Source organism: Chryseobacterium sp. ERMR1:04 (genome assembly GCF_001297705.1).
GTDB lineage: Bacteria > Bacteroidota > Bacteroidia > Flavobacteriales > Weeksellaceae > Chryseobacterium.
Map to the genome: position 1 here is coordinate 173,014 of NZ_LIRF01000005.1, position 230,686 is coordinate 403,699.

187 protein-coding genes, 1 tRNA gene and 5 pseudogenes (2 of these 193 running past the window's edge) are annotated in these 230,686 nt (G+C 34.8%); 119 read left to right on the forward strand and 74 right to left on the reverse strand.

The window, feature by feature from the left end:
- From AMQ68_RS11285 to AMQ68_RS11300, 4 genes are all read left to right on the forward strand, one after another.
- Nucleotides 1-358: the 3' portion of an HlyD family secretion protein gene (locus AMQ68_RS11285; RefSeq protein ID WP_054510741.1), read on the forward strand. It extends 770 nt beyond the left edge of the window; 358 of the gene's 1,128 nt are visible here — the last part of the coding sequence; its start codon lies off the left edge, out of view; it ends in the stop codon at nt 356-358.
- 90 nt (nt 359-448) lie between these two features.
- Nucleotides 449-2,041 carry a hypothetical protein gene (locus AMQ68_RS11290; protein ID WP_054510742.1) on the forward strand — a complete coding sequence of 531 codons (1,593 nt, stop codon included), beginning with the start codon at nt 449-451 and terminating at the stop codon, nt 2,039-2,041.
- A gap of 435 nt (nt 2,042-2,476) precedes the next feature.
- Complete coding sequence (locus tag AMQ68_RS11295) at nt 2,477-4,690, forward strand: TonB-dependent receptor (RefSeq protein WP_054510743.1); 2,214 nt, start codon at nt 2,477-2,479, stop codon at nt 4,688-4,690.
- Between the two features lie 104 nt (nt 4,691-4,794).
- Complete coding sequence (locus AMQ68_RS11300; protein WP_054510744.1) at nt 4,795-5,607, forward strand: siderophore-interacting protein; 813 nt, start codon at nt 4,795-4,797, stop codon at nt 5,605-5,607.
- Nucleotides 5,608-6,216: 609 nt separating this feature from the next.
- Here the strand turns inward: AMQ68_RS11300 and AMQ68_RS11305 are convergent.
- On the reverse strand, nt 6,217-7,671 hold the full coding sequence (locus AMQ68_RS11305) for a sigma 54-interacting transcriptional regulator (protein ID WP_054510745.1): 1,455 nt from the start codon (nt 7,669-7,671) through the stop codon (nt 6,217-6,219).
- A gap of 171 nt (nt 7,672-7,842) precedes the next feature.
- On the reverse strand, nt 7,843-8,985 hold the full coding sequence (locus AMQ68_RS11310; protein WP_054510746.1) for a VWA domain-containing protein: 1,143 nt from the start codon (nt 8,983-8,985) through the stop codon (nt 7,843-7,845).
- Nucleotides 8,986-9,167: 182 nt separating this feature from the next.
- Here AMQ68_RS11310 and AMQ68_RS11320 point away from each other — a divergent pair, with 182 nt between their 5' ends.
- The 3 genes from AMQ68_RS11320 (at nt 9,168) to AMQ68_RS11330 (ending at nt 11,050) form a co-directional block, all read left to right on the forward strand.
- Nucleotides 9,168-9,605, forward strand: coding sequence for a hypothetical protein (locus AMQ68_RS11320; protein WP_054510748.1), 438 nt, complete (start codon nt 9,168-9,170; stop codon nt 9,603-9,605).
- Nucleotides 9,606-9,697: 92 nt separating this feature from the next.
- Nucleotides 9,698-10,243: a hypothetical protein gene (locus tag AMQ68_RS11325; RefSeq protein WP_054511106.1), complete on the forward strand. Its 546-nt coding sequence runs from the start codon at nt 9,698-9,700 to the stop codon at nt 10,241-10,243.
- Nucleotides 10,244-10,345: 102 nt separating this feature from the next.
- On the forward strand, nt 10,346-11,050 hold the full coding sequence (locus AMQ68_RS11330; protein ID WP_054510749.1) for a bifunctional 2-polyprenyl-6-hydroxyphenol methylase/3-demethylubiquinol 3-O-methyltransferase UbiG: 705 nt from the start codon (nt 10,346-10,348) through the stop codon (nt 11,048-11,050).
- A gap of 595 nt (nt 11,051-11,645) precedes the next feature.
- Here AMQ68_RS11330 and AMQ68_RS24910 read toward each other — a convergent pair.
- The 13 genes from AMQ68_RS24910 to AMQ68_RS11400 all read right to left on the reverse strand — a co-directional run bounded on the left by AMQ68_RS24910 (nt 11,646) and on the right by AMQ68_RS11400 (nt 23,277).
- Nucleotides 11,646-12,065: a hypothetical protein gene (locus tag AMQ68_RS24910; RefSeq protein WP_054510751.1), complete on the reverse strand. Its 420-nt coding sequence runs from the start codon at nt 12,063-12,065 to the stop codon at nt 11,646-11,648.
- Between the two features lie 62 nt (nt 12,066-12,127).
- Entirely contained in the window at nt 12,128-14,164 is a 2,037-nt protein-coding gene (metG, locus tag AMQ68_RS11345) for a methionine--tRNA ligase (RefSeq protein WP_054510752.1), read from the reverse strand.
- 649 nt (nt 14,165-14,813) lie between these two features.
- A complete protein-coding gene (locus AMQ68_RS11350; protein ID WP_144423941.1) occupies nt 14,814-15,437 on the reverse strand; it encodes a hypothetical protein in 624 nt (207 codons plus the stop codon).
- A 273-nt stretch (nt 15,438-15,710) separates the two neighbouring features.
- Nucleotides 15,711-16,562, reverse strand: coding sequence for a carboxypeptidase-like regulatory domain-containing protein (locus AMQ68_RS11355; protein ID WP_123905676.1), 852 nt, complete (start codon nt 16,560-16,562; stop codon nt 15,711-15,713).
- An 812-nt stretch (nt 16,563-17,374) separates the two neighbouring features.
- Entirely contained in the window at nt 17,375-17,575 is a 201-nt protein-coding gene (locus AMQ68_RS11360) for a hypothetical protein (RefSeq protein ID WP_054510755.1), read from the reverse strand.
- Complete coding sequence (locus AMQ68_RS11365; RefSeq protein ID WP_054510756.1) at nt 17,572-17,967, reverse strand: hypothetical protein; 396 nt, start codon at nt 17,965-17,967, stop codon at nt 17,572-17,574. The genes AMQ68_RS11360 and AMQ68_RS11365 overlap by 4 nt, the downstream gene beginning before the upstream one ends.
- Before the next feature lie 79 nt (nt 17,968-18,046).
- Nucleotides 18,047-18,394, reverse strand: coding sequence for a hypothetical protein (locus tag AMQ68_RS11370; RefSeq protein WP_054510757.1), 348 nt, complete (start codon nt 18,392-18,394; stop codon nt 18,047-18,049).
- Nucleotides 18,391-18,852, reverse strand: coding sequence for a hypothetical protein (locus AMQ68_RS11375; RefSeq protein WP_054510758.1), 462 nt, complete (start codon nt 18,850-18,852; stop codon nt 18,391-18,393). The genes AMQ68_RS11370 and AMQ68_RS11375 overlap by 4 nt, the downstream gene beginning before the upstream one ends.
- A 180-nt stretch (nt 18,853-19,032) precedes the next feature.
- Entirely contained in the window at nt 19,033-19,356 is a 324-nt protein-coding gene (locus tag AMQ68_RS11380) for a hypothetical protein (RefSeq protein ID WP_054510759.1), read from the reverse strand.
- The gene (locus AMQ68_RS11385) at nt 19,353-19,682 is read right to left on the reverse strand and encodes a hypothetical protein (protein ID WP_054510760.1); all 330 of its coding nucleotides are present in this window, start codon (nt 19,680-19,682) and stop codon (nt 19,353-19,355) included. Before AMQ68_RS11385 ends, AMQ68_RS11380 begins: the two co-directional genes overlap by 4 nt.
- A complete protein-coding gene (locus AMQ68_RS11390) occupies nt 19,649-20,905 on the reverse strand; it encodes a hypothetical protein (protein ID WP_054510761.1) in 1,257 nt (418 codons plus the stop codon). Before AMQ68_RS11390 ends, AMQ68_RS11385 begins: the two co-directional genes overlap by 34 nt.
- A gap of 2 nt (nt 20,906-20,907) precedes the next feature.
- Nucleotides 20,908-22,845: a type VI secretion system Vgr family protein gene (locus tag AMQ68_RS11395; RefSeq protein ID WP_123905698.1), complete on the reverse strand. Its 1,938-nt coding sequence runs from the start codon at nt 22,843-22,845 to the stop codon at nt 20,908-20,910.
- 36 nt (nt 22,846-22,881) lie between these two features.
- A complete protein-coding gene (locus AMQ68_RS11400) occupies nt 22,882-23,277 on the reverse strand; it encodes a hypothetical protein (protein WP_054510763.1) in 396 nt (131 codons plus the stop codon).
- Between the two features lie 358 nt (nt 23,278-23,635).
- On the opposite strand from AMQ68_RS11400, the gene AMQ68_RS11405 reads away from it, so the two are divergent.
- The 11 genes and pseudogenes from AMQ68_RS11405 to AMQ68_RS11455 all read left to right on the forward strand — a co-directional run bounded on the left by AMQ68_RS11405 (nt 23,636) and on the right by AMQ68_RS11455 (nt 36,264).
- A complete protein-coding gene (locus AMQ68_RS11405; RefSeq protein ID WP_054510764.1) occupies nt 23,636-25,795 on the forward strand; it encodes a glycoside hydrolase family 97 protein in 2,160 nt (719 codons plus the stop codon).
- A gap of 88 nt (nt 25,796-25,883) precedes the next feature.
- A complete protein-coding gene (locus AMQ68_RS11410) occupies nt 25,884-26,111 on the forward strand; it encodes a hypothetical protein (RefSeq protein WP_054510765.1) in 228 nt (75 codons plus the stop codon).
- 72 nt (nt 26,112-26,183) lie between these two features.
- Nucleotides 26,184-27,425, forward strand: a complete 1,242-nt coding sequence (locus AMQ68_RS11415; protein WP_082384034.1) for a radical SAM protein — start codon at nt 26,184-26,186, stop codon at nt 27,423-27,425.
- Nucleotides 27,422-28,252, forward strand: a complete 831-nt coding sequence (locus tag AMQ68_RS11420; RefSeq protein WP_054510767.1) for a hypothetical protein — start codon at nt 27,422-27,424, stop codon at nt 28,250-28,252. The genes AMQ68_RS11415 and AMQ68_RS11420 overlap by 4 nt, the downstream gene beginning before the upstream one ends.
- 3 nt (nt 28,253-28,255) lie before the next feature.
- Nucleotides 28,256-29,128, forward strand: a complete 873-nt coding sequence (locus AMQ68_RS11425; RefSeq protein WP_054510768.1) for a hypothetical protein — start codon at nt 28,256-28,258, stop codon at nt 29,126-29,128.
- A 65-nt stretch (nt 29,129-29,193) separates the two neighbouring features.
- A complete protein-coding gene (locus AMQ68_RS11430) occupies nt 29,194-30,306 on the forward strand; it encodes a hypothetical protein (RefSeq protein WP_198408883.1) in 1,113 nt (370 codons plus the stop codon).
- A 155-nt stretch (nt 30,307-30,461) separates the two neighbouring features.
- Nucleotides 30,462-31,392, forward strand: a pseudogene (locus AMQ68_RS11435) (bile acid:sodium symporter).
- A gap of 25 nt (nt 31,393-31,417) precedes the next feature.
- A complete protein-coding gene (locus tag AMQ68_RS11440; RefSeq protein ID WP_054510770.1) occupies nt 31,418-32,467 on the forward strand; it encodes a succinylglutamate desuccinylase/aspartoacylase family protein in 1,050 nt (349 codons plus the stop codon).
- A gap of 127 nt (nt 32,468-32,594) precedes the next feature.
- Nucleotides 32,595-33,116: a nuclear transport factor 2 family protein gene (locus AMQ68_RS11445; RefSeq protein WP_054510771.1), complete on the forward strand. Its 522-nt coding sequence runs from the start codon at nt 32,595-32,597 to the stop codon at nt 33,114-33,116.
- Nucleotides 33,117-33,568: 452 nt separating this feature from the next.
- The gene (locus AMQ68_RS11450; RefSeq protein WP_054510772.1) at nt 33,569-35,101 is read left to right on the forward strand and encodes a GMC oxidoreductase; all 1,533 of its coding nucleotides are present in this window, start codon (nt 33,569-33,571) and stop codon (nt 35,099-35,101) included.
- Entirely contained in the window at nt 35,098-36,264 is a 1,167-nt protein-coding gene (locus tag AMQ68_RS11455) for a sugar MFS transporter (RefSeq protein WP_054510773.1), read from the forward strand. The genes AMQ68_RS11450 and AMQ68_RS11455 overlap by 4 nt, the downstream gene beginning before the upstream one ends.
- Before the next feature lie 214 nt (nt 36,265-36,478).
- Here the strand turns inward: AMQ68_RS11455 and AMQ68_RS11460 are convergent, their stop codons facing one another.
- Nucleotides 36,479-37,075, reverse strand: coding sequence for an FMN-dependent NADH-azoreductase (locus tag AMQ68_RS11460; protein WP_054510774.1), 597 nt, complete (start codon nt 37,073-37,075; stop codon nt 36,479-36,481).
- 92 nt (nt 37,076-37,167) lie between these two features.
- Between AMQ68_RS11460 and AMQ68_RS11465 the strand changes: the two genes are divergently transcribed.
- The 10 genes from AMQ68_RS11465 to guaA all read left to right on the forward strand — a co-directional run bounded on the left by AMQ68_RS11465 (nt 37,168) and on the right by guaA (nt 47,714).
- On the forward strand, nt 37,168-37,539 hold the full coding sequence (locus tag AMQ68_RS11465; RefSeq protein ID WP_054510775.1) for a helix-turn-helix domain-containing protein: 372 nt from the start codon (nt 37,168-37,170) through the stop codon (nt 37,537-37,539).
- A gap of 423 nt (nt 37,540-37,962) precedes the next feature.
- A complete protein-coding gene (locus AMQ68_RS11470) occupies nt 37,963-38,691 on the forward strand; it encodes a pirin family protein (protein WP_054510776.1) in 729 nt (242 codons plus the stop codon).
- Nucleotides 38,692-38,904: 213 nt separating this feature from the next.
- Nucleotides 38,905-39,456: an NADPH-dependent FMN reductase gene (locus AMQ68_RS11475; RefSeq protein WP_054510777.1), complete on the forward strand. Its 552-nt coding sequence runs from the start codon at nt 38,905-38,907 to the stop codon at nt 39,454-39,456.
- Between the two features lie 171 nt (nt 39,457-39,627).
- Complete coding sequence (locus AMQ68_RS11480) at nt 39,628-40,179, forward strand: YcxB family protein (protein ID WP_054510778.1); 552 nt, start codon at nt 39,628-39,630, stop codon at nt 40,177-40,179.
- 84 nt (nt 40,180-40,263) lie between these two features.
- A complete protein-coding gene (purM, locus tag AMQ68_RS11485; RefSeq protein ID WP_054510779.1) occupies nt 40,264-41,256 on the forward strand; it encodes a phosphoribosylformylglycinamidine cyclo-ligase in 993 nt (330 codons plus the stop codon).
- 153 nt (nt 41,257-41,409) lie between these two features.
- A complete protein-coding gene (gene purN / locus AMQ68_RS11490; protein WP_054511107.1) occupies nt 41,410-41,973 on the forward strand; it encodes a phosphoribosylglycinamide formyltransferase in 564 nt (187 codons plus the stop codon).
- A gap of 23 nt (nt 41,974-41,996) precedes the next feature.
- Nucleotides 41,997-42,827, forward strand: coding sequence for a hypothetical protein (locus tag AMQ68_RS11495; RefSeq protein WP_123905677.1), 831 nt, complete (start codon nt 41,997-41,999; stop codon nt 42,825-42,827).
- 200 nt (nt 42,828-43,027) lie between these two features.
- Nucleotides 43,028-44,545 carry a bifunctional phosphoribosylaminoimidazolecarboxamide formyltransferase/IMP cyclohydrolase gene (purH, locus tag AMQ68_RS11500; protein WP_054510781.1) on the forward strand — a complete coding sequence of 506 codons (1,518 nt, stop codon included), beginning with the start codon at nt 43,028-43,030 and terminating at the stop codon, nt 44,543-44,545.
- A gap of 92 nt (nt 44,546-44,637) precedes the next feature.
- Complete coding sequence (gene purD, locus AMQ68_RS11505) at nt 44,638-45,876, forward strand: phosphoribosylamine--glycine ligase (RefSeq protein ID WP_054510782.1); 1,239 nt, start codon at nt 44,638-44,640, stop codon at nt 45,874-45,876.
- Between the two features lie 308 nt (nt 45,877-46,184).
- On the forward strand, nt 46,185-47,714 hold the full coding sequence (gene guaA / locus AMQ68_RS11510) for a glutamine-hydrolyzing GMP synthase (protein WP_054510783.1): 1,530 nt from the start codon (nt 46,185-46,187) through the stop codon (nt 47,712-47,714).
- A 367-nt stretch (nt 47,715-48,081) separates the two neighbouring features.
- Here the strand turns inward: guaA and AMQ68_RS11515 are convergent, their stop codons facing one another.
- Entirely contained in the window at nt 48,082-48,735 is a 654-nt protein-coding gene (locus AMQ68_RS11515; protein ID WP_054510784.1) for a hypothetical protein, read from the reverse strand.
- Nucleotides 48,736-48,782: 47 nt separating this feature from the next.
- Between AMQ68_RS11515 and AMQ68_RS11520 the strand changes: the two genes are divergently transcribed.
- A complete protein-coding gene (locus AMQ68_RS11520; RefSeq protein WP_054510785.1) occupies nt 48,783-50,285 on the forward strand; it encodes a carbon-nitrogen hydrolase family protein in 1,503 nt (500 codons plus the stop codon).
- Nucleotides 50,286-50,432: 147 nt separating this feature from the next.
- On the opposite strand, the gene AMQ68_RS11525 is transcribed toward AMQ68_RS11520, so the two are convergent.
- Both AMQ68_RS11525 and AMQ68_RS25615 read right to left on the reverse strand, forming a co-directional pair.
- Entirely contained in the window at nt 50,433-52,889 is a 2,457-nt protein-coding gene (locus AMQ68_RS11525) for a fibronectin type III domain-containing protein (RefSeq protein WP_241775127.1), read from the reverse strand.
- 389 nt (nt 52,890-53,278) lie between these two features.
- The gene (locus AMQ68_RS25615) at nt 53,279-55,072 is read right to left on the reverse strand and encodes a hypothetical protein (protein ID WP_241775110.1); all 1,794 of its coding nucleotides are present in this window, start codon (nt 55,070-55,072) and stop codon (nt 53,279-53,281) included.
- A 425-nt stretch (nt 55,073-55,497) separates the two neighbouring features.
- Here AMQ68_RS25615 and AMQ68_RS11530 point away from each other — a divergent pair, with 425 nt between their 5' ends.
- Both AMQ68_RS11530 and AMQ68_RS11535 read left to right on the forward strand, forming a co-directional pair.
- Nucleotides 55,498-57,147, forward strand: coding sequence for an AarF/ABC1/UbiB kinase family protein (locus tag AMQ68_RS11530; RefSeq protein WP_054510787.1), 1,650 nt, complete (start codon nt 55,498-55,500; stop codon nt 57,145-57,147).
- A 412-nt stretch (nt 57,148-57,559) separates the two neighbouring features.
- Nucleotides 57,560-58,912 carry a DEAD/DEAH box helicase gene (locus AMQ68_RS11535; protein ID WP_054510788.1) on the forward strand — a complete coding sequence of 451 codons (1,353 nt, stop codon included), beginning with the start codon at nt 57,560-57,562 and terminating at the stop codon, nt 58,910-58,912.
- Between the two features lie 50 nt (nt 58,913-58,962).
- Here AMQ68_RS11535 and AMQ68_RS11540 read toward each other — a convergent pair whose 3' ends face one another.
- The 6 genes from AMQ68_RS11540 to AMQ68_RS11565 all read right to left on the reverse strand — a co-directional run bounded on the left by AMQ68_RS11540 (nt 58,963) and on the right by AMQ68_RS11565 (nt 63,744).
- A complete protein-coding gene (locus tag AMQ68_RS11540) occupies nt 58,963-59,433 on the reverse strand; it encodes a hypothetical protein (protein ID WP_054510789.1) in 471 nt (156 codons plus the stop codon).
- Nucleotides 59,434-59,436: 3 nt separating this feature from the next.
- Complete coding sequence (locus AMQ68_RS11545; protein WP_054510790.1) at nt 59,437-60,093, reverse strand: GDSL-type esterase/lipase family protein; 657 nt, start codon at nt 60,091-60,093, stop codon at nt 59,437-59,439.
- Nucleotides 60,094-60,164: 71 nt separating this feature from the next.
- The gene (locus AMQ68_RS11550; RefSeq protein WP_054510791.1) at nt 60,165-60,629 is read right to left on the reverse strand and encodes a lipocalin family protein; all 465 of its coding nucleotides are present in this window, start codon (nt 60,627-60,629) and stop codon (nt 60,165-60,167) included.
- A gap of 228 nt (nt 60,630-60,857) precedes the next feature.
- Nucleotides 60,858-62,021, reverse strand: coding sequence for an iron-containing alcohol dehydrogenase (locus tag AMQ68_RS11555; RefSeq protein WP_054510792.1), 1,164 nt, complete (start codon nt 62,019-62,021; stop codon nt 60,858-60,860).
- Between the two features lie 673 nt (nt 62,022-62,694).
- The gene (locus tag AMQ68_RS11560; RefSeq protein WP_054510793.1) at nt 62,695-63,276 is read right to left on the reverse strand and encodes a hypothetical protein; all 582 of its coding nucleotides are present in this window, start codon (nt 63,274-63,276) and stop codon (nt 62,695-62,697) included.
- Between the two features lie 63 nt (nt 63,277-63,339).
- Nucleotides 63,340-63,744, reverse strand: a complete 405-nt coding sequence (locus tag AMQ68_RS11565) for a hypothetical protein (protein ID WP_054510794.1) — start codon at nt 63,742-63,744, stop codon at nt 63,340-63,342.
- Between the two features lie 325 nt (nt 63,745-64,069).
- Between AMQ68_RS11565 and AMQ68_RS11570 the strand changes: the two genes are divergently transcribed.
- From AMQ68_RS11570 to AMQ68_RS11580, 3 genes are all read left to right on the forward strand, one after another.
- On the forward strand, nt 64,070-66,604 hold the full coding sequence (locus tag AMQ68_RS11570; RefSeq protein WP_054510795.1) for a phosphoenolpyruvate carboxylase: 2,535 nt from the start codon (nt 64,070-64,072) through the stop codon (nt 66,602-66,604).
- 10 nt (nt 66,605-66,614) lie between these two features.
- Nucleotides 66,615-67,370 (forward strand): hypothetical protein, encoded by a 756-nt coding sequence (locus AMQ68_RS11575; protein WP_054510796.1) that lies wholly within the window; start codon nt 66,615-66,617, stop codon nt 67,368-67,370.
- A 201-nt stretch (nt 67,371-67,571) separates the two neighbouring features.
- A complete protein-coding gene (locus tag AMQ68_RS11580; RefSeq protein ID WP_054510797.1) occupies nt 67,572-68,486 on the forward strand; it encodes an alpha/beta hydrolase in 915 nt (304 codons plus the stop codon).
- A 39-nt stretch (nt 68,487-68,525) separates the two neighbouring features.
- On the opposite strand, the gene AMQ68_RS11585 is transcribed toward AMQ68_RS11580, so the two are convergent.
- Entirely contained in the window at nt 68,526-70,139 is a 1,614-nt protein-coding gene (locus AMQ68_RS11585; protein WP_054510798.1) for a S8/S53 family peptidase, read from the reverse strand.
- Nucleotides 70,140-70,225: 86 nt separating this feature from the next.
- Between AMQ68_RS11585 and AMQ68_RS11590 the strand changes: the two genes are divergently transcribed.
- The 4 genes from AMQ68_RS11590 to AMQ68_RS11605 all read left to right on the forward strand — a co-directional run bounded on the left by AMQ68_RS11590 (nt 70,226) and on the right by AMQ68_RS11605 (nt 73,403).
- A complete protein-coding gene (locus tag AMQ68_RS11590; protein ID WP_054510799.1) occupies nt 70,226-71,350 on the forward strand; it encodes a DegT/DnrJ/EryC1/StrS aminotransferase family protein in 1,125 nt (374 codons plus the stop codon).
- A 1-nt stretch (nt 71,351) separates the two neighbouring features.
- Nucleotides 71,352-71,804, forward strand: coding sequence for a hypothetical protein (locus AMQ68_RS11595; protein WP_054510800.1), 453 nt, complete (start codon nt 71,352-71,354; stop codon nt 71,802-71,804).
- A 17-nt stretch (nt 71,805-71,821) separates the two neighbouring features.
- Nucleotides 71,822-72,844: a UDP-glucose 4-epimerase GalE gene (gene galE / locus AMQ68_RS11600; RefSeq protein WP_054510801.1), complete on the forward strand. Its 1,023-nt coding sequence runs from the start codon at nt 71,822-71,824 to the stop codon at nt 72,842-72,844.
- Nucleotides 72,845-72,965: 121 nt separating this feature from the next.
- Nucleotides 72,966-73,403, forward strand: a complete 438-nt coding sequence (locus tag AMQ68_RS11605) for an adenylyltransferase/cytidyltransferase family protein (protein ID WP_054510802.1) — start codon at nt 72,966-72,968, stop codon at nt 73,401-73,403.
- Nucleotides 73,404-73,454: 51 nt separating this feature from the next.
- On the opposite strand, the gene AMQ68_RS11610 is transcribed toward AMQ68_RS11605, so the two are convergent.
- The 5 genes from AMQ68_RS11610 to pnuC all read right to left on the reverse strand — a co-directional run bounded on the left by AMQ68_RS11610 (nt 73,455) and on the right by pnuC (nt 79,447).
- A complete protein-coding gene (locus tag AMQ68_RS11610; protein ID WP_054510803.1) occupies nt 73,455-76,007 on the reverse strand; it encodes a TonB-dependent receptor in 2,553 nt (850 codons plus the stop codon).
- Nucleotides 76,008-76,174: 167 nt separating this feature from the next.
- Entirely contained in the window at nt 76,175-77,200 is a 1,026-nt protein-coding gene (gene mltG, locus AMQ68_RS11615) for an endolytic transglycosylase MltG (RefSeq protein WP_054510804.1), read from the reverse strand.
- A 31-nt stretch (nt 77,201-77,231) separates the two neighbouring features.
- Nucleotides 77,232-77,999, reverse strand: a complete 768-nt coding sequence (gene dapF, locus AMQ68_RS11620; protein ID WP_054510805.1) for a diaminopimelate epimerase — start codon at nt 77,997-77,999, stop codon at nt 77,232-77,234.
- A gap of 93 nt (nt 78,000-78,092) precedes the next feature.
- Nucleotides 78,093-78,773: a hypothetical protein gene (locus AMQ68_RS11625; protein WP_054510806.1), complete on the reverse strand. Its 681-nt coding sequence runs from the start codon at nt 78,771-78,773 to the stop codon at nt 78,093-78,095.
- A complete protein-coding gene (gene pnuC / locus AMQ68_RS11630) occupies nt 78,770-79,447 on the reverse strand; it encodes a nicotinamide riboside transporter PnuC (RefSeq protein ID WP_054510807.1) in 678 nt (225 codons plus the stop codon). Before pnuC ends, AMQ68_RS11625 begins: the two co-directional genes overlap by 4 nt.
- 167 nt (nt 79,448-79,614) lie before the next feature.
- Between pnuC and AMQ68_RS11635 the strand changes: the two genes are divergently transcribed.
- The 3 genes from AMQ68_RS11635 to hemN all read left to right on the forward strand — a co-directional run bounded on the left by AMQ68_RS11635 (nt 79,615) and on the right by hemN (nt 83,961).
- Nucleotides 79,615-81,132 carry an amino acid permease gene (locus tag AMQ68_RS11635; protein WP_054510808.1) on the forward strand — a complete coding sequence of 506 codons (1,518 nt, stop codon included), beginning with the start codon at nt 79,615-79,617 and terminating at the stop codon, nt 81,130-81,132.
- 61 nt (nt 81,133-81,193) lie between these two features.
- The gene (locus AMQ68_RS11640) at nt 81,194-82,204 is read left to right on the forward strand and encodes a hypothetical protein (RefSeq protein WP_054510809.1); all 1,011 of its coding nucleotides are present in this window, start codon (nt 81,194-81,196) and stop codon (nt 82,202-82,204) included.
- A gap of 398 nt (nt 82,205-82,602) precedes the next feature.
- Entirely contained in the window at nt 82,603-83,961 is a 1,359-nt protein-coding gene (gene hemN, locus AMQ68_RS11645; RefSeq protein WP_054511108.1) for an oxygen-independent coproporphyrinogen III oxidase, read from the forward strand.
- A gap of 109 nt (nt 83,962-84,070) precedes the next feature.
- Here hemN and AMQ68_RS11650 read toward each other — a convergent pair whose 3' ends face one another.
- Complete coding sequence (locus tag AMQ68_RS11650) at nt 84,071-85,447, reverse strand: PQQ-dependent sugar dehydrogenase (RefSeq protein ID WP_054510810.1); 1,377 nt, start codon at nt 85,445-85,447, stop codon at nt 84,071-84,073.
- 218 nt (nt 85,448-85,665) lie between these two features.
- On the opposite strand from AMQ68_RS11650, the gene AMQ68_RS11655 reads away from it, so the two are divergent.
- The 6 genes and pseudogenes from AMQ68_RS11655 to AMQ68_RS11680 all read left to right on the forward strand — a co-directional run bounded on the left by AMQ68_RS11655 (nt 85,666) and on the right by AMQ68_RS11680 (nt 92,653).
- Complete coding sequence (locus AMQ68_RS11655) at nt 85,666-88,575, forward strand: protein translocase subunit SecDF (protein ID WP_054510811.1); 2,910 nt, start codon at nt 85,666-85,668, stop codon at nt 88,573-88,575.
- Between the two features lie 465 nt (nt 88,576-89,040).
- A pseudogene (locus AMQ68_RS11660) lies at nt 89,041-90,291 on the forward strand (TCR/Tet family MFS transporter); the annotation flags it as partial.
- A 153-nt stretch (nt 90,292-90,444) separates the two neighbouring features.
- Complete coding sequence (locus AMQ68_RS11665; RefSeq protein WP_054510813.1) at nt 90,445-90,780, forward strand: twin-arginine translocase TatA/TatE family subunit; 336 nt, start codon at nt 90,445-90,447, stop codon at nt 90,778-90,780.
- Nucleotides 90,781-90,783: 3 nt separating this feature from the next.
- Nucleotides 90,784-91,350, forward strand: a complete 567-nt coding sequence (locus AMQ68_RS11670) for a phosphatase PAP2 family protein (RefSeq protein ID WP_054510814.1) — start codon at nt 90,784-90,786, stop codon at nt 91,348-91,350.
- A complete protein-coding gene (locus AMQ68_RS11675) occupies nt 91,347-92,159 on the forward strand; it encodes a lipopolysaccharide assembly protein LapB (protein ID WP_054510815.1) in 813 nt (270 codons plus the stop codon). The genes AMQ68_RS11670 and AMQ68_RS11675 overlap by 4 nt, the downstream gene beginning before the upstream one ends.
- Before the next feature lie 35 nt (nt 92,160-92,194).
- On the forward strand, nt 92,195-92,653 hold the full coding sequence (locus AMQ68_RS11680; protein WP_054510816.1) for a tRNA (cytidine(34)-2'-O)-methyltransferase: 459 nt from the start codon (nt 92,195-92,197) through the stop codon (nt 92,651-92,653).
- Between the two features lie 284 nt (nt 92,654-92,937).
- On the opposite strand, the gene AMQ68_RS11685 is transcribed toward AMQ68_RS11680, so the two are convergent.
- Entirely contained in the window at nt 92,938-93,411 is a 474-nt protein-coding gene (locus tag AMQ68_RS11685) for a 23S rRNA (pseudouridine(1915)-N(3))-methyltransferase RlmH (RefSeq protein ID WP_054510817.1), read from the reverse strand.
- A 31-nt stretch (nt 93,412-93,442) separates the two neighbouring features.
- On the opposite strand from AMQ68_RS11685, the gene AMQ68_RS11690 reads away from it, so the two are divergent.
- Nucleotides 93,443-94,402 carry a YihY/virulence factor BrkB family protein gene (locus AMQ68_RS11690; RefSeq protein WP_054510818.1) on the forward strand — a complete coding sequence of 320 codons (960 nt, stop codon included), beginning with the start codon at nt 93,443-93,445 and terminating at the stop codon, nt 94,400-94,402.
- Between the two features lie 26 nt (nt 94,403-94,428).
- Complete coding sequence (locus AMQ68_RS11695) at nt 94,429-94,803, forward strand: hypothetical protein (protein WP_071254782.1); 375 nt, start codon at nt 94,429-94,431, stop codon at nt 94,801-94,803.
- Here the strand turns inward: AMQ68_RS11695 and nhaA are convergent.
- From nhaA to AMQ68_RS11755, 12 genes are all read right to left on the reverse strand, one after another.
- On the reverse strand, nt 94,800-95,975 hold the full coding sequence (gene nhaA / locus AMQ68_RS11700; protein ID WP_054510820.1) for a Na+/H+ antiporter NhaA: 1,176 nt from the start codon (nt 95,973-95,975) through the stop codon (nt 94,800-94,802). The genes AMQ68_RS11695 and nhaA overlap by 4 nt on opposite strands.
- 1 nt (nt 95,976) lies before the next feature.
- The gene (locus tag AMQ68_RS11705) at nt 95,977-98,187 is read right to left on the reverse strand and encodes a bifunctional (p)ppGpp synthetase/guanosine-3',5'-bis(diphosphate) 3'-pyrophosphohydrolase (protein ID WP_054510821.1); all 2,211 of its coding nucleotides are present in this window, start codon (nt 98,185-98,187) and stop codon (nt 95,977-95,979) included.
- A 109-nt stretch (nt 98,188-98,296) separates the two neighbouring features.
- Entirely contained in the window at nt 98,297-98,662 is a 366-nt protein-coding gene (locus tag AMQ68_RS11710) for a hypothetical protein (RefSeq protein ID WP_054510822.1), read from the reverse strand.
- Nucleotides 98,663-98,951: 289 nt separating this feature from the next.
- Nucleotides 98,952-100,859 carry an acetate--CoA ligase gene (gene acs, locus AMQ68_RS11715; RefSeq protein ID WP_054510823.1) on the reverse strand — a complete coding sequence of 636 codons (1,908 nt, stop codon included), beginning with the start codon at nt 100,857-100,859 and terminating at the stop codon, nt 98,952-98,954.
- A gap of 62 nt (nt 100,860-100,921) precedes the next feature.
- Nucleotides 100,922-102,808: an AMP-binding protein gene (locus AMQ68_RS11720; RefSeq protein WP_054510824.1), complete on the reverse strand. Its 1,887-nt coding sequence runs from the start codon at nt 102,806-102,808 to the stop codon at nt 100,922-100,924.
- A 117-nt stretch (nt 102,809-102,925) separates the two neighbouring features.
- On the reverse strand, nt 102,926-103,288 hold the full coding sequence (locus AMQ68_RS11725) for a response regulator transcription factor (RefSeq protein WP_054510825.1): 363 nt from the start codon (nt 103,286-103,288) through the stop codon (nt 102,926-102,928).
- A gap of 8 nt (nt 103,289-103,296) precedes the next feature.
- On the reverse strand, nt 103,297-105,996 hold the full coding sequence (locus tag AMQ68_RS11730) for an ATP-binding protein (RefSeq protein WP_054510826.1): 2,700 nt from the start codon (nt 105,994-105,996) through the stop codon (nt 103,297-103,299).
- Nucleotides 105,989-106,183, reverse strand: coding sequence for a hypothetical protein (locus tag AMQ68_RS11735; RefSeq protein WP_054510827.1), 195 nt, complete (start codon nt 106,181-106,183; stop codon nt 105,989-105,991). The genes AMQ68_RS11730 and AMQ68_RS11735 overlap by 8 nt, the downstream gene beginning before the upstream one ends.
- Before the next feature lie 73 nt (nt 106,184-106,256).
- A complete protein-coding gene (locus AMQ68_RS11740; RefSeq protein WP_054510828.1) occupies nt 106,257-106,484 on the reverse strand; it encodes a DUF6814 family protein in 228 nt (75 codons plus the stop codon).
- Nucleotides 106,485-106,527: 43 nt separating this feature from the next.
- Entirely contained in the window at nt 106,528-108,108 is a 1,581-nt protein-coding gene (locus tag AMQ68_RS11745; protein WP_054510829.1) for an MFS transporter, read from the reverse strand.
- A gap of 247 nt (nt 108,109-108,355) precedes the next feature.
- Nucleotides 108,356-109,735: a hypothetical protein gene (locus AMQ68_RS11750; RefSeq protein ID WP_054510830.1), complete on the reverse strand. Its 1,380-nt coding sequence runs from the start codon at nt 109,733-109,735 to the stop codon at nt 108,356-108,358.
- A 181-nt stretch (nt 109,736-109,916) separates the two neighbouring features.
- Nucleotides 109,917-110,333: a helix-turn-helix domain-containing protein gene (locus AMQ68_RS11755; protein WP_054511109.1), complete on the reverse strand. Its 417-nt coding sequence runs from the start codon at nt 110,331-110,333 to the stop codon at nt 109,917-109,919.
- A gap of 158 nt (nt 110,334-110,491) precedes the next feature.
- Between AMQ68_RS11755 and AMQ68_RS11760 the strand changes: the two genes are divergently transcribed.
- From AMQ68_RS11760 to argH, 8 genes are all read left to right on the forward strand, one after another.
- Nucleotides 110,492-111,070, forward strand: a complete 579-nt coding sequence (locus AMQ68_RS11760; RefSeq protein WP_198408884.1) for a GNAT family N-acetyltransferase — start codon at nt 110,492-110,494, stop codon at nt 111,068-111,070.
- Nucleotides 111,063-112,250 (forward strand): argininosuccinate synthase, encoded by a 1,188-nt coding sequence (argG, locus tag AMQ68_RS11765; RefSeq protein WP_054511110.1) that lies wholly within the window; start codon nt 111,063-111,065, stop codon nt 112,248-112,250. Before AMQ68_RS11760 ends, argG begins: the two co-directional genes overlap by 8 nt.
- Nucleotides 112,251-112,490: 240 nt before the next feature.
- Entirely contained in the window at nt 112,491-113,456 is a 966-nt protein-coding gene (gene argC, locus AMQ68_RS11770) for an N-acetyl-gamma-glutamyl-phosphate reductase (RefSeq protein WP_082384038.1), read from the forward strand.
- Between the two features lie 188 nt (nt 113,457-113,644).
- Nucleotides 113,645-114,784, forward strand: a complete 1,140-nt coding sequence (locus AMQ68_RS11775) for an aspartate aminotransferase family protein (RefSeq protein ID WP_054510832.1) — start codon at nt 113,645-113,647, stop codon at nt 114,782-114,784.
- Between the two features lie 135 nt (nt 114,785-114,919).
- Nucleotides 114,920-115,876: an N-acetylornithine carbamoyltransferase gene (locus AMQ68_RS11780; protein ID WP_054510833.1), complete on the forward strand. Its 957-nt coding sequence runs from the start codon at nt 114,920-114,922 to the stop codon at nt 115,874-115,876.
- 54 nt (nt 115,877-115,930) lie between these two features.
- Entirely contained in the window at nt 115,931-116,725 is a 795-nt protein-coding gene (gene argB, locus AMQ68_RS11785; RefSeq protein ID WP_054510834.1) for an acetylglutamate kinase, read from the forward strand.
- The gene (locus AMQ68_RS11790; RefSeq protein ID WP_054510835.1) at nt 116,700-117,782 is read left to right on the forward strand and encodes a M20 family metallo-hydrolase; all 1,083 of its coding nucleotides are present in this window, start codon (nt 116,700-116,702) and stop codon (nt 117,780-117,782) included. The genes argB and AMQ68_RS11790 overlap by 26 nt, the downstream gene beginning before the upstream one ends.
- A gap of 360 nt (nt 117,783-118,142) precedes the next feature.
- Nucleotides 118,143-119,447 (forward strand): argininosuccinate lyase, encoded by a 1,305-nt coding sequence (argH, locus tag AMQ68_RS11795; RefSeq protein ID WP_054510836.1) that lies wholly within the window; start codon nt 118,143-118,145, stop codon nt 119,445-119,447.
- A 135-nt stretch (nt 119,448-119,582) separates the two neighbouring features.
- On the opposite strand, the gene AMQ68_RS11800 is transcribed toward argH, so the two are convergent.
- Nucleotides 119,583-120,044, reverse strand: coding sequence for an Lrp/AsnC family transcriptional regulator (locus AMQ68_RS11800; RefSeq protein WP_054510837.1), 462 nt, complete (start codon nt 120,042-120,044; stop codon nt 119,583-119,585).
- Between the two features lie 242 nt (nt 120,045-120,286).
- Here AMQ68_RS11800 and AMQ68_RS11805 point away from each other — a divergent pair, with 242 nt between their 5' ends.
- The 4 genes and pseudogenes from AMQ68_RS11805 to carB all read left to right on the forward strand — a co-directional run bounded on the left by AMQ68_RS11805 (nt 120,287) and on the right by carB (nt 126,208).
- Nucleotides 120,287-121,177, forward strand: coding sequence for an aspartate carbamoyltransferase catalytic subunit (locus tag AMQ68_RS11805; protein WP_054510838.1), 891 nt, complete (start codon nt 120,287-120,289; stop codon nt 121,175-121,177).
- A 106-nt stretch (nt 121,178-121,283) separates the two neighbouring features.
- Nucleotides 121,284-122,369 carry a carbamoyl phosphate synthase small subunit gene (locus AMQ68_RS11810; protein WP_054510839.1) on the forward strand — a complete coding sequence of 362 codons (1,086 nt, stop codon included), beginning with the start codon at nt 121,284-121,286 and terminating at the stop codon, nt 122,367-122,369.
- Nucleotides 122,370-122,396: 27 nt separating this feature from the next.
- On the forward strand, nt 122,397-122,843 hold the full coding sequence (tnpA, locus tag AMQ68_RS11815) for an IS200/IS605 family transposase (protein ID WP_054510840.1): 447 nt from the start codon (nt 122,397-122,399) through the stop codon (nt 122,841-122,843).
- Between the two features lie 186 nt (nt 122,844-123,029).
- Nucleotides 123,030-126,208: pseudogene (carB, locus tag AMQ68_RS11820) on the forward strand (carbamoyl-phosphate synthase large subunit).
- A gap of 368 nt (nt 126,209-126,576) precedes the next feature.
- Here the strand turns inward: carB and AMQ68_RS11825 are convergent.
- Nucleotides 126,577-126,807: a hypothetical protein gene (locus tag AMQ68_RS11825; RefSeq protein ID WP_054510841.1), complete on the reverse strand. Its 231-nt coding sequence runs from the start codon at nt 126,805-126,807 to the stop codon at nt 126,577-126,579.
- A gap of 135 nt (nt 126,808-126,942) precedes the next feature.
- Here AMQ68_RS11825 and AMQ68_RS11830 point away from each other — a divergent pair, with 135 nt between their 5' ends.
- The 3 genes from AMQ68_RS11830 to AMQ68_RS11840 all read left to right on the forward strand — a co-directional run bounded on the left by AMQ68_RS11830 (nt 126,943) and on the right by AMQ68_RS11840 (nt 129,891).
- Nucleotides 126,943-127,524 (forward strand): hypothetical protein, encoded by a 582-nt coding sequence (locus tag AMQ68_RS11830; RefSeq protein WP_054510842.1) that lies wholly within the window; start codon nt 126,943-126,945, stop codon nt 127,522-127,524.
- Nucleotides 127,525-127,676: 152 nt separating this feature from the next.
- On the forward strand, nt 127,677-128,273 hold the full coding sequence (locus AMQ68_RS11835) for a GNAT family N-acetyltransferase (protein WP_054510843.1): 597 nt from the start codon (nt 127,677-127,679) through the stop codon (nt 128,271-128,273).
- A 172-nt stretch (nt 128,274-128,445) separates the two neighbouring features.
- Entirely contained in the window at nt 128,446-129,891 is a 1,446-nt protein-coding gene (locus AMQ68_RS11840; RefSeq protein ID WP_082384041.1) for a serine hydrolase, read from the forward strand.
- Between the two features lie 102 nt (nt 129,892-129,993).
- Here the strand turns inward: AMQ68_RS11840 and AMQ68_RS25095 are convergent, their stop codons facing one another.
- Entirely contained in the window at nt 129,994-130,278 is a 285-nt protein-coding gene (locus AMQ68_RS25095; protein ID WP_123905680.1) for a hypothetical protein, read from the reverse strand.
- 98 nt (nt 130,279-130,376) lie between these two features.
- Between AMQ68_RS25095 and AMQ68_RS25325 the strand changes: the two genes are divergently transcribed.
- Nucleotides 130,377-130,640, forward strand: coding sequence for a hypothetical protein (locus AMQ68_RS25325; protein WP_160317987.1), 264 nt, complete (start codon nt 130,377-130,379; stop codon nt 130,638-130,640).
- Between the two features lie 434 nt (nt 130,641-131,074).
- Here AMQ68_RS25325 and AMQ68_RS11850 read toward each other — a convergent pair whose 3' ends face one another.
- A complete protein-coding gene (locus AMQ68_RS11850) occupies nt 131,075-131,932 on the reverse strand; it encodes a hypothetical protein (protein ID WP_054510846.1) in 858 nt (285 codons plus the stop codon).
- Between the two features lie 181 nt (nt 131,933-132,113).
- On the opposite strand from AMQ68_RS11850, the gene AMQ68_RS11855 reads away from it, so the two are divergent.
- From AMQ68_RS11855 to AMQ68_RS11885, 7 genes are all read left to right on the forward strand, one after another.
- The gene (locus AMQ68_RS11855) at nt 132,114-132,992 is read left to right on the forward strand and encodes a DMT family transporter (protein WP_054510847.1); all 879 of its coding nucleotides are present in this window, start codon (nt 132,114-132,116) and stop codon (nt 132,990-132,992) included.
- A 110-nt stretch (nt 132,993-133,102) separates the two neighbouring features.
- Complete coding sequence (locus tag AMQ68_RS11860) at nt 133,103-133,876, forward strand: isocitrate lyase/phosphoenolpyruvate mutase family protein (protein WP_054510848.1); 774 nt, start codon at nt 133,103-133,105, stop codon at nt 133,874-133,876.
- Between the two features lie 3 nt (nt 133,877-133,879).
- A complete protein-coding gene (locus tag AMQ68_RS11865) occupies nt 133,880-134,923 on the forward strand; it encodes a bifunctional transcriptional activator/DNA repair enzyme AdaA (protein ID WP_054510849.1) in 1,044 nt (347 codons plus the stop codon).
- Nucleotides 134,924-134,952: 29 nt separating this feature from the next.
- A complete protein-coding gene (locus AMQ68_RS11870; RefSeq protein ID WP_054511111.1) occupies nt 134,953-135,558 on the forward strand; it encodes a DUF2911 domain-containing protein in 606 nt (201 codons plus the stop codon).
- A 50-nt stretch (nt 135,559-135,608) separates the two neighbouring features.
- Nucleotides 135,609-136,136 (forward strand): GNAT family N-acetyltransferase, encoded by a 528-nt coding sequence (locus AMQ68_RS11875; protein WP_054510850.1) that lies wholly within the window; start codon nt 135,609-135,611, stop codon nt 136,134-136,136.
- Nucleotides 136,133-136,492 carry a cupin domain-containing protein gene (locus AMQ68_RS11880; protein WP_054510851.1) on the forward strand — a complete coding sequence of 120 codons (360 nt, stop codon included), beginning with the start codon at nt 136,133-136,135 and terminating at the stop codon, nt 136,490-136,492. Before AMQ68_RS11875 ends, AMQ68_RS11880 begins: the two co-directional genes overlap by 4 nt.
- A 270-nt stretch (nt 136,493-136,762) precedes the next feature.
- On the forward strand, nt 136,763-137,140 hold the full coding sequence (locus AMQ68_RS11885) for a PEGA domain-containing protein (RefSeq protein WP_054510852.1): 378 nt from the start codon (nt 136,763-136,765) through the stop codon (nt 137,138-137,140).
- Nucleotides 137,141-137,279: 139 nt separating this feature from the next.
- On the opposite strand, the gene AMQ68_RS11890 is transcribed toward AMQ68_RS11885, so the two are convergent.
- Complete coding sequence (locus tag AMQ68_RS11890; protein ID WP_054510853.1) at nt 137,280-138,023, reverse strand: dienelactone hydrolase family protein; 744 nt, start codon at nt 138,021-138,023, stop codon at nt 137,280-137,282.
- Nucleotides 138,024-138,196: 173 nt separating this feature from the next.
- Complete coding sequence (locus tag AMQ68_RS11895; protein ID WP_054510854.1) at nt 138,197-138,625, reverse strand: type I restriction enzyme HsdR N-terminal domain-containing protein; 429 nt, start codon at nt 138,623-138,625, stop codon at nt 138,197-138,199.
- 9 nt (nt 138,626-138,634) lie between these two features.
- Between AMQ68_RS11895 and holA the strand changes: the two genes are divergently transcribed.
- From holA to AMQ68_RS11940, 9 genes are all read left to right on the forward strand, one after another.
- The gene (holA, locus tag AMQ68_RS11900; protein ID WP_054510855.1) at nt 138,635-139,672 is read left to right on the forward strand and encodes a DNA polymerase III subunit delta; all 1,038 of its coding nucleotides are present in this window, start codon (nt 138,635-138,637) and stop codon (nt 139,670-139,672) included.
- A 186-nt stretch (nt 139,673-139,858) separates the two neighbouring features.
- Complete coding sequence (trxB, locus tag AMQ68_RS11905; protein ID WP_054510856.1) at nt 139,859-140,800, forward strand: thioredoxin-disulfide reductase; 942 nt, start codon at nt 139,859-139,861, stop codon at nt 140,798-140,800.
- A gap of 31 nt (nt 140,801-140,831) precedes the next feature.
- Entirely contained in the window at nt 140,832-141,221 is a 390-nt protein-coding gene (crcB, locus tag AMQ68_RS11910) for a fluoride efflux transporter CrcB (RefSeq protein ID WP_369678636.1), read from the forward strand.
- 143 nt (nt 141,222-141,364) lie between these two features.
- Nucleotides 141,365-141,449: transfer RNA gene (locus tag AMQ68_RS11915), tRNA-Ser, on the forward strand.
- Nucleotides 141,450-141,599: 150 nt separating this feature from the next.
- Nucleotides 141,600-142,532, forward strand: coding sequence for an AraC family transcriptional regulator (locus AMQ68_RS11920; protein ID WP_054510858.1), 933 nt, complete (start codon nt 141,600-141,602; stop codon nt 142,530-142,532).
- Nucleotides 142,533-142,628: 96 nt separating this feature from the next.
- Entirely contained in the window at nt 142,629-143,369 is a 741-nt protein-coding gene (locus AMQ68_RS11925; protein ID WP_054510859.1) for an SDR family oxidoreductase, read from the forward strand.
- 30 nt (nt 143,370-143,399) lie between these two features.
- Nucleotides 143,400-143,885 carry a DUF1097 domain-containing protein gene (locus AMQ68_RS11930; RefSeq protein WP_054510860.1) on the forward strand — a complete coding sequence of 162 codons (486 nt, stop codon included), beginning with the start codon at nt 143,400-143,402 and terminating at the stop codon, nt 143,883-143,885.
- A 43-nt stretch (nt 143,886-143,928) separates the two neighbouring features.
- Nucleotides 143,929-144,681, forward strand: a complete 753-nt coding sequence (locus AMQ68_RS11935; RefSeq protein ID WP_054510861.1) for an SDR family oxidoreductase — start codon at nt 143,929-143,931, stop codon at nt 144,679-144,681.
- Between the two features lie 10 nt (nt 144,682-144,691).
- Nucleotides 144,692-145,111: a hypothetical protein gene (locus AMQ68_RS11940; protein WP_054511112.1), complete on the forward strand. Its 420-nt coding sequence runs from the start codon at nt 144,692-144,694 to the stop codon at nt 145,109-145,111.
- A gap of 171 nt (nt 145,112-145,282) precedes the next feature.
- On the opposite strand, the gene AMQ68_RS11945 is transcribed toward AMQ68_RS11940, so the two are convergent.
- The 3 genes from AMQ68_RS11945 to AMQ68_RS11955 form a co-directional block, all read right to left on the reverse strand.
- Nucleotides 145,283-146,287 carry an alpha/beta hydrolase gene (locus AMQ68_RS11945; protein ID WP_071254784.1) on the reverse strand — a complete coding sequence of 335 codons (1,005 nt, stop codon included), beginning with the start codon at nt 146,285-146,287 and terminating at the stop codon, nt 145,283-145,285.
- A 73-nt stretch (nt 146,288-146,360) separates the two neighbouring features.
- A complete protein-coding gene (locus AMQ68_RS11950; protein WP_054510863.1) occupies nt 146,361-146,708 on the reverse strand; it encodes a hypothetical protein in 348 nt (115 codons plus the stop codon).
- A 638-nt stretch (nt 146,709-147,346) separates the two neighbouring features.
- Nucleotides 147,347-148,939 carry an AraC family transcriptional regulator gene (locus tag AMQ68_RS11955; RefSeq protein ID WP_054510864.1) on the reverse strand — a complete coding sequence of 531 codons (1,593 nt, stop codon included), beginning with the start codon at nt 148,937-148,939 and terminating at the stop codon, nt 147,347-147,349.
- Nucleotides 148,940-149,673: 734 nt separating this feature from the next.
- Here AMQ68_RS11955 and AMQ68_RS11960 point away from each other — a divergent pair.
- The 3 genes from AMQ68_RS11960 to AMQ68_RS11970 all read left to right on the forward strand — a co-directional run bounded on the left by AMQ68_RS11960 (nt 149,674) and on the right by AMQ68_RS11970 (nt 154,474).
- Nucleotides 149,674-151,245 carry a hypothetical protein gene (locus AMQ68_RS11960; protein ID WP_054510865.1) on the forward strand — a complete coding sequence of 524 codons (1,572 nt, stop codon included), beginning with the start codon at nt 149,674-149,676 and terminating at the stop codon, nt 151,243-151,245.
- Nucleotides 151,246-151,831: 586 nt separating this feature from the next.
- Nucleotides 151,832-152,446 carry an AraC family transcriptional regulator gene (locus tag AMQ68_RS11965; RefSeq protein WP_241775111.1) on the forward strand — a complete coding sequence of 205 codons (615 nt, stop codon included), beginning with the start codon at nt 151,832-151,834 and terminating at the stop codon, nt 152,444-152,446.
- Between the two features lie 87 nt (nt 152,447-152,533).
- A complete protein-coding gene (locus tag AMQ68_RS11970) occupies nt 152,534-154,474 on the forward strand; it encodes an oleate hydratase (RefSeq protein ID WP_054510867.1) in 1,941 nt (646 codons plus the stop codon).
- A gap of 157 nt (nt 154,475-154,631) precedes the next feature.
- On the opposite strand, the gene AMQ68_RS11975 is transcribed toward AMQ68_RS11970, so the two are convergent.
- Nucleotides 154,632-155,054, reverse strand: coding sequence for a hypothetical protein (locus AMQ68_RS11975; protein WP_123905681.1), 423 nt, complete (start codon nt 155,052-155,054; stop codon nt 154,632-154,634).
- Nucleotides 155,055-155,580: 526 nt separating this feature from the next.
- Between AMQ68_RS11975 and AMQ68_RS25330 the strand changes: the two genes are divergently transcribed.
- Nucleotides 155,581-155,865, forward strand: a complete 285-nt coding sequence (locus AMQ68_RS25330) for a hypothetical protein (protein WP_054510869.1) — start codon at nt 155,581-155,583, stop codon at nt 155,863-155,865.
- 226 nt (nt 155,866-156,091) lie between these two features.
- Here the strand turns inward: AMQ68_RS25330 and AMQ68_RS11985 are convergent, their stop codons facing one another.
- The 11 genes from AMQ68_RS11985 to AMQ68_RS12035 form a co-directional block, all read right to left on the reverse strand.
- Nucleotides 156,092-156,571 carry a hypothetical protein gene (locus AMQ68_RS11985; RefSeq protein WP_241775112.1) on the reverse strand — a complete coding sequence of 160 codons (480 nt, stop codon included), beginning with the start codon at nt 156,569-156,571 and terminating at the stop codon, nt 156,092-156,094.
- A gap of 80 nt (nt 156,572-156,651) precedes the next feature.
- Entirely contained in the window at nt 156,652-157,905 is a 1,254-nt protein-coding gene (locus AMQ68_RS11990) for a condensation domain-containing protein (RefSeq protein ID WP_082384046.1), read from the reverse strand.
- Nucleotides 157,902-159,170 (reverse strand): condensation domain-containing protein, encoded by a 1,269-nt coding sequence (locus AMQ68_RS11995; protein WP_054510872.1) that lies wholly within the window; start codon nt 159,168-159,170, stop codon nt 157,902-157,904. The genes AMQ68_RS11990 and AMQ68_RS11995 overlap by 4 nt, the downstream gene beginning before the upstream one ends.
- Before the next feature lie 332 nt (nt 159,171-159,502).
- Nucleotides 159,503-161,899: a glycosyltransferase gene (locus AMQ68_RS12000; RefSeq protein WP_054510873.1), complete on the reverse strand. Its 2,397-nt coding sequence runs from the start codon at nt 161,897-161,899 to the stop codon at nt 159,503-159,505.
- A complete protein-coding gene (locus tag AMQ68_RS12005; RefSeq protein ID WP_054510874.1) occupies nt 161,892-162,686 on the reverse strand; it encodes an alpha/beta fold hydrolase in 795 nt (264 codons plus the stop codon). Before AMQ68_RS12005 ends, AMQ68_RS12000 begins: the two co-directional genes overlap by 8 nt.
- On the reverse strand, nt 162,677-162,976 hold the full coding sequence (locus AMQ68_RS12010) for an acyl carrier protein (protein ID WP_054510875.1): 300 nt from the start codon (nt 162,974-162,976) through the stop codon (nt 162,677-162,679). The genes AMQ68_RS12005 and AMQ68_RS12010 overlap by 10 nt, the downstream gene beginning before the upstream one ends.
- On the reverse strand, nt 162,964-167,202 hold the full coding sequence (locus AMQ68_RS12015) for a type I polyketide synthase (RefSeq protein ID WP_054510876.1): 4,239 nt from the start codon (nt 167,200-167,202) through the stop codon (nt 162,964-162,966). The genes AMQ68_RS12010 and AMQ68_RS12015 overlap by 13 nt, the downstream gene beginning before the upstream one ends.
- A gap of 19 nt (nt 167,203-167,221) precedes the next feature.
- Nucleotides 167,222-174,247 carry a type I polyketide synthase gene (locus AMQ68_RS12020; protein WP_241775113.1) on the reverse strand — a complete coding sequence of 2,342 codons (7,026 nt, stop codon included), beginning with the start codon at nt 174,245-174,247 and terminating at the stop codon, nt 167,222-167,224.
- Nucleotides 174,248-175,381: 1,134 nt separating this feature from the next.
- Entirely contained in the window at nt 175,382-175,906 is a 525-nt protein-coding gene (locus tag AMQ68_RS12025; RefSeq protein WP_241775114.1) for a hypothetical protein, read from the reverse strand.
- Between the two features lie 30 nt (nt 175,907-175,936).
- Entirely contained in the window at nt 175,937-178,816 is a 2,880-nt protein-coding gene (locus tag AMQ68_RS12030) for a gliding motility-associated C-terminal domain-containing protein (protein ID WP_054510877.1), read from the reverse strand.
- A 75-nt stretch (nt 178,817-178,891) separates the two neighbouring features.
- Nucleotides 178,892-183,397 carry a fibronectin type III domain-containing protein gene (locus AMQ68_RS12035; RefSeq protein WP_054510878.1) on the reverse strand — a complete coding sequence of 1,502 codons (4,506 nt, stop codon included), beginning with the start codon at nt 183,395-183,397 and terminating at the stop codon, nt 178,892-178,894.
- 729 nt (nt 183,398-184,126) lie between these two features.
- Here AMQ68_RS12035 and AMQ68_RS12040 point away from each other — a divergent pair.
- The 5 genes and pseudogenes from AMQ68_RS12040 to AMQ68_RS12060 all read left to right on the forward strand — a co-directional run bounded on the left by AMQ68_RS12040 (nt 184,127) and on the right by AMQ68_RS12060 (nt 191,099).
- Nucleotides 184,127-184,885, forward strand: a complete 759-nt coding sequence (locus AMQ68_RS12040) for a response regulator transcription factor (RefSeq protein WP_054510879.1) — start codon at nt 184,127-184,129, stop codon at nt 184,883-184,885.
- A 199-nt stretch (nt 184,886-185,084) separates the two neighbouring features.
- Nucleotides 185,085-185,417, forward strand: coding sequence for a hypothetical protein (locus AMQ68_RS12045; protein ID WP_054510880.1), 333 nt, complete (start codon nt 185,085-185,087; stop codon nt 185,415-185,417).
- An 82-nt stretch (nt 185,418-185,499) separates the two neighbouring features.
- Nucleotides 185,500-188,631 (forward strand): annotated as a pseudogene (locus AMQ68_RS12050) (efflux RND transporter permease subunit); the annotation flags it as partial.
- A 100-nt stretch (nt 188,632-188,731) separates the two neighbouring features.
- Entirely contained in the window at nt 188,732-189,940 is a 1,209-nt protein-coding gene (locus tag AMQ68_RS12055) for a TolC family protein (protein WP_054510881.1), read from the forward strand.
- 7 nt (nt 189,941-189,947) lie between these two features.
- Complete coding sequence (locus tag AMQ68_RS12060; protein ID WP_054510882.1) at nt 189,948-191,099, forward strand: efflux RND transporter periplasmic adaptor subunit; 1,152 nt, start codon at nt 189,948-189,950, stop codon at nt 191,097-191,099.
- Between the two features lie 199 nt (nt 191,100-191,298).
- Here the strand turns inward: AMQ68_RS12060 and AMQ68_RS12065 are convergent, their stop codons facing one another.
- Nucleotides 191,299-191,571, reverse strand: coding sequence for a hypothetical protein (locus AMQ68_RS12065; protein WP_054510883.1), 273 nt, complete (start codon nt 191,569-191,571; stop codon nt 191,299-191,301).
- 292 nt (nt 191,572-191,863) lie between these two features.
- Here AMQ68_RS12065 and AMQ68_RS12070 point away from each other — a divergent pair, with 292 nt between their 5' ends.
- From AMQ68_RS12070 to AMQ68_RS12095, 6 genes are all read left to right on the forward strand, one after another.
- Nucleotides 191,864-192,427 (forward strand): Crp/Fnr family transcriptional regulator, encoded by a 564-nt coding sequence (locus AMQ68_RS12070; protein ID WP_054510884.1) that lies wholly within the window; start codon nt 191,864-191,866, stop codon nt 192,425-192,427.
- 36 nt (nt 192,428-192,463) lie between these two features.
- Nucleotides 192,464-193,357: an AraC family transcriptional regulator gene (locus AMQ68_RS12075; RefSeq protein WP_054510885.1), complete on the forward strand. Its 894-nt coding sequence runs from the start codon at nt 192,464-192,466 to the stop codon at nt 193,355-193,357.
- Nucleotides 193,358-193,439: 82 nt separating this feature from the next.
- The gene (locus tag AMQ68_RS12080; protein ID WP_054510886.1) at nt 193,440-194,282 is read left to right on the forward strand and encodes an SDR family oxidoreductase; all 843 of its coding nucleotides are present in this window, start codon (nt 193,440-193,442) and stop codon (nt 194,280-194,282) included.
- Nucleotides 194,283-194,438: 156 nt separating this feature from the next.
- Nucleotides 194,439-194,828, forward strand: coding sequence for a RidA family protein (locus AMQ68_RS12085; RefSeq protein WP_054510887.1), 390 nt, complete (start codon nt 194,439-194,441; stop codon nt 194,826-194,828).
- A gap of 741 nt (nt 194,829-195,569) precedes the next feature.
- Nucleotides 195,570-196,277, forward strand: a complete 708-nt coding sequence (locus AMQ68_RS12090; RefSeq protein WP_054510888.1) for a hypothetical protein — start codon at nt 195,570-195,572, stop codon at nt 196,275-196,277.
- A 25-nt stretch (nt 196,278-196,302) separates the two neighbouring features.
- The gene (locus AMQ68_RS12095; RefSeq protein ID WP_123905683.1) at nt 196,303-199,497 is read left to right on the forward strand and encodes a hypothetical protein; all 3,195 of its coding nucleotides are present in this window, start codon (nt 196,303-196,305) and stop codon (nt 199,495-199,497) included.
- 401 nt (nt 199,498-199,898) lie between these two features.
- On the opposite strand, the gene AMQ68_RS12100 is transcribed toward AMQ68_RS12095, so the two are convergent.
- Together AMQ68_RS12100 and AMQ68_RS12105 are read right to left on the reverse strand one after the other, a co-directional pair.
- Nucleotides 199,899-200,648: a DeoR/GlpR family DNA-binding transcription regulator gene (locus AMQ68_RS12100; protein ID WP_054510890.1), complete on the reverse strand. Its 750-nt coding sequence runs from the start codon at nt 200,646-200,648 to the stop codon at nt 199,899-199,901.
- A 6-nt stretch (nt 200,649-200,654) separates the two neighbouring features.
- Nucleotides 200,655-201,827 carry an MFS transporter gene (locus AMQ68_RS12105; protein ID WP_054510891.1) on the reverse strand — a complete coding sequence of 391 codons (1,173 nt, stop codon included), beginning with the start codon at nt 201,825-201,827 and terminating at the stop codon, nt 200,655-200,657.
- Nucleotides 201,828-201,904: 77 nt separating this feature from the next.
- Here AMQ68_RS12105 and AMQ68_RS12110 point away from each other — a divergent pair, with 77 nt between their 5' ends.
- From AMQ68_RS12110 to AMQ68_RS12215, 23 genes and pseudogenes are all read left to right on the forward strand, one after another.
- Nucleotides 201,905-202,300: a VOC family protein gene (locus AMQ68_RS12110; RefSeq protein ID WP_054510892.1), complete on the forward strand. Its 396-nt coding sequence runs from the start codon at nt 201,905-201,907 to the stop codon at nt 202,298-202,300.
- A gap of 224 nt (nt 202,301-202,524) precedes the next feature.
- Nucleotides 202,525-203,508, forward strand: coding sequence for an L-histidine N(alpha)-methyltransferase (locus AMQ68_RS12115; protein ID WP_054510893.1), 984 nt, complete (start codon nt 202,525-202,527; stop codon nt 203,506-203,508).
- 25 nt (nt 203,509-203,533) lie between these two features.
- Nucleotides 203,534-204,706 (forward strand): ergothioneine biosynthesis protein EgtB, encoded by a 1,173-nt coding sequence (egtB, locus tag AMQ68_RS12120; RefSeq protein WP_054510894.1) that lies wholly within the window; start codon nt 203,534-203,536, stop codon nt 204,704-204,706.
- Between the two features lie 9 nt (nt 204,707-204,715).
- Nucleotides 204,716-205,636, forward strand: a pseudogene (locus AMQ68_RS25825) (ABC transporter ATP-binding protein).
- Nucleotides 205,633-207,198, forward strand: a complete 1,566-nt coding sequence (locus tag AMQ68_RS12130) for an ABC transporter permease/substrate-binding protein (RefSeq protein WP_054510895.1) — start codon at nt 205,633-205,635, stop codon at nt 207,196-207,198. Before AMQ68_RS25825 ends, AMQ68_RS12130 begins: the two are co-directional and overlap by 4 nt.
- Nucleotides 207,199-207,527: 329 nt before the next feature.
- A complete protein-coding gene (locus tag AMQ68_RS12135; RefSeq protein WP_054510896.1) occupies nt 207,528-208,682 on the forward strand; it encodes an efflux RND transporter periplasmic adaptor subunit in 1,155 nt (384 codons plus the stop codon).
- 3 nt (nt 208,683-208,685) lie between these two features.
- Nucleotides 208,686-211,841 (forward strand): efflux RND transporter permease subunit, encoded by a 3,156-nt coding sequence (locus tag AMQ68_RS12140; protein ID WP_054510897.1) that lies wholly within the window; start codon nt 208,686-208,688, stop codon nt 211,839-211,841.
- A gap of 7 nt (nt 211,842-211,848) precedes the next feature.
- A complete protein-coding gene (locus tag AMQ68_RS12145) occupies nt 211,849-213,246 on the forward strand; it encodes an efflux transporter outer membrane subunit (protein WP_241775115.1) in 1,398 nt (465 codons plus the stop codon).
- 798 nt (nt 213,247-214,044) lie between these two features.
- The gene (locus tag AMQ68_RS12150; protein WP_054510898.1) at nt 214,045-214,659 is read left to right on the forward strand and encodes a hypothetical protein; all 615 of its coding nucleotides are present in this window, start codon (nt 214,045-214,047) and stop codon (nt 214,657-214,659) included.
- A gap of 10 nt (nt 214,660-214,669) precedes the next feature.
- Complete coding sequence (locus AMQ68_RS12155; protein ID WP_054510899.1) at nt 214,670-216,064, forward strand: hypothetical protein; 1,395 nt, start codon at nt 214,670-214,672, stop codon at nt 216,062-216,064.
- A 299-nt stretch (nt 216,065-216,363) separates the two neighbouring features.
- Nucleotides 216,364-217,038, forward strand: coding sequence for a MarR family winged helix-turn-helix transcriptional regulator (locus tag AMQ68_RS12160; RefSeq protein WP_054510900.1), 675 nt, complete (start codon nt 216,364-216,366; stop codon nt 217,036-217,038).
- Nucleotides 217,039-217,040: 2 nt separating this feature from the next.
- Complete coding sequence (locus tag AMQ68_RS25935; RefSeq protein WP_369678637.1) at nt 217,041-217,235, forward strand: FAD-dependent oxidoreductase; 195 nt, start codon at nt 217,041-217,043, stop codon at nt 217,233-217,235.
- Nucleotides 217,199-218,512, forward strand: coding sequence for a phytoene desaturase family protein (locus AMQ68_RS12165; protein ID WP_369678638.1), 1,314 nt, complete (start codon nt 217,199-217,201; stop codon nt 218,510-218,512). The genes AMQ68_RS25935 and AMQ68_RS12165 overlap by 37 nt, the downstream gene beginning before the upstream one ends.
- A gap of 2 nt (nt 218,513-218,514) precedes the next feature.
- On the forward strand, nt 218,515-219,351 hold the full coding sequence (locus AMQ68_RS12170; RefSeq protein WP_054510901.1) for a phytoene/squalene synthase family protein: 837 nt from the start codon (nt 218,515-218,517) through the stop codon (nt 219,349-219,351).
- 10 nt (nt 219,352-219,361) lie between these two features.
- Nucleotides 219,362-219,826, forward strand: coding sequence for an SRPBCC family protein (locus AMQ68_RS12175; protein WP_054510902.1), 465 nt, complete (start codon nt 219,362-219,364; stop codon nt 219,824-219,826).
- Nucleotides 219,827-219,883: 57 nt separating this feature from the next.
- Entirely contained in the window at nt 219,884-220,339 is a 456-nt protein-coding gene (locus AMQ68_RS12180) for a sterol desaturase family protein (RefSeq protein ID WP_054510903.1), read from the forward strand.
- Between the two features lie 157 nt (nt 220,340-220,496).
- A complete protein-coding gene (locus AMQ68_RS12185) occupies nt 220,497-221,189 on the forward strand; it encodes a lycopene cyclase domain-containing protein (protein WP_054510904.1) in 693 nt (230 codons plus the stop codon).
- The gene (locus tag AMQ68_RS12190; RefSeq protein ID WP_054510905.1) at nt 221,176-222,471 is read left to right on the forward strand and encodes a deoxyribodipyrimidine photo-lyase; all 1,296 of its coding nucleotides are present in this window, start codon (nt 221,176-221,178) and stop codon (nt 222,469-222,471) included. The genes AMQ68_RS12185 and AMQ68_RS12190 overlap by 14 nt, the downstream gene beginning before the upstream one ends.
- 254 nt (nt 222,472-222,725) lie before the next feature.
- The gene (locus tag AMQ68_RS12195; protein ID WP_054510906.1) at nt 222,726-223,328 is read left to right on the forward strand and encodes a porin family protein; all 603 of its coding nucleotides are present in this window, start codon (nt 222,726-222,728) and stop codon (nt 223,326-223,328) included.
- Between the two features lie 220 nt (nt 223,329-223,548).
- Nucleotides 223,549-224,580: a sensor histidine kinase gene (locus AMQ68_RS12200; RefSeq protein WP_082384054.1), complete on the forward strand. Its 1,032-nt coding sequence runs from the start codon at nt 223,549-223,551 to the stop codon at nt 224,578-224,580.
- Entirely contained in the window at nt 224,577-225,341 is a 765-nt protein-coding gene (locus tag AMQ68_RS12205) for a LytTR family DNA-binding domain-containing protein (RefSeq protein ID WP_054510908.1), read from the forward strand. The genes AMQ68_RS12200 and AMQ68_RS12205 overlap by 4 nt, the downstream gene beginning before the upstream one ends.
- A gap of 481 nt (nt 225,342-225,822) precedes the next feature.
- Nucleotides 225,823-227,406 carry a Na+/H+ antiporter gene (locus tag AMQ68_RS12210; RefSeq protein WP_054510909.1) on the forward strand — a complete coding sequence of 528 codons (1,584 nt, stop codon included), beginning with the start codon at nt 225,823-225,825 and terminating at the stop codon, nt 227,404-227,406.
- Between the two features lie 90 nt (nt 227,407-227,496).
- Entirely contained in the window at nt 227,497-227,778 is a 282-nt protein-coding gene (locus tag AMQ68_RS12215) for a hypothetical protein (protein WP_123905684.1), read from the forward strand.
- Nucleotides 227,779-227,879: 101 nt separating this feature from the next.
- Here AMQ68_RS12215 and AMQ68_RS12220 read toward each other — a convergent pair whose 3' ends face one another.
- The 5 genes in view from AMQ68_RS12220 to AMQ68_RS12240 are tightly spaced (at most 38 nt apart) and all read right to left on the reverse strand, a layout consistent with a single transcriptional unit that may run on beyond the window.
- On the reverse strand, nt 227,880-228,242 hold the full coding sequence (locus AMQ68_RS12220; protein ID WP_054510911.1) for a response regulator: 363 nt from the start codon (nt 228,240-228,242) through the stop codon (nt 227,880-227,882).
- Nucleotides 228,243-228,280: 38 nt separating this feature from the next.
- Complete coding sequence (locus tag AMQ68_RS12225; protein WP_054510912.1) at nt 228,281-228,853, reverse strand: chemotaxis protein CheB; 573 nt, start codon at nt 228,851-228,853, stop codon at nt 228,281-228,283.
- Nucleotides 228,854-228,864: 11 nt separating this feature from the next.
- On the reverse strand, nt 228,865-229,695 hold the full coding sequence (locus AMQ68_RS12230) for a protein-glutamate O-methyltransferase CheR (RefSeq protein WP_054510913.1): 831 nt from the start codon (nt 229,693-229,695) through the stop codon (nt 228,865-228,867).
- The gene (locus AMQ68_RS12235) at nt 229,696-230,061 is read right to left on the reverse strand and encodes a response regulator (RefSeq protein WP_054510914.1); all 366 of its coding nucleotides are present in this window, start codon (nt 230,059-230,061) and stop codon (nt 229,696-229,698) included.
- Between the two features lie 14 nt (nt 230,062-230,075).
- Nucleotides 230,076-230,686 carry the 3' portion of a response regulator gene (locus tag AMQ68_RS12240; protein WP_054510915.1) on the reverse strand. The gene runs 2,998 nt beyond the window's last position, so only the last 611 of its 3,609 coding nucleotides appear in the window; its start codon lies off the right edge, out of view; it ends in the stop codon at nt 230,076-230,078.

The window sequence follows — 230,686 nt, forward strand, 5'->3', positions numbered from 1 at the left end:
AATTTCCGAAGGGCAGTTAATTCAACCCGGTCAGCAAGTTGCAACGATTGTTTTGAACGGTCAAAAATGGGTAACCGCCAACTTCTTAGAAAGTCAGATGCCTAATATCAAAATCGGAGAGAAAATGATGATGACGGCAGATGCTTTAGGTGGGCAAAAATTTGAAGGAATTGTTACGGCAGTTTCAGCAGCAACAGGATCAAGATATTCAAGTGTGCCGACGGATAATTCTACCGGGAATTTTATTAAAGTGCAGCAAAGAATTCCTGTAAGAATTGAGTTTACAACTTCTAATAAAAAAGAAGATATTGCTCAGCTGAGTGCGGGAATGAATATGAATATCAGTATTAATAAATAGTCAGTTGTGAATCGTTAATAGGTCAATTTGGATGAAAAAATTCACAATTGATGTATTGACAAGTCACAGTCAAAATAATTAATTATCAACATGTATAACAAAGGACTATATCACGATTGGGTACCAAAACCCATACAGCTTTTGCTGATTGTATTGCTGCTTGCCGTAGTAATGCCATTGGGTGGAGTATTCACGGGAAACATCAGTTATCTGGTGAGCGGTACCGGTGTGATGACCGAATACTTCATGTGGGCCAATTATGCCACAACGATTGGAATGGGAGCGTGTATGCCGATTGTTATGAGATTCAAAATGAGGTTTAAAGTTCGGGATAAAATGATTGTTTTATTGGTTCTTTTGGGTTTGTTGAGCTATCTGAATGCTACGACTATTGATCCAATGATCTTTATTTTTACCTCATTAATTATCGGGTTTCTAAAAATGATGGTTACGATAGAACTGTTCTTACCATTAATGGCGATGATCGGGAACAGAGGGATGTTTTACGGAGCATTTTATACCTTCGTTTTAGTAATGAACCAAGTGGCAGCGTATTATGCGGTGGAAGTTTCTATTCAATATAATTGGCAGCAATTCTATATTTTAATATCGGTTTTCTGTTTTATTTTGGCGCTTTTACACTGGATTTTTATGCACGACAAATATTTTGCTTTAAAAATTCCGTTGCATTATATTGATTGGTTGAGTATTTTACTTTTTGTTTCAACGTTCATGTTTTCAGCGTATGTTTTCTCTTTTGGAAAGCAACAGGATTGGTTGAATTCAAGTAAAATTATCAACGCCAGTATCGCTGCTTTTGTAAGTTTTGCGTCGTTGGTATTGAGACAGTTAACCTTAAAAAGACCTTACTTAGCGTTCACCATATTTTCAAAAAACAATGTTCAGCACGGATTATTTATGTTGTTGTGTCTGGGAATGTTTTTAGGAACAACTTCTATTCAGAATACATTTGCTGTCGGAGTGTTGGGGTATGACCAATTAACGAATGCTAGATTAAATTTATTAATGATTCCAGGATTAGTTTTAGCGGGAGTAACAGCCATATTTTGGTTTAAAAAAGAAGTACCGTTGAAGATGTTCATTTTTTCAGGCTTTTCAGCAATGATGGGCTATGTGATTATCATGTACTTTTCAATGGTCTTAGAATTCTCTTATGATGGTTGGTATTTACCGATGTTTCTGAAAGGATATGGAATGGGTTCACTGTTCATCTCAGTCTGGTTTTATACGCTGGATAAATTGGCACTGGATGATATGTTAGCCGCTATTGGATTGGTATTGGTTTGGAGAACATTTTTTGCTGTTGGATTTTTCTCAGCAATATATTCTTGGTTTCAATATCATTTTCAGATTGTTGCGGTTGGAGACTTAGCAGTGTATATGGATGGAATGACGATAAGTCCACAAAACGTAGCTGCTAATATGAAAGCTATTCAACTCAATGCAATTATTGCTGCCAATAAAAAGCTATTTGGATATATTATTCTTGCTGGTTTTGGAGTGTTGGCTTACGTTATCACCCATCATTTTGGAAGAGAACAATTTACGTATGTCCGATTTGTAAGAATGTTGAGTGGAAAATCAGTGATTGCTAGAAGAAGATTAAGAGAACGAAAAAGATTACTGGAAGATATAAAAGACGCAGCTGGGCCTGTGATGTAAAGATACCTTGTTTTTCACTTGTAGAACTCCATTTTATTGTAAAGTGGGGTTCTACTTTTTTTAGGAAAAGGCAATAATTAAATGCTTTTTTTTGAGCTTTTATTTTGTAGAGTTGGTTTTTCGCAAAGGCGCAATTTATTCTTTTTATACTGTTGTAAGGCGCAAGGATTTTATCTGCGATAAAATTTAATAATGCAAAATTATTATAGAATTGATATAACATAATGCTTGCTGAGAATCTATGATTTTATTGTGCCCTAAAGCAGAGTAGAGTTAAAAAACCTTTGCGCTTTAGCGATATTTCAAAAAGAAATCCATAAAGAAGGAAGAATCATACGCCCATGTAGAATATGAAAAATTTCATGCTATCTTATTTTTATTGATTCTAAATAATAGTTAAATTTGAACATATTTATAAAACTTTTAATTAGAAGAATGAAAAAGCAGTATGTAGTAATAGCTTTATTGATTTCGGGAACCGTATTTTCCCAGGCAACACAAGATTCACTAACGTCTAAAAGTATTGAAGATGTAGTGATTGTAGCGTCAAGAAAACCTACAAAAATCTCTGAAATTCCCGGAACAGTTTGGGTGGTACAGAAAGAAAAAATTCAACAGCAGGCAAAAAGTGGAGTGCCAATTAAAGAGATGTTAGCGATTTTAATTCCAAGTATGGATATTGGTCCACAAGGAAGAACAAATTACGGACAAAACATGAGAGGACGTTCTGCGTTGGTGATGATTGATGGAGTTTCTTTAAACAGTATTCGTTCAATCAGTCGTCAGTTGGATGCAATTGATCCTTTTAATATCGAAAGAATTGAGGTGCTTTCAGGAGCAAGTGCAATTTATGGAGGAAATGCAACAGGTGGAATCATTAATATTATTACTAAAACGCCATCCAGAAACGGAATCAGTGGAGAAACTGAATTAGGCGCTCGTACAGGATTTATGGGAAGTGATGACCATGATTTCCGTGCGGCACAGTCCATTTCAGGAAAAGGTGAGAAGTTTTTCGGAAGATTAGGAATTGCCTATCAACAAAATGGAGGAGTGTATGGAGCCGATGAAAAGCAACTTTTAACCGATATCACCCAAACCGATCTTCAATACAATCAGACCATTGATATCTTGGCAACCGGAGGATATAAATTTAATAACAAACATAAAATTACCGCTTCTCTTCAATATTATAATTCTAAGTTTAATGGAGACAGAAGTCTTTATTTAGGCGAAAATTTAAGCGCTTTTACTACTAAAAACGCGAGTTTATTGGGGATGAGAGACGGTTTTTCTTCTGATAAAAATGTAGGAACCGAACGTTATATGGGAACGGTAACCTATAATGGAAGTGATATTTTAGGAGGTCAGGATCTGTATGTTCAATTTGCTACCCGTGGTGAAAAATTAGGATTCTATCCTTTCCCTGGAAGTGTGAAAATTCCTGCAACTACTTCTTATATGTCGTCTTCTCAGCAAGATACTTATTATTCAGGACTAAAAGCATTGCTCTCTAAATCTTGGAAAGGTCTCAACGTAACGTATGGAGTAGATGTTGATCTGGAGAAATTCGAAGGCGCACAATCTGTTTATGATATTGCCAAAACAATGTCTAGCGGAGGGTTGGTGAATGAAACAAAATACAGCTTAGGAAGATATCCTACCAATCATTCTCAAAGTTATGCAGGATATGTTCAGACGAAATACAACATTCTTCCAAAATTACAATTGAACGGAGGAGTACGTTACCAAAACATCAATGTAAAAGTAGATGATTTTGTAGGATCTCAACAGCAGACGCAAGTGGCAATGGGGTATGGAAAATCGGCTTCTGCGATTCCCGGAGGTAGCAGTTCATATAATGTAACATTGGCAAATGCCGGATTGTTGTATAAATTCAATGAGCAGCATCAGGCTTGGGGAACTTTCTCTCAAGGGGTAAGCTTAGCGGATCCTTCAAAATATTATGGAATCGGGAATTATAATTTGAATACCGTAACCGGAAATTGGGATGTTGTTTCAAGTATCAACGTACAGCAGCAATCTTTGCAGGCGATAAAAACCAATCAGTTTGAACTAGGATACCGTATCAATAAAGGTGGATTAAGAGGTCAGATTGCAGGATTTTTAAGTAATTCTGATAAGTCGATTGCGGTTGATAAAACTACTTTCCAAATTCTTGTGAATGATCTGAAACTAAGAAATATGGGAATTGAAGCCGAAATTTCTTATACCCTAAACAATGGCGTTTACTTTGGAGCCAGCGGATTGTTGATCAAATCTGAGGTTGACAACAAAGGAGAATGGATAAAGCAGGAGATTTACAATGCTTCGCCTTCAAAATTGGTAACGTACATTGGGTATAATTTTAAAAGCTGGTCATTCAGATTCCAGTCGCTTCAAAACTTCAAGTTAAGGGATAATATCAATAATGAAATTGACGGATATAATACCTCAGATCTAATGGTGGGCTACCGATTCAATTGGGGTAAATTTAATTTAGGGATTCAAAACGTGTTTAATACAGATTATCAAACCATCTGGAGCAAGCGTTCTCAGGTACTATATTCTTCTTATGGACTTCCGGAATTGTTTAATTACAAAGGAAGAGGAAGAACATTTAACCTTTCTTACACCTTTGATTTTTAATTATTTGAATTAAGATTGTCTTAATTTAAATCCAATATATCACAAATCCGGCTTTTCTATGAAAATAAAGAAGTCGGTTTATTAATTTAAAAAAACTTTCAGTTATGGCTACAAATTCAATAGGGCAGATTGTTGCTGAGGTAACAAGAAAAGAATATATCACAGAACACTATATCAGAGTGTATTTATATTCTCCGGATGTTCAACAGTTTAAAAATACAACCATTGGAGATAACAATAAAATTGCAGTTCCTCCAAAAGGATTGAATGAAATCCATTTCCCGACGTTAGGTGTGAACCATCAATGGATTCATCCGTCAAAAGAAGTAGCACCAAGCGTAAGAACGTATACGCATCGTGGAATTGATATCGAGAAAAATGAAATTTTCATCGACTTTGTAGATCATGGCGATGGCGGACCAGCCTCAAGATGGGTGAGAGAAGCAGAAGTGGGTTCTAAATTAGGCGTGATGATGCGCGCTGAAGGAAAAGAACTTTATCCTCAGGCAGATTGGTACTTTTTAATTGGTGACGGAACAGCAATTCCTGTATTGAGTGCAATTTTGGAAACGCTTCCCGAAACCGCAAAAGGAGTGTGTATCATCGAAGTTCATGGAAAGGGAGATGAACAAGTGCTGGAAACAAAAGCGGATATTACATTTATCTGGATTCATAATTCTGAACCTCATGTGAAAAGTGAGTTGGCTCAAGTGGTAAAAACCATAAAAATTCCTGAAACATCAAAATTCGGATATGTGGCGGCAGAATTTTCAAGTGTAAAAGAAATCCGTTCTTATTTGAGAAAAGAAAAAAGCTGGACACAACAGGAATTATACGCCTATTCTTACTGGAAAGCCGGAGTTGCAGAAAATGAATCTCAGGCGGATAGGCAGAAGGAAAAAGAGATTGTTGAGTAGGATAAAGATAGAAAACCTGAGCTTTTATGTTCAGGTTTTTCATTTGACGGTATTGTGTTATGTTATTCTGAAGGGGAGCGTAGCGTAATGGAAAATTGGTTTGCATTCACAAATATTCATTACTTATTTTGGGAGCTTTATCCTGCTATCCACTCATACTCCTCGCGCCGGCACCCAGCCAACGCTCGAATCCTCCAGCGTTCCTTTTTCTTGCTGTGGGGTAACCGTTTTTATCAGGGCTAGGGCTTTTGTTGTTTTTCTCAACATTCATTATCACCATAAAGTTTGTCATCCTGAAAGGATCTCAACACATAAATTCAAAAAAAGATTAGAGATTCTTCACTTCACTGCGTTCCATTCAGAATGACAGTTTCGCGAAATATTCCAAGGCAAAAGAAGAAAAGTTACTTATTCGTAACCCTTATCAACTCTTACTTGTGCTTGTAAACCTAACAGGTTTCAAAAACCTGTTAGGTTTGTCTTATTACTTAGAAAAATAATGTTTCAATTTGTCAGTAGGTAAAATATTTTTTATTGTAATACAACGTAAAATCCCTTGAAAATAATTCAAGGGATTAATTTTAATAATCAATTTCAAAAAACTGAATTTTAATTTCTTAAAAACTGTCCAATTCCTGTAGAATCAAACGTGAAAGTATTTTGATTTTCAGCTTTATCTAATTTTTTACTGATGGTTAAAGCCCATAAAACTAATTCTTTGCAGAAGTTTTGATCTTCGATACTTAATTCTGAAGTATTTTCCTCAACAACTTCTACCAAAGGCTTGATGCTGTTGAGTTTGCTGTAGAATTCTTCATCAGTATCGGTGTAATTAAGTTCAAGGTGGTTTTTGTTAAACCATTTAATTAAGTCGGTGTACGGGTTTTTTATCCCGTCTTTTTCCAGTTTAGAGATACGGGGGAAGATATTTTCAAATTGTATCATGACCGCTTTGTCAATCAATATTTTTGCTACATAATCTGCACCTTCCTGTTCACCTTCATATACCAATTCAATTTTTCCTGTAATAGATGGAATAATCGATAAAAAGTCAAGCAGACGAACAGTCGTTTTTTCAGCATCTGATTCAATTAAACGCAATTTGGCTGCAGCGACTAAATTTTCCATCGCACTGATGGTAAGTCTTGCACTTACGCCACTTTTCGCATCTACATATTCGCTGTCACGCGCTACAAAAGCAACCTGCTCTAAAAGATCTTTTGCTAAATTAGGGATCTGGATTTGTGATTTATCTTGAGTTGAAATGGCAGCTTCCTGTTCTGTAATTTGTCGGGCCAAAGCAATTGTTTTGGGGTAATGAGTGAAAATTTGTGAGCCAATTCTGTCTTTCAATGGCGTGACAATGCTTCCACGATTGGTATAATCTTCCGGATTTGCGGTAAATACAAACTGAATATCAAGAGGCATTCTCAATTGAAATCCACGAATCTGAATATCACCTTCCTGTAAAATATTAAACAAAGAAACCTGAATTCTAGCCTGTAAATCGGGTAATTCATTCAATACAAATATAGAACGGTTGGCACGGGGAATCATTCCGTAATGTAAAACACGTTCATCTGAATAAGGAAGTTTTAACGTTGCTGCTTTAATAGGATCGATGTCACCAATTAAATCCGCAACATTTACATCAGGAGTCGCCAGTTTTTCAAAGAAACGGTTGGAGCGGTGTACCCATGAAATAGGAGTTGCATCACCATGTTCGGCGATAAGATCTCTGGCATATTTTGAAATGGGTTTAAACGGACTATCATTGATTTCAGAACCTTTTACGATCGGCATATATTCATCAAGAAGGCTTACCATGCTTCTTGCAATTCTTGTTTTTGCCTGTCCACGTAAACCTAATAAATTAATGTGATGCCCTGCAAGAATCGCTTTTTTCAATTGGGGAACTACCGAATCTTCATAGCCCCAAAGTCCTTCAAATACGGGTTCTTTGGCTTTAATCTTTGCAATTAAGTTGGCCTGAATTTCTTCATTAATCGTTTTATCTTGGTATCCTGATTTTTTTAATTCTTTGAATGTAATATCGTTTTTCATTTTCTTTTTTATTATTTCTAATGGGATGGAGAAAGGTTTAATGGTTGATATTTAACGTTTGATGTCTGTCTTTTTGTGTCCACGGGTTGTACCCGAGGCTATTGTTGTTGAACCACTTCGTGGTTCGTTGTGTTAACTTCAAGCCTTAAGTTTCCCAAATCCAGCCTTTATTTAAATTCTCTTTATTCTGTTTTTTTCGTAATCTTCAAAAATCATTTCTCCCAAACCGGAGAGACCCGTTAAGAATGCTTTCCCTTGATTTTGAGCAGTAAATGCATTCACAAACTGACGAAGATAAGGATCTTGCGCAATCATGAATGTGGTGATCGGAATTTTAAGTTTTCTAGCTTCTGCTGCTTTGTTTAAACATTGGTTGACAATCCTTTCATCTAAGCCTACGCTATTCATATAAAATTCTCCGGTGGGAAGCTTAATACAACTTGGTTTTCCATCGGTGATCATAAAGATCTGCTTATTGGTATTTCTTTTTCTGCGAAGAATATCCATTGCCAATTCCAACCCGGCAACAGTGTTGGTATGATAGGGACCGACTTGTAAGTAGGGTAAATCTTTGATTTTGATGGGCCATGCTTCGTTTCCAAAAACAATAATATCAATGGAATCTTTGGGGTATTTTCGTTTGATGAGTTCCACCAATGCCATCGCTACTTTTTTGGCAGGCGTGATACGATCTTCACCATATAAAATCATGGAGTGACTGATGTCGATCATTAAAACAGTACTCATTTGGGCTTTATGCTTGGTTTCCTCTACAATGAGATCGTCTTCTGTAAGTCGTAAATCTGAAATCCCGTTATTGATCTGAGCGTTTTTTAAGCTTTCGGTCATATTCACCGTTGAAAGATCATCTCCATATTGGAAATTACGGTTTTCATCATCCCGTTCATCACCAACGCCTGTTTTTGTGGTGCGATGATTTCCGACACCGCTTTTTTTGAGCTTTCCAAAAATTTGATCTAAGGCATATTCACGTAAAGCAGCTTCCAGTTTGGCGGTTAGGATGTTTTTACCTTTTCCTGAACCTGAGTTGCCGTCTTTAGAATCTTCTTCCTCCTTAATGTATCCACGTTTTTTTAAGTCGGCTTCAAAATCTTCGAGAGAATATTCATCATTGAAAATAGTATATTCTTTATCCAACATATCAAGCCACTCAAAGGCTTCTTCAATATCCCCGGAAGTATGCGTCAGTAAATCTTTGAAAACATCAAATACCCGATCAAAATGCGATATGTCTTCCGGAATGTGTTTACTGAAAGTATATCCTTTTTGAAAATTAAAATCTTTATTTGTCATAAGATGTTGATGCTGTTTAAAAGATACAAGTTATGGAAATATTTTTGCAAGAGTAGGGTGGGGGAAATAGAAAATACTAATGATGGTGATAAGAATGAGAGTATAACATTCATAAAATTTTCCATGAACTACACTCGAAGAATAAGACTATATTTGATGGCTATACAAGGAAAAATTAAAGTATGAAAATTGGTTTAACCTCTGATACTCCGAGTGCCAAGTGGTGTAGGGTAAGTGAAATAGGAGATGAGCTGTATACTTATGAGCAGGATGTCCTTTTAAAATATACGGATAAGCTTAGTTTTGAATTATGGGTGTGTTTTCGTTGTCTTCCTAAAGCCTATGAATGGAAACCAAAAAGAAGATTTTATAAGGATGAGAATGCACTGGGAATGGATTTATTAATTGAAGAAGAAACAATCCGTCCTTTTACAGGTGGCAGATATCATCCGTTATCCAAAGATGAACAACGGCTCATTATGGGCGAAATTTTTTATAATTTTTTGATAGAAACGCTCAAAAGATATAAAAACAAAGTTCCTGGCATTGTAGAATATGGAGAAGAATTGATTAAAGATACTCATATTTGGGCTATTAAAAATAAATGGCTTGAGATGTAAACGATTCAATTGTTTGATGAGTGAGAGATGTAAAATATAACAGTAATGAAAATTTTAATTAATTATATTTGTAAACAATAAACATATCAATGATGAAAAAAATAGTATTTCTGGTTTCCGCCGCTCTGATATTAAATTCTTGCGTAGTGTCTACTGCCGCAAAAGTGGTAAAAGGAGCTGTAAATGTAAGCTACAAAGCTGTAAAAGGAACTGTTAACGGAATCAGCTGGGCTGTTCGTAAAGCCAACGGAAAAATTGATGAAGACCGTCTGGACGGTACCTGGAAAGTAGTAGGAGTGTACCGTGGTTCTTTTGAAGACTTCACTAAAGATCAAAATCCTGAAAGTTCATTTACATCAGAATGTACAGATAGTTTTGATCAGATTATTTTCAAGGCTAAAAAATCTAAATTTCAACCCGTTCATTGCAGTTCTGAGAAAGAAGACTGGGTGAAATATTCTTTAGAATTCGGAAAAAATCCGATCACGAAAGAAAAGGAAAATTATATAGAATACAATTCCAATAATTATATTTCCGTGATTGATGTAAATAATAAAACAATGGTTCTGGAAGGAAATCTGATGCCTAAATTGGCGTTTTCTGGCGCTAAATTATATCTTTTAGAAAAGGTTAAATAAGTTTTATTTTACCTGCAAAAGGTAAAAAAGCCCTCAAAGTAAAAATATTGTCTTTTATTTTTCCCGCGTAAAACCCTTATCTTTGCCTCATTAAAATAAGGCATGAAAGATTTAATGGGTAGAGCAATCTGGGATTATTTTCATAATGAAAATCCTGAAGATCTGCAGACTGAAACTTCAATTTCTGAACTGGATGAACTTCCTGTAGAATATCTTTTCAGAGATTTTGAAGAGATGAATGAAATTGAACAAAAAGCGTTGGAATTATCTCAAGGAAAAATTTTGGATATTGGAGCAGGAGCAGGTTCGCACGCATTGTATCTTCAAAATGAAAGGAATCTTGAGGTGCTGGCTTTAGATGTTTCTCCTAAATCGGTTGAGGTTTGTACGCTAAGAGGAATCAAAAATGCAGTGTGTGAAAACATGCTTGATTTTTCGGGTCAGACTTTTGACACCATCTTATTATTGATGAATGGAACGGGAATTTTTGAAAGTCTATTGACCATTGATAAGTACCTTCAAAAGTTACACTCATTAGTGAATGAAAACGGACAAATCCTTATCGACAGCACTGATATCTTATATATGTTTGATCGCGATGATGATGGTGGAGTTTTAATTCCGGCGGGAGGATATTACGGAGAGTTAGATTATATCGTTCATTATAAAGGCGAATCAGAAGAGCCTATAAAATGGTTGTATCTTGATTTTAATACTTTGCAAAATGCTGCTGGAAATAATGGTTTTCATATTGAAAAAGTGATGCAGGATGAAGATGCTTATTTAGCAAAACTGACTAAGAAATAAATGGTTTTGTTCATTGCGAGAAGAGAAGTGGTTTATACTGAGTCTGCTAATGTGAAGTAATATTATTAAAATACACAGAGCTAAACAAAGTGTTTGTCATCCTGGAAGGATCTAAGCAAATTTATTAGAAATGAGTTTTGAAAGATTCGTGTTTAGATTCCTACGGAATGACAAACTAGCGGGATAATAAATTCAGAAAAAGCAGAATAAAACAAACGAGATTGCTTCGTCGTTTCACTCCTCGCAATGACAGATAAAAACAAAAAAGACGCATAAATTTATGCGTCTTTCTTATTTTTAAGTATTGAAGGTTATTTAGTTTCAACATTAGAAATGTATTGTAGAATATATATTATAATTTAGTAAATCTCAATAAAAAATAACTTGAAAATAATCCCTGATAATTGATGAAAATTAATGTGAGCATAGCAATTGCAAGAATTACAGGGAAAATGAATGATTGAGCTCTGTATTCAAGTCTTTTAGGCATCATGAGAACCCAGATTATAATTAAAATTAATGGGCCTAAAATTACAGGAAGAATTTCGGGACTATATCTCGAAGAGTTTGAAAACCCATTTTCCATTAAAAATTTCTAAGTAAAATATTGAAAAGGAATATAGATAATTCCGAACAAAAAGGTAAAGACTGCTGAAGCGTATTTTTTTAGTTTTATAAAATTTAGGCTTAACAAAAAAGCACCATAAAAAGTTCCCAAAAACATACTTGAACTTAAAAGTAATGCTCTTGAATACAATCTCACAGCAGATGAATCTGTTGTAATATGATCTTTCCAATCTTCAATTTCTTCGTTCTTTTTTTCTTCTTCAGCCTCTTTTTTATTTCGGATGATATTCTGAATATTTATTTTTTCTTCGTCAGTAAAAGTTCGTCCTCTTTCCTCAAGAACCTCAAAAGCCATTTGAACAGCTTCGGGAGTAAAACGGTTTCCTTCTTTTACATATTTTTCTAATTCGCTAGTGGAGAGTTTCCGTAAAACATTTCTGTTGACCATAATAGTTGTAATAAAAAAATGGGCATGAAAATGCCCATTTTATGTATAGTTTACATTAGAATTTATCCAATCTCAATACCGTTTTCTACTTGAGTATCATCAGGTGTTACAAAAGATAACTTACCGTCTGGTTTTGTTGTTAATAATAACATTCCCTGAGATTCAATTCCTCTGATTTTTCTTGGAGCAAGGTTTAATAAGATCATTACCTGCTTTCCAGTCACTTCTTCCGGAGTGAAACTTTCTGCAATTCCTGAAACTACTGTTCTTACGTCAACACCGGTATCAACAGTCAATTTTAATAATTTATCAGCTTTCTCAACTTTTTCAGCTTCAATAATAGTAGCTGTTCTTAAATCGATTTTCGTGAAATCATCAAAAGTTATTTCCTCTTTCATAGGATTTGCGTTAAGGTTTGTTTTTTTATTGTTTTGTTTTGTGTCTTCTAATTTTTGAATTTGAGCTTCAATAACATCGTCTTCAATTTTTGAGAAAAGAAGAGATGATTCGTTGATTTTATGTCCTGTTTCAATTAAAACATTTTTAGTTTCAACATCATTCCAGTTTGATTTTTCAACGTTGAACATATTCAATAATTTCTCAGAACTGAATGGCATAAATGGTTCACATAATTGAGCCAAAGCAACGGCAATCTGAGCTCCCACAAATAAAGATTGTGCCGCTTTTTCAGGATTGTCTTTAATGGTTTTCCAAGGCTCTTCTGCTTGAAGGTACTGATTTCCGAAACGTGCTAAATTCATTAAAGCAGTTAAAGAATTTCTGAATTCGTAATTTTCTAGGAATCCTGAAATTTCTTTTGCCGATTTATTGATTTCCTGTAATTCAGGAGCATTTACATCACCTTGAGGAATGACACCATCATAATATTTATGAATAAGAACGGCAACTCTGTTGATAAAGTTTCCAAAAATTCCTACTAATTCCGAATTGTTTTTAGTCTGGAAATCTTTCCAAGTAAAATTATTATCCTTTGTTTCAGGAGCAGAAGAAAGCAAAGCATATCTTAATACATCTTGCTGTCCAGGGAAATCCTGAACATATTCGTGTGCCCAAACTGCCCAGTTTCTTGAGGTTGAAATTTTATCGTTTTCAAGATTCAGGAATTCAAAAGCCGGAACATTGGTTGGCATAATGTAATCTCCGTGAGCCTTCATCATCGCAGGGAAAATAATACAGTGGAATACAATATTGTCTTTTCCGATAAAGTGAACTAAATCACTGTTTTCGTTTTGCCAGTAATCTTTCCAGTCTTTTCCGTTTTTCGCAGCCCATTCTTTCGTGAAAGAAATATATCCAATAGGAGCATCAAACCAAACGTATAATACTTTTCCGTCTGCATTTGGAAGTGGAACAGGAACTCCCCAGTTTAGATCTCTGGTCATCGCACGAGGTTTTAACCCATCGTTTAACCAAGATTTAACTTGTCCGTAAACGTTAGGTTTCCAATCGTCTTTATGACCTTCAATAATCCATTCATTAAGGAAATCTTCATATTCGTTTAAAGGAAGATACCAGTTTTTTGTTTCTTTAAGAATCGGAACATTTCCGCTTAGCATTGATTTTGGATTAATCAATTCTGATGGAGAAAGGGTAGAACCACATTTTTCGCACTGATCTCCGTACGCATTTTCGTTTCCACAATTAGGGCAAGTTCCAACGATATATCGGTCAGCTAAAAATTCATTAGCCTGTTCGTCAAAATACTGCTCAGAAACTTCTTCTGTAAATTTCCCTTTTTCGTAAAGAACTTTAAAGAAATCCTGACTCGTGTCATGATGATTTTTAGAAGTTGTTCTGGAGTATTCATCAAAAGAAATCCCAAGATCTGAGAACGATTTTTTGATGATCTCGTGGTATTTGTCTACAATATCTTGTGGAGTAACTCCTTCTTTTTTTGCTCTGATGGTGATAGGAATTCCGTGTTCATCTGAACCACAGATAAACGCTACATCTTTTCCTGATCTTCTCTGAAATCTTGCGTAAACATCCGCAGGAATATAAACACCTGCCAAATGTCCTATATGAACCGGTCCGTTTGCATAAGGCAAAGCTGCCGTAATCATCTTTCTGTTTGACATTTATAGTAAAATTTTATCTGCAAAGATAAGAATTATCTCCCGAAAACTGCTGTTAGTCTACGTTTAAAGTTAAAGTTTTACGATGAGATGATGCGTATTATTTTAGCGTTCATTAAGTTGGTGTGTAGTAAAACAGATTCCGTTGAGCTGTCTATCAATTTATAAAATCATTTTAACGGTTTCAATACTAAAGATCCCAAATGATTATTTTAAAATAAATAGCTTAAGAGTCTCTAAATAAAATAATAATTAAAAAGGAAATAATGAAGTAACAAATGAAAGGGTATATGATGTATTTTCTATTTTGTTTTTTAAAAAATGTTATTACTGCATCTACCAATAAACCTATGAATATAAGAGGGATTCCAACAAATAAGGTTGGTAACATCTTTGGATTACCTAAGCAAGATCTATGATTCTCAATAAAAATTTGACCATAAGCGCAAAACCCAAATAAAATAATCGAAATAATGAAAATTCTTTTGTTAATGTATTTATTCATGTGTTTGAGTTTTGATTATTAAGATGATATTGACTAATTGAGAATTATCAATATTTTATTTTTTCAAATAGAAAAGATGTCCATTAAAACATTTTCCTGACTATAAATATGATCTCGTTTATTCACTTTATAGAATTTATTAATTTTCTATTTTTCGGAAATTATTTCACCTGTATCACTGTCCATATAATAATAAATTGGTGAGGCTGCGGGAGGTTCTCCTATTCCATAAGGACCATTGTAAGGCTTGCCTTCTAGTATCTTAATAATAAATTGTTTTTTTCCTTTTGTAATATCAAACCATAATTCAAAATTATCAAATCCCGAACTTGTTTGTTTAGCTTCTCCTGTTTTCAGATTAAGAATATTCTTTTCTTCTAAGAAACGTAGAGCATCTATTGGCTTTACTTTTCCGAATTTCATATCCTCATCTATTTTTTTTAGATTTCCGCTTTCATCATAATATTCGGAGATGCCTACCTTAGTACGCCCACCGATGTAATGCTCTTTTATGGTAATATACCCGTCTACATTAAATTCCTTATAAATAGTTTCAAAAGAAGGCTTAGGAAGACGTTCATCTTGAGAACCACTTCCATCTCCTTCCATTGGAGGATTGTTATGTCCACTTTGTATGGCTTTCGCTTTTGCTATTAGATATTCAGGATTTGGAGCTGCCATACCAATGATTGTGTTTTTATTCGGAAGAACATAGTGTTTGGCCCCATATTTTGTTTTTTTATAAACTTCAAAATCAAATTTTTCTCTCATTTTATTATTTTGATTTATGGTAGTTGAGCCTTTAATATTTTTTATCGTCTTTTTTTCTTCTCCATTGCATGAAAAGATTAGTGTAAAGGAGAGAATGAATAAGATAATCTTCATTTTGCTAATTTTAGATCTTTTATCTAGAACTTGATATATTTTAGACTTAGGTACTTATTCGAAGAGAATGCTTCACGGTCAAAAGACGAAAATTATGAAAAGCGATGGTTTCGCATAAAACTTAAAATAGGATATCTTCTGTTGAACTACGTTAGGAAATTATTTATTCTTATGTAATGTAATTGTGTCAGGAACCTTAAAAATAAAAAATAGTCCATCAAAAGAATCATACTGTGGTCTGTACCCTGAACTTCCTATATTTGTAGAGGCACTATCTAATTTATAACCTGTTTTATCAAAAAATAATTTTCTTGTTTCAGTTTTAATATGTAAAGAATCAATTGTTTTATCACTGATTCTAAAATATCCATTCTTATCGGTAAATGTATCTAAAGTTGCTTTCTCTTTATCTATACTTCCGTTATCTTGATTTACAACGTACATTGTAACCTTTACATTTTCAATTGGTTTGTGTTGTTCATCCAATACAATACCGTTAAAATAATCTGTGAATTCTCCTTTATCTATTTGTTTAGGATCTTTAAAACGGCAAGAGCAGAGAAGTCCTATAATACATAAAATACCTATTATTTTTAATTTGCTTAACCATATCAATCCTAAAGAATCTTCTTTAGATAAAATAACTCTTTTAAAATAATCAACAGGATTGCTTCCTTCAGCATATTTCATTAAATCAATTTTAGCATTACCATATTTAGTTTCTGGTAATGGATCTTGTTGTATCCAAGTGGGACCAGAAGTACCCTTATGGGTATAACTGTGATTTCTGTCTCCAAATTCTAATAAGAGTTGATGACCAATTTCATGAGCCGAAGTTTCCTTGAAAATCAAATCTGCTATGTCACTTTTTCGATAATGCCAACCTTTAGTTATATCATTTTTTGAATCTGGATAGTATGTATAGCCAACTTTATAATATAATTCTCTATGCAATTCCCAGTTATGGGAACGATTAACGTTTATAAAATAAATTAGATTTGATGCTATCATTCCTTTTTCATCTTGAATATATTCTACTCATATATAAACTATCATAATTTTTTCCCACAAATCTATATTTTATTTTTTCATCATTCTGTGACCATACAGTAACAACAGTATCTGTTTTGTAGTTTTTGAGAATAAAAATAAGATCTCCTAGGGATTCAGTATCATTATTGATTTTAAAAAAGCCATTTTTATCACTTTATGTTGATTTATAATTAGTTTTAAAGTTTTCTTTTATATACACTTGATTGAGAGGTTTATTTGAAGTTTTATCATATATATATCCGCTATAAAAATCTGATGATTTAGAACAGCTCAGAGATAATAAAATAATTGATGTAAAGACTATTTTTCTCATTTTACTTAATCAAATTAATCCGAGAACATCCTTTTCAGATACTGCAATCCTCTTCCTTTCACTATAATTATCCTTCATGAAAATAAATATTATTTTTACAACTTATTAAAAGAAGAGGACATAACAAAAGTGAATTTTTAAAATTCATTTTATTGTCGAATTATTTTTTTTAGTTTCATATCTATGAAAACTGTATCTTTTATCCCTTCTACGAAGCAATAACTTGCACCTCTTTCGGGATGAGTACGAACTATATATATTGAATCTATGAATTCATCTGGTGTTAAATTCCATTCCATAAATAAACTTTACAGATTATTTATTTTAAAAATAGAATCTCTATCTTTCTTTTTTAACATGTATATAATATCTCCTTTAAATAATTCTTTTTGCCTTTCTCCATTTTGAATTTGGATAGAAGAGATAGTATCTGTGTGATATAAATCTTTTTGAAAAACTAAAGTAGAAGAAATGTTATTGTTTTTTGTATTTTAAAATGTCCTTTTTTATCTGTAATAGTTTTAAAATCAGTGGATAAATCTAAAATTTGCACTCCTAATATTGGCTTTTTAGTAATACCATCATATATATATCCTTCATAATGTTTTGATTTACAGCCCGTAAATAATATTATAATAAATAACAGTAATAATTTCATAATATTTCAATTTTTGTTAACCATAATAAGCTTAATACATCTTTTTCAGCTGCTATACGTCTTAGGAAATAATTGGGTTGTTTATGTTCATCTCCTAAAACATTACTATTGTAATAGGGCATTAAATCGATTTCGCCATTCATTGGTAATTCCAGAGCATCATTTTTTGTATGTTGATCAAATGAATATACTTCAGAACTACCTTTGTGTCCATAAGAATATTCGGTTCCACTATAAGATTTTAATATTTCATGTCCTAATTCATGAGCAGATGTATCTTTGAAAGTTAAATCTGCTATGTCACTTTTTCGATAATGCCAACCTTTAGTTATATCATTTTTTGAATCTGGATAGTATGTATAGCCAACTTTATAATATAATTCTCTATGCAATTCCAGATTATGGGAACGATTGAAATTTGTATTTTCAGAGTTTGTAAAATAAATTAGATTTGGTGCTATTATTCCTTTTTTATCTTGAATATATTCTACTCATATATAAAGTATCATTATTTCCCCCCACAAATCTATATTTTATGTTTTCTCCATGCTGTGACCATACAGTAACGACAGTATCTGTTTTGTAGCTTTTGAGAATAAAAATAAGATCTCCTAGGGATTCAGTATCATTGTTGATTTTAAAAAAGCCATTTTTGTCACTTGATGTTGATTTATAATTAGTTTTAAAGTTTTCTTTTATATACACTTGATTGAGAGGTTTATTTGAAGTTTTATCATATATATATCCACTATAAAAATCTGATGATTTAGAACAGCTTAGAAATAATAAAATAATTGATATAAAGACTATTTTTCTCATTTTACACTAACTTTAGTTAACCAAATTAATCCTAGAACATCCTTTTCTGATACTACAATCCTCTTCCTGTCACTATAATCTAACCAATCTGTATAATAAGGCATTAGATCAATTTCACCCGTTTTTGGATAAGGAATTGCATTTGAATTTTCATATTGAAAAACGGGATTTACAGTTTCCTTGTGACCGTAAGAATAAATTGGTCCACCGTATTTTTTTATTATTTCATGGCCTATTTCATGGGCAGAAGTCTCTTTAAACTCAATATCTTCATTAGATTCATCTCTATATCTCCAATTATTTTTTTTATAAAACTCATACCATTCTAATGAATAAATATAACCGATATTGTAACATATAGCTTGTATTGAAAAGATGTTTCCCCCAATCGTTAAAGGATCTTTTATAGATCCGGGGTTACCAGATCGTATCCAATTCCCATTTGTATTATATACCAATTCTATTGTTCCTATTGTATTCTTATTGCTTTGTATAGAATTTAAATAAAATTCATAAGATTCTCTAATGATCTTTAAATCTTTTGCAACAGCATGATTTTTATTTCTTCCCCAATGATAATTTAATCCTTCTATTGGAAGTTTTTCTAAGTCCTTATAAGTTCGTGTTCTATATTTTATTTATTGATCTTTACACTTTAAATAAATAGTGTCTCCTTTGAAGTATTCTCTCATAAGTTCTCCATTTTGTATTGATATTGTCTTAATTTTTCTTTTAATACAAGCTTCTTTTATAAAAATTAATTCTTTTACTTTTTTGTCATTTTTTTTAATTTCAAAATAGCCATTTTTATTAGTAAATACTTTTATTTTGTTTATAGAATCATATACTGTAACATTTTCTAAAGGGATTTCATTATCAAATTCATAAACATACCCTTTGTAATTTGATTCACTACATGAATAAATTGAAAGGCTGATAAATAAATAAATGAAATTTTTCATCGTACGTCAATTTTTGTTAACCATAATAAACTTAAAACGTCTTTTTCTGAAGCTACTCTTCTTCTAAAATAATTAGGTTGGTAATGTTCATTACCATACTTGTTATCTCTAAAATAAGGCATAAGGTCTATTTCAGTATTTACGTCTAATGGAAATTTTTGGGCATTATCTTTTATATGTTGATCAAATGAATATACTTCAGAACTACCTTTGTGTCCATATGAATATTCAGTGCCTCCATAAAATTTTAGTATTTCGTGTCCAATTTCGTGAGCAGATGTATCTTTAAAATCTAAATCCTCTTTTTTTCGTCTGAAAATTCCCATCCATTAGAATATTCTATATATCCTACATTATAACAAATTGCTTTTCTAGAGAAAGTATTACCAATCCAAGAAATCGGATTTATTGTGAGTGATCCTGGATTACCTGAACGCATCCAGTTTCCGTTTGTATTATATGTTAACATTACATAATCCATAGTTTTTTCGACCATATTTAGAGCATTCATAAAAAACTCATAAGAATCACTGATAATTTTTACACCTTTTGCAACCGCATGATTTTTATTTCTTCCCCAATGATAGGCCAATCCTTCTAAAGCCAGTTCTTCCAAATCTGTAAAGCTTCTCGTTCTTTTCGTAATAGGAGGCTTTGCGGATATTAAATCTTTTTTAGGGATCTTATCCCAATCACAAATCATCAGTTTTTCATTTTTAAATGGGTTATCCTCTCCGGCTATTGTGTATTGAGATTCTTTATAGGTTGTACATTTTAGACCTTCTTCTCCACCATCTTTCAAATTTACACGTAAAGTTGTATCTATTCTTTTATTTTTTTTATCAATCTTTACATCTACCCAATTTACTTCGCTATAATTTGTCGTAAACTCTACTTCTTTGGTTTTTTCTTTACCGTTTTTTTTAGCAACAATCACGGCTTTTAGTTTTTTATTATCAAACTTAGTACTGTCATAGATTTCATTATTATCAAAACCATCCCAAAAGATTACATACGAGCCTATTTTTGTATAGTCACCCGACATAATATTATAAGGATCAAAAACGCTTTTCCAATCCCATGCTTTTTTAGGTTGTAAAGGATCATTTTTGGGCTTCTTTTTCATCAGATCTTGTGCTAATAAAGGTATTTTTCGTGATGGAACGACTACTTCAGGTAAATTTTTCACAGCATATAATGTACTGCCATCTTCATTTAGAATTTTAAAATCTAAAGAGTCTATATTGCCTAACATGAGAGAATAGTCGAAAACAAAATGAGCATTTTCATAATTACCTTTAAAATCTAGGATACCAAAAGGAACCATAGTAGAGTAGGCCTTGTCTCTTTTTAATGAAAGCCTGATTTCAAAGTCATTATTTACCTCACTTCCTTTTCTCTCAAAGTTATTATACATTACTCCATTTTCATTTCCTGTTTCTCGAACTTCAACAGCGGCATTGGAAGTAATATGTCCCTCAGTAGACATATTATGGTCTCCATGAGTAATTTTTACATATTTTCCTTTTACAATTCTTATTCTGGACATGGCTAATGATTTTTACTTTTTTCTCCACTATTATTTTTTACTTCCAACTGTGCATTTTTGTTAATGCTTTTATTAGAGCTTAGTTCCATATCTTCATGAGATATTTCATTTCTGTCCTGCTTGGTCTCACTATGTACCTCACCTTCTATCATTTCTGTAAGCTTTCCGGTGATAAACATGCTGGCATCTCCAATAACAGAAGTTGTTTTCATGGCACCTACGCTTTCTGCATGGTTCATTCCGATATTGTCAGATTTGTTCATGCCTACCGTGGTATTCATGTTTTCAGAAGCATTGATATTAATATTTTTTGCGGTAATAGTAATAGTTTCCGGAGCCGTAATATTCATACTTTTTCCGACGGTATCCAGATAGATCTCGTTTCCACTCTTGTCGGAGATAATAATACTTTCGTCTTCCGTAAAGACCACTTTATGTCCGCTTCTTGTCTGAATCGACTTTACTTTATTATTGATTCCACCGCCTAAACCTGTGCCACCATGAAACATTCCTCCCATCACAAAAGGTCTGTCGGGATGCCCGTGTTGGAAATTAACCATCACCTGATCGCCTACTTCGGGAATCGCAACATAGCCACGGTTTTGATTAATCTGATCTGTTCCTCCTGCATCGGGACTCATCACTCGAATGAAATCGGTGGTGTCATTCAACTGCCAATCGAATCGTACGCTCACTCTTCCTTGTCCGCTAGGGTCGGTATTGGAGATAACAGTTGCAATTTGAGGTTGAGCAGCCGGAATTACAAAATCTGGGGTAGGCATGAAGCCTGTCCCTTCGGCAATCCCTTCAAAAGTTCCGGTATAATATCCTCTGGCATCTACTTCATGGGTTGCTTCTGTGATCATTAAAGTAGTAAAATGCTTGGTTTTATTAGAGTCTTGCTCACGCATGGAAATGTCTGCCACACATCCCGGATAGAGAAATGGTTTTGTGGTGGAACCTGAAGTGGTAAATACATCCACCCCTTTACTTCCCGCCGCACTTTTCTGAGAATATTCTACATCAAGGTGGGTGGCTGCTTTTAGAGGAGCGAGTTTTAAAGCAGGAGTTTTATAAATGCTGTCGTTATTCTCATAAGCTGTTCTGGCCAGATCTCCCAAATGTTTTACAGGAGTTTCCCCTGAAGTCAGTTTTTCATTCTTGCTGCTATTATACCCGTAAAATTGAGGTTTGGTGTGGGCTACATTCAGTTCAACTTTAACATCACTTACATTGCTGCCATAGATTAATTTAATGGGAGGGCTGGATTGGGGAAGTTTTCCAAAATGTAAAACATAGCCATCGTAAAAGAACTGTTCTCCATAAGCCTCAGCCATTCTTGCCAAATAATTATAATGGGTTTCGTCGTACTGGCTGCTGTAGAGAATCTGTGAGCTATCATTGGTGTCAATACTAAAATCATAGTTGTAGCCTTCGAGTCCTTGTTTGATGACTTCATTGGCGATAATTCCCATATTGACAGGTAGGTTTCCTCCAAAGCTTTGGGTGTGAGGAGCTCCATCTAATAAAATGGTTGGACTGTATCCTTTAAGAACAATGTCTCCCAAACTCATTTTATCCTGACTGAACCCCACTGAAGTAATAACGCCTACAAAAGATCGGTCCGGACTTTTATCTACTCCTTTATATTTGAAAGTTGCCGTGAAGCGTTTGCCTAATAATTTATTGGCATCCTGTAGATTGTGAGTTTGTCGGTTTTCAAGGCTGTCATGCGCTAGAATGATTTCAAATTCATGATGTTTGACGGCACTTTGGGTTAATTTAAAATGTTTGAAATGTTTAACAGGTTTTCCGTTCGCATATACTTCAAGTTCCACCATTCGGTTGATTCCTGAGATACTGTTTTCAGCAATGCTATCCGCATTATTAGGAGCTTTAGGTCTGTTAGATTCGAAAAAGTCGGATTCTGGGTTGGTCATTTTTTTCATATAGTTGTGTTTTGTATTTTTAATATTTTAGGTATTGGGAAAACATGAATTAGAGTTCTTGAAAAATAGGTGTTGAGGGAGATCTATTTGTTCAGGTTTCTCATGGGGAAAGTAGGTTTTCTCACAATTGTTATCGATGATTACAGGCTGATTTTGGTAGGAATAGAGTTTTTCAGGATGTTCCCTGATCAACCAGTTTCTGAGACATTTGGCCATATGCTCAGTCCAGAACTTTTCAAAATCTGTACTGAAACTTTCATCTGAATCTCCACTGATAAGAGCAATGTGTTGAGGTTCAAATCTGTTGTGCTTTATCATCTGTCGCGGAATGTCGGCTACAACAATCCATTGGCAATCTTGTATGGTGTCTATTACGGATCCGGCAATGTAATCCCCGGAAATTTGGTGAATTTGATAGATCATTTGTGTTTTTGTATGTGTTTCTAATTCAAATATAGAAAATATTTTTCAAATAAACAATATGAAATATCTAAAAATGAGAGGTTTATGGAGTTTTAGAAGTAAAATATTAATAGAGAAATTTCGTGCAAAGCCTCTTGTATATTAATTTCTTTGGTTGGAGGAGTTCTTTAAAATACAGAATATATTTCTTCAAAAATAATATATAGTAAAATGATTTTAAAAGTGAATTTTATATAAGCTATTGTGTTTAAAATATAAAAAAATAGTGGAATTAAGAGCCGGTAATGTTGAATTTATAGGACAAAGAGTTGCTTTACCGAACCACTTTCCTTATTTTTAAAGCTTATAATTAGTCATTATGAAGAAAATTACAATGGGAGCAGTTCTGCTTTCTATGATGTTTGGAGGTTTGCATGCACAATCTTTACAGTCGCCTGATGGTAAATTTGAAATGAATTTTCAACTAAAAGGAGGTATTCCTTATTACAACCTGAAATATAATGGAGTTGTTGTAGTGGAAGATTCTAAATTAGGGTTGAGGTTATTTAAAGACAATTCTATACAATTTGCCTCAGAAATTGCAAAGTCTGAAGATGCAAAATTTGATCTGAATAATGGTTTCACAAAGACAGATGAAAAAAGAGATTCTAAAGACGAAACCTGGCAACCTGTGCTTGGAGAAAAGAAAAATTATATCAATCATTATAATGAATTGGCGTTAACGCTTCATCAAACTTCCACAGAAAGAAATATGGTATTGAAATTCAGGTTGTTTAATGACGGATTAGGATTTAGATATGAATTTCCACAGCAGAAAAATCTGAACTATTTCGTGATCAGAGAAGAAGATACAGAATTTGATTTTCCTACAGATATGAAAGCATGGTGGATGGTGGCAGATTATGATTCTCAGGAATACCAATATCAGGAAACAAAGATTTCTGAAATTCCGAACAGATGGGGGAAAGCTTTTGAAACAAATGCTTCCCAGACGTTAATTAAAAATGCAGTTCAGTCTCCTTTAATGCTGAAAAAAGAAGGGAAAGATCCTTTATATGTAAATGTTGCGGAAGCGGCTGTATTAGACTATCCGGCTTCTCATTTGGAAGTTGATGATCAGAATTTTAAATTTAAAACGCATCTTACCCCAGATAGGCAAGGCGCAAAAGGATATATTCAGACGCCGTCTGTTACGCCTTGGAGAACAATCATTGTTTCGCCAAAAGCGGAAGAAGTGATGGATTCAAAAATGATCTTTAATCTAAATGAGCCTACAAAATATACCGATACCTCTTACATCCATCCTACAAAATATATGGGTGTTTGGTGGGAAATGATTATCGGGAAATCTCAGTGGGCATATTCTACCGCAGAAAATGTTCATTTAGATACAACAGATTTTTCGAAGTTAACACCCAACGGAAAACATGCAGCAAACAACACGAAAGTTAAGGAATACATCGACTTTGCGGCAGAAAATGGCTTTCAGGGATTATTGATCGAAGGTTGGAATATCGGTTGGGAAGATTGGTTCGGACATTCGAAAGAATATGTTTTTGATTTTATTACCCCTTACCCAGATTTTGATATTAAAATGTTGAATGAATATGCGCATTCTAAAGGGATAAAATTGATCATGCACCACGAAACTTCAGGTTCTGCAACGAACTATGAAAGATGGTCTGACAAAGCATTTCAGCTGATGAATAAATATGGCTATGATGCCGTAAAAACAGGATATGTTGGTGATATTATTCCAAGGGGAGAGCATCATTATTCTCAATGGACGATCAATCATTTCTATAGAATTGCGGAGAAAGCCAATGAGTATAAGATCATGGTCAATTCTCACGAATCAGTGCGTCCTACGGGAGAAAGCCGAACGTATCCGAACTATGTTTCTGCAGAAGCAGCGCGTGGAACAGAATATGAAGCATTCGCAGGGAATAATCCGGATCATCAGACGATTCTTCCTTTTACAAGATGGATGGGAGGTTCTATGGATTACACTCCGGGAATTTTCCAAACTAAACTAGATTATTATTTCCCCGGAGATAAACGTTTCGTAAAGACAACGTTGGCGAAACAATTGGCGTTGTATGTTACGATGTATATGCCGCTTCAAATGGCTGCCGACTTACCCGAAAACTACAAAAAACATATGGATGCCTTCCAGTTTATCAAAGAGGTAGCAGCAGATTGGGATGATACGAAAATTTTATCTGCAGAACCTGGAGATTATGTGATCACGGCAAGAAAGGCTAAAGGAACAGAAGACTGGTTTGTAGGAGGGATTACCGATGAAAATAAGCGGGATTATACCGTAGATTTTTCTTTCCTGAATAAAGGACAAAAGTATGAAGCTACGATCTATGAAGATGGAAAAGATGCAGATTACATCAACAATCCTCAAAGTTATAACATCTATAAAAAGCAGATTACAAGTAAATCAAAAATCAATTTTAAAATGGTGAGAAGTGGCGGTTTTTCGATAACAATTAAGAAAATTGTTAAGTAATTTTTTAATTAAAAATGTTTTTTGTTGTGAATTTATTTTTCTATATTTGGTGAGATAAGTAGATTAATAACCCATTTAACTCATCTTTATGAAAAAGAAATTTAAAATCACAAGTAATCTTGAACAAAAAGAGATTCTAAAAAAATCAATTCAGAATTCTGAAAAAGAAAATGTAGATCTTTATAAGGCGATTTTCGGAGGTATCGGAATTACTAATCCTGGAACAGGGATAGGAATATCAGATTGTGGTGTTGTAGCAGTTACGGGAGCTTCCGCAGCTTATGACAGAGCACATGATACGTTCTTGAGAGCCTAAAAATTACTGATTTTTTAAAACTTTAGTTCTTCGTTAGTTAAATAACGAAGAACTTTATTTATTGATAGAGATATGGTTACTTCTTTTGTTCTGAAGGTTGCAAGCAGATGCAACCTCAATTGTTCGTATTGCTACATGTATAATTTAGGAGATAAAACTTATCTGAAGCAACCTAAATTTATGTCTATACATACGATAAAAACTTTCGCCGAAAAATTATCTGGTTATAGTAAAGAAAATGGTTTGAGATCTTTTCAGATTGTTTTCCATGGAGGCGAACCTTTATTATTTCCAAAAGAGTTTTATAAGGAAAGTATAAGGATATTTACAGAAACACTCAACGATTCTTATTTTGATTTTGTGATTCAGACTAACGGTGTTGGTCTGGATGAAGACTGGTATGCCCTTTTCAATGAATTAAATATTCGTGTTGGGATTAGTATGGACGGTCCTAAGGAATATCACGATAAATACCGTGTCTTCCATAATGGAAAAGGATCTTATGATGAGGTTCGAAATGCCATACAAATTGGCCTGGATAAGGGAATGCATGGGGTATTATCTGTTGTTAATCTGAATATAACTCCACTAGAATTGTATGAGGAATTTAAAAACCTTAATATTCCAAGTTTTAATCTTCTCCTTCCCGACGGACATTTCGACAAGCTTCCGGATGATCTTATCAAAGAAAAAGTAAATACTCATAATTACACACCGTATGCAGACTGGCTGATAGAATTGTTTATCATATGGAAAAGTGATCCCGATAGGCCTAATATGAGGTTTTTTAAAACATTGATTCAGCTTATTGCAGGTGAAGAAGTAGGTGATCAGATGGTCGGACTGAAAAAAAACGGAGTAGCTGTAGTGGAAACTAATGGAAACCTGGAAGTGGCAGACTCCATAAGAGCCTGCTATGAGGGAATTACCAGAAACGACATCAACATTCATACCCATGAAATAGATGCTATATTGGAAGATCCGCTTTTTGATATTTATATCAATTCTCACCAGATGGTCAATGAGAAATGTCTTAACTGTCCAATTTATGAAGTATGCGGAGGAGGATTTCTGTTAAACAGATATTCTAATGAAAATGGGTTTGATAATCCTACTATTTACTGTCATGATATGATAAAACTGGTAAGTTATATCCAAAATGACCTTATTAATAGCTTGCCCGAAGAGGTTTGTAGAGAAATGGAGCTCACCAGAGTTTCCTATTACGAGATTGTGGAAGAGCTGGAAAATGCGGGTGCAGTTTCTGTTCAGAAAAATATTAAAGATAAATTATTAGCCTATAGTTTAGCATGAGTTTAAGAAAAGGTATCAGATTATATGATCATCATATTAAAAATATAAAAGATCAGATTAGCATTAATACGGGAGTTGCCCCTGTTAAGAATGTAAATCCTGAAGTTGAATATTACAGTAACGCCTATTTACCTAATATGGATTGGCGTATGCTTACAGATTCGGAATATAAGAAAATTTCTACATCAGATGCTGATCGTAAAATGTTTAATACGTTGGGAGTAGGTACAATTCCGGATCAGTTACAAGATTTATTTAAAAAATTAGACCTGAATGAATGTGAATCTCTTTTTGAAGTTCCCAAGAAGTTTCAGGAAAACGAAACCCTTATAAAAGAGATTAATGAAGCTACCAATGTTTTTCTGGATGAAAAATCTTTAGAAAGCAATTATAAGTTTCACAGGATTGCACGATCTCTTCCGAATATGCAGAGTACAACCTTTCATCATATAGGTCAGAATACTTTTAAATATACGGGTTTACATATTGATGAAAGCAGCTTGTTTACTCCTCATACTGCATATAAATCAGGAAACAGGATTTCTATCAATATAAGCACAGAGTCCCGTTATTTATATTTTATTAATTTGACGCTGAGACAGATTTATGGTGAGGTACAGAAAAAATATACAGAACAAATAACTTCTGAAAATATTGTTGAGCAATTTTTCAGTCTCTATCCCGAATATCCTGTTTTAAGACTGGAAATTAAACCTTACCAATACTATATTGCGCCTACGGATAATTTTATTCATGACGGTACAACCTTAGGAAATAAAGAATTTGATGTTACCATGGTGTATGTAGGAGTATTCGATAAATATTAAGAAATGAAAAAACTAAAACCTGGAATTAAAATATACTCAGATGACAGTGGAATCATACAAATTAACTCCGGTACACTACATCATTCAAAACAGGCTCCCAATGAAATTATTTTCAGAAATGAAAAGTTTATACAACGCTACGAGTCCGAAGCTCATTTGCCTAAAAGAAATTGGCGTCAACTAGATTCTGAAGAATATAAAATCATTGCAGGAGATCATCAGAATAAAAAAGACTATAATTCTGTTTTTACAGGTGAGCTTCCGGACTCTTTAAAAGAACTTTTTAATAGACTGGATTTGCATACCGCAGATTCTGAGGATAAAGTATTTGATAAATTCAAAGAGAATAAGGAATTGGTAAACGAGATAAATCTTAAATTAAATGAGTTTCTGGAAAGTATTTCATTGGCACCATTTAAGCTGATGAGTCTTGCCACTAATTATGCAAATAGTGAAATTGTATCATTAGATAAGAGAAAATTACCGTCAGGTTATACCATCAAAGATTTACAGTTTATAGGAGTTCATAAAGACAGTTCGAAGGACATGACGCTGCATACTTGTCATAAATTCGGGAATAGAATAGCTTTGAATCTTGGAAAAGAATCACGGTATTTATTAGTAATGAATTTATCGATGCTCCAGGCTTATAATATGATTAAAAAGGAAATAGATGTAAAAGAAAATGAGATAAACAACAAAAATATTACATCTTATTTCATGAAGCTGTTTCCGGATTATCCCATGTTGAAAATAGAACACAAACCTTATCATTATTATATTGCTCCAACAGACAATTGTTTCCACGATGGTTCTACTTTTGGAAGTACTTCTCTGGATATTGTCATGACTTATCTCGGCAAGTTCCTAATTTAATTATACCTGTTACTATGAAATATATCTTAGCTTTTTTATTGTCAATTTTTTCTTTCATTCAATATATGGCTCAAAAAAAACTTCCTGTTGTAAAAGCTAATTCAACCAAAGCAATTTTCCTTGAAGAAGATAGCGGACTGAAAACGGATTGGAATATTGATCCTTCCATAAAACCCGACATATACCAGATTTCCAAAATAACTAAGGGCTCTAAAACGGTAAAAATAAAAACAGATATCGATTCCCTCAGAATAACGTTGAAGCAAGGAGAAAAAAAAGATTTTGTGATTCTTCTGAAAGGTAAAGATTCTTGCCTTACAAGAATTGAAAGCCCTGTACCGAAAGATTTCAGTACATTGAAACCTGCTTTTCATGACAGTATTCGTCTGGGGATTAATGAGCAGAATACGATGTTTGTGAAGGCAGCATTAAACAAAACAGACTCTCTTATACTTAATTTTGATACAGGAACAAGCAATCTTTCTCTCACAGCAGAAGCTTTAAAAGATAAAATTAAACAATCTTTGAAATCCGGAGTAAATGTTCTATCAATCGGAAACAAAAAATACGAAGGTTTCAAAATTTATAAAGTTGAGTTGTCAGGACATGGGACAGACGGCAGATTCGGCTGGGACCTGTTTGACGGAATGGTGGTAGAGCTTAATTATGACCACGGAACCATGGTGGTGCATTCTCAACTTCCGGAATATGTAAAAAAAGATAAAGCGTATGAGCCATTACCTATACAATACTATGACAAACTGTTTTTTGTGGAAACAACGATAAAACAAGGTTCTAAAACAAGTAAAGACTGGTTTCTCTTTGATACGGGATACCAACGTACGGTAATGCTTGACGGCCCCTTACTTCGGGAGCAGAATTTTCCTACCGATCAAATGAAGATCATTAAAAAAGTGATCATGAAAGGAGGTCAGGGAAATGAAATTCCTGTCATTACGGCCAATCTTGAATCGCTAAGTCTGGGTAAATATAATCTTAAGAATGTTCCTGCCCAATTGCTTTCCGAAAGCAGACCTGTAAATGATAAAAAAATGAATATTCTGGGCAACGAAATTTTAAAGAGATTTAATGTTTTTCTGGATTTTAAGAATAATGTAGTTTATATAAAACCAAACAAATTATTTAATGACGGATATATTGAAAATGAGCCGCAATAAGCTGTAAAATAAATATTTCTTACCTTTATAATCCTTAAAGCTTTCTTGTCTTTGAGGATTTTTCTATTATTACAAATAATTTTTATTCTTATTTAATGATAACGTTGACTAAAATTTTTAACAAGTAGAATATTTTTCTTCTCCTGTTAATCGTAATGGTCTTAATGGCAAAACTGGTCCCTTTTCATGAATCGTATAATACGTATTTCAACCTGTCAGGTTTTATAGACTGGGGGATTGCAGGTATTTTTTTAATGTACGGACTTAAACTAAATCTAAAGGAAGTTATAAAAGATATCTCCAACTGGAAACTGCATCTTCTAATTCAGTATGGAACTTTTATATTGTTTCCATTGCTCGTATTGATATCTTATCCTTTAGTGAAAAGTTCTGCGTACGAGAATATCTGGCTGGCTGTATTTTTCCTCGCATGCCTGCCATCTACGGTTTCATCATCCGTAGTAATGGTTTCTATTGCAAAAGGAAATGTGACTTCAGCTATTTTTAATGCTTCAATTTCGGGATTAATAGGGGTTGTTATGACGCCACTTTTGATGAGTTTCTTTTTAGAGCCCACTATCAGGCTCAGAAAATCATGGAGAAGTTTTACAAAAGTTGTTTATGAATGTATTACTACCTATTATTTTGGGAATTCTCTTGAATCCGGTTTTCAAACAATGGATGTCAAAATATTCTAATGTGATTGCTGAATTTGATAGGATCATTATTTTATTAGTTGTTTACGAAAGCTTTTCAACAGCATTTATAGAAAATGTTTTTGTTTCGGTGCCTTATTTTGTTTTTTTAATTTTGGCGCTTAGTATTGTTTTCCTATTTTTCGAGGTATATAATATTCTGTAGTTTTTGGCTTAAAATATGAAGTTTAATGATAAAGACATCATCACAGTAACCTTTTGTGGCTCAAAAAAATCACTTGTTCATGGCTGTCTTTTTCTATTGGTGTTAGGGATTCCCGAAGACAAAAAAGTGTTGTTTTTACTTCCGGTTATGGTGTATTACAGCTTTCAATTGTTTTATGTAAGCTGGTTGGCCAATAAGCTGGCACGAAGCGTTTCGGATGTTTAAAATATATTTAATTATCTTTATTTCTATGAAAAAAATAAAGAAAGTGGTTCTGCTATCGTTGATGCTAATGAGTGTGTTGTTTAATGCGCAAAACATCAATCAAATAACAGGACAGAGTGGAGCATTTAGAAAAGATACGGTATTTACCATTAAAAGTGATTTAAAGGAAACCTATTTACCTGTAACTATTATCAAAGGCAAAGCAAAAGGTCCGGTTTTTAGTATAGTGGCAGGAATTCATGGGTATGAATATCCACCGATCATCGCCGTTCAGGAATTACTAAAGGAAATTAAACCTGAACATGTAAAAGGAACTTTAATTATCATTCCGATAGCAAATGTAGAAGCTTTTCAAAAAAGAACACCTTTCGTTAATCCTTTAGACCATAAAAACTTAAATAATACTTTTCCAGGCTCACCTGACGGAACTACTACAGAGCAGATAGCGAATATTATTACAAAAGAAATTATTTCAAATTCCACGATATTTTTAGATATTCATGGAGGAGATGCCAACGAAGATTTGTTGCCTTTCGTTTGTTATTACGACCGAAAAGACGCCCCTGAAAATACCCGATTGGCTCATAATTTATCTGCTCAGTCACAAATTAATTATATTGTTTCTTATCCATATAATCTTACGCAGACGGAACCTGCAAAATATGCTTTTAAACAAGCGGTTCAGCAAGGCATAACGGCATTGAGTATTGAAGCCGGAAAACTAGGGACTGTTCAAAAAGAAAATGTAGAAATGATTAAAAATGCTGTTTACAACATGCTTGAATATTCAGGGAACTATGTTAAAAGCAAGGCGAAAATTAAAAATAATAATAAATCAATACTTCTTAATCAACAGGATTACATAAAAGTTCCTGAAAACGGAATTTTCTACAGTGATTTTAAAAGTGGTGACTTAGTAAAGAAAAACCAAGTTTTAGGATTTGTTACTGATGAATTTGGAAACAAAAAGCTGGATATTATTTCCAATTCAGATGGAATCATTTTATATAAAGTAGGTACTCCGCCTGTGAATAAAGGAGAAACGTTATTTTGTATTGGTTACACTCAACAATAATTATTGATCAGAGAAAAATGAAATCTTAGAATAACTAAAATTTTCGTTCTCCAGAATTATGTTTTTGTTTACTTTAGACTTCTTAAAAATGAAATTTTAGAACTATAGATTTCGTAATGATTTAAATATGAAAAAAACAACAATACTTTACGCAATTATCCTTTTCCTAATAGGATTTACAGGGATTTCAGCACAATCTAAAGAAGCAAAATTTAGAAAAAATAAAGCGCAGATCAATACCATGCTTGATGGTTTTAATGTAGCTGCGGCAAAGGCTGATTTCAATACGTATTTTAATTATTTTGCTGATGAATCTACATTCATCGGAACAGATGCTACCGAAGTTTGGGATAAAAAAGAATTTATGGTTTGGGCAAAACCTCATTTCGACAAAAAGAAAACGTGGAATTTCACTTCATTAAAAAGGAATATCTCTTTCAGTAAAGATGGAAAACTGGCTTGGTTTGATGAGGTATTAGATACTCAAATGAAGATATGCCGCGGTTCCGGAGTGGTAGAAAAAATAAATGGGGACTGGAAAGTAAAACAATACGTTCTTTCCATGACGATTCCCAATGAGGTTTCGGATAAAGTGGTCGCTGAAAAAACAGCTATTGAAGATGTTCTCATCCAACAATTAAAAAAATAAAAAGTTACTATTCAAGCCATGATTTTTATAGAGAGGATAAATTTATTTGACCTAGGAAGCTGTAGCGTTAATAAAATGAGTTCTGAGAACGTTAAGAAAATTCTAGTGTTTGAAGCGCTAGACAAATTCTGAATCGAAGAATTAATATTGAATTCGCGCAAGTTTTAGAATTTTTAGTGAACAGAAATTATTTTTAGCGAAAGATTCCAGTCTTGAACTTTTGGTCCTTTTGCTTCAAGGTAAAAGGACAGAGCTAAAAATATATTCAACTTTTGCACCTGGCTCATGAGATGTCAAAAAAATCACTAGATACATTTAGATAATTTATCATAATTATACCCAACCATCCATCATCGGATGGTTTTTTATTTATACAATCAATTGAAAATTAATTTTTTATTAAGCTACTCCTAGCTTTTAATCTTTATTTTAGATAGATCAAATTAAAAAATATGTACGATATCATCATTATAGGAAGTGGGGCAGGAGGTGCAACAATGGCTTATCGATTAGCCGATAGCGGAAAAAATATTCTCGTTATCGAAAGAGGCGATTATGTGCCTGTGGAAAAAGAAAATTGGGATTCGGTAGAAGTTTTTGAAAAAAACAGATATACCACAACGGAACTGTGGCTTGATAAGAATAATAAATCTTTTCGTCCGGGAATGCATTATAATGTAGGCGGAAACACCAAGTTTTACGGGGCTGCTCTGTTTCGTTTAAGAGAAGAAGATTTTAAAGAAATACAGCATTATGGCGGAACGTCACCTGCGTGGCCTATTCAATATGAAGATTTAAAAGGCTATTATCTGGAAGCCGAAAAACTATTTCATGTTCATGGTAAAAGAGGATCAGATCCTACAGAGCCTTTTGATGCAGAGCCTTATCCAAATCCGGCTTTGCCGCATGAACCAAGAATTCAGGAAGTGGTTGATGAATTGTTTAATTATGGATGGCACCCATTTAATTTACCGATTGGGGTTAATTTTAAACCTCACGAAACAGCCAATGCGCCTTATACCTTAGACCGTTTTGATGGCTTTCCCGATGCTGCCGAAAGAAAAGGAGATGCCCATCTTTGTTCATTAGCAAAAGCATTGAAATCTCCAAATGTTGAATTGATGGTTAATACAAAAGTGTTGAGATTGAATACAGATGATTCAGGAACCAAGATCACTGAAATTGTGGTAGAACAAAACGGCGAAACAAAAACATTGACTTCTGATATCGTTATTCTTTCAGCAGGAGCCATCAATTCTGCGGCGCTTCTTTTGGAAAGTAAAAGTGAGCAGTTTCCTAACGGTCTTGCCAATTCATCAGATCAGGTAGGAAGAAATTATATGTTTCATCAAAATACTGCATTGGTGGCATTGTACACAGAATCCAATCATACAAAATTTGGAAAAACATTTGGAATTAATGATTTCTATCACGCAAATAATGGTTATGAATTTCCTTTAGGACATATTCAGATGTTGGGAAAATCAGATGCGCATCAGATTAAGGCGGATAGTCCTGTTGCAGCGCCAGGTTTTACATTTGAATTAATGGCGGAGCATGCGGTTGATTTTTGGTTAACCTCAGAAGATTTACCCAATCCTGAAAATAGAGTGACGGTAGAAAACGGACAAATAAAAATCACTTATAACTCAAATAATGAAAAAGGGCATGAATTGTTAAAATCGGAACTGATTAAAGCATTAAAAGCTTCAGGAAAATTTGAATCGTTTTTGTTTAAAGGAATTTATTTCAGCAAAGGAATGGATATCGCTTCACCTGCCCATCAAAACGGAACGACAAAAATGGGATTGGATCCTAAAGCATCAGTTGTTGATACCAACTGTAAAGCACATGATCTTGAAAATCTATACATTGTTGACGGTGGATTTTTCGTTTCAAGTGGTGCCGTGAATCCTGCACTGACCATTATTGCCATGGCGTTGAGAGTCGGAGACCATTTGAAAAATCAGGTTCTGACATCATGAATTCAAGAATAATCCAAATCATCATCATCTTTTTATTAGCTTTTTTTACAGGAGTTAATTTTGTGGTATTTCCCGCTTTGGGAATGGCTTTTACAGATTCTTCTGTGTTCGGACTTTCATCATCACAGTTTGGGAATTTATTTATTCCACAGGTGATTTGTATTATCGTTTCGTGTTTGGGAGCGCCGTTTTTGGTGAATAAAGTAGGTCCTAAAATCGTTTTGGTGGCTGGATTATTATTAATGATAGCATCAACGGGGATTTTGTGGACGCTTCAGTTTTTCATGAAGGATACTTCTTTGCTATTTCCTGTATTGATAGTTTTAGTAGCGTTCACAGGTTCAGGCTTCGGACTTTCGATTACCACTTTAAATCCTTTAGCGGCAAGCTTATTTGAAAACAATAAATCTTCCGCCATTTTGATATTACAGTTTTTGGTAGGCTTGGGAACTTCAACTTCTCCATTAATGATGAATCTAATAGGGAATGTAAACAATTGGATGTATGTTCCGGCAAGCATTTTTGTTTTAGTTACCATTATTTTTATCCTGTTTTTATTTTTAAAACTGGAAAAAGGAAGATTTTTCGAACTTCCCGATCACTTTAAAATTCCTTCCAAATTGTGGATCTTTTTTATAGCCATTGTTTTGTATGGATTTATTGAAGGAACTTTCGGAAGTTTTGGAGCAATAATTCTTAAAAATCAAGGATTGGATAATAATAAAGCCAGTTTAGGACTCTCTTTATTCTGGGGCGGAATTGCTTTAAACCGATTACTCTTCGGGATTTTCTCAAAAAATAACGATTTGTCTTATCTATTTCTTTTCTCTCCTTTGGTTGTAGCGGGATTGCTGCTTTTATTATTGGTTTATCCAAATATTAACATCATCATATTCATGTTATTTCTGATCGGGTTTTTCATGGGAAGTATATTTCCGGGATCTATTGGTTGGGGAACGGTAGAATTTCCAACGCTGTCCGTCTTGGTATCTGGGTTTTTGATGGCAGCCAACCAAATCGGAACAGGAATTATTACCAATGTTCTGGGCAATTTCTCTAATCAAACCAATATTATTTTCCAATTTCTCATCGGTTGTATGGTTCTCATTTGCATTTTACTTTTCTATTTAAAGAGAAATTCTAAAATTAAAGAAGCATTTTAAAAATGTAACCACAAAAGAAACAAAAGAGAAACACTTTAGTTATTTTAAGTTAATTATTAAACTTCTAATAAGCGCACCTACGTTTTTAAAATCTTTGCATATTGAGCGGAGTCGAAATATTATTCTTTTGAGTGGCTTTTGTTTTCTAATAATTAAACAATTGTTAAAAAACTGCGTATAGCTTTTGTTTCTTTTGTGGTTAAAATAGATTCAATTAAACTAATTCTTCAATTTTCGCAACCGTTTTCGCTAAATTTTCATCTTTCAGTTGTGGAACCATCATTCCCTGAGATTGAAAAACTTCCACATCCGTAATCCCAATGAAAGCGAATAATGTCTTTAGATAGTGTTCCATATTTTCGATCAATCCGTTTTCATAAACGCCACCCACTGCAAAATTTAAATATAATTTTTTGCCATGAATAAGACCTTTTGGAGTTCCGTCGGCATAAGAAAATGTTTTCCCGGGAATGGCAATACTATCGATCCATGATTTTAAGGTTGATGGAAAAGTGAAGTTGTAAAAAGGAACTCCAATCACGATAATATCTGCTTCTTGAATATCTTTCAAGGCTTGGTCAGAATGTTTTGAGGCTTCTTTTTGTTGCTCATTTTTTTCATCATCAGGAATAACAAAAGATGCGGAATGCTGAATTTCCAAGTGAGGAATTGGGTTTAGAGCTAAATCACGGACTACAACTTTGCTGTCAGGATTTTTTTCTAACAATTGATTAATGACAACCTGAGAAAGTTGACTGCTTACAGAGTTTTCTCCGCTGATGCTTGTTTTGATATTTAAAATGTTTGCCATTTTGTTTAAAATTTTTAGTTTTTGATACTGACAAAATTATTGTAAATTTACTTTCCAAAGTATAGCAGTTACCTAAAGGAAAGTGAAAAAAAATGGAAAAACAACATAATCATAAAGATTGTATGCAGGCGTTAAAGCCGGTTCGTGATACATTAGACGTCATCAATGGAAAGTGGAAACTACAGATCATTATTTCTTTAAATGCGGGGAACAGACGTTTTACAGAAATTGAAAGAAGCATTCCTAAATTGACTTCAAAAGTGTTAGCCAAAGAATTGAAAGAATTAGAGCAAAACAGCTTGGTGAAAAGAGTAGTCAAAGATACTTACCCCGTTAGTATAGAGTATTTTCCTACAGAACACACCAAAACTTTAGGACCCGTTGTAGAATCTTTAAAAGACTGGGGTGAAAATCACCGCAAACATATTTTTGGAAGTCCAACGGAAGCAGAGAAAAGCGAATAGAAAATATTACTCCTTATCAATTACTCATTTTTCAGAGCTATTTCCCACCATCATTAATTTCTGTTCATTGCGAGGAGCGTAGCGACGAAGCAATCTCATTAAAACAGTAAAAATATAACACCCACTTTGTCATTCCGCAGGGATCTCAACAATCATTATCATAAAATCAAATTTACAAAATAAGTTTAGATTCTACACTCCACTTCGTTCCGCTCTGAATGACAAACATACCGGACAACCATTGCTGAGTGAAATTGAAGATTCGACGTAGTTAAACGCCCTTGCGAACGAAAAACATTCTCAATATTAATAAAAACTCTTTGTGTTTAAAACAAGCATCAAAAAGTCTCTTCATCTTTCTTATCCTACGTCAACATTTTCCTAACCTGCAAGCCGTAAATTTGTCCTATAAATAATCACAATATGAAAACAGTATATCATAAAGCAGATTCAAGAGGCCATGCAGATCATGGGTGGTTGAACAGTTATCATACATTCAGTTTTGCGAATTATCAAAACAACGAAAGAAGCAATTTCGGAGTCTTGAGAGTATTGAATGACGACACTGTTTCTCAGGGAATGGGCTTCGGAACGCATCCTCATAAAAACATGGAAATTATTTCAATTCCGTTAGAAGGAGATTTGGAGCATAAAGATTCCATGGGAACAACTGCGGTTATTAAAAAAGGAGAAATTCAGGTGATGAGCGCGGGAACGGGCGTAATGCACAGTGAATACAATAAAAATAAAGATGAAGCGGTGAAATTTTTACAGATCTGGGTTTTTCCGAGGGAAGTAGATGTGGAGCCTAGATACGATCAGAAAAGCATTAAAGAAGGGGCAAAGATTAACGGTTTCCAGCAGATTTTATCACCAAATAAAAACGACGATGGGGTTTGGATTCATCAGGATGCTTGGTTCAACTTGGCCAACTTTACCAAAGGAAATGGTAAAAATTATATGCTCAACAAAAAAGGAAATGGCGTTTATGCGTTTGTATTAAAAGGAAGCGCAAAAGTAGGCGACAGAATTTTAAACGAAAGAGATGGACTAGGAATCTGGGATACTCAAAGTTTCAACATCGAAGCAATAGATGATTCAGAAATCCTTTTAATGGAGGTTCCAATGGATCTACCTTCGTATTTAAAATAAATAATAAAAATATTTTACACCATAAAAAATTCCCTTCCTCATGAAAGAGGATGAAAATTAAGAAAGAATTTTTGGCGACGTGATGTAAAATATTAGGACTTTATTCAGTAAAGCGCTTCCATAAGTTTAAAAGCGTACACGAGTATTAAAAAAAACTTTGCGACCTTTGCGCTTCAAAAAAAATAACAATTACTTTAAAAAAGATAATATACAATGAAAATTTTAGCAATAGCAGGAACGAATTCCGAGACTTCAATGAACAAGCAATTAGTAGCCTATGCATCTACATTATTTGAAAATGCAGACGTAGAAGTGGTAGATCTAAATCCTTTCGAAATGCCAATCTATAAGCATGAAAGAGAATTAGCAGGCGGAGTTCCTCAGGAAGCAAAAGATTTTGCTACAAAAATTGATGGGGCAGATTTACTATTGGTTTCTTTACCTGAACATAACGGAACGTATTCAACAGCTTTTAAAAATGTGTTCGACTGGGTTTCAAGAATCAAAAACAGAACGGTTTGGAATGAAACACCCATGTTATTGATGGCTACAGCACCGGGAGCCAGAGGAGGAGCAGGAGTTTTAGAGGCTGCAACGAAACGTTTCCCTTTCCATGGAGGAAATATTATCGAAAGTTTCTCGCTTCCGTTCTTTAATGATAACTTTGATAAAGCTGCTCAGAAAATTTCTAATGAAGAAAAAGACAGTGAGTTAAAAGAAAAAGTAAGAAAGATTTCGGCTATTGAAATAATCCTTGAAAAATAGAATTGTAAGATTAATTTAAAATTACTATTTTTGCAAAAAGAAAAAAGATGAAAATTCAGTTCACTTTCAAAGAATGTTTCTCCATAAAAGGAAAAACTGTGGGCACTGAAATTTTGAGATAAAATAACGGCCGATAATCTACCAAGATTGTCGGCTTTTTTATTTTTTAATATGAATGAAAAATTTACATATAGTTTGAATGAAGATGATTATCTAAATTATCAACTATTTGCTGCTTCAAAATCTAAAAATATCAGAAAGAAAAGACTTAGAAATAGATTTTTGCCAGCTATTTTTTTTGTTGTGTTAGGATTGGTGCCAAGATTTGATTTTACAGAGATTTTCACACAGATTTATATTTTAATTGGAATTTTGTGGATTTTTCTTTATCCTATTTGGGATAAGAAATTGTATTATAATCACTATAAAAAGTATATTAAAGAAAATTATAAAAATAATTTTGATAAAACATTAGAACTAGCGATTACAGAAAATGAAATTTATGCTAAGGATAATAGTACAGAATCTAAAACTAATTTACAAGAATTAGAAGAAATCAACGAGGTCCCGCAAGCAATATATTTTAAATTTAAATCATCTCATTCTCTAATTTTACCCAAGAATAAAATAAATGTAAGTATAGATTCAAAGCAGTTTTTTAAAGAACTATCAAAAAAGTATTCTATTAATTATAATGAATTCTCTGATTGGGAATGGAAATAAATTCAAATAAAAAGTAATATAAAAAGGTAAAAGATATCAGATTTATAAATAATCTGTAATCGAGTATCTAAAAATCCAAATAAAATGAGCAACACTTACAAATCTGCAGGAGTAGACAAAGAAGAAGGATACAAAACCGTTGACAAGATCAAAAAAGCGGTTGGTGAAACCCACAATTCCAATGTATTGAATCATTTGGGAAGTTTTGGTGCTTTCTACGAGATAGGAGGATACAAAAATCCTGTTTTGGTTTCAGGAACTGATGGAGTAGGAACGAAGCTGAAAGTAGCTTTAGATTCTAAGAAATACGATTCTATCGGGGTAGATTGTTTTGCAATGTGTGCGAATGACATTCTTTGTCACGGGGCAAAACCATTGTTCTTTTTAGATTATTTGGCTTGCGGAAAATTAGATTCTGAAATCGCTGCTGAGATCGTTTTAGGAATGGTAGCCGCTTGTAAAGACAACAACTGTGCATTGATTGGTGGTGAAACTGCTGAAATGCCGGGAATGTACAAGCCGGGAGATTATGATGTTGCAGGATTCTGTGTAGGAATTGTTGAAAAAGATCAGATTATCGACGGTTCTAAAATCAAACCGGGTGACAAAATCATCGCTCTTCCAAGTTCAGGATTCCACTCAAACGGATTCTCTTTAGTAAGAAAAGTATTCCCAAATTTTGAAGAAGAATTTGAAGGAAAACCATTATACGAAACCCTTTTAGTTCCAACTAGATTATATTACAAAGACATCCACAAAGTAATTGAGGAAGTACAGGTTGCCGGTATTGCTCACATCACAGGTGGTGGATTGTACGAAAACATTCCGAGAATTATCGGTGATGGATTATGTGCTACTATTGATGCTTCTAAAATCCAGATTCCAAGTATTATGTTGGAATTAGAAAAAAGAGGGGGTGTAGCGCGTGAAGAGATGTTCGGAACATTCAACATGGGTGTTGGAATGATCGTAGTGGTTGATCCGGAACATGCAGAAAAAGTATTACACCTTCTGGACGATGCTTACGAAATCGGAGAAATCACAGAAGGAAGCGAAAAAATAGATTTAAAATTTTAGGAGCTTAATCCCGCTTTACGCTATATCTTTTTTATTACGGCCTCCGCTTCGCTCCGGCCGCAACAAAAAAGGATGCCGCTGCAATCGGGGCTAGTAAATAATATACAAAGCCTTGTCAAGGTTCGAAACCTTGACAAGGCTCACAAAATAAACATGAAAAACATAGTTATACTTGTTTCAGGTTCAGGATCCAATCTTCAGAGAATTATTGATGCCATTGACAATGGAGAAATCCAGAATGCAAAAGTATCTTTGGTTGTTGCCGACAGAGAATGTTACGGATTGGAAAGAGCCCAAAATCACAATATAGAAAACGTTCTGATTCCGAGAGGAAAAAACTTCAGCAGCGAATTGAATAAAATCATCCCTGAAAATACAGATTTAATCGTATTGGCAGGATTTTTATCCATTTTAAAACCTGAGTTTTGTGAAAACTGGAGCGGAAAAATAATCAATATCCATCCTGCTTTGCTTCCGAAATTCGGAGGAAAAGGAATGTGGGGGCATCATGTTCACCATGCGGTTATTGAAGCGAAAGAAAAAGAAAGTGGAGCAACCGTACATTTTGTAACTCCGGGAATTGATGAAGGAGAAGCCATTCTTCAAAAATCATTCGGAGTAACAGAAGACGATACTCCCGAAACGGTGGCTGAAAAAGTTCATTTAGTTGAATATGAAATTTTCCCAATAGCGATTAATAAGGTATTAGGAAACTAAAAACTAGTCAACCATAAATTAACATGAGAAAAAGGATATTTTTATCATTAATATTATCATTTACATTAATTTCTTGTACTTCAAACGATGAAGATATTCAAAACGTAGTGGAGAATAAGGATATAATGCCAACAAAAATATTTAAACCTATTATGGGTCCTGATGAGAATGATCCTTTTAAGAGTAATAGTGATTTATATTATTTTTATGATGAATTGTTAACTTATAACAATGGTGGTAATCTTATAAAAGTTGAAAGATCGTATAAACCTGATTTATTTCCTGTTTATTTGGATTTAAATCGTAATGGAAATACTGTTACAGTCGAGTATAAATCTAACGATTCTGATGGCTTTAAGCTTAAAAATACTGTGATATACACTCTAAATAATATTGGAAAAGCTGTAGAAAAATATATTCCTGTTGTAGGTCCGAATTCTTTTGCTGTTAGAAAGTATTATTATGAATATAGTGCAGATGGGAGATTATATAAAATTAAGTTAAAGTATCCTAACTATACTTCTAATAGTCATCTTGATGAGTTAGAAAGAATTGATGTATTTATTTATTCTGGGAATAATTTGAAAAAAATTATAAGTCAGTCGGTAAAAGAGTATGACACTAACTCTAATAGTAGAACAGAAATTGATTTTTTGGACTATGATAATGCGCGAAATCCATTTAAAAGATTAGGATTATTAGAATCTTATTTTTATCGTAGTCTCTCGGAAAATAATTATCGCCAAATTAACTATACGTCATTTGATGCTAACAATAATGTAATAGGTTTTAGTGAACAAAAATGGGACTTTTTTTATGATCAAAACAACAATTTAATATTGAGTTATGATTAAATAATATAGCAAAGAATTAGTATTAGAGCTGTCATGCTGAGCGTAGTCGAAGCATCTCTTTAATCCAATTAAAAAATACATTTAGATTTAAAATATTTCGAAAAAAAGCAAAAAATCTAAGTAAAATAAAGTAAAATCGGAGGTGAAAGACCCGGTTTACAGTTTGAAATAGCTGTAAAAAGTAAAAAATTGAAAGTAAAATGAGTAAAAAGAGAGTTTTAATCAGTGTTTCTGACAAAGGCGGATTGATAGAATTTGCACAGTTTTTGGAAGCCCAGAATTACGAATTGATTTCTACAGGAGGGACATTCAAACATTTGAAAGATGCTGGTTTAAATCCAATTCAGATTGATGAGGTTACTAATTTCCCTGAAATGTTGGATGGTAGAGTAAAAACTTTACACCCGAAAGTTCACGGAGGTTTGTTGGCTGTTCGTTCAAATGAAGAACACATGAAGACGGTTCAGGAACATGGAATTGATTTGATCGACATGGTGATCGTAAACCTTTATCCTTTCTTTGAAAATGTTAACAAAGACATTTCATTACACGAAAAGGTAGAGTTTATTGATATCGGAGGTCCGTCAATGCTTCGTTCAGCAGCTAAGAATTTTGATTCTGTAACAGTAATTACTGATGTTGAAGATTATGCAGCAGTAAAAATTGAGATGGAACAAAATGGTGACACGTACATCGAAACGCGTAAAAGATTAGCGGGTAAAGTATTCAATCTTACTTCAGCTTATGATGCAGCTATTTCAAGAATGCTTTTAGAAGAGGATTATCCTACGTATCTAAGTGCGTCTTACAAGAAAGTTGCAGACCTGAGATATGGTGAAAACCCACATCAGACGGCTGCTTACTACGTTTCTACTTTCGAGAATGGAGCAATGAAAGATTTCGAACAATTGGGAGGTAAAGAATTATCTTTCAATAACCTTCGTGATATGGATCTTTGTTGGAAAGTGGTTACTGAGTTCAAAGACGAAATGGCTTGTTGTGCAGTGAAGCATTCTACCCCTTGTGGAGTGGCAATCGGAACTTCAGCATTGGAAACATACCAAAAAACATTTGAGTGTGATCCTATTTCTATCTTTGGCGGAATTGTTGCTACCAACTACAAAGTTGACGCAGCAACAGCAGAAGAATTAAACAAAACTTTCTTAGAAATCGTAATGGCTCCTGATTTTGATGAGGAGGCACTAGAAGTGTTAAGAAAGAAGAAAAATTTAAGAATTATAAAAATCGTTAACCCTGTTTCTGATAAACAAACTTGGGTGAAGGTTGATGGCGGAATATTGGTTCAGGATAACGACAGTATCTTCTCTGATGATATTAAAGTGGTTACTGAAACTCAGCCAACAGAAGAGCAGAAGAAAGCTTTGCTTTTCTCTCAGAGAGTTGTGAAATACGTTAAATCAAACGCAATTGTTGTTTCTAACGGAATTCAGGCTTTCGGAATCGGTGGCGGACAGGTAAACAGAATCTGGGCTACTCAACAGGCTATTGAAAGAGCGAAAGAAAAATTCACAGGAGATCTAGTATTGGCTTCTGATGCGTTTTTTCCTTTCCGTGATGTGGTAGATTTCTGCCATCAGGAAGGTATAACGGCTATTATTCAGCCAGGAGGAAGTGTAAAAGACCAAGACAGCATCGAGGCAGCAAATGAGCATGGCATTCCGATGATGTTTACGGGTGTTAGACATTTTTTCCATTAATTAAAATAGAATTAAATTATAATTTTCAATTGTTTTTATAACATTCAAAATTATATATTTGTAATATTATAGACTAGTTAATTAAATAAAGTATGAGAATATTAATCATAGGTGAAGGTGGAAGAGAGTCTGCTTTAGCAGCTAAACTTCAGAATGACTCTAGAGTTACTAAAATGTTTTTTGCAAACGGAAATGCTACTACCGATGTAATAGGGGAAAATGTTCATTTATCAGAGATTAATGAACTTAGAGATTTTGCTATTAAAGAAAGAGTAGATCTTACGATCGTAGGTCCTGAAGCTCCGCTTGTAGCTGGGTTAAAGGATGAGTTTAAGAAGCATGATCTTAAGGTTTTTGGTCCGAATCAAAAAGTAGCAAGTCTTGAAGGAAGTAAGGCTTTCTCTAAAAAATTCATGCAGACCTATGATATCAAGACAGCAAAAGCTGTGGTATTTGATTCATATAACGACGCTAAAGAATATGTACAAACTCAGGAATATCCTTTAGTAATCAAAGCAAGTGGTTTAGCAGGTGGAAAAGGTGTTGTTATTTGCGACACGTTGGAAGAAGCGGAAGCTACGATCCACGATTTCATGATCAGAAGGATTTATGGAGACGCTGGGATCCGTTTGGTTATTGAAGAATTCTTACAAGGTTTTGAGGCTTCAATCATTGCATTCTCAAACGGTGAAAAACTATTCCCTTGTATTGCTGCAAAAGATTATAAGAAAGCTGGAAACGGTGATACAGGTCCCAACACAGGAGGGATGGGTTCAGTGGCACCAAGCCCAGAATTTACAGCAGAACATGCTGCAGATTTTGAACAAAATATTTTAGAACCTACTGTAAAAGGGCTGAAGGCTGAAGGTTTCAGTTTCAAAGGAATCATCTTCTTCGGATTGATGGTAACGAAGAACGGAACCTATCTTCTTGAGTACAACATGAGATTCGGAGATCCTGAAACTCAGGTATTGATGGCTTTAATGGAAAATAATCTGTTAGACGTTATCAACGACTGTATGGAAGGAAAAGATATCGAACTTAAATTTAAAGACGAAAAAGCAATTTGTCTGGTAATGTGTTCAGGAGGTTATCCTAGAAACATCGAGACAGGTTTCGAAATCGTAGGTGAAGATAAAGTAAAATATAGCCAGTTACTATATGCAGGTGCTATCACGAAAGGAGACAAAGTTGTTTCGAATGGTGGTAGAGTGCTAAACATTGTGGCTACAGGAGCTACTTACGATGATGCCCGCAAGAAAGTATACGAAGATGCAGGACATGTACACTTCGATTACAGTTTCTACAGAGAAGACATCGGGAAGTTTTAATAAAAATCAAAAAAAAGATTTGGAACATTTCCAAGTCTTTTTTTGTAAAACGTTTTATTAATAGGATCGGGCTTTAGCCCGATTATAAAAAGTGAAATCGAAATTGGCTTTAGCCAAAACTTAAAAAATTGAGTAAAAAATTGATTTAAAATTAAACACAATATTTGTTATTCCGTAGGGATCTCTACGACAATGATGAAATTTAGAAAGTTTAGATTCCTACGGAATGACAAACACTCTTAAAAACGTTTTTTTAATAATCAAACAATAACTCATCAATTATCAATAATCATTTATCAATTATAAAAATGAATAACGGTATTATCATATTAGATTTCGGATCTCAGTACAACCAGCTTATCGGAAGAAGAATCCGTGAGATGGGTGTATATTCTGAAATTTTACCTTTCAATACGCCATTAGAAACTATTTTAGAAAAACAGCCAAGAGGAATTATCCTTTCAGGGGGTCCAAGTTCTGTGAATGCAGAAAATGCTCATTTAGTTGAAAAAGAACTATACGAGCAAGGAATTCCTGTATTGGGAATTTGCTACGGAATGCAGTTAACAGCACACCTTTTGGGCGGAAAAGTAAATAAAGGTGAAAAAGGAGAGTACGGAAAAGCTCATTTAGATATCATTAAAGAAAGCTCTTTATTAAAAGGGGTAACTCAAAACTCTGTAGTTTGGATGAGCCACTTTGATGAAGTTGGAGAATTGCCTGTAGGTTTTGAATTAAATGCAAAATCTGGGGTTATTGCTTCTATTTCTAATGAAGACAAAAAAATCTACTGTGTGCAGTTCCACCCTGAGGTTTCTCACACGGAAGAAGGAGGTAAAATGTTGGAGAATTTCGTGTTCAGTATCTGTGATGCAGAGAAAAACTGGAAACTGACCAACTATATCGAAAAAACAGTTGCAGAAATCAAAGAAAGAGTAGGAGACAACAAAGTAATCCTTGGTCTTTCAGGAGGAGTAGATTCTTCTGTAGCAGCGGTTTTAATTCACAAAGCAATCGGTGATCAGTTGCAGTGTATCTTTGTTGATACAGGTTTATTGAGAAAGAATGAAGACGTAAAAGTAATGGAAAATTACGGCGAGCATTTTAATATGAATATTAAATTGGTTGATGCTTCAGAAAGATTTCTTACAAAACTAGCCGGAGTAGACGATCCAGAACAAAAAAGAAAAATCATCGGAAACGAATTTATTCATGTTTTTGATGAAGAATCTCATAAAATTGAAGGCGCTAAATTCTTGGCACAAGGAACAATTTATCCTGACGTTATCGAAAGTCAGTCGGTAAACGGACCTTCAGCGGTAATTAAGTCTCACCACAACGTGGGCGGACTTCCGGAAGAAATGGAATTTGAGTTACTAGAGCCTTTAAGAGAGCTTTTCAAGGACGAAGTAAGAAAGGTTGGGGAAGAATTAGGTATTCCTCATCATTTGGTACACAGACACCCTTTCCCTGGTCCAGGTTTAGGAATCAGAATTTTGGGAGCGGTAGATGCTGAGAAAGTGAAAATCCTTCAGGAAGCTGATGATATTTTCATTGAAGAATTATATAAAAATGATCTTTACGAGAAAGTTTCTCAGGCATTTGTAGTTTTACTTCCTGTAAAATCTGTTGGAGTAATGGGTGATGAAAGAACATACGAATATACTGCGGTTGTTCGTTCTGCCAACACCATCGACTTTATGACAGCAACGTGGAGCAGACTTCCTTACGAGTTTTTAGATACTGTTTCAAGCAGAATCATCAACGAAGTAAGAGGAATCAACAGAGTAGCTTACGATATTTCAAGCAAACCACCTGCAACGATTGAGTGGGAATAATCTTGATTTAATTTAAAATATAAATCCTGTTCTTATGAGCAGGATTTTTTGTTGTTACCAATCTTGTCTTAGTATTATTCCAATCGATAAAAAATAAATTAGGATTAAGAAAAGCAAACTGTTAATTAGATATAATATTACCTTTTTATGATGCTGATGAATGATATAAAAGTTGATAATCAACACAAGTAATAATACGGGTGTGAATTCTAAAAAGAAATCTGACTGAAAATAAATAGATAAGATTACATAGATCAATGAAATAATTAGAACTATAACGGATAGTTTTTTCATTATTAAATTTTTGCCCTTTATATTAATTGAAAACTTTTTTTGTTGATTTTAAATGATCATATAAATTTTAATTTCACAAAAGCAGCGGTTCAAAAGCATGATAATACCCATTCTCTTTCCAAGGAAATTTTGTAGATATTTCGTCATTATCCAGAAAGTCTCTTAGTGAATATTCATCATCCTGAAAGAAAATTTCATCAACACGATTACTTTCATTATAGGTAAATTTAATCGTAGGAATTATTTCATTTTCAAATTCATAATCAAATACAGAAGGATCACCATAAAAGTTTTTAAATTTATCGGTCTTGTTTCCTGTAAGGAGATCTATTGAACATCCGGCTAATTTTCTGTAATTAACATCAAATACAGCAATAGCTTTACCCTGCAAACTGCCATTACGATACAAGATAGAATCCCATTGAGTTTCTCCTTTATCGTTAGTTTCTTTATTGTAATAAAAAATCCAAGGCTTGCCAAATGTTCCAATATCTATGTGATTGGTAATTACTTCGGGTAAATTATCTTCCGATGACAGATAAACTTCTCCACCTAATTGCTCAACGTCCTTTGTTCTGTAATTTTTTGAAAACCGCTCTATTTTTTTAAGCTCGTCGGTTGTACCGTCATAGGTCAGACTGTTAAATTCTGAAAACCGATGAAGTTGTTCCTGCATGATTTCATTGTTATTTTCATCGGTGTATTTTATATAAGTATCTGCGCCCATTATATTTTTTAGGTAATTTTCCTTAAATTTAGGTAAAATTACATCAAATGCAAATAGAAACACGACCCCTGACTGTTCAGGATTACGATGAATTGGTAGTGACAATGAAGCGGGCCTACCCGCAGATGTCTGAATCCATCTGGTCAAAAAAGAGTATAGAAAAACTGACTAAAATATTTCCGCAAGGTCAAATTTGTATTACGGTTGATGGTAAATTGGCTGCCGTTGCCCTTTCTATAATCGTTAATTATAATGAATTCGGGGATGATCATACCTACGTTGATATCACAGGAAATTATACTTTTAATACCCATCTGTCAACGGGAGATGTTTTGTATGGAATAGAAGTCTTTGTAGATCCTGAATATCGTGAATTACGTTTGGGAAGAAGGTTGTATGATGCCCGAAAAGAACTTTGTGAACTTCTGAATCTGAAATCTATTATTCTTGGTGGTAGAATCCCCAATTACCATAAATACAGCCATGAACTTTCAGCAAGAGATTACATCAGAAAAGTAAGAGATAAAGAGATCTATGACCCTGTATTGTCTTTTCAATTATCCAATAATTTTCTACCCATCAGGATCTTGAAAAAATATCTTCCGGAGGATGAATCTTCCAGAGAAAATGCGGTATTGCTGCAATGGAATAACGTTTATTACAGCAAGAAGCCCAATACCATGCAGGATAGTATTATTCGCCTTGGATTGGTGCAGTGGCAGATGAGGCATTTCAAAGATATCAATGCTTTTTATGAGCAGGTTGAGTTTTTTGTGAATGTAATGGGAGATTACAAATCTGATTTCGTTCTATTTCCTGAACTATTTAATACCCCTTTATTGGCGCCATTCAATAAACTTTCAGAAAGAGATAGTATGATAGAGTTGGCGAAATTATCAGAGGATATCAAAAATAAAATATCGGAATTAGCTATCAGTTATAATGTAAATATTATCTCTGGAAGTATGCCGGTTTTTGAAAATAATGATCTGTATAATGTGAGTTATCTTCTTCACAGAGATGGAAGGATTGACGAGTACCGAAAGATTCATATTACCCCAAATGAAAGAAAGTATTACGGAATGAAAGGAGGTAATGAAATAAAAGTTTTCGATACCGACTGTGGGAAAATTGGACTTGTGATTTGCTACGATGTAGAGTTTCCTGAGCTTCCAAGAATCCTTGCAGATCAGGGGATGAAGATCTTATTTGTGCCTTACCTTACCGATACGCAGAATGCTTACATCAGAGTACGCCATTGTGCGGCGGCAAGAGCCATAGAAAATGAATGTTATGTAGCGATTGCAGGTTGTGTAGGAAACCTTCCCGGAGTAAATAATATGGATATCCAGTTTGGTCAGGCTGCTGTATTTACACCTTCGGACTTTGCTTTCCCGTCCAATGCTGTTAAAGGGGAGGCAACTCCTAATACGGAAATGACCTTAATTGTTGATGTGGATTTAAACTTATTGAAAGATCTTCACTACAACGGATCTGTTCAGGTTATGAAAGACAGAAGAAATGATCTTTATGAAACCTATCTTAAATAATAGAATTTTTTAATTTAAAATATAACAATCCTGCTTTTTGTAAGCGGGATTTTTTTTGCTTAAAATTCAGATATTTCTCCTGATTATTACGACAAAAAATAAGCTCCCATTTCTGAGAGCTTATTGTATTATAAAGATAATGTACTATTATTCTTTGATGAATTTCTTCTGAGCAGTGCCCTTAATATCTTCGATGTCTATTACATAAACTCCGTTAATCAATTGGCTTACATTGATCTTGTTGTTTAAGATAATTCCAGCTGATACCACTTGTCCTGCCGCATTATAGATCTTATAATTAGATCTAGAGCTTGTATTTTTTACATTTAATACAGAGCTTACCGGGTTAGGATAAATCATAATATCCGTCTGGTTCGTTGCATTAGGAACAGCTTGTTTTGAAATTCTTACAGTATAATCTTCAACTTCACCGTTGGCAAAACCTGTACAGTTTACAGGGATACCATCTCTTTGCATTGCTACTCTCATGACAACATATTTGTAATCAGTTAAACTAACAAATGCATCCATTGGTACACTAAATGTTCCTTTAATAGGAGTTGTTGTACTTGGAGCTGAAGCAAGGATTCTTTCATTAATATCGAAAGTACCGTTTCTGTCAAAGTCAATCCATACTGCAATACCTTCATTATTATTAGCTCCTAACCAAGATTTTTCAATAGCAATCTCATTGCCTGTAGAACCTTGAATTAATTCGATGAACTTAGCAGGCGTACCTGTATAATCTGTGTATTTAGATGCTAATGAAGGATTATCCATTGTAGGTTTACCGTTTGGTTTCACCGTTACTTTTGAAATAAATTCGTTCGCTGCACTTACTGAAGACATTGGACAATGAGTTACAGTAGGTGTTGTAAACAAATAAGGAACAGTGAAAGTACCTGGAGTACCAGTACATACATTCGCAACCATCATTTCATATTTTGTTAATTCTAACAATCCTGTTAATGTAATTGTATTCGTAGATACAGCTACAGTTGTCCAGCTCGGAATACCTACTTTTCTATATTTCAAGATATAAGTTGCTCCTGGGAATGCCTCCCAAACCACAACTGCTGAAGTAGGATTAAGCTGTGTAATCGTTAATCCCGGAGGAGCTAGATTACATGTTCTTTCAGTCGTAAATACTTTAGAACTAGACCAAGGGTTAAGAACACTAGTTCCGTCACATTTGTTCGCTACCTGTACTTCATATGAAGTATATACATCTAAGTTAGAAAGAGTATATGTATTTGCAGGAGCTAATGGTAAAGGGATTTCAGCATTAGGCCATCCTGTAGTACCCACTTTTCTCCATCTTAATGTATATGATGAGCTTGCTGCCAGCGGAGCCCAGGTAATCAAAGCAGATGTTGTTGTGATATTAGATATCGTAACATTTGGAGGAGTAGGGTCACATTTTGTTGTAAATTGATTATGTGAGAAAACTCCAGGTGTACCGTTACAAACCGCTGCTACTTCTACTTCATATAATGTTGCAGCTAATAAGTTGGTTAAGTTATAGGTATTCGTTGCAGTCGTTACTGCAGCTACACTTGCAATCAGCCAACCAGAGATAGAACCTACTGGTCTGTATCTAATCTGGTAACTAGCACCACCAATATCTTGAGGCCAAGTAATTGTTGTCGTATTATATGTTATTGAAGTTGGTATTACTGTTACTACAGGAGTAGCATTGCTACAGATACGTATTACGATGTTATCAATAGCAACAGGAGGCTGAGTACCACCACTACCATCATTTTTCCATTCGTATACAAGACGCATTGTAGATCCTGCAAAAGTACTGATATTCAAGTTCGCATTAGAGAATGACTGCCAAGTAGCTTGTTGGTTATAGTTAGCACCTAACTGAATTCTTCCAGTTCCAGCAGTAATCTGAACACCTGCAACAGGCATGAAGTCAGCAGGAACCAACCAGACTCTGAAATAGTCATACGTACTTTCCCCAACTGCTTTCCAGTCGAATGAGAAGGCCGCATTTATTGTCCCTAGAGGAACAGTAATATCTCTGTAGGCATGAACAGTACTGGTAGCACCAGAAATAGTATAAGCATTCGCTACACCATTATTATTTGAAATATAGATAGATTTTCCAGGGTTTCCTGTAGCAGTACCTTGAGCCCACTTGTTTGTTTGCCCAGTACTTGTAAATCCGAAGTCATTCGCTCCTGTGAAATCCTGAAGATATGGAATCGTAGCAGGAATCTGTGTTGTTGTAAAACTAGGACCTGCAACCCAAATACTACGATCTGTAGCACCACAAACTGAACGTACCCACCAGTAATATGCTGTGTTTGGTACTAATGGCGTTAAGTTAAAAGTGTTTGTAGCAGATGCTCCTGTAGCTGCCGTTGAAGCGATAGGTGCAGTATTGACAGTACTTAAATAATATTGATATCCGTTTCCTGGTGCCGGAGTTGGAGGAGTCCAACCAATTGTAGCATTAGTAGCACCTACTGTAGATGTGGTTAATGCAGTTGGTGCTAAACAGGTAGGAATATATAAGTTAATATTATCAATAGCAGCAGGAGGTTGAGTACCACCACTACCATCATTTTTCCATTCGAATACTAAACGCATTGTAGATCCGGCAAAACCGGTTAACGCTACGTTTGTATCAAAGAAATTTTGCCAAGCAGTTTGACTGTTTAAATCACCACCAATCTGAATTCTTCCAGCTCCTGCAGTAATCTGAGTTCCTGCAACTGGTGTATAAGAGGTAGGGACAACCCAAACTCTTAAGTAGTCATAACTAGCTTCTCCTACTGATTTCCAGTCAAATGCTAAATAAGCAATTGTACTTCCACCAGGAACTATAACATCTCTATAAGCATGAACAGTACTTACAGCTCCAGAAATAGTATAAGCATTTGCAACACCATTGTTATTAGAGATATATACTGAATTACCTGTATTACCAGTAGCAGAACCGTACGCCCATTTGTTAGTTTGTCCAGTACTTGTAAATCCTAGATCATTAGCGGTGTTGAAGTTCTGTACATAAGGAAGCGTTGTCGGTATTTGCCCAGTTGTAAAGCTAGGACCCGTAACCCAAATACTATTATCAGTAGGACTACATACAGAACGTACCACAAAATAAGGTATACAGAACGTACCCACCAATAATAAGTGGTATTAGGAGTTAATCCAGTTAAGTTAGCCGTTGTTACACCTGCAGCTGTGGTACCTGTTGGTGTTGTAGCAGCAGTAGGCGGAACACTAGATGTACTTAAATAATAAGCATATCCATTACCTGGAGCAGGAGTTGGAGCCGTCCAGTTTATCGTAGAAGTTGAAGATCCTACAGTTCCTACTCCCATTGCAGTAGGTACAAAACACGTAGGAATAAACAAGTTGATGTTATCAACCGCAATAGGAGGCTGAGTACCACCACTACCGTCATTGATCCATTCGAATACAAGACGCATGTTAAGTCCGGCAAAAGTAGTTAAGTTAACGTTGGTGTTAAGATAGTTTTGCCAAGTTGTTTGTTGGTTAAAACTACCACCCACTTGAATCCTTCCAGCTCCGGCAGTAATTCCAGTTCCGGCAACCGGCATATAAGAAATAGGAACTAACCAAACTTTTAAGAGATCATACGTACTTTCTCCATCACCTTTCCAATCGAATGTTAAGGTACTAAGAGTAGTTCCTGTAGGAATCGTAATATCTCTGTAAGCATGAACTGCTACAGAACTTGATGTATTATAAGAATTCGTAACTCCATTATCATTAGAAATGTAGATAGAGTTTCCTGCGTTTCCTACAACAGAACCATACGCCCATTTATTCACCTGGTTACCAGTTGTATATCCTAAATCATTACTTGTGTTAAAGTTCTGAGTGTACGGAAGCGTTGTTGGTATTTGTGCTGTTAGGAAGCTCGCCCCCGTAGTCCAAAGACTATTATCAGTAGGACCACATACAGAACGTACCCACCAATAGTAAGTTGTGTTAGGAGTTAATGCAGCTACGTTGGCTGTAGTTACACCTGCAGCAGTTGTTCCTGTTGGTACTGTAGCAGCAGTAGGGGGAACATTAGATGTACTTACATAATAAGCATATCCATTAGCAGGAGCAGGAGTTGGAGCCGTCCAGCTTATTGTAGCTGTTGCTGCAGTGATAGCAGTGGGAGCCAATGGTGTTGGCATGAAACACGTTGGAATTAACAAATTAATGTTATCAATAGCAGCAGGAGGTTGATTACCACCACTACCATCATTTTTCCATTCAAATACAAGACGCATTGTTGATCCCGCAAAAGTACTTAAGTTTAAGTTCGTGTTAAGATAATTTTGCCAAGTCGTTTGTTGATTAAAATTACCACCTACCTGAATTCTTCCAGCTCCGGCAGTAATTGTAGTTCCCGCAACTGGTGTATACGTTGTAGGGACTAACCAAACTCTTAAAAGGTCATACGTACTTTCTCCATCACCTTTCCAATCAAATGCAAAGATTGAAGTAGTAGTTCCCGTAGGAATTATTATATCTCTGTAGGCTTGAACTATACTCGTTGCACTAGCAGTGGTATAAGCATTAGTAACCCCATTATCATTTGAGATATAGAGTGAATTCGCTGCATTACCTACTGCAGAACCGTAAACCCATTTATTGGTTTGGGTTCCATTAGTCAACGTGAGATCATTGGACGTTGAAAAATTTTGAGTGTAGGGGAGCGTTGCGGCCTGTCCGTAGAGTTTCGATAGGAAACCTACATTAATCAGACACAGAAGAAGTACTAAAAAAGTAGAAATTTTCTTCATAAGTTATTGTTATAAATATTAATTGTGCAAATCTAAATCGTTTTTTAATATATATAGTATATAATTCAATGTTTTTTATAAAAAATATACAAAATTGGCATGCAAATTTAAAAGATAGGATATGCTATATATGTATTTGCTGGAAAATAAACGTTATATATGTAATTTTAGTATTTATTTTTAATATAAAATGTGATAATTCTACTTTTTTTACTTCTATAATATGCTTTTAAAAAGTCCCTGTAGTGGGAGTTTATATTCAAAAATGGTTTTAATTCCAAATTATTATTTATTGTATTTATTGAGGCTGTTTTTATTCTCCATTTTGTGGAGATATTTATTTTTCTTTAAAATATTATTTAGAGCAAATAGTAAGTATTAGGAATAATTTTTGAACTTACTTTGTAACTCATTATTTTTATAAAATGTTTGATAAGCAACAACGAAAATTTAAAAGATCCGCACGACTGATTTCCGTATTAACTAAATATGGTTTTAAAGATATGCTGGCAAGAATGAACGGTAATAATAAACCGGAAGAAGATGCTGCAAATTCTGATGAAATCATATCAAAAGGAACAGTATATGAAAGAATAAGACTTGTTTTGGAAGAACTTGGGCCTACTTTTGTAAAGCTTGGTCAGACATTCAGCAATAGAGAAGATTTGTTGCCGCCAGAATTGATTCAAGAGCTTCAAAAGCTCCAGGATAAGGTGGATACGGTAGAAATGAATGTGGAAGAAATTCTTGAAAATGAATTTAATATTTCTGTTAAAGATCATTTCCTTGAAGTTCAGAAAAAACCTTTGGCTACGGCTTCAATCGCACAGGTGTATAAAGCGACTTTGCTAAATGGTGATGAGGTAATCTTAAAAATTAAAAAAGCAGACGTACAAACCGTTATTGAAGATGATATTCTTTTAATTAAAGATCTGGAAAAATTAATTTCATCTTATTCTGAGATAGGAGAGAAGCTTAATATGAAACAGGCAATCTCTACTTTTGAAAGATCATTATTAGAGGAAGTTTCTTTAATTAATGAAAAAAATAATATTCTACAGTTTTCCCGAAACTTTAAAAATAATAAAGAGACCTATGTTCCGAAAATCTATGAAGATTTTTGTAATAACAATGTTCTTTGTATGGAGTTTATTGATGGAATAAAAGTAACGGATAAAGCCGGACTTTTAGCCAATAATATTGATCCTGTAAAAATTTCGGAAGTTGGTTTGCGGTTATTTGTATCTCAGATTTTAGATTACGGATTTTTCCATGCTGATCCCCATGCCGGGAATATTTTAGTAAAAAAGGATGGCAAAGTTGTTTTTATTGATTTCGGTGCGGTCGGAAAAATTCAAGCGAATGACAAAGAAATTCTTGAAAATTTAATTGTAAGCTTCGTTGCCAAAAATGCGCATAAAATCGTAAGATCTCTCAAAAAAATGGCAATTAGCTATGAAATTCCAGATGAAAGAAGATTTGAAAATGATGTAGACGATATCCTTAATTTTGTACACAGTACTTCTTTGAAAGAGATTGATCCACAAGCGATTATTAATAAAATGAAAGATGTCCTAAAAGATAACCGCCTTTATATGCCGGATTATTTTTATCTTTTATTCAAAGGAATTGGTTTAATAGAAGGGGTTGGGCGTACGATAAATCCAGATCTGGATATTGTTAAAAGTCTTAATCCGTACACAAAAAAAATACTTACCAAGAAGATCAATCCAAAGAATATTCTTAAAAACGGAATGGATAAGATGATGAATTTTACCGATAATATCGATGAAATTCCCAAAGAGCTTCGTTCTGTTCTTCAAAAATTAGATGAAAATAAATTCACGGTTTCAAGTGAAATTAAAAATATTGAAAAGACCAATCAGATCATCAAATCAAGTATTGTTAATTTGATTTTAGCCATGATTTTAGGAGCCAATATTATTGCAACAGCGATTGTTTTTGTTTCAGAATCCGGACCAAGAATTGGAGAAATGTCACTGATTGCATTATTGGGTTTCATTTTTTCTGTACTATTAATGGTAATCATTTTATTGAGAATTACACGAAAATAGTTTTCACGGGTTACCTATTTAAACACATAAATCTTAACCACAAAAAATAGTAAAAGATAAGAGTTACCTTTTACTATTTTTTGTATGGTGAACACAAAGATAAAAATCAAAAATTTTTTAAAAACTTATATGCTCTTAATTGCGGTCTAATGATTAACTTAAAATAAACTAATGTATTAATCTTTTGCCTCTTTTGCGGCTCAATAAAAATTACAGTGAAAAATCCATTAAAACAATGAAAATACGAATGCTATACCCTTACATTTTGTAGTTGTTGATTTCGACTTGAAGAAGGAAGTGAGTGAAGATGATTAAATGGATGAATTTTTAAGGGTATACTTTCAACTTCCGACCTTCATTTTACTATTTTTATCCTTAATATATAAATAAATTAATTGCCTATCTTTGCAAAATGGATAAAATAACTTTTGCAGATTTTGATTTACCGGTTAGAATTCTAGATGTTTTAGCAGACTTAGAATTGTTTGAACCAACGCCTATTCAGGAAAAGAGTATAGGACCTATACTTTCCGGAAGAGATGTAATGGGAATTGCACAAACGGGTACCGGAAAAACATTAGCTTATCTGCTGCCTGTTCTTAAAACTTGGAAATATAACAAAGCTGGAAATCCAACGGTTGTTGTTTTAGTTCCTACAAGAGAATTAGTAGTTCAGGTAACTGAAATTGTTGAAAAATTAACGGAGAATCTTACTGCAAGAGTAATTGGAATATACGGTGGAAAAAATATCAATACGCAGAAGCTTTTATTTAATAACGGCTGTGATATTTTAGTAGGAACACCGGGAAGAATTATGGATTTAGCAATTGATAATGCTATTTCACTGAAAGAGGTTCAGAAATTGATAATCGATGAATTTGATGAGATGCTTAATTTAGGTTTCAGACCACAGTTAACGCATATTTTCGAAATGATGAGAGACAAGAGACAAAATATATTGTTCTCTGCAACGATGACAGATGCTGTGGATGAAATGTTGGATCAGTATTTCTCAGGTCCGATAGAAATTTCATTAGCGAAATCTGGAACACCTCTTGCAAAAATTAAACAAACTGCTTATAAAGTTGAAAACTTCAATACGAAGATCAACTTGCTTGAACATTTATTGAAAACAGATGAAGACATGTCTAAGGTCTTAATCTTCGCAAATAATAAAAAGCACTCAGATTTATTGTTTACTAAAATGAACGAGCTTTTCCCAGACGAGTTTGATGTGATTCACTCTAATAAATCTCAAAACTATAGATTAAAAGCTATGAAAAGTTTTGAAAATGAGGAAATCAGAGGTTTGATCACCACAGACGTTATGGCGAGAGGATTGGATATCTCAAATATTACGCACGTCATTAACTTTGAAATTTCTGAGGTTCCAGAACAGTATATTCACAGAATCGGTAGAACGGGTAGAGCAGACAAAGATGGTAAAGCTGTTTCTTTTGTTTCTAAAAAAGAAGAGCGTCCTGTATTAGACATCGAATTATTGATGGATAAAGAATTGAAATTTGTTGATTTCCCTGAAGGTGTTAAAATTAATCCTAAAAAGATTGCTTCAGAAGAAGATCTTATTGTCATGAAAAATCCTGCGCAGGCAAAACTGTATGAAGGAGGAGGAGCTTTCCATGAGAAAAAAGATAAGAACAAAAAAGAAAACTGGGGCGGACCATCAAAAAGAAAAGAACCTAAAAAATTTGGAGCCAACAGAGCGCAACAAAAAGCAATCTCGAAGTCTAAAAGAAAGAAATAAAAGAAAAAGCTCCCAATTTGGGAGCTTTTGTTATTTAGTAAGAGAAAATTTTAATTCTCATCATCTTCATCTAAGAAATTGAGTTCATCATCTCGTTGAATATAATCTGGGGAAATCCCTGGAGGATTAAATAAACCCCAATCATCAACGATATAATGCTTTGGATTAAATCCGGCTACCCAATCTATAAATAAAAGCCGAAAGTCTTCTACTAAAGTTCTGATGATTTTGTAATATTTAGCATCAGAAAACCCAAACATTTCGAGGGAATTACCACTTACCATAATATCTCTGGCAGCTTTTCTGATAATTGCAGCATTTTCCATTTTTAGATCATACAATTTTACAGCCTCTGCACCACAAATTTTTGCTTGAATAACCATAATATCTTCAAGCAGGTTTGATTTAAGACTTTGTAAATAATCATTTTCTTCGGGAAATAGGTCTGTAATAATTCTTAATGTTTTATCTATTTCCTTTGCTTTTTTATAAATAGCTAGATGATTTGTATGTTCGTTCATGGGTTATTTCATATAAGGATTCATCACCTTCGCCCAGATCTGATATCCTTCCGGAGTTATATGCAGCATATCTTCCACAAAAAGATCTTTTCTTACTTTTCCGGAAGCATCTTCCATTGCTTTGGTGATATCAATGAATTCTGCATTCTTTTCTTTCTTCATGAAAGCCGCGATTTGTTGATTCGTTTCTTTCATTTGAGGCCAAAGATTTTCTCTACTTGGCGAGTATTTTATTGAAATATAATCAACCTCAATATTAGGAAACTTCTCACGGATTTTTTTGTAGAACGTTTTGTATCGGTTGACAACCTCTTTTACTTTTAATTGAGGATTGTCTGCAAAATCATTGTCACCGCAATAGATGATAATCTGCTTGGGTTGATAAGGAGCAAGAAGATCTTGAGCATAGTAATTAAGATCTGTTAATTTAGAGCCTCCAAAACCTCTGTTAATAATTGTTTTACTCGGGAAATACTCGGCAACATCGGTCCATTTTGTGAAAGACGAGCTTCCTACTAAAAGGATAGCATCTTTGGGAGGTGCATTTTCCTGATCTAGTTTTTTGAAATTTTGAATGTCTTGCCAGAACATCGGCTTTTTTTCTTGCGAAAAGAAAAAGGCAAAGGCCAGCAATAGAAATGCTGATAACATCTTCTTCATTTTTAAATAATTTTTAGTTAATTAAATTTCTTTTTCATAAAAAACTCCCGACAGAATCGAGAGTTTGTATTTTATCTTTTATAAGTAATGTATGATAAATCCTTTACACCATCCCCGTTATAATCTATGGTACTCGGAACTTCCAGTAGTTTCAATTCTGAGCTGGAAAGAACGATTACTCTGTAGCTTATTTTAGTATTGTCATCGTAGGTTACTACCATGTCTTTGGTGTCTGCATCATAAGTAAATTTACCATCATGTTTAGACGTGATTTGACAATCAGCTCCCACACCTCCATATTCAGTGTAAGATGTGAAAAAATCTGTTCTAAAAAGAGTAGTATTTTTTACTTCACACCCTGAAGGAGTATCACTATAAAGTACCGTTTTATTGTCTTTTCCAGAAATGATTTCTGATTTACTGTTTTTCCATTCTCCTCTTAGAGTGTCTAGGTCATATCCCAGAACATCATCATCATCTTTACAAGAAGAAAGTGCTAAAGCAGAAAAGGCAAATAAAAGTAGTTGTTTTTTCATTTTCACAAATTTAAGAATATGCTAAAATATAAATAAATTTGAAATATTTGTAATGAAATTAAGCTTTTTTAAACGAATGTTTGTAAAAAATATAATTTGAGGGAAGGATTTAGGGCTTAGGTTTTAGAAATTATTTTTTTTAAATGAAATTAATCGTAAAATTTTCATTTAAAATGATTCCCAATATTAAAACCTAACCCCTAATTCCTATTATCTAATCCCTTGATTTTAATAACTCATTTCTACAATCTTGTAGGCATCCTGAGGAGTCAGTTTTTTATGCTCGCCCAGGCCAACCCATTTTCTTTCTGTAAAAGCTTTTTCCACTCTTTCGGCAGTTCCTTTATAGTCTTCTGTATATTCTGAAAGTTTGGTTTTAATATCCAGGCTATGGAAAAACTCTTCCATTTTTTTAATTCCTAATTCAGCTTTTTCTTCAAGAGTTCCTTCTGTGATTCCCCAAACTCTTTCCGCATATTGCGCTAATTTTCCTTTTTTAGAGTCAAAATTATAACGGTAATGAGATGGTGCAATCACGGCTAATGTTCTTGCGTGGTCAATTCCGTAATAGGCTGTTAATTCGTGTCCCATAGCATGAACTGCCCAGTCTGTAATTACTCCTTTCTGAATTAAACCGTTCAATGCCATTGTGCAGCACCACATAAAGTTTCCTGCTGCATCATAATCGAAATGGTCTGCTAAAACTTTAGGAGCAGTTTCCTGTAAACTGATCAGGATGCTTTCTGCAATTCTTTCCTGTAGATCAGCAGAAGACGGAGCTGTCATGTATTGTTCTAAAACGTGAGTGTAAGCATCTGTTAATCCGTTAACGATTTGTCTTTTTGGAATAGATCTTACCACTTCCGGATCTAAAACAGAGAATTCAGGGAAAAGTCCGGGACCACCTGATGATAATTTTTCATTCGTTTCTCTTCTTGAGATCACGTATCCTGAATTCATTTCAGAACCTGTTGCAGGCAATGTTAAGATAGAACCGAAAGGCATTCCTTCTCCTTCAAAAGTTCTAACAGGTTTTGTTAAAATTTCCCAAGGCTCTCCTTCATAATTGGCAGCAGCCGAAAGGAATTTTGTTCCATCAATCACAGAACCTCCACCAACAGCTAAAAGATAAGTAATGTTTTTTTCTTTAATTACTTTTAAAGCTTCTACTAAAACTTCATATTCAGGATTGGCAGGAACTCCACCGAATTCATGTACATCATGAGCTTTTAAAGCTTCTTTTACTTGGTCGTAAACACCATTGCTTTTGATGCTTCCGCCACCGTAGATCATTAATATTTTAGCATCTTGAGGAATTTCTCTTGAGATTTTAGCGATCTCACCTTTCCCGAAAAGTATTTTTGTTGGATTCTTAAATTCGAAATTAAGCATTGTTCTTAAATTTTTTTGTAGATCAAATTTACGCAATGCAAAGTGAAAACAGAGTTAAGAAAGGTTTAAAATTCGTATGATTGTGTTTAATTAAAACTATTGAAATTTGATGTATTTATTAATATCATGTAATCAATAACATGCGCACTGTCATTCAGAACGGAGCAAAGCGAAGTGAAGAATCTCAACTTAATATTCTTAATTACTTCATCCAAGCTTAGAATCTGTTTAAATTTCTAAATTTTATTTTTTGTATACGCTTCAAATCTTTATCTAAATCATATTCATTAATGATTTTTTGATTAAAAAAGATAATATACTGATGACGTGTTTCTCTAACGCAAAGCTTTAGCTTCATTATGCCTATTTTCAGGGAGCAAAGGATAGAATCAACAAAGTTGATTCGTTGAAGCGTATGGATATGCCTACAGCTTCATCAGCGACGAAGTCGCATCACTTTGCCCACTTAAAATAAAGCAAAATTATTCATCAACTTTGCGTTAATGTTTTTAATCAAAAAATAATTTCAAACATGACCTATTGAGTTTTGTTGGTTAAAGTATTTGGTAGTTAGGTGTATAGAGATTTCTGAGTGGAATTTAGAGAGGCTCTAATGGTTAAAATTAAAACATATTAGATTCTTCCTTCGTCAGAATGACAAACGCAGTCTAAATTAGTAAACGCCATTACTTTTCGCTTCCAATTTCCCTGTTTTTCTATTAACCTTCACTAAAAACGATTCTTTTTGAGTAGCATTTTTCTGTTTTGAAATATACATCGAAATATATTGGTCATCCGTTTTATAAGAGCCACCTAATGGATTTGTGGAGTCAAATGTAAAACCATACGTTTTGGCAATGAGAAGGGCTTCCGGTAAGTTGTCGACAGATCCTATGAAATCTCTTAATTGTTGTTCATTATTAAAATATTCAGTCCTGTTGTTTTTACAGGCTAAAATATAGGAGAAACAATCACTCGTTGTACATTGCTGAAAGAAACCTTTTTCCGGAACAGGATCGTTGAGTGTCATAAAGTCGGGCATCTGACTTTCGTAGATGATCGATTTATCAGGATCAAGATCTTCGATATTGCGAAGAACGGACCAGTATTGATATTTTTTATCGGGCTTGATAAAAGGGTAGAGAAGATCTGTATTGTCTAATATTTCGGGGATTTTTTTGTAATCCGCAGAAACTGTTTTTTGCGAGAATAATAAACCTGGTAGTAAAAAAGAAATGATTAAAATAATTTTCATAATTATTATTTTATGGAATGAGATATTACGCCTGATAAGGCCCTTTTTTAATACGAGCTATTTTTATTCCAACACAATTTTATAGTATCCTTTTTCATCTTTTACATCAATACCAATTCCTTTAAATGTTAATTTATTAATCTGGTAACCATCACAACCTCCTTTGAATTCAGAGGATTGAATTGAAAAATTGAAATTTTTAACATTAGAATAGAAAATATAATTTTTTGTACCATTATAAGCACCCACATTTTCTAAAATGACCTTGTCGTCTGATGTTTTGGTAAGTTGTATACCCGCTTGATTTTCTTCACTCACTGAAAAATTACTAAGCGTTCCGTTCGTGATCAGATTTTCATCATTGGCATTAACGAATTCAAAAGCGATCGTTTGAGGAGCGTTATAGCAATCGTCCCCACAGGCTGTAAAAACAAAAGCTACAAAAAGGAATAGAATTATCTTTTTCATGAGATGCTGATTAATTTTGAAGAAAGGTAAAATTAATCATTAATGTGTTGTATTCAAAATTATTATAAATTTAAGTTATTTGTGCAATCGATGTATAAATATTATACTTACAGGTAAGTTATATGTCATTTTTGTATGAAAGATCTTTTTTGTAGTGATCATCACAAGAAATGAAAACAAATGATAAGAAAAAAAGTATTGTTATTTTATATATTTAATTAAAATTATAATTACAAATTTAATTGATGATTTAAAAAAAATATTTAATCGAAATTAAAACAATAAGATAATTATAAATTAAACCAAAATCCATTACATTTGTTATATGATACACGACCAACGCGCAGAAAAATTCAGGCAGATCGTGGAAAATAAATTCCAGATCTACAACTCGTTATTTATGAGTTTGCCTTATGATAAGATGACAAATATCGGGATGTTGCTTCCGTTTTTGTATGAAGAAAGTAAGAACGGCTACGAAGCAGGAAAGACTCCTGAAGAGATTGTCGAAGATTTCTTTAAAAGCCATACAGATCTACAATCGGAGGAGCAAAAAACCGAGCTTCTTTTTAAAATTATTCAATATATTGAAAGGCAGGTTGTTTTGTTTGACAGTATCGAAGATGCAGCTTTCCCAAGTTTGCATTCAGAAAGTGACAGCGGAACGGTAACCAATCTTTTTGAGCGTTCTCTTCAAGATCATAAACTGGAGAAAGTGCGTGAAAAGTTAAAAGATTTTACGGTAAAAGTTGTTTTTACAGCCCACCCAACGCAGTTTTATCCGAGTTCGGTTCAGAGAATTATTCAGGATTTAAGAACGGCAATTACAACAGATTCGGTAACCAATATTGATACCTTGCTTCAACAGTTAGGAAAAACACCTTTCGTTAATAAAGAAAAACCTACTCCAATTGACGAAGCATTAAGTATTATTTCGTATTTGAGATATGTGTATTACGACACGATTGGTGAACTGTTTACAAAAATCAGAAAGACTTTTGGGAATGATCATTTTCACCTTCATGAAGATATTATTCAGCTAGGTTTCTGGCCTGGTGGAGACAGAGATGGAAATCCTTTTGTGACCGCTGATGTTACGAAAAGAGTATCAGAGGAACTTCGTTCAGCTATTTTAAAATCGTATTACAGCCACTTAAAATTTATCAGAAGGAGATTAAGTTTTAGAGGTGTTTCAGAAGTTTTACAGCAATTGAATGATGAGTTATATGGTGCTATTTTCAATAATGAAAAGATTACTACAGAAGATATTTTGAAAAAAACCAATGAAGCAGAAAAGATCTTGGTAGAACATCATAATTCTCTGTTTTTGGAGCTTTTACTGAACTTTAGAGATCGTGTTAAAATCTTCGGAACTCACTTTGCAACCTTGGATGTTCGACAAGACAGTAGAATTCACCAACAGGTAATTAATGAAGTGTACGCTAAAGTTTACGGCGCAGAGGAAGCGAGTAATGAGGAGAAGTTTAAACGATTAATTGAAATTTCAGAGAAAGTAAATACTGATGATTTTGAAGGAATTGTAAAAGATACTTTATTGACGGTTTCTCAAATCACCGGAATTCAACAATCAAACGGATTGAGAGGAATGAATCGCTATATTATTTCTAATTCTGATGCCGTAAAAGATGTGATGAATGTGTATGCATTTTTCAAAGTTTGCGGTTACAAAGATGAAGAGATTGATATGGATATTGTTCCCCTTTTCGAAACCATGGAAGGTCTTGCGAATGCTGAAAATGTAATGAATGAGCTGTACCAAAATCCTATTTATAAAAAGCATTTGGTGAAAAGAGGAAATCAGCAAACGATCATGCTTGGTTTCTCAGACGGTACAAAAGACGGTGGATATTTAAAAGCCAATTGGGAGATTTATAAAGCAAAAGAAATCCTAACTAAACTGTCTGAAGAAAGCGGAATTAAAGTGGTATTCTTTGATGGTAGAGGCGGACCTCCCGCAAGAGGTGGTGGGAAAACCCATGATTTCTACGCTTCACAAGGAAATACAATTGCGAATAATAAGATCGAATTAACCATTCAGGGGCAAACGATCACAAGTATTTTTGGAAATAAAGAACAGGCAAAATACAACTTCGAACAGTTGTTAACAGCTGGCGTTGAAAATGATGTTTTCAAGAATTCTAAAAAAGATTTAACAGGGAAAGAGAGAAAACTGATCATTGAATTGGCAGATATTAGTTATAAAAAATATTCAGATCTAAAGGCACATCCTATGTTCGTTCCGTATTTGCAGGAAATGAGTACACTGGAATATTACGGTAAAACAAATATCGGAAGCCGCCCATCAAAACGTGGAGGCGACAGCGAATTGAGATTTGAGGATCTAAGAGCGATACCGTTTGTGGGATCATGGTCTCAATTGAAACAAAATGTGCCGGGATTCTTCGGATTCGGATTTGCGATGGAAGAAATGAAAAAGCAAGGAAGATTTGAAGAGGTAAGAGATTTATACAAAGGTTCAGACTTCTTTAAAACTTTAGTTTTAAACTCGATGATGAGTATGAATAAGTCTTATTTCCCCTTAACATATTACATTAAAAGCAATCCAAAATTCGGAGCTTTCTGGAATGTTCTTTTTGAAGAATATAACCTTTCAAAAGATATTATGCTGGAATTGACAGGATTTAAACTACTTCAGGAAGAAGATCCTTTATCAAGAAAATCGGTAAAAATTCGTGAAAAAATTGTTCTTCCATTATTAAGCATTCAGCAATATGCTTTAATGAAAATTCAAAAAGGAGAAGGCAATAAAGAAGCGTATGAAAAATTGGTAACGCGTTCGTTGTTTGGAAATATTAATGCGAGTAGGAATTCGGCATAATTAAGGTCTGATGAAAAAGAGTTTTCTTATAGCAATGTTCACATTTTTAGCATTGTCGAGTTGTAAAAAAGAAGAAAAAGCTAAACCCATTTCTGAGAAAAATGAGGTAATTGCTACAACTAATCCAACTGAAAATGAAGAGGTAGTAAAGGTTGATCGCATAACAAAGAAAAATCCGAAAGATTTTATCCCAAAAGGCTTTGTGTTTTTTGAGGAAGTTTACGGAGATCTGAATAAAGATGGACTGAAAGACTGTATTTTAATTATCAAAGGAACTGATAAAGATAAATTTGTTGTAGATGAAAGCCGTGGAAAATTAGATCGTAATCGTAGAGGAATTATTGTTCTTTTTAAAACTAAAAATAATGAGTATGAATTAATTACTGAAAATAACACCTGCTTCTCTTCTGAAAATGAAGAAGGCGGAGCGTATTATGCTCCCGAATTGATGGTGTATGAGGAAAAGGGTAATTTATTTGTTCATTATGCTCATGGCAGGTATGGATATTGGAAATATACGTTTAGATTAAAAGATTCCGATTTTCAGCTTATTGGTTATGATTCAAGTGATAATACCGGACCACGAATTAATAATGAAACCAGTATTAACTATTTAACGAGGAAAAGGCAGGATAAAACAAATACAAATAACGATGCAGAAAGCGGAGATGAAATATTTGAAGAAAAGTGGAGCACAATTAAAGTGCAAAAGCCTATCATGCTTTCTGAAATTAAAGATTCTGATGAACTAGACAGTTCTGTTTAAAATACAAGCCTCTCCATTCGAGAGGCTTTGTTTATTGTTAACCTCTGTAACCTAAATGTTTAGTGGGTAATGTCGGACCTAACCGAGAAGAGACCTTTTAATTAAATGATATTTCGTCACAAAATAAAAAATAAGATTCTTCGTTTCCTATTTCAACTATTCCATTTTCGGATAGATTTTTATCAATTAAACTAATAAAAAATGAAGCTTAAATTTTTAATCGCCCTTTTTATTCCTCTTTCTACCCAAGTATTTTCTCAGAAACCTGAAAAAATAACTTTTAAAGACACTGAAAACTTTTATTATAAAATTCTACCCGAAGGAAAACCTGCCGGAATGATCATTGTTTTACCGGGAGGAGGTGAAACACCGGAACGAGTGATGAATCAGATCTATTTGGATGAGCTGGCTTTTGATAAAAATTTAATCGTCCTATTTCCGGGATTTGAAGATGGTAATTTTACAATGACAATTGAACAGAAGTTCTTAGACAGAATTGCAAAGGATATTGTTGAAAAATATCATATTTCGAAAGATAAAATTGCTATTGGAGGACTTTCTTACGGAGGAATGCTGGGAATAAAATATGCTGAAATGGCAGTAAGAGATAAAAATACATATTTTACACCAAGGGTTGTTTTTGCATTAGATCCACCACTTGATTATGAAAAAAAGTATCATCAGCTTCAGAGGGATATAGAAAGGAATTTTTCTGAGGTAGCGGTCAATGAAGCTAAATATTTAAATAAAGAAATGGTTGATGCCATCGGATATCCGGATAAAAATAAAGCGAACTACATTAAAGAATCTATGTTTTTATACAGCGAAAAAGATGGAGGAAATGCAAAATATTTGATGAATATTCCTTTACTCATGTATACTGAGCCCGGAATTATGTGGCAAATGAATAACCGAGGAAGAGATTTGTACGACACCAACTGCATCAGCATTACTGCGATGATGAATTTGCTGAAATTGAAAGGGCATAAAAATGCAGATTTAGTAATTGTAAATGATAGAGGAATACGACCTGAAGGATTTAGACACCCGCACTCTTGGAGCATCATGGATTCTGAAGAATGCCTGAATTGGATATTAAAACATTTTAATCAATAAAAAAGAGCTGCTTAATGAGTTAGGCAGCTCTTTTTGAATTTATTCTTTTATGAATTTTTCGTAATACATTTTATCTTTCGTCTGAATTTTTAGATAATAGGTTCCTTTTGGGAAATCTTCAACTTTGATAGATTTTTGATTGTTGCTTTTAGTAATCAATCTTCCTAAATTATCATAGACTTCCAACGAGAGAACATTACTTTCTGAAGCAATATTCAAGATGCTTTTTACAGGGTTTGGGAAAATAGCAACTTGTTTTTGTTTTACAATTTCGGAGGTATTTAATGTTCCGCTATAGAAACTTCCAAAATTTAAAATTCCATATCCCATTTGATCGGTGTGGCTGGGAGATAGGGATGCGGTTTGTCTTAATTTATTCCTCATTTGATCTCTGTTCATCGTAGGAAATGCCTGAAGTAAACAGGCAACTCCTCCTGCGGCAATCGGTGTGGCAATTGAGGTTCCTGAAATCACTGCTGTAGAATTGTTATTAACAGTGAACGCGGCACTTCCTCTGGTACTTCCGTCAGGTTTAACAGCTCCAACAGAATTGGGACCATACGATGAAAACCCTGAAGAATCTCCTGCAGAATCAACTGATCCAATGGAGAAAACTTTAGCATTGTCAGCGGGTGTTGTTATATAATGCCATGCCTGCTGTCCAGAGTTTCCTGCAGCGGCAAGAATGAAGATTCCTTTGTTAACAGCTATTTCAGAACCTCTTGCGATAAAAGAAGTTGTTCCGTTCATATTCGCATAGGTATAATTGTATCTTGAATCATCAAATGTGTTGTACCCAAGCGAAGTTGTAATAAGATCAACACCTTTTCTGTCGGCTTCCTCGGCAGCTTCGATCCAATAAATTTCCTCTTCAGGAATTTCAACGGTTGCATTTTCACTTCGATACAAATAAAAATCGGCATCGGGCGCAGAGCCTACAAAAGTATTTTCGATAAATCCTCCAATAGCTCCCAAAACGACTGTCCCATGAGCATTTAAGGAAGGATTGTAAATGTCGGTACTTTTTGCAGCAAAATCATAACCGCCTTTGATTTGATTATTGGTCCATAATCGTGCATATGCCGAACCAGTATTTACGGTCGGAAAACCACTGTCAATCACGGCAATCGTAACTCCAGTTCCTGTATAGCCCGCAAGGTGAAGTTGCCTTAGGTTGATCTGGTCAATTTGGTCAGACCCTGAACCATAATCAAAGGTTGTTAATGTTTTATTGGTAGAGTTCGTTGAATTTACATCCGCCCATTTATTAACATTTGGTGTTTTAGGAATGCCAGATGAGTTTCTTGCAAAACTTTCTACGGAGCCAACGTAAGGCTGAGCCTGAAGAGTCGTAATTTGTGCAGGAGTAGCATTTACGGCAACTCCATTCAGCCATTTAGAATAATCCGTTACGGTAAATCCCAGATTTTGAATATTTTGAATGTATAATTGTTCAATAGGAGCATCCTGATCATTCAGTGAAATTCCTAATGCTGTACGTCTGTTGAGGGACTTTTGTGTTAGTTCTGATAACGGATTGGCGTAAAATGCGGCCTTATTCGGTTTGTCATTAAAATAAACAAAAACGAGCTGTGTTTGTGCAAAAACGGTGGAGTAACCCGTTAAAATACAAAAGAGTAAAAGTTTTTTCATGTATTTATTTTGTATAAAGATAAAACAAAATCAATAAAATTTTTGACAGGATTTTAAATTCCTTATTTTTACACAAATATTTATTTATGAAAAGAATTCAGATGGTTGACTTACAAAGTCAGTATTACAAAATAAAGAATGATGTAGATAATGCAGTTTTAAATGTAATGGATTCGGCGGCTTTTATCAACGGCCCTGAGGTAAAGTCTTTCCAGAATGAATTGGAGTCTTATTTAGACGTAAATCATGTGATCCCTTGTGCTAACGGAACCGATGCTTTACAGATTGCTTTGATGGCTTTAGACCTGAAAGAAGGGGATGAGGTGATCACGGCTGATTTTACTTTTGCAGCTACTGTAGAGGTTATTCATTTGCTTAAACTTAAATCTGTTTTGGTAGATGTAGATTACGATACCTTCACGATTTCAACAGAACAAATCAGAAAAGCAATCACTCCAAAAACAAAAGCAATCATTCCTGTACATATTTTCGGACAATGTGCGAATATGGAAGAGATTTTAAAAATTGCTGAAGAGCATAATTTATATGTGATTGAAGATAATGCACAGGCAATTGGTGCAGAATTTACTTTCTCAGACGGAACAGTAAAGCAAGCAGGAACAATGTCTACGGTAGGAACAACTTCGTTCTTCCCTTCAAAAAACCTTGGATGCTACGGAGATGGTGGTGCAATTTGTACTAACAATGATGATTTAGCGCACCGTTTAAGAGGCATCGTTAATCACGGAATGTACGAAAGATATTACCATGATGAGGTTGGAGTGAACTCTCGTTTAGACAGTATTCAGGCTGCCATTTTAAGAAAAAAACTTCCTAATTTGGATTCTTACAACGAGTCCAGAAGAAAAGCAGCTGATTATTATGACGAAGCTTTTGCAGGAAATGAAAATATTTTGACTCCAAAAAGAGCAGAAAACTCTACCCACGTATTCCACCAATACACGTTGAGAATTTTAAATGGAAAACGTAATGATCTTCAAAAATTCTTAACTGAAAAAGAAATTCCTGCCATGATTTATTATCCTGTGGCGTTGAGAAAACAAAAAGCATATTTCCAGGAAAGCAATGATGCAGATTTTGTGAATACAGATAAGTTGTTGGATCAGGTTATTTCGCTTCCGATGCATACAGAATTAGATGAAGAACAGTTGAAGTATATTACGGATGCTGTGTTGGAATTTATGGGATAACATGAAAAAAAGACTATTTAAATATAAAAGCATTAAAATATTAGTTCTAATACTAGGATTTGTGATGTTTTTAGTATTTGGTTTTGGAACTTATGATACTTATAATCTTTTTCAAAGTAAATCAGAAGGGATTACAGCTGGAGAATATTTTGCTCTAGGTGTCATTACTTTTATCTTTACATTGAATTGTATAAGTTTAATAATGATTTTTATAAAATCATCAAAAAGTATTGTAATTCTTAATATATTGTATAGTCTTGTTATATTATTGTTTTTAGCTTCGATACTTACAAGAGAATTTGATGGTTTAGAAGATAATATTCCATTATCAGATTACTTAATAATTGCTGGACTTATTTGTATTGTTATTTCTTTTATTTTTTTAGTAAATAAATTAAAATATAAAGAAGTTCAATATGAAAATATGGAATTTATAGGGCAAAAAGAAGAATAAAAATTTATTACAAAAAAATGGCAATACTCGTAACGGGAGGTCTTGGATATATTGGTTCACATACAGTTGTAGAACTTTTAAATAACAATTTTGAAGTTGTTATTGTAGATGATTTATCCAATTCTGAAAAATTTATTTTAAAAAATATTGAGGAAATTACAGGTAAAAAGCCTGCTTTTTATCCTTTTGACTTAAAGAGAAAGGAGCTTTTAACCCAAGTTTTTGATGCGTATTCTATTGAGGGTTGTATCAATTTTGCGGCCTATAAAGCAGTTGGAGAAAGCCAGGAAAAGCCTATTGATTATTATGAAAATAATCTGTTTTCTTTAATCAATATCCTTCAGGAATTTAAAACAAGAGGGCTGTCTAATTTTATTTTCAGTTCGTCTTGTACAGTTTATGGTCAGGCAGATGAAATGCCAATTGACGAGAATACACCTCTTAAAATGCCTGAAAGTGTTTATGGGAAGACAAAGCAAATGGGTGAAGAAATTTTAATCGATTTCGCAAAAGCATATCACAGAAAAATCTCTTTGTTGAGGTATTTCAATCCAATCGGAGCGCATCCATCTTCAAAATTAGGAGAATTGCCAATTGGTGTTCCTAATAACTTGGTTCCTTATGTGATGCAAACTGCGGCTGGAATTCGTGAAAAACTAAGTGTTTGGGGTGATGATTATCCAACGGTAGACGGAACAGCAGTTCGTGATTACATTTATGTTGTAGATTTGGCTAAAGCACATGTTGCCGCTTTAAAAAGATTAATAAATGATGAGTCTGAAGATTCTAAGATTGATATTTATAACTTGGGAACAGGAAAAGGATCATCCGTTTTAGAAGTTGTAAAAGCTTTTGAAACAGCAAATAATGTAGAAGTACCTTACAAAATTTGTGATAGGAGAGAAGGTGATATTACAGTTGCTTACGCCAATGCCAATAAAGCAGAAAAAGAACTGAATTGGAAAGCTGAAACAAGTTTGGAAGAAGCCTTAAGAACGACTTGGGACTGGCAAAAATATTTAAATTCAAGAAATAACTAGACTTTTATTTATCATTAAATTAAAAAATAACCTAAAATTAAAATAATACTTTTTCTGAATTTATGAGTTCTTATCCCTTCTTAAAAGAACTTTTAACTCAGCGAAATGTTAAATACACATTATGAAAACAGAAAGAATAGGCATTACATTTTCTTCATTTGATTTACTGCATGCCGGTCACATTAAAATGTTAGAAGAAGCAAAAACAGTTTGCGACTATTTAATCGTTGGTCTTCAGATCGACCCATCACATGATCGTCCGACTAAAAATAAACCAACACAAACCATTGTTGAGCGTTATATTCAGTTGAAAGCAGTAAATGCTGTGGACGAAATTATTCCTTACTATACAGAACAGGATTTAGAAGATATTCTAAAATCTTTTGTAATTGATGTAAGAATCATTGGTGATGATTATATAGACAAAGACTTTACAGGTAAGAAGTACTGCGAAGAAAAAGGCATCGAAATTTTTTATAATAAAAGAGATCATAGGTTTTCCTCCAGTGATTTAAGAAAAAGAATTTTTGAAGCTGAAATCGCAAAAACTCAAAAATAAAAAAATCCCGAAATAATTTTATTTCGGGATTTTTTGTAATTATATCTTGTATTACATTGGACCTTGTTCATCTCCACCTGTAGCATTGGCGTTGACGTCTTTTTTCCTTTTTGGTTGTTCTACTTTTTCTCCTTGTTTGAATCTGTATGTCAGAGAAACGGAAAATTGTCTTGGCTGCCATTGCATGTAAGAATCTCTCACACTATTTGCTGTATAAGTTGTAGATCTCATAGCTCTGGTATTGAAAATATCCTGAACGTTAAAAGCTAAAGTACCATCTCCTTTCCAGATAGTTTTTGAAGCACCAAAGCTTATGGCATACATATCTTTTCTGTCCTGATAAGCTGTTTTTTGTGCGCCTCTATAAAACCCTTGTACTTGAAAGCTGAATGTCTTGTCAACTTTAACTGTTGAAGAAAGTCTTGCTCTTGTTGAGAAACCTTTACCATTAAAGTCAGCAACAGCTTGAATAGGGTTTCCATCCTTATCAAAAGTATCATATAAAGTACTTCCTTTTGTATTATATCCAAATACATCTACATTTCCTAAGAATTTTAGCCAACTTGTTGCGTCCCAATTGAAATTTAAATCTAAACCGAAACGATCATCAGTACCCAAGTTAATAGGTTTTGTGTGAGATTCTATACGCTTTGGAATAATAATATCTCCCTTGTCGTCTGTCGCTAAGATATTATATACCAACATTTTTGTGTCATCAGTCTGGTGTCTGTAGTATAAAGTAGGATTTAGTGTAAATTTCTTTTTAGAGATACTATATCCAAATTCAAAAGAGTCAACATAAGAAGGATTTAGATCTATATTTCCGTCAAAGATATTTTGATTATCATTATAGTTCGGGTTAGGAATCATAAAGAATGATCTTGGGCGGTCTATTCTTCTGGTATAGTTTAATAGAAGTTGGTTGTCTTTTGCAAATTCATAACTTAAGTAAACACTAGGAAATAAATTATTGTAATTTTTCGTGGTTACAACTGAATTTTTCTTGGGATCAAGACTTAGATAATTGATGTCTACATTCGACAATTCATCTCTTACGCCTACCTGATAACCTAATTTGCCTATTTTACTTTTGAATTGCAAATAAAAAGCATTGAACGTTTCTTTATATGTTGCATCATAAGTATATGGCTTAAGGAAATCTAATGGCTTTGTTGAGGTGCTTTCGCGGACATCATTACTGTAATCATTTGTATTGATATCAATTCTGTATCCTGCTTCTAATTTTGAACTTTCACCAATAGGCAACTCATAATCAACCTTACCAATAACAGATTTGTTGATTGTACTTTGATTGATGAAATCTTTCAAATCATTAATGCTATCATCAATATTGGTATCATTGTATGATCGGCTTCTTTGTAAGCTTAATGATAATGATAAATTTTGCCCTTTGTCATCAAATTTATGATCTAATCCAAAATCACCCTGAAAAGCCAGATTGTTATTTGTACCGAATGTACTTCTGTTTGATGTATAAAAAGGATTTTTAAGAGGAGTATAACTATAATCAATATTACCGAAATTTTCACTGTCAAATGTTCTTACGGTGCCGGATGCATTTACCGATGTTTTTTCATTTATGTCGTATACTATTCCGGCAGAAGCATTATAATTATTGTTTTTACTTTTAGTTTCAGAGTTGGTATTTCTTTGTACTAAATCATCATCTAATATAGCATTGTTGAAATAATCATCATTTCTATTGGTGTTTTTCGATTCTCTATAGCCACCGCCACCATTAAGAAACCATGTGAAGTTTCCTTTTCTCCAATTAAGGTTGGTGTTAAGGTTTGTTTGAGGAAGATATCCTAAAGTTCCTACAACACTTCCATTAAAACCTGTTTTTTTGCTTTTCTTTAAAATAATATTTAAAATACCAGCAGTTCCACTTGCTTCAAATTTTGAAGAGGGATTGGTAATAACCTCAATTTTTTCAATTTGATCAGCCGGAATACTTTGTAAAGCATTAGCTCCGTCATCAATTCCTAAAAGAGCAGACGGTTTACCATTGATCAAAAATTTCACATTGCTGCTCCCTCTCATAGATACAGTTCCATCAGTATCCACTGAAACGGAAGGAACGTTAGTAAGTACATCTTGAAGATTTCCTCCTTTACTCACAATATCCTGAGATGGATCATACGTTCTCTTATCCAATTCTACTTTATAAGGTTTTGTAGAAGGAGCCGTAAGTACAATACCCTCAATATCTTTAGTCTTGACATTTGTCGAACTCTTTTCAGCTTCTATAGATAAAGCCCCTATATTTCCTGCTGAAGTAATTTGTTTGTTGATGACAACTTTCTTGTAGTCGATTGCTTCAATGATAATATCGTAATTCCCGGGAGTAAGGTCTAGCTTATACTGTCCCTTTTCGTCAGTAAGGGTAGCATCACTGAATAATTTATTTGTTTTATTACTGAAAGTCACTGAAGCATAAGGAACAGGCTGGTTACTTTTATTAACCACCGTCCCTGAAATACCTGCTTTTTCCTGTCCAAAGGCGAACGCTGCCGCCGATAGCACAAAAGTAAGCCCTAAAGTTCTTTTTGTGAAAATGTTGATAATTTCCGTCTGATTCATAAGGTATTGTTTGTGTAAAATCGTGAAAAATCTTTCTTAATATTATGAAATTGTTAATTGTATACATTTCAATATATTAAGGTTAATTTATTATTTATAAAGTATATGTCGTTTTTTAAACCTAAATGTTAATTGTTAGATTGTTAAAATAAAGTTAAATTTATTTCTTATTTTATATTTTTTGAATTCAGCCAGTCTTGGTACGCTTTTGCATTAATGGCATGCTCTTCCGCACTTGCTGTGAATTTATGATATCCAAATCTGGCAGGGTCTGCACACATAAAGATAAAGTTGTTGTTTTCTGCATTCAGAACAGCATCAACAGAATTTTTATCTACCACACAAATTGGTCCCGGTGGAATTCCTTTATTGGCATAGGTATTATAAGGAGATGGAGTAGATAGGTATTTATAGAAAACCCTTTTGATGGGATTTTTAAAATTAGACTGTATATTCATGGCGTAAATTACCGTTGGGTCAGATTGTAGTTTCATTCCTTTTCTGTAACGGTTTAAATACAATCCTGCGATTGTTTTCATTTCATCCTTTTTACCTCCGGATTCTTTATAAACTATAGAAGCTAATGCATAAATTTGATCTCTTGTTAAACCCGACTGCTGCTCTTTAGCTTTTCTTTCGCTATTCCAGAAGTCGTTGTACTGACTTTCGAATTTGGTAAAGAACTCTTTTGGTGTTACTGTCCAGAAAAAGTTATACGTATCAATAAAGAAATATTTCTTTAAATCTTCTGCGCTGTTATAGCCTTTTTCTGTTGCGATCTTATTAAAATCATTCACGAACTGTAAAGAATCAAGCTCTGTTTTCTTGGTGACTTTACCAACCATTTGATACACATCTCCAAAATCACCAATTCTAAAAGTATTTTCAGCTTGATTTCCGGCCTTAATCATATTGACTAAGTTGGTATTCCCTGTTCCCATTTGGATGTGGTAACGACCTGCTTTTAAAGATTTGTCAAGATCTTTATCTTTAGACACAGCTTCAAAAGATTCTTTGTTTTTAATATACGGCGCAATAGAATCTAATACTTGTTTAAAACTTGCATTATGGGGAATCAAAAGATATCCTTCTTTTTCTACGTTGTTTGCGTAATATGTATTATAAAATCTAAAACCAAAAAATCCTGCCACCACGATAATGAGCAGAATGATAATGAGAATAGCTTTTTTCATTATTAAAATTGATTAAAAGTTTTTTGTTTTTTTAAATAAGATCTACTTTTCCTCTGAAAACCTGTTTTGCAGGACCTTCTAGCCATATATTCTGAAAAGAATCTCCATTTTTTTCAGCATAAACTTTAAGGTTTCCTCCTAAAGTTTTAACTTTTACAGAGATTAGATTGTGTTTTTGTAGAAAAGTTAAAGCAGAAGCTGTAACTCCTGTTCCGCAACTGAAAGTTTCGTCCTCAACACCTCGTTCATAGGTTCTTACAAAGATTTCATTATCCGTAATTTTTTCAATAAAATTTACGTTGATCCCTTTTTCTTTATAATTTTCAGAATTTCTGATGCCATTTCCTTCTGCGAAAACATTGTAATTCACCAAATCTTCAACATATTTTACATAATGAGGCGAACCCGTATTCATCACAGTATCTTCTCCGTCATTAGAAATGGTTTCTACATCAATCATCTTTAGTTTGATGATTCCGTTATGGATTTCTGCTTCATGTTCTCCATCAATAGCAATGAATTTACATTTGTCCTCAAAAATATCAAGAAAAAAAGCAAAGGCCACCAAACATCTCCCGCCGTTTCCACACATGGTACTTTCTCCACCATCAGAATTATAGTACATCATTTTAAAATCAAAACCGTCTTCATTTTCTAATAAAATAAGACCATCAGCGCCAATTCCAAAACGTCTGTCGCATAATTTCTCAATAGTTTTTTTGTCTTTAGGAAACTGTAGATCACGATTGTCGATCATTACAAAATCATTCCCTGTCCCTTGATATTTATAAAATTCCATACTTTCTTTGTCTAAAAATAAACACGCAAAATTAATATATTTAAAATGAAAAACGAACAGTGTTAGCTGTTCGTTTCCTTATTTATAATTGTTTTATCTAAATCCGCCACCGCTTGATTGTCTGGTTGGAGTACTGCTTGGCTGAGGACTGCTGCTTTGTGAGCCAGAGCTGTTTCTGAATCCGCCACTGTTGCTGTCATTTCTGAACCCACCATTGTTGTTATTTTGTGGTGCTGGGGCAGTTTGTTGCTGATTTCTAAAGCCTCCGCTATTGTTATTGTTCGTTGCGGGTGGGGTTGTGTTTCTGAAACCTCCACTATTGTTTTGGTTACTACCGGAATTTGAATTTCTGAAACCTCCACTGTTGTTTTGGCTGTTTCCAGAGTTTGAATTTCTGAATCCTCCGTTGTTGTTATTTCCGTTGTTTCTAAATCCGTCTCCTCTATTTGAATTCGAATTTGAGTTTGGGAAACCGTTATTAGGTCTTTGTGTAGTCGTTGTATTTCTTCTTTCTACGTACACTTTTCTTCTGTTACTTCCGTAATAATAAGGTACACCACCATCATAATAGTAATTGATATCATTTCTGTAATAATATCCGTCATTACCATAATATCCGCCACCGCCATAATAGCCTTGTGGAGCATAATAATTACCATTGTTGTAATATGGGTCTCCGTAGCCATTATTTGCATATCCGTCTGAATAAGCAAGACAAGATGTTAAACTTGTTATAACGAAAATACTGAACGTTATTTTTAATAAATTTTTCATGACTTTATGATACTTTTTTCTTTAAAACTTTTTTTCCAACTGACGTATCCTAAGATCGCCATTATAGTAAATACCAAATATTGAACCGAAGTGATACCTAGACCCTTAAAAATCATCATTGGCATGCAAATAAAATCTCCGACGATCCAAAATATCCAGTTTTCAATGCGTTGTTTGGCCATAAACCACATCCCCACCAAGAATATTGAAGTAGTGACTACATCCAGCCAATTGGCCCAATCCAGATGATACAAACCTAAGTGGGTTCCTTTCATTGAGAATTGATTATCGATATAAGGTTTATAATAATATATAATGGTAACGAATACTAAACTTATAATAAAAAGAACACTTGCAAAGATCCATTCTTTTTTTGTGGCCCAAGTTACATCAACATGAATATGATCTTTAGAATTTTTCGACCATAAGATCCACCCGTAAATACTCATAGCGGTATAGTATACATTGATCATACAATCTCCGAATAAACCGAAGTTGAAAAGAATGTACACATAAATTAAAGTAGAAATAATTCCGGTAGGATAAACCCAAATGTTTTTTTTAATGGAAAAATAAACACTCAGAATTCCAAAAATAGTTCCGCTAACTTCTAATAGAATTTGTAAATCTGTATAGCTCTCATACGGTTTTACGAAAAGATCGTATAAATTCATGCGGCCAAAAATAAGCAAAAAATAAGAATTTATGAAAAATGATTTGGATTATATGTAAATCAGTTTTTTATGTTTCTAAATTTAATTTTAATGACGAAAGTTTATCAATAAACGTTGAGGTTCCTTATTTTTTTTATATTTTCGTAAATCTTTATAAATAGTAAAATATGTCTAAAATTTGGGTTAAAAAGCCACTAAGTGCCTATGAGGCAGATATGCGAAAAAGTGAGCTGAAAAAAGTTCTTGGTAAATGGAGCTTGACGGCAATAGGAGTTGGGGCTATCATTGGCGGTGGAATATTTGTTCTTACCGGAACCGGAGCTTATTATCATGCAGGCCCGGCACTTGCTATTTCTTTTATAGTAGCAGGTATTGCTTGTATTTTTGCAGCCTTGTGTTATGCAGAGTTTGCTTCTATTATTCCTGTTGAAGGTTCTGCATATGCTTATGCGTACGGAACGGTAGGTGAAATATTTGCATGGGCAATGGGCTGGTGTCTTATTTTAGAGTATGCCATGGCGAGTATGGCTGTTTCGGTCAGTTGGTCCGGATATTTTACCAAATTTTTGAAAATCTTTGGAATTCATTTGCCTTCTTATCTTACATCAGATCCTGCAAGTTATACAGGAGAGGGCTTTTCTATGAACTTACCTGCATTTATCCTTGTTTTGCTGATTACCGCATTGTTGGTGAAAGGAACTAAGGAAGCAGCAAGTGCAAATAACCTTATTGTTGTTATGAAGACTTGTGCGGTTGTTTTTGTAATTATAGCAGGAGCTTACATCATTTTTTCTAGTTCTGATCTTTATACGGCTGCGGATGGTGTTAAAAACTGGAAACCTTTTATCCCAGATCAAACATTAATTAAAAATTCTGAAGGAGAAATGGTCTCCGCGTATGGAGTTAAGGGAATTATTTCGGGAGCAGCGGCAATCTTTTTTGCTTATATCGGTTTCGATGCTGTTTCTACTCAAGCTGGAGAAGCTATTAATCCTAAAAAAGATGTACCATTTGCTATTATTACTTCGTTATTAGTATGTACAGCTTTATATATTTGTGTATCTCTTGTATTAACAGGAATGATTCATTATTCTGATTTTAATCCTGAAGGAAAGTTTCCAGATGCTATTAAAGCTCCGGTAGCGTATGCTTTTGAGATTGCAGGAAAACATTGGGCGAGTAACATTGTAACAATTGCTGCTACTGTAGGATTGATTTCTGTAGTAATGGTAATGATGATGGGGCAGTCTAGAATTTTTATCGGAATGGCAAAAGACGGATTGATTCCTAAATTCTTTGGTGATCTTCATCCAAAAACAAAAACACCTTATAAAGGAATTATTTTATTGGGATTTGTAGTAGCTTTCATTGCTGCGTTGACGCCTATTTCTACATTAGCAGATATGACGAGTTTTGGAACTCTGTTTGCGTTTACCCTAGTTTGTATTGCAGTTTGGGTAATGAGAAAAAGAGAACCTAACTTAGCAAGACCTTTCAAGGTTCCTGCTTATAAAATAATTGTTGCATTGGGAGTACTTATCAATGTATATTTAATAATGAACCTAAGCACGCATGCGTTGGAGCTTTCAGGTATTTGGTTATTATTAGGAGGCTTGGTGTATGTATTGTACGGAAGATCTAATGGTAAACTAAACAATCCTGAAAAATATCAGGACAATGACTAATATGATAAAATAATGATTAATATATAACCCGCTTTTGCGGGTTATTTTTATTTTTGCCTCTATGAAAAAGCTTTTACCATTTTTATTTTCCTTGTTAGGAATATGCTCATTTTCTCAACAAGTAGAAAGTCTGACAACCATTTTAAATGATAAAATAAGCATTCGTGCATTAGAACTTTACGATGGGAAGGTCTGGTATAGCGGAACCGATTCAAAGTTTGGTTTTGTTGATTTAAAGGATCCTAAAGATCAAAAACAGATTAAATTATCTGAAAAGAAACTTCAGTTTAGAACATTGGCTCAGAATAAAGAGTCTTTTTTTGCCATTAATATTGAAAGTCCGGCTTACTTTTTTAAGATCGATAAGAAAGATTTGACCTACAAGATTGTACATACAGACACTGCAAAAACTGCATTTTATGATGCTTTTCACTTTGTAAATAAAAAACGGGCTTTTACATTCAGTGATACGGATGATAATAGATTGAAGTTGATGATGTATAAAGATGGGCAATGGAGTTTTTTTGAGAATAAACTGAAATTAAATCAAGGGGAAGCCGCATTTGCAGCCAGTAATACTAATATTGCTTCAACTCAAAATTACTTATGGATTGCAACAGGTGGAAAAGCTTCGCGAATTTTAAGATTACATTTTAAAAATGAAAAATTGGAGATATTTAATACACCATTTATCCAAGGAGAATCTTCTCAGGGAATGTATTCAATAGATTTTGCGAATGATAAATTCGGAGTTGCGGTTGGTGGAGATTATACCAAACAAGAAGCTAACGTTAACAATATTGCCACAACAAATGATGGTGGAGAAACATGGCAAATTCAGGCTTCCGGAAAAAATGCAGGTTACACCACTTGTGTGAAGATTAAACCAAACTCTAAAGGGAAAGAACTCATTTCAGTTGGTGATCAACACATCAGTTATTCTTCAGACTTCGGAAAAAATTGGAAGAAAATTTCTGATGAAAAAGGATTTTTTGTTTGCGAATGGGTGGATGGAAATACAGTCGTTCTCGCTGGAAAAGATAAAATCTCTTTGTTAAAATTAAAATTTTAGTTAGATAAAGTATTGATGAATCAAATCACAGTGACATTATTAATCAATGACCTTCCTATTATCATAGAGAAAATTTAAGATCTACGAAGGAATTAATGAGATAAATGTCGACTGACAGGGGAGTTGCTCTCATATACTTGAGGGAAATTTCCAGGAATCATAAAAATGTTGCAATGAGCCACTATAAGAAAAGGTAGAATCAATAAAATGGATTATTGTATTGATTTACAGTTAGTTGCTGTGATTTTAAATGAAGGTTTCCAGAAATGGTATTTAGACTCATTATAAATTTCTAAAAGAAACCCTAATATAATTCATGATTTAAAATTCATAAGTTATATTTAATTTTGCAATATGAAATTCCTTTTGGAGTTCCATTTTTAAAATTTACATTTTCAATGAATTCTTTAATAGATAAATATAATATTCCGGGACCTCGTTATACATCTTATCCTACTGTTCCTTATTGGGACGAGAGTACTTTTTCACCTGAAAAATGGAAGGAGAGCGTTATAAGGTCATTTAAGGAAAGTAATGCAGAGGAAGGAATTTCTATTTACATCCATTTGCCTTTCTGTGAAGCATTGTGTACATTTTGTGCGTGTCATAAGCGTATTACAAAACAACATAGCGTTGAAACACCGTATTTGGAAAGTGTTTTAAAAGAATGGAAATTGTATCTGGAGCTTTTTAATGAAAAACCGAAATTAAAAGAACTTCATTTAGGTGGAGGAACTCCTACTTTTTTCTCGCCTAAAAATCTAAAAACCTTATTGGAGGGTATTTTTGAAAGTGTTGAGATTGCAGAGCATCCTGAATTTTCTTTCGAAGGTCACCCCAATAACACAACGAAAGATCATCTTCAGACGTTGTATGATTTAGGGTTTAGAAGAGTGAGTTTTGGAGTTCAGGATTATGATCCTAAAGTTCAGAAAGCAATCAATAGAATTCAGCCTTTTGAAAATGTAAGAGATGTAACGGAATGGGCTAAAGAAATTGGATACAGAGGAATCAGTCATGATTTGGTTTTCGGACTTCCACACCAGAGTTGGGAAGCAATGGAACATACGATCCGTAAAACAATGGAACTGAAACCAGACAGGTTGGCATTCTATTCTTACGCACACGTTCCATGGGTGAAAGGAGTTGGACAAAGAGGTTTTGATGAAAATGATTTGCCAAGCGGAGAAGAAAAACGCCGTTTATATGAAGATGGGAAGAAATTATTGGAAGATTTAGGATATATCGAGGTGGGAATGGATCATTTTTCTCTTGAACATGATGATTTGTACCAATCATTAATTCAGAAAAAACTTCACAGAAACTTCATGGGATATACTTCAAGCAATACTCAATTGATGGTTGGGCTTGGGATGTCTTCTATTTCCGATTCTTGGTATGCTTTTGCTCAGAATGTAAAAACAGTGGAAGAGTATCAGAAGATGGTTGAAGAAGGTGAAATTCCTGTAGTGAAGGGCCATATCTTAAATGAAGAAGATTTGATCGTAAGAAGACATATTTTGAATTTAATGTGTCAGCTTGAAACCACTTTTGATGTTCAGAATTCTTTCCCTGAACTGGAAAATGCCTTCGAAATGCTGAAAGAAATGGAAAAAGACGAGTTGGTTGAAATTCATGATAATCAAATTAAGATTACCGAAAAAGGAAGAGCCTTTACGAGAAATGTAGCGATGGTTTTTGACCTTAGAATGATGAGGAACAAACCTGAGACAAGAATTTTCTCAATGACGATATAAAAGAAAAGCGATTCAAATTTTGAATCGCTTTTTTATTGAAATGTGGTTATTGGATTTTACCCAACTTTTTGGTCATTTGTTTTTTTATTCTTTGTCTTATGCCTTAAGTTTATTTAATAATCAATTTCTGACTGTAAGATTTCAATTCTCCTGATTTCAAATTAATATAATAAACTCCTGCTGGAATTCCTGTAATATCAATGCTGTTGTCGCTGTTGATATTGGCATTTTCCAACACTTTTCTTCCTTCAGAACTTATAATTTCTGCAGAAATATTTTTATCTTTCAATCCATCAATGAAAACCTTTTTAGATGCAGGATTCGGATAAATTTTGATTTGCTTAAGGCTATTATTTTCTTGCGTAGATAAGGTTGCATTTGTTTTAATTTTATAAATCTTCCCATTATTAACAGCGGCTACATACAGTTCTTTTTGGCTGTCTTCTCCAAAAGTTGAGAAATTATTACCTGCAAATGCTGTTGTCCACGTTATAGCGTTTCCGGAATCTAACATTCCGATTTGTGGAGTGCAATAATCTGTGAAGAAATATTTCCCCTGTAAAGCAGGATAAAGGCTGCCTCGGTAGACATAGCCTCCGGTTATTGAGCATCTTCCTCCAGAATGATCATATACCGCTACAGGAAAAGTCATTGTAGAAGCATTGGCACATCCTGCGCTATTATAAGCATTGTTTCCCTCATAGCAACGCCACCCGTAATTGATTCCGGCTTGGGTAAGTGGCACTTTGTTGATTTCTTCAATCTGACCTTGTCCAACATCTGCGATCATGGCGTTTCCTGTGGTGAGGTCAAAAGACCATTTCCAACCATTTCTAAGTCCGTATGCCCAGATTTCATCTGCACCATCAACAGTTGAACCTATAAATGGATTTCCTGCGGGGATATTATAAGCTCCTGTTGAGTTGACATCAATTCTCAACATTTTTCCTAACAAAGAATTTTTGTTTTGAGCATTGTTGCCGGGGTCTCCGCCACTTCCACCGTCTCCGGTAATGATCCATAAGTTTCCATCAGGTGCAAAATGAATACTTCCGCCATTGTGATTATCGAATGGTTTAGGAATATTCAATACAATCTTTTCAGAATTAGGATCTGCAACATTCGGATCTGAGGTACTCACCGAATATCTTGCTACAATAATATTTCCATTGGTAGTGTTATTATAATACACAAAAAAATATCCGTTGGCAGAGTATTGCGGGTGAAACGCCAATCCTAAAAGTCCCCTTTCTCCGCCATAAAGAATTTTAGAACCAATATTTAAAAAATTTGTAGCATTAATAGTCCCATTAGGTTGAATAATTTTAATAATTCCATTCTGTTGTACAACAAAAAGCCGACTGTCGTTAGCGTTTGTAATTTCGACCGGAGCGGTAAGTCCGGTGGCAAATTCTTCCAAAATAATGCTTTGAGAATTAAGGATTAAGGAAGAAAAAATGCCTACCATAAAAAGTAGTTTTTTCATAATATTTTGATATTTAATGTGTTGAATTAAGTGAGTGAAAATTTCGTACCAATAAAAATTTTAAATATCATTAAAATACAATAAAAAAATTGATAAATCTTAAATAGAAGTCAGCCAGCCGAAATATCTGAAAATAAACGATTTCTGTTCTTAAAAATTCATAAAATATCAAGAAAATCATTATATTTGCCGACTTAATTTAACGTAGTTATAACAAAATGCAAGGAAAAGGACTTATTACAATTGTTGCTATTGTACTAGGGTTAATTTGCTTAAATGAGCTATTACCAACTTGGTACGCCAGCAAAATTGAAAGGCAGGCGACTGCTGTTGCAGGAGACAATCCCGAAAAGTATCAGAAAGAGATTACAAGGCTTTCTAAAGATACTTTGAACTTAGGATTCACAAAACTTTATTATTCTAAAGCCAAAGACAAGGAAATGAAACTTGGTCTTGACTTGAAAGGAGGTATCAACGTCCTTTTGGAGATCAACCAAAGAGACTTGGTGAATGATTTAACAAATTATTCTACAAACCCTGTTCTTATCGAGGCTTTAAACAAGACTGATGAAGCGCAAAAGAATTCTACAAAATCTTACATCGACAATTTCTTTGATCAGTTCGATGCTTTAAACAAAGCAAAAGGAACAAATCTTAAACTTGCAGATCCAGAACTTTTTGGAAATACAAATTTATCAGAGATCAAGTATAATACTTCTGATGAGCAGGTAAAAAGCATCATTAAGAGAAGAATTGATCTTTCTGTAGGAACAGCTTTTGAGGTGATCAGAACCAGAATCGATAAAATGGGTGCGGTGCAGCCAAACGTTCAGAGAGTACCAGGTACAGCAAGAATTTCTGTTGAAATGCCAGGTATGAAAGATATCGATAAGGTGAAAAAAATGCTTCAGACTTCTGCGAAACTTCAGTTTTGGGAAGTACAACAAGTTCCTGAAATTGCGCCTTACTTCCAAACATTGACTACAATGGTGGCTGTAAAAGGTGATTCTATGGGGGTTGCGAAGAATGTAAACTTCATGAATCTTTTACACCTAGACAAACTAAGAACGAATGGTGTTGCAAGCGTAAAACTTTCAGATACTGCTGTTGTAAACAAAATTTTAAACAGCAAAGTAGGTCAGTCATTACGTCCATCAAACATTAAATATACTCAGTTTATGTGGGGTTACAAACCTGAATCTACAGATACTGAAAGTTTAGTATTGTACGCAATCAGAGGTAACATTAGCCAAAAAGCTCCTGTAGACGGTGCTGTTGAAACTGCTAACATTAGCTATGATGAGCTAAGTAGAGTAATAGTAGACATGCAGATGGATTCTAAAGGTGCTAAAGAATGGAAAACATTAACTGAGAAAAACGTAGGTAAACCAGTTGCTGTAACATTGGATGGTAGAGTTTATACTGCGCCAAACGTTGTAGGTGCCATTCCGAACGGTAGAACTCAAATCTCGGGTAACTTCTCTCAGGAAGAAGCTAAAGAATTGGTTGACGTTCTAGGAGCAGGTAAATTACCTGCAGGTGCAAAAGTAGTTCAGGCTACTGTTGTAGGACCTTCATTAGGACAAGAGTCTATTGATGCTGGGGTTATTTCATTTGCTATTGCATTCTTAATTATTATCGTTTATATCATTTTCTATTACGGTGGTGCGGGAGTATATGCTGTAATTGCAATGATCATTAACTTATTCTATATTTTCGGAATCATGGATTCTGGAGACTTTACATTAACACTTCCTGGGATCGCGGGTATTGTTCTTACGATGGCCATGGCCGTCGATACGAACGTAATTATCTACGAAAGAACGAAGGAAGAACTATTTGCAGGGAAAAGCATTCTAGAAGCTTATAAAGATGGTTTCAAACATGCATTAAGTGCAATTGTTGATGGTCACTTAACAACGTTATTAACGGCGGGTGTACTATTCTTATTCGGAACAGGTCCTATCAAAGGATTTGCTTTAACGTTAGGAATTGGTATCTTAATGACATTCTTTACTTCAGTATTACTTTCAAGAGTAATGATCTTCTCTAGATTGAATAAAGGAAAACACCTTTCTGTTTGGACGGCTCCAACGAAAAACCTATTCAGAAATACTTGGATCGATTTCATCGGGAAAAGAAAATATGCATATATCGTTTCTGCTGTATTAACAGTTATTTGTATTGCTTCAATCGCAATTCACGGATTTAAATACGGAATCGACTTTACAGGAGGTAGAAACTATGTTGTAAGATTTGATAAAGCAGTAAATGCTGAAGATATTGAGCATAACTTAATTAAAGTTTTCAAAACTGAAGATGGGAAAAACTCTTCTGTTGAAGCTAAAACTTTTGGAAACGACAAGCAATTAAAGATCTCTACAGATTACCTTATCGAAGATGAATCTTTAAAAGCTGACCAGACGGTAGAACAAAAATTATACGAAGGTTTAAAATCAAGCTTACCGGCTAATGTAACATTACATGATTTCAAATCTGCAGATAAAGAACATGCAGGAATTATCTCTTCTGAAAAAGTAGGACCAACAGTAGCAGACGATATTCAGACTCATGGTATTCTTGCAGTAGTAGCTGCATTGGGAGGTATTTTCTTATACATCTTATTAAGATTTAGAAAATGGCAATTCTCATTGGGTGCTGTTGCAGCATTGTTCCATGATGCGGTTATTATCTTAGGAGCGTATTCATTGCTTCACAAGTATATGCCGTTTAACATGGAGATCAATCAGGATTTCGTTGCGGCGATTCTTACAGTATTGGGGTATTCAATTAACGATACCGTTATTATCTTCGATAGAATTAGAGAGTATTTAAGAGAGAAGAAAGCTTTAACATTAGCTGGATTATTTGATGACTCTATTTCTAGTACATTAGGTAGAACATTCAACACTTCATTTACAACGATCCTTGTAATTTTAGCGATCTTCATCTTTGGTGGAGATAACTTAAGAGGATTTATGTTTGCGATGTTGATCGGTATTGGATTCGGTACCTATTCATCCATATTCATTGCATCAGCAATTGCGTATGACTTCCTGAAATCAGGAAAAGAAGATGAAGTACACGGAAAAACTACTTCTACAAAAGAAGTACTTGCTTCAAAATAAGTATTACTACAATAAATAAGAAAAAGCCTTTCAATTTGAAAGGCTTTTTTTGTGGCTTAAAAGTGAATTTGTTGTTGGTATTGGGTGTTAAGATTTTATCATTATTAGAAACTTTATCAGCAATTATTTATCGAGTTTTCAGCCTTTTATTTGAAGCTATTTCCAGCTTTCCACTGTATCTTTTTTGTTACGTGCTCCGCTTTGCTTCGCCCGCAACAAAAAAGGATGTCGTTTCAATCTGGGCTAGGGTATTTGCCCGAATTTCATTTCTTGTCGAAAAATCAACATCTCACTTTTTATATACCTTTTACCTTCAGAACAAACGAACGATTGCTAACAAGTCAGTGCATCTGTAACATCTTAAAAGTATGATTAAAAGGATCAATATTTTTAGTTCACAATTTATTAATCATGACCAATGAATGATTACTCATAATTTAGAATCATTATTTTTCTCAATTTGATTATTTTTGCAACGTTATGGAAAACTCGAAGAAAAAAGCAGCGATTGGTTTTATATTTATTACTCTTTTAATAGATGTAATAGGATTGGGAATCATCATACCTGTAATTCCAAAGCTGATCGAAGAACTCATTCACGGAAGCGTAAATGAAGCTGCGAAATATGGCGGATGGCTAGGTTTTGCCTATGCTTTTACGCAATTTATTTTTTCTCCGGTTATAGGGAATTTGAGTGATAAGTATGGCAGAAGACCCATTATTCTGATTTCGCTTTTCGGATTTGCAGTGGATTATATATTTCTTGCTTTGGCACCAACCATCTGGCTTCTTTTTGTAGGGCGGGTTATTGCCGGAATCACGGGAGCAAGTTTTACTACGGCAAGTGCTTATATTGCAGATATTTCTACCGATAAAGACCGTTCAAAGAATTTTGGGTTGATTGGGGCAGCTTTTGGTTTGGGATTTATCATAGGACCTCTTTTGGGAGGGATTTTAGGACACTTTGGAGCGAGAGTTCCTTTTTATGCGGCTGCGGTTTTATGTCTGGTTAATTTCTTGTACGGATATTTTATTCTTCCGGAAAGTTTAGATAAAGATAAAAGAAGAGAATTCAGTTGGAAACGTGCAAATCCTATTGGATCATTTAAATTTTTATTAAAGCACCCGGAACTATCAGGTTTGATCGTAACGCTGTTTTTGGTATACATTGCGGGTCATGCAGTACAGACAAACTGGAGCTATTTTACGATGGCGGAATTTAAATGGACAGAACTTACAGTCGGGATTTCGTTAGGAGTTGTCGGGTTTTTGGTAGCAATTGTTCAGGGTCTCCTGATACGATGGACGGCTCCGAAACTTGGTGATTACAAAAGTATTTATATTGGTCTGGCTTTGTACGCAATAGGAATGCTGTTGTTTTCATTCGCTACAGAAGGCTGGATGATGTTTGTTATTCTTATTCCTTATTGCTTAGGTGGTATTTGTGGCCCTTCTCTGCAATCTGTAATTTCTAAAGGAGTTCCGGCGAATGAACAGGGGGAGCTTCAAGGAGCTTTAACGAGTCTGATGAGTATAACTTCTACGATTGGTCCACCGTTAATGACGAATTTGTTTTATCATTTCAGTGAAAAAACGTCATCATTCAGATTTCCTGGTGCACCGTTCTTTTTAGCGTTTATTTTGATGGCAATAAGTGTTTTTCTTACCTATTTTAATTTTAAGAAAAAGGAAATTAAGAAAGATCTTGTTGAATGATAGGTTTTATATTTCCAGGTAAAAACGCTATTACAAAAGGAATTCATATAGATTAAACTATTAAAAAAGATATGATTTCAACCGTAAACTTAATATTTTATTAAAACTTAATATTTCACATTCAGATTCATATATCTTTCGTAATTTTGTATCATGGAATTAAGCTTTGGAGAAATGGCATTGATCGCAGTGGCGATTGTTGTATTATTCGGACCGGATAAACTTCCTTCGATAGCGCGTGACCTAGGGGCAGGCGTAAGAAAAATGCGTGGAGCAGTGGAAGATATTAAAACGGAAATAATGAAGGAAACAGATAATCCTGTTTCTGAAATAAAGCGTGAGATAGAGAAGGTGAAAGATGCCGCAAAAGAGTTCAACCCGATGAATGATATGCACAAAGATTTCTTACCAAATCCAACTGCATCTAATGAACCCCCTAAGCCAAAGCCTGCCGATGACGAAACTCACGAAGGGCCGGTAAGCAGATAATCCATGGAAGAAATTATTCAGGAAGATAAGAAGGTCTTTTTGTTTCTCAATAATTTGGGAGATTCTTCTTTTGATCAGTTTTGGATGTTGATCTCCAGTACTTGGATTTGGGTTCCCCTTTACATTATATTTCTTTATTTTTTATATAAAAATTACAAACTAAGATCTTTAGTTTTTATTCTCATATTTATAGCCATTGGAGCCACGGTTTCAGATCAGTTAGCAAGTGTGTTCAAGTATGGAGTGGCGAGGCTGAGACCCTGTCATGATCCAACACTGGAACATCACATGAGAATTGTGAAATGTGGCGGACAGTTCGGATTTTATTCCGCACATGCTTCTAATACTTTTTTCTTAGCTACTTATTTAAGCATTTTATTAAAAAAGAAACTCAGTTGGTTTCCTTATGCTATATTTGTATGGGCTGTAGTAGTGGCATATAGTCGAATTTATTTAGGAGTGCATTTCCCGATAGATATTTTGGTGGGGGCGTTTGTTGGACTTTTATTGGGAGTGATATTTGGTGCACTTGCCAAAAAAGTGATCAATAAACAAAATATAACCTCATGAAAAAACATTTATTACTTGTAGCATTAGCTTTTACCTCACTCCAATTTTACGCTCAGGACAAAAAAACTGCAGAAGAATGCTTTAAGAAAGCGGATTACAAATGTGCTGAAGAGCAATATTCGAAGTTAGCAGAGAAAGAGCAGATCCAAAAATTTCAGGCAGAATATTACGATAACCTGGGAACCGCTCAAAGGAGACTAGGGAAGACAGCTTTAGCTTTTAAATCATATGAATCGGCTTTAAAGGCTAATCCACTATCAGTTTCTGTATATGCTAATCTGGCTTCTCTACATAGTCAGAAAGGCAATAAAGCAAAAGCATTGGAATATATTGCAAGAGGACTTCAGGTAGATGCCGAAAATCCTGACTTGTATTTAACCCGTTCCAAAATTTACGACAGTCAGGGTAAAAAAGACTTGGCTCTAAAAGATTTAAATCAAATTCTAAGCTTTGCGCCCGATAACATTTATGCAAAAACGGGATTGGCAACGCTGAAGAAAAATAACGGCGATTTAGAAGGTGCTTTAAAAGATTACAATCAACTGATTTCAGAGAAGCCTGAATCTTTGTTGTACAACGGAAGAGCTGATGTTTATTTGAAAATGAAAAAATATAAAGAAGCTCTTGTTGATATTAACAAAGCGATCTCTATTGATCCAAAATTTTCCCAATCCTACGTTACAAAAGCTTTGATACTTTTTGATACCGCTAAAACAAAAGAAGCGTGTACTACTTTGGATAAAGCGGTAAGTGTAGGGTATGAAAAAGCCGTATTAGCAGATTATTATGCTAAATGTACAGCAAAATAAATAAGGTTTTCTCTGTAAAACCATAAAGAATAGATATGTTAAACATTGTTCTCGTAGAACCCGAAATACCGAATAACACAGGTAACATCGGACGTTTATGTGTAGGTACAGAAAGTAGATTACACTTAATTCATCCCTTTGGATTTATAATTAATGATAAAAACCTGAAACGTTCCGGTTTAGATTATTGGGTACATCTTGATGTTACAGAATATGCAAATGTTGATGAATGGATACAACAGATTCCTGATACATCCCGTGTCTTTTTAATGAGTTCACATGCCGAAAAATCGTATTTGGAAACTGATTTTCAAGATGGGGACTGGCTGGTTTTTGGGAAAGAAAGTGTTGGATTAAGTAAAGATGTTTTATCTCGTTTTGAGAATCATTTAACGATCCCAATGTCCAATTTAATCCGAAGTTTTAATATTGCCAACTCTGTAGCTTTTGTGATTGGTGAAGCAAAAAGACAGATTGGTTTAAAGTTAAAATAGTGATTCTTAAAGTTTAACCGCAAAAGAATCAAAAGTTCTTATTGAATTATTAAAGCTCACTTATTGAGCAAGCAAAAGTTGATAAAAGAATACTATTTAGACTCTTCTCAATACAAACATAGATTTATTGTAAGACTTCATTGAGCGACCTAGGAATATGTCGAATCTTCGATTAAAGACAAAAGGACGAATAAAATAGATTATTCAAAATAAAATAATTCCTAATCTTTGCAGCGGATACCTTCCTATTTTACGTAAGGTAAAATCAACTTAATGTCCAAAGTTTAATCATTATGATAAGGCTTCCCTTGTAAGATCTGATCTGCACGATACAATTGTTCAACGATAAATAACCGGATCATCTGGTGGGTGAATGTCATTTTAGATAATGACATTTTTTCGTTTGTTCTACTGTATATGTCATCTGAAAAACCATAGGCTCCTCCAATTAAAATATGAATTTTTTTCACTGAAGAATTCATCCAAGTGTCTATTTTTTGAGAAAATTCTCTGCTTGTAAATTGTTTTCCTTTTTCGTCTAAAATAACAACCAGATCATTTTTATCGATATGATTAGAAAATAACTTGGCTTCTTCTTTTTTTAATAAATCTGGAGAAAGGTTTTTGGCATTTTTCACATCCGGAATTTCTATGATGTCAAAATTCCAGTGTTTTGGAAGACGAATAAGGTAATAATTGATTAAAGAAGTTATTTCTTTGTCATCCGTTTTGCCAATGCAGAGTAAATTGATACGCATTTCTTATCTTTGTTAGGCGCAAATATACTTTATGAATTTTAAAATTCCCAGATTCCTCCTAAAAATTCAAAAATTCTTTGATGATATACATATTCCTGTGTTGGGAATTTCGCTTTGGGAGATGTTTCAAATCTATATTACAGGGATTTTTAAAGGGAAAATAGGACGAAAAGCAGCGGCAATTTCATGGAGTTTTACCATCAGTTTATTTCCGTTTTTACTATTCTTATTGTCTGTTTTACCTTACATGCCGCATTATGATAAGCTTCAGTTTTATATTTTTGAGGTATTAATCCATAATGTTTTTCCATCCAACATGGAAAATGATGTGAGAGGGTATATTGAAAATAATATTATTCCCAATATGAAGGGGATTAGTAATTTAACGATTGTGTTGGCATTGGTTTTTGCCACCAACGGAACCTTTTCTTTGATCAATGGATTCAACGAAAATTCTGAGGAAAAATTATCCGATGTAAAAGAATTTATCCTTTCGTTTTTTATCACCATCGGCTTTATTACCATTGTTTTTCTGGCTCTTTTCGGGGTGTATTATGTGGAAGTTGTAATGAAACTGTATACTCCGGCTTATGATATTTCTTGGTTGGTAAAAAACCTTTCCAGTATTATTGGGTTTGTTTCTTTTCCGCTATTCTATTTTATTCTTTTGGCTTTGTTCTATTGGTTGGGAACAGTGAAAATTGCGAGGTTTAGACAAGCCGTTCCAGGCGCTATTCTAACCACTGTTTTGTTTGTGGTTACCACTTATTTTTTCGCACTCTATGTAAAAAATATAGCGAGATACAACGTGTTATACGGATCTATCGGAAGTATGATCTTATTAATGGTTTGGGTGAATGTAAATGTATATCTTCTCTTATTCGGAAATGAATTGAATATGGCAATCAGAAAAATAAGGATGGAAAAATTATTGTCTGATGAGCTTAAAAAAGAAGAATTACGTTGTTATTCTAATGGCAATGAATCGTGATACCAAATAATAAAATACAATAACTTATGAAACTACGAATTAAATATCTACTCCTTATATTCCCATTGTTAATGGTCTTTTCATGCGAGCATCTTGATGAAATAGAACGGAATAAACAACAGGAGAACAGTACTTCTCCTTATATGGGGAAATGGAGTGGAAGTTACTCGGGAGATCAAAGTGGAACCTTAATTTTAAATGTAGGTAAAAGTGGATACATAGAAGGAATAAAAAATTCCCAAGGTCAGCAGGAGACTTTTTATTCAGCGCTTATTGGTTCTTCTATCAATAGTGCGGCTACATCCGCTTCAGGATTTATTTTATATGGGAACTTACAAAATAAATCCGGGACATGGAAAATGGGTAGCCTAAATGGAACTTGGTCTGTCACCAAAAACTAATTCTCTATAACCTCCTTCTTTTTAGATCCTATATTTAATATCATGTATCCTAAAAAGGCGGCTAAGAAAGAAGCGATTAAGATTGCAAATTTAGCTTGATCCTGAATTTCAATTTCTCCTTTGAAGGAAAGAAGTGCGATGAAAATAGACATCGTAAAACCAATTCCTGCTAGAAATCCAACGCCAATCATTTGCGTCCAAGAACTGTTTTGGGGAAGAGTACTTAGCTTTAATTTTATCGCAATAAAAGAAAATAAATTAATTCCTATTAATTTACCTATAATCAAACCACCAATGATACCTAACCCTAAAGTACTTGTAAGACCTTCAACCATTCCTTTATTAAAAGCAATATTGGTATTGGTTAAGGCAAATATGGGCATAATTAAGAAGCTTACCGGAAAATGGAGGGTATGTTCTAATTTTTCTAAAGGTGAAATTTCTACATGGGAAGCATTTGTTGGAATTGAAAACGCCAATAAGACCCCTGCAATGGTAGCATGAATTCCTGAATGGTGTAGGAAATACCATAAAAATAAACCAGGAATGATATAAAAAACAATCTTTGTAACCTTTAAATAGTTCAATAAAAATAACAAAGCCGTTACTCCAAAAGACAGCAGTAAATACGTCCAGTGGATTTGTTCGGTATAAAAAATAGCAATCACTAAAATGGCTCCTAAGTCATCAACAATAGCTAAGGCAGCAAGAAAAATCTTGATAGAATTCGGGATCTTACTTCCCAACATTGAAATAATGGCTAAAGAAAAGGCAATATCTGTCGCCATAGGGATTCCCCAGCCGTTGGCATAAGGAGTTCCGGCATTGAAAACGCTGTAAATAATAGCGGGAATAGCCATTCCTCCAATAGCGGCGAAAATAGGAAGCGATGCATTTTTAAAAGAGGAGAGTTCACCTTCTACCATCTCTCTTTTTATTTCAAGGCCTACCAAAAGGAAAAATATTGCCATTAACCCGTCATTAATCCAAATACTGACAGGATATTTTAAATGAAAAAGGTTGACGCCTATTTCGTGATCTAAAAAATGTTGAAAGCTTTCGCCTGCAGATGAATTAGCAATCAATAAAGAGACTAATACACAAAAAATAAGCAATATCCCCGATGATTGATTGTTGTTGAAAAATTTTTTGAAATATACCGATAAATTCATGCTATGATTGTAAACGTCTCACTTTTGAAACTCCGTTAATATCTTTTAGTTTTTTAAATGTTTCTTCAAGTTGACTCTTGTTTTTAACCTCAAGATTGATGTTTCCTGTAAAAATTCCGTTATTGGATTCAATAGACATACTTTTCATATCCATTTCCATAGAACTACTGATAACGGTCGTAATATCGTTAATCATTCCCATTCTGTCAAGACCTTCAATCTCGATCTTCACTCTGTTTTGGAAGCTTTCCGCATTCACCCATTTCGCAGGAATTACTCGGTAGTCGTATTGAGCTCTAAGGTTGATTGCATTAGGACAATTATCACTATGAACTTTAATACCTTCTGAAATAGTAATGAATCCAAAAATTTTATCTCCCGGAATTACCGTACAGCATTTTGCATAGCTATAATTCAGTTTTTCTTCATCTTTTCCAAAGACGATCATATCAAGATTCAGCTCTTTTGGCTCTATGTAAGCTGTATTTTTTGTCGGAGATTTTCTGAATCTGGAAAGTAAATTATTAAATACATTTTTACTTTCTATGTATTTTCTTAAGCTGCTAACATCTAGTTCGTTACTTTGGAACTTAAGGAATAATTCCTGAGATGTTTTTAGGTTAAAGAATTTTTGAAGTTTGTTAACCTCCTCATCATTAAAATTGATTTTTGCATGACGAAGTTTTCTTTGTAAAATCTCTTTTCCTTCTTCTACCAATTGGTTTTTCTGAGAATTCAGATAGCCTTTGATCTTTGATTTAGCTTTGGAGGTAACAACAAATTCTAACCAGTCAAATTTTGGTTTTTGATTTTGAGAAGAAAGAATATCAACCTGATCTCCGTTTTGAAGAACATAAGAAATAGGAACTAATTTTCCATTGATTTTTGCGCCCAAACATTTCATTCCCAAATCTGAGTGAACAGAAAATGCGAAATCTAAAGCGGTGGCATTCGTAGGTAAAATTTTAATTTCTCCTTTTGGAGTGAACACGAATACCTCTTTTGAATATAGATTAAGTTTAATATTATCTAAAAGCTCAGAGGTTGAAAGATCCTGCTGCTGTTCCAAAACATCACGGATTTCCGTTACCCATCTTTCAAAATTCTTATCATCAGAACTTTGTTTGTAGCCTTCTTTGTATTTGTAATGGGCAGCGACCCCTTTTTCTGCAATTTCATCCATTCTTTCGGAACGGATCTGTACTTCGATCCATTTTTTATCAGGACCCAGAACAGTTAAATGCAAACTTTCATATCCTGTAGAACGAGGTTGGGTGATCCAGTCACGCATTCTTGATGGATTACTGTGATAAACGTCTGTTACAATAGAATAAATTTTCCAGGCTAAAAATTTTTCATTTTTAGCATCGGATTTATAAATGATTCTAATGGCGTAATTATCAAATACTTCTTCGAAAGAAACGCCCTGTTTCAGCATTTTTCTGTAGATAGAAGAAACTGCTTTTGCACGGCCTTTTATAGTGAAATGTAATCCTTCTTCCTTTAATTTTTCGGAAGCTTCTTTTTTGAATTCTTCAATATATCTTTCACGATTTTCTTTCGCGAGTTCTAATTTTTCTGTGATTTCGTTAAAAACCTCGGGATTATTATACTTTAAAGAAAGATCTTCAAGCTCAGATTTAATGTTATACAAACCTAAACGGTGTGCCATTGGAGCGTAAATATAAACGGTCTCAGAGGCAATTTTTTTCTGCTTATCAGGTGCCATGCTTTCCAACGTTCGCATATTGTGAAGTCGGTCTGCAATTTTGATCAAAATAACCCTGAAATCTTCAGACAATGTCAGCAACAGTTTTCTGTAGTTTTCAGACTGTACGGAGATATTTTGGTGATTCATGATGGATATTTTGGTTAATCCATTCACGATATTGGCTATCTTTTCTCCAAAAATCTTTTTAAGATCTTCATAAGTATAATCCGAATCTTCAATAACATCATGTAACAACGCACAGGCAATAGAAGTTGCTCCCAAACCAATCTCTGTTGCTACAATTTTGGCCACAGCAATAGGATGGTAAATGTATGGTTCGCCAGATTTTCTTCTTTGATCTTTGTGAGCATCTAATGCAATATCGAATGCCTTTCGGATAAGTTTATTGTTTTCCTCATCCAAAGTTCTGTAGGTGTTCGAAATCAGATCCTTATATCTTGCAAGGATCTCTTTGTTTTCCTGTTCTAAGTCGTAACTCATTTGTGTAAAAGCCTATATTTAAACGAAAATACGAAAATTTTTCCACTTTCAAACTACAAAAAATCCGCAGATAATTCTACGGATTCTCGGTTATTAGAATTTGTAATTACTAAAATTTTACTTCAGAGTCCATACCATTGGTTGACCCTTTTATTTTGACATCCGGGCTGTTGTGAATTTCAGCTTTGCTTCGGGCATCAATTAGTTTTTTAATATTTTGATAGTCAGCTTGTTCAATGCTCATGTTTTCGAACGAATAGGTTTTCAAAACAGAGTTTTGGCTGAATACATTTTGTGCATTAGTTGCTTGTTCACTATCTTTTATAGCAACGCTGGCTAGATATTGAGGGGTACTGTGAGAATCATCTACGTAAACAATATACTCTGAATTTCCAAAACCTGAGTTTTCTAAATCTGTTTCAAGTTTTTTGTAATCATTGTGAGATTCAAACAATCCTGCTAATATTTTTGACATAATAATGTGTTTTAAATTTATACTTAAAGGTAGTAATTAAATTTTAAATATGTTGTAATAATTTCAATGAAATTACGTTGTTTTTATTTTATCTATAGTGAAAAGTTAAAATGCTTAATAATATCTATTAAATGTGTGTTTAATTTTGTATCCGTTTATTTTCGATAAAAGCCATTTAATTGCGTGTTAAAAAGGAAAACGGACTAAAGCCCGTTTCCAATATATATCTGAGTGACCATTCTAAGTTTTAATTAATATTAACTTAAAAAGCTCAAAAATTAATTTTAATTTATATTCTTTCATTCTTAATTTCTTCCACGATCTCCGGATTTAATAAGGTTGAAATATCTCCAAAGCTATTAAAATCACCTTCAGCAATTTTTCTCAAAATTCTACGCATGATCTTTCCTGAACGAGTTTTAGGAAGTCCTGAAACAAACTGTACTTTATCCAGCTTAGCAATCGGACCAATCTGATCTGAAATTAACTGATTAATCTCTTTTTTAAGGTTTTCTCTCTGGCGGCTTTCTCCTGTTTCCTTTAAAACAACATAGCCATACAAGGCATTCCCTTTGATGTCATGAGGATAGCCAACAATGGCAGATTCCGCTACCGCAGGATGTTGATTGATGCTGTCTTCAATAGGAGCAGTTCCCAAATTATGCCCTGAAACAATAATAACATCGTCTACACGGCCTGTAATTCTGTAATATCCAACTTCATCTCTTAAAGCGCCATCACCAGTGAAATATTTCCCTGGAAAAGCAGTAAAATAAGTTTCTTTATATCTTTGGTGATCGCCCCAAATCGTTCTTGCAATTCCCGGCCAAGGAAAACGGATGCATAGATTTCCTGTTACTTGGTTTCCTGTGATTTCATTGCGTTTATCATCCATTAAAACAGGCTGTATTCCCGGTAAAGGTAACGTAGCGTAAGTAGGTTTTGTTGGGGTAATAAAAGGAAGCGGTGAAATCATAATTCCGCCTGTTTCTGTTTGCCACCAAGTATCTACGATGGGACATTTTTTTCTTCCAACATGATCATTAAACCAATGCCAAGCTTCATCATTAATAGGTTCACCAACGGAGCCTATTACTTTTAATGAGCTCAGATCATGCTTATCAACCCATTCTGCACTTTCTTTCGCTAAGGAACGAATCGCGGTTGGAGCGGTGTAGAATTGCGTAATTTTATGTTTTTCAATAACTTCCCAAAAACGATCCGGCTCAGGGTAAGTTGGTACTCCCTCAAAAATTACGGTGGTAGCTCCGTTACAAAGCGGTCCGTAAAGAATATAGGAGTGTCCGGTGATCCAGCCAATGTCTGCGGTACACCAATAAATATCATTTTCCTGATAATTAAAAATGTTTTTAAAAGTATAGGCGGTGTAAACCATGTATCCGGCGCAGGTATGAAGCATCCCTTTTGGTTTTCCGGTAGACCCTGAAGTATACAAAATGAAAAGTGGGTCTTCTGCATCCATGATGACCGTTACGAAATCGGCAGAAGCTTTGTCATACAGGTCAGCCATCCAATGATCTCTGCCATCTTTCATTTTGATCTCGTTGTGAGTTCTTTTTACAACCAAAACATTTTCGATGGTTGGAGTTTTTTCCAATGCTTCATCCACAATACTTTTTAGATCTAACACTTTGCTACCTCTATAACTTCCATCTGATGTGATGATCATTTTGGCTTCACAATCATTAATTCTTGATGCCACGGCAGATGCCGAGAAACCTGCGAAAATTACAGAATGTACCGCGCCTAATTTTGCACAGGCCAACATCGTAACTGCCAGTTCAGGAATCATGGGAAGATAAATGCATACTCTGTCTCCTTTTTCGATGCCCATATCTCTAAGGATATTGGCTGTTTTGTTGACACGAGTGTATAATTCGTTGTAAGAAATGTGTTGTGCTGCTTCTTTTGGATCATTCGGTTCCCAGATGATAGCGGTTTTGTCGCCTCTTTCATTTAAGTGCCTGTCGATACAGTTTTTAGTGATATTTAATTTAGCATTTTTAAACCAAGTGATTCTTGCTTCATTCATATCGTACTTAACAACCTTGCTCCATCTTTGGTACCACACGAAGTTCTGATCTGCTATTTTGTCCCAGAATTTTTTAGGATTTTTAATAGATTTTTTATACTCTTCAAAATAATGTGGTAGATCTTCTATTAAGTAATTTCTCATATCCCTTTCGTTTTTTGAAATTTGAATTTATTTATAATTTAAATTTATGTTTAATTTACGGTTTATAGCCTGTAATTATTAATTTTTTGCTGAATTTCTTCAATGATTTTTTCATCATCAATCGTTGATGGAATCTGAAATTCCTTTCCATCTAGTAAGGTTCTGATCAGCTTTCTTAGAGTTTTTCCTGACCGTGTTTTCGGCAAACGTTTGACAAGCATAGCATTCTTTAAAAATGCTACAGCGCCAATTTTCTCACGAACCATCTGAATGATATTTTTTTCTAATTCTTTCTCAGAAATCGTTGCTCCATTTTTTAAAACAACGGTAGCAAAAGGAATCTGTCCTTTTAATTCATCATCAATTCCGACCACAGCACATTCTGCGACATCGGGATGGGATGAAACAATTTCTTCCATCTCTGACGTTGAAAGTCGGTGTCCTGCCACATTAATGACGTCATCCACTCTTCCTGTGATAAAAATATAACCGTCTTCGTCTTTTATAGCTCCATCGCCTGAAAAATAATAGCCTTTATATTGTGATAAATAGCTGCTTTGAAACCGCTCATTGTCATTCCATATTCCCAATAATGAACCTGGAGGAAGCGGAAGTTTTATAATTAAATAGCCTTCCTGATGAGCATCCAATTCGTATCCGTTTTCATCGAAAATCTTAATATCATATCCTGGAATTGGTTTTCCGGCTGCTGCTCTTTTTATTTTATAATGATCGTCAAAGGTTAATAGACCTAACATCGGCCAGCCGGATTCTGTCTGCCACCAATGATCTATCGCAGGAACTCCGATATGTTTTTCAAACCAATCTAACGTGGCAACATCACATCTTTCGCCTGCTAAAAACTGTTTTTTGAAATGGCTTATATCATATTTTTTAACCAATTCTCCGTTCGGATCTTCTTTTTTTATGGCTCGAATCGCTGTTGGAGCTGTAAACATCGCAGAAACTTTATACTCTGAAATAATTCTCCAAAACGTTCCTGCATCGGGAGTCATTATGGGTTTTCCTTCAAAAATAATCGTTGTATTTCTGTTAATTAAAGGTCCGTACACCGAAAAGCTATGGCCCACTGCCCAACCAAAATCGGATGCTGCCCAAAAGGTGTCTCCCTGCTCAATTCCATAGATGTATTTCATTGAAAATTTCAAAGCAGTGGCGTAACCTCCCGTGTCGCGGGTAATTCCTTTTGGTTTTCCTGTTGTTCCCGATGTATACAGCAAATAGAGTGGGTGAGTAGACTCAACAGAGATACAGTCGGCAGGTTCTGATCGTTGAACCAATTCTTCATAATCAATTAATCCATCAAACATTTCATGTTGATTATCCACTAACTTTCTGTTGTAAACGATAATGTTTTCAACTTTGTCCTGAGCGAGTTCAATCGCTTTTTCAACCAAAGGTAAATAAGGAATTCTCTTGGCTATTTCTACTCCTGCGGTTGCTGTGATTAATGCTTTTGGTTTGCAGTCATCAATTCTCACCACCAATTCGTTGGGAGCAAAACCTCCAAAAACAACATTATGAATGACCCCAATTCTTGCACACGCCAACATCGTAAAAAGCGTCTGCGGGATCATTGGCATGTAAATAACAGCAGTGTCACCCTTTGTTAAACCTAAAGAAACCAAACCTCCCGCTAATTTTGAAATTTCTTCCTTTGCCTGATTAAAAGTATAGGTTTTCTTCTGGTTAGTAACCGGAGAATCATAAACAATGGCAATTTGCTCTCCGAAACCGTCTTCAATATGTTTATCGATACATAAATAGCACATGTTCAGCTTCCCATCGGAATACCATTGGGTGTAATCATTTTGGTCTTTAGAAAGAATCTGGGTTGGGAATTCAAACCAGCTGATTTCCTGAGCTTGCTCTTTCCAGAAATTCTCTTTGTCTTCTATGCTTTGTTTAAATAATATATCTGTGTTCATATTAATTTTTTGTATTTGGTTTTAAACACTAATCACACTAATTTTTTCACAAAAAACACAAATTAGGGTTGTGTTATTTGCGTAATTTATTCGTGATATTTGTGTTTAAATAAAATTCTATTCAAACATTTCCTCAATCTGCTGCATCAGTTTCTTAATAGAATAAGGTTTTGTGACATACGCATGAGCTCCCATTTCTAAGCCTTTTTCAATATCTCTCGGATTATTTTTTGCACTCAGAAAAATGACTTTTGTATCTTTTAATTTTTCGTCTTGTTTAATGATGTCTAGCGTACTGTATCCGTCCAAATTTGGCATCATAATGTCGAGTAGAATGACGTCGGGAATCATGGTTTTTAAAAATTCCAATACTTCGGTTCCGTCTCTTGCGATGTAGACGTCGTAGCCGTTTTTCTTGAAACTATATTCCAGTGACATTAATATTTTGTGTTCATCATCTGCAATGATTATCTTTTTCATATCGTGTTTTAATTATGTTCAACTTCATTTTTAATCTCTTTTATTTTTTCAGGAAGGGTGATGGTGAAAGTCACGCCCAGTCCGCTGTTTTCTGCTTTTATGGTTCCGCCTTGGGCTTGCACAATCTTCTTTGAAATCGCCAGTCCAAGTCCGCTTCCTATTGGTTTTAGGATATTTTGATTTTTAGATTGATAAAATTTATCAAAGATCATTTCCAGATCTTCTTCAGGAATTGTTTTTCCTGTGTTGAAAATTTTAATCATTAGTTCATTTTCCTTTTCAGATAATTTAGTTTGTATCGTTCCTTGGTTATCTGTAAATTTTAAAGCATTTCCTAAAATATTCTGAAATAACTGAATCATCCTTGCTTCATCATATTCAAATATAAATTGATTTAAAAGATTCACCTCACTTAAATGAATATTTTTCTGCTGAATTAAATGAAGAAGCGGATTTACAGATTTTTTATAGGTTTCAAGAATGTTATTTTGTTGAATATGGAGTGCAATTTCACCATGTTCCAATTTATCCAGATACAAAATATCGTTAATGATTTCACTTAATCTGTCTGATTCTGTGATGATGTTGTTTAAAAATTCTTTTTTGATGTCTAAAGGAATGTCGTCGTCATCGGCTAAAATTTCTCCGGCTGAACGAATCGCTGTAATCGGAGTTCTCAATTCATGGGCCACAGAATCAAGGAAGTCATCTTTTTGACGGTCTTTGATGATTAAGCTTTCATTCGCATTTTTCAGATCATCGGAAAGTTGTTTTAGTTCTTCTGATTTTTCTGTGAGTTTTTTATTTAAAGTAATATTTTCTTTAGATTCCTCTAAAATGTTTAAAACTTCCTTTAAAGATATTTTATCTTCTTGGGTTACGCCTTCAATTAAAATCTTTGCCGAAGCAGTACCAATTCTCCCTGCCAAAAGGTTTTCCGAAAATTTAATGAATCTTGAATCTGCAGTTTCAGTTTGGGAATCAATACTGTATTTTAAATTGAAAATTCTTAAGGCCTGTTCCGTTTTATTTTTACCTAAAAAACGTTCTAAAATATTTTTAATATCCGAAACATAGGCTGTTCCGCGCCAGATAAAAGCATTTTCGTGATTCTGAATGTATTTGTCAATATCAACGTACAATTCGGCGAAATTTCTTTCACGATAATTTCCTTTTACACTCACAGAAATAATGGTGAACAAAGCGGTATTCACAAGCATTGACCAAAAGAAAATCTGTGGAATTTTACTCAAAAAAGAAATGCTGAAAAAATCAAAAGCATTATACATTTCTCTTAAAACACCTTTTAATTCCTGATTATAAGAGAAGTAATATTGTGGAATTATTAATCCGAAATAACAAATTGCTAATCCTGCCAGCAATCCGATCACTGCGCCTTTGTACGTTCCTCTTCTCCAAAATAATGCTCCAAAAAATGCTGGCGCTAATTGTCCGATCACGACAAATGAAATTAAGCCAACAGAATCCAGCGAAGTTTTTAAAATAAAATACTTATAAAAACCAAACGCCATGATAATCAATGCGAAAATGCTGAATTTTCGAATGTTGGTAATATTTCTGGTATTCTGAACTTCATTTTCTGATTTAAATTTTCCCAGTAAACCGTAAGGAATAATCAAATTATTAGAAAGCATAATAGATAAAGTAATTGCAGAAATAATAATCATTGAAATACAAGAGCTTAATCCTCCAAGGAATACTAAAACGGTAATTAACGTATTATCAAAATGCTGCGGAATTAAAATAGAGTAGAACTCCGGATTAACGTTTTGTCCCTCAAAAATCAACCTTCCCCCCCAAGCGATCGGGAAGATAAAAATGGTGAAAATTAATAAGTACAACGGAAAAAACCAAATCGCAGTTTTGATGTGTTTTTCCTGTCTGTTTTCAACAATTGCGGTGTGAAATTGTCTCGGCAAAATACAGATTGCTGTTCCTGAAATCAAACAAAGGACCATCCAGTTCATGGCGCCTTCAATTCCGTTGAAGGTATTTTTTGCTTTAAAATCTTCAAACTTACTTGCTTTTTCATAAATGTCTGAGAATCCATCAAAAGCATAATAAATCACGAAAAGTCCTAAAATAATGATGAAAAAAAGTTTCAGAAAACTCTCCAAGGCAATTGCGGAAATTATTCCCAATCGTTTTTCTGAAGCATCCACATATTTTGTTCCGTAATACGATGAAAATAAAGCGATTAATATCACAACGAAAGTAGCATTGTCTGTCAGGATATTTTTAGACATAGGCGTTTCTGTTACCAAATGAAAAGTTTCAGAAATGGCTTTGATCTGTAAACCAATATAGGGAACAATTGCCAAAAGGCAGACGATGGTTATTATGGCGCTGAAACTCCTGCTATTCCCATATCTTAACGAAATGAAATCTGCTAAACTACTGATTTTATTAACTCTTGAAATTCTTACAATTCGGGTATTGATATAAATCCATGCAGGAATTACCATAATGGGCCCAATGTAAATGGGAAGGTAATTGAGTCCGCTTGTAGCCGCAACACCGATGCTTCCGTAGTAGGTCCAGGCCGTACAATATACTGCCAAAGACAATGCGTAGATGTAAGGATTGTTGATCCAGACTTTGCTTTTTTTCTTCTCTGCCAAATGAGCAACTAAGAATAAAAGCGCCAGGTAGATCAAAACAACGATAAATAATGCGAAACTACTCATCATATTTTTTTACGATTACAAAAGAGATAATAATGGAAATCATCCAGACCACGAACACGTAAATCAAGATCATCGGATAGCCAAAAACCTCCTTTTCGCTATTAAATAATAACGAAATAGGAATACTGAAGGCAATCAGGAGTCCGATGCTCAAGAGGATTAATTTTTGTTCGTGTCGTTTTTTCATAAATGATTATTAAAAAGATAATTGATGAATAGATGCTGTGATCATTCATCAATTATCATTCGTAATGTATAGGTTAGTTTTTTTCGTCAGAATATTCTCCGGTCAAAGAATAGTAGCCGAAAATTGCTAATCCGCCAGAGATAATTGGCATCAAAACAAATAGAATAATAATTCCGAATACCAGATCTTCCTGTTTTCCCGAGGTGATCTTTGGAATTCCCATAACTGTAATTCCGAAATATCCCACTACGAGAGCTGCCAGGATCCATATAATGCCAAATATTTTTTTTAGTGTGTCCATTTTAATAGTATTAAAATTAATAAAAAATTGAGTGATTCAATGCTTAATCGTGAATATTATTGTTCTTATTTCTAAGATATATCATTCCGATAATTAGACAGACTGCGGCAACTCCAATCGGATACCAAAGTCCCTGAAGGTACCATGTTGGATGTCCTGCATCTTTTCCGACAGTTACTAAATAGGTCGCAACGGCAGGAAGAAGTCCTCCAAACACCCCGTTTCCAATGTGATAAGGTAATGACATTGAGGTGTAACGGATTCTTATAGGGAACATTTCTACCAGGAAAGCGGCAATTGGACCATAAACCATCGTTACAAATATTACTTGAATGAATACCAAAAATACCAAATACCATTTTGTGTTGTCGGCCAATTTCACGGTTTGAGAAACTTTTGGTTCTTCGGCTTTTCCGTCTTTTATAACGGCTCCGCTTGGTGACCAATGTACGACACTGTCTTTTTTAATTAAAGTTCCGTCTGTGTACAATATTTCTTTATGGAAAGTTACAAGGCTGTCCGAGGCGATGTCTTTATGGATTTTAGCGCTTCTTTTTTCGGTAATTCCATTGGCTGCGATAGTTTTGGTTTCAAGGTTTACGCTTTTAAACATCGCATCATAAATTGGTCTGTAGGCTAAAATTGCGACTAGCATTCCAGTCATCATGATGGCTTTTCGTCCGATTTTATCAGATAACCAACCGAAAAATACAAAGAAAGGAGTTCCCATCAATAGGGCAGTTGCCATTAAAGAATCGACCTGTGAAGATTCTACGTTCATTACTTTTTGGAGGAAGCTCATGGCATAAAATTGTCCCGTGTACCAGATTACTCCTTGTCCCATTGCAGCTCCGAATAATGCCAATAAGACAAATTTGAAGTTGTATTTATTCCCGAAACTTTCTTTTAAAGGATTTTTTGAGGTTTTTCCTTCACTTTTAGCTTTGGCGAAAAGCGGAGATTCTTTCATATTTTTTCTGATGACGTAAGAAACTCCCACCATTAAAATAGAGATCCAGAAAGGAACTCTCCATCCCCAACCATCAAACTCTTCGGCAGAAAGGGTATTTTTAGTGATTAAAATAACAATTAATGAAATGAAAAGTCCTGCTGTTGCAGTCGTTTGAATCCAGGAAGTCCAATATCCTCTTCTGTGAGGTTGGGCATATTCTGCAACATAGGTTGCTGCACCTCCGTATTCTCCTCCTAAAGCTAAACCTTGTAATAATCTTAAAATTAAGACTAAAACAGGCGCAAGATATCCAATGGTTTCAAAACTCGGGATACATCCGATGAGGAAGGTTGAAAATCCCATAATTAATAAAGTGACCAAAAAGGTATATTTTCTTCCGATAATATCTCCTAACCTTCCAAAAAATAAAGCTCCAAAAGGTCTTACAACAAATCCGGCAGCAAAAGTGGCTAATGTAGATAAAAATGCTGCGGTAGGGTTGTCTGACGGGAAAAATTTCGTGGCTAAAACAACGGCCAAACTTCCAAAAATGTAGAAGTCATACCATTCTATCAATGTACCGAGTGATGAAGCAGTGATCACGCTCCAAATGGTGCGGTTTTTCTGCTTTTCGGTCATGTTTTCATAAGTATCGTGATGATTTTCGCTCATATTGCTTGAATTTTGATGTTAGTTAAAATTGATATTGAGTTTTTATAATTTATTTTTAATTGAACCGCAAAAGAGTCAAAAGATTAACACATTAATTATTTTTAAGTTTATGATTAAATCGCCATAAGAAGAACACGTGAGTTAAAAAAATCTTCTTGTATTGAGCGGAGTCGAAATATTATTCTTTTGTAATAAACTTTGTTTTCTAAATAGACGAATATCTTTTGTGGTTAAAATTTTCGAGTTTTTATAAATAAATTTGAAATTGTAGGATAAATTCTCCTTTGGATGATGGACTTTCTGTCGGGCTTGTATAAATAGGTCTCGTGGAATATTGTGTGGTAATTTTTGCATGATGACCATCAATAAACCAATTGGCTCCTACATCAAATTGTGAAGATGATTTTTCTAAAGCATCGAAACTTTTATGTGTATACGCTGCAAAAGGCTGAATTCTGATTTTTGGTTTTTCTGCCTGACTCGGTAAAAGCAAACCTGCCTGCGCGTAGATAATATTACCTGTTCCGATGGTGGGTTGTAGATTTCCTGGTCCTGCGATGGCTTTATCACCAATAAAATTGGGGTCGGAGGCAGCGATATTCATAATGCCTAAATTTCTGATGTAATTGGGACCGAATTGATAGTTGTAATAGCCTGCATAGGCAGAAACAGCCATTTTATTTTTAGCATTTCCCAAAGGAATGTCTGCGAAAGCATCTACTGCAACAAGTGTAATGTCGTGTTTTTCTATGGTTGAATTAACAGAAGTTCTTGTTCCATCCGCTTGATGATAGAAACCGGCGCCAATATTGAAAACCTTTTTTGTTCCAAGATAAGAGCCTACTTTAAAAGGAAGGGTGTTGGATTCTTCATCTAGAAACTGATATTCAACATATCCTGCTTTTGAAAAACTGGGATTTCCATTGTTGTCAACTGCTACGGCTTTTGTAGGATCCGTAACATTTACGGGAACTAAATCTGTGGCGAAAGGTTTGTTTAAACTAAAACGATATTCTAATTTTCCATATTTTCCTTTGGCGAACATTCCTAATTGTCTGGCAAACTGATCCGAATTATCAATTAAAGGCCATGAAAAAATAGGGGAGTCAACGGTCAGGAAATTCAATGTGGAAGCCATGGTCATACGGGATAATCCCATATAATAATGAAGTCCCGCCCCTAAAGATAAACTGAATTTTCCCGATTCTCCAGGTAAAATAACGGCGTATTCATTCCAGGCATCATGAAAAAATAGTTGAGGTTTTTTGCCGTTTCCATAACCTCCCGTTCCGGAAGTTCCCGAGCCGCCACCGTTGATGAAAGTTTGATTATTGATTCCGAAATGGGCAAGAATCATATATCTTTTGGAAATCTGAGCGTACGCTAAAACCCGTAATCGCCTGTTTCCAAAGCTCCAGGAATTGTCAGTGGGTTCTCCACCAACCATGCTTCCAGGATTCATTTGGGTATTTCTTAGCCAAAATTGATCCCATAAGATAAACCTAACGTATTTGTCACCTTGCGGATTGAGGCTTAATTTAAGTCCGCTACCGTAGTCAGGTGAACCTTGTGAGTATAAAGAATTACTGATTAGAGCTAATCCAATAAATGTGAGTATTTTCTTCATAAATTATCAATTTTTTGGCGTTAATTTTGTGAAAGCCAAATTGTAATTAATAATTTGTTTACGAAAATTTAATATATATTAGTGGTAATAGTATAGCTAGTTGTAAATTTATATTTTAAAATACAATAATTATTGTGATGGTAAAATTTGTAATTTGCTTATTTGCAATTGAATATAAGTGTTATTTTTTAAACCTTTCCCATTTTATCAACATGTATTTATCAGCAAATTGAGTGATAATAATCCCTGAGTTTTTAAGATTATCTTCCTGAGCGATATATTCAATCAATTCATTTTGCTTTAAAATTTTATAAACCGGATGGAATTCAGAATGGGGTGGTCTTGTGATATTATATTTTTTGATCCACGAACTTATCGTGACATGGGAAACGCCTATAATTCTTTCTATTTCACGGAAACTTAAGCCTTCAAGGTATAACTGAAGGGCTTTTGTTACATAGTAATCATCTATTCTTTTGCCTAGTTTTTTAACTGTAAAATAGTAATTACAGTCTTTACAATGGAATCTCTGTTTCTCATTAACAATTCCACTTTTTACTGTTTTATTGCTGTTGCATTTAGGGCAGTTGCTTTCCATGTATAGTATTTTAGCAAATGTATAATAATTTAGCAAAATAATATTTTTCAATAAAGATAATTTTACCTGTGTATTCTGTTTAAACAAAAATAATATCTTTTTTATTTGCTTTTTAAAGTTATTATGTTTTAAATTTGTCAAAAAATTCAGATAAATAAATGGAAATACAAATTTCCTCATGCGAACATTTAATGTATGTGAGTGAAATACAGCAGGAAATGTATGATTCTGCACAGCGAAGAGGGACGGGCATCGCAAAACGTTCCATAGAATATTTAAGTAAAAAGATTTCAGATGGTAATGCTGTAATAGCCACTGAAAACGGTGAATGGGTGGGGTTCTGTTATATAGAAACCTGGTCACATGGTCAGTTTGTGGCCAACTCAGGGTTGATTGTTTCTCCCAATTTTAGAAATAGAGGAGTCGCGACTTTAATAAAGAATAAAGTCTTTCAATTATCCAGAGATAAATATCCAACAGCAAAAATATTTGGTCTTACAACAGGTCTTGCGGTAATGAAAATTAACAGTGACTTGGGATATAAACCCGTTATATATTCTGAATTAACACAAGATGAAGAATTTTGGAGCGGTTGTAAGAATTGTGTGAACTATGAAATTTTAATGAAAAAGGAACGTAAAAACTGTCTTTGTACAGCAATGCTTTTTGTTCCTGGAAATGATAAAATAAATGAGGTTGGAAACAAACAACCTGAAAATAAAAAGAATAATGAGTAAGAAAGTAATCTTAGCGTTTAGCGGAGGTCTAGACACCTCTTACTGTGCTAAATATCTTAGTGAAACATTAGGATATGAAGTGTATGCAGTAACTGTAAATACCGGAGGCTTTTCTAAAGAAGAGGAAAAAGAATTGGAGAAAAAAGCCTTTAATCTTGGAGTTAAAGAATACAGGTGCGTTGATGCTCAGGAAGATTATTATAATTCTTGCGTAAAGTATTTGATCTTTGGTAATGTGTTGAAAAATAACACTTATCCTTTATCTGTAAGTGCTGAACGTACGATCCAAGCGCAGGAAATAGCAAAATATGCCATTGAAATGGGGGTGGATGCGATTGCTCACGGAAGCACAGGTGCTGGAAACGATCAGGTTCGTTTTGATTTAATTTTTCAGGTGATGTGTCCGAACGTGGAAATTATTACTCCAATTCGTGATATGGCACTTTCTCGTGAAGAAGAGATTGAATTTTTGAAAGGCCACGGTTATGAAATGGAATTCCATAAAGCACAATATTCAGTGAATAAAGGACTTTGGGGAACTTCGGTAGGAGGAAAAGAAACACTGACTTCAAGAAATTATTTACCCGAAGAAGCTTTTCCTTCACAAATTAAAGTAACACAGCCTTCAGAATTGGAAATTGAATTTAAAAAAGGTGAAGTTGTAGCGGTAAATGGAGAAAGTTTTGAACATTCCGTATATGCTATTCAGAAAATTGAAGAATTAGCTTCTGCCTATGGGATCGGTCGCGATATTCATGTTGGAGATACCATTGTTGGTATTAAAGGAAGAGTAGGATTTGAAGCTGCTGCGGCATCGGTGATTATTAAGGCGCATCATTTATTAGAAAAACATACGCTTTCAAAATATCAACAGATGATGAAGTCTCAACTCTCAGACTGGTACGGAAACTGGCTTCATGAAGCACTTTTCTTAGATCCTGTGATGAGAAATATTGAGTCCTTCTTAATTGATTCTCAAGAAACAGTAAGTGGAAAAGTATTTGTAACCCTTTATCCTTATCGATTTATTTTAAACGGAATTGAATCTAAGCATGATTTAATGTCTGATAAATTCGGAAGTTATGGTGAGGCAAACAGAGCATGGACAGGAGAAGATGTGAAAGGATATACAAAGATCTTGAGCAATTCCTTAAATATATATCATCAGATAAATAAATGAGATTTGGGCAGCTTTATCCGCCTTCCGCTCCCAATCTTTTGTTCGTCGTTCCTTCTCACAAAAGGATTTCTGCTCAAGTCGGGCTGCGAAATATTGGATAATCAATGAACCCGAAGGGTTCAACAATAATAGCCATAGGTGAAACCTATGGAGGGAGAAGGAGAGATAAATTGGACGGAGAACAAACCTAAAAGGTTCAATAATAATAGCCGCAGGTGAAATCTGTGGAAATCAATAAAAATGAAAAAAAAAATCGGAATAATCGGCGCCAACGGTTACACAGGAAGCGAATTGGTACGCCTGTTGGCTTTTCATCCCAATGTGTCTTTGAGTTTTTTATATAGTCGTTCTAATTCGGGGACAAAAATTTCAGATTTGTACCCGGATTTAGCGACGGTTTGTGAAATGGTTTTAACAGATAAACCAGAAGAAGTAGATGTTGTTTTTCTATGCCTTCCTCACAAAGAAAGTCAAAATTGGTTGGCTCAAAATGCGGTAAAAGCGGAAACGTTGGTAATCGATTTAGGAAATGATTTTCGTTTAGATGGGAATTTTGAAAACAGAAATTTTATTTACGGTTTACCGGAAATCAATAAAAAAAATATTTTAGGAGCGAAAAGTATTGCAAATCCGGGATGTTTCGCAACGGCGATTCAATTGGCTTTGCTTCCATTAGCTGAAAAAGGGTTGTTGAATGAAGTGTACACCACAGGAATCACAGGTTCAACGGGTGCGGGTCAGTCTTTACAGGCAACGACGCATTTTACCTGGAGGAATGATAATATTTCAGCCTATAAAACTTTGACCCATCAGCATGTAGATGAGATTCTACAGCAGTTAGTTTCTTTTAATAGTAATGAGATCAGTCTAAATTTTGTTCCATGGAGAGGAGATTTTGCAAGAGGAATTTTTACGAGTTCCACGGTGAAAACAGATTTAGAACTTTCAGATATTAATCAATTGTATCAGGATTTTTATGCAGATGAACCTTTTGTAAAGGTAAGTGATAAAGCAATTGATTTAAAACAAGTTGTCAATACGAATCGCTGTGTGATTCATATAGAAAAGAGTGGAAATGTTGCGGTTATTCATTCAGCGATTGACAATTTGCTAAAAGGTGCTTCCGGACAGGCGGTTCAAAATATGAATATTGCAATGGGTTGGGAAGAGAATTTAGGATTAAATTTAAAACCAATTGCATTTTAAAACGGACAATAATCCGACCTAGGAAAATGGAGCGTTAAGAAAAATATTTTTTAGCGAACGTTTCCAGTCTTGAACTTTTGTTTCTTTTGTTTGACTACGTAGAATCTTCGATTTCAAGACAAAAGAAAATATAATAAAAATGAAGTTGCAAAACCAGCAACTATCAACCAACAACAATCAACAAGAAGATGAATTTATTCAACGTATATCCATTATTTAACATCAATCCGGTAAAAGCTCAGGGTTCATTTCTTTGGGACGATAAAGGACAAAAATATCTTGATTTTTACGGAGGTCACGCAGTAATTTCTATCGGGCATAACCATCCGCATTATCAAACTCAACTAAAAGAGCAGTTAGATAAAATATCTTTTTATTCAAATTCTGTTCAGAACGAGTTACAAACTGAATTAGCAGATAAATTAGGAAAGCTTTCAGGCTTGGAAGATTACAATCTATTTTTGTGTAATTCAGGAGCTGAAGCGAACGAAAATGCCTTAAAGCTTGCTTCTTTCCACAATGGAAAAAGTAAAGTACTTTATTTTTCCGGTTCATTTCATGGGAGAACTTCTGCGGCAGTTTCTGTAACCGATAATCCTAAAATCGTAGCTCCCGTTAATTATTCTGAAAGATTCATTAAATCTGGATGGAATGATATTGAACAATTGGAGGCAGTTTTTGAAGCACAGGGAAATGATATTTCATCAGTAATTATTGAAGGAATTCAAGGAGTTGGTGGGATTATGATTCCTACAGTTGAATTTTTAACTAAAATTAAAGAACTGTGTGAAAAACATAATACAGTTTTGATTTTAGATGAGGTTCAATCAGGATATGGAAGAAGCGGATATTTCTTTGCGTACCAGGAATTTGGTATTGAAGCAGATATTGTTACAACAGCAAAAGGAATGGGAAATGGTTTTCCTGTTGGTGGTGTTTTAATTCATCCAAAATTTCAGGCAAGCAATGGTTTGCTAGGAACAACTTTTGGTGGAAATCACTTAGCTTGTGTGGCAGCAATTGCAGTTCTGGATGTAATGAAAGATGAAAATCTTATTGAAAATGCTCAGAAAATGGGCGAATATATTGAAAATGAAATTAAAGATTTTCCACATATTAAATCTATCCGAAGGAAAGGTTTGATGATTGGGATTGAACTTGATAGGGATTGCTCAGAAGTGAGGAGTAACCTATTATACAATCATCATATTTTCACAGGAAATTCTAATGATAAAGCTGTGTTGAGAATTCTTCCGGCATTGAACATTGGAAAAGAAGAAACCGATCTTTTTATTACTGCTTTGAAAGCGGTTTTAGAAGAAATCTAAGTTGTGAAAATAAATACTTTCTGTCATTCTGAACGAAACAACGTGTAGTGAAGAATCTGTTTTTATAAATAGAGATTCTTCCTTCGTCAGAATGGCAAAATAGATAAGATAAAAAATCTTTAAAATCAATTCAAAATGAAAAAATTCACCTCTGTAAGTGATATTGAAAACTTACAGGAAATCATAAAAAAAGCTTTACAAATTAAAGAAAATCCTCTTTCGGAAACCGAGAAAGGAAAAGGAAAAACAATCGGACTTGTCTTTTTAAATTCAAGTTTAAGAACCCGTTTAAGCAGTCAGATTGCAGCGCAAAATTTAGGATTAAATGTTTTAACGTTAAATGCAGCGCAAGAAGCCTGGAATCTGGAATTTGCCGATGGAGCGGTAATGAATGGCGATACGGTTGAGCATATTAAAGATGCGATTGAAGTGTTGAATCAATATTGTGACATCATCGCAGTTCGTTGTTTTGCAGGAATGAAAAGCAAGGAAGATGATGTTAATGAAAGTATTTTGAGTCAGTTTGAACAGCATGCAAAAGTTCCGGTTATATCTCTGGAGTCTGCAACGCGTCACCCTTTGCAAAGTTTGGCAGATTGTATTACGATTACCGAAAACTGGAAGGAAGAACGCAAACCCAAAGTAGTGCTTACTTGGGCGCCTCACATCAAACCGATTGCCCATGCGGTAGGGAATTCTTTCGCAGAATGGATGCAGGAGATGGATGTTGAGTTGGTCATCGCTAATCCCGAAGGGTATGATTTAGATAAAAAATTCACGAAGGATGTAAAAGTAGTTCATAATCAGGATGAAGCGTTGAAAGATGCAGATTTTGTATATGTGAAAAACTGGTCGTCTTTTGATGATTATGCTGCAATGCCTGATGTAAAAGAAAACTGGATGCTGACGAACGAAAAACTAGCCAATACCAATCAAGGAAAAGTGATGCACTGTCTTCCGGTTCGTCGTAATGTAGAATTGAGTGATGAGGTAATGGATGGTGGAAATTCTATCATTTATCAACAGGCAAAAAACCGAATTTTCTCTGCACAAGCAGTATTCAGTGAAATTTTGGATGAATTAAATTCTTAATAACGGAAATCCTTAGATCCTTGATAAGGATTGTAAATCTCAAAAGCGTTTACAATGAAACAAAAAATATACATCATAAAAATAGGAGGTGCTCTGATTGACGATGAGAAATTGTTGAATGAATTTTTAGAACAGTTTTCGGAGATCAGTGAGAAGAAAATTTTGGTTCATGGCGGCGGAAAATTAGCAACAACATTGGCTGATAAGTTGGGGGTTGAACAAAAAATGATCAACGGAAGAAGAATTACAGATAAAGATACGTTAGATATTGTAGCGATGGTTTATGCGGGAAGTATCAATAAAAATATTGTCGCGAAACTTCAGCAGAAAAATTGTAATGCAATTGGTTTTTCAGGAGCTGACGGAAATATTATTCAGGCTAAGAAAAGAAATCATCCCGAAATTGATTTTGGGTTTGTAGGAGATATTGAGAAAGAAAGTATTAATGAAAAACTTCTTTCAGAATTTATTAATTTAGATTTGATTCCTGTTTTTTCTGCCATTACGCACGATAAAAAAGGTAATCTTCTCAATACCAATGCAGATACCATTGCGTCAGTAATCGCTCAGGCTTTGTCCGGTATTTATGATGTAGAATTGTTGTACTGTTTTGATAAAGAAGGAGTTTTAGGAGATGTTGAAGATCCAAAATCAGTAATACCAAGTGTTTCAGAAGATGAGTTTTCTGTTTTAAAAAGAGAAGGAAAGCTTCATAAAGGGATTTTGCCAAAATTAGAAAATGCTTTGGCTGCTGTAAAAAATAATGTAAATAAGGTGTTCTTAATTAAAGAAACCCAATTAAAAAATCATATAGAAAATCATCATGCAGGAACTGAAATTTATTTATAGTAAAGAAGAGTTGCTCAGCAATGCGGTTGAATTATTAAAGAAACTGATTGAGACTCCTTCATTCAGCAAAGATGAATTTAATACGTCTGTAGAAATTGAAAACTTTTTCAAAAAGAATCATATTCCTACTAAACGTTTTAAAAATAACATTTGGGCGGTGAACAAAAATTTCGATGCTTCCAAACCTTCAGTTTTATTGAATACACATCATGATACAGTAAAACCTAATAAAGCATACACTTTGGATCCTTTTTTACCGATTGAAAAAGATGGGAAGCTGTTTGGATTGGGAAGTAATGATGCCGGAGCTTCTTTGGTTTCTATGGCGCAGGTTTTTTTACATTTTTATGGGAAAGAAGATTTACAATATAATTTAGTTATTGCCTTGACGGCTGAGGAGGAGATTTCAGGTTTTGATGGAATTGAAGCTTTATTTCCCCAACTACCAACTATCGGGTTTGCCATTGTAGGAGAACCAACGCAGATGAATTTGGCAATCGCGGAAAAAGGACTTTTAGTTATCGATGGGGAAATGAAAGGTACTCCTTCTCATGCCGCTCACCCGAATAATGATAATTCGATTATGAAATGCATGGACGATTTACAACAAATTTTAAGCTTTAAATTTCCAAAAGTTTCGGATTATTTGGGTGAAGTTAAAGTTACGTTGTCTGGAATTCATGCCGGTGTTCAGCATAATGTAGTTCCTGAATCATGTACTTTCACTCTGGATGTTAGGGTTACGGATGAATATTCCAATGAAGAGGCGTTTGAAATCATTCAATCTCAGATGAAATCAACTTTAACAGCGAGATCTTTCAGGTTGAATTCTTCCAAAATAGAAATGGAACATCCGTTTGTACAGGCGGGGCTTGAAATCGGGAGAACAAGCTATGGTTCGCCAACTTCATCCGATCAGGCAATTATTCCGTGTACATCTGTGAAAATGGGTCCTGGGGACAGTAGGCGCTCTCACACTGCGGATGAATACATCTATATTGATGAAATAAAAGAAGGAATTGATGTTTACATCCAGATTTTAGAAAAAGTTTTATAAGTTGAAAGTAGGAAGCGGAATGATGGAGGTTTTGTAGTTGATTATTCGCTTTCAGCTTTCAATTAAAAATATATAAAAAGATAGAATGGAGCTTTAATGTTGGAGTTTTTTACGGTTAGTAATTAGCTTCTAGCCTCCAGTTTCAAACTTCTATCTCAAAGATTTGATTTTAGTTAGTTTTTTACTGTTTTAACTACACTCAGCAGGCAATGAAGTTTGGATATTTTTAATAAAGATTTATGCAAAAATTGAATTAAAAATGAAAGACTTTTAACATGTGGAAATGTTTAAAGCTTGTACAAAATAATAAGGATGTCCTGCTGGGTGATTAAAACAAACTAAATTTTTAAATAAAAAAATATGAAAAAGATATGGCAGAAGGATAACCTTGCCACCAATATATTAGTCAACAAATTTACAGTCGGGAAAGATCTTGATTTTGATGAGCGTTTAGCGAAATACGATGTTAAAGGTTCCATGGCACATTGTAAAATGTTGGCAGAAGTTGGAATTATTTCCAATGAAGAATCAAAGCAGATGCTATCTGTTTTGGAAGAGATTTTAGAAGATATCGAGAACGGAACTTTTGAAATAGATAAACAGGCAGAGGATATTCACTCTCAGGTAGAGTCTATTTTGATTGAAAAGTTAGGCGATACAGGAAAGAAAATTCATACGGCAAGATCAAGAAATGATCAGGTTTTATTGGATATTAAATTATATTTGTTGGATGAGATTCGTGAGATTACGTCTTTAACAAATGAGTTTTTTCAAATTTTAATCAAGCTGGCAGATCAGCATAAAAATGTTTTACTTCCCGGATATACGCATTTGCAGATTGCAATGCCTTCATCGTTTGGATTGTGGCTTGGAGCTTATGCAGAAGCCTTGTTAGATGATGTTGAAATGTTATTTTCGGTGAAGAATATCATTAATAAAAATCCTTTAGGTTCAGCTGCGGGATATGGTTCTTCTTTTCCGATTGATCGTGAAAGTACGACATACCATTTAGGTTTTCAATCGATGAATTATAATTCGGTGTATGCTCAAATGACGCGTGGAAAGTCGGAAAAAATGTTGTCGATGGCGATGGCAACCTTAGCGGGAACGTTGGGGAAATTTGCCTATGATGTTTGTTTATATCTAAGTCAGAACTTTAATTTTATAAGTTTTCCAAAGGAATTTACGACAGGAAGCAGCATTATGCCTCACAAGAAAAATCCTGACATTTTTGAATTGGTAAGAGCTCGATGTAATCGAATTCAGTCATTACCGAATGAATTGATTTTATTGACGAATAATCTTCCGTCTGGCTATCACCGAGATGTACAGTTGACGAAAGAAATTTTGTTCCCTGCGATTGATTCTCTAAAAGAATGTCTTGAGATTTTGAGTTATACATTGCCTAACATTGAGGTGAGAGATGGTATTTTGGAGGATGAAAAGTATAAGTATCTTTTCAGTGTAGAGAAGATCAATGAAGAGGTGAAAAATGGAAGTTCATTCCGTGATGCTTATGTAAAAGTAGGGCAGGAGATTGAAAATAATGAGTTTGATTTTGAAATAGGAAACCTAAACCATACCCATCTGGGAAGTATAGGGAATCTCTGCTTAGATAAAATAGAATATCAGTTTAATAAACTGAAAAACAAGTTATTGGGTTGAAAATTTTCATGTGATGCTTCGACTTCTTTTAGCATGACACCGTTACAAATGAATCGCTAATAAAAAAAGTTAGTATTAGAAATGTCATGCTGAGCGAAGTCGAAGTGTCTTTAATTTATTAGCAACAGGTTTGATTTACCCTAAATCAATCTTAAACTTAGTTGATTTTTTAACCTCGTGAAGAACGATTGAGCTGTGATATTGTCCGATATTAGGTATGTTTGAAATAATATTGACGGCGAATTCATTATAAGAATTAATATCCTTTGCAATGATTTTAAGCATATAATCGTATTCACCTGAAAGACTGATGATCTCTTGAACTTCATCATGTTTTTCAATGTTTTTCTCAAAGGTTTCAAGCACTTTCTGTGACTGTTCCTTGAGGCGGACATTGCAATACACGACAATATTTAAGCCTAGTTTTTCACGGTTTAAAAGACCGACATATTTCTCAATAATCCCTTGTTTTTCCAGCTGTTTGATTCGTTCATACGTAGGAGTAAAGGTAAGACCTATTTTTTCGGAAATTTCTTTCACAGAAAAAGTAGAGTCTTCCTGAATAATACTGAGAATCATTTTGTCTTTAGCATCCATAGAATCAATTTGAGATGTAACAAAAATATTAAGAAAAAATGGAAATAAATAATACTTAAGGTTTTTAATTTTTTTAGGCTTTTAGTTTTGTCAATTCGTCAGAATACTATATCTTTGCACCTAATGAATAAAAAAGTATTTATATCATTAGAATTACCGGGCGACAACGCCCTTTACGATATTTATTGTTATTAAGCGAAGATTTTTGTCTTCGCTTTTTTTATGTAAAAAATTAAGATATTATGTTTACAATTACAGAACTAAGTACCGAGAGAATCAGCAGTATACTTGCAGAAGCTCTTGCTTTTGCCAATGGAAAAACTGCTAAAATTGAAGGAGAAGTTTTTTGCTCAAATCTCTTTTTTGAAGACAGTACAAGAACAAAAACGAGCTTTGATGTTGCCGAAAGAAAACTAGGTTTACAGGTGGTTCCTTTCGATGCTTCCCACAGTTCTGTAAACAAAGGTGAAAGTTTATACGACACCATAAAAACAATTGAAAGTATAGGGGTAAACTTAGTGGTGGTAAGAGATAAGAAAGACCGTTATTTTGATGAACTCAACGAGATCAAGATTCCCGTAATTAATGGAGGAGACGGAAGAGGAAATCACCCTTCACAATGTATGCTGGATTTGATGACAATTTATCAGGAATTCGGAAAGTTTGAAGGATTGAAAGTAGGAATCGTGGGAGATGTAAAACACAGCCGAGTGGCCAATTCAAATGCAGAAGCATTAAGAAGACTAGGGGCTAAAGTATATTTCTCAGGACCGGAAGATTGGTTTGATGAGGGAGCTTTAATCAACGGAACGTACTTGTCTGTAGATGAAATGATAAAAGATGTTGACGTTTTAATGTTATTAAGAATTCAACATGAAAGACATGATGCGAAAATGAGTTTCTCAGCTTCAGATTACCATAGAAAATATGGTTTGACGAAAGAAAGAGAACAAGCGATGAAAAAAGAAGCTATCATTATGCATCCTGCGCCAATTAACAGAGGGGTGGAGATTGATACAGATTTAGTAGAATGTGAACGTTCAAGGATATTCAAGCAAATGCAGAATGGAGTTTTTGCGAGAATGGCAATCCTTAAAGAATCTTTGGAAGCACAAGGATATACATTTAAATAAAAAGAACAAAGTTAAAAGCTATATAAGCCTCGAAGGGGCGAAATATTAATAGCCATGGATGAAATCCATGGTAAAGAAAGTATAAAAAGAAAATCTAAATAAAAAAATGAAGAAAAAATTAATACTGGAGTCCGGTGAAGTATTTCATGGAGAAGGTTTCGGAGCAGAATTGGAAACTGCAGGAGAGGTGGTTTTCAATACAGGAATGACAGGTTATCAGGAATTGATTTCTGATCCTTCATACTGCGGTCAGATTGTTTGCATGACGTATCCGCTTATCGGAAACTATGGGATTAATAGAGATGACTATGAGAGTATCGAGCCTGCTATTAAAGGTCTTATTGTAAAGGAAGTTTGCGATTTACCGTCTAATTTCCGTACGCAAATGACGTTGGATGAGTTATTCAAAAAGAAAAACCTTTCAGGAATTTCAGGAATTGATACAAGAAGATTGACAAGAATTCTTCGTAATTATGGTGTGGTGAAAGGAAAAATCGTTAATGATGATACGGATGAAAATTCAGTAATTAGCGAATTAAAATCAACAACTTTCCCAACCAATCAAGTAGAAATGGTTTCTACAAAAACACCTTATGCAAACCCGGGAAGAGGTTTCAAGGTTGTCTTGGTAGATTTTGGTTCTAAATTAGGAATTATCAGAGAGCTGTCTCAAAGAAACTGCGACATCATTGTAGTTTCGCAAGATACAACAGCAGAAGAGATTTTATTAATGGATCCGGATGGGATTATGCTTTCAAACGGTCCTGGTGACCCTGAAGACAATCAGCATGCATTAGAAATGATCCGTGGGTTACTAGGGAAAGTTCCAATCTTCGGAATTTGTTTAGGACATCAATTAATAGGTTTGGCTTGTGGCGCAAAAACGTTCAAGTTAAAATTCGGTCACAGAGGAGGAAATCACCCGGTGTTAGATTTAGAGAAAAATAAAGTGGCGATCACTTCTCAAAATCATGGGTATGCAGTAGATCAGGAAAGTTTAAAAGGAACAGACCTAATCGAAACACACATTGCATTAAATGACAGAACCAACGAAGGATTGAAACACAAAATTCACCCTTGTTTCTCAGTTCAGTATCACCCGGAAGCAAGCCCAGGTCCTGAAGATGCAAATTATTTATTTGATGATTTCATTCACTTAATGGAAGATTTTAAGAATAAGAAGAATCAATAGATTACAAGATTGTTTAAATAGATAAAAATGTCAACTTTTCGCCAAATATATTATCAGATTGTATTTAGTACGAAGCACAGAAAACCTGTGCTAAATATGGAGAATGAAGATCAATTATATAAATACATTTGGGGAATTGTTAAAAATAAAAAGTGTACACTTTATAGGATTAATGGAATGCCGGATCATATTCATTTATTTACAGATTTACATCCATCAGTTTCCTTAAGCAGTTTTGTAAAAGACATAAAGGTTTCAAGTAACTTGTGGATAAAACAAAGCGGATTATTTCCTGATTTTGAAGAATGGCAAAATGGTTATGGTGCATTTACTTATTCGGAAAGAGAAAAAGATATGATCATTAATTATATTAAAAACCAAAAAGAACATCATGAAAATGAATCTTTTGAGATTGAATATAAAAATTTGCTACAATCTAATGGAGTTGAATTTGATGAAAAATATCTGTGGTAAATACTATTCAACCCATTTCATGGGTTGTGTGAAATATGATTTAACTATCAAATCCATAGGTTTCACCTACGGCTATTGAAATTCAGCCACTTCGTGGCTGCCCAACAAAAATATGAATCAGAACCATGAAATGGTTCAATAATAATAGCCACGGATGAAATCCATGGAATAATAAAAAAAGAAAAAATGAAAAGAAACGATATAAAAACAATTTTAGTAATCGGTTCAGGACCTATCATCATTGGTCAGGCAGCAGAATTTGATTACGCAGGAACGCAGGCTTGTTTGTCTTTGAGAGAAGAAGGCTACAAGGTTATTTTGATCAACTCAAACCCTGCAACGATTATGACGGATGTGGAGATTGCGGATAAAGTATATATCGAGCCGATCTCTCTTCAGTTTGTAAGTCATATCATCAGAAAAGAGCGTCCAGATGCACTTTTACCAACTCTTGGTGGACAAACAGGGTTGAACATGGCGGTAGAATTGGAGAAATCAGGAATTCTTGAAGAATGTAAGGTTGAGGTGTTGGGAACGACGCTTTCTGCCATCAACAGAGCGGAAGACAGAGATTTGTTCCGTGAATTGATGAGAGAGTTGAACGAACCGGTTCCTGAGTCTGATATCGTAACGACCGTACAGGGAGCAATTGATTTCGCAAATGAAATTGGTTATCCGGTAATTGTTCGTCCTGCCTTCACGATGGGGGAACAGGAGGTGGAATTGCTGCTACTGAAGCTGAATTAAAGGAAATTGCAGAATTAGGATTAAAATACAGCCCGGTTACGCAGTGTCTTATCGAAAGATCAATTGCAGGTTTCAAGGAAATTGAATACGAAGTAATGCGTGATGCAAACGACAACGCGATTGTAGTTTGTAACATGGAAAATATAGATCCTGTTGGGGTTCACACAGGAGATTCTATTGTTGTGGCGCCTTCTCAGACGCTTTCAGACAGAGAATACCAGTTATTGAGAAATGCTTCTCTAAAAATCATCAGAGCACTGGGAATTGAAGGAGGATGTAACGTACAGTTGGCTTTAGATCCGCATTCATTTGAATATTATATCATCGAAGTTAACCCGAGAGTTTCTCGTTCATCAGCTTTAGCATCAAAAGCAACGGGATATCCGATCGCTAAGATTGCTGCTAAAATCGCGGTGGGATTAACGTTAGATGAAATCATGAATCCTGTTACCGGTAAAACATACGCTTGTTTTGAACCAGCTTTGGATTACGTGGTTACGAAGTTCCCAAGATTCCCATTCGATAAATTCGAAACAGCGGACAGAAGATTGTCTACTCAGATGAAAGCAACGGGAGAAGTAATGGCCATCGGAAGAAACTTCGAAGAGTCTTTACAGAAAGCAGTTCGCTCGTTGGAAACAGGATTGAGACATTTAGGCTTAAAAACAAAACAGGCGGCAGCACTTACAGATGAAGATATCGAAAGAAGAATCAGAGTTTGTGATGACGAAAGATTGTTTATCATCTGTGATGCTTTAAGAAGAGGGTACGACTGGGAACAAATCGTAGAATGGAGTAAGATTGATAAATTCTTCATCTGGAAATTAAAGAAATTAGTTGATTTCGAAAAAGTAATTGCTGAACATAAATTCGACAAAGAAATTTTAATTAAAGCTAAAAAATTAGGTTTCTCAGATCAGAATATCGCTCACTTATGGGAGTCTAAACAAAGAGAAGTATATAACTTCAGAAAAGAAAATGGGGTAGTACCGGTTTACAAAATGGTAGATACGTGTGCTGCAGAATTTGAAAGTGAAACACCTTATTTCTACGGAACTTACGAAGAAGAAAATGAAAGTGTAGTTTCAGATAAACAAAAAGTAATTGTTTTAGGTTCAGGACCTATCAGAATTGGTCAGGGAGTTGAGTTTGATTATGCTACGGTACACTCGGTTTGGGCAATCAAAGAATTGGGTTACGAAGCAATTATCATCAATAATAACCCGGAAACAGTTTCTACAGATTTCTCTATCTCAGATAAATTATACTTCGAACCGTTGACGGAAGAAGATGTAATGAGCATCATTGATCTTGAAAAACCAATGGGAGTTGTGGTTCAGTTCGGAGGTCAGACAGCAATTAACTTGGCAGATAAATTGGCAAGCTATGGAGTGAAAATCTTAGGAACTTCACTGGAAGATCTTGACAGAGCTGAAAACAGAGATAAGTTTGAAAAAGCACTTCAGGAAATGGGGATTCCTCAGCCTTTAGGAAAAACATCAACTTCAAAAGAAGAAGCGATAAAAATTGCCAACGAAATCGGATATCCGGTATTGGTTCGCCCGAGCTACGTGCTAGGAGGTAGAGCCATGGAAATTGTGTACACAGAAAGCGAATTGGCGCATTATATGGAGTTTGCGGTAGAAGCAAGCCCGGATCAACCCGTTTTAGTAGACCGTTATATCACAGGAAAAGAGGTTGAAGTAGATGCAATCTGCGACGGTGAAACGGTAGTGATTCCAGGAATTATGGAGCACATCGAAAGAGCCGGAGTTCACTCAGGAGACTCAATTGCAGTGTATCCACCACAAAATGTTACTCAGGCAGAACTGGATATTTTAGTAGATTATACTGAAAGACTAGCTAAAGGTTTAAATGTGATTGGATTAATGAATATCCAATATGTTTTACTTGATGGGAATGTTTATGTGATCGAAGTAAATCCACGTTCATCAAGAACGGTTCCTTTCTTATCTAAAATCACGGAAGTTCCAATGGCAAATCTAGCGACAAAAGCTATTTTGGGTCAAAAACTGAAAGACTTAGGATACAAAAACGGATTGGTTCCGAACAAAGAAGGAGTCTTTGTAAAAGTTCCTGTATTCTCTTTCTCTAAACTAACGAAAGTTGATATCTCTCTAGGACCAGAAATGAAGTCTACAGGAGAGGTTATGGGGAAAGATACGACTTTGGAAAAAGCTCTTTACAAAGGATTGATTGCAGCAGGAAGAAAAGTTCCGATGCACGGTTCAATCTTATTTACGGTAGCAGACAAACACAAGCAGGAAGCAGCTGATTTAGCAGCAAGATTCCATGAAGTTGGTTTCAGAATCTGGGCAACGGAAGGAACGGCTAAATTCTTTGCTGAACAAGGAATTCCTTGTAAAATAGGATACAAAATTGGAGAAGAAAGTGTAAATCTGATCGATTTAATCCAAAAAGGAAAAGTACAATATGTTGTAAACACCATGACGAAAGGAAAACAAGTTGAAAGAGACGGTTTCCAAATCAGAAGAATGAGTGTTGAAAACGGTGTTCCTTGTTTAACATCAATGGATACGGTTGAAGCCATCTTAAAAGTTATCGAGAGCATGACTTTCAAAATGGAGACGATGTAGTTTCGAAACTAAAATATAAATTTAATCCTCGTAAGTTTTCTTGCGAGGATTTTTGTTTGGTGAAAATTGAATCATTGGGAATAATATAAATAGCTATCACCGATTCTTAAAAATAGATCTTAATTTTTAAGGTGTGTTTTGTTTTTACGACATAGGAAAATGTAGCGTTAAAAAAATTAATTCTATGAACGTTAAGAAAATTCTATTGTTTGAAGCGCGAGACAAATGTTAACCGAAGAACAGATGTTGAATTCGCGCAAGTTTTAGAATTTTTAGAGAATAGATTTAATTTTTAGCGAAAGTTTCCAAGTCTTGAATTTTTGTTTCTTTTGTTTCAAGACAAAAGAATTTGATGAAAAAAATAGAAATTATATCCCATATTTTGAACTCATTTCATTGAGAAAGGTATCAATTTCAGAGTGTTGATTATAAGACCTCTGTTTAATTTTATTTAGACTTTCTTTTTGTTCTTCAGAAAGTTTAAATTCATTGCTCTTATCTTCTAAGATGCCGTCAATATAATCTAAAACCCTTTCTAAGGTGCTTTGGGGAGTATCTTTGAGTATTTCATTAATGTTTTTTAAAGTAACAGATTCCATCTCTTTTTGTTTTAAACAAATTTATAAAATATGTATTATTCCAAATTAAATAATGTCATCAAAAAGACAGTATGAAACTATAGTTGAACTTTTCATAACTTTAGAGCCAGTACTTTTCCTACTATCAAAAACTATATGAAAACCAAATTGTTACTATTTTTTATATTCATTTTTATAACATGCTCAAGTCAATCTATAGCTGATGTTCATAAAATTGATACAGATTTGATTATTACCAAAATTATTGAAAGTAATAGAGCCAAAGTTCTAAAGAATGATACTGATAAAATTGTGCGACAATTAAAAGAAACGGAAATGTCTTTAACAGATGCAACCCCTAAACAATTTGAAAGATTATTTGTTTCATTGGGAGCTGATGGGATGCCAAATTTTAAATTAAAGAAAATAATTACGAAAGACGATTATGAATATTTTTTATTGCAATCTCAGAATACTGATCCAACAGAAATTAGTGATGCTTTAAAAAAGAAATATAATTTTGATTTGCTAGAAAATATCTTGCGTGACAGAGAGAAAGAGAAACGGTATGAATATTATCAATTTACAAAACCTTACTTCTCAAAAGACCATCAAAAAGCATATATTGAAGTAGAGTATTATTCTGCCGGAATATATGGTGATGGGATGGCATATATTTTGGAAAAAATTAATGGCGAGTGGGTAATCGTAAGAGGATTGAACTTATGGATTACATAAGGAGAAATTTTTCTCCAAGATCATTGATAATATCTAGACCATTAAAATAAGAGTTATTAAAAGTGTAACCCTAATTATTTTTGAAATTGTGGCCGTATTTTTTTTCAAATTTTAAATAATTTCGTTCTCTGAAAATTAAAATATAAATAGAAATGTGGTTTAAAGAAATTATTTTAGAGACGGATCGTGTAAAACTTGTTCCGATCAGTGAAACTCATAAAAATGATCTTATTGCGGCTTCGGAAGACGGAGATTTATCAGACCTTTGGTTTACTTCAATTCCAAAAAAAGATGATTTTGACAGTTATATAGCCAAGGCAATTGATGATTTTAAACAAGATAAAGGACTAGCCTTTGTGGTGATTGATAAAAAAAATAATAAAATTATCGGGACAACCAGATATATCAATGCTACCCCGGAACACAGAAGATTGGAAATAGGATTTACCTGGTACGCAAAATCTTATCAGAAGACATATGTGAATACAGAATGTAAATTATTGTTACTTACCCATGCATTTGAAGTCCTAAAAGCTGTTGCGGTAGAATTCAGAACAAATTGGTACAATTTCCAATCGAGGAATGCTATTGCGAGATTGGGGGCAAAGCAGGATGGCGTTCTTCGAAACCACCAAATCATGTCGGATGGTTCTTTGCGTGATACGGTAGTTTTTTCAATTCTTGAAAGTGAGTGGTTGGCGTGTAAATGTTCTCTATATTACAAAATAGACCAGATGAACAAAATTTAAATTTAAATAATCAATAGTAAAATACGAATCCTTTCTTGCAATCATAGCAAAGAGGATTTTTTTTTTGGAGTTAAGTTTCCTTTAATGGCTTAGAATGTAAAATCGTAATTACTTTAAAAAGAAAACCATGTAAGAAAGTTCCTGTTTCAATTGTCTTATAATAAAATTAAGCATGAAATTCAGGTTACCATTCATCGCAATACTTTTTTCTGTGTATTGTTTATCTCAGAATATAGTGTCAAATGTTGATGCTGTTGTCAACACCGAAATGAAAGAAAGGAAAATTCCCGGAATGCAGATCGCAGTTGTTCAAAATGGAAAAATTGTTTTAAATAAATCATATGGTGTCGCCAATATCCAGAATAATCTTCCGGTAAAAAACACTTCGGTTTTCCCGATCAATTCTACGACAAAAGTATTTACGGCGGTGGCGGTGATGCAATTGTTAGAGCAAGGAAAGATAGGTTTAAGCGATTCAATTTCTAAGTATTTAGAAAACTTGCCGTCTGAATGGCAAAAAATTACTGTAGAACAGTTGATGACTCATATTTCTGGCCTTCCTGATATTCTAAGTGTTCTTGATCCGGCAACAGGAAGTCTTGGAGCAATGAGAACAGAGAATGCGATGTGGGAGAAGATTAAATTATCGCCTTTGAATTTTAAAACAGGAGAACAGTCGAGTTACAATCAAACCAATTATTATTTATTAGGAAAAATTATTGAAAAAGTAAGTGGTGATTCGTTTGTCAATTTCGTTACCCAAAATCAATTCAATAGGGTAGGAATGAAAAATACGCAGTTTGGGGATTCTAGAACGGTGATCCCGAATTATTCACCTACCTATCGTTTCAGAAAAAATCTTGATGGGCGCCCACTGAAAGAGGAAATGCTTTTTAATGATTATTATGAGTTTCCTGATTTTACTTTTCCGGGTGCAGGGCTTAATTGTACGTCTGAAGATTTTGCCAACTGGATCATTGCTTTGCAAAACAATAAATTATTTCAGAAATCATCTACATTACAAACTATGTGGTCACCCATTAAGCTTAATAATGGAACGGCAACAAGCTGGACACGCGGCTGGGGAATTGCCAAGTTTCGGGAACACCATACAGCAATTGGAATGTCAGGAGGAAGCCGATCTGTGTTTTTAATTTATCCGGACGATAATTTAGCAGTGGTCGTACTTACCAATTTAGCGGGAAGTTATCCTGAAGATTTTATTGAGGAAATTGCAGGCTGTTATAATGCGGAAATCATCAAAGCGGATCCTTTAACTTATCTTAGAAAAAATCTGAAGAAAATCGGATTTGATAAAGCCATTGATTTTGTGAAAAATGAAAAAAAACAAAACCCAAAATGGAGTATTCAGGAGGATGAACTTAATAATTGGGCTTACCGAATGTTAGCCAAAAATCAATTGAATGAAGCTTCTGAAATTTTTAAACTGAATGTCTTTCTGTTTCCTGACAGTTGGAATGCTTATGACAGTTATGGTGAAATATTACTGAAAATGAACAACAAAACGAAAGCAATAGAAATGTATAAAAAATCAATCCAATTAAACCCTTCTAATGAAAATGGGAAAAAGGTTTTGCTGGATATTAGCGGAGCGTAAATTTTCCCTATACCATAATAAGATATATTCTTGGTTGAAAATGCTCGTGTTAAAAAGTAAGAATGCATTTTTGCATTCTTACTTTTTAAAAAATTGTTGAAACTAAAAACGTTCTGCAATCATTGTGTAAAGCGCATTTGCTGCTGTACCGGTTACAAGAAATGTAATTCTATAGTAAATGGATTTATCTACATCGGTAAGGTGTAATACGTTTAATTCCGAAAAAGACATACCTGGGCCTGCTGATGCTGGAACAAAGTTTTGGAATGTTGCATAGTTGGCAGTAGTGAAGTCTAAAGCGTTATTATCATATTGGTATCCATTGCCTTGATACTGTTGGTTTACCCCTACATAAAATCTTTTTTGTAGCGGTTGCTGGCGGGTCAATCAGTGCTATCTGAGGAGTATTTCCAGAAGTAATCCTGAAAATAAGATTGTCAACTACGATAGTTTTAGATGCGTCAGCACCAGTACTGGAGTTGTAAATGGTTTTAACAATAGTATTTCCACCACCGGCACCACCGCCTCCGCCTAGAGATGAGGCTAAAGTTTTAGTGATCACTCCATTGGCATCGGGTGCCAAGATGTATTCCGGGGTTTCTGCTGCAACATCAATTTGTCTTACCCTTAGATCTCCATTAACATCTAATGTGTTGGTTGGTGTCGTAGTGTTTATCCCTACCTGGCTGAAAACTATTGAGGGAAACAGTATTAATGCCATTAAATTCTTTTTCATAACGAATGTTTAAAATTAAAAATTTGTTGACAGCAAAATTAAAACAAAAAATGATTTATTCACAAATTTAATACACTTATTTTATCATATATGTTTAAATGAACAGTAAGTATTGATTTTATAGTAAAATATTTAATTTATGACTATTGTTTTTTTAATGAAAATAAGGTTATTTTTTTTGCTAATTTATTCATAAACAGAGATTAATATTCTAAAGCTTTTTTAGAATACTATTATTTGCTAACTGTAATATTTTAATTATAGTTGCTGTTATGTAAAATAAAAAACAGTCACTAATTGTGGATTTTAAGTATTATATCTGAAATTTATCCTTAAAAAGATATTTTTTAAGGATAAAAAGAAGAGAACATCCTATTTTCAAGGATAATAAAATGCTCCAAAAAGATTTATATTATTGGAATAATGTGCTTAAGTAGGGGTTTGTACTTATTTAACTATATAATATGGCTCTGAAAAATATTTACTTGGTTTGAAGAAAACCATTTTTCTTTCATCATCAAAAATCCAGTTAAATCTTTTCATAAGATCAGCTCCGAAATAATTGGTAGTTTGATTTTTAAGATCTCCAACAAAGAATCCGGCAGGAACATCTTTTAGTACAATGTTTCCTAGTTTTAAAAAGGGTAAAATCCCCTGTTTGGTTACGATACTTTTCCCTGCAGAATTTCTTAATGTTTTTTCACCTGTAATTTTTAGTTTTTTATCCAATTGTTTTTCATCAGAAAACTCATTACTGTAAAGCAATCCGCCTGAGTATCCAGATTGCATAAGAAAATAAACTTCCTGTTGTTTGCCCTCAATCACATTATCAGCAACAATATAAAAGGTTCCTGGTTCTGAAAGTAAAAGGGTTGCTCCATATCCTTTCAATTCACTTTCACCAGGCATTTTGTCGTAGATCACAAACTGATTGTTGTCATAGTCTATTTTAAAAGCTTTCCCTTTGAACATTTGAGTTCCTATTTTTCCGTCGGCTTCATGTCCGGTTAGTTCGTTGTCAGAAAACTTAACATTTTTTAAGGTGAATTTCCCTATTTTTACAGTGTTATTTTCACTCACTTTATCTTTAAAAATAATATGGTCGGCATTTCTTTTTCGTTCAGGAGAAATAGAAGCGTCTTCCATGGCAATTTGAAACATCAGATCCAAAGAATCTTTATCATTTACCAAAGCTTTTACAATGATATTATTGTGTTTTGTTATTCTAAACGGAATTTTTTCCTGCGCTTTTATAACTAGAAAACTTGCACATAGAAGAACTAGAAGACTTACTTTTTTGAACATAAAAGAGGGGATATGAGTTGATGTTTTAAAGGAAGTAAATTACCTTTTATTTTTGATATAAGAAGAGTTAAAAATATGTGTCCATTTTTCGGTTGTTCATCAATGGTTTTAAAGATTAGTTTTGTAAAAAACGAATAAAAAATATTCAACTTTTTTTGATAAAATTAATTACAGACAAACAATGAATGCAGACAAAGAAAAATGGATTCTTTTAGTGGTATTAAGCCTTATTTGGGGATCATCTTTTATTTTGATTAAAAAATCTTTAGACCATTTCACTCCTTTTCAGGTCGGTGCTTTAAGGGTTCTTATTGCAGGAATTATTTTAATGCCGATTGCGATTTCTAAGTATAAACTATTCCCTAAGAAACATATAAAATGGCTTGTTTTAGCAGCGTTCACCGGGAGTTTCATTCCGATGTTTCTGTTTCCGATTGCAGAAAAAGAAATAACCAGTAGTATAGCAGGAATTATCAACTCAATGATGCCTATTTTCGTAATTATTGTAGGCGCTTTGGTCTGGAAGTTCGAAACAACAAAACAACAGGTGATTGGAGTTTTTATAAGCTTTACAGGAGTGTGTTTATTGGCTTTTGGTGGTGGTGAGGGCACTGCATTCAAGATTATTCCTGTTCTGTTGTTGTTATTAGCTACTTTATGTTATGCAGTAAGTACCACAACGGTAAAATCAAAACTCATGGAAGTTTCTTCTACTGTGCTGTCTGCCTTTGTTTTCTCATTTGTATTATTTATACCATCATTACTCGCTTTAAGTCTCACCGGATTCTTTTCTACATTTAGTTTTTCTCAAGATAATATGACCGGATTGATGTTTGTGAGTTTATTATCTGTATTCGGAACGGGACTTGCCATGATGATGAATTATAGATTACTGAAAGTGTCCACTCCTTTATTTGCATCAACAGTAACCTTATTAATGCCTATCGTTGCTATTGCTTGGGGTATTTTGGATGGTGAAAGATTAACTGTTTTACAATTTATTGGGGCAACTATTATTATCGCTGGATTGATCTTTTTAAGATCGAAACCTAAAAAATAAAATAATAAATCTGTTTTTTATTTTTGATATAAGAAGAACGTAAAAAATACTTGTCCATTTTTCGGTTGTTCATCAAGGGCTGAAAAGAGTAATTTTATCAAAAAAATAGAATGACAAATATTCAAATATTTAAAGAGCTGCATCAAAATAATGAACCGTTATTACTGGGGAATGTCTGGAATCCGCAAAGTGCTAAAGTCTATGAACAATTAGGGTATCAAGCGTTGGCGACATCAAGTTCAGCCGTTGCACACAGTTTAGGATATGAGGATGGAGAAAATATGACTTTTGATGAATATCTTTATATGGTAGGAAGAATATTGAAATCAATATCAATTCCATTAACGGTAGATTTGGAGGGTGGATACGGTAAGACTGTTGATGCTGTTGTTTCAAACATTTCTAAGCTTGCCGAGATAGGAGCAGTTGGTATTAATATAGAAGACAGTTTTATTGTTGAAGGAACAAGGAAAATAGCAGATAAAGAAGTGTTTTTTGAAAAGCTGAAATCAATTGTTTCAAAACTCAAAGAAGAGAAAGTTGAAATGTTTATCAATGTAAGAACAGATACTTTTTTATTAGGACTGGAGAACCCTGTCGAAGAAACATTACAAAGAATAAAACTGTTTGAAGAAGCTAAAGTCGATGGGATTTTTGTTCCTTGTATTACTGCAGAAAATGATATTAAAACAATTGTTAAGTCAACTAAAACTCCTGTGAATGTAATGGCTATGCCCGAGTTACCGGATTTTAAAACTCTTCAGAATTTGGGCGTAAAAAGAATATCGTCCGGTAATTTTCTAAATGGGTATATTTATAAAAATTTAGAAGAAAAAGGCCGTGAAATCATGCAGGAACAAAGTTTTTCACCCATTTTTAAATAAGTAATGAAACTTACAGCAGAAAGAATGTATCAGGCATCGTTGGATAAAGATTCTTCATTTGAAGGAACTTATTGGATGGCTGTAAAAACTACCGGAATTTTTTGTCGGCCCACCTGTACTGCACGAAAGCCGAAGAAAGAAAACGTAGAATTCTTTCTCAATGCAGACGAAGCAATGGAGAAGGGGTACAGAGCGTGTAAAATATGTAAGCCTCTCGAAAAATTAAATGAAACGCCTCAGTATATTCAAGAACTATTGGCCGAACTAACACACAACGAATCTCTGAAAATTAAAGATGCCGATCTCCTGAAGAGAAATATTGAACCCGTAACGATCCGCCGCTGGTTTCTGAAAAATCATGGGATGACCTTTCAGGCTTTTCAAAGAGAATTTAGGATGAATACAGCTTTTAAAAAGATAAAAAATGGTGAAAGTATTATGGAAACAGCTTTAGATTCAGGATATGAAAGTTTAAGTGGTTTTAATGAAAGCTTTAAAAATATTCTTGGAGTTTCTCCTAAAAATAGCAGAGTACAGATGATTATTGATCTTAAAAGAATGGAGACCCCTCTCGGAACCATGTTTGCCTGTGCTGTAGATGAAGGTATTTGTTTGCTTGAATTTACAGACCGAAAAAATATGGAAAAACAGTTCATCTCATTATCCAAAGCGTTAAATGCTGAAATTGTTCAAGGTGAAAACAAGCATTTCAAACAGCTGGAAGATGAGCTAGTAGAATATTTTGAAGGTAAAAGAAGTCAATTTGACGTTCCGCTGTTCATTACAGGAACCGAGTTTCAGAAAAAAGTCTGGCAGCTTTTGCGCGAAATCCCAATAGGAGAGACCAGAACCTATAAACAGCAATCTGAATTGTTGGGAAATCCAAAAGCCATTCGCGCGGTAGGAACGGCAAACGGGATTAATAAAATTGCAATTTTAATTCCCTGTCATCGGGTAATTGGTTCAAACGGAGAGCTGGTAGGCTATGCAGGCGGAATATGGAGAAAACAAAAATTATTGGAATTGGAGAAGGCTATTTTGTTTTGATTTTCGTATTTTTAAACAAAAATTTACACGTGAAAAAGTTACTATTTGCACTTTGCATATCAACTTCAGCTTTCAGTTTTGCACAAGACTATTCTGTACCGGCAGCAAGCCCGCGCCAACAGGTAGAACAACAGTTCTCAATGTCTAAAATCACTATTGATTACGGAAGACCGGGAGTAAAAGGTCGTAAGATCTTCGGAGAATTGGTTCCTTACGGACAAGTTTGGAGAGCGGGAGCAAACTCTTCTACAAAAATCACATTCGGACAGTCGGTTAACTTTGGAGGAAAAATAGTTCCTGCAGGAACTTACGGATTGTTCATCATTCCTACAGAAAAAGAATGGAAAGTGATCTTGAATAAAGATTTCCAACAATGGGGTGCTTATACTTATGATCCAAAACAGGATGTAGTAGATGTTACTGTACCTGTAAATAAGTTAGCAGACAAACAAGAGTGGTTTGAAATTACATTAAACCCAACAGATGAAAATTCTGGAAATCTTGTGATCAAATGGGATCTTGCTCAGGCAGAAGTTGCTTTAAAGCCTGCAAAACCAGACGCAGTAATCAAAATTACTGACAAACTAAAAGAAATTAAAAAAATAGAATCAGACGCAGCTAAAACAAAAGGCTAAGAAAAGGAAATCGTACGATTCCATCTGATTTTTAAAAACAGTATTTACAGATGAATTTTTCTATTCAACCTATTTTAGAAAATCAAGAATATCAATTAATCCCCTTACAGCAAGGGGATTTTGAATCTTTATACGAAGTAGCTTCAGACCCTAAAGTTTGGGAGCAGCACCCTAATAAAGACCGTTACCAAAGAGAAGTTTTTGAAAACTTTTTCAAAGGAGCCATAGAAAGTGAGGGGGCTTTTAAAATTATAGATAAAAGTTCCGGAGATGTGCTGGGAAGCACGCGTTACTATAATTTTGATGACCAAAAAAACGGAATTTTCGTTGGCTATACTTTTTACGGTACAAAATCTTGGGGAAAAGGAATTAATCCGAAGATCAAGAAATTAATGCTGGACTATATTTTCCAGTTTGTAGATAGCGCTTTCTTTCATATTGGTAAAGAGAATTTCCGCTCGCAGATTGCTTTAGAAAGGCTTGGAGGTGAGAAGATTGCGGAAGAAGAAGTTGCCTATTTCGGAGAGCCTACGAGAACTAATTTTGTTTATGAGATCAAAAAAGAAAATTGGTCATGAAAAAATTTAAGATCCAAAAATCACCCTTTGTAGTTCCTACCACAGACGGAAAATTAATTGAAGAACATTGGGGCAATTCTACTCAAAATTCAAATATTTCAATTGCTCATATGGTGGCTCCGCCAAATTGGAGTGAGCCGCACCAGACTCCTCAATTTGATGAGTATACAATCATTGTTTCAGGTAAAAAACAATTTGAGATTGACGGTGAGGTGGTCATCCTTGAAGAAGGTCAAAGTATCTTGGTAGAAAAAGGAGCAAGAGTACGTTACAGCAATCCTTTCTCAGAACCCTGCGTATATATTGCGATTTGCCTTCCTGCTTTCTCGATTGATTTGGTGAATAGGGAAGAGTAATGTGTTGGAGGGTTTTAGAGTAAAAGAGTTTGAGTTAAAACATTCTCTTTGTCATTCAGAACGTAGCAAAGCGAAGTGAAGAATCTATACAATATTTTTAAAAAGATGCTTCGACTATACTCTGCGCGACATTTCTAATACTAACCGTTTATTTTAGCGTTAATTTTTTAGCGATGTCATGCTGAGCGTAGTCGAAGCGTTTTAATTGAAAAAATGAAAGTAAATTGTGTTGAATAATTTTTGTAAGTTCGCGGCTTTGAAAATTACTATATGAAACACAATTTATCAATTGTATTATTGCTAGGTATTGCACTTTCTACAACTTCTTGTGCAACCATTTTTACAGGAACTAAAGATAAAATATCTTTCAACTCAACTCCTGAAGGAGCCAAAGTATTCCATAAAGGAATCGAAAAATGTACTACACCTTGTACAGCTGAAATTCACAGATCATTAGCCAAACAAACGGTTACCTTTGAAAAAGAAGGCTTTGCTAACAAAGAAGTTAAATTAACTAAAACATTTAATCCGGTAACTTTGATCAATATTATTTTGGGTGGAGCGATTGGCGTTGGAGTTGATGCTGCAACAGGTTCTCTGACTAAATATTCGCCAAAACAATATACGGTTGAATTAGAAGCTAAATAATATCTAGGCATAAAGATAAATGCTTCGACTTCATTCAAAGTGGCATCACTAAAATTGACTGTTATATGAAGATAGTTCATATTAGAAATGTCAGGCTGAGCGGAGTCGAAGCATCTTTTTATCTATTAAAATTTACATCTTATTTCAGAATTTCCTTCAAAAACATCAACGTATGATTCCATGCTCTTTTGGCCATCACTTCATTGTAATCTGGTGATTTTGGATCTGTAAAAGTATGTTTTGAATGGGCATACGTGATGATTTGCCAATCTGCATTGCCTTCATTCATTTCTTTTATTAAATTATTATAATCGTCTGGCGTTACGCTTTTATCGTCTGCCGGGTTTTCAACGAGAATTTTAGTAGATATCGCTCCGTTTTTTCTGGTTTGATCTTTACCAATACTTCCATGAATGGAAACAACGCCTACCACAGGCAAGCTTCCTCTCGCAGATTCTAACGCTCCTGTTCCTCCGAAACAATAACCAATCACAGCAATTTTATTGGAAATCGCTCCGTTTTTCTTTAACTGCTCTAAAGCCAAAGAAATACGTTTTTGGTATTCTGCATAATTTTGCTTGTAGTGTCCCGCAGCTTTTCCTGCGGCATCATTGTCGGCAGGAATATTTCCTTCACCATAAATGTCAGCTACAAAGGCTATATAGCCTTGCTTTTCCAGTTCAGCGGCGGCCGTTTTTGCTTCTTCATCAATTCCTTTCCAGGCGGGAAGAATTAAAACTCCTGGAAGTTTTTTTCCTGCGTTGGAAGTTACCAAACCATTCAGTTTTTGTGCACCATCCTGATAAGAAACTTTTTTAAGATTCTGACTGAAAATTGTTCCTGAACTCATGAGTAATGCTGTTATTAAGATTGAGCGTATCATATTTTGTAATTTAATTAGTTTAACACAAACTACACCAATATCTTCACAAATAGCACTATCATAATTTGTGTTTTTTAGTGTTAAAATTTCGTGAAATTTGTGTTTGAAGTAAAATTCTCATCTAAATTAATAAAAATAACGTATAAAGAAGATGAATAGAATGTTATAAAATATTAAGCTTTATAAAACTGATACTCGCCGTTTTCATAATACGCATTAATATGTTGCAATCCATTCGTTAAAACAATTTCTGTTGCTCCGATAATAGAGTTGTATCTTGCAGTTTGCTCAAATGTTTTTTCCGTTAATTTAATAGATGGAGCTTTGCATTCTATCAGTATTTTAGGCTTTGCTTTTTCGGTAACTAAAAGGTCAATTCTTTTCGTTAAGCCGTTTAAAACGATCTTTTTTTCAGTAATTAAAGCCGATACCGAATAGGATTTTACGGTGAGATAATAATGTATCCAGTGTTGCCGAACCCATTCTTCGGGGGTGAGCAAAAGGTAAGTTTTACGAACGACATCATAAATAAAAAACTTATCTTTGTCTTTCTTGAATTTAAAATCAAAAGTTTCCTGAAAATTCAGTTTTGGGAGTTCCATTATAGTAAGATGAAAGAATTAGATTTAATCCTCAAAAATATTAAAAATAAAGAAGTTTTACCTATTTATTTTTTCCACGGAGATGAACCTTATTTTATTGATTTAGCGGTAAAAGCTTTTGAACACGACTTTTTGGGAGAGGACGAAAAAGCCTTCAACCAAACGGTTACCTACGGAAAAGATACAACCTATCAGGAAATTCTTTCGTTGGCGAGGCAGTTTCCAATGATGGGAGACAAGCAGGTTATTATCGTAAAAGAAGCACAGGATCTTAAGTTAAATGAAGAAGAAGGGAGAGCTTTAGAAGCGTATATTGAAAACCCTGTTCCTTCCACCGTTTTGGTTTTTGCCCACAAACACAAGAAATTAGACAGTCGAAAAAAGGTTACCAAAGCTTTGGAAAAAGCGAAATTACTTTTTCTGAGTGAATCTATTAAGGAGAATAATCTTCCTAAATGGATTGCTGATGAATGTCTTAAATTAAAAATAAAAACGGCCCCGAATATTTCTAATCTCTTGGCAGAATACCTTGGAAATGACCTTTCAAGAGTCGCTAATGAGCTGAATAAATTAAAGATCATTCTCAAAGAAGGAGAAGTTCTGGACGGAACAATTATAGAAAATCATATCGGGATCAGTAAAGAATATAATGTCTTTGAATTACAGAAAGCTTTAGGAACAAAAAACGCCAATGCAGCTTTTAAAATTGCTCATTTTATGGGTAAGAATCCTAAAAATAATCCTTTTGTAATGATGCTGGCCAGTTTGTACAGCTACTTTTCCAATGTTATTATTTATAACACAATGGCCGGTCAGCCGCCACAGGTTATCGCTTCACAGATGGGAATAAATCCTTATTTCGTTAAAGATTATGCCGAAAGTGCAAGATTATATCCTTTAAAACATGCCACAAGAGTAATCTCAATTTTGAGAGAATTTGATATGAAAGGAAAAGGCCTTGGAGCGGTAAATATGAGCGAAGCAGAACTAATCAAAGAATTGGTGTACAAGATCATCAACGTAGATAAGATTAAAATGAAAGTCTAATTGTGTTGCTTGTTGTTAGTTTTCAGTTGATGGGTATAAAAATCTGTCAACCCAAAACGACCAACCATCAACTATCGAAATTCGACATATTAAATATTGACAAGTATCATTAAAATAACTTTAATTACATATTAAAAATTACGAAATTAGCATTCGGAAATTTTTAAATCTTTTGAAAAGCAAATTATGGAGCAAAACATTTTAGATTGTGTGATCGTTGGATCTGGACCTTCAGGTTTCACAGCGGCAATTTATGCAGCAAGAGCAGACTTAAAACCTGAATTATACACTGGTTTGGAGCCGGGCGGACAATTAACTACAACAACAGAAGTTGACAACTTTCCAGGGTATCCTGCAGGAGTTACAGGTCCGGAAATGATGATGGATTTGCAAAAGCAAGCTGAAAGATTTGATACTAAAGTGCATTATGAAATGATCACTAAAGTTGAATTTTCTAAAGAAGTTGGTGGCGTTCATAAATTATATGCCGGAACTAAAGAGATTTTTGCTAAAACAGTAATTATTTCAACAGGAGCTACAGCAAAATATTTAGGTCTTGATGACGAGAAAAAATACAATGGAGGAGGAGTTTCTGCATGTGCTACATGTGACGGATTTTTCTACAGAGGAAAAGACGTTGTAGTAGTAGGAGCGGGAGATACAGCAGCAGAAGAAGCGACTTACCTTGCTAAATTGGTGAATAAAGTAACCATGTTGGTGAGAAAAGGGGAATTCAGAGCATCAAAAGCAATGATCCACAGAGTTCAGAATACACCGAATATCGAAGTGAAGTTTTTCCACGAATTGATTGGTATTGAAGGTGAAAATAACTTGGTAGAAAGAGCAGTTGCCATTAACAACCAAACTCAGGAGAAATCTACCGTTGATGTTCACGGTATTTTTATTGCGATTGGTCACAAACCCAATACTGATATTTTTGCAGGACAAATCGACCTTGATGAAAACGGATATATCGTAACTGAAAAAGGATCTACAAGAACCAATCTTCCTGGAGTATTTGCTGCCGGAGACGTTCAGGATCACATCTACAGACAAGCGATTACAGCTGCCGGAAGCGGATGTATGTCTGCAATGGATGCTGAAAAATATTTAGCTGAATTACATTAATAGTTAACTTTAAAATATAAAACGCACCTTTATGGTGCGTTTGTTTTTTACGATGAGAAATCTATTCTACATATTTATTGGCGGCGGTTTAGGGAGTATGTTGAGGTATTTGATATCCAACTATACCCAAAAACTTTGGAATGTAAATTCATTTCCGATGGGTACTTTTTTGGTGAATATCACGGGGTGTCTTCTTATTGGTTTTCTGACTTCTTATTTTATGAAGAATGACAACTCTTTAAAATTTCTTCTTATCACGGGACTTTGCGGAGGATACACTACTTTTTCTACTTTCTCTGTAGAAAATTTCTCTTTGTGGCAAAATCAGCAATACGGAGTTTTATCTTTGTATGTTTTATTAAGCCTGATTTTAGGATTTGGTGCTGTAATTTTAGGAATGAAAATTCAAACTTCACTGTAGTAGTCGGTGTTTACGAAAAATAATTAGGTTGATTTATAGGTGATTATTGTTTTTTGAGTAAAATTCTTTTGAAAATGTTTTGACAGAATTGAAAAACTTTCTATATTTGCACCACTGAAAACAACGATACAATCGGAGTTTAAGGAGAGATGGCAGAGTGGTCGATTGCGATAGTCTTGAAAACTATTGACTGTAACAGGTCCGGGGGTTCGAATCCCTCTCTCTCCGCAAGTTGAGAAACTGAAAAAATATAAAAAGCCTTTAAATAGTACTATTTAAAGGCTTTTTTGTGCTTATTAAATATCAATTGTAGCCACCAGATTTTGCAGCTGATCCATTTTAACAATTAAATCATTAAGTTTATACCAAACTTATGCAATGGCAAATAATAATATAAATGTTCGAACATTGCGCGAACTGTATGAGCAACTGGGGCTTTCTATAGATTATTTAGAAGAAGAATCTGGGTTTACAATTCATTATCTTGAGCAAACCTTTAAAGATTTACCGTTTTGTTCAGAACCGTTTCGTCCCAATTATTTTAGTTTTCTGCTTATAAAAAGTGCATTGGGGTTTTACACGATTGATGACCAAAGGTTTGAAGTAACTTCAGAGACCGTTTATTTTACGAACCCTGGAAATTATAGAATTTTTGAGTGGGAGAAGTTGGAACATACCTGTTTGATAACTTTTGGAGAAGGTTTTTTGAAGGAATATGCACACGATGACGTATATCGTGATTTTTCTTTTCTATTATCGGAAACTGTTTCGCCACGTGTTTTAACAAAAGATCAATTTGCTCAGGTAGAAGAATTGTATATATTAATAAATAAAGAGTATAAAGGAGATTCTTTATATAAGAATAAAATCATCGGAGCACTTGTTGTTGCTCTGTTGTTAAAGATCAAAGAATATTTTTTTCAGGATTATAATCCTATTTATGAAGGGAATAGGAGTTCACAGATTGTGAAAAATTTTAAATTGAATATTGAACAACATTTTCGGGATTTGATGAGTGGAAAAACAAATATTCAATTAAGAGTTCAGGACTATGCAGATTTGCAGAGGTTGCATGTTAATTATCTTTCCAGTGTTATCAGCAACAAAACTGGAAAAACAATCAGTTCATGGATTGCAGATAAAACAGCTACTGAGGCTAAGGTATTGCTTCAAGATGACAGGCTTAATATCAAAGAAATTGCCGCTCGCTTAGGTTTCTTGGAAACATCTCATTTTAGTAATTATTTCAAAAAGTATACATCAACAAGCCCTGTAGAATACAGAAAACAGTATTTCGGTAAACTACCTTAGAAATTTACAACATTTGATATAATCTTTGTACGTTTTTAGGAGCAATCATAGACCAACTTTGTACTATAAAATTAATGTTTATAAAAACAAAGTATTATGAATAATCTAAACAACAAAGTAATCCTTGTGACCGGAGCGTCAAGAGGTATCGGTGCTGAAATTGCACAACAGTTGGCTACAGCCGGCGCAAAAGTTATCGTAAATTATGCTTGTGGAAAAGACGCTGCAGAACAAGTTGTTGCTTCTATTAAGGGTAAAGGAGGTGATGCTATTGCTTTACAGGCAGATGTAAGTAATTCGGATGCCGTAGAACAACTATTTGACAATGCTATCAGCCATTATGGAAAAATTGATGTATTGGTTAATAACGCGGGTATCATGATTACCAAACTGATTAAAGATACTACAGATGAAGACTTTTCGCGCCAGTTTGACATCAATGTAAGAGGTACATTTAATACCTTAAGAGAGGCGGCGATCAAGCTTGCAGACAATGGCAGTATTATTAATTTCTCTTCTACTACAACACGAATGATGATGCCAGCTTATGGAACCTATGTAGCAACTAAAGGTGCGGTGGAACAATTAACTCGTGTATTTGCGAAAGAAATAGGCTCTCGAGGCATCAATGTAAATGCAATCCTTCCAGGACCTACCAACACCGAATTGTTTACCAAAGGCAAACCCCAAGAAGTAATAGATCGTCTGGCTTCGCTCAATGCTTTCAATCGTTTGGGAGAGCCTTCTGATATTGCAAAAATTGTAGCCTTTCTCGCCAGTGATGATGCAAAATGGATCAGTGGACAAACCATTGGAGCCAATGGTGCTATGGCATAATAATTTTCTTATTAATCTTAAAATTTAAACATGAAAACTTTACCAATTGCAATAGCTTTCGGTTTATTCGGGGCGATTGCAGTAACTGTTTCTTTTTCGCAACAGTGGCCCACATGGGTTATGTTTATTGCATGGGTTAGTTTCTATATTTTCGGTAAAAAGTGGCAAAGTTCTCTGTGGGCATTCTTACAAATTGTGCTAGGTATGTGTATGGCAGTTTTGATACAGGTAACAGCCGGATTGTTAAGCCAGATTATCGGACAGTTTGGTTTCCCGGTTTCTGTATTCCTATACATTGGTTCATTAGCATATTTTGCAAGAACAAAAAAACTGAACAATATACCGGCATGGTTTCTAGGGCTTATTATTTTGTTTGGTATTCATCCGCCTTTGGAGCCACTGCCGATATTGAAACTGTTGATACCCATCATTTCAGGATTTGTATTTGCCTGGATGAATAATTGGGTGGTTGAAAAAATCCATGCTCGGCAAATATCACAATCATCCGTTCAATAATATCATTTTATACAATCATTATTAATTTAAAAATTCAAAAACAATGAATTCATTACAAAATAAAGTAGCCATTATTACGGGCTCAGGAAGAGGTTTGGGAAAAGCCATTGCAGAACGTTATGCGGCTCTAGGCGCTGATATCGTATTGAATTATTCACGAGACAAAGCTTCAGCAGATGAGGTAGAAAGCAATATCAAGGCTATGGGAGCTAAGGTTATTTCTGTAAAGGCAGATGTGAGTAAGTTAGCCGATATCAAATATCTATTTGACGAAGCAAAAAAGGCATTTGGTAAAATAGATATTGTCGTTGCGAATGCCGGTATCGAAATGGTGGAAACGCCTGTTACCCAATTTACTGAAGAACAGTTTGACCGATTGTTTTCTATTAATACCAAAGGTGCTTATTTTACGATGCAGCAGGCCGCTATGAATGTGGAAGATAAAGGCCGGATTATTTATGTAGCCTCAAGTACCACCGCATTTCCGGTGCCGGGAATGGCAGTATATGGTGGTAGTAAAATGACGCCAAGATATTTAGTAGATGTATTATCAAAGGAAATTGGACATCGTGGAGTAACGGTGAATACAATTATTCCGTTTGCGGTAGATCATTCCGGAATTTTTGCAGAAGAGGGAAGTTATCCTGAATTAAGAAAATCATTAATTGATAGTTGCCCCATGGGAAGGTTAGCAGAAGTGGAAGACGTTGCTAATATTGCTGAGTTTTTTGCAAGTGATTTATCTTCTTTTGTGAATGGGCAACATTTATTAGTCAATGGTGGGGCTAATCAATAACAGAAAGGGTATGTCTATATTTAAATATATTTTACCGATCTTACTATTGGCCTCTTTACAGGCTTGTGGGCAGATCGGTAATCATCAACATCAAATCATTAATCAAATGGAATACAAAAAAATAAATAATCAAAAAGTGAAAGCAGCAATCGAAGCTTGGCAGGAAGGTGATGCCAAATTATGGTTTTCCTTTTTTACGGCAGATATAAAATTGCTTGATGATGGAAATCTAAGAGATTTTAAGAGGTTTTCTACAGAGGCTATCGGACATGAGCGCTTCACAACAATTGACAAAGTAGAAGATGGTGGGCTATCTGTTTATGGTCATTTCCATAGTGATACATGGGGAGATTTTAAAACATATTTTAAATTTCACCTTGATGTTGATGGGAAATTTAATAAACTTGAAATCGGTCAGGCTCATTATTAGAATCAAAAAGGCAAGATTTAAAGTATAGAAATACAATGTGTTTTTTGAGCATTTTATGTGGATATTTACATGTGAGATTGTATAAAAGAGCTCAGCAAAGAATCTTTTTTACCCTGTGAGAATTTATTTTTTTTTAAATTTTCACAGGGTTAAATTTTTAATAAAGGGTATTTATGGAATGTATTTTTTAATCATTTGTTCAAACTTATCATTATTAATATAAACATTAAAGCTATGATTATTCTGTCCATCAAAGTTATCAACAGTAAAAAAATTATATGTTGATTTTAAATTATTGTAGGCGGTAATATCAAAGCCTAAAGTTGTAGGGTTAAATTTTCCTTTAAGTCCTACAAATTTTTTTAATACAGGATCATTTTTATTGATTGTAATGTGAATCTTTTTTAGTTGAGAACTAAAACTACGAAAAGATCCGGTATCTTTTTCTTTTTTAAAATCGACTTCTCCAACGGCGGGTGCAAGCATTATAGATATGATACGATTCCCATTTTCAGCAAGGGGAATTTTATTATCAATGGTTATTCCTAATTTTTCTGTATTCCTTCTGAAGTCATCATCATAAGGTGGGTTACTTAAAGAACTCAAAACAACTGATGCACCACGGCTGTGAGAAATAATAATGATGTCTTTATCATATATTTCATTTAGAATTTTCCGCAGACCAAATTCTCCAGCCATCTGACTATTACCAGTTGCATAAAACCATATTCTTCCAGAGCCAATAGGATCCTTAGAAACTAATCCATCCCAATAAAATTCAATTACTTCATCTTGGATAGGGTCGATATTTATTTTAGCACATAACAAGTCATAATTCAATTTTACTTTTGCGGCACTATTATTATAACCATGAACAAAAATAAAGATCCTTTTTTTATTTAAAACATTCTGATGATATTTCGCAAGATTTTGATTTTCAAAATTAGTAAGTGTTTCAATAGTGTTATTTTTCTTAGCAGTAAGATATAATGAAGATTTTTTTTTATAAGGTCCTATTTGTGTTTCCCATTTTTCAGGATAAAAATTTCCATTAAGATCTACGAATGCAACAGTAGTATTGGGTGGAATTTGTATATTTGGATTTCCACTGGAGGGAATATTATGAGTAGCACATGAGCATACTATCATATAAATATAAAAGTAAAATTTATTCATAATTATTTGGTTTTTATTAATATGAATGTTTTTTGATATTTCTTTGGAGGAGATATATTTTTAACTCATTCTCTTATAGAATTACAACACGAATAGTTGATGTGGATGAATAACAATTTATAAAAGCGTTATCGAAAAAATATCTTCCATATACCGGTAAACTAACATTTCCTGTATAAACCGCCACATTATCTAAGAAAATTCTAAAATTAAAAGAAGAATTGGCGTTTATCTTACTTACTATTTCAAAGTTGTTAATACATGTAGGTAATCCATTGATAACATCATAAGAAAAAATAATATCATGTGGATTATCATTTGATTGCGTAAATAAATTAATGGAACTGTAAAACTGATTGTAATTTTGTGCGGTTAGGAGAAAAGAAAGAGCACAAAAGCTTGTAATAATAAGTTTTTTCATGATTTCTAAGTTTTAATGGTTATTATTTAATCAAAAACAAAATGTTTTGAGATATTACATATTGTGTTGATTGCTTTTACTAAAGATTGAATTTCATTTACTATTTGAAAGATTGAAATTGGTTTGCGGTTAAATATATTATTTCTACATGTATTATTTCTACATGTGCTAGTTGTTAAATCATGTAAATTAGTATTATACCGTGTGGTTTATTTGTGCTAAAATATACGAGTATTATCTAATTTAGAAATGACAACTATATACTATAGTTTTGTGTCAAAATGAAATTTACAACTTCTTAAAATTGAAATTATATTTAGAATAGAGATTCTCTAGAATTTTCAGATAATTGAGCGATTTAATCTAGAGGGTTGAAGTTTTATTTCCTTTTAAAGTATAAATTCTATTTTAGGAGAAAAATTATTTATAATTCATAAAAAATTATGTCAATCATAACTTTAACAATATGTATTGTTATAAATGTCTAATTATCTTCAATAAAGATACGAAATAATTTATTTACTACAATTATTTTTATATACTTATTAAAAAAACTCAATATTCACTTATAACTATTTCTTTACACGGGAAATTTTATTTGCATATTCAGTTAATAAATTTTCATTTTAAAAAGAAGGCTAGGAAGATTTCTTATTCTGCAGTTCTTTAATAAAATCAGATGGTGTTAAATCGGTTTCTTTTTTAAAGGCATTCAGAAATACTCTAGGGGTGGAATATCCGCATACTTCCGCTAAATAACTTATTTTATATTCTCTGTAAATTGGATCTTCGTAAAGTTTTTTTGTGATGTAATTGATTCTAAGACTATTAATATAATTGTTGAAGTTTTTATTTTTATGATTTTTTATAACCTCAGAAAGATATTTTGTATTGGTATTAAGATGGGTTGCAAGTCCGGCAATGGTAATGTCATTTCTTAGAAACCTTTCTGTTTTTTCAAATTTAGATATTTTACTTAATAACTGATTTACTGTTTCTTCTGTAATTGTTTTTGGAACTTTTACTGTTTTTTCTTCCTCTAAATTTTGTGCTTCGGTCTGATTTTCTATTTTCGTGATGAGTTCCTGAAATTTTTGCTGCTGAATTTTATTCTTATTTCTCCAATAATACCAAATTCCGCTGCCCACAACTATTATTATAATTAAGAAGATATAAAGGTAGCTTGTAAGGGTTTTGTTGCTTTCTAAGTCTTTTTCTTTTTTAATTTCGGTGGTAATTTTGTTTACCGAATGTTTTTCTGCAATTTTTATACTGTCTTTTAATTTTGTCAGAAGCTGGCTGTATTTTTTTCCTTCTTCAGTTTTGTTTTGTGCCAAATATGCCTCGGTCAGAATTTCATAAAAATTTTCTCTGCTGGAAGGAGATGAGATTCTTTTTTCCAGTTTTAAGCCTTCTTGGGCATAATGAATAGCTTTGTCGTTATCTTTCTGATCAAAATAAAAATCACCCGCTGTTCTGTATAAATTCATTTCATTAAGCGGGCTTACGTCTCTGTTTTTTGCAATTTCTAACGAATTTAAAATAAATTTTTCTGCTTCTTTTGGATTGCCTGGCTGCATAATCCACAAGTAATAAAGCGAAAGATTGGCCTGTATAGAAATGATTAAATCATACTTTTGTTTTAATCTTATTTTCGAATCTTTATTGGAAATTTTTTCCGCCTCACTCAATCCTTTTAAAAGACACAAACGAACAGAATCGGGCTGTTTTTTGCTTTGATCAAAGTACCCGGAATAATTTGAGTAAAATAAGCTTCCATAATAGTAGCGAACGTCATCATCTTTGATATTCTTTAAATAGAGTTTTGATTTTTGGTAGGCTTTATGTGAATCCTCTAAAAAACCAAGATTTCCATAGGCTCCAGCCCTCATTTTATACATAATTGATACTTCTTGCGGAGGAGAATCTTCATTAATATATTTCTCTACATCTGATGAAACTTCAATAACTTTTTCTGTATTGTCTAATGTTGAATACGTTCGCATCAACTCTACACCGATTATAAAAGCAATATTGTATTTATTTTCCTTCGCAACCTGATACTTTTTTTCCAGTTTTTGAGTAGTATTATTTACTATACCGGTGTTCGAAATTTCGTTTTGTATTTGATGTAACTCGTTTTTCAATTGTTCTTCGGAAATTTTCTGGCTTTGGCCTAAAATAAAGAAATGAACAAGAATGAACAATAAAATAAATTTGTCAGATTTCATTGACTTGTAATGTGGAATTAAATTAGTATTTGTTAATCAATCAGCTAAAATAATAGAATGCTTAATCTGTAAATAGTAAGCGTGTAAAGAAACTCTTCACATCTCAATAAATGCATATAGTCTCATCTTTCAGATTTTTTAAATAGGTAATCAAAAGGGATTCTTTTTAGAAAATTGTATGCTCTTCCGTAAGGCTGAATAGTATAGAAAAAAGAATAGAAATATTTCATCTCAAAAAATATTTTTCGCAAATATACAAATATCAACCTTCTTTATCGGATACTCTAAGAACAATAATTGAATTACTATTTTAAGTAGTTAATTGTTTGATTTATAGTATTTTGTAGGATTATTTACATCGGTATAATTCAGGAATTGTACCGATGTAAAACTTGTGTACATACTTTTCTAATCATACTATTGCGGCATTATATAATTAGCCTGCAAGTATATTCACAGCTTTAATTTTAAAAAGATGTACAATCTGAATTCTGAAAATACAACAATGAAACACTCATTTTTCTTGCCCAATGATAAGGGAATATTTTGCTTTCATTGTTTGTTAATTTCTATACAATGGTGACTTTCTAAAACCCAATAGATGCATATACTGTTGAATAGTTTTCTATGAAAACAAATGCATAATCAAGACTTGAAAAAACAACATGACAGGGTATTGAAATAGGTATAATATCCTAGGCTATGTTTACAAAATAACAATTTTAAATGATTTTATGAAAAAACAATTTATTCTTGCAGCTTCATTATTATCCACCATTGTTTATGGACAAGTGGGAATCAATACGGCTAGTCCGGTTGCTACAATGGATATTGTGGGGAAGCCTACAGTTACTTCCAGTATGGATGGTATTATCGCGCCAAGGATTGAAGGAGCACAATTAAGAGCCAAGGCTTATACTTCTGCCCAGACAGGAGCTTTGGTGTATGTGACATTAGCAGATACATCTCCAGCAGAACAAACGATAGATGTTACTTCCGTTGGATATTATTATTTCAATGGAACCAAATGGGTAAGCACAGGATCTGGATCTGGTACTTTTGCAGAAGTAGATGGTGTAATTGGGAATGAGGTACTGAATGCTACTACCAACGGCGGGCTTACAAGAGCAGGCTCGGGCACCAATGTAAGCCCTTATACATTAGGGTTAACAAGCGGTACCAGTACAGGACAACTGATGACATGGAATGGAACAGCTTGGACTCCCTCTGCAGCGGTCAATATTTACAGTACCAATAATTCATTTGCAGCAAACCGTACAGCAACAATACCTTCAGGACAATGGTTGAACTTTGCAGGAGCGGGTTACGTGGGAATAGGTGGTGTGGATTCTCTTGCCAAACTCAATGTTAATGGCTTTATACAGTTTGGACCTACTGATTCCGATTATGGAGTGGGGAAAGTCTTTAATGATACCACCGGTGAAAAATATGGTCTTACACAAAGTGCATATTTTCCGGGAACAGGAGATGCTAACTCCCCCGGAACTCGTATTTATACATCAGGGGCAAATACCAAAGGGCATATTTCTTTTGGTAATTATACAGGTCCTACAGCTTATGCAGAGTGGGGGCGTTTTGCAAATAAGACTGGAAACTTCGGTATTAATACTATAAATGGGACTGGAAGTAACAATCCTACGGAAAAGCTGGATATAAACGGAAATGTAAGATTCCGTACACTTCCTCTGAATGGGACAGCCAATGCTATATATACCACATCCACTGGGACTTTATCGGCAACCCAGAATCAGACTTTTACGGCGACCAGAACTGTTGTAGCTGATGCTAATGGGGTGTTAGGGTATGTAAATACCATTCCTTCTGATGCAGGAACCACCAAAGTAATCGTAAATGTAAGTGTACCGGGAACTCAAAATCTTATGAATGCATTTAGTCCGCCTGTTACAGCTCAATTCACTGATGAAAGTATAGATACCTATAATGCCTGGACCAATAATGTTTTTACAGTTCCTACCAATCTAAATGGGCTTTACAGTGTCGTTATGCAAAACTCAAGTACCCATACAAGTACCGGAACTGCAACTCCTACATGGTCTACAATTGCATTTTACGAAAAAAGTACGGATGGCGGAACCAATTGGAGCGAGTTGATGAGGCATACCTATTCTAATCTTGCAGGTACCATAGTAGATAATGGCAACACATTGTATTGGACAGGTTTTTTGAATGTTGGAGATCAGCTAAGAGTTCGTCTCAACTGCAATTCCACGACTAATAATATGGTTAATAGAGGCGGGCTTTCCATTACTAAAATTGCTCAATAATTAGTATGAAATTAAAGGGAATGATGATCTTAAAAAAACAGAATTCATAAATCGTACCTTTTTAAGGAGGAAAAAGGATGTAAATAGATTTTTATCATGTCAAAGTAATTTTTTGCTTTGGCATGATTTAATTAAGCTGCCTTGAGGTAGCTTATCTTAATGTTATAGATGTTGAAGAAGTTATAATATACATACTCATCAAACTAGTTCGGAGTTGTTTGGTCAAGCAGTTCAATACGGAATATCACAATGAGGATTAAACAATAAAAAATCTAAAAAAGGTGTAAATTGCATTAACAGGAGTTTTATCAAAAAATATAATATGAAAATCACTGAAAATTTGCAGGATACCCTATCTTTTTACAGCATAGATTGTCGGCGATCCTATTATATTTCATCTGGTAACTCTATTGTTAAGTTTCCGAAAACGTCATTCAGGATGGACTATTATACTTTATGTATTTGTATATCTGGCGAAATTCATATTGAAATAGATAATGAAAAATACCATGCAAGTGCCAATCATTTTCTTATATCAGCTCCCTCAACCATTATCAAATTTCTGAAGGTTAGCGATAATTTTAAAATGAAATTACTTTTTTTTGATAAAAATTTTCTCATTAAGAACATTTCCAATCCTTTTATTATTGAAAAAATGAACCTTTTTACCAAAGGTTCTTACAGTGTTGTAAAAACGGCAGAAGAGAAATCTTTATTATTACAAAGATTACTGGATTACCTGAAAGAAAAATCTGACAGTAAAGGAAAATTTACAGATGAAATTGTCCGGACGATTATTTTTAATATTCTTTTAGAAACAGCGGAAATCGTAGAAGCACAAAAGGGAAACTTGTTGGAAAAAGAGGAAGGCAAAAAAGATCTTTTCTTAAAATTCAGGAAATTGATCCGAGAGAATATCAAAGAACAAAAAAGTGTTGCCTATTATGCAGAGCAACTTTTTGTTTCGAGTAAATATCTTATAGAAATCATTAAAAAAGCAAGTGGTAAAACACCTCATCAGGTAATCAACGAAATGCTTTTAAAAGAGGCCTATGTTATGCTTGGAAATCCGGATATTACGATCTCTGAAATTGCTTTTCAGCTTCAGTTTAATTCTATTTCAGCTTTCGGACGTTTTTTCAAGAAGCACACTCTTATCTCTCCTTCGCAGTACCGGATTAAAGAAAATATTCAATCATAAGAATTTAGGGATAATAATTCTGATATTCGGGATATATCTGGTTTTATCAATTGAGATACCTTTATAGTATACAAAAAATAAAACGAGATGAGTACTATTAATTCAAAATTCGAAAATGTTTTAAAGGCTTCTGAACAGTTTGGAAAAGTAATTCATGAACCAGATTCAAGTAAGGAGGTCCAGATCAATACCCCGGAAAAAACAATGCCTTTCTCTGATCAGATCGGAAACTATCAACGAAATAAAGGCATTCCTTTACAATCTTACGAAAATTCTAAAATTTATATTGTAGGAAGTGGTATTGCCGGAATGTCTGCTGCTTATTATTTCATTCGTGACGGTCATGTTCCCGGCAAAAATATTATCTTTTTGGATCAGCTTAGTATTGAAGGAGGGTCATTAGACGGTGCGGGAAATGCAGAGGAGGGATATATTATCCGAGGAGGAAGAGAAATGGATATGACTTACGAAAATCTCTGGGATATCTTTCAAGATATTCCTGCTTTGGAACTTCCTGCTCCTTACAGTGTTTTAGATGAATATAGACTCATCAATGATAATGACCCTAATTACTCTAAAGCCAGATTAATACATAATAAAGGTGAAATTCAGGACTTCAGTAAGTTTGGACTGGAAAAGAAAGATCAGTTGGCTATTGTGAAACTTCTTTTAAAGAAAAAAGAAGAATTGGATGACCTTAGTATTGAAGATTATTTTGCAGAATCTTTTCTGAACAGTAATTTTTGGTTTTTCTGGCGTTCTATGTTTGCATTTGAAAATTGGCATTCTTTACTTGAGTTGAAATTGTATATGCACAGATTCTTGCATGCTATTGATGGAATGAAAGATTTTTCATGTTTGGTATTTCCAAAATACAATCAGTATGATACGTTTGTAACTCCTTTAAAAGATTTTCTTGTTGAAAAAGGAGTACAGATACAGTTCAATACATTAATTAAAGATATTGATCTTCAAATAAATACTGAAGGGAAAAAAGTACAAGGAATTATTACCGAACAAAATGGGGAAGAGGTGAAGATACCTATTGGTAAGGATGATTATGTAATTATTACTACAGGATCTATGACAGAAAGTACATTTTATGGTGATAATACTACTGCTCCGGAAATTACAATAGACAACACTAGTACAGGGCAGGGAGCAGGATGGAAACTTTGGAAAAATCTGGCAGCAAAATCTGAAGTCTTTGGAAACCCTGAAAAATTCTGTGGAAATATAGAAAAATCTTCTTGGGAATCTGCAACGTTAACGTGTCGCCCTTCAGCATTTACAGAAAAATTAAAAGAATTATGTGTTAATGATCCTTATTCAGGAAGAACAGCAACAGGAGGTATTGTTACGATTACAGACTCTAATTGGGTAATGAGTTTTACCTGTAACAGACAACCTCATTTCCCAACACAACCCGATGATATTTTAGTTGTTTGGGTATATGCTTTACTGATGGACAAAGAAGGGAATTATATTAAAAAAGCAATGCCTGAATGTACAGGTAACGAAATTCTTGCGGAATTATGCCATCATGTTGGAATAATAGATGAGCTTGATAATGTCATAGAAAATACAATCGTTCGTACTGCATTTATGCCATACATTACTTCTATGTTTATGCCAAGAGCTCAGGGAGACCGTCCGAGAGTAGTTCCTGAAGGATGTACTAATTTAGGGTTGGTCGGACAGTTTGTAGAAACGAATAATGATGTTGTCTTTACGATGGAAAGTTCTGTAAGAACGGCGAGAATTGCAGTCTACAGTCTTCTAAATCTGAATAAACAAGTTCCAGACATCAATCCGTTGCAATACGATATCCGTCATTTATTAAAAGCAACCCAAGCTTTGAATGATTATAAACCATTCTTAGGAGAAGGCATTTTAAGAAAAGTATTGAAAGGAACCTATTTTGAACATGTATTGGTTAATCATCCTGAAGTAAAGGAGGAGCATGAATCTTTCTTTATGGAGCAGGTAGGTAAATTCCAAGATTGGATTAAAGGAGTAAAAGGCTAGGAGTAAGCAGAATACTCTGTTTAAAATATATTATTCATGCGGGTTTAAGAAGAGAAATTTAATTCCTCTCTCCGCATAAGTTAAGAAGCTTGAAATATAAAAGCCTTTAAATAGCAATATTTAAAGGCTTTTTGTATTTTGAATATATTCCAAAAGCTTATCTCTTAGGAGCCATACTCGTTGCTCTGCTTGCCACTTCAGGTAAATTGGGCTGGCGGAAGAAAATTTTACCTTTACCATCTGTTATATTGATTTCAAGCTCAGATTCTCTCTCGCTGTAGGTATCACTTACTTTGTCATAAGGGTTTATTTTAAACACAAGATTGGCGTTAACTGGATTTTTATAGTTGCATTTTACAACTTTTGAAATCTTATAGGTATTTATTAGCTCGTCTCTGTCTTTCCTCATTTCTTTCACCTCAACAAAACCTTCAATAATATCATATTTAAGTGGAAATCCTTTACCTCCACTGAATGCGTAATAGGTTCCGCTATTCACACATGGAATATCCTGCCCAAAGGCAAAAGAACTTAATAATAGAAAAACGAAGCATGTAATTGCTGAAAATCTTTGCAACATATAATTAACTTTTAAATAATCTTCGAAATTAACGAAAGTGGATAATAATCGGGGTAGATTAAGTAATAAAGTTTTTGAAAAAAAAATTGGTTGAGTGTAGGTCATTCTCTACGCTTCAACAAAGTCTTTAAAATTCCAAAATGCGGACATAATTTTTCATCTTTTTCTTCGATTCTCACCTCTTGCTACGCTCGAAATACTAGATTTTTAATTTTTGGGATCTATTTTTTTTGCTGAATGAACTTTTTTTGAAGTGAATTTGTAAAATAATGTGGTACCTCGGTGAGAATAACTCTCCATAATGTGTATTTTTATTAAGTCAAATTATGGTGAATAATATTCTGATATTCATATAGTTTTATGGTTGATTTGATGGATATGTCAAATAATTGATTATTCATCAAATACCGTTTATATTAATGGAATGTTAACTAATAAAAATAATTAATTATTTTTTCGAAAATAATATAAACATATTGTAATTAATCATATCTTAGTGATGTATTAATTAAATAAATATACACTCATGAAAAACTTAAAAAAACTAAACAGAAACGAGTTAAAAACAATTACAGGTGACGGATTACTTGACAACATCGGTGGATTAATCGGTGGTCTAGGTGGTGTAGTAGGTGGCGTTGTAGGTGGCGTTGGTGGTGTTGTAGGCGGCGTTGTAGGTGGCGTTGGCGGTGTAGTAGGTGGCGTTGTAGGCGGCTTAGGTGGCGTTGTAAGCGGTGCTTTATGCCAAACACAATGTGTACTTAACGGTGTAATACACATTCAACTTCTTGCATGCGGATCTACTTGTTAAGATAAATCTGTATTATAAGGTATACCGCTCTTTTAAGAGCGGTTTTTTTATGGATTTATACTTCATTATTAATCATATTGTAGAGCTGAAGAATTCAATACTTCAAATGATTTATTGAGTACTTTGGCGTTTTCGTTAATTTTTAAAAGAACCAGATTATCTCAAAGTAAATTCAATAGATTTAAACTAAAAATAGAGGAGTTGGATGCGTATTTGAATCACCTTATTAATGATTACTGATCTCAGAATTAATTACCGTCACGGGTTTATACAAATGTGTTCTTAATTTTCTAATCGGAAGATAGGTAAATAGCACAGAAAGTAAGCCTGCAAGAACCCCAACAAGTATTGCCATTTCCAAAGCATCCAATTTATGATACTTGGATAAACTTAATTGCCCAAGCAACAAAAAGCATAGAACCAATAAACCGGTAATAATACCATGTAAAATACTCAGTTTGGTCATCAGCTTTTTGATATTTAGCTTTTCATCAACCATAAATTCAATAGCTCCCTGTTCAGAGGCATCGGTTACTCTTTTAATAATATCAATCGTAAGAACGACTGGTAGAAATATAGCCATCGGTAAGGTGAGCCGGGCCAGACATTGTGTTCCTGCAAAGAAGTGAGTGTAGCCCAACTCATTAAAACTTGCATAAGCAATAATAAAATTAAAAAACACATTGGGAAGAACATAATAAATCATTCGCTTTCTTAAAAAACGATTAAGCGTAGTTTTCTTTATTTTTTTAATTTTCTTAGTTCGGGCAGACTTCATGGTTAATTTCATAGGGATGAGGTCAATAATTCAATGGCTTTATCTTTAATTTTAGCAGCTTCTTCTTTTGGAAGAAAACTTTCATTAGACACGAACATAAAATCCATTTCCTGATTATAGGTTGTTGCCACCAAGGTATTCGAGTTCAACCATGGAAATGCTACCGTTGGACTAAAGATTGTTTCCAGTTTAAAATTTCTATATTTACGTTGAATATCAATTTTCCCCATATTAGACAACGTAATATCGTGTCCTCCTTTGCTGGCATTTAACATAGAGACCATGCGTTCAACAACCGGATGCATATGTTCACCCATCCAGAGAAGTTCTCTGGCTTCCATTTTTTCTATTTTTTGTACAAGATCTTTTTTGATATGTTTGGAATTTTCCAATATATCTGCATTGCCTTTTTTTAACGAGAGCTCAACAGTGGGAGCAAAGGCAAATATATGGTCTTGCTTAATTTCCGGAATAAAATGTCGAACATCCACAGGGCTTATTACTTTACCCTTAGCAGAACTGCCTTGTATCTCTTGGAAGGCCTTCATGAAAGCTGTAGACAATAAAGAATGTACAGAAATTTCATGAGTCTTACATTTTCCGGTGATATGTTTTGTTATTTGAGAATCTAGCTTCCAGTGTATGACATAGTTATTTCGGTGACTTATTTTTTTACTTCTTCGTTGCATAAGAAAGAAGCCTTTCGCTAGGAGGAGATAAAAATTAGCTTTGCGCTTCTTTTTTTTCAAATTGAAATCCTGAGGAAGAAAATCATTAACTGAATTAAATATCTGGTAAGGACTAAGTTCGTAACAAGGATCATCCAATAGAAAAAGGAGTTCTTTCATCAAGGCTACAAGAGAGGTCCCGTCACAGATACAGTGAGGGATTACCCAAAGAATTTCGGAGGTCTCTTCTCCGCGAATCCATACCACTTTTGCCAATGGTTTTTTATCATCATCAAACAGAGAATACCATTCATTCTTTGATTCCTGCAACCAATCGTCGTCTGTTTTTCGGTTCACCACATAGAATGGAATAGGCTCTATTTCTTTTTCTTCAACAAAAAAAGGATATTTTTCTGTAGTATTATCTATTTTCACCCGCAGTAAAGGGTGTTTCTTTTGAATTTTGGATAAAGCAGACCTTAAATCTCCCTTATCAATACGGCCTTTAATCCTTGCCGTAAAAACACAGTTAACCGGAGTTTCAGAATTTACATACATAATTCTTTCCACCATCATTAATTTTCTTTTCATCATGATACTGCCAGATATTCAATTTGTTTTTTAATCGTCTTAATCACTTCATCACGAATAGCCAAGGCATCCACATAAGGTAAATAGCCTTCACTTCCCATGAACGCAAAATCCATCTCTCCCCGAAAAGTTGAGGCTACCATGGTCGTCGTATTTCCCAAAGGACCAATAACCGAAGGACTGAAAACATTTTCTAAGGTAAATTCTTTGTATTGATGAGGGATTTGAATGCGTCCTAAATTAGAAAACATACAATCATTAGAAGATTTACCATGCTTTAACAGTTTGGTGAAATTCTTCAAAGCATCATGCGCAGATTCCATCACCATCATGGTAATGTATGGATTGAGTTTAGCGGTTTTTCGCTCCACCGAAGCTTGTATCAAACGCAGGTTTTCCGAAAAGTTCATTTTTTGATTGGCGGAAACCACGATCATTAATCCAAAAGCAAAAATATGATCATCTTTGATCTGATTCGCAAAACGCCTGATATCTACGGGGCATGAAACTTTGTTGAATGCCTTTTCACCCCTTACTTTTTTAAATACCTGAAGAACGGTTGCGCTCAGAAATGTATTCACCGTGATTTGCTGAGATTTGCAATAAGAAATTAATTCCTTGCTCGTATCCTTATCCAGCTTCCAGTGAACTAAATAATCACTTTGCCTGTCAACCGCTTTTTTTCCGACAGGAATAAATTTAATAGCAGTTGCAGCCAATCTGCCAATAAATTTAGCTTTTAGTTGCTGTCTACGATTGGCTAAAATTTCAGAGGGAACAACATCCTGAATTCCTAATATTGGATTTTCTAATCCGATTTCGGCAGATGGATTGTCCAACAGTTGCAAAAATTCATATAATAAAGTCATAGCAGAACCACCATCGCATAAACAATGATGGAACACAAACATCATCTCTGAAGTTTCCTCTCCTTTGATCCAGACAAATCGCATAAGGCCATTTTCTTTATAATTGAAGGTCTTATGCCACTCTTTTTTAGATTCTTCCAGCCAATCGATGTCACTCTTTTGGGCTAAAATTCGGATAGGAATTTTTATTTTTTCTGAAACTTCAAACCAAGGGATATCCTTTTCATCATGCTTAATGATGGCTTTTAGCCAAGGATGTTTTGCTTGAAGTTGATCTAAAGCATGTTGAATATCTTTCAGGCTAAACGTGCCCTTTAATCTGAACGGTATTACGGTATTAAAAGGTTCAGTTCCGTCACCTAATAACATGCGTTCTCCAAATAACAATCTTCTTTTCATATGCAGTTATTTATTGTTTTTTTTTGATTGTCCTTACTATTGTTTAACATTAATTTTAACGCAAAATCTGCATTTTTTTTCTTACCGTTTTATTTTTTGCAAGCGCGTTTTGCTTAGCAAAAAACCATAGACTTTTCTGTATTATTTTAAGTTTTGGCTAAAGCCGATTGGTTTTCTATTTTTATTTGAACGGTTAAAACCCGTTTCTATTGATAAAGACTCTATAAACCATGTCAAGGTTCAAAACCTTGACATGGTTTTACAAATAAAAGGTAGTTAAATATAATCGCCTATCATCCTTATTGGTTTTTATCTACAAAGTCATTATAGACTTATGCAGGAACTAAAGTTGATTGTTCTACAGAATTTTCCAATAATTCTACGGCACGATCGTTTCCTCCAGCGTTGATTAAACTCGATTGAACTTCCTTCGCTGCATTTCTGTACGTCGGGTTTTCCAAGAGCTCAAAAACAGTTTGGCGAAGTGCTTCTACGCGCAATCTTTTATATCGGATGCTGATTCCGCAACCTGCTTTTTCAATTAATTTAGCAATATGAAAATGGTCGTAAGCAATTGGTGTGATCAACATGGGTAATCCATTGGTAAACGTATCATTCACGGTATTAAATCCACCATGACAAATCACAGCATCCATGTGAGGCATCAAGGCAGATTGAGGAACAAAGCCACTCACGATAAAGTTAGAAGGCCATTCCTCGAAAATTTCCGGTGGAGTAGCGGCAATTATCGTTAAGGGCTGATCTGCAAATGCAGCGATTACTTTTTCAAAAAATGCTTTTCGAATATCTACTAAAAGAGTTCCTAATGAAACGAATATTTTTGGTGTTGTGGATGCGTTTAGTTTGTCCCAATCAAAAGGTGCCGGATTTGGGCGACCTTTTACCGGACCCACAAATTGCATGTGTGATGGAACTTCTTCAAAATCAGCAAATTTTTGTGACGTAAAAACCAAGTTTAATTCATGCGAATGAATAAAAATACCTTCATCTTCAATTCCGACTTCTTTTTGAAGTTCCTTGATTAAATTCTGCTGCCATTCAAAAATTTTAGGAGCGCTATTCGCAGTATCTCCCATCACATCGGGTGGAACAGGCGTTGTTGTTACACACGGAATATTATTTTTATGAGCAAACAATGCTCCCCCAAAAGTGATACAGTCGTTCACAATAACATCGGGTTGCCAGTCTTTTGTAAGCGTTTCCAATCCGGGCATCATCATTTTAGCAAAAGGAACATAGGTTTCTTCTAAAGCTAATTTCATCACCTCAGGTCCTGAACATGCAGGTCCGTCATCTTGTCTTTTTAAAATCCTTTTAATTTCATCCTGATACGGAATCAAATCTTCTTCGGGATAAAAATAACTTCCGCCTTCAGGAATATGTTTGTTATCTAAAGGGGTAATTCCGAACCATTTTACTTCATGTCCACGGGCAATTAAACTCGCACCTACACTCAATGTCGGGCTGATGTGTCCAAAAAATGGGGGAACTACAAATAAAAATTTAGACTTAGATTTTTCCATATTAGAAGTTGGAATAGCATTTTCAAGGAAATTGGCTGCTGTTGCGCTTCCACCGGCTTCAATGAAAGATTCACGAATGGTTTCGGCAGCTTTTTTATATTCAGGATTCGTTAAAATATTTTGTACGGCTTCGTTTAAATGATGCGCTTTAAATCGATTAAAATTAAGACGTTCACCTGCTCCTGTACGCACAACACGGCCCGCAACATGCGACTGGTCATACGCAATCGGAATCACGACCAAAGGCAAACCGTTTGATAATGCTTCGGAAACCGTATTATGACCGCCGTGAGAGACAACGCCGTCTAAATGCGGAAGTAAATCCAATTGAGGAACTTGTTGATACACCATGAAATTCTCCGGCCATTGCTCAAAAAGTTGAGGATCTGAAACCACCACAACCGTTAAGTTTTCATCTTTGAAAGCATCAACAACCTTTTGGAAAAATGCTTTTTTGTGTTCGTGGTCGAAAGTGGTGCCAATGCTTACCAGAATTTTCTTTCTTGGATTGCTGTTGAATTTTTCCCAGTCAAATTCACAAGAAATACGACGTTCCGTAAGAACCGGACCTGTAAATTGATAATTGGAAGTCAGATCCATTTCACCAAAGAAATACCTTGATGTTAACACCAATGTCAATAAATCTGAACAATCTAAAGCTCGGTTTTCTTCAACACCTAATTCCTGTTGTAACGCGATAATTTGCTTTTCTTCCCATTCATGAACTTTAGGAAGTTCGCTCATAATTTTAATGGCAGCGGGAGCGGTAACCGTCGTAGCGTAAGGCAAGCCTAGTTTTTTCGCAGCAATAGAAGCCGCAAATAACTGATGGTCTCCAATCACTAAATCGGGTTGGTATTCTTTTAATAATGGAATAATCCCATTGTAAGTATGTCTGTTCAAAGGAATCAAAACATCTTCGTAAAGGAATTTAATGCTGTCGATTCCGTAAACTACTTTTTTAGAAATGATATCAAGATAGTTTTCACTGTCTTTTTTCTCTTCGTCGGTTTGATCATATTGAATGAGTAGCAATTCTCCTCCTTCGGGAAGTTTGCTGATTAGATTTTTATCAAGACTGATCCAAGCCACCTCGTGTCCTCTTTCTAGAAGAGTAGCGCCGATGCTTAGGGTTGGGTTCACATGACCAGTCAGTGGTGGAACTATAAATACAAATTTAGCCATGGTTTTGTGTTAAATGTGTTGATAATGATTGAGATAAAAAATGGACAATCGTTTCGGCAATCAATGCAGGTTCCTGAATTGGGATGTTGTGATCTCCGGGAATTAATTCTAATTCAGCTTGCTTGATCTGTGCATTCAGAGATTCTCCTGTAGGTCTGCAATTTGAATCTGAACCGTACAATAATAAGGTTGAGGTTTCCAGTTGAGACAGGTTCACTTCAGTAAGAAAATGCTTTTCCTTAATCATATCTGCTTTGATACTGGTTTGATTAAACAAGAACTCATACATGCGATGGTTTTTTTCCATCTGCCTTTTCCCCATTTGCACTTTGGTGGTATCTGTAAAATTGGCGACATAATGCTCCAGAAACTCTTTGCTGTATTCATCAATGATATTTCTGGCTTTTTCGTCCTGAGGATCGGGCGCTTCGATAACCACTAATTGCTCAACGCGGTTGGGTGCTTTCAGAGCGGTTTTCAAGGCAATAAGACCTCCAAAACTGTAGCCGACAAGATGTGCTTTTTCAATATGTAAAATATCCATTAAAGCCAAGACATCGGAAGACATATTTTCCAAATCATAACCGTCTGTAAAACGTTCGCTCATGCCATGACTTTTTAAATCATACATCACAACGTGGAAGTGTTTTGCGAGAATCGGAGCAATATTAAAATAATAAATAGAAAGGTTGCTGAACATACCGTGAATCATTACCACGGTTTGTTCAGCTCCTTTGTTGAGTTCCTGAATGTGAACTTTCTTATTGTCAACAGTAATTATTGGCATTCGTAGATATAATTAATAATCATACTTAAATCAAGGTTAATCAACTCGTCCAGATCCATTGAAGACAGCCATCCCGTGAAATCGATTTGCTCTCCAAAATGCGCTTTGATCTTCTCCGAAAAAGAAACAATTTCAATACTGTCCATTTCCAGATCTTTGGTGAAAGAACTCTCCGGTGTGATGTCCATTTCCTCTACAAATTCTTCACCGATAACTTCTGTGATAAAACCTTTTAACAGTGTGAATAATTCTTCGTGATTTAATTTTAGTGTTGTGTTTATAGTGTCCATCCTATGATATAATTTTTATGTTTAATTGTTTTGATTTCTGTTTGATTGATCCATAAAGAATCCTCTGTGATTTTTTCGACTTCGAGTTTTTTTGGATTTCCTTTTAATCCTGTCCCTAAAAACTTTCCGTATGCTTCCTTAGCTACCCAAAAACGGGTTGTCCATTCTGCCTGATCTCTGTTTTTTAATAAAGCTAATTCATTATCGGTAAAGACCAGATCGTAGAATCCTGAACTGCGTTCTTCAATGATTTCCATATCAATTCCGACTGCTTTTCCGCTGCGGGCAATTCCCACGGCATCTTTCCCTTTGTGAGCGAGAGAAATATGAATATCTTTTGTAAACTCACTGATTAGATAAGGTTTTCCAACTTCATCAGAAGCAACTTCAAAAGTGATAGGAAAGCAAGGATGATTTTTCTCTTGTTTAAGGAGATTTCGTACCGCATCTTTCACGGCTACACGGCTTACCATCCAGCTTTTTCTCTTATTAGGAAACAGTTTTTGATGATGTTGTTTTTCGGTTTGATTGAAATAACGTTTCAGGATAAAATCCCATGAAGCGACTCTGGTATAGGCCTGATGAAAGAAAAATACCTGAGGCGCAATTTCTTCCGAAAGACGGTTGTGCAAAGGTGACATAGAAACGTTCCATAAAGGTTCATCAATTTCCAGTCGACGGTTTTGCCAACCTGAAATTTTACACCACACTGTATTGTTTTTGGTTAAAAGAATATCTCCAATCGCAAACTCGTCATTCATTTCAGTCAGGCTGCAGGTACACTCAAAAATACCGTCCTGATCGTGTAGATCACCGAAAAATTCAATGTCTTTGATTTTTACAGGAAATGCAATTCTATCTTTCGTTAAGGTAAGTTGTAACCATAGTCCGAATAATTGCCCGGCATTATCAAGTAAGGAACCTTTTCCTCCGTTTCCTTTAATTTTTCCGATAATTCCTTTCGTTCCGACCTTTGAAACTTCCGTTATTCCCTGATAACATTCTCCATGAAACATGTGTTTGTCGTAGATTTCTTCAGGTGTTCTTTCGATAGGTAACACATCACCGATTGAAAGATTAAAAGTAGGATTGGGGCGAGAAGATGAGGTTAATACCACTTCAGCATTCACGAAATTTTCAATATCTAAATAAGCGTGATTAGTGGATTTCCATTCTGCTTTCACCGTTTTTTCAAAAGGTTGGGCAACGTTCATCCATTGAAACACACTTACGTTCATGATTTTATGAACTTGCGATCCTTGTATTTCTGCTTGTGCAATTTCTGCTAATTGTTCAAAGATCATCGTCATTGGAATCACGGGTTCCATATCGGCCACTTCATGCCAGCCTTTCGGTTGTCTTAATAAACTGTGGTCGATAAGATAAGGGTGGCTTTCCAATGTAACGTATAAAGTTTTTTCAAAATTCTTGCTTATCGGAGCCTGAACTTTTGGTAAAACCACATTCGGAATTGAAACTTTCGGACGATCCTGAAATAAGGTCAACACTTCTTCCTGCATACGAATCATATCCGAAATATTATTCTGAAATGCCTGTACCAAAGGATGTCCAGATTTCGCCACAGGAATAGAAACGGTATTTTGCTTTGAAGTTCCAAAAGATTGAGCCAATGCTTTTACTTCTTTAAAATCACGGATAATAGGAGAGCCTAATTCAAGTTTAATCCCTTTCCCTGATGATTTTTTGGAGAACGTATGGATGTCTAAAAAGTCTAGCGCCACCACTTTACCTTCCACGAATAATGCGGCTACCACACGTTGTAATTGTGCTAACGCAGATCGGGTAGGAACGCTGGAGGCAATCGTGCTGAATGCTTTTCCTTTCAACGTATCATCAATAAATCCAATCAATCCGCCTGTTCCGATTTGAATAAAGAATCTTGCATCTTCTTCGTACAATTTATCGGTAAGTTCACGGAAACGAACGGGTTGTACAAGGTGTTCTGCACTCAGTTTTCTGATCGCGTCCTGATCTGATGGATAAGGCTCCAATGTTGTTGCAGACCACAATGGGATTTTTGTTTTTTGAAATTGTGCTTTTTCCATTCCTGCTAAAATCACATCCAGTTTATCGGCGATAAAAGGCGAGTGAAAACCAGATTGGAACGGCAATATCTGATGAAATATCTGTTTTGATTTTAATAACGGTACTAATTCATCCAATGCTGCATTGCTTCCGCAAAGAATTACCTGATTCGGGCAATTGTCATTGGAAATATAGACGTTCGGAATGTCTTCAATAATAGGTTTTATGGTTTCAATTCCGGCTCCGATGGCGATGAATCTGGAGTCCTTTAATTCAAAGGTTTCAGGATTAAGGACATCAATTAAAGCTTTTACAGAATTTACTTCCGCCAATTCAGAAGAATAACCTGCCAGCCATTCTCCTAAGCTGTGTCCGGCATTCATATCCGGTATAATTCCCAATTTTTTTAATGAATTGTCTAGAATACTGCACTTATTGAAAATGTTTAAGGCATCGTTTAACAACCCTTCACCTTCAGTTTCTATAGGAGCGGTTAAGTTGAAATAACGGCTTACACTGTCAATTTCCCCTTTTGCTAATCCGTCTAATCCGGGGAAAACAAAAGCTACTTTTTCTCCATTTTGCAATAGAGGAGTGTTGGTGTACCAAATATCCTGTTTGTTGCGCCAAGGATTATTTTTGGCGACAATTTTAAGGGCTTTTTCTATTCTTGCAGGGCTTGGATCAAATAGTGCAATACGATAATCTCCTTCACCTAATGTACTTTCGTTATTTTGCAAAGCAGATAATAATGCTTCATGCGTTGGTCGGGCTAAGATGAGAACTTTATCTTTTTTCGGCATGTCATATCCTTCCAATACAACATGGGCATTGATGCCTCCAAAACCGAAAGCATTGACTGCCGCTACTTTAGGTAATCCAGTTTTAGACCAGCTTTTTGCTTCCTGAACAGGTTCGAATCTGGTATTCTGCATATCCAAAGTTGGATTTTCGCAGTATAAAGTCGGTGGCAATGTATCGTGATGCAAAGCCAGACAAGTTTTTATTAAACCAGCAATTCCCGCAGCAGGCATCGCGTGCCCGATATTCGATTTTACAGAACCAATCCCTGCTATTTTAGCTGATTCTTCTTTTCCAAAAAACTGAGCTAACGTCTGAAGTTCTGTTTTATCTCCAAGTGGTGTTCCTGTGCCGTGAGCTTCCAGGTAACCGATTTGTTTTTCATCTAGATCTGCATTGCTCCAAGCTTGTTGTAGAGCTTTCAATTGACCTTTGACCGCTGGACTCATTACGCTGGTTCCGTTACCATCGCTGCTTACGCCAACGCCTTTAATGACTGCGTAAATTTTATCCTGATCTCGAACGGCATCTTCCAATCTTTTCAACACCACAAAACCACAACCTTCACCAATCAACAAACCATCGGCATCATTACTGAAAGGTTTAATTTGTTGTTGACGGGATAACGCACCCAATTGTGCGAAAATACTCCAGAAAGCAGCATTTTGTCCAGTGTGTACACCTCCTGCAATCATAATGTCGGATCTTCCTCGTTGAAGTTCCTGTACCGCGTGGTCTACTGCAATTAAAGCACTTGCACATGCGGCATCTACGGTAAATGCAACCCCACCTAAATTGAATCGGTTAGCCACTAAAGAGGCCACCAAATTGGGAATTAATCCCATCGCAGTATCAGCGGCAAAACGTCCTTTCTTTTCCTGAAAAGCGTGTTTTACTTTTTCAATATCGGCAGAAGAAACTTCGGGTAATAATTCTTTTAATAACGAAGAAATCTGTTCTCCAGTTCTTACGATTTCAATAGCACGGGTAGCCCCAGGTCCGGTATAATTTCCTTTCCCAATGATGATTCCTGTTTTTTCAAGCGAAATTTCTTTTTGAAAAATTCCTGCATCGTCCAAGGCTTTTTGAACCAGATCCAACGTTAATAAATGATCGGGTTCAGTCCCTTCAACGGCTAATGGTAAAATTCCAAAAGCGGTTGGATCAAATTCATAATCAGAGATAAACCCACCACGCTGACAGTAAAAGCGGTCAACCGGATTGGTGGTATCGCTAAAATGAACAGGATCAATTCGGTCGGCTGGAGCTAATTGGGTAGAGTCTACTTTATTGACAATATTCTGCCAAAAAGTGTTGGCATCCTGTGCCCCCGGAAAGACACAAGATAGACCAATGACTGCAACATCTGTTTTTTTCATACGTATCTTATACAGAGGTTTACCAATTATTTCCGGACATGATTAATACCTGACTTTCAGTTCCGTATTTTATTTCATTCAGGAAAATTTCCTTTCCTTGTTCCAATGGAATTAAAGAAATACCGCGGCGTTCATATTCTGTTTCCAGTGTTGATGAAACCATTCCGGCACCTTTCCAAGGACCCCAGTTGATGGAAATTACTTTTCCTTTTAATTTCTTATTTAAAGCGTTGGCGTAATCATCCAACACAGAGTTAGCAGCCGCATAATCGGTCTGACCTTTGTTCCCGTACACTGAAGCGATGCTTGAGAATAAGACTACAAACTGGCAATCTGTACGCAGTTTTTCTGCCAATACACGAAGTGGTTTTACTTTGGTATCGAAAACACGTCCGAAAGAACTTGTTGTTTTTTGCTTGAATAATTTATCTTCCAAAAGACCAGCCCCATGAATTACCCCGTCTAAACGGTTGTATTTTTCATAAATGCTGTTGATCAAGTCAGATAATCCATCTTCGTCACAAAGATCTAATGATTGGTAAACAATCGTATTTCCCATTTGTTCCATATCACGGATGGTACGCAGGATCTGATTGTTTTTGAAAACTTTTATCGTTTCTTTTTCGATTTCAGAAGGTGAAGTGAATGTTCCGGATTTAATAAGATAGGCTCTTATTTCTTCCTTCGATTTAAATGCTTCTAATTCTTTATTCGTTGCTTGATTTCTGGGATCTTCTGATCTTCCCACCAAAATATAAGTACAAGGATAAGCCTGTGACATATGTTTTGCGAGTTCGGAAGTAATTCCCTGTGCGCCTCCAAGAACTAAAACAACTGAATCTTTGTCTAATTGGATGTGTGCTTCACTCAATCCTGTTGCCAAAGGCGATGGGATGATGTTTATTTTATGTCTCTGGTCATTTTTATAAATAACTTCAGAGGGTTTGTCGGTTGTTAATATTTCTTTTAAAATAATATCAGCAATTTGATCTACCTGCTGAGGAGAGTTTAAGCTGATTAATCTGCAATTCGTGTTTTCAAATTCTCTAGCTAAGCTTTTGAAGAACCCCGGATAGCCTTTGTAATGACGTAAAAGAGTCGTGTCTGTAAGCTCCTGAACGTGTGCCGGAATATCTGAAATCAAATAAATCCACTGAGCTTTATCAAGGTCTAATCTTTTAATTAAATCAACATGATCAATAATATTTTGCTTTACGGCAGATGAGAATAAATCAAGAATAATTAATCCGTCAAAATTCGTAAGATCTTTGTCTGTATCCACCAATTCAGCGATTGCTCCATACTTTTCAAGGGCGTTTTTGATAGCCAAATTTTGGTTGCTGTTGTCTTGAGTGATTGCAAAACGTTTTCCTTGCAGGATTTCATTATTTTCGATTAAAGAAACATCCGTTGGTGTTAAATCAAATCGAAGACGGGATAATAAATTCTGAATAGGTTCTGGAGTATTATTTCCGCTCATTTCATTAATCCAGGAAGCTAATCCGCTCAATGTTTTAATGGCAGCTAATTTTTCCATTAGATCATCCGCCTGTTCTAGATCTTGACCGAAACCGATTTTAGTTTTAAGCTCACCAATGATTTCCATACGTTTGATGGAATCGATGCTTAAATCTGCTTCTAAATCAAGGTCTAGGCCTAACATTTCTTTTGGATATCCTGTTTTTTCGCTTACGATATCCAGAATGGCTGTTTGAAGTTCTTCAAGAGAGAATGCAGATTTATTTTGAGTCGTTGAAGCTGTTGTTTCTACAGGTGCAACTTTTTCTGAAGTTTTTGATGCTCCCGAATATTCTGTTAACCAAGAAACCAAACCGTTTAAAGTTTTTATAGAAGCTAATTGCTCCATGATGGTATCTTCATTTGCGCTATTTGAGGAGAAAGAACCTAGTTCAGCTTTCAGTGTACCAATGATTTCAACTCTTTTAATTGAATCAATACTTAAATCAGCTTCCAGGTCCATTTCCATGCCCAGCATTTCGTGAGGATATCCTGTTTTATCGCTTACAACCTGAAGTAATAATGTTTTAATATCCTTTGTCGGAGCTTGTTTTACAGGAATAATAATCGTTTTTTCAACGCCGTCATTTAATGGAGCAGATATGATTGGTGCGTGACCGTTTGAATGAGCCGGAATTGATGAAACATAAACAGGAGCAGGGCTTACTTGAGGATTTTGTCCCAAGAACGTAATCATCACATCACGTTGCGCCTGTATCATGAGTTGCATGCTGTTTAAATATTCCTGCAACATACGTTCAGTATTAGATTGAGTTTCAATCACAGGAGCTTGATTATTTGTATAGTTGTTCATTTGAATTGGAGTTATGATTGGTAATGCACCATTGGCAGGCAATGATCCGTTTGTTGGATGTGCAGCTTGTCCGTTTACACGCCAGATGGCAGGGCTTTTTTTGTATAATTCAGGTTGATCAATTTGAATTAACTGAACATTACGACCTTCGAAAAGTTTAGCAATATTAAAATTACGCCCTGTCCCTAAATATTGAGCCAGCATAGAAAGCAGGTAAGTCAATTTATTGCCGTTACTGTCTTCTACAGAAAGCGTTAAATGCTCTTTATCTAAACAAGATTTGGTTAATCCTGCCAACACTTTTCCTGGGCCCACTTCGATAAAGATTCTTGCACCGTCTTCGTACATCGCTTGAAGTTCTTCTACAAATCGTACAGGCTGTACCAAGTGGTTCGTGAGTCTTTCTTTTATTTCTGAAACTGCCGTCGGGTAGGTTGTTGCCGTGGTATTCGACCAAACCGGAATCTGCATTTCTTCAAAAGAAACATCTTGTAAAACAGTTTCGTATAAGCCTTTAGATTGAGCCAATAACGGACTGTGGAAGGCACATGCAACTTCCAGTTTTTTAGCAGAAATACGTTCCTGTTTAAGGATTTCCATTAATTTGTTGATGGCTTCTGTACTTCCTGCTACCACACATTGCGTTGGTGCATTGTAATTGACAGGATAGCAACCTTCAACGGTATCTAAAATAGGCTGTAGGTTTTCTCGGGTTGAGCTTACTGCGATCATTGTTCCCGGATCACCTCCTTCTACTGAGTCTAAAATGGATTGCGCTCTTTTGATACTTAAATCAACCAATTTTTCTTCTTCGAAAACCCCTGCAAAACATAAAGCAGGCAATTCTCCATAACTGTGACCCGCCAACATATCCGGAACAATCCCAATAGATTGTAGGAGTTTAGCTAAAGCCAGATCAACAATTCCTAAAAGAGGTTGTGCTAATCGGGTATCTTTAATGGTTTCTTTTTGCTGTTTTAATGTTGCTTCGTTAAAAGTAGCGGAAGGGAAAACTACTTTTTCCAATTCAGGATATGAATTGATTACTTTTCGCATTTCAGGGAAAGCAACGAACAGATCACGAGCCATATTGATTCTCTGGCTGCCTTGTCCAGGGAATAAAAACGCTACTTTACCATCTCTTTTATTGACCGTGAAAGTGTCTTTGCTTTCAATTCCGGAAAGTGCTAGTTCGATGTTCATCATCAAATGTTCGGTGGTGTCCGCAACAATGCTTAACTGAACTTGTTTTTCTGAACTAACGGCTAAACTATAGGCGATGTTCTTTAATGAAATAGTATCGTTTACTTCGAGTAAAGATTTAATCTGATTTAATTGAATTTTAGCTTCATCATACGTCTCTCCACGGAATACAAATAATTCTGAAGGCCAAGATTGCAATACCGCAGAATCGTCTTCTTTAGGATGATTGGCAATGACAGCATGGAAATTAGTTCCCCCAAATCCAAACGCACTGATTCCCGCATAACGGTTTTTCTCACTCCATAATCCACTTTCTGCATAAAAAGCAAATGGACTGGTTTGAGCGTTATAATACGCGTTAGGCTTCTGTAAATGTAGGGTAGGAGGTTTTACACCATGATAAACTGCTAAAGAAGCTTTAATTAATCCTGCTAATCCCGCTGCACATTTTGTATGTCCGATTTGTGTTTTTACAGAACCTAAATGAGTCTGCCCCGGCAATGCACCTGAACGACTGAATAAATTAGTTAGAGCACTTAATTCTGTTTTGTCTCCAACAACAGTTCCTGTACCATGAGCTTCGACCAATCCAACAGATGCAGGACTGATACCAGCTTGGCTATAAGCACGCTCCAATGCTCTTACCTGACCGATTTTTCTCGGAGCAGTAAGACCTAAAGCTTTACCATCACTGGATCCTCCAACTCCTTTGATCACAGAGTAAATACGGTCACCATCGCGTACCGCATCATCATATCGTTTTAATACAATAATGGCAACGCCTTCACCAAGGGCAATTCCGTCTGCATCACTGTCGAAGGTTGCACATCTTCCTTTTCTGGAAAGGGCATGGGTGCTGGAGAACATGAGGTAATCATTGATTCCGTTATGTAAATCGGCTCCGCCCGCAAGAACCATATCTGATTTATTTAAGATCAATTCCTGACATGCCAATTCAAGAGCTGCCAGAGAAGAAGCACACGCGGCGTCTACGGTATAATTTCTTCCCCCAAGATCCAGACGATTGGTAATTCTTCCTGCAATAACATTCGCTAAAATACCGGGGAATGAATCTTCTGTAGTATGTGGAAAAGCATCTTTAACTTCTTGATGAAGCTCTCCGAAAACTTGTTTATAAAACCCTCTGAAACTGTAGCTGTTGGCAAGGTCATTTCCACCTTCGGCACCAATAATTACAGAGATATTTTCTCTGTTTGTATGTTTGTCACCATAGCCTGCATTTTCCATCGCACGTTTGGCAACCAATAAAGTTAACAATTGCGTAGGTTCAATGGCAGCAAGAGACTGTGGTGGAATTCCAAATTCTAAAGGATCGAAATCAATTTTAGGAATAAATCCGCCCCATTTTGAGTGAGAGACATCTGATTCGTTGGAGTCTGGATGATAATACAGCTCTTTGTTCCATCTTTCGTCCGGAACTTCGGTTACACTGTCTTTTCCTAAAATAATATTGCGCCAATATTCTTCTAAATTTTTTGCATCAGGGAAAATACATTCCATACCGACAATGGCGATATCCAATGCTTTTTCGTTGGATGTTGGTTCTTCCGGTAATGCTGCATTTTGAATATATTGATGATTGTCTATGCTCACATTTTGATGAAGTTCATCTAGGGTAATGACTTTTTCATGCATGGTAGCAACCTGTCCGATCATGTACATTCCTAAATCCAGTTGTTCTTCTTTAGGAATAGTTACTAAATGATCACCTTGACGTTCTACACCTTTTGCGGCAATTCTTAAACGACCTACATTTAATTTTTCAAGCTTTTCCCAGACTTCTTTCTTATCTGTTCCGGCTGCGATCAGTTTTGCTTTTTCATGATTAAAATGTTGAGCAAATGCAGTATCTAAACATCTGGTTTCGTGCCCGGGAGCAGTTTCTAATAAAACCGTTTCTTCTGCCTGTAAAGCCTGTACCTGGAATTCTTCCTGAATAGCCCCACAAGTAACTGCCTCTTGGGTATATAGATAAGCTGTTCCTATTAATACACCAACTTTTACACCTCTCGCTGCTAATGGAGCAGCCATGATGGAAACGAAAGCGGTTGAAAAATCATTGTGAATTCCTCCTGCAAAAAATACGCTGATGTTTTCAGGATGTTCTTCTTTTAAGATACGTTCGATTTGTTTTTCCCAAAGAACTGTACTTGAAAGTGGACCCACATGGCCGCCACATTCACGTCCTTCGAAGATAAAGTTGGTCGCACCTTCTTTCAGGAAAATATCTAATAAAGCGGGAGAGGGAACATGTAAAAATGTTTTTATTCCTGCTTTTTCAAATACTTTTGCTTGGGCTGGCCTTCCTCCGGCAATCAATACAACGGGAGGTTTAGCTTCTAATATATAAGAGGTTTGTTCTTCTCTTAATTCCTGAGGGGCAAATCCTAAGATTCCCACACCCCATGTTTTTTCGCCTGCTAATTTTTTAGTATCCATTACCAAAGCTTTCGCCTGTTGACCTTTTAATAAAGATAAAGCAACAAAAGGTAAAGCACCTGCTTCTGCTACGGCGTTGGCGAATGCCGGAACATCGCTCACACGGGTCATTGGCCCTTGGGCAATTGGATATTTTAAGCCTAATTCTTTAGCCAGAATATTGTCTTGATTGATAACCTGAAGAACTTTTGCCTGTTTCAGATGACCATACATCGCTTCTTTGAATCCAAAAACCATTTTTTTTAGATTTTTGAAGTCTTCGTACAGGTCTGTTGCCAGGGAAATATCCTGTCCCATTGGGATATAACTCTTAGTGATGTCAAGATCTGTAAAGTGTTTTCTAAGATCTTCAGCGGTTGTATTTTCGGGTAATGCAGGAGAATTTGGTCTTACCAATACACGGTGATTGGCTATGATTTTAGTTTCTGTTCCATTGAGTTTTGAACAGAGATCTTTGATGTCTTTTGGAACGGAACTTTCCGGGAACAAAGCAAGTTGACTATCCAGTACAATACCGGTTGCTCCCAACGCTTTTACCGCTGCTGCCGTATGAAGTCCGATTCCTCCTTGTACCCAAACAGGAATGGTTTTGATTTCTTTAATGATGCGTTGAAACAAGATAAAAGTTGATTCGTAGCCGACCAATCCGCCTGCTTCATTACCTTTTATAATAATTCCTTTTGCGCCTGATTGTTCAGCTTCTTTGGCTTGATCTAAGCTGGTTACCTGATAAATAAAAGATACTTCTGAGTTGGAATTGAATGGAGTTCCAAACGGGAGAACAGCAAATTTTACTTTTTCAGGAATTTGAAGGGATGTAAGTTTATCATTAGGATAGCAGATACCATACGATGGTATATTCATCTTATCAAGTTGATTCAGCGCTTCCTGCGCAGTCGTTAGTTCATGTCCTAAACTTAGGATGGGAAATGCACCAGCCTGATGCAGTGTAAGCATAAGGTTGACGTCCGGTTTTTCAAATGGAGTTAATCCAATAATGGTCAAGTTTTTCATTGTGTTGATATATTGAAATAATAGGGGAGTTTTCATAACAAAATTTTAGACTTTTCAGTGTAAAAAATGATTGTTGTTATGATTGCGTAAAGTAATTGGTTATTATTATATTTCTAATTATTATGTTAATTTAACATTGTCTTTTTAATATAAATAATAGGGTGTTATTGCTAACCAAGAGGTTATTATATATTAGATTGTAAGCAGAATATTTAAAAGACTTTATTTCAAAATTTTCCATTGTTTCGATGTTTATTGACGTTAACAAGATATTTTAAAACACAACGCTCATACTTTTGGTATAAAGGCGTTTGTTTATTTAAGGGAGAGTAAAATGGTTTAATTACTGTTTTATTGTCAATAATAAATATAATTTGATATTAATTATTAATAATAATGAGTTGATTATGTAAATACTGTTAAAATCAGTTATTTATATTTTTATTCTCAAAAAAAATCGGGTACAATCTGTATAATTATACAATTATAATCGTTTATAATTGTGTAATATTGAACAAATATATAAATAAAAAAATAAGTATTTCTATAATAGGAGATTTATTTTTTAATATTACAAAAAGATAATATTTCGATAGAAAAGTGTATAGGGAATGCAAAAACAGACGCTGAATTGCGACTTTTTATAAGACAGAAGTTTACATTCTTCATAGGATATTAAAAGGCTAAATATACTATGATCATTGAATGTATGATATTATCTGTGGGTTAAATTTCAATTAATAAAAATGAATCAAAACGCAGTGTTTTTAAAGAGGATAGTTGGTTAATTTATAATCAAGAATGTCTAATATTTCATCTAAATAAAAATGTTTAGAAATGATTGTACTTAATATTTTGCGTTTAGTTGAGAGGCTTGAAATAGCAAAATCACCTCATCCTAAACATACTGCGTTGTACCTTCTGATGGTATGTGGCTGGATCATCACCTGTACCCAACTTGACTGGATGTTTATGATGGCCATTCCTTAGTTAATTGTCATTGGTTTTGAGTCTATTCATAAAACGGAATGCAATTTTAGCTTGTTTAAAAGATAGATGATGAGCTTATTTTTGCAGTATTGATAGGAACTTAAGCGTTCTATTTTTACTACATGAAAATAGGGTACTCCATGGAGCACCCTATTTTGTTTTACTTAAAATGAAATCTTTTTAAAGAGAATTTGTAGAGATGTATAATGTTTTTTTACCATTCTCATCTTTAACATCTACCTTAGTAATCATTTCATTAAAAACCTTGGTTGAAGTATCACTAAATTCATATCCTTCTATAGATACCGGAGTATCTTTAGGTACTTGATATTGTTCGTTAAGTGACTCAAGTGAAACAAGATCCGGAGTTCCTGCATTTTTCTTTAGCTTTATTTCAATTAATCCTTTATCAGCTAGAAAATCGAACTTTTTTAAGTTTTTAGGAAGATTTGCTTTCGTTTTAAAAACATGAACACTTTCTATTTGATTTTTGTAATGATCAAACATTTTAACATTTCCCACCACGTCATTGTAAATAGCAAATTTCATATTGGGATTTTTCTGTCCAAATAGTGTTGCCGAAGCAAGGAATAATACGGGATATATTATTTTTTTCATCATACCTAAAGATGTTTGATTTTCTCTGAATGTAACTTGTTGTGCTTGATGAGAGTCAAATTCAGTTAAAATGATTTTATTATTCATAGGGATAAATTTTGTTGTTATAATGAAGGCTTATTCTCTATTTTTTACAAGAATCCAACCTGTGTATTTTATTGGAGTCTGTTGTTTATTGGGTTCATTCCAATTGATGTGGTACCAATAAGTTCCGGTCTGTATTTTCTTATCGAAATGTTTACCGTCCCATCTGTAGTTGTTAAACTTATCGCCTGTGAATATCTTATTGCCATATCGGTCATAGATTACGAAGGTTAGATTGAGTTTATAAGACAGTTCGCTGTAATCAATATAATCGTTTTTGTTATCTCCGTTTGGAGTAATCGCATTGATTAGATTAGGAACAGTAACTTCAACAGAAGTAGGGGTGCAATTATAAGTATCTTTTACATAGAAAGTATGTTGACCTCTTGAAAGATCGGTAAATACATTAGAATCCTGCCAATTGGTAATTCCGTCTACTGAGTATTTGTAAGGTGGAGTTCCTCCGTTTACATGTACTGTTGCTGTGGTATTAGAAATCTCTATTTGGGTAATCACAGGATCTACTGTTTTCTTAACTCTCACAACCTGAGTAAGAAAACATCCGTTCTTTCCAAGAACTACGGTGTATTCTCCAACACCCACTCCTTGGATACCTGATGTTGTTGCTCCTGTATTCCAAAGATAAGAATCATATCCCGGACCTGCTTCCAGGTTTGTTTTAGCATCAATACAGATGTATTTATCTACAAGAATTGGTGATTTTTTAATAGGCTTTGCAATTAATTCAATTTTTGCATTGGCTGTACATCCTTCGTTGCTTGTTATTTTTACGTATACAAAACCTCCTGCAGAACCATAGTTGGTAATATCTATAATTTGATTGGTATTTGCGTTCAGATCTGCCAGGGTAGGATAATATCTTTTAGTTACCTGAGTAAAATCAATAACGTTTGCTGTAGTTAGATCAAAAAATGCTTTGTCATCATACTGACAAGCTTCCAGTCTTGCATCTTTTACAATGAATGGAACAACGGTTAGGGTTAATGTTACGATTTCACAATCTACAAATTCACCACCATTTCCACAGAATTTATAAACGATCACGTCCGTCCCTATATATCCTGTGACGGGGGTGTAGGTGATTGTACCTGTTGCCGGATTTACGACTGCTGTTCCATGAGTAGGCTGTGTAATAATTATTACCGTACTCGGAACCGGAGCTTGTGGAGAACTTGTAAATGCCGGAGTGATTATTTTTGTAGCACAAGCATTTAGATTGGCTGTCGTATTTTTAACACAAGAATACACTTTATAGATGGGCGTTGTTATCGGTGCGCAAGTTCCCATACCTACTATCACTGTATAATTTCCACCTACTAAAGGAGCGTAGGTATTTGAAGTGGCACCAGGGATGGCAACACCGTTTAAATACCATTGGTAACTGTCATAACCGTCATCTACTTCCAGAATAATTCCTGGAGCGCATTCTCCTGTTTTTTTTGAAATTACAGGAACTGAAGAGAATCCTGCAAAATACCCACCATATCCGGCAGAACTATATCCGCCGTTTACTCCTGCTGTAACAGCTTTGGTGGATTGGATTGTAAGATTATCACTCACTCCGGATATTGCATATGTTACCCAGTTGGTATTACCTAACAATGGGTATGGACCTTCTGCAGCCGTTGGAGGATTATTATTCACTAAAACGGTAGCCCCTGCTTCCGTGATGATGTTTAGTTTTAATAAGAAATTATTGGTAGGTTGCCCTGATGTAGTAGCTGTTAAAGGCATTTCTGAGATTTTACCGATTTGCTCAATTTTTCTTGGTAAAAAACAGTTTAATGGTGGAATGTAATTATAACCGCCATTGTTTTTGGCATTTGCTTGATTACCTGAGACAAGTTGATATAAATATACATTTTTAGTGGCCCTTACATAAATATTATAATGACCTGCTGTTCCCTGCAGCGTATACCCTGAATCCAGAATTCTATAGAATTCTCCTTCATTAAGTGTTGCAACAGCTATTGGATTGTTATTTAGAAATATTTCAGTATTGTTCTCTGTAGCGATGATGATACCTCCTTCCATATTATCTCCGGTATTTAAAGAAGCAAGCGTTCTAATCATTGCAAACTCTTTTCCTAAGCGATCAATGGGAACAGATTGATCAAGAATTAAATCTGAACCATCTGTGCCTGTAGCATTGGTAGCATAATATCCATTTGAATTACCATTAGTAACAGAAATGGGTTTGTCAGCAATTATTTTGGCGCCAATAAATCCGGTAGCGTTTGCAGCAACATTTGCTTCCCCCGCCAAGAGATAGGATTGACCTTTATTTAACGTGAAAGTAATAGGTGCTGTGACCGTTGTAGGTTGGTTAATAAATACCACACCAGGATTAAATCCGGAAACGGTAACGACCGTATTATCTTCTGTAGCCATAATTCCCGTTGTGAAATTATAGCTTGTTAATGTTGTATTTGTAATGGGTGCAGATGCTGCGTAAAAAGTTTTACCAATTCCGGATTTTCCTTTGGATGTAAGGATTTCACCGTGAGAACTAACATACATTCTCATGGTTAAAAAATACGGCTTCGCACCTTTTGTGTAAATACCTTTATTAAGAACAGTAAATGCCTCTGCATCGGCTATTACCTTTATTACATTGCCAGGCAGAGCCGGGTTAGCAGGTGTAATTGTTGCCGGAATGTGAAATACTTTTGGATCATTCAGGGCAATAGTCACACTTCCAATTTCAATGTTATTGCTATATATTTTCACTTCAAAAGGAGCAACAGAATCTGTTGAAAAATATAATGCCTGATTATATCCGCTACTTGAGCTGTCAAAATACGGAGCAATCCAATGATCAGTATCTCTTTGTGCAAAGAGGGAACTGAATGTCGTAAAAACTAATACAAAACTTAGTAGAAACTTTTTCATAATGATGGAATTAGAATTTAATGTAACTAAAGCTGTGTATATTGTAACACAGCTTTAGTAAATCTTATGGGTTATTTATTCTTTAATAAATTTCTTTTGTACAGATCCTTGAACATCTTCTATCTCTATAATATATACGCCTTTAATAAGGTTGCTTACATTAATAGTATTATTCAAGATCAAACCTGTTGATACCAATCTGCCTACTGCACTGTAGATTTTATAATTTGCTTTTCTGCTGATGTTTTTTACGTACAATGTTGTGCTCACAGGGTTAGGGTAGATCAGGATATCTGTCTGGTTTACCGAATTAGGTACTTTTTCTTTAGAAATTCTAACGGTATAATCTTCTACTTCACCATTTGGGAAACTAACACAGTTTACCGGAATTTCATCTTTACCCATGGCGACTCTCATTACGACATAATGATAATCTGTCAGGCTTATAAATGCATCATTCGGCACGGTGAATGTAGTGGTTGCTGTTGGATTGGTATTAGGTCCGTCAGCCATGATTCTTTCGTTAATATCAAAGTATCCATTTCTATTGAAATCAATCCATACGGCTACGCCTGCTTTGGCGCCTGAGTTTAAGTTTTTATCAATGATAATTTTATTTCCGGTTGACCCTTGAATCAATTCAATAAATTTCAAAGAATTTCCTGTAAAATCTGAGTAATTTGAAGCTAGAGATTCATTGATCATTTCCGGTTTACCATTGGGTTTTGCGGTAACTTTTGAAATATACTCTGTTGCAGAATTGGCTGATGTCATCTGGCAGTATACTACGGTAGGAGTTATGAAATAATAAAGCGCCGTAAAATTTGGAGGATTTCCACTACAAACATTGGCAACCTGCATTTCATATTTGGTTAATTCCAATAATCCTGTAAGAGTATACGTGTTGGTATTCACTGAAATATCAGTCCAACTCGGAATTCCCACTTTTCTATATCTTAGAACATAGGTTGCTCCAGGGAATGCATCCCAAACTACTTCTGCAGTTGTAGGTGTAAGATTGTGAATGGTAAGTCCCGGAGGAGGTAATTCGCAAATTCTTGTTGTTGTAAATGTTTTAGGGTTCGACCACTGATTTGGATTCGTTTCTCCGACACATATATTAGCCACTTGTACTTCATACGTTTTAAATGAACTCAAATTTGTAATAGTATAAGAGTTTGCCGGTGGCTGAGGAACAGTTGGGGTATTCCAAAGAATAGTACCCACTTCTCTCCATTGTAGAATATAGGTTGCATTAGGAACAATTGGGTTCCAGGTAACAACCGCAGAAGTGGAAGTAATATTGCTTATGGTTACATTAGGAGGCGTAGGATCGCATCTCGTTGTGAATGTTTTAATGGCGGTGTACGTGCCAGGTGTATTTCCGCAAACTGCTGCAATTCTCACTTCATAGGTAGTAGCCGGCAGTAAACCATTGATTGTTAATGGAGGGTTTCCTGCAAGAACAGACGGGTTTAAAGTAATCCAACCTGAAGCGGGAATGGTAATGGCTCTGTACTCTAAGATAAATGCGTTATTGTTAGTAACAACAGCCCAGTTGATTGCTACAGAATTATGGGTAATCGCGTTAAATGTAGGAGCTCCTGGTGTTGTGTTGTTACAAGGTCTCAATTTTACGGCATAATCTTCAACTTCGCCATTAGCAGGATCTACACAGATTACAGGAGCGCTTCCACGTTTCAGAGCAATTCTCATTGTTGTCGTTAATGGTCCTGTATAAATACCGGTTGTTGGTACATCAAAGGCTGCTGTTACCGGAGTTGTTGTACTTGAGGCAGAAATCATAATTCTTTCGGCATCTGTAAACACTCCGTTTCTATCCCAGTCAATCCATGCATATACTGCATCAGCAGAGGTGGTTCCTGTCCATGCTTTTGAAACTGACAATTGATTTCCTATAGAACCTATTTCTAAATTGATTAATGTTGCTGGAGTAACATAGTTCATATAATTAGTCTGAACAGAGGTGTTATCCATGATAGGGAAGTTAATAGGAGTAACTTTCACATTAGAAATATGATCGTTAGTTCCTGTACCACTCATATTACAATAGGTTAACGGAAGGGTGGTAAAGTTTACACTGGGTGAAAATGCTCCTTGAGTACCTCCACAAATTGTTGCTACCTGAACCTGATAAGCAGTCTGCTCAATAAGTCCGGGAATGGTATGAAAACTTTGCCCTGCCGGAAGCGTTAAGCCAGCAGCTGTAGGAAGCCAAGCACCTGTAATTCCCTGTCTCCATCTGATTACATACGTTGCATTTGCGGTAGGCAGCCAAGAAACATACGCTGTATTATGCGTAATATTATTTACTGCTATATTCGTTGGAGGTACTGTAGTACAGGGTTGAAGATCAATGAATTTTACATAATAATCTTCAACTTCACCATTACTTGTTAGAACTGAGCAAGCATCAGTTGGCGTTAAAGCATACACAATAACACGCATTTTTATCTTACTTGTCCCTGTATAAGCATTCGCAGGAACTCCAAAGTTAGCGGTAACCGGAGTTGTGCTGGTATATCCTAAATTCATAATTCTTTCACCACCGGGTGTTGTAGATGGGGTGTTGTTAAAAATTCCATCTCCGTTAAAATCAATCCACGCATTGGTGGAATAAGTTCCTGAGCTAATTGATCTTCCTACAGATAATACATTATTGGTTGAATTTCTGAGTAGGGTAATGGTCTTGGTAGGATCTAAAGAATAATCGGTATAAGTAGTTGGCCCTGAGTTGTTACTTGTTAAAGGTACATTCGAACCAATCATTGTAATATTACTGATGTACCCATTGGTAACGGTTGCTGTACCAGAATTACAATAGGTGAGTGCAGGAGTTGTAAAAGTAGTAACAGGAGAAAACGCTCCCTGTGTTCCACAGACTGTAGCAACTTTCACCTCATACTGTGTAGATTCTAGAAGCCCCGGAAGGGTAATGTTGTTTGTGAAAGGAGTTGTAACATTAATAGTCTGCCATACTCCGGAAGGGAGTGATCTATACATTACAACATAGGTCGCATTTGCGGTAGGCGTCCAAGAAACCGTTGCCGATGTTGTCGTGATATTATTAACAGCAATATTGGCAGGCGGTACGTTGGTGCAGGGTGATAAAACTGTACCCACTAACTGAATTCTTGGTAATGTAGTATATCTACTGGTAGCAGTAGGAGGATTGGCAGGATCAGGATTTATTGTTGTGTTATAATAAATCATCCCTCGGTTGGTTCCCGCAGTATAGCTTCCCCAATTGGCAGTACATGATGTTCCTGGTGAGTTTTCATCAACACCAATTACAACATTGCTCACGCCATCCCATAGAAAAGGAGTGGTTAATGGGATATTGACCCAAGTCCCTGCTGTCATGGTAGGTAAAGTCCCTGAATACACCTGGGTTAAAGAGGTAGGAGGTACCCAACTTGAAGTTGTTGCAAAATCTGTTTGGGCGGTATTTCCCATATAAACAACCCATTGGTTATAATTAGCCTGTATCGTTCCTGTAGTCGCTACAAAAAATTTTATAGAGGTTATGTAATTATTGTTTCCAACTGCTCCGGCAATTTCTGGAGCAAAATAAATCTGCTGTGAATAATTTAGCCCTGAGCAAGAATAAACAGGCAAAAATGCATTTGTAGCATTTCCTCCTCCAATTTGTCCAGGAGTAAAAGGTATGCCTACTACCCATGGAGATTTATTGGTAGCTGAACAAACCGATCTTACCCACCAATAATAGGTTGTTCCTGGAACAAGCGGCGTTAAGTTGGCGTTGGTTCCTGGGTTTGCCGTACCTACAGTAGATGCAATAGGGGGAATATTTGTTGTGTTGTAATAATATTCATATCCATTGGCAGGAGCAGGTGCTGGCGCAGCAGGTGCCGCCCAATTGATGGTTCCCGATGTAGGAATGATATTGGTTACAGGTAAAGTTGTTGGTTCAAAACACGAAGGGGCCTGGATGACTTGTACTTCGTCTATCAAGATGTCATCATAAAAATCACCTCCTGCTGCTACATCTTTATCAACGGTGAATTTTAATTGAATGGTAGTTCCTACGTAGCTTGCAGCTAAAAGAATTCCTACTGTTCTCCATTCTGGATTACTGGTATTGCTTGCCCAAATTTGAACCCATCCGGTACCATTATTCACCTCAAGTTTTAGCTGATTGGGCTCGGCAAGAGGTACAGTTCCGTTAAGTGCGGTTAAATGATCTTTAAACCATTCAAATTTTACATAAGGATTTGTTAATCCTGTCAGGTTAATTTGTGGACTGAGCAATTCAACAGTATGTTCATTGTCAAGTGGGGTAGAGGCATCTACCCATGCAAAGGTTCCTGCGGGTTTTCCTCCATTTCCCGTGGCTCCATATCCTGCGGCTCCCGTAAATTTCCATTTTACATTAGCGTTGGTAGACGTGGAAGTAGGATTCTGGTTTACCCAGCATGTGGGAAGAGTCCCAGTGCTAAACGACTGTAAAAAGGGAACCGGAACAGGGTTGCATATTTGTCCTGAGAGAATCGACGTAAAGGACAGTAAAAAACTGATAATTAGTAAAGTTTTTCTCATATGATGATAGGTTAAGTATGTTTTAATTAAATGCATTATGAAACCTTTGTAATCGATATAAGGGTTTCATATGATGACTTTTTTCTAACACGATAAAAGGGTAAATGTTTTTACATAGGATAAGGTTTCTAAGGTTAACTCTTCTTAATTTAATCAATAAATAGTGAAATAAAAATCATGCATACGTATCCCAAATTTGAGGTGACTCATCATTTTAATTATTTATTGATTGTTGAGCTGATTTAATTCAGATCTTTCATATTAAATCTTTTATAAAAATTTGATTTTTAAGACGAGATAAAATACGAATTTGGTAATTTTTGAATTTGGTCATGATTTTCACGAGCCTTCTTTTGTTTTTCATGTTTTTTACTTCATATTAGGTTTGTTTTAGATGGTTTTCAACTTTTTTCTTTGCTTTTTTTCTCTTTTCGAAAATCAGCGATTATATTTTAATTAAAAAAAACGAATGGCCATACTGTAATCAGTACAACCATTAGAATTGGAATATGGGTTATTTTTTAAGCAACTTTGCGGGTAAACAATTGTTACTCATTTCTTGATAGCTAGTTTTTAATATTTTGTTACGAAATTTTATCATTTATGCAATACTTTTTCTAAACATGGTATGAATATTAATATAGTTGTAAAAATAATTTAATAATATTTTAATATTACTACACTTTTGTGTAGTTTTGAAGTCAACCAGTAACAGATAATTATAAATACATGAATGACATTGCAAATTCACTTTGGGTTGAAAATACTTCACCTTTCCTTGAATCGGGAGAACAAAATGCTTCGGAAAAATATTTGGAGGCGCTCAAAGGGTTGGCAAGAATAAGCTTTGGATGTGTTTTTATCATGGATTTTGTTAATGAAAAAATTGAATTTCTTTCAGAAAATCCCTCTCTTTTTTCAGGACTACGATCTGACGAGGTAGAAAAGTTAGGGTATGATTTTTATCGAAAGTTCACAAAAACGGAAGATCTTAAAGTATTAATGAAGGTAGCGAATGTAGGGTTTAAATTTTTTGAATGTTTATCTCTTGAAGAGAAAAAAAACTATAACATTACCTATGATTTCCATATAACAAATGCGAGCAATATTGATGTATTGATCAATCATAAAATGACTCCGATAGAACTCTCTGAAAATGGTGAGGTTTCTAAAGTAGTGTGTTTGGTTTCTTACTCACAGAACCAAACTGCAGGGAATATTTGCATACAATCCAATACTTCTGAAACCTATTGGACTTATAATCTTTTGACCGGCAAATGGAAGGAAGAACATAAAGTCACCTTAAAAATAAGAGAAATTGAAATCATAAGATTTTATCTTCAAGGGTTGAAAATAGAAGAAATTGCCAAACGATTATATCTCTCACCAGACACGGTTAAATTTCACCGTCGTAAACTGTTTGAAAAAATAGGAGTAAATAATATAACAGAAGCGATATCTTATGTTGTTGTAAATAAGCTGATTTAGTTGAGATTGGATATGAATTATTTTAATAGCGATACTCAGTTTTTTAATATAGGCGAACTAACCTCTCTAATTTTTCAGCGCATTGAAACCCAATGCCCAAGCGTCAATCACCCGTTTTATTAACAAAAATTATTACGCCCAAGAAAAATTAAGCCTTATCTTTGCGGCCATGTTGAGGTGGTTTTCCATATTATGTTCGATGACTTATATACTAGCAACAACCAATGTTGCGGAGGTGTTGAAGGTTCCTGTCTTTATAGAACATCTGATGGAATATGAAGGGAATTTTATGGAGTTCATGGTAGAGCACTATGATAACCACAAACCTGACTCTGATTGGAATACAGACCAAAAACTTCCATTTATTAATCCTCCCGTTGTGTTAATGATTCATGCACAGCTTCCTCAAATTACTTTTCATTTCGAGCAAATCAAAGAATTTAAGGTTTCTCAAAAAACTACGAGTTATCAGGAAAAAGACTTTTCCAATACCTATCTTTCACGGATTTTCCAGCCGCCACGGTTTTGTTAATTGATGCAAATTAAAAATTAATGCTTTAAGATTTTCTCTTAAGGCGGTCATTTCTTGTTAATTATCAATTAATCAATTTTTCATGTTAAATAAAATTATTGAGTTTTCTGTAAAGAATAAACTCATTATCGGCCTTTTTACCATAGGGCTCATTCTGCTTGGGATCTATGAAACCACAAAACTTCCTATTGATGCACAGCCGGATATTACGAATAACCAAGTTCAGGTAATTACGGTTGCATCTTCTTACGGAGCTGCAGACATTGAACGGTTGGTCACTTTTCCTATTGAGCAGGCAACCAGCAATATTAGTGGGATAACAGAATTACGAAGTTTCTCACGATTCGGATTGTCTTTGGTGACCGTTGTTTTTGATGATGATACCGATGTGTATTGGGCTCGTCAACAGGTGCAGGAACGTCTGCAATTGGTTCAGGAAAATATCCCTGAAGGAATCGGAAAGCCGGAATTAGGACCAATTTCGTCAGGTTTAGGAGAGATTTTTCAATACGTTGTTCGAGCCAAAAAAGGATACGAAAATGTATATGATGAAACTGAACTCAGAACAATTCAGGATTGGGTAATTCGTCGTCAGTTGTTGGGGACAAAAGGGGTTGCCGATGTCAGCAGTTTTGGAGGGAAATTAAAACAATACGAAATTGCCATTAATCCTAATAAACTTCAGGCTTTTAATATCAATATAAACGATGTTTTTGATGCGTTGGAAAAAAACAATCAAAATACGGGTGGAGCCTATATTGAAAAGAAAGAAACTGTTCTTTTTATCCGAAGTGAAGGATTATTGGAAAGTTCAGAAGATATAGGAAATATTCAGGTTTCCAATACAAAAGAAGGAATTCCTGTACATATCAAAGATGTAGCAGACGTAAAAATAGGTTTTGCCACGATATATGGCGCCATGACTTTTAATGATACAGGCGAAGTTTCTGGAGCTATTGTTTTGATGTTGAAAGGAGAAAATGCCAATGAAGTTATTGGAAATATCAAACAGAGATTAGACAAGATCCAGGAATCTTTACCGGAAGGAGTGGTGATTGAGCCGTTTTTAGACCGAGCAAAAATGGTCAATAATACCATCAGTACCGTAAAAACCAATTTAATGGAAGGGGCGTTGATCGTGGTTTTCATTTTGGTTCTTTTCCTTGGGAATTTCAGAGCAGGATTATTGGTGGCTTCCGTAATTCCTTTGGCAATGCTTTTTGCCATTATTATGATGAATATTTTCGGGGTCGGAGGGAATTTAATGAGTCTTGGTGCGTTAGATTTCGGATTGATTGTAGATGGCGCCGTAATCATTGTTGAAGCAGTTTTACATCAGTTGGCTCACAAAAAACATTTCGGGAAAGACAATATGCTTTCTAAAAAAGAAATGGACGAGCAAGTTTCCAGCTCTGCTACAAAAATGGTAAACAGTGCCGTGTTTGGTCAAATTATTATTTTAATTGTTTACCTCCCGATTTTTACACTTCAGGGGATTGAAGGAAAGATGTTTAAGCCAATGGCACAAACGGTTGCTTTTGCATTGGTTGGCGCATTTTTATTATCACTGACTTACATTCCGATGATGAGTTCATTGGTACTGAGCAGAAAGAAAAAAGTAAAAGATAACCTTTCAGATAAAGTGATGACGAAGGTGGAAATTGGTCATCAGAAACTATTAATGAAAGCGTTAAAGTTTAGAAAAACAATCATTATAGCCGTTGTTATTCTTTTTGCCGGAGCTGTTTTGGTACTTTCAAGAATGGGAGGAGAATTTATTCCCTCATTAGAAGAAGGAGATTTTGCAGTTGAAATGCGTATTCTCCAGGGAAGTAATATCAATGAGACCAAAAAAGTAACTACCGAAGCTGCGAAAATCCTTTTAAAGCAATTTCCGGAAGTTCAAAAAGTAGTTACCAAAATCGGAAGTGCAGAAATTCCAACCGAACCAATGCCGATGGATGCAGGCGATATGATTATTGTTTTAAAGCCTAAAAAAGAGTGGACTTCCGCAAAATCATTCCCCGAACTTTCAGAAAAAATGAGTACTGCTTTAAAGGTGATTCCGGGGTTGACAACAGGTTTTCAATTTCCTGTTCAGATGCGTTTTAATGAATTAATGACGGGCGCAAGACAGGATGTGGTTTGTAAAATTTATGGTGAAGATTTAGACAGTCTGGCTACGTATGCGAAAAAGCTGGGTGGAATTATCAATACGGTAAAAGGTGCTCAGGATTTATATTTGGAGCCTGTAGTAGGCGCTCCGCAAGTAGTGATTAATTATAACCGTTCCGAACTTTCCCGTCACAATATTTCCGTTGCAGAGATCAATAGAGTGATCAATATGGCTTTTGCCGGACAAACCGCAGGGGCTTTGTATGAAGGAGAACGAAAATTTGATGTGGTGGTAAGAATGGATAGTGAACATAAAAAAGACATCACAAGCATTCAGAATGTATTGGTTCCGACTCCAAATGGCGAACAGATTCCTTTGTCACAATTGGCAAATGTAGAATTAAAAGAAAGTCCAAATCAGATTCAGAGAGAAGACACCAAAAGACGAATTGTTGTAGGTTTCAATGTGCGCGGCAGAGATGTTCAGAGTATTGTAGAAGACCTTCAGCAAAAGGTAAATAAAGATTTGAAATTATCTGCAGGCTACACGATTTCTTATGGTGGAGCTTTTGAAAATTTAAATGAAGCCAAAGCCAGATTAGGAATTGCGGTTCCGATTTCATTGGTGATGATTTTCTTGTTGTTGTTTTTTGCTTTCGGTTCTGTAAAACATAGTTTGTTGATTTACACGGCGATTCCATTATCGGCCATCGGAGGCGTTTATTTTCTGGCGTTGAGAGGAATGCCTTTCAGCATTAGTGCCGGAGTTGGATTTATCGCTCTTTTCGGCGTTGCGGTTTTAAACGGAATTGTTTTGATCTCAGAATTTAACCGACTGAAAAAAGACGGAATAAAAAATACAAGCAGAATTGTTTTAATAGGAACAAGAATCCGTCTTCGTCCGGTTTTAATGACAGCCTTTGTAGCTTCATTAGGATTTCTACCGATGGCATTGAGCGATGGCGCAGGTGCCGAAGTGCAGCGACCTTTAGCCACTGTGGTTATTGGAGGCTTAATGTTGGCCACTCTTTTAACCTTGTTTGTTTTACCTATTCTTTACGTCCTGTTTGAAAGGGTCAGTAAAAAGAAAAAATTCAATAAAACAGCGTCAATGGCTAAACCTTAGTTTTTTAACTAACGGAAAATACATTCTCAATACATAAAATCTTAGCGCCTATCGCGTTTAAAATCTATATACAATGAAATTATTAAATCATCATAAAAAACTAACAGCATTTCTATTTCTTATTTCGTTAGGAAGGGTAAATGCTCAGGAAAATATTACGTATGAACAAGCGCTGGAACAAGCTTTTCAATACAACGGAAGTCTTAGAAATTCAAAATTAGTATCAGAATATCAAGAGAAACTAAAGGCAAGCTATCTGGATATTCCTCAAACAGAAGTGAACGCAGGTTTTGGGCAGATTCAGGGTGAGGAAACAGACAATTCTTTTTCAATTACCCAACGATTTAGTTTTCCGACGGTGTATTCCAAAAGAAAACAAATGCTGGATGCAGAATGGAGTGCAAGTATTATAAATCAAAATCTTACAAAATCTCAATTGACCAAACAGGTTTCAGAGGTTTTTTACAGAATACTGATTCTTCAGGAAAAGAAAAAAGTTATTGATTACATCAGCAAATTGTATGGCAGTTTTGCAGATAAAGCAAGTTTAAGACTGAAAAAAGGTGAGGCTAATATTTTAGAAGAATCTACCGCAGAAATTCAGAGAGAGCAGGCGATATCTCAATTGAATATGCTTGAAAATGACTTGGATATTGCGAAACTTCAGCTTCAGTTATTGCTGCAATCTGAGCAGGAATATCAACCGATTTCGGATCAATCTATTATCAATATTGATCTTCAGGTTTCAGAGGAAAAGATCAAACAACATCCTGAATTACAATATTTAAATCAGCAAATTAAAGTCAACGAAGCAGAAGCGCAGCTTGAAAAATCTAAACTTCTTCCGGATATTCTGGTTGGGTATACGAATCAGAGTATGAAAAATATTAGCAGCAATCGTTTTAATTCAGTACAAATCGGGGTTGGAATTCCTTTGTTTACGAAAGGGCAACGAGCGTTGGCAAAAGCTATCCAAACGAAGGTTGCTATTGCGGAGAATGAATATCAACGAAAAGAGGTTGAACTTAAAAACAGATTAAAACAGCAGGTTAATAATTATACCAATCAATTGAAGATTGTTGAAAATTACGAGCAAAAACAATTGCCAAAATCTGAAATAATTTTAAAAACCGCACAAAAGCAAATGGAAGTTGGAGAGATTGATTATCTGAATTGGGTAATTCTTACGAATCAGGCGGTAAAAACAAAGGTAGATTATATCGATAATCTGGAAAGGCTCAACCAAATCGGAGCGGAACTTAATTTCTTAATTTCAAAATAATACGAAAATGTACCTCAAAAATATATCAATATATAGTTTAAGTGTATGGTTGGCTTTATCTTCTTGTTCAGGAAAAAAAGAGGAAGAAAAAACAGTATATGAAAACAAAAAGTTTGCAAAAACAGAGCAAAATACGGTTCAATTATCTGAGAAACAGATTCAATCGGTTGGGTTAACCACTACGAACATTCAAAACAAAACCATGCAAAAATTGGTGCGTTTGAATGGTAAAGTAGAAATTGCGCCTTCTCATATCAGTTCTGTTTCCAGTATTATGGGCGGACATATCAAATCGATTAATGTCATCAACGGAAGTCATTTCAATAAAGGGCAGGTATTGGCAATAGTTGAAGATCCTCAGTTTATTCAGTTGCAGCAGGATTATTTGGTAACGAAGGCTCAATTGGAATCTGCAAGGTTGAATTTAAACCGTCAAAAAGATCTTAATACCAGTAAAGCGAGTAGTGATAAAACCTTGCAAACCGCGCAGGCAGATTATTCTACCCTGAACGCGACGTTAAAAGGATTAGAAGAAAAATTGAGATTAATCGGTATCAATGCAAAAGGATTGAGTACAGGAAATATTAGAAGCCGAATTAATGTGTATGCGCCTTTCAGTGGTTTTGTGAGCAAGATTTTAGTGAATAACGGACAATACATTAATCCGTCTGATACGTTGTTTGAACTGATTAATCCGACGGGTTTATTGTTAGAATTAAAAGTTTTCGAAAACGATGTGGATGATGTGAAAATAGGGCAGGAGATTCTGGTCTACAATAATCAAAATACAGAACAAAAATCAAGTGCAAAAATTGTAAGCATGGTTCCGAATATTGAAAACGGAGGAGCTTCTATTGCGGTTGCCAGGCTTTCTTCCCCAAATCCTGATTTTATCAGAGGGATGTATATCAATGCTGAAGTGAGTGTGAACAGTAGATATACCTTAGGGTTACCAAATGAATCGGTAGTTTCTTTTGAAAATAAAAACTATGTTTTTGAAGACCTGGGAAATAGAAAGTATAAAATGATTCCTGTGACTATCGGAATTTCAGATGACAGTTTTACAGAGATTCTGAAAGCCGATTATTTGAAAGATAAAAAAATCGTTCAAAAAGGAGCATACAGCCTTTTGATGTTGCTGAAAAATAAAGCCGAATAAAAAGAAACGTAAATCGTAATGATTAGATAATGAAGAAGTCCGGGAATTTTCTCGGGCTTCTTTTGTATAAGTGCAGAGAAAAATCGTTTATAATTTATTCGAAGATAATGCTTCGAGTTAAAAAGAGGAAAAGTATGAAAAACAGATAATTTTTCATAAAACTAAAAATAGGATTTCTTCCATTGGATACCTCAGGGTTCTATTTGGTTGCTTCAATGTTTGCAGATGTTCCCGGTTTGGTTCCAGAGTATTGATAGTATCGCCATAAATAGAAAATTCCAAGGATGATAAAAATGTAAGATATCAATTTCAAAATTTGTTCAAAGATTCTTGTGAATACAGACTTTTCGAAGCTTGAAAATTCTTCAAGTCCAACACTGTTTCTTCGATTAAATTTTCTTCGATAGATCCAATACCGAATTGCTCCACTTATCAATAAAGTAATGATCCCGATTGTTAATTCTATATACATATTTTGGTGGTTTTTAGAATTGTAACCTTATAAATATAAGTGTTTTATATTTAATATGAAAATTCTTCGAGGCTTACGTTGGGGTACTTTTGTCTTTCAAAAATAAGGGAAACTGCTTTGTTTAGCTTAATTATTAACAGTTATTTAAAATGAGTCTTTATCTTAATTATCAAAAAAATATAAATGAGTTTTTTTAATAATTAATATATATGTAAAACAAAAGTTTAGAATATTGTCAACCCTCAACTTATTACAAAGAAAAGAAGTATTTTTATTGTTTCATACCTAAATAATGCTGAATACTTTACGCACCCATATTGAAAAATTAGTTCCACTTACCGATGAAGAGTTTACCTTGGTATCTTCTTATTTTACTGCTAAAAAGTATAAAAAACATCAGTTTTTGATACAGGAAGGCGAAGACGTACATTATAATTATTTTGTGGTAAAAGGACTTTTGAAGTTGGTGTATACAGATGAATCTTTAAAAGAATATATTGTAGGATTTGCGATGGAAGACTGGTGGGAAAGTGATTTTCAGGCATTTTATACCAAGACGAAAGCCACGATGTCATTAGAATGTGTGGAAGATACCGAAGTATTGTGTCTTCAGCTTGATGATTACAGAAAGTTGTGTGCGGCGCTTCCAAAAATTGAACATTTCTTTTTAGAGAAAGCTTCTTTTGGTTTTATTGCTGCTCAGCAACGTATTATTTCTACCATGACTTCCAGTATTAAAGAGCGTTATAATCAATTATTAGAAAAACATCCGTCACTTATTCAGCGGGTTCCAAAGTCGCTTTTGGCTGCTTATCTGGGCGTTTCAAGAGAAACATTGAGCCGCTTGTCTCCTTAATTTTTATGTTCATCACTTCATCATCATGATTTAAATATGGAATCTTTAGCACAATTTTATCATCATAAATTTAATGAGGTTTCTGTTGATCTTCAGCAATCTATTGGGCAATTTAATGTGTTCAGTATTTCAGACAGAATAGCCAGCCAATCTGCGTTACCTGTTCATACAAGGCGTAATTTCTATAAAATAATGCTGTATGTGGGAGAGAATGTTTTTTATTATGGAGATCAAAGCATACCGGTTAAAGGAATGACTTTATTGTTCTTTCACCCCGGAATTCCTTACTCTTATGGCGAATTAGCTAAAGATACCAAAGGATACTTTTGTGTTTTTAGCGAAGAGTTTTTTAAAGAGAATTTCAGATTGAATTTAAATGATTTACCTCTTTTTGCACCCGATCACATTCCTGTTTATCAACTTAATGAAGAAAATGGAGAGTTGGTAAAATCGATTTTTTTAAAGATGATGAATGAAATAGATTCGGAGTATATTTATAAATATGAACTCATGCGTGCGTATGTCTCCGAGCTTATCTTTTTAGGTATGAAAATCTCTCCTGATAATACTTCTTTACATCATATCGATGCTGGAATGCGCATCACGACAAAGTTTAAAGAACTTTTAGAAAGACAATTCTTAGTAGAGTTTAGCAATGAGCGACTTTTACTGCGCAGTCCTCATGATTTTGCAGAGAAGCTGGCGGTGCATATTAATTACCTCAATAGAGTGATTAAAAAGAATACAGGGAAAACAACCAGTGAGCATATTTTTGAACGAATCAGTTCTGAGGCGAAGATCTTGCTTCGACATACAGACTGGAATATTTCTCAAATCAGTTATGCGCTTGGCTTTGAAGATTTGGCTCATTTTAATCGGTTTTTCAAAAAACAAATTGGCGTAAGTCCATCCTTATACAGAAAGGTTTGATTTATACAAACTCTGGTTTGATAGTGGCTGGCGTCATGCTTTAGATTCCTCCTAGCTTTGTATCGTTATAAATCTAAACGATATGAATACATCAAAAAAAGTATGGTATGTTACCGGAGCATCCAAAGGAATGGGGCTTTCTCTGGTTAAAAATTTACTAGAAAAAGGACACCAGGTTATCGCTACTTCCCGTCAGCTGGAAACATTAAAAAGTCAAATTGACTCTAAATTTGCTCCCTTTTTTCTGCCGGTTGAGGTTAATCTTAGTGACGAATATTCTATAGCAGATTCTTTAAAATTGGGAAATGAAAGGTTTGGGAGAATTGATGTGATCGTAAACAATGCCGGATATGGTACAGGCGGAGCGTTAGAAGAATTGTCGGCAAAGGAGATCAAAGAAAGTTTTGATGTGAATTTTTTTGCAGCAATTCGCGTGATCCAGCAGGCACTTCCTTATTTAAGGGCACAGAAATCCGGTCATATTATTAATATTTCTTCTATTGCTGGTTTTGCTCCGGGAACAGGTTGGTCTGTTTATGCGGCGGCTAAATTTGCGGTAAGTGGTTTGTCTGAAGCATTGGCCAATGATCTTAAACCATTGGGAATTCATGTAACTGCAGTTTCTCCAGGCTGGTTCAGAACAAGTTTTGCAACGGCAGAATCTATCGTTTTTTCTGAAAATCAAATGACTGAGTATGATTATCTCAGAGAATATCACACCAGGTTCAATGCAATGAATGGCGTTCAGATGGGAAATCCTGAAAAAGTAGCAGATGTATTGCTTGCTCTTACCGAAAGTGAAAACCCTCCCGTGAACTTTTTTATGGGAAGTGATGCTTATCAACGCGCAGAAAGCAAAATAGAAACAATGGCTGAGCAAATGAAAGCTTGGGAATTTCTTTCTTCAATTACTGATTTTGAATGATTTTAAAACGGTAATGAGTGTGTTTTTTCCTTACAATGTGATCGTCGTCACTTCATAATCGTGATTGAGATCAAGAGATGATCTTGTGTATAATGTACAACTTTGCAAAGTAATACATAACAAGAGGTCTTATGACCTTCTCTAAAATCAATCAAAATGGAAAAAAGAACAGTAAATCCTTGGAGCTGGCAAAACGAACGCAGCTATTCGCAGGCTGTAGAAGTAAAAAATGTGGAAAGTACGTTGTACTGCTCAGGGCAGGCAGCTATTGATCCTGATGGTACCTCAAGTGATAAAGGTATGAAGTCTCAGCTTCAGCAGGCTATTGCTAATCTGGAAGAAGTGATCTTAAAGGCGGGCTATGAGTGTTCGAATATTGTAAGGTTAAATATTTATACGACTTCAACAAAAGAGCTTTGGCCTCATTTTCCGATTTTACAGGAATGGATTGCAAAGCATAATCTTGAACAGGCCGTTACTATGCTTGAAGTAAACGGATTATTTGAAACCTTAATGATAGAATTGGAAGCAACTGCTGTGAAATAAGTGTGCTCAATCACTTTTTAGATAAAGCAATTGACGGTTTTTGGCTTTAAAAGGTTAGATATATCACATTTATATCAAAAAATTCAAAAGAATAAAATCTACTAAAATAGTCTTTTTTTAGTAGATTTTATTCTTTTGTGGTATGTTAAAAATGAAGGGTAAAAGTGGAGTAATCAGCTTAGTAGTAAGGCAAAGATCATTTGAATTTTAAATTTATTATTGATTAATTCACTGTAAGTAATTCTATGTTTTTTGATTTAATATTAATTATTTTCTGTTATGTTGCTTGTTTGGTGGTTTTTATAAATAAAATAATTATATTTGCCAAAAACTAACTCATTACCATGAAATAACTCACATGGAGTTGAAGACGTGTTTTATTAGCATAAAATATTCCTTCAAGTACTAAATATTGTACATACTCTCGATGCTTTCTTTTTTAATTATTTTTCAATACTCCGAAGGCAAATCTTCATTATATCATTTTGATCTATTATAAAATTATGATTTGGATATGATTTAATTATATTGAAATCTAATTATAGTTTTTAATGTGAAAGTTTTCAAATGAAGATTGTTGATGATCTCAATCACTACAGGAGAAAATTTAGCTTTTTGAATGTAGAAGAGAAGTAATAATTCTGAATTGATAGTTTGTACTCTTTGATGTTATGCGGTTATGATAATTGTTTTTATGATAATGAACTTTTGAATAAAAATGATATATAAATCGATTAAGTTATGAACAAACATTACTACTCATTCATTGGGTTGCTTGCCTCTATTGCTATGAGCGCACAAATAGGAATTAATACCACAACCCCTCAGGCTACTTTGCAGGTTAAAGAATCGGATGCTGAAACTCTGGCAGACGGAATTATTCCTCCAAGAGTAACAGGAGATAAGCTAAAAGCTAAAGATCTTGTTTATACGAATAATCAGCAGGCTAGCATGGTATATGTTACATCAGGTGTAACTTCTACACTAGACGGTAAAACAGCAGATGTTACTACTCCGGGGTATTACTATTACGAACCTACTTTAAGTAATGGAGGTAAATGGGTAAAGCTAAACACCACTCAAGATGCTCCGATTAAGTTTTTTTATATGCCATCTATTGTGTTTAATACTTCTACAATGGCAACAGGGTTAAAAAGAAACCTATATGCAGAGTATAAATCTCAGTTTACCAATAAGAAGTTTATTCCTAGTTCTACTACCGGAGGTACTGTAGGTACAGAAATAAGAAATACTTTTGTGAAAAGTACCAATGCTCCTGATACCATTGCTAACATCCCGGCTTCAAACGGATTGTATTATTACGTTACGGATTATGATAATACATCATTGGCTAATTTAAGTATTGATGAAAATGGTATTCTTACCTACGATATTATAGGAATTGGATCTGATTATTCTTTTGTGAATATCGTTTTTGTGGTAAAATAAATATAGATCTTGAATGATAAAAACTATGAGAAAGACTATATTAAAAGGTTTTCTCTTGCTATGTTGTCCGTTGTTGGGAAGTTTATCCTATGGGCAGGTAGTACAGAAAATAAAACCAAATACTTCAGCAGGAACTCGTGTAGATAATCCTGAATTTTCAATTGACCCTGATGTGAATACCTTTAGCCAGGTTAACAGCTACGGGGGCGCTGCATTAGGCATAGGAGCATATTCCGGAACACTTACGTTGGGATATACTGCTCCTACATCATACGTTCCTGCCAATTCTAAATTTTATTTAAAAGTGAATTCCAATGAAGTAGGCTTGCTAGATGCTTTGTTAGGAGGTAGTTTAGGGAATTTACTTAAAGGGGTTTTAGGAGTTGTGATTGGTGGTGAGCATGTTACCACTTTTAATTTAAAGAATGCAGCCGGAAATAATGCTATTTCTGTGTCTACGACCAATTCTAATGCAAATCAGGATAAAATAACCATTGCTAAAGATGCATCGCAGAACTATTATGCTATCTTTTATCCCAAGGAAGCTATAAAGACCATTGAAGTAAATGATAAGACATCATCTCCTGTATTGCTTGGAGGGCTTAACAATTTCAAGGTTTATGATTCATATTATTATAAAGATGATGTGTCAGACTGTGATGTTTCGCTGCTTACATCTTATACTGCTGGGGGAGGATTATTAAGTTTAATAGCTTCTGAACCGGTAGTTAATGCACATTATGCAATAGATAATGATCTTACGACATACTCAAAAATTGGGATCACGGCTTTACTTAATTTAAATGCATCGGGAACGGTAGAACAATTCTTTCATTTACCGAAAGCAATAAATGATAAAGTGATGAGGTTTAAGATCCGTATGCCATCGGGTCTTTTAAAACTAGATGTAGGAAACCAATCTTCAGTAGTATTTTACAAAGATGGAGTAGAAGTTTCAACGGTAAAATTAGATACGAGCGTGTTGGGATTAGACCTGTTAGGGTTAATTAATCAAAACAATGCAGAATTTAGTTTCCTTGCTGCTCCACGTGATGCAAGTGGGAAGATCATACCGTTTGATAAAGTGGGGATCCGTGTTTTCAAACCTCTATCGGTAAATCTATTAAATGCAGAGGACATCAGAGTGTATGATGTTGCGTATGTAGATGATAGTCCGGAAGTTAAAAAAGTATGCTCTTTTGAATTTTTAAACAATAACATCAGACAACGTAAGTTTGATATTACACAGCTTATTCCAAATTATGATGCCAATTATACAGGATATATTGTTGTAGATAGAAATCAAAAAGAAATTCCTTTTAAAACTGCAGCAGATAAATTAGCCAACAGATGGCAGCCTTTAGGGACCTATTATATTAAAGGATTAAATGCTACAGGCTATTGCTCCAATGAATATATTGGCTTTACAGCTGCGGAAGACAAGCAGTATCAAATTCTGGGAAATGCAGCAATAAGTTTACCTCTTGATGCTAATAATGATGGAACGCCTGATGCTTCCACTGTTTTTGCTGCGGCCAATTATCAAAGTCAGTTGTTAGGCAACACAGGAGTTAAAATTTATGATGAATTAACCAATCTGGAAGTGACGGGTCAAACCATTAATTTCCCTAAAATTGGAACATATAATTTCTATGCAAAATCAACTAACGGATCATCGTCTTGTGATATTGTTAAAAGAATTACCGTCTATATTTATGATAAAGTAGAGTGCGAATATCAATACGTTCAGCGTATGGCAACGATAAAAAGTACCGGAGCTATTTTAACGGGAGGAAGCAGCAATAGTGAAAGAGCTGTAGATAATGACCTTTCTACGTATGGTACGATCTTCAATGCTATTTCATTAGCGGGAATAGGAAATTCATGGATTGATTTAACTTTTAATAATGTACAGTCGACTCCAATTCCGGCGGGTACTCCAATCACCATTAAAATGGGACAGGATTACGGCGTATTACAATTATTAGGAGGAATTACTGTTCAGACTTTAAATAAAAGTGGAGCTCCTGTAGGACCATTGAAATCTATTGGAGAGCTAGACCTTCTGAATCTTTTGGTAGGTAATAACACGATAGATGTTACTTTTATTCCTAAAGATGCTGCCGGAACCAACATTGAATATGGTGGGGTAAGAGTATTGGTAGGAAGTGTATTGGGATTGTTTAATTCTGCGAGAATATATGGTGCTTATGTGGATGACCGTACTCCTGTAACGCAGGCGACGGCTTGTGATACAAATATGACGGTGAATGGTGCTGAAATTCCGGGGAATTTAAATGCTCAGGTACTGTTGAACCGTTCTACGAAAGATGTTTTATACGGAGTTCAGGATGCAGGGTTGGGTGTTGCTACGGTATTATCGGGTGTTTTATATCCTTATTTAGCAACTGACGCTATCAATAACAGTACATCTCCACTACATGGCTCTCCGAATTACGATACAGCAGCCATATTTAATACGTCTGTAGGAGTTTTAAATAAGCAGATCTTAACTGTTAAATTCAAGAATATTGCGAGACCTGGTGATAAAGTAAGAATTGTAATGAGTTCTGAAGGATTGCCTATTTTGGATGTGAATGTATTGGGAGGCTTTACGATTCAACGATATTTAGGAGATATTCCTATTGGAGATGAAATTAAAGCGTCTGATTCTCAGATCATAAAATTAGACCTTCTGAAACTGATCGCCAATCAGGCTTCTACAAAGACAGCGATTATCTTAGATGGTATCGGAGCTTCTTTTGACCGTATAGAATTACGTTTAAACAATGTAGTTTCAGCGAATCTGTTAGGAAGTAAGACGTATGTGTATGATGTTTCTATATTGCCGTATTTTGATTTGGAACAGGATGAACAATTATTATGTTTATCTGCTCCGGTTACGTTTAATTTATTAGATCCATGTACTTCTTATCGTGTGTCTTTTGCGTATTCAGATAGAGATCCAAATGGAAATATTACGCAATGGAATGATATCCCCAACTCTCTTATTGGGACTATTTTAGGAAATCCTTTACAAAGTATACTCAACTTTAAATTGAAAAAAATGTATAAAGTATATAGTAAAGCAGATAACTTATACATGAAGGTTGAAGTTGCCCGAGGTAATTGTATGGTAGGAGAAGCACAGTATATTCCTGTTAAAATTAACGCATGTCAATCAAGTGTTAATCCTGTAATGAGAAGTATACTGAGATAAATAGATAATGAAATAATAGAAATTTAATATTTTCTAATTGATGAAAAAATAGACTGCCTTTCGAGACAGTCTATTTTTATTTTGTTCAATGAATATTGCTTTGTTTTTGAAAGTATAGAGTCAACTCCTATTGGCTTTTATTGGTTTCAATTTTATGACATGCTTTTTGATTTTTTTAGAAACAAAGGCAAATGAAATTTACTTCGTGAAGCTTGAAAATACAGCTTTATCAAATCAACTTGGTTGATTCTTCTTTGCTCACTCAAATAAATCATTCAATACAATAAAAATTTGTGTCAAAAAATGATTAAACTGGTTAATTTTTATATCAAAATTCAAGATGAATTAAATGTATATTTTACAAGATTAAAGCAAATGAAGAAAAAGCCTTTACTACGGTTTTATACAATCTGAATTCCCGAATCTCTTAAAGAATTCAGTTCAGGGCTGTCTCCGGGTAAGTCTGTAATTAAAACAGTAATATCATTTACGTTACACACTTTAAAGGCTTCTGTTCTCCTTAATTTATTTTGATGGGCCAACGTGATGATCTTTTTTGAAGCGTTCAGCATAGCAGTTTTTGTTTCCAGATCTTTCACTGAAGTAGAAGAAATTCCGAAATTTTCGTCTATCGCACAGGTTGATAAGATGAATACGTCTGCAATATATTTTGAAGCTTCATTACAGGTAATAGCTCCTGTGTTGATGGCTAAATCAAAATCAAACTGTCCGCCTAAAATAATTAATTCCACATTTTTATAACCTTGAAGCAAAGGAACCAACGATAGATTGTGAGTGATAATTCTCAACTGTATATCAATCGGCATATAGCTGACGACTTTTCCTACCGTAGTACCGCCATCCATAAAAACAGTCATTCCATCTTTAAGAAATTGCTGTGCTTTCAAGGCGATGATATTTTTTTCATCACTCAGGAAAGTTTGTCGGTCAGAAAAGGAGAGTGGGTCTTTCTCCCGAAGAATGGCACCTCCTCTTACCTTAGATAACAAACCATTTTTGTATAGAATTTCTATGTCTCTTCTTACGGTATCTTCTGAAACTAAAAGTTCTTTTGCCAATTCTTCAAACGTCACTTTATTACTGACTTTTAGCTGTTTTAAAATGATTTCAAAACGTTCTTCTTTTAGCATAATGATTTATTTTTTTCGGAATTGATAGATAGTGGCAACAAGAATAAAAAGCAAAGCTATTATTTCGAAAGCAATTGACAAAGAAAAATAATGAGCAATTATTCCCAACAATGCAGGACCGGCAAGTTGACCGGCATAGCCTAATGTTGTGATCACGGGAATGGTTACTGTGGGTGATATTCCTTTAATTTTACCTCCTTCTGTAATAAATACAGGAACAATATTAGCGGCGCCCATTCCCAGTAGAACAAATCCCAAAATAGATACCAGCAACCATGGACTGAATACAATAATGACGATTCCTACGGCGGCCAAAACACTTCCTCCGACCACAATTATTTTGCTGTTTAATTTCCCAACCAATGAATCTCCGGATAATCTCATCGCTGCCATTGCAACGGAAAATGCAGCATATCCGATTCCTGTAAATTCGTTTTCTATCCCTCTGTTATCTCTCAAAAAGATTGCGCTCCAGTCTAGCATAGCACCTTCAGATAAAAATACAATGAAACACATAAAGCCTAATACCAAAACTCTGTAATCTAGCCATTGCATTTTCCCTTTGCTTTCTTCTTTTTTATCGATAGATGAGGATTTTAGAATAATCTCTTGTTCTTTTTCAAGGGTGAAAAGATTTTTATATTGAGTAATTAATAGTAATATAAGCAATGATGAGATTGTAATCGCGGCATAAATAGGATTAAGTCCCATTTTCATTAGAAATCCTAAACCTAATGATCCGAAAAGTCCACCCACACTGAAAAGTCCGTGCAAAGAAGACATAATAGGTTTGTCATATAAGTTTTGAACCTGCACGCCGTGGGTATTCATAGCCACGTCTACGGTTCCTATTCCGCAACCAAAAGCAAAAAGAAATAATCCCATTACATACACATTGGAAATAACAAGAAGCCAAGGTAAGATGAAAGCGCTTAAAACGACACTTACAGCAATAACTTTACGGCTGCCAATTTTTCTGATCAACAAACCTGAAATCGGCATCATCAGGATGGCTCCGGCTCCGAGAAATAACAAAAGCATTCCTAGATTAGCTTCATTTAATAATAACCTGTCTTTTGCAAGGGGAACCATGGGAGCCCAGCTGGCAATGCCTAAACCACATACCAAGAAAATCAATTGGGTTGCTCTTTTAGCTCTAATTGTTTTCAAATCATTCATAAGATTAAATATTTATTTTGCAAAGTTATGCAAATTTGCATAACTTTGCAAAATAAAATGAATTAAAAAATAAAATTATGAAAATTGAACATATTGCCATTTGGTGCAATGACCTTGAACTGACCCGTGATTTTTACATGAATTACTTCAACATGAAAAGCAACGAAAAGTATGTAAACCCAACAAAGCAGTACACTTCGTATTTCTTATCATCTCCATCGGAAAATACATCGGCAAGATTAGAATTAATGCAACGTCCCGACGTTATTGAAAATTCAAATACAAGAGGAATGTTAATGGGACTTGCCCATTTGGCGATTTCTTTAGGAAGTAAGGAGGCGGTAGATATTCTAACCAATAGAGTACGGGCAGATGGTTATACGATTGTAGGCGAACCTCGTACAACAGGCGATGGATATTACGAAAGTGTGATAGAAGATCCTGAAGGAAACTGGGTGGAACTGACAGAATAATTTTGAATTGTTTCTGGAAAGTAAAGGTAATTCTGAAATCGCTATGATTGATGGGTTGCCTTTTTTTTAAATAATTTACAGTCATATTCTTATTGGTATGTAAAATTTACATGAATTAAGCTTATATTTAGTTGAGGGTATTGTAGAAGAAAATAAATTTTATGAAGAGTGATGTGCACGGCAAGATAGTTGTAGTTACCTAAAAACCACACAAAATATAAAATATGAACGTACAGTTAGATCAAGATTCTCAAGTGGAAAATTTTCATAAAGATAGTTTTCGATTTGACGTCTTACAAGGCTTACAAAGCCATCCTAAAAAATTATCTTCAAAATATTTTTACGATAAAACGGGGGACCATCTTTTCCAGAAAATCATGGCCATGCCGGATTATTATCTCACAAAATGTGAACTGGATATTTTCAAAAACAAAACAGCAGATTTAGCCCGTTTAATTACCCCAGACAACGAACCTTTTGACTTAATTGAACTCGGAGCGGGAGATGCTATGAAATCTACTTTTTTACTAAAATATTTGGTTGAAAGGGGAGTCGATTTTACCTATATGCCCATTGATATTTCCGGAAATATCCTTTCTATTTTACATGAAAAGCTAAACAATGAACTTCCAGATTTAAAAATGATAAAGCTGGAAGGAGAGTATTTTGAAATGCTACAAAAAGCGGCTTCTTTATCTTCCAAAAGAAAGGTGATTTTGTTTCTGGGAAGTAATATAGGGAATATGAGTCTCGAAGAAGCCGAAAGCTTTTGCCGAGATTTAAATCAAAATTTAGCTTCTGATGATGTCGTTTTAATAGGTTTTGATATGAAGAAAAATCCTCACACGATATTAAATGCGTATAATGATAAAGAAGGCATCACCGCCGCTTTTAACCTTAATCTTCTGACTCGTATCAATACCGAACTTGATGCCAATTTTGATCTGCAACAATTTCAGCATTACCAAACCTACGATCCGGTAAGTGGAGCGTGTAAAAGTTTTTTAGTAAGTTTAACAGAGCAGAATATCAACATCGGAAACAACAGGATTTCATTTAAAGAAAATGAATTGATCGACATGGAAATTTCACAGAAATTTTCAGAGGAGAAAATAAAGGAATTAGGTGAGAAATCCGGTTTCAGCATGATCGGAGAAATTAAAGATTCCAAAAAATGGTTTGTAGATACCGTCTGGCAAGTAAAGTAAGTAAAGAACTAAAAAACTGAAAAAGATGACCCCCAACCCAATCACAACAGATCTGGTTAAAAATTATACAGATATTCGCAGGTATTCTGAAGAGATATGTGCGCCTTTGGAAATTGAAGATTACGTCGTGCAGCCTATTGTAGATGTGAGCCCGCCCAAATGGCATCTGGGTCACACCACCTGGTTTTTTGAAACCTTTATCCTGCAGTCCAATTTTCCGGATTATAAAGTTTTTGATGCGCAATATAATTTTGTTTTCAATAGCTATTATGAAACCATTGGAGCGAGAGTTATCCGTACCGATCGGGGGAATTTAAGTCGACCTTCAGTTTCAGATATTTACAAATACAGAAAATACGTTGACGAACATATGGAAGCCTTTCTTCAAAGTGCATTTATGACGGAAGCGGTGGAGCCTTTATTAGTGCTTGGACTTAATCATGAGCAGCAACATCAGGAATTATTGATTACCGATATTAAATATATTTTAGGACACAATCCACTTTTTCCGGCGTATAAAAAGGAGCGTATTACTAAAGAAATATTTTCAGGAAATACTGAAATGCTGAGCTTCTCGGAAAGAGTGTATGAAATTGGTTTTAATGGAGAAGGTTTCTGTTTCGATAATGAATTAGGAAGGCATAAAGTTTTCTTGAATGATTTTAAAATCGCCAATCAATTAGTGACCAATCGAGAATATGTACAATTTATAGAAGCGGGAGGGTATACCGATTTCAAACATTGGCACGCTGAAGGCTGGGATTGGGTAAAACAAAACAGTGCAAAATCCCCTTTATATTGGCATATGGTGGATGATCAATGGATGTATTATACGTTGAATGGTTTGATGGAATTAGACCTTGACGAAGCCGTTTGTCATATCAATTTCTTTGAGGCTTCGGCTTTTGCATCATGGAAGGGAATGCGCTTGCCAACAGAAGCAGAATGGGAAGTAGCCTCCGATTATTTCAATTGGGGAAGTCGTTGGGAATGGACCAATTCTGCCTATTTACCATATCCTGATTTTAAAAAAGAAGCCGGAGCAGTGGGAGAGTACAATGGGAAATTCATGGTCAATCAAATGGTTTTGCGCGGTGCTTCGGAAGCGACTCCTCTTGGACATAGCCGAAATACCTACCGTAACTTTTTCCAGACCGGTTTACAATGGCAATTCACAGGAATCAGACTTGCTCAATAATTTTTGCCAATGATTACAGTAGAATCAGTTTCAAAGAATTTTAACGGAAAACCCGCAGTAGATAACATTTCTTTTCAGGTTAAAGATAAAGAAATATTGGTGCTTTTGGGAACCAGCGGTTGTGGAAAAACAACAACGCTTAAAATGATCAATCGTCTCATAGAAGCAGATACCGGAAATATATTGATTGATGGAAAAAATGTCCGAGATCAAAAAGTAGAAGAGTTGAGAATGGGAATTGGTTTTGTGATGCAGCATTCAGGATTGTTTCCTCATTACACCATTAAATAAAATATTGCGGTAGTTCCGGAATTATTAAAATGGGATAAAAAAAAGACAGAAAACAGAACCGAAGAACTTCTCCATAAACTTCACCTTTCTGAAGATATACTTCATCGTTTTCCCGAGGAATTAAGTGGTGGCCAGCAGCAAAGGGTAGGAATTGCCAGAGCATTGATTGCCAATTCACCGATTTTATTGATGGATGAACCTTTTGGAGCCTTAGACAATATCACCAAAGCAGATATTCATTCCGAATTTAAATCGCTGGAAGAACTTAAAAATAAAACGATCATCCTCGTTACCCATGATGTGCAGGAGGCTTTTGAATTAGGACATCGGGTATGTTTGATGGATAAAGGTAAAATTATTCAGATAGGGACGCCAAAAGAAATGCTTTATCAGCCTACCAATGATTTTGTGATTGATTTTTTTGCCGAAAACCGATTGTTATTGGAATATAAAGTTGCTACTTTAAAAGATGTGAATGGCTTTATGGACTCAGAAAATGAGCATAAAGAATTTAATTTTGAAGAAACCACCAGTGTTTGGAATGCATTGCAAAAATTAAGTTCAAATCATAAAAATACAACGCATTACGAAATGTTGATTAAAGCATTTAATGAGTATCGAAAATTACAGATCGTATGACGCAGCAGAGTCTTTGGCAATTTATTATTGAACAGCATGAGAAGTTATTAACCCAAATCACCCAACATCTTGGCTTAACTTTCTTGTCATTGCTTTTAGCGATTATTGTGGGGCTGCCTTTGGGAATATTGATCGCCCGAAAAAGGAAACTTTCAAGTTCTGTTCTTGGTGTTGCGGGTATTTTACAGACCATTCCGAGTATCGCTTTACTAGGTTTTATGATTCCTGCTTTTGGAATTGGGGCTACACCAGCTATTGCAGCCTTATTAATTTATGCGCTTTTACCCATCATTCGAAATACATACACGGGAATTACAGAAGTGAATTCAACCGTTATTGAATCGGCAAAAGCAATGGGAATGAATAAGACTCAGCTTCTTTTTAAAGTGGAACTTCCATTGGCAATGCCTGTTATCATTGCAGGAATAAGAACGGCAGCCGTCATTAATGTCGGAGTGGCAACGTTGGCTTCATTTGTTGCAGCAGGTGGTTTGGGTGAATTTATCTTCGGTGGAATTTCCCTTAATAATACCAATATGATTTTGGCAGGGGCAATTCCCGCAGCATTATTGGCTGTTGTTTTGGATCAGGCGATTGCTGTTTTACAAAAATCAGGCTATCAATTACTACAAAAATTGAAATATATAGTTCCTGCGATATTGATTATTGTTGGAAGTGTTTACCTTCTAACTTCTGTTTCAGACAATAAACTTAAAGCAGGTTTTACGCCCGAATTTATGGGCAGACAAGACGGTGACCTTGGCTTACGTTCGGTGTATGGATTAAATGTAAATCCTGTTGTAGTAAGCGATGCTATTATGTATAAAGCAGCGTATGAAAAAGAATTGGATCTGATCAGTGGATATTCTACAGATGGCAGAATTAAAGCGTTTGACTTGTATGTGTTGAATGACGACAAGAAAATATTTCCGCCCTATTTTGCCGCCCCGATCATTAAAACCAAAACATTAGAAAAGTTTCCTGAATTAGAAAAAACGTTGAATTTATTATCGGGTAAATTTAACGACTCAATCATGACTGATCTCAATTATAAATCCGATTATCTACATCAGACTCCTGAAAAAATTGCTAAAGACTTTTTAATTAAAAACAATTTATATACAAGTTCGAGAAAAGGAAATTCCGGAACGGTGCGAATTGGCTCGAAGATCTTTGGAGAACAGTATATTCTCACAGAAATGTATAAAATGTTGATTGAAGGCAACACCAACTATAAAGTAGAAACAAAAACAGGATTGGGAGGAACCAAAATTTGTTTTGATGCTTTGATGAATGATGCGATTGATTTTTATCCCGAATATACAGGAACCGGACTTTTAGTACTATTAAAACCTACCGAAGAAACCATTAAAAAAGTAAGTCAAAGTGCCGATGAGACTTACCAATACGTTAATTCAGAATTTCAAAAACAATATGGAATTCAATGGCTAAAACCACTTGGGTTTAATAATTCGTATGCATTAATGATGCGCAGAGAACAATCAAAAGAACTGAATATAAAAAGTATATCAGAGTTGAAGAATTATTGGGATTTAAAATGATTTTTGAAATGGGTTATAATCCTATTTTATAATTGATTTTCAATGCAAAGACTTGCTAAATCAAATATAATTAAAGCCTCAATTTAGTAATATTTTTTTTCTTGGTTCTTTAATTTTTTGTGAAATGGAGTACTATGTATTTCTCATTTATGATTTATGGGTTTTCGTTAATGATGTGAAAATAAGTTAAGATTGAATGTTTTTCTTGAAAATTAACTATTAAAATACTAATTTTATAATCATAAAATTAAAAATTAGATTTTTAACACAGAAAGTTTTTAACCAATTCTGTGTTTTTATTTAACTTTATTTTATGTAAACACATTCCTATGATAAAAAATAAATTTGTTCTTTTTATTTCAGTGATACTGCTATCCTGTGGTGACAAAAAAGTAAAGACAAAAGAAACGCCTGTACAATCGTATCAGGTTTTGACGTTAGCTCCCAGACAAGTTATAGTTTACAATGATTTCCCGGCTTCAATACAAGGTGAAAATGTGGTTGAGATCAAGCCCATGGTATCTGGTTACCTTCAGGATATTTATGTGCCGGAAGGAGCAACGGTAACAAAAGGACAATTGTTATTTAGAATTAAAAATCCTCAATACGAACAGGATATTGTTACTGCTAAAGGCGCTATAAAAATTGCAGAAGCCAACGTGAATACCGCCCGTATGAACGTGGAGAAAGCAAGACCTTTGGTAGAGCAGGAAATTGTAAGTAAATACCAGCTCAGTTCGGCGCAATACGCTTTACAGTCTGAGCAAGCTGCTTTATCTCAGGCAAAAGCAACGCTTGCGAATGCATTAACCAATCAAGGGTATACATATATACGAAGTCCTCAGAGTGGAACCATTGGCCTTATTCCTTTTAAAATTGGTGCTTTAGTGAGCAGTACAGCAACGGATCCGTTGACTACATTATCGAATACAACGAATGTATTTGCTTATTTTTCTCTCAATGAAAAACAGTTGTTGGAATTTTTAGGCAATATGAAAGGCAATACAACCACTGAAAAGTTGAACAATATGCCTCTTGTAACGTTGGTGATGGCAGATGGAACGGTCTTTCCGGAAAAAGGAAGACTGGAAACAGCCAGTGGCGGAATCGACAGCAGTACAGGAACAGCTGTTTTCAAGGCGATATTTAATAATAAATTAGGACTTATTCAAAACGGAGCAAGTGCCACCATCCGAATTCCTGTGAATATGGATAATTCTCTGTTGGTTCCACAGATAGCCATTTATCAGATGCAGGATAAGTCATTCGTTTATAAACTCATGAAAGGCAATCAGGTAATGAGTATGGCTGTGACTACTTCGCCGACTGATGATGGTAATTTTGTGGTGGTGAAAAGTGGTATAAATGCTGGCGATAAGGTGGTTCTTAATGGACTTAATATTAGTGACAGTACAGTCATAAAGCCAACACCTGCAAATTCAGAGGATATTTACCGTACGATGAAAACTAAATCAAACCCATAGGTCATGCTAAAATTATTTATAAGAAGGCCGGTATTGAGTACAGTAATTTCTGTCATCATTATCGTATTGGGGATTTTGGGAATAAGCAGTTTACCCGTAGCACAATATCCGGATATTGCTCCGCCTACCATTCAGGTTTCTGCGTCTTATCCCGGTGCTAATACAACAACGTTGATTAACAGCGTAGTATATCCATTAGAACAACAGATAAACGGGGTGGAGGGTATGACCTACATGACTTCCTCAGCAAGTAATACGGGTTCGGCGAGTATCAGTGTGTATTTTGCAGTAGGAGTAGATCCTAATCAGGCTGCTGTAGATGTGCAAAACCGTATAAGTACGGTATTGTCTAAACTTCCGCAAGCAGTAACCCAAGCCGGAGTAACGGTAAGAAAGCAACAGAGCAGTAACGTGTTAATTGTAGGATTATACAGCGATAAAAAACAATATGATCAGAAGTTTTTACAAAATTACGCGGCCATCAATATTGTTCCGCAGTTGCAAAGAGCAAAAGGAGTAGGAGGTGCCAGTGTATTTGGCGGTGCGATGACGTATGCCATGCGTATTTGGTTACAACCGGATAAAATGGCGGCGTACGGATTGGTTCCTTCTGATGTAACAGCGGCATTAAATGCCCAAAACTTCAATGCTGCTCCGGGGAAAATTGGAGATAATATGGCGCAGGCCTTTCAATATGATATTACCTATTCCGGGACGTTGGTTTCGTTGGATCAATTTCAAAAAGTGATTGTTAAGTCAATCGGAAACGGACAGTATTTATATTTAAAAGATATTGCCAGAATTGATTTAGGAACGCAAACCTATACCAGTGCTACGGCAATCAATGGGAAACCTGCAGTAGCCATTGCTATCAGCCAGACACCGGGTTCTAATGCGCAGGAAGTAATCGTTGGAGCTCAGAAAGTAATGGCAGATGCTTCTAAAATTCTTCCTTCGGGAATAAAAATGCTGGAGCTGGTCAACATCAACAACTTCTTAAATGAAAGTATCTCCAAAGTATTGCATACGCTTGTTGAATGTTTCTTACTGGTATTTCTCGTAATCCTTATTTTTTTACAGGATGTACGGTCTACGATTATCCATGGAGTTTCGGTTCCGGTATCTATTATAGGAACATTTTTCTTTTTGTATTTATTTGGATACAGTCTTAACCTTCTTACTTTATTTGCTTTGGTATTGGCGATTGGTATTGTGGTAGATGATGCCGTTGTAGTGGTAGAAGCGGTTCACAGTAAATTGGAACAGGGCTATACTTCACCTCGAAAAGCAGCTATTGATGCCATGGGAGAAATTGCACCAGCCATTGTTTCTATTACACTTGTGATGGCTTCTGTATTTCTTCCGGTGACTTTCTTGGGAGGTTCGGCGGGTGTATTTTACAAACAGTTTGGAATTACATTAGCGATTGCCATTATGATTTCAGCGGTAAATGCATTGACGTTAAGTCCCGCTTTGGCTGCCATGTTTTTACGACCACACAAGCAGGAAGAAGTAGGTGCTAAAAAAGGTTTTCTTCAAAAAATGAAGAATGGCTTTAATTCAAATTATGAAAAAGTAATCAAAAAATATACGGAAGCAGTAAGCTTTCTGATCAGAAGAAAATGGTTAACGGCTATTATTGTTGTTGCTTTTGGAGGACTATTTTATTTTACAATTAAAAGTGTGGCATCCAGTTTTGTTCCTGCGGAAGATATGGGGACTGTTTTTGTGAATGTCACCTTGCCAGCTGCGGCGACCAAAGAAAGGGTGCAGCTTATCAATAAGCAAATCGATAGCATTGCTCATACCATTCCTCAGGTGCAGGCATCTATGACGACGCTGGGGCAAAATCAATTAGGTGGAAGCGGAAGTTCTTACGGAATGTTGATCTTAAGACTTACGCCTTGGAGTGATCGGCCCGGCATCACCGATAAAGATATTATAACACAGCTTACAGACAAAACAAAAAATATTCGGGGCGCTTCAATTAATTTCATGCAACAACCTACCATCAGTGGTTTTGGAACGAGTGGAGGTTTTACTTTTCAAATAGAAGACAGAGGCGGGCATAGCATCAGTGATTTTTATGCAGTCTCTCAAAATTTTCTGGCAGCATTAAATAAAAGACCTGAAATACAGTATGCAGCAACCGCATTTAACCCTAATTTCCCTCAATATGAAGTAGATATTAATATTGCTAAATGTGAAGATAATGGGGTGCAACCTTCGGATATATTAAATCTGATGAATGTGTATTATGGAAGTTCATATGTAAGCAACTTTACAGAATTTGGTCAGCAGTATCAGGTTATTCTTCAGGCTGATAATCCTTACAGAGGCACGGTTGAGCAGATGAACAATATCAAAATACGTACAAGTAGCGGAACCATGAGCCCAATTTCAGAATATGTGACGATGAAAAAGGTATTTGGACCTTCCTCTATCTCTCGTTTTAATATGTATAATGCTATTTCAATCAATGGATCTCCTAATACCGGATATAGTACCGGACAATCTATGGAGGCAATCAACGAAGTGGCAGCTCAGGCTTTACCGCCAGGCTATAGTTTTGAATACAGCGGAATGAGTAAAGAAGAGCAAAATTCAGGCTCTCAGGCCAGTATTATATTTCTGCTGAGTCTTTGTTTTGTATATCTGCTGCTGAGTGCTTTGTACGAAAGTTACATTCTTCCCTTAGCGGTTATTCTTTCGCTCCCTGTGGGGCTAAGCGGGATATTTGTGTTTGCAAAATTGTTTGGAATAGATAATAATATTTATGTGCAGATCTGTATGATTATGCTGATTGGTCTTTTGGCTAAAAATGCTATTCTGATGGTTGAGTTTTCTCTGGAAAAAAGACAGGAAGGAATGGGATTGTTGGAGAGCGCACTGGAAGGAGCTAAAATCAGGATCCGTCCGATATTAATGACTTCATTGGCGTTTATTTTTGGGTTAATGCCTTTAATGTTTTCTACCGGAGTTGGTGCCAATGGGAACAGATCAATTGGTATTGGTTCCATTGGTGGAATGTTGTTCGGAACTTTATTGGGGATATTTGTAATCCCGGGATTATATGTAATTTTCCAAGGGTTACAGGAGAAAATAAAGTCTAATAAGTATGACGAGAATGATGAACTGATTGTTGAAAACAAAAAATAATCTTAGAATGAAAAGCATGAAACCATTGAAGAAAAAATATACGTTTATTCTACAGATTGCAGCATTTTCAGCGGTACTTTACAGTTGTGATGTTACGAAACCTTATGCCAATAAACAATCAGTTCAGGATAATTTATTTGGAGACTCAGCAAAGTCTGCTACCAAAAGTATTGCTGTACTTTCATGGAAAGAAATATTTAAAGATCCATTATTACAACAGCTCATTAGTGAGGGGATTGATCATAATTTAGATCTGAAAACGGCTACGGCCAATCTGAAAGCGGCAGAAGCTAATTTTGTACAGAGTAAGCAGGCGTTTTTACCTTCGCTTTCTGGTAATGCTTCGGCGGGTGCTTATCATCCTGCCAGTAGTCAGGCATCTAATTCACAGGTGTATCAGCTCTATGCACTTTCATCTTGGCAGGTGGATATTTGGGGTAAACTGAGAAGTACTAAACGATCAATGTATGCCAGCTATCTTGCCGGTGATGCGTATAGACAGGCGGTACAGACGCAGCTTGTTGCCAATATTGCTGTTTCATATTATCAATTACTTGCGTATGATGAGCAGCTTGCGATTGTTCAGCAGTCGTTGGAGGTATATTCTAAAGATACAGAAACAATGAAAATTTTAAAGAACAGTGATGTGGTTACGGGCGCTGCAGTGGTACAAAGTGCAGCGAATTATTATGCTGTAAAATCTACCGTCCCCGATATCAAAAATAATATTCGTCAGACCGAAAATACATTGTCTTTATTGCTGGGAAGAGCACCGGGAGCTATTAAAAGAGATTCACTTTTTAATGAGCAGACGTATAATGAGTTGTCAACGGGCTTGCCGGTGGAACTACTTGCTAACAGGCCTGATGTAAAAGAAGCTGAACTGCAACTGCGAAGTTATTTTGAACAGATAAATGTAGCCAAAGCTTCATTTTATCCCTCGCTTACGATAACGGGACAGGCAGGTTTGTATGCAACAGAGTTGAAGTCTGTTTTCAATGCAGGCGCTTTCTTAGCCAATGTTGTGGGTGGATTGACACAGCCTATTTTTAATAACGGTCTCAATAAACAGAAACTAAAAATAGCACAGGCCAATTACGAAGCTGCAGAATATAATTACAGTAAAATATTGCTTACCGCAGGGCAGGAGGTATCTAATGCGCTTTATCAATATCAGATGGTGGATGAAAAATCATCTTCTCGTCAGGAGCAAATCGCTAATCTTGAAAAAGCAGTTCATTTTACAAAAGAATTACTAAAATATACCAGCGCCACCAATTATACAGACGTTCTTACTTCAGAACAAAGTCTCTTAAGTGCAAGACAAAGTGCGGTTACAGATAAGCTTCAACAGCTTCAGGCAGTCGTGAATTTGTATGCCGCTTTAGGAGGAGGATGGAAATAATGATAGAGCTATTTTGCCTTTTAATATCTATTAATTGTTGATAATTCCACTTTTTAATACCGATATTTCTATTAGAATTATAGCTTTTTTAAGACAAATTTTAACCCTTTACATACGATTGTTTAAAGGGTTTTTTGTTTATCAACAGCACTTTTTAAGATGAAATAAGTAGATAATTGTTATAATATTCCTTTTTATAAATGAAAATGAGTCTTAAAATAGAGTTTATAATGGGGTATTTGACGAATTATTTTGAAATAAATTTGATAATTATTAAGTATAGATAAAATCTATTATATTTCATTTTATTCACTTTTTACGAGATTTTAATTGCTTATTTTTTATTAAAAAAAAGTGAATTATTAGGCCTGTTTCAAAAAGTTATATCACTCTTCAAAGTTTTATTATAACAAACAGAATACTTTCAAAGATAATATTTAATTCAAAATTTTTAAAATTACATTTTCTTCACTATTTTGTGATAATTATATTAATAATGTAATTTGATGGGTTTGTAAAAACTATATTTAGATTTAAATAATAAAATATTGTGGAATTGCAATAAAAAGCATTTTTAAGGGATTTTTTTTTACGAATATGTTAGTTTTAAACCTTTTTAATTGTTGAATGGATGGCGTATTTCCAATATGATTATATGGAATTGTAAAAATTATTGTGCGGAATCTTAATAATTAAGCTTGATAATAAGTTTGTTATAATTAATCGAGATACCACGTTTGGTTATTTTAATTATTCATTTTAAGTAGATTTGCGAAAATAATTATGAATACTTAAAAAATGAGGAATTTAGTTTTATCAATTGGCTTTTTTTCAGCTTTAACTTTAAATGCGCAAGTTGGAATCAATACAATTACACCCAAAGCATCTTTAGACATTAACAAATCAGTAAATACAACAAGTGCAGAAGGGTTTCTTACCGTAAGAATAACAGGAACAGAGCTGGCAGCAAAAGATAATTTGTATGGTGCAGATCAAAATTCAACGGTTGTTTATGCTACAGGTGCTCCGGGAACTCCAACTACAAAAACATCCAATATCACAAGCCCCGGATTTTACTATTATAAAAACAGTATTTCGAAGTGGGTGGGATTAACGATGCCAAAGTTTTTCTACATGCCATCTATCTTGTTTGATACCACAACACTAGGAGCAGGAACCAAAGATTTATATCAACTTTATTTAACACAATTCAGTACACCGGCAGTATCAAGTACAGGTTCGGCAGGGAAAATTCCTGTGTTGGAAAGAGGGGATTTGGAATATTATGTTACCTATCTTGATTCCACTGTTTTCACAGGAGTAACCATAAATGCCAACGGTGTAATGAACTACACCGTAAGCAGTAACGCTACAGAAGCAAGTTTCATGAATATTGTATTTGTTGTTAAATAAATGTATTAAAATGATTTTTTATAAAAAATATTTAATAGCAAGTTTCATCCTTTTAATTTCTTTTACAGGAACTATTTTCGCACAATTTACCATTACCAATACTTTGAAATCTAATAATTCTGCGGGATTAAAGATTGGAGATAATGCCTATCTAACTGCTGCCAGCGGAGCAGATATAAATGGGGCAGGATGGTTAAGACTTACCGAAGCAAAAACCAACCAGAAAGGGTATATGTATGTAATGCAGGGGTTTCCTACCACCTTGGGAGTGATTGCAGATTTTGAATATGTGCAATGGCGTAATGTGTCAGATCCCACATATTTTGGTGCTGATGGGTTCTCTGTCTTTTTGTTTAACGCATCAGTGAGTGAAACTGATTTTAAGCTCGGAGGTTACGGAGGCTCGTTAGGATATGCTACTTTTAGTAATCCTTCCGGAACTACTGGTTTGTCAGGCGGATATCTGGGGATTGGTTTTGATGCTTATGGTAATTACGCGACAAATACAGAGAGTAGAAACGGCGGTAGCGCCAATGCAGTTCCGAACTCTATTATCGTTCGAGGCCCTAGTAGTTCTACCTATTCGCAATCAAACACCTACCTAACAAGAGTTGATTTAGGAGATAGAACTGGAACTTTAAATGCAATCAGACAGAGAGACGAGATTGATTATAATACCGTAACTACATCCAGACCTGCAAGTGATGTTTTTTACAGAAGAGTACAGATAAGCATTACAAAGCCAGCAAATGATTATGTAATCACGATCAAATGGAGAAAGCAAAATCAAACCACTTTTACAGAAATTCTTAATTATACATTGAACGGGACAACATACCCAATACCTGCGAATTTAAAATTAGGATTTGCAGCTTCAACAGGAGGAGGTTTTAATTTTCAGGAAATTAGAAATATCTTGTTAACGACGCCTGGGAACTTAAGAGTAGACAGCCGTGCAGATTTTCCTTTTGCGTGTAATGAAAAGAAAAATACAGTAAGTTTTAAAGTTGAGGTAACGAATGATACAGCAGCAGCATTGAACAATATCAGTTTCACTAGTAAAGTAACCAATGCGGCCAATACGCTGCTTACATCTTCGCAATTTAAAATTACAAGTGTGTCTTTAAGCAGTGGTTTTACCAACTCTACGATACCGACTTCTAATTTTACCACCAATGAAATTAATGGTGTCGTAGGTTTAGCAGCAAAATCTTCAGGTATAGTTACCATTACAGGAGATTACATTAGAGGGGTAAAAGCAAATCAAACTTTCAAAGATGTTTCAACTGCAAATACAACTGAAATAACGGATACAGATACAACCAATAATACCGCAACCACAACCATTGATGTGAAAAAATGCAGTGTGATGAGTAATCCGAGTATGCCTGCACGATATAAGTAGTTTTAGTTGATTGTTTAATTAAAACGCAAGATATTTACTTTAAAAACCTGTTAATTGTTTGATTAACAGGTTTTTTTGTTTCCTAATTGAGTAATGAAATATATGCGGTAGCGGTTTTTTGTTATATGAATATTTGGGAAGCGAGCTAGATCGATTTACTTAATCTTTCTGAATTATTCATCTTAAAAAGTATATTTATAAACCATATTTCTGATTTTAGGTAAAAAAAATTGAATTTTAATCCATTAATAAACTAAATGTTATTTAATTTGGTATATTTGTATTCTAAATTTAGGGTTATGAATTTTGATCTTGTTAAAGATGTGGTAGGCTTACTGGAGCAATTTGAGACTGAAAATAAAAATTCTCAGTATGCGGATACCATTGAAGGATTCAAATCATGGGTTTGTCATAAAGAATCTATGACGAATGATGATGAAACCGATACTCCAAATTGGGAGGGTAAAGAAAACGGGAGAAGTCCGGAAAGTGCGATCAGTACTTTATTGGTTCATCTTAACAGATATGCAAAGACCTATTCTAAATCTGCTATTTCGGGTTCTGACTTTGCCACGCAGGAAGATTTTATTTATCTGATCAATTTGAAAGCATTTGGTGAGATGACCAAAATGGAACTCATCAAAAAAAATATTCAGGATAAGCCTGTGGGAATGTTGATCATTAACAGATTGATCAAGCAAGGTTGGGTGCATCAGCAAGACTCAGTTGAGGATAAAAGAACAAAATTAATACAAATTACGGATCAGGGAATGGAAGCCTTGGAAAACCAAATGGAAAAAATCCGTAATGCAACCCACATTGTGGCAGGAAACCTAAACTATTCTGAAAAGATGGAATTAATTCGTATTCTGAATAAATTAGACCAATTTCATTATCCTATTTTCAATCAAAATATAGACAGTAAAGATTTGATCAATGCCGTGTATCAGCAATATTCATTTGAGAAAAATTAAAAATGAAAAAGAAAATAGCGATTATTGGTTCGGGGTTTTCGGGATTGTCGGCGGCGGCGTATTCTGCAAAACAAGGTCATGAAGTTCATGTCTTTGAGAAGAATAGTTCAGCGGGGGCAGAGCCAGAAAATTTATTACAGATAATGGCTATACGTTTGATATGGGCCCAAGCTGGTATTGGATGCCTGATATTATAGAATCCTTTTTTGAAGATTTCGGTAAAAAAACGTCTGACTTTTTTCAGCTCGTACCGCTTGATCCGCAATTTGAAATGGTGTTCTCAGATAGTAAAATGAATATTCCTCACAGCTATACCGAAATGCGGGATTTGTTTGAAAAAACAGAAAAAGGCTCCGGTAAAAAGTTGGATGAATTCATGGAAGATGCCCGATACAAATATGAAGTGGGAATGAAAGAATTCGTAAATAAACCTTGTCATTCATGGTTCGAATTTGTTTCTCCAAAAATTGCTAAAAGTGCGTTGAAACTTGATCTTTTGACCAATTTTAAAAAATTTGTAAGAAAGTATTTCAACGATCCGAAGTTGATCACGTTGATGGAATTTCCCGTTATTTTTCTGGGAGCGGCACCCAAAGATATTCCCGCTTTGTACAGTTTGATGAATTATGGCGGTTACAAATTGGGAACTTGGTATCCGATGGGCGGTTTTTCAAAGGTAATTGACGCGATGAAAAACGTCGCGGAAGCCGAAGGCGTTAAATTTCATTTTAATTCCGGTGTAGAAAAAATTATGGTTAAAAATAGCAAAACTACTTCTCTGATTGTTAACGGTGAGGAAATAGATTTTGATACAATTATTGCATCATCAGATTACCATCATACAGAAAGTAAACTGTTGCCTGAAGAATTCAGAAATTATAAAGAATCGTATTGGGAAAAGCTCACTTTTGCGCCTTCCTGCCTGATTTATTATTTAGGGTTTAAAGAGAAAATTCCCAATCTGAAGCATCACACGTTGTTTTTTGAAAATGACCTTGACCTTCACACCACAGAAATTTATGAAGATAAAAAATGGCCTTCGAAACCCTTATTTTATGCGTGTTGCCCTTCAAAAACAGATCCGAATGTAGCACCTGAAAATTGCGAAAATGTATTTCTGCTTATGCCTGTGGCGACGGGAATAGAAGATTCTGAAATGGAAAGAGAAAAATATTTTCTTGAAATGATCGTAAGACTCGAAAAGCATACAGGAGTTTCTAATTTATTGCCAAAGATTGATTATAAAAAAAGTTACTGTATTAAAGATTTTAAAGAAGATTATAATGCCTATGAAGGCAATGCGTACGGGCTTGCCAACACCTTATCACAAACCGCAGTTTTGAAACCGTCACTCAGGAACAAGAAAGTGAAAAATCTTTTTTATACCGGACAGCTTACGGTTCCGGGACCCGGAGTTCCGCCGTCGATTATTTCAGGTAAAATTGCTGCTATTGAAGCCACCAAAACGAATTAATTATGAAAAAATTATTTGATGAACTTTCTTATCGGGTAAGTAAAGAAACAACCAAACAGTACAGCACAAGCTTTTCTTTGGGGATTTTGGCGTTGTCTCCAAAAATCAGAAACCCAATTTATGCGGTGTATGGATATGTGCGTTTGGCTGATGAGATTGTAGACAGTTTTCATGGGTATGATAAAGAAAAGCTTCTTGCCAAATTCAGGGAAGAAACGGCTCAGGCTTTGGAGGACGGGATTTCGCTAAATCCTATTTTACAGTCGTTTCAGGATACGGTTCATCGGTTTGATATTGATCAGAAATTAATCGGTCAGTTTTTGGATAGCATGCAAATGGATCTTCAGAAAGTAGATTACAATTCAGATCTCTATAAACAATATATTTTGGGCTCTGCAGAAGTGGTGGGTTTAATGTGCTTGCAGATATTTGTAGAAGGCAATGTTTCTGAATTTGAAAGGCTTAAACCTTTTGCAATGAAATTAGGTTCGGCTTTTCAGAAGGTGAATTTTTTAAGAGATATGAAAGATGATTATCAGATCTTGGGACGAAGCTATTTCCCGGATGTAGATATTTCGTTATTCGACAATAAAATAAAAGCAGATATTGAAAAAGATATCGAAAAAGAATTTAGTGAAGCTCTGAGCGGAATTAAAAAGCTTCCCAATTCATCAAGATTTGGAGTGTATTTAGCGTACCGTTATTACATTTCACTATTTAGAAAGATTAAAAGAACTTCGGCTCATAAAATCATTAATCAAAGGATCAGAATCTCAAACAGTAAAAAGATTTCTTTAATGATGAGCAGTTATTTACAGTATAAAACTTCATTTCTATAAACAGATTATAATGATACACAGACTTTATAAAGAACAGCAATTGAATTGTGATTTAGCAACCGCATGGAAGTTTTTCTCTTCGGCCAATAATCTGTCTAAGATCACTCCGGAAGACATGAAATTTGTTGTTTTGACCAAAACAGAAGACGATGAAATTTATGCAGGAATGATCATTGATTATCATGTTTCGCCTTTGTTGGGGATTAAAATGAACTGGACCACAGAGATAAAGCAGGTTGATTTCCAAAAAAGTTTTACCGATTATCAGCAAAAAGGACCGTACAAATTGTGGAATCATTTTCATGAGTTTATCGTAAATGATAAAGGGGTTTTAATGAAAGACACTGTTGACTACGAACTTCCAATGGGATTGTTAGGTGAAATAGCTCATAAACTTTTTGTGAAAGATAAGTTGGAACATATTTTCAGCTATCGAAATACGGTTTTAGACAAAATGTTTAATAGTAAAATCTAGCCACAAAAGCTTTTTACCCTTTTATGGTTAAAATAAAAAATTAAATAAATAAAAATCATGAATTTTCTAATTGTCATAAGTACATTTTTTATCATGGAAGGCATGACGTGGCTGATTCATAAATACATTATGCACGGTTTTTTATGGTCACTTCATAGAGATCATCACGATCACAGTAACGAAGGTCATGTAGAGAAAAACGATTACTTTTTTCTGATTTTTGCGCTACCAACCATCGCTTTGATGTACTACGGAACAGTTAATAATTACAACATTTATTTTTATATAGCTGTAGGAATTGCTTTGTATGGGATGGCGTATTTTTTTGTTCATGATATTTTCATTCATCAAAGAATCCGCTTTTTAAGAGATACCAAAAATCCTTATTTATTGTCGATCAGACGGGCGCACAAACAGCATCACAAGCATACAGGCAAAGAAAGAGGAGAGTGTTTTGGGTTTTTATGGGTCCCGATTAAATATTTCAAAATGTATTTTAATAAAGATGAATGATGATGATTCACAATTTAAAATCATCAAGAAAAACTTCGCGACCTTAGCTGAGTGAAACGCCTTTGCGAACCTTAAAAACGGTTAGTAGTCAAAAAAACTTTGCGGACTTTGCGTTAAAAAGCATAATAAACAGAAAATCAAAAAATAAGTAATAAAAATGCATCACTATACCTATCTGTTAATCAATTTTTTTACGATAATCATCTGTTTTATTTTTTCGTTTCATCATAAGATAAAATTCAACAGACATTTCGGAGCTTTTTTCTTTGCTTCCTTTTTGGTGGCTTTGGTATTTATCGTTTGGGATGCTTGGTTTACGAAAATAGGCGTGTGGTGGTTTAATGATCATTATCTTTTGGAAATCAGGATTTTAAATTTGCCCATTGAGGAGATATTATTTTTTATTTGTATTCCTTTTTCATGTGTATTTACATACTTCTGTTTAGATCAATTTTTCAATCTCAATTGGAAACCGCTTCCCGAAAAAATATTTGTGATCATCAGTATTATTTTAGCGGTAATAATTGCGGTCTATTATCATGATAAAATTTACACTTTCATCACATTCCTTTCAACGGCTGTAAGCATGTTTGTCTTGTATTTTATCTTGAAAGCAAGATGGATCGGCAAAGCTTCTTTTATATATCTTGTGTTAATGCCAGGGTTTTTAGGCGTAAATGGAATATTGACAGGAACCGGTTTGGAATCTCCAATTGTGCATTATAACCCTCAAAACTTTATGGGAATAAGAATGTTAACCATTCCGTTAGAAGACACGGTGTATGGTTATGAAATGATATTGTGGAATCTCTTTTTATTTCAAAAATTTAAGAAAAATGAACAAAATTAGTATATTCTGGTTCAGACGGGATCTGAGATTAGAAGACAACTGTGGCTTACATGAAGCTTTACAATCAGGTACAAAAGTACTTCCTGTTTTTATTTTTGATCGTGAAATTTTAGATCAGCTCAATGATAAAAAAGACAAAAGGGTAGATTATATTCATCAGGCTTTAGAGGGAATCAATCAAGAGCTCAAAGAATATGGAACTGGCCTGAAAACATTTTACGGAAATCCTTTTGAGATATTCGAAAAATTAACGGAAGAATTTGATATTGATACCGTTTTCTGTAACCGTGACTACGAACCTCAAGCCATTAAACGAGATCAAAGAATAACTGAATTTCTGTCAACAAAAAAAGTGAAATTTTCAGCTCACAAAGATCAGGTTGTTTTTGAAGAAAATGATGTTTTGAAAGGGGATAAAACGCCCTATACCATTTTTACACCGTACTCAAGAAAATGGAAAGAAAATGTTAAAAAAATTGAAATTCAGAGTTTTGATATCGTGGGTGAAAACTTTTTTCCTGTAAAAGAGCATAAGAATATTCTAAGTCTTAAAGAGATAGGATTTGAAAAAACGAATATTGAATTTTCAAAACCTTCTTTGGATTCAAATATTATAGATACCTATGATCAAAACCGTGATTTTCCGGCCATGAATCATACCACTCATTTGGGGATTGCCTTGAGATTCGGAACAATTTCAGTACGAAAATGTGTAAGTTTTGCTCAAAAGCATAATGAAATCTGGCTGAATGAATTGATTTGGAGAGAATTTTTCATGCAGATCTTATTTCATTTCCCGTATGTTGTTACGCAGTGTTTTAAAAAGAAATACGAAAATATTCAATGGAGAAATAATGAGGACGAGTTCAAAGCCTGGTGTGAAGGGAATACTGGATATCCAATTGTAGATGCAGGCATGAGACAGCTGAATGAGACAGGTTTTATGCACAATCGGGTGAGAATGGTGGTAGCGAGTTTTCTTACCAAACATTTATTGATCGATTGGAGGTGGGGCGAAGCGTATTTTGCTCAGAAACTATTAGATTATGACCTTTCGGCCAATAACGGAAACTGGCAATGGGCGGCAGGTTGTGGCTGTGATGCAGCGCCGTATTTTAGAATTTTTAATCCTGAAGAACAGACTAAAAAGTTTGATAAAAACCTTCAGTATATTAAAAAATGGCTTCCACAAGATGCTTTATTGAACAGACCGATTGTTGACCATAAGCAGGCAAGAGAAAGAGCGTTGAAAACTTATAAAGAAGGATTGGTTGTAGAGTAATTTTGTAAAAGATTTCAATGGATCAATAATAATACATAAAATAGGAGGACTTCATTATGAGGTCCTTTATTTTTTTATCGATAATGATAACTCTACTTTTTAAAATTAATTAAGCTTAGTTTTATGCTTTGTGATAGAGCGTATATTTTCAAAAATCCGTTTCAGTGACTTTTTTGTCCGTTTCCGCTTGATTTTTCGATGTAGCAGAAATTCAGCACGATACATTTGTAGAGTTATTTATAAATGTTATCATTATGAAAAAGTTATTTTTAGTTGGTTTTGCATTGGTTGCATCACAAATGTCATTCGGACAAAGTACATTCGGAAACTTGATGCAGCGTCTTAGTTTCGGGGTGAAAGCGGGAGGGAATTATAGTAATTTTACAGATGCTGGTTTTGAGACGGAAGGATTGGCAGGTTTTCATGCAGGGCTTATTGTTAATTTTAAATTAGCAGATAAATGGTCTATACAGGAAGAATTTTTGTATTCCACGCAAGGAGCAAAGACGAAGAACAGTCTTTTGGGAGTTGAGAAAGATGTAAAACTTTCTTATTTATCTGTTCCGATTCTTGTAAAATATCACTCTGCTATTGGTATTTATGCAGAGGTGGGGCCGCAGGTAAATATGTTGATAGAAGATGCTAAGAATACAGGCTTCGATAAATTTGCAGACGAAATAGATGCCGGTGTTGCTGCAGGAGTAGGATATCAGTTTAAAGAAGGTTCTCTAAAAGGTTTGGGAATTGGCGCAAGATATTACCAAGGCTTTATGGATGTGGGCAAATTCAATTCTGCTACGGTAAAACCAGATTTCAAAAACAGTGTATTTCAAGCCGGAGTTTTCTATATTTTTTAATAGCCGGAACAAAAGTTATTCAAAAGAATACCCTTACATATAATTCTAATCAAGAGTCTGTAATCTATCAGACTCATTTTTGTTGATTTTATTTATTTTTATCAAAGGAAAGTGGATTGTTATATATTTGATAAACAATATGAATAGACTTTGATTTAGATTTTTAGTCATGATGCTGTTGCTTATTTTCTGTATTTTTTTAAGGTAAATAATTACAAAGATGCTTAGTAATATTAATAAACTAATAACCCCAAGAAGTCTTCGGGAAATCTATAAGATGAACTATCTTCTTTCGGGAGTTACATTTGTTTTTTCTTTTCTGTTTCTTACGTTGGAGCACTTTAAGATGCCTTATATCGCATTTAAAAGTGGGATATATATTTTCTTGACAAGTTTTGCGCAAGCTTTTATTCTCAAATACTGCTCGGCTAGATATCAAAATAACAAATTTAAATTTTGGCGTTATACGTTGAGTTTTGTGATTGGAATTATCCTCTATTTTCTGCTTTGGGAAATTATGGTATTGTTATCCGGAAAGTCATGGGGACTTAATGAATTGAGTATGGTATTGATGTATTTAATGTTTTCGGTGGTTATTAATACCATTATTTTGGCGCTGCACGATTTTGTAATTGTTCGTCGAGGAAAAATTGAAGCTGATCTTGAAAATTACCGCCTTCAAATGAAAAATACCGAAGCGGAGAATCTTATTTTGAAACAGCAGATTCAACCTCATTTTTTGTTTAATGCTTTAAGTACGTTAAAAATTCTTTATAAAAAAGATACGGAAATGGGAGAGCATTATCTTTTGCAGCTTTCGGATTTTTTAAGGGTTGCCGTTTCCCACAATAACAAGTTTACAACTACACTGGAAGAAGAACTTTCAATTTGTCTCAACTACCTCGAAATGCAGAAAATAAGATTTACAACTTCTCTGGATTGGGAGATTATTATTGAAGATCAGGAATCTTTGCAGGAAAAAATACCTTCTTTTTCACTGCAGCCACTGCTTGAGAATGCTATTAAGCATAATGTATTAACCGCTCAGTTACCTTTGCGTATAAAGATTCATCAGTCTGGAAATAGTATAGAAGTTTCTAATAATATCAATCCAAAGTTTTATAGAGAACTTTCTTTAAAAAGCGGATTGAGTAATCTCGCCGAACGATATCGTTTGCTCACGGAGGAAGATATTACGGTAAAGAATGATGGAAAAGAGTTTTCTGTAGGTTTTAAATTTCTTGATCAATGAAAATTATAATTATTGAAGATGAAGCTCTTGTTGCTGAAGATCTGTATTCAACGTTAATACAGATAAAACCGGATATTGAGTTACAAGCTATTTTAAGCTCAGTTAGTGAATCAATAGAATACTTTTCCAGCCACCCACAGCCGGATCTTATTTTTAGCGATATTCAATTGGGAGACGGATTGAGTTTTGAGATTTTTAACCATATAAAAATCAATGTTCCTATTATTTTTTGTACAGCTTTTGACGATTATGCCATTGAAGCTTTTCAAACAAATGGGATTGATTATGTTTTGAAACCGTATGATAAGAATGTGTTAGACAAAGCAATACAAAAATACAGTCTTCTGAAAACAGCATTGGCAAAGGATATTATACAGCAATATGATGTTGCCATGCAGGCGCTCAATACGTATAAGTTACAAGAAACGGGAACATTCATGATCAAGCATAGAGACCGGTATCTGCCTGTAGGGCTGGATAAAATTGCCATGTTTTATTTAGAAGATGAGGTGTGTCGTCTCTATCTATTTTCCGGAAAGATATATTTTATACCAGACACCTTGGAAGAAGTGGAAAGTAAAACGGGGCTCAATTTCTTTAGAGTTAACAGGCAGTTTCTTATTAACAAAGAGGCTGTTAAAGAAGCTTTAGAATATTTCCCCAGAAAACTGAAGATCCTTCTTACGTTGCCTTTTGATAAAGAAATTATAGTAAGCAAAGAGAAAAAAACAAAATTATTGAAGTGGCTTAATGATGCATAATCACGGAGTTTATTATCCCTGAATTTCTATGAATAAAGATTCCCAAATTTTTTTAAAACAGCAAATGGAGCTGTTATCGAATGTACTTTAAAAAACGTCTGTATTTTGAGTAATCGTATGAGAATACATTAAGTTTATCTATTTTTTTTGAAAAATTATCTATTAAAATAGTATTTTTATCATCATAAAATTAAAATATCTAATGATAATACCGAGTATATTTCTGTAATTTCTAGGTTTTTGTTTGATTTTTATTTTATATAAACACATTATTATGATAAAAAATAAATGGATTCATTTTATCCCAGTGATATTCTTATCGTGTGGAGAAAAAAAAGAAGTACAAGACGATGCTATTGAAGGGTGTTCTATACTAACCTTTATGGTGAATGATTCTTTTTTAAGAAGATTCAATTCTATAAGCATTCACGCTTGATACGTCCTAGTCTAAATTATTAAATTCAAATATTATTTCGAAAGTATGCACGAGTTATTACCTTTCATGTTGGCCCTTATTGTGGTCATTGTATTGATAGAAATGTTGGCAGATAAATTAAGGATAGCCTATCCTATACTCTTGGTAGTGGTAGGGTTGATGCTTAGTTTTATTCCGGGCCTCCCCACAATACAGATAGATCCGGATATGATCTTTTTTATATTTTTACCACCACTTTTGTTTGAAGCATCATGGACTATCTCTTTTAAGGAAATGAAAAAATGGTGGCGAATGATTAGCAGTTTTGCTTTTATAGTTGTGTTTTTCTCTGCGCTCACCGTTGCGTTGCTTACCAATTATTTTATTCCCGGGTTTACCTTGGCTTTAGGCTTTTTATTGGGTGGAATTGTATCTCCTCCCGATGCGGTAAGTACGGGTGCTATTATGAAATTTGTGAAAATTCCTAAATCTACCTCGGCCATATTAGAAGGGGAAAGTTTACTGAATGATGCTTCATCATTAATTATTGTAAGATTTGCGTTAGTGGCTGTGGGAACCGGACAGTTTATTTTTAAAACAGCCATTGTAGATTTCTCATGGATGGTGATTGGTGGTATTGGTATCGGGCTTTTGGGCGGATGGCTATTTATGCAGGCGCATAAAAGATTACCTACCGATGCGCCTTCCGATATTGTGTTTACCCTTGTTGAGCCTTATTTATTATATTGGGCAGCGGAACAGATGCACAGCTCGGGCGTATTGGCTGTGGTAGCAGGCGGTTTATTTTTATCCACCAGAAGATTGACTTTTTTAAGCAGTTCCAGCAGAATAAAAGGATCTAGTTTTTGGGAAGCCTTAATTTTCATTCTCAATGGTATCGTGTTTATGATCATTGGTTTAGCGCTTCCTGAAGTGGTGAAAGGCTTACGGGAAGATGGGATCCCTTTAAATAAAGCGATTCTTTACGGCGCAGCGGTTACGGTTATTTTAATTGGGACCAGAATGATCTCTTCTTATGGCGCGATGATCGCCACTATTATATTCAGGCCAAGCCTTAGACTCGGGAGTGAAATCAGTAGAAAAAGAAGATTTGCGATGCCTTTATTATTAGGCTGGACAGGAATGAGAGGGGTGGTGTCATTGGCTGCGGCTTTATCAATTCCTTTAACATTGCCGAGTGGCGAAGCTTTTCCACATAGAAATCTTATTTTATTTGTCACGTTTGTTGTGATCTTACTGACGCTTTTAATTCAGGGGCTTACCCTTCCTTATATTATTAAGCGCTCCAATCTTTTTAATTTTACCAGAGAATTATCTGAAGAAGAAGCTAAGACCAGAGTGAAAAATCATCTGGTAGTAGAAACCATCCGTTTGTTGAAAGAGAAGCAAGAAAAAGGCTTGTATAAAGATTCTCATTTAGAAAAAATGATCGCTATGTGGGAGCATAAGATCAGCCAGCCTGAAAATCTGAGAATGCCGGAAAGCTCTAAACAAAATTATTTGGAAGTATTGGAAAGTCAGCGTCAGTTTTTAGCGACCTTAAACAAAGATCCTGAATTACATGAAGAATACATCAACTGGCAAATTCGCCAAATTGATTTGGAAGAAGAACGTATAAGACTTTTATAATTAATAAACTTAGGCAATGCATAATAAAAAAAAGTTGAGAATGCATTTTGGCACAGATATTACTTGTATTATGATATCAAAACTCACAAAATGATCGATCATAATGAAAATAAGTACCTCGTATATGAATATTTGGTTTTAAGTATTAGAAAGAATTTTAATTTGGAGATCAATCTTTTTAACGAATATATTTTAGCCCAAAATATTGTTTCCAAAACAAGAATTATTGTCCCCACATTTTCAGATAAAATCACCAGTAATCCAAGAATAAAGATGTTTTTAACAGCACTTATTTTAAGCCTAAACAGCATGAATTACAATGTAACCGATCTGAAAAAAGAAGTAGAATATCTAAAGAGTTCAGATTCATGAACTGCTGCATGAAAATAACAAATTTTACCGTAATTAATTAAAATACAATAAAGTCCCTCACTCATCAGTAGGGACTTTATTGTATTAAATGATCGTGTATTTTAGTCTAAATATTTAGCTACTTTTCCTTCCAGATCATCAAGGTTAAAAGGTTTCCCCACATAATCATCTGCCTGAGCTTCTTTGGCCAACGCTACAATATCATTGTTTGCGGTAACGTAAATTACAGGAATATGTTTGAATTCTTCATGACTTTTCAAAAGTTTTGTAGCTTCAACACCTCCAATTTTTGGAATCCAATTATCCATCAGGATAACATCCGGCTGATACTTGGTTACTTTTTCTACGATATCATGAGAGGTTTCTGAAATTTCGACTTCATATCCGTTCTCCTCAAAGATGATGGTAATTACTTCTAGAATAGTTGTGTCATCATCGAAAATCAAAATTTTCTTTTTACTCATAGTAGTTCTATTTAAATCCTAAGTTTTTTCTTTTTTTTTTATAATTGATTAATATAATCCGCTAGATTATCCGGGGTAATAATCAGATCATATTCAATTTCATCCACGGCATGTTTCGGCATATAATCTACTTCTGCGGTCTCCGGATCCTGAATCCATACTTGGCCGGTGTTTTTTTTAATATACCCTAAACCTTCCACACCGTCTGCATTGGCACCGGAAAGTAAAACTCCGATCACATTTTCACCATAAATTTCTGCGGCAGATTTAAAAGTGACATCAATGGACGGTCGAGAATAATTCATTTTTTCTGAACTGTCCAGCGACATGAGTTTTTTATTTTCAAACAACAAATGATAATCTGCGGGAACGATGTATAATATATTGTTTTGAATTTCTGTTTTATCCTCAATTTCAACCACTTTCCTTGATGAAAACTGCTGTAGCAAAACAGGAAGGATACTTGTAGAGCCTGCCTTTCTGTGAACAATCAGTACAATAGGAAAAGCCAATTTTTCATTCAGATTTTTAACCATTTCCAGAATCACCTGCAAGCTTCCTGCGGATCCTCCGATGACGATTAATTCTGTATTTGTGTTTTTTGATTTCATGCTAAAGGCATTTAATGATGATCCAGTTTTTTCCAGATCTTTTGATCTTCTACCTGATGATAAGATTTGTCTAAATTAGAAAATCTTAGCGTTTCTTTTGATCCCAATGCCAAATAACCTAAATTCTCCAGGCTGTCATCAAAAAGGCGGAAAACACGTTCCTGTAATCCTCGGTCAAAATAGATCAGCACATTCCGGCAGATAATTAACTGAAAACTGTTAAATGAACTGTCTGACACCAAGTTGTGTGTTGATAAGATGAGTTTTTCCTGTAAACTTTTATCAAATCGTACACTGTCATAATTGGCCGTGTAGTACTCTGAAAAATCTTTTTTACCACCAGATAACATATAGTTTTCAGAATATAATTTCATCTGTTGCAACGGAAAAACCCCTGCTCTTGCGGTTTCCAATACCGAAGGATTAAGATCTGTTCCGTAGATCAATGATTTGTGGTAAAGATTGGCCTCTTTAAGCAAGATGGCTATAGAATAGGCTTCTTCACCGGTAGAACAACCCGCGACCCAAATTCTGATCAGCGGATAGGTTCCCAATTGCGGCAATATTTTTTCGCGCAACGTTTTAAAGAAAATAGGATCGCGGAACATTTCGGTTACATTCACCGTGATTTCTTCTACAAAACGCTTTAGATATTCAGGATCGTTAAGGATGGTATATCTCAATTCTGCAAAACTGGTGAATCTGTCAATCAAACAAATACGATTAACCCTGCGTTTAAAAGAGGCTCTGCTGTATTCGGAAAAATCGTATCCGTACATGGCGTACACATCTTTAATCAAGTGTTCTACTTCTTCATCTTTTACGATACTGGGTTCTAGCATTTATGATAGTTTTTCTATGGCAGTTATCAGTTGATCGACATCAATAGGTTTTGATACATAATCCTGTGCTCCGGCATCCAGACATTTCTGGCGGTCTTCAGGCATGGCCTGCGCCGTAACCGAAATAATATCTACTCCGCTGATGGATGGGGTGTTTCGGATGATCTTAATGGCTTCATATCCGTCCATTTCAGGCATCATCATATCCATCAATACAACATTGATTCCGTCATCTTTTTGTAAGATCTGGATGGCTTCTTGCGCCATTGTAGAACTTTCAATTTGATAACCCCTTGACTTCAGTGTCAATTTAAGTGCAAATATATTACGTGGATCATCGTCCACAATTAAAATTTTCTTATTCATCAGAATTTATCTGTTTAACTTTCATATAACCAAACACGTAACAACGATAATAATTGGTCTATATCCACAGGCTTCGATATGTAATCTGAGGCGCCTGCAGCGATACATTTTTCACGGTCACCGATCATTGATTTGGCGGTGATTGCAATAATAGGAAGACGCATGAATGATGGCATCTTTCTTATTTCTTTTATGGTTTCGTATCCATCCATTTCCGGCATCATCATATCCATCAACACAACGTCGATATCAGGATTTTCTTTCATCTTTTCTAACGCCTGTTTGCCGTCCATTGCCAGCACAACTTCTACTTTGTATTTCTCCAGCGCTTTGGTTAAAGAAAAGATATTACGAACGTCATCATCGGTAATCAGAATTTTTTTACCTTTCAAAACTTCGGTTAATGAACCTAATACTTTATTTTTAATGGTTTCAGAACTGTTTTTTTCTTCCACCAAATGCAAAAATAATCCTACTTCATCTAAAATTCTTTGGTAAGAATGTGCTGTTTTTACGACAATAGAATCTGCGTATTGTTTGATTTTAAGCTCTTCTGATTGGGTTAAATTATGCCCGGTAAAAATAATAATCGGCAGATTTTCAAGTCCTTCATAACTTTTAATAG

Bases quoted from the DNA above. Each gene is read 5' to 3' on its own strand.
- AMQ68_RS11640 (WP_054510809.1), top strand. From the start codon at position 81,194: ATGAAAAAGCTTTTACCATTTTTATTTTCCTTGTTAGGAATATGCTCA.
- AMQ68_RS11745 (WP_054510829.1), bottom strand. From the start codon at position 108,108: ATGAGCGAAAATCATCACGATACTTATGAAAACATGACCGAAAAGCAG.
- argG (WP_054511110.1), top strand. From the start codon at position 111,063: ATGAGTAAGAAAGTAATCTTAGCGTTTAGCGGAGGTCTAGACACCTCT.
- AMQ68_RS12065 (WP_054510883.1), bottom strand. From the start codon at position 191,571: ATGTATATAGAATTAACAATCGGGATCATTACTTTATTGATAAGTGGA.
- AMQ68_RS12040 (WP_054510879.1), top strand. From the start codon at position 184,127: ATGAATGACATTGCAAATTCACTTTGGGTTGAAAATACTTCACCTTTC.
- purD (WP_054510782.1), top strand. From the start codon at position 44,638: ATGAGAATATTAATCATAGGTGAAGGTGGAAGAGAGTCTGCTTTAGCA.
- AMQ68_RS11595 (WP_054510800.1), top strand. From the start codon at position 71,352: ATGAAAAAAAGACTATTTAAATATAAAAGCATTAAAATATTAGTTCTA.
- AMQ68_RS12070 (WP_054510884.1), top strand. From the start codon at position 191,864: ATGCTGAATACTTTACGCACCCATATTGAAAAATTAGTTCCACTTACC.
- AMQ68_RS11445 (WP_054510771.1), top strand. From the start codon at position 32,595: ATGAAAAAAACAACAATACTTTACGCAATTATCCTTTTCCTAATAGGA.
- AMQ68_RS11725 (WP_054510825.1), bottom strand. From the start codon at position 103,288: ATGAAAAAGATAATCATTGCAGATGATGAACACAAAATATTAATGTCA.
- AMQ68_RS12095 (WP_123905683.1), top strand. From the start codon at position 196,303: ATGAGAAAGACTATATTAAAAGGTTTTCTCTTGCTATGTTGTCCGTTG.
- AMQ68_RS12165 (WP_369678638.1), top strand. From the start codon at position 217,199: ATGGGCCCAAGCTGGTATTGGATGCCTGATATTATAGAATCCTTTTTT.
- AMQ68_RS11635 (WP_054510808.1), top strand. From the start codon at position 79,615: ATGTCTAAAATTTGGGTTAAAAAGCCACTAAGTGCCTATGAGGCAGAT.
- AMQ68_RS11665 (WP_054510813.1), top strand. From the start codon at position 90,445: ATGGAATTAAGCTTTGGAGAAATGGCATTGATCGCAGTGGCGATTGTT.
- AMQ68_RS11455 (WP_054510773.1), top strand. From the start codon at position 35,098: ATGAATTCAAGAATAATCCAAATCATCATCATCTTTTTATTAGCTTTT.
- AMQ68_RS12200 (WP_082384054.1), top strand. From the start codon at position 223,549: ATGCTTAGTAATATTAATAAACTAATAACCCCAAGAAGTCTTCGGGAA.
- AMQ68_RS11525 (WP_241775127.1), bottom strand. From the start codon at position 52,889: ATGCGTTTAGTATTCGAATGGAAAAATGATGGTAGTGGTGGTACTCAA.
- AMQ68_RS12110 (WP_054510892.1), top strand. From the start codon at position 201,905: ATGAAAATTGAACATATTGCCATTTGGTGCAATGACCTTGAACTGACC.
- AMQ68_RS11945 (WP_071254784.1), bottom strand. From the start codon at position 146,287: ATGAATAAATTTTACTTTTATATTTATATGATAGTATGCTCATGTGCT.
- argC (WP_082384038.1), top strand. From the start codon at position 112,491: ATGAAAAAAAAAATCGGAATAATCGGCGCCAACGGTTACACAGGAAGC.
- purM (WP_054510779.1), top strand. From the start codon at position 40,264: ATGAGCAACACTTACAAATCTGCAGGAGTAGACAAAGAAGAAGGATAC.
- AMQ68_RS11555 (WP_054510792.1), bottom strand. From the start codon at position 62,021: ATGCTTAATTTCGAATTTAAGAATCCAACAAAAATACTTTTCGGGAAA.
- AMQ68_RS11735 (WP_054510827.1), bottom strand. From the start codon at position 106,183: ATGAAAAAACGACACGAACAAAAATTAATCCTCTTGAGCATCGGACTC.
- AMQ68_RS12020 (WP_241775113.1), bottom strand. From the start codon at position 174,247: ATGAAAACTCCCCTATTATTTCAATATATCAACACAATGAAAAACTTG.
- AMQ68_RS11550 (WP_054510791.1), bottom strand. From the start codon at position 60,629: ATGAAAAAACAACTACTTTTATTTGCCTTTTCTGCTTTAGCACTTTCT.
- AMQ68_RS11605 (WP_054510802.1), top strand. From the start codon at position 72,966: ATGAAAACAGAAAGAATAGGCATTACATTTTCTTCATTTGATTTACTG.
- egtB (WP_054510894.1), top strand. From the start codon at position 203,534: ATGACCCCCAACCCAATCACAACAGATCTGGTTAAAAATTATACAGAT.
- AMQ68_RS11935 (WP_054510861.1), top strand. From the start codon at position 143,929: ATGAATTCATTACAAAATAAAGTAGCCATTATTACGGGCTCAGGAAGA.
- AMQ68_RS11805 (WP_054510838.1), top strand. From the start codon at position 120,287: ATGTTTACAATTACAGAACTAAGTACCGAGAGAATCAGCAGTATACTT.
- AMQ68_RS11670 (WP_054510814.1), top strand. From the start codon at position 90,784: ATGGAAGAAATTATTCAGGAAGATAAGAAGGTCTTTTTGTTTCTCAAT.
- AMQ68_RS11950 (WP_054510863.1), bottom strand. From the start codon at position 146,708: ATGAAAAAACTTATTATTACAAGCTTTTGTGCTCTTTCTTTTCTCCTA.
- AMQ68_RS12140 (WP_054510897.1), top strand. From the start codon at position 208,686: ATGCTAAAATTATTTATAAGAAGGCCGGTATTGAGTACAGTAATTTCT.
- AMQ68_RS11780 (WP_054510833.1), top strand. From the start codon at position 114,920: ATGAAAAAATTCACCTCTGTAAGTGATATTGAAAACTTACAGGAAATC.
- holA (WP_054510855.1), top strand. From the start codon at position 138,635: ATGAAAGAATTAGATTTAATCCTCAAAAATATTAAAAATAAAGAAGTT.
- AMQ68_RS12175 (WP_054510902.1), top strand. From the start codon at position 219,362: ATGATACACAGACTTTATAAAGAACAGCAATTGAATTGTGATTTAGCA.
- AMQ68_RS11430 (WP_198408883.1), top strand. From the start codon at position 29,194: ATGGCTCAAAAAAAACTTCCTGTTGTAAAAGCTAATTCAACCAAAGCA.
- AMQ68_RS11885 (WP_054510852.1), top strand. From the start codon at position 136,763: ATGAAACACAATTTATCAATTGTATTATTGCTAGGTATTGCACTTTCT.
- AMQ68_RS11695 (WP_071254782.1), top strand. From the start codon at position 94,429: ATGAAACTACGAATTAAATATCTACTCCTTATATTCCCATTGTTAATG.
- purH (WP_054510781.1), top strand. From the start codon at position 43,028: ATGAGTAAAAAGAGAGTTTTAATCAGTGTTTCTGACAAAGGCGGATTG.
- AMQ68_RS11625 (WP_054510806.1), bottom strand. From the start codon at position 78,773: ATGAAAAATTTATTAAAAATAACGTTCAGTATTTTCGTTATAACAAGT.
- pnuC (WP_054510807.1), bottom strand. From the start codon at position 79,447: ATGAATTTATACGATCTTTTCGTAAAACCGTATGAGAGCTATACAGAT.
- AMQ68_RS12210 (WP_054510909.1), top strand. From the start codon at position 225,823: ATGCACGAGTTATTACCTTTCATGTTGGCCCTTATTGTGGTCATTGTA.
- AMQ68_RS11680 (WP_054510816.1), top strand. From the start codon at position 92,195: ATGTTAAACATTGTTCTCGTAGAACCCGAAATACCGAATAACACAGGT.
- AMQ68_RS11300 (WP_054510744.1), top strand. From the start codon at position 4,795: ATGGCTACAAATTCAATAGGGCAGATTGTTGCTGAGGTAACAAGAAAA.
- AMQ68_RS11760 (WP_198408884.1), top strand. From the start codon at position 110,492: ATGGAAATACAAATTTCCTCATGCGAACATTTAATGTATGTGAGTGAA.
- AMQ68_RS11370 (WP_054510757.1), bottom strand. From the start codon at position 18,394: ATGAGAAAAATAGTCTTTATATCAATTATTTTATTATTTCTAAGCTGT.
- AMQ68_RS12060 (WP_054510882.1), top strand. From the start codon at position 189,948: ATGTACCTCAAAAATATATCAATATATAGTTTAAGTGTATGGTTGGCT.
- AMQ68_RS24910 (WP_054510751.1), bottom strand. From the start codon at position 12,065: ATGGTCAACAGAAATGTTTTACGGAAACTCTCCACTAGCGAATTAGAA.
- AMQ68_RS11965 (WP_241775111.1), top strand. From the start codon at position 151,832: ATGAAATTACTTTTTTTTGATAAAAATTTTCTCATTAAGAACATTTCC.
- AMQ68_RS11740 (WP_054510828.1), bottom strand. From the start codon at position 106,484: ATGGACACACTAAAAAAAATATTTGGCATTATATGGATCCTGGCAGCT.
- AMQ68_RS11565 (WP_054510794.1), bottom strand. From the start codon at position 63,744: ATGAAAAAGATAATTCTATTCCTTTTTGTAGCTTTTGTTTTTACAGCC.
- AMQ68_RS12135 (WP_054510896.1), top strand. From the start codon at position 207,528: ATGATAAAAAATAAATTTGTTCTTTTTATTTCAGTGATACTGCTATCC.
- AMQ68_RS11925 (WP_054510859.1), top strand. From the start codon at position 142,629: ATGAATAATCTAAACAACAAAGTAATCCTTGTGACCGGAGCGTCAAGA.
- nhaA (WP_054510820.1), bottom strand. From the start codon at position 95,975: ATGAATTTATCGGTATATTTCAAAAAATTTTTCAACAACAATCAATCA.
- AMQ68_RS25330 (WP_054510869.1), top strand. From the start codon at position 155,581: ATGAAAAACTTAAAAAAACTAAACAGAAACGAGTTAAAAACAATTACA.
- AMQ68_RS11540 (WP_054510789.1), bottom strand. From the start codon at position 59,433: ATGAACGAACATACAAATCATCTAGCTATTTATAAAAAAGCAAAGGAA.
- AMQ68_RS11325 (WP_054511106.1), top strand. From the start codon at position 9,698: ATGAAAAAAATAGTATTTCTGGTTTCCGCCGCTCTGATATTAAATTCT.
- AMQ68_RS12230 (WP_054510913.1), bottom strand. From the start codon at position 229,695: ATGCTAGAACCCAGTATCGTAAAAGATGAAGAAGTAGAACACTTGATT.
- AMQ68_RS11675 (WP_054510815.1), top strand. From the start codon at position 91,347: ATGAAAAAACATTTATTACTTGTAGCATTAGCTTTTACCTCACTCCAA.
- AMQ68_RS12195 (WP_054510906.1), top strand. From the start codon at position 222,726: ATGAAAAAGTTATTTTTAGTTGGTTTTGCATTGGTTGCATCACAAATG.
- AMQ68_RS12030 (WP_054510877.1), bottom strand. From the start codon at position 178,816: ATGAAAAAGTTTCTACTAAGTTTTGTATTAGTTTTTACGACATTCAGT.
- AMQ68_RS12015 (WP_054510876.1), bottom strand. From the start codon at position 167,202: ATGAAAAAAACAGATGTTGCAGTCATTGGTCTATCTTGTGTCTTTCCG.
- AMQ68_RS11650 (WP_054510810.1), bottom strand. From the start codon at position 85,447: ATGAAAAAACTACTTTTTATGGTAGGCATTTTTTCTTCCTTAATCCTT.
- AMQ68_RS11920 (WP_054510858.1), top strand. From the start codon at position 141,600: ATGGCAAATAATAATATAAATGTTCGAACATTGCGCGAACTGTATGAG.
- AMQ68_RS11460 (WP_054510774.1), bottom strand. From the start codon at position 37,075: ATGGCAAACATTTTAAATATCAAAACAAGCATCAGCGGAGAAAACTCT.
- AMQ68_RS11395 (WP_123905698.1), bottom strand. From the start codon at position 22,845: ATGACCAACCCAGAATCCGACTTTTTCGAATCTAACAGACCTAAAGCT.
- AMQ68_RS12080 (WP_054510886.1), top strand. From the start codon at position 193,440: ATGAATACATCAAAAAAAGTATGGTATGTTACCGGAGCATCCAAAGGA.
- AMQ68_RS11420 (WP_054510767.1), top strand. From the start codon at position 27,422: ATGAGTTTAAGAAAAGGTATCAGATTATATGATCATCATATTAAAAAT.
- AMQ68_RS11750 (WP_054510830.1), bottom strand. From the start codon at position 109,735: ATGAAGAAAATACTCACATTTATTGGATTAGCTCTAATCAGTAATTCT.
- AMQ68_RS11560 (WP_054510793.1), bottom strand. From the start codon at position 63,276: ATGAAAATTATTTTAATCATTTCTTTTTTACTACCAGGTTTATTATTC.
- AMQ68_RS11850 (WP_054510846.1), bottom strand. From the start codon at position 131,932: ATGTTCAAAAAAGTAAGTCTTCTAGTTCTTCTATGTGCAAGTTTTCTA.
- AMQ68_RS12090 (WP_054510888.1), top strand. From the start codon at position 195,570: ATGAACAAACATTACTACTCATTCATTGGGTTGCTTGCCTCTATTGCT.
- AMQ68_RS11295 (WP_054510743.1), top strand. From the start codon at position 2,477: ATGAAAAAGCAGTATGTAGTAATAGCTTTATTGATTTCGGGAACCGTA.
- AMQ68_RS11810 (WP_054510839.1), top strand. From the start codon at position 121,284: ATGAAGAAAAAATTAATACTGGAGTCCGGTGAAGTATTTCATGGAGAA.
- AMQ68_RS11495 (WP_123905677.1), top strand. From the start codon at position 41,997: ATGAGAAAAAGGATATTTTTATCATTAATATTATCATTTACATTAATT.
- AMQ68_RS11390 (WP_054510761.1), bottom strand. From the start codon at position 20,905: ATGTCCAGAATAAGAATTGTAAAAGGAAAATATGTAAAAATTACTCAT.
- AMQ68_RS11930 (WP_054510860.1), top strand. From the start codon at position 143,400: ATGAAAACTTTACCAATTGCAATAGCTTTCGGTTTATTCGGGGCGATT.
- AMQ68_RS11465 (WP_054510775.1), top strand. From the start codon at position 37,168: ATGGAAAAACAACATAATCATAAAGATTGTATGCAGGCGTTAAAGCCG.
- AMQ68_RS11545 (WP_054510790.1), bottom strand. From the start codon at position 60,093: ATGAAGAAGATGTTATCAGCATTTCTATTGCTGGCCTTTGCCTTTTTC.
- AMQ68_RS11730 (WP_054510826.1), bottom strand. From the start codon at position 105,996: ATGAGTAGTTTCGCATTATTTATCGTTGTTTTGATCTACCTGGCGCTT.
- AMQ68_RS11290 (WP_054510742.1), top strand. From the start codon at position 449: ATGTATAACAAAGGACTATATCACGATTGGGTACCAAAACCCATACAG.
- AMQ68_RS11535 (WP_054510788.1), top strand. From the start codon at position 57,560: ATGGATAAAATAACTTTTGCAGATTTTGATTTACCGGTTAGAATTCTA.
- AMQ68_RS11960 (WP_054510865.1), top strand. From the start codon at position 149,674: ATGAAAAAACAATTTATTCTTGCAGCTTCATTATTATCCACCATTGTT.
- AMQ68_RS11990 (WP_082384046.1), bottom strand. From the start codon at position 157,905: ATGATGAAAAGAAAATTAATGATGGTGGAAAGAATTATGTATGTAAAT.
- AMQ68_RS11520 (WP_054510785.1), top strand. From the start codon at position 48,783: ATGCAAATAGAAACACGACCCCTGACTGTTCAGGATTACGATGAATTG.
- AMQ68_RS12190 (WP_054510905.1), top strand. From the start codon at position 221,176: ATGAACAAAATTAGTATATTCTGGTTCAGACGGGATCTGAGATTAGAA.
- AMQ68_RS11450 (WP_054510772.1), top strand. From the start codon at position 33,569: ATGTACGATATCATCATTATAGGAAGTGGGGCAGGAGGTGCAACAATG.
- AMQ68_RS11890 (WP_054510853.1), bottom strand. From the start codon at position 138,023: ATGATACGCTCAATCTTAATAACAGCATTACTCATGAGTTCAGGAACA.
- AMQ68_RS11720 (WP_054510824.1), bottom strand. From the start codon at position 102,808: ATGAACACAGATATATTATTTAAACAAAGCATAGAAGACAAAGAGAAT.
- AMQ68_RS11855 (WP_054510847.1), top strand. From the start codon at position 132,114: ATGAATGCAGACAAAGAAAAATGGATTCTTTTAGTGGTATTAAGCCTT.
- AMQ68_RS12075 (WP_054510885.1), top strand. From the start codon at position 192,464: ATGGAATCTTTAGCACAATTTTATCATCATAAATTTAATGAGGTTTCT.
- AMQ68_RS11570 (WP_054510795.1), top strand. From the start codon at position 64,070: ATGATACACGACCAACGCGCAGAAAAATTCAGGCAGATCGTGGAAAAT.
- AMQ68_RS11705 (WP_054510821.1), bottom strand. From the start codon at position 98,187: ATGAGTTACGACTTAGAACAGGAAAACAAAGAGATCCTTGCAAGATAT.
- AMQ68_RS11970 (WP_054510867.1), top strand. From the start codon at position 152,534: ATGAGTACTATTAATTCAAAATTCGAAAATGTTTTAAAGGCTTCTGAA.
- AMQ68_RS11985 (WP_241775112.1), bottom strand. From the start codon at position 156,571: ATGATTTATTATGTTCTTCCCAATGTGTTTTTTAATTTTATTATTGCT.
- AMQ68_RS11415 (WP_082384034.1), top strand. From the start codon at position 26,184: ATGGTTACTTCTTTTGTTCTGAAGGTTGCAAGCAGATGCAACCTCAAT.
- acs (WP_054510823.1), bottom strand. From the start codon at position 100,859: ATGAGAAATTACTTAATAGAAGATCTACCACATTATTTTGAAGAGTAT.
- AMQ68_RS11825 (WP_054510841.1), bottom strand. From the start codon at position 126,807: ATGGAATCTGTTACTTTAAAAAACATTAATGAAATACTCAAAGATACT.
- AMQ68_RS11840 (WP_082384041.1), top strand. From the start codon at position 128,446: ATGAAATTCAGGTTACCATTCATCGCAATACTTTTTTCTGTGTATTGT.
- argH (WP_054510836.1), top strand. From the start codon at position 118,143: ATGAAAAAGATATGGCAGAAGGATAACCTTGCCACCAATATATTAGTC.
- metG (WP_054510752.1), bottom strand. From the start codon at position 14,164: ATGTCAAACAGAAAGATGATTACGGCAGCTTTGCCTTATGCAAACGGA.
- AMQ68_RS11790 (WP_054510835.1), top strand. From the start codon at position 116,700: ATGCAGGAACTGAAATTTATTTATAGTAAAGAAGAGTTGCTCAGCAAT.
- argB (WP_054510834.1), top strand. From the start codon at position 115,931: ATGAAACAAAAAATATACATCATAAAAATAGGAGGTGCTCTGATTGAC.
- AMQ68_RS12045 (WP_054510880.1), top strand. From the start codon at position 185,085: ATGACTTATATACTAGCAACAACCAATGTTGCGGAGGTGTTGAAGGTT.
- AMQ68_RS11330 (WP_054510749.1), top strand. From the start codon at position 10,346: ATGAAAGATTTAATGGGTAGAGCAATCTGGGATTATTTTCATAATGAA.
- AMQ68_RS11530 (WP_054510787.1), top strand. From the start codon at position 55,498: ATGTTTGATAAGCAACAACGAAAATTTAAAAGATCCGCACGACTGATT.
- AMQ68_RS12225 (WP_054510912.1), bottom strand. From the start codon at position 228,853: ATGAAATCAAAAAACACAAATACAGAATTAATCGTCATCGGAGGATCC.
- galE (WP_054510801.1), top strand. From the start codon at position 71,822: ATGGCAATACTCGTAACGGGAGGTCTTGGATATATTGGTTCACATACA.
- AMQ68_RS12105 (WP_054510891.1), bottom strand. From the start codon at position 201,827: ATGAATGATTTGAAAACAATTAGAGCTAAAAGAGCAACCCAATTGATT.
- AMQ68_RS25325 (WP_160317987.1), top strand. From the start codon at position 130,377: ATGGTTTTAACAATAGTATTTCCACCACCGGCACCACCGCCTCCGCCT.
- tnpA (WP_054510840.1), top strand. From the start codon at position 122,397: ATGTCAACTTTTCGCCAAATATATTATCAGATTGTATTTAGTACGAAG.
- AMQ68_RS11880 (WP_054510851.1), top strand. From the start codon at position 136,133: ATGAAAAAATTTAAGATCCAAAAATCACCCTTTGTAGTTCCTACCACA.
- AMQ68_RS11385 (WP_054510760.1), bottom strand. From the start codon at position 19,682: ATGGGAATTTTCAGACGAAAAAAAGAGGATTTAGATTTTAAAGATACA.
- AMQ68_RS11975 (WP_123905681.1), bottom strand. From the start codon at position 155,054: ATGTTGCAAAGATTTTCAGCAATTACATGCTTCGTTTTTCTATTATTA.
- AMQ68_RS12220 (WP_054510911.1), bottom strand. From the start codon at position 228,242: ATGAGTAAAAAGAAAATTTTGATTTTCGATGATGACACAACTATTCTA.
- dapF (WP_054510805.1), bottom strand. From the start codon at position 77,999: ATGGAATTTTATAAATATCAAGGGACAGGGAATGATTTTGTAATGATC.
- AMQ68_RS11865 (WP_054510849.1), top strand. From the start codon at position 133,880: ATGAAACTTACAGCAGAAAGAATGTATCAGGCATCGTTGGATAAAGAT.
- AMQ68_RS12025 (WP_241775114.1), bottom strand. From the start codon at position 175,906: ATGAATAATAAAATCATTTTAACTGAATTTGACTCTCATCAAGCACAA.
- AMQ68_RS11515 (WP_054510784.1), bottom strand. From the start codon at position 48,735: ATGGGCGCAGATACTTATATAAAATACACCGATGAAAATAACAATGAA.
- AMQ68_RS25935 (WP_369678637.1), top strand. From the start codon at position 217,041: ATGAAAAAGAAAATAGCGATTATTGGTTCGGGGTTTTCGGGATTGTCG.
- AMQ68_RS11305 (WP_054510745.1), bottom strand. From the start codon at position 7,671: ATGAAAAACGATATTACATTCAAAGAATTAAAAAAATCAGGATACCAA.
- AMQ68_RS11380 (WP_054510759.1), bottom strand. From the start codon at position 19,356: ATGAAAAATTTCATTTATTTATTTATCAGCCTTTCAATTTATTCATGT.
- AMQ68_RS11955 (WP_054510864.1), bottom strand. From the start codon at position 148,939: ATGAAATCTGACAAATTTATTTTATTGTTCATTCTTGTTCATTTCTTT.
- AMQ68_RS11710 (WP_054510822.1), bottom strand. From the start codon at position 98,662: ATGTCAAAAATATTAGCAGGATTGTTTGAATCTCACAATGATTACAAA.
- AMQ68_RS11590 (WP_054510799.1), top strand. From the start codon at position 70,226: ATGAAAAGAATTCAGATGGTTGACTTACAAAGTCAGTATTACAAAATA.
- AMQ68_RS11475 (WP_054510777.1), top strand. From the start codon at position 38,905: ATGAAAATTTTAGCAATAGCAGGAACGAATTCCGAGACTTCAATGAAC.
- AMQ68_RS11405 (WP_054510764.1), top strand. From the start codon at position 23,636: ATGAAGAAAATTACAATGGGAGCAGTTCTGCTTTCTATGATGTTTGGA.
- AMQ68_RS11320 (WP_054510748.1), top strand. From the start codon at position 9,168: ATGAAAATTGGTTTAACCTCTGATACTCCGAGTGCCAAGTGGTGTAGG.
- AMQ68_RS11400 (WP_054510763.1), bottom strand. From the start codon at position 23,277: ATGATCTATCAAATTCACCAAATTTCCGGGGATTACATTGCCGGATCC.
- AMQ68_RS12185 (WP_054510904.1), top strand. From the start codon at position 220,497: ATGCATCACTATACCTATCTGTTAATCAATTTTTTTACGATAATCATC.
- AMQ68_RS12170 (WP_054510901.1), top strand. From the start codon at position 218,515: ATGAAAAAATTATTTGATGAACTTTCTTATCGGGTAAGTAAAGAAACA.
- AMQ68_RS12115 (WP_054510893.1), top strand. From the start codon at position 202,525: ATGAACGTACAGTTAGATCAAGATTCTCAAGTGGAAAATTTTCATAAA.
- AMQ68_RS11350 (WP_144423941.1), bottom strand. From the start codon at position 15,437: ATGAGAGAAAAATTTGATTTTGAAGTTTATAAAAAAACAAAATATGGG.
- AMQ68_RS12215 (WP_123905684.1), top strand. From the start codon at position 227,497: ATGATCGATCATAATGAAAATAAGTACCTCGTATATGAATATTTGGTT.
- AMQ68_RS25615 (WP_241775110.1), bottom strand. From the start codon at position 55,072: ATGAAGAAAATTTCTACTTTTTTAGTACTTCTTCTGTGTCTGATTAAT.
- hemN (WP_054511108.1), top strand. From the start codon at position 82,603: ATGAATTCTTTAATAGATAAATATAATATTCCGGGACCTCGTTATACA.
- AMQ68_RS11610 (WP_054510803.1), bottom strand. From the start codon at position 76,007: ATGAATCAGACGGAAATTATCAACATTTTCACAAAAAGAACTTTAGGG.
- AMQ68_RS11800 (WP_054510837.1), bottom strand. From the start codon at position 120,044: ATGGATGCTAAAGACAAAATGATTCTCAGTATTATTCAGGAAGACTCT.
- AMQ68_RS12035 (WP_054510878.1), bottom strand. From the start codon at position 183,397: ATGAGAAAAACTTTACTAATTATCAGTTTTTTACTGTCCTTTACGTCG.
- AMQ68_RS11310 (WP_054510746.1), bottom strand. From the start codon at position 8,985: ATGACAAATAAAGATTTTAATTTTCAAAAAGGATATACTTTCAGTAAA.
- AMQ68_RS11895 (WP_054510854.1), bottom strand. From the start codon at position 138,625: ATGGAACTCCCAAAACTGAATTTTCAGGAAACTTTTGATTTTAAATTC.
- crcB (WP_369678636.1), top strand. From the start codon at position 140,832: ATGGTGCGTTTGTTTTTTACGATGAGAAATCTATTCTACATATTTATT.
- guaA (WP_054510783.1), top strand. From the start codon at position 46,185: ATGAATAACGGTATTATCATATTAGATTTCGGATCTCAGTACAACCAG.
- AMQ68_RS12180 (WP_054510903.1), top strand. From the start codon at position 219,884: ATGAATTTTCTAATTGTCATAAGTACATTTTTTATCATGGAAGGCATG.
- AMQ68_RS11830 (WP_054510842.1), top strand. From the start codon at position 126,943: ATGAAAACCAAATTGTTACTATTTTTTATATTCATTTTTATAACATGC.
- AMQ68_RS12010 (WP_054510875.1), bottom strand. From the start codon at position 162,976: ATGGACACTATAAACACAACACTAAAATTAAATCACGAAGAATTATTC.
- AMQ68_RS11585 (WP_054510798.1), bottom strand. From the start codon at position 70,139: ATGAAAAAACTTTTACTCTTTTGTATTTTAACGGGTTACTCCACCGTT.
- AMQ68_RS11355 (WP_123905676.1), bottom strand. From the start codon at position 16,562: ATGATAGCATCAAATCTAATTTATTTTATAAACGTTAATCGTTCCCAT.
- AMQ68_RS11875 (WP_054510850.1), top strand. From the start codon at position 135,609: ATGAATTTTTCTATTCAACCTATTTTAGAAAATCAAGAATATCAATTA.
- AMQ68_RS12085 (WP_054510887.1), top strand. From the start codon at position 194,439: ATGGAAAAAAGAACAGTAAATCCTTGGAGCTGGCAAAACGAACGCAGC.
- AMQ68_RS11755 (WP_054511109.1), bottom strand. From the start codon at position 110,333: ATGGAAAGCAACTGCCCTAAATGCAACAGCAATAAAACAGTAAAAAGT.
- AMQ68_RS11580 (WP_054510797.1), top strand. From the start codon at position 67,572: ATGAAGCTTAAATTTTTAATCGCCCTTTTTATTCCTCTTTCTACCCAA.
- AMQ68_RS12130 (WP_054510895.1), top strand. From the start codon at position 205,633: ATGACGCAGCAGAGTCTTTGGCAATTTATTATTGAACAGCATGAGAAG.
- AMQ68_RS12155 (WP_054510899.1), top strand. From the start codon at position 214,670: ATGATTTTTTATAAAAAATATTTAATAGCAAGTTTCATCCTTTTAATT.
- AMQ68_RS11685 (WP_054510817.1), bottom strand. From the start codon at position 93,411: ATGCGTATCAATTTACTCTGCATTGGCAAAACGGATGACAAAGAAATA.
- AMQ68_RS11860 (WP_054510848.1), top strand. From the start codon at position 133,103: ATGACAAATATTCAAATATTTAAAGAGCTGCATCAAAATAATGAACCG.
- AMQ68_RS11410 (WP_054510765.1), top strand. From the start codon at position 25,884: ATGAAAAAGAAATTTAAAATCACAAGTAATCTTGAACAAAAAGAGATT.
- AMQ68_RS12160 (WP_054510900.1), top strand. From the start codon at position 216,364: ATGAATTTTGATCTTGTTAAAGATGTGGTAGGCTTACTGGAGCAATTT.
- AMQ68_RS11835 (WP_054510843.1), top strand. From the start codon at position 127,677: ATGTGGTTTAAAGAAATTATTTTAGAGACGGATCGTGTAAAACTTGTT.
- AMQ68_RS11470 (WP_054510776.1), top strand. From the start codon at position 37,963: ATGAAAACAGTATATCATAAAGCAGATTCAAGAGGCCATGCAGATCAT.
- mltG (WP_054510804.1), bottom strand. From the start codon at position 77,200: ATGAAAAAAGCTATTCTCATTATCATTCTGCTCATTATCGTGGTGGCA.
- AMQ68_RS12000 (WP_054510873.1), bottom strand. From the start codon at position 161,899: ATGGCTAAATTTGTATTTATAGTTCCACCACTGACTGGTCATGTGAAC.
- purN (WP_054511107.1), top strand. From the start codon at position 41,410: ATGAAAAACATAGTTATACTTGTTTCAGGTTCAGGATCCAATCTTCAG.
- AMQ68_RS12235 (WP_054510914.1), bottom strand. From the start codon at position 230,061: ATGAATAAGAAAATTTTAATTGTGGACGATGATCCACGTAATATATTT.
- AMQ68_RS11995 (WP_054510872.1), bottom strand. From the start codon at position 159,170: ATGAAAAGAAGATTGTTATTTGGAGAACGCATGTTATTAGGTGACGGA.
- AMQ68_RS11360 (WP_054510755.1), bottom strand. From the start codon at position 17,575: ATGAAATTATTACTGTTATTTATTATAATATTATTTACGGGCTGTAAA.
- AMQ68_RS12100 (WP_054510890.1), bottom strand. From the start codon at position 200,648: ATGCTAAAAGAAGAACGTTTTGAAATCATTTTAAAACAGCTAAAAGTC.
- trxB (WP_054510856.1), top strand. From the start codon at position 139,859: ATGGAGCAAAACATTTTAGATTGTGTGATCGTTGGATCTGGACCTTCA.
- AMQ68_RS11575 (WP_054510796.1), top strand. From the start codon at position 66,615: ATGAAAAAGAGTTTTCTTATAGCAATGTTCACATTTTTAGCATTGTCG.
- AMQ68_RS11425 (WP_054510768.1), top strand. From the start codon at position 28,256: ATGAAAAAACTAAAACCTGGAATTAAAATATACTCAGATGACAGTGGA.
- AMQ68_RS11940 (WP_054511112.1), top strand. From the start codon at position 144,692: ATGTCTATATTTAAATATATTTTACCGATCTTACTATTGGCCTCTTTA.
- AMQ68_RS12150 (WP_054510898.1), top strand. From the start codon at position 214,045: ATGAGGAATTTAGTTTTATCAATTGGCTTTTTTTCAGCTTTAACTTTA.
- AMQ68_RS12205 (WP_054510908.1), top strand. From the start codon at position 224,577: ATGAAAATTATAATTATTGAAGATGAAGCTCTTGTTGCTGAAGATCTG.
- AMQ68_RS12005 (WP_054510874.1), bottom strand. From the start codon at position 162,686: ATGCCAATAATTACTGTTGACAATAAGAAAGTTCACATTCAGGAACTC.
- AMQ68_RS11480 (WP_054510778.1), top strand. From the start codon at position 39,628: ATGAATGAAAAATTTACATATAGTTTGAATGAAGATGATTATCTAAAT.
- AMQ68_RS11775 (WP_054510832.1), top strand. From the start codon at position 113,645: ATGAATTTATTCAACGTATATCCATTATTTAACATCAATCCGGTAAAA.
- AMQ68_RS12145 (WP_241775115.1), top strand. From the start codon at position 211,849: ATGAAAAGCATGAAACCATTGAAGAAAAAATATACGTTTATTCTACAG.
- AMQ68_RS11690 (WP_054510818.1), top strand. From the start codon at position 93,443: ATGAATTTTAAAATTCCCAGATTCCTCCTAAAAATTCAAAAATTCTTT.
- AMQ68_RS11440 (WP_054510770.1), top strand. From the start codon at position 31,418: ATGAAAAAAATAAAGAAAGTGGTTCTGCTATCGTTGATGCTAATGAGT.
- AMQ68_RS11655 (WP_054510811.1), top strand. From the start codon at position 85,666: ATGCAAGGAAAAGGACTTATTACAATTGTTGCTATTGTACTAGGGTTA.
- AMQ68_RS12055 (WP_054510881.1), top strand. From the start codon at position 188,732: ATGAAATTATTAAATCATCATAAAAAACTAACAGCATTTCTATTTCTT.